Below are 225,071 nucleotides of genomic sequence, written 5' to 3'. Positions count from 1 at the left end.
ATATCGTCGAAGCCGACCTCGGTGTCGATCACCGGAGCGACCTGTCCAGCGGCCATCTTCTGCATGACGTTGGCCATGTTCTCCATCCGGCAACCGAAGGATCCGAGCAGTTTCAACTGCTGCTGGAAGAGCTGCATCAGGTTGATCTGAGTCGACACGCCGGAGGTCGAACCGCAGGTCACAAGGCGACCGCCGCGCTTCAGGCACAGCATCGAACCGGCAAAGGTGTCGGTGCCCACATGCTCGAACACCACGTCGACGCCTTTCTTCTTCGTCAGCTTGCGCACGACGCCCTCGAAACGATCGTCGCGGTAGTTGATGACATGGTCGGCGCCGAGCGCCTTGGCCTTGTCGATCTTGTCGTTCGAGCCGACCGTGGTGATGATCGTGCAGCCCATCCGCTTGGCCAGCTGGATGGCCGCCGAGCCGATGCCGGATCCGCCGGCATGGACGAGGATCGTCTCACCGGGCTGCAGCCTGGCATTGTCGAACAGCATGTGCTCGACGGTGCCGAAGGTAACGGGCGCCACGGCGGCCCCGATGTCGGTCACACCGGGCGGGGCGGGGACCAGCAGGCGCGCCGGCAGGTTGATTTTCTCCTGCGCGAATCCGTCGAGATGGAAGCCGTGAACGCCCGAAACATGCTCGCACAGATTGTCGCGGCCTTCGCGGCAGGCACGACAGAGGCCGCAGGTGCGCGCGCCGTAGATCGATACCAATTGTCCGGGCAGCAGGCTGGAAACGCCGGGACCGACCGCCTCTACCTCGCCGGAGGCCTCGGCACCCACGACCAGCGGCAGCTTGCGCTTGGCGAAGGCCATGCCGCGCCAGCCCCAGACGTCGATGTGGTTCAGCGCCACCGCCTTGATGCGCAGCGTCACTTCGCCAAGCGCGGGAGGCGGCGGGGGTGGCAGGTCCACCGTTTCAAGGCGGCGGTCCTCGATAAGTTGCAGTGCGCGCATGGAGCCTGTCGGTTCTGTTAAGCGGAAAGGGCTCGCTTAGACCGGTTCCCGCGCCATGACAAGGCAAGTGTTCTGGCCGCCAAAGCCGAAGGAGTTCGACAGAACGGAGCGAACCTGCGCATCGCGCTTCTTGTTCGGCACGACGTCGAGCACGATCGCCGGGTCAGGATTGTCATAGTTGATGGTCGGAGGTATGACGCTTTCGCGCATCGTCATCAGCGAAAACGCCGCTTCGACCGCGCCCGCCGCCGACAGCGTGTGGCCGATCATCGACTTGTTGGACGAGATCGGCATAGAGCCGATGCGCTCGCCAAACACCGTCGACAGCGACAGGTGCTCCATCTTGTCGTTTTCCGGCGTCGAGGTGCCGTGTGCGTTGACATAGTCGATCTCGTCTTCGCCGAGACCCGCATCGGCAAGTGCGGCCCGGACAGCGGCAATCGCCGGCGATCCATCCGGCTTGGAGCGCGTGCGATGGAAATCGTCGGCCTTTTCGCCACAGCCGCTGAGGATGCCGAGAATGGCGGCCCCACGGGCAAGCGCCGCCTCCAGCGATTCCAGCACCAGGGCGCCGGATCCCTCGGCCAACACGAAGCCGTCACGGTCCTTGGAAAACGGCTTGGAAGCCTTTTCCGGATTGTCGTTGTGGGTGGAGAGCGCCGACAGCAGCGAGAAGCGGATCAGCGCCTCGGCGGTCGCCGAGCCGTCGGCGCCGATCGACAGCGCCCGGTCGCATTCGCCACGGCGGATCGCCTCGACGCCGAGCTGGATGGCGGTGGCGCCGGAGGCGCAAGCCGTCGAGAGCGTGATCGGCAGGCCACGCGTGCCGAACCGGTTGGCTAGCCGGTCGGCGATCGAGCCGAACTGGGTGGTTTCGAAGAGATCGAGTTCCTTCAGGCCGCGCGCCACGCGCAGCAGCCTTTCGGCGCCGGAATCCTGCTTGTCGGAATTGTAGAGCGAAAAGCGATCGTGCCAGTCGAGTTCGACCGGCGGCGAGGCGAGGAAGAGAGGGCCTCCGAAATCGCCGGAATTCAGGCCGGCTTCGCCAACAGCCTCCTGAGCCGCGGTTTCCGCCAGTTCATAGGTGAGAAGGCTTGCTCCCTTGGAGCTCGACGGCAGAAAATCGACCATGCCGGAGATCCGTGTGTTGAGGTGATCGACCGGAAAGCGGGTGATCGGGTGGATGCCCGACTTGCCCGAGGTCAGCGCGGCCCAATTGTCTGATTTGCCGACGCCGAGCGAGGTCACCACACCGATACCAGTGACGGCAACCACGGGCCTGCCCATGTGATCTCTGAAATTGGCCATCCGGGAGCCCTCTTATCTCTGCAGTGCGTTCGCCAGACGCCGCCTCAAGCGGCGTTGACCAGCGCCATGCCCTCGAATTGGTGATAGCCGATCGCCGTTGCAAGGACGCTCGCGGGAATGCCTTCAAACGGCTTTTCGGCCGTGGCGTCAAAGACAGGGTAGGCGGCCTTGCGGTCGACCGCGAGTGCCGCCAGCGCTACGGCGAAGGGAAACTGCGCTTCCTTCATGTGCCCGGTCAACGTTGTAAAACCGCGCGCCGATATCGCCGGATTGGCGTCGAGCGCCGCCTTTTCGGCCGATGTTGCCGCATGCGCGCCCGATGCTCCCGACATGGCGAGCAGCTTGCCGTTCAGCGGCAGCGCCTGTTTGAGCAGGAGAGCGATCTCGGCGTCGAGTTCTCCGCGCGCGCGCCTGGCGCGGCCGGAGACGACGGGGCCGAGTTCAGCGTAGATCTTGCGTCCGCGGCTTGCCGCGTGTTCGCGCTGCTCAAGCACCAGGAAGGCACCGCCGGAACCTGAGACCACGCCGCCGCCCTCGGCGCCCTGCCTTTGCCAGACGGGCTTCCACGGGCCGCGATGCAGATAACCGGCCAGCTCGTAGCCGAGCAGCATGTCGGAATGTTCCGTCTGGAAGGCGCCGCCGACCAGGATGTGCGTCGACTGGCCGGAGCGAATGCGCGCGGCTGCCGTCTCGACGGCGGAGACGCCAGCGCCTTCCTCGCCCATGAAGGTCCTGGACGAGCCGGTCACCTTGTGAACGATGGAGATGTTGCCGGCGAGCAGATTGGAAAGCTGCGCCAGGAAAAGCGTCGGTCGCAATTCGGTGGTCAGCTTCTCGTTGAGCAGCACGTCGCGGTCGTTGCGGTTTTCCGAAGCGGCTAGAATGTCGGCGTCGACCGCTTCGTCGCGCTCGCCGCCGCCGGCCGCCACAACCATGTCCATGGTGGTGCAGAGTTCGTCATTGCCCTTGATGCCGGCGTCGTCGAGCGCGAGGCCCGCCGCATAGGTGCCGAGCCTCTGCCATGTCTCCATCTGCCGCTGATCGCCGCGCTTGGCGATCTGCAGGTTCCAGTCGATCTCGGGCAGTGGATGAACCGTGTAGGGCGCGAAGCGCCCGGCCTCGAGCACCGGCTCCCGGCCCGGTTGCGCCAGCTTTTGCCAATGGGCGTCAGGACCTTCCCCCAGCGAGGAAATAAGGCCGATACCTGTGATGACGACGTCGTGGGGGCTGCTCATGAGCGGCTTTGTGGGTCAGGTGACGGAGCGCGTCAAGTCACGCGCCCTGATGACCTCAGGCGGTCTTGGCGGCAACCAGCGCATCGATCTTGGCGCACAGGTTCTTCATGACGAAGTAATCGTCGGTCGAAGCCTTGCCGTCATTGACTTCCTGGGTCCACTTTTCCAGCGGCACCTTGATGCCGAATTCCTTGTCGATGGCGAACACGATGTCCAGGAAGTCGAGGCTGTCGATGCCGAGATCGTCAATGGTGTGGCTCTCGGGCGTGATGGTGTCGATATCGATCTCGCTGGTGTCGGCAATGATCTTGGCGACTTTGTCGAACGTTGTAGACAAGGGGCTTTTCCTTCTTTGCGGGCGGAATCTGTCCGCATTCGTTTGGGCGCTGTCTAATCGGTTTTTCCCGGCAGGAAAAGGCCTGTTAAGCCGGGCGCAGATGGGTAGGATGCCCAAGAAACGCAAGAAGGGCCGCCGGTCGACCCGGCGGCCCTTCCGTTGACGCCACGTAAGCTCAGCTGTCGCGGAGCTTGACAAGGTCGTTCAGCAGCCCGCCCGTTCCGTTGTGGACGGTCAGCCGCTCGACCTTGCCGGCGATGGTTTCCAGAGCTTCGAGCTCCTTCAGCCGCAGCATCACCGGGTTCTCCGCCATCACCTTGGCCGTGTTGAGCAGGGAACGCGTGGCGTTCGTCTCCTCGCGGCGGCGGATGACGTTGGCCTCGGCCTGCTTTTCGGCCGAAACCACCTGGTTGAGGATCTCGCGCATCTCACCCGGCAGGATGACATCCTTGAGCGTGATATCGCTGACCTCGACCCCGATCTCGGCCATGTCGGCACGGACCTTGGCCGCCGCTTCCTCGTCGACCGTCACCTTCTTTTCGAGGATCTGGTCGAGCGTGAGCGCGCCCAGCGTCTTGCGGAACGCGTACTGCAGGGCGCGGTAGAGGGCCTCGGAGAAGTCCTTCACCGCGCTCACCGCCTTGACCGGATCGATGACCCGGTATTCGGCCGCGATGTTGACGCGGATCGTGACGCGATCCCTGGTCAGCACTTCCTGCCCGGCGACATCTAGCGACTGGCGCTTGAGGTCGACGACCTTGATCTGCACCATCCGTCCGACGTTCCAGAAGCCGTGCACGCCAGCGGCAAGCGTCCGCACAAGGACACCGTCGATGAACAGCAGCCCGGCCTGGCCGTCGACAACCGGGTGAACGGACATCAATTCCGCCTTCCGAGCCTGGCCGAGCCGGCGCATGACAGCCGGATCGATGGCAAGATCGGCCGAGGTGTCGATCACCGTCACCTTCCACGGTCCGGCATCGGTCCATAGTACCAGCTTACGGTCGGGGGCCTGCACGGAATGCAGGTTGCCGTCACGCTCGATGACGGCAACTTCCGTGCGCCCGGTGCGCACGACGGTGAAATGACGCGCGGCCACGTCCGGGAGCTTGTCGAACAACGCCTTCTCGTACGCCGAAACGAATTCCGGGCTCTTCAGATCGTGCCGGGACACCTCAAGGCTCTGGTTCCGGTTGGCGAGCCAGTGCTCACCCGGCAGCAGGACAGCCTTGATCTCTCCCTTGTAGAGAGTGAGGGCACGTTCGTTTTCCTTAACGAGGACGCGCTCGCGCCCAAGAACTGTATCGAGAATAGTCATTGTCTTACTCCTGTCGGGCATGGCCCCATGCGAGGCGTCACGTCATGCGTCGATCTTCCCTTCGTTTCTCGTTTCACTTCCAATTCCGGACACGAATGATCCGGGGACTGGTGGCATCGATGCGCGGCGGGCCTGCGGGAGCAGATCGCGGGGCAGCGAAGCGGGCGCCGGAGGCGAGCCTCCCTTGCCGGCGACACTGCGCCTTGACCATCACCGCGAGCCTGGCCGCGAGCCGATGGCATCGGACCTTTCGATACGTCCTGGCCCGAAGGCCTCGGCCGTCCGTCACGTCTTCAGCATTCCAGTCCCCGGACCGTTTCAGATAACACCTGGCAGGGTGCTGGCTATCGAGCCAATGGAGAAGGAATCGAACCTTCGACAATCAGATTATGAGTCTGATGCTCTACCAACTGAGCTACCCGTGGTGCAGACGACGGGACTCGAACCCACAACCTCCGGATTATGTCCGGCGCTCTCCCAGTTGAGCTACATCCGCGATCCCAATCCCCAAAGCGGCGCCGTATACAGGGCGGCAAAGCCGTCTGCACGGGCGGAGACGAAAGCTCCAACCGTTGTGCTCGCTTCGGTTTTCGTGACCGGGAGCGCGCCTTTAGCCCCTGCGACGGGTTGTCGCAAGCGACATTGTCGTACCGAATTCGCGGCTTCTTTCGGCGGTGGCATTTCGGCAACACTCATTGCCGCGCCCGCGTTCGGGAGCAGTTGTCTCAGAAGGTGACGCGGCCGAGTACGCGCAAGCCGTCGCCTTGCGGCTCGACCACCACTGCTTCGCCTTCGCGCGGCGACACGCCGGTCAGCGCCACGATGTTTTCGAGATGGGTGACCAGGACCAGATTGTCGGAGCCGGAATAGGCGCGGATTTCCTTCATGATGGCGGCGATCTGCGCTGCTTTCTGCGCATCGTCACCCTTCAGGAGATCGAGCGGTGCGAACAGCTCCGGCTCGGCCTCGAAGGCGGTGCGCGCGGTGTCGAGGCAGCGGCAATAGCGGCTGGACAAAATGCGCTCGATGGGAGCCGCGCGGGCGGCAAACAGGGCGCCGATCTTGCTTGCCTGCTGCTTGCCGCGCGCCGACAGATTGACCTGGGTGGCGCAATTGCCGATGTCGAAATTGGCCGGGTCGGTGGTGCCGGTGACCATAGCGTGGCGCAGCAGCACGACATGGCCGCCATCGCGCAGCAGCGCCCAGCCGGCGTCCGTCGCGTGCGCGGCGGCGGGGACGACAAGCAGGAACAACGCCAAGGCTAACCGGATCATCGCCACCCTTCCATGCTCCCGTGTCGGGCTCCAACCATTCGCATATAAGGATTGGAAAGCAGGCACAAAGACAAGCCGGGCGTCAGCCGCGTCTCAAGCCTCACTTTTTGGCGAGCTGCTGCTTCACCAGATCGATCTTCTGATCGGTGAGCGGGATGGGGATCGTGTAGCCGGCTTCGGTAAAGCCCTGTTTGGCATTATCGAAGAAGGCAATCGCCTTGAGGTATTCGGGCTTGCCGCCGCGCACCGGTTCCAGCCCGCCAGCTCCGATCGGCTCGGCCGAGTGGGTTGGCGCACGCCGCACCCATGGCATCGGCAGGAAACGGATTGGTGCGGCAGGCATCGAGCAGCATGACCGGGTGCGATTGCGCAGCGACCGTGGCTCGCCTATCCCTGAAAAATGTCTCCGCTTACCGAAACCGTCCTGTTCGTCTTCAGTCTTGTCGCGCTCGGCTATCTCGCCGGGCTCACGGGCTATTTGAGACCGGCGAGCGGCGAGGGGATATCCGACTTCGCGGTCTCGGTGGCAATGCCGCTGCTCCTGTTCCAGACCATGGTGACGGCGGATTTCCATGGCGTGGCGCCCTGGCCGCTGTGGGGTGCTTATTTCACGGCGGCGGCGATCACCTGGGCCGCCGGCCATCTCGTCATCACGCGGATATTCGGGCGGGATGCCCGCGCCGGCGTTGTCGGAGGCGTCTCGTCGGCCTTCTCCAACATCGTGCTGCTCGGCGCCCCCTTCATCCTCGGCATATTCGGCCCGAGCGGCTTCGAAGTGCTGTCGCTGCTGGTCTCGGTGCATCTGCCGATCATGATGATGGCTTCGATCGTGCTGTTCGAGATGTTCGGGCGCGGCAGCGGCGAACACGTGCATCCCTTGCGCGTTATCAGAAGTTTCCTCAGGCGGCTGTTCATGAATCCGCTGATCATCGGCATTGTCCTGGGCCTGGCATGGCGGCTCAGCGGCGTGCCGCTGCCTGGTCTCGCCATGCGCCTGGTGGATGCATTGGCCGATACGGCCGGGCCGGTGGCGCTGTTTGCCATGGGGCTCAGCCTGCGCCGCTTCGGGATATCAGGCAATGTCCGGCCGGCGCTGGCGCTTTCGGCGCTCAAACTGTTCCTGATGCCGGCACTGGTTCTTGCCTTCGTCTGGCTGCTCGGCCTGCCGCCCCTGACCGCCAAGGTGGCGGTCGTGGTGGCGGCGCTGCCCTCCGGCATCAATTCCTATCTCATCGCGGTGCAGTTCAACACCGGCCAGGCGCTGGCATCGAACCAGATGACCATCGCCACGGCCTGCGCGGCGATCACCACCGCTTTCTGGCTGACGGTTGTCCTGCATGTTTTCGGGTAAGGTGGCGACGCCGTACGCCAACGCGCTCGTCTTGTGCTGGTCCAACCCCTATATGCCATCTTGCGATTGCTTGCGGGGCTTTCCCTAGGTTAAGAGCAATGGCTCCAGCGCGGGGCCTGCCTGCGCTTTACCGAAGACATCCAGATAGCGGCCCGTGAGCGCCGAACGGAGGCTAGACCATGCTTCAGAAAACCAGCCATTTCATGCGGCAGGCCAATCTCATCAACGGCGAATGGGTGCAAGCCGACAGCGGCCAGACGGTCGACGTGAACAATCCGGCTACAGGCCTCAAGATCGGCACCGTACCGAAGTCGGGCAAGGCAGAAACTCGCCGCGCCATCGAGGCCGCCGATGAGGCTTTCAAAACCTGGCGCAAGACGACCGCGCTCGAGCGCTCGAAGCTGCTGCGCAAGCTGCATGACGCTATGATGGACAATCAGGACGTGCTGGCCGAACTGCTCACCATAGAGCAGGGCAAGTCGCTGTTCGAATCCAAGGGCGAGATCGGTTCGGCTGCCGCCTACATCCTGTGGTTCGCCGAAGAAGGCCGCCGCACTTATGGCGATGTCGTGCCCTCGCCATGGGCGGACCGCCGCATCCTGGTGACGAAAGAACCAGTCGGTGTCATCGCCGCCATCACGCCGTGGAATTTCCCCTCCTCGATGCTGGCCCGCAAGCTCGGTCCCGCACTTGCCGCGGGCTGCACCGCTGTCGTCAAGCCGGCCTCGCAGACGCCGTATTCCGGCCTTGCCTGGGGGGCGCTTGCCGAGGAAGTCGGCTTTCCCAAGGGCGTCGTCAACATCCTGACCGGCGCCGCCGGCGAGATCGGCGACGAGATTTGCGCCAATCCGCTGGTCAAGAAGATCACCTTCACCGGCTCGACCGAAGTCGGCAAGATCCTGATCCAGAAATCGTCGGTGACCGTCAAGAAGGTATCGATGGAACTCGGCGGCAACGCGCCGTTCATCGTTTTCGACGACGCCGATATCGAGCGTGCGGTGGCCGGCGCGATCACCGCCAAATATCGCAATTCCGGCCAGACCTGCGTCTGCACCAACCGCTTCCTGGTCCAGGCTGGCGTCTATGACAAGTTCGTCGAGAAACTCGCCGCGGCCAGCAACGGGCTGAAGGTTGGTTCCGGCCTGGAAGAGGGCGTCCAGCAGGGGCCGCTAATCGACGAGAAGGCGGTCGAGAAGGTCGAGGAGCTGATCGCCGACGCCACGGCCAAGGGCGGCAAGGTCGTCGCCGGGGGCAAGCGCCACGCGCTCGGCGGTTCGTTCTTCCAGCCGACGGTCATCGCCAACGCGACGCCGAAAATGCGCTTCATGAAGGAAGAGATTTTCGGGCCGGTCGCACCCGTGTTCAAGTTCGAGACCGAGGAAGAGGCCGTGGCGCTCGCCAACGACACGGAGTTCGGCCTTGCCTGCTACTTCTACACCGGCGATCTCGGCCGGGCCTTCCGGGTCATGGAAGGCCTGAAATACGGCATGGTTGGGGTCAATGAAGGGCTGATCACCACACCTGAAGCACCGTTCGGCGGCGTCAAGGAATCCGGACTTGGCAAGGAAGGCGGACATCAGGGCATCGAGGATTACCTCGATACCAAATATGTGTGCATCGGCGGCCTCGGCCTCTGATAGGCTAGTCCTCGAGGCAGGTTCGTAAACCTGCCTCGAGGCTGAAGAACCAGCCGAAGTCCTTTGGATCCACTGACGTTTGCGGGCATGATGATGAAGGACGGCGAGGTTTTCGGCACGACGCAGGCAGGCGAACCGGTCCGCCGCTTCACGATCAGGGGCGGCGGCCTCACCGCCAACATCATCGGGCTCGGCGCTATCGTCCAGGACCTGCGCCTGGCCGGGCATGATGCGCCGCTGGTTCTCGGCTACAGCACTCTGGAAGCGTATGAGACCGATACTGGCTTCTTCGGGGCGGTTGTTGGGCGCTACGCCAACCGCATCGGCGACGCTCGTTTCACAATTGGCGGCAACCGCTATCAGACCGAGCGCAATTTCCTGGACAAGCATACGCTGCATGGCGGCTCGCAAGGCTATTCCCACCGGCCATGGACGGTTTCGCTGCACGGCAGGGACTTCGTCACGCTGACGCTGCATGATCCCGATGGCGCGATGGGCTTTCCCGGAGCGCTCGACGTTACCTGCACCTACCGGCTGAAAATTCCCGGCACGCTCAGCGTCGAACTGACGGCGACCTGCGAGGAGCCGACGCCGTGCAATCTCACCCAGCATTCCTATTTTAACCTCGACGATGGCGGTGCCGGCGACATTCTCGACCATAGGATGATGCTGAACGCCGGCGCCTATCTGCCTGTCGACGGCGACATGATCCCGACCGGCGTGGTCAAGCCGGTCGACGGCACGCCCTTCGATTTTCGCCAGGCGCGGCCGCTGCGCATGGAGACCGAGGGCGAACAGTTACCCTACGACCAGAATTTCTGCCTGGCCGCGGCGCGCGGTCCGCTCAAGCAGGCAGCTTGGGTGCAAGGGGCGAGTTCCGGCATCGAGATGGAAGTCTGGACCACCGAGCCCGGCGTCCAGCTTTATACCGGGCAATATGTGACGCCACGCACCGGCCTGGAAGGGCGGGGTTACAAGGCCTTCAGCGGCTTCTGTCTGGAGCCGCAGATATGGCCCGACGCGCCGAACCGGCCGTATTTCCCGCAGGCGACGCTATGGCCTGGCGCGATCTACCACCACGTGACGGAATATCGGTTCCGGCAGGGCTGACTTTTTCAGGACTGGCCGAACGCCGCCCGTAGCGTCTCGAACGGCGCCAATGCGCCGCGGACCTGCACGACGGCGGCGGCGACGCGGTGCGCACGCTGGACAGCGTCCGCCGGGGCAATCCCGCCAAGCCGTGCGGCGAGATAGCCGCCGTTGAAGGAATCGCCGGCACCGGTCGTGTCCACGGGCGCAGGCACGTGGATTGCGGCGACCTCCCGCAGCGCTCCACCCTTGCCAATCAACGCCGGTGCCTCGCCGTTCTTGACCACGACCTCCTTGACCAATTGCCCCAGGCGCTCGGCGGTCGCCTGCGGTGTGTCATCGCCGAACAGCATCTGCTCGTCCGGGAACGTCGGCAGCGCGATGTCGGTAACCGCAAGCGCCCGGGCAATCGCTGCTTGCGCGTCCTCGCGGTTACGCCAGAGCCGCGGCCGATAGTTGGGATCGAAGGCAATCAGCGAGCCCGCCGCGCGCGCCTTTGCCACTGCGGCCAGCAGCGTCTGGCGCGCGGCCTCATCGAGAATTGCCAAAGTGATTCCGGAGAAGTACACAAGCGCCTGATTTTCCAGGTTTTTCGCCAGTGCCGCCGGATCCGAGGCGAGCTGCCTGGCGGCGGCGTCGCCGCGCCAGTAGGTGAAGGAGCGCTCGGCGCCGGTCAGCGCGATGGCATAGAGGCCGGGGCGCGCGCCCGGTATGACCGGACTGGAGCCGATGCCGATGCCGTTTTCGGCTAAGAAGTCGATCTGGCCCTGCGAGAAAGGGTCGTCGCCGAAGGCCGAGACATAGGTTGCCGGCCGGTCAGCGCTTAGGGCATGCAGCGCCCACAGCGTGTTGAACGTGTCGCCGGCAAAGCCCATGCGCCAGTTCGGCCCGGTCTGGCCCGACAGTTCCAGCATGCATTCGCCGATCGAGGCGACGCCGTTTCCCACCATCTGCAATCCTCCAGTGCTTTCGGTGCTGTAGCTTTTTGCCGAACGCAGCGCCATGCTTGGCAAGCAGGCTTTTTTCCGCCACAGCGTTTTCCCACAGGCTGGCGGGATGCGATCCGCCCGGCAGGACGTTATCTGCGAAAGAGGAACCGGTTTGGCATCGTTATGGCGTTATCTCCTGGCAGGTCTTGGTCTGGCTGCTTTGCTGGTCGGCGTTCTCGCGGCCGTTTATCTGACCGCGCCGCATTCGGCACAGCCCGCCGGCCCGGATGTCTCGCGGACGAAAAAAACCGACAACGGGTTGTACGTAGCGAGTTTCGTGCCGGAACGGGGCGTCGTGCGGCAGGGCGAACTGGAATCCTGGCTTCTGACGCTGAAGACAAAGACGGGGGCCTCGGTGGAGCGAGCCGCGATTGCCATCTCCGGTGGCATGCCGCAACACAATCACGGTCTGCCGACCAGCCCGCAGGCGACCGACTATCTAGGCGAGGGACGCTACCGCATCGAAGGGGTGAAATTCACCATGAGCGGCTGGTGGCAACTGCGTTTCGCCATATCGTCCGGCGCGGGCTCCGACACTGTGCTGTTCAACGTGGTGCTGTGAGCGGTCGATGAGGCGCTTTTTCTGCTTTTTGGCACTGACGGTGGCAGCCATCCTTGCCGGTTGCGGCAAGCCGGATTTTTCCGATGCCGAGAAGAAGACGATTGCATCGCTCGCGCTGAATACGCTGCCGGCGCTGAAGCCTGATACCACCAACCGCTTCGCCGATGAGCCGGCCGCGGCGGCGCTCGGCTCGACGCTGTTCTTCGACGTCGGGATGAGCCGCGACGGTACGGTGTCCTGCTCGACCTGCCACAAGATCGACCGGCAGTTCCAGGACGACCTGCCGCAGGCGGTCGGAGTCGGCCACACCAACCGGCGCACCATGCCGCTGGCCGGCGTGGCGCGCGACCCCTGGTTCTTCTGGGATGGACGGCGCGACAGCCTGTGGGCGCAGGCGCTGACACCGCTCGAAAACCCGTTGGAACAGGCGGGAAACCGTGCTGCCTACGCGCATTACATGAAGGCGCGTTTCGGCGAACGCTATGAGCGCATCTTCGGGCCATTGCCTGATTTGTCCAGCATTCCGCCAAATGCCAGCCCGCTTGGAAGCGATGCCGAAAAAACCGCCTGGAACGCGATGAGCGATGCGCAGCGCGACGCAATCAACGGCGTCTATGCCAATATCGGCAAGGCGATCGCCGCTTTCGAACGCTCGATCGAGCCGGCACCGACACGCTTCGACCGCTTTGCGCTGGACCTTGCGACAGGCGCCGAGCCGAAAGGCGATGCCGTCTTTTCCACGGAGGAAATCCTTGGGTTGAAACTGTTCGTCGGCAAGGCCAATTGCGTGAGCTGCCACAACGGCCCGCGCTTCAGCGACAACGGTTTTCACAACACGGGTGTACCGCCTGCTGCCGGCCTGCCGGCGGATCGTGGGCGCGTCGATGCGGTGGCCCAGGTCGAGGCCGACCCATTCAACTGCTTCGGAGCCTATCGCGATGGCGAGGCCAGTGCCTGCGGCGAGCTGCGCTTCATGGTCAAGGATGCGCCGGAACTTGTGCGCGCCTACAAGACGCCGTCGCTGCGCGGTGCGGCGACGCGGCCGCCTTACATGCACGCCGGGCAGTTTTCATCGCTCGACGAGGTCGTCGCTCACTATGCCAAGGCTGCGCCAAGCGTCGAGGGCAGTTCTGAAATTCACCCGCTGGAGCTCTCGGACCGCGAGCGGGCCGCACTGGTGGCATTCCTGAAGACGCTATCGGAATAGGTTACCTGTCCTTGACCGTCTCCATCGCCACGAAGGTCGAGGTCTGGGCGACGTGGGGCAGGGCGGAGATGCGCTCACCGAGCACGCGGCGATAGGCGGCGATGTCCTTCGTGCGGACCTTCAGGAGATAGTCGAAGCTCGACGCCATCATGTGGCACTGCTCGATCTCCGGCACGGCTTGTACGGAGCGGTTGAAGGCATCGAGCGCGGCGGATCGGGTGTCCGATAATTTCACCTGCACGAAGGCGACATGGCCTTCGCCCATGCGTTCGCGGTCGATGATCGCCTGGTATCCCCTGATATAGCCGTCCTTCTCCAGCCGCTTCACCCGCGCCTGCACCGGTGTCTTCGACAGGCCGACCTTGACCGCCAGTTCCGACATCGAAAGCCGGCCATTGCCGGCCAGTGCCGACAGGATGTTCCTGTCGATGCGGTCCAATTGATCTTCTGTCATCGAAACTGCAGCCTGAATGAGCAATTTTCGGCGACATGATAGGTCAATCGAGCTGCCCTGTCGATTTTTTCAGACCGCCTGAAATCGGGTACTTGTGCTAGCTTGCGCCATTCGGTCCGGTGACCGCCGGCCCGTACCCTTGTGCTTGCTCATAGGACCGCCATGCCGCTCGACGCCATCCGCCAGCAGATCCGCGCCAATTATTTGCCCGACGAAGACGCAGCGGTTAAGCGATTAGCCGAGGCGGCCGGGCTTTCGGCCGGAGACCGTAAGGCGATCTCGGCGCGTGCGGCCGACCTGGTGCGGGCGGTGCGCGGTTCGTCCGATCCCCGGCTGATGGAAGTCTTCCTCTCGGCCTACGGCCTCTCCACCAAGGAAGGCGTGGCGCTGATGTGCCTGGCCGAGGCGCTGCTGCGCGTGCCCGACACAGAGACGATGGACGACCTCATCGCCGACAAGATCGCGCCGCACGACTGGTCGGCGCATTCGGGCGGTTCGAGTTCGATCTTCGTCAACGCCTCGACCTGGGCGCTGATGCTGACCGGCCGCGTGCTCGAGGAAGGTGAGGGCGGTATCGAAGGCACGCTGCGCTCGATGGTACGCCGGCTGGGCGAACCGGTCATCCGCAAGGCAGTGGCCGCCGCCATGCGCGAGATGGGCGAGCAGTTCGTGCTTGGCCGCACGATCGCGGAAGCCGTCAAGCGCGGCCGGCCGATGACACAGAAGGGTTATCTCTACTCCTTCGACATGCTGGGCGAGGCGGCCCGCACCGAGGCGGACGCGCTGCGCTATCACAAGGCCTATGCCGACGCCATTTCCTCGCTCGATGCTGGCTCGAACGGGCCAGATATCCGCCAGAACCATGGCATCTCCGTCAAGCTTTCGGCACTGCATCCACGCTACGAAAAAGCGCAAAAGGAAGAGATGCTGCCTGTGATGGCCGAGCGGCTGTTGTCGCTGGCCCTGGCCGCACGGCATTCGCGGATGGGGCTCAACATCGACGCCGAGGAGGCGGATCGTCTCGACCTGTCGCTCGACGTGATCGAGCGGGTGCTGGCCGAGCCGGAACTCGCCGGCTGGAACGGCTTTGGCGTCGTTGTGCAGGCGTATGGTCCGCGCGCGGCTTTCACCATCGATTGGCTCTATGCCCTGGCCAACAAGCATAATCGCAACATCATGGTCCGGCTGGTCAAGGGTGCCTATTGGGACACGGAGATCAAGCGGGCGCAGACACTCGGGCTTGCCGGTTATCCCGTGTTCACGCGCAAGGCCAACACCGACGTCTCCTACATGGCTTGCGCGAAAAAGCTGCTTGGCATGACCGACCGCATCTATCCGCAGTTCGCCACCCATAACGCGCACACCGTCGCCGCCATCCTGTCGATGGCTGACAGTCGCGACACCTTCGAATTCCAGCGCCTGCATGGCATGGGCGAGGCTTTGCACGAAACGGTGCGCAAGGCCGAAGGCACGCGTTGCCGTATCTATGCGCCGGTCGGCGCGCATTCGGACCTGCTGGCCTATCTGGTCCGCAGGCTCCTGGAAAACGGCGCCAACTCCTCCTTCGTGCACCAATTGACCGACGAGGAGGTCGAGCCGGAGGATATCGCACGCGATCCGCTGGAAACGGTTGAAAGCCAGGGTCCCGCCGCCAATCCGGCGATTGCCCGGCCTTCCCAGATCTTTGGGATCGGGCGCCGCAACTCGAAGGGGTTCGACATCACCGACACGGTGACGCTGGCTGATATCGAGCAGGCCAGAGCGGCATTTGCGGGTCCCGATCGCTGGCACGCCAAGCCGATCACGCGCGCCGCCGGCTACGGCAAGCAGCGCCCGATCCTCAATCCGGCAAAGCCTTCCGAGGTGGTCGGCACGGTTCACGAGGCCGCCGCCAAGCAGGTCGCAACCGCCGTGCGCATCGCTGTCGAGGCGCAGCCGGCGTGGGCAAAACGCCCGGTCGCCGAGCGTGCCGCTATCCTCAACCGTGCCGCCGATCTTTACGAGGCCAATGCCGTCGAGTTCTTCGCGCTCGCCACGCGCGAGGCCGGCAAATCGCTGGCCGACGGCGTCGCCGAAGTGCGCGAGGCGGTCGACTTCCTGCGCTATTACGCCACCGAGGCGGCGAACGCCGAAACGGGCACGCAAGCGCGCGGCGCCATCGTCTGCATCTCGCCGTGGAATTTCCCGCTCGCCATCTTCACCGGCCAGATCGCGGCAGCACTTGTCACTGGCAATTCAGTGATCGCCAAGCCAGCCGAGCAGACCCCGCTGATCGCCTTCCGCGCCGTCGAGATGCTGCGCGAGGCCGGCGTGCCGGAAGACGTCATCCAACTCCTGCCCGGGGACGGCCCGTCGGTCGGTGGTCCGCTGACAGCGGACCCGCGTATTGCCGGCGTCTGCTTCACCGGCTCGACCGAGGTCGCCAAGCTGATCGAAAAGCAATTGGCCGAGACCGCGGCGCCGGACGCCATGCTGATCGCCGAGACCGGCGGCCTCAATGCCATGATCGTCGATTCCACGGCACTTCCTGAGCAGGCGGTGCGTGACATCCTCGCGTCGGCCTTCCAGAGTGCCGGCCAGCGCTGCTCGGCGTTGCGCGTGCTCTATGTCCAGAAAGACGTCGAGAAGAAGATGCTGGAGATGCTGAAAGGCGCCATGGAGGCGCTCAATGTCGGCGATCCCTGGCGGATTTCGACCGATGTCGGTCCGGTGATCGACGATGACGCGCAAAGTTCGATCCGCGATTATTGCACGACGATGGGCCTGCAGGGCCGGCTGATCGCTAAACTTGAGGCGCCCAAGGATGGCCGCTTCGTCGCGCCGCATGTCTTCCGGGTCAAGGGCATCGAGGAGATGGAGCGCGAAGTGTTCGGTCCGGTGCTGCACGTCGCGACCTTCGACGCCGACCAGATCGACAGCGTCATCGCCGCCATCAACCGCAAGGGCTACGGCCTGACCTTCGGCCTGCACACCCGCATCGAAGGCCGGGTGCAGCATTTCGTCGACGGCATCCATGCCGGCAACATCTATGTCAACCGCAACCAGATCGGCGCTGTCGTCGGTTCGCAGCCATTTGGGGGCGAGGGCCTGTCCGGCACCGGGCCAAAGGCCGGCGGGCCGCACTATCTCAGGCGTTTCCGCAAAGGGCCTGAAGCGGGCACGGAAGTCGGCGAAGGCCATAAGGTGACGGCGACCGAACTGGCCGACAATCTGCCCGATCCCGCTCTCGGCGGCTGGTCGACGCGGCCGGACCGGGTCGCCATCCTCAGGAAGCATCTTCGCGGCAAGGGCGCGGCCGCGATCGGAGCCGCCGCCAGCATTGATTTCGGCCAGGTCGATCTGCCCGGGCCGACCGGCGAGGCCAACACGCTGTCGCTGTCGCCGCGCGGCCGGGTGCTGTGCTTGGGGCCGGACGGCGACACGCTGCTGGCGCAGACCATCCAGGCGCTCGCCGCCGGCAATGCGGTGCTGGCTGTTGCACCGGGTGCACCGGCGGCGCTCTCGGCATTGACCGGCAAAGGCCTGCCGCTGGCGGCCATCGACGGCCGCCCCGATCCTGTCGAGGCGCGCTCGCTGCGGGTCGATGTGGTTGCTTTTTCAGGCACGCCCGAGGCGGCGCGCATCGTGCGCAAGGTCATCGCCGAGCGCAGCGGGCCGATCGTCCCGCTGGTCAGCGAGGTGCTTTATCCGGCGGCTTATGCGCATGAGCGGGCGGTCTGCGTCGACACGACCGCCGCGGGTGGCAACGCCAGCCTCTTGGCCGCCGCATAGGTCGGCATCTACGCGCCCTCGACGACGGAAAAACCCTCGAATTGCGGGTGGCCGAGATAGTGGACTTTCGTCGTGCCGACATTCCGGTGGGCGGCGCGGAAGTTCTCCGACTTGGTCCAGGCGACGAAATCATCGTGACTTGCCCACGCCGTGTGCGACGCGAACAGCGTGTAGCCCTCGGTCTCGTTGACCGGGCCGCGCAGCAGGTGAAATTCGCGAAAACCCTTCATCTCGGCCAGGCTGGAGTCGCGGTTCTTCCACATGGCTTCGAAGTTGCCCTCCGAGCCGGTCTGGACCTTGAAGCGGTTCATGGCGATGTACATGGGGTCCCTTTCATGCGGATGTTGATGGTTGAGCCGCACCGCTTGTTCCGGGCCTAGTCAAAACGGGCCGATCCCGACCTCGAACTCCAAGCTCGAGTTCGATGCCTGTGACGGAATTGGAGGGAAGGGAGCGGCCTTGCGCACGATGCCAAGCGCGGCCTCGTCGAAAGTCGGCGATCCTGAGCTTTCCAGAATGCGCAACTGGTCTATGTCGCCCTTCCTGCCTATGGCGAACGCCACAACAGCATTGTTACGCGCGGCCAGTTGCAGCGAAGGCGGGAGAGTACGATTGACGCTGCCGAGCTTTCGAAAGACGTTGCCGCGGTAGCTGTCTTCCGCGGCGCTGCCGGGGTCTTTTTGCCTTTTGCCCTTGCTGGCCGCTTCCGCCAGCCGGTCCTGGCCATCGGCCGTGCCGCTCCGTTCATCCGCTGCTCCAGCAGTGGCAGGGGCAGCCGCCGGAGTTGGCCTTGCAACGGGGATCGGCGGTTGGTCCGGAACGGCGACAGGCATTTCGGTGGTTTCGGCCTGGGCGTGCGGCCGTGCCGGCGTTTCTGTCCTGGCAGCCACGCTCTGGTCGTCCGGGCGCGGGGTTGCCGCCACCAGTATGTCCGGCGTGGCCACGGGCTGTTTGACCGGTTCCGCCGAGGGCTCCGAAGCCTGCTTCGCGGCGTCACGGGCAGGCTCGGGAGCGTGTGTCGCCGGTTCCTGCGCGGGCTGTGAAGGTGCGGTCGGCGCCGGCCTGGCCGCCTTTGCCGGATGAGGCTTGGCCGTCGGCGGGGGCTGCACCAGCGTGACATTCATTGCCGCCGGGTCCTTGTCCAATGCACTGCCGGCGACCTTGTCACCTTTGTGATCGCCGCCTTCCGACTGCTCTGCCTCCCTGGAATCGAACTTGCCGGCGGACGAGATCAGAAAAGCCGCCGCCACGCCGGCATGGAGCAGGCAGGAGATGGCGATCGCAGCCTGCCACTTGCCGTTGCTGGCTTGCGGTCGTGCCTGGGCAAGTCGCTCTGCCGGCGCTATTGCCAACTCGCTGCCAGTGTCGGGGAGTGGACTGATTTCCTGCATGTCGCGGGCGCGAAATTGCAGCGATACGCGCAGACTTGTCAAATCAAGATCGGCTGCCTCAACCGGTAAGCAATCGAAGCCGGCCAGCGGCCCTGCCACGGTCTTTTCTTATGCGGTCCCACTTCAGACGCCGAAAGCGATGCCGGTCCTGGTGTCCGTCTTCAGCTTGCGCATGCAGGCAGTTGGTTCGACGCCCGTGCCAGCGCAATCCGTTCCGCTGTTGACCAGCACGCGGCTGACCTTGGTGCAGTCGGTGCCGGCCAGGTCAAAGCGTGTCACCTTGGTCTTGCCGTGCGGCAGGTCCTTGAAGTCGAGCACGGTCAGCCGGTCGACGATGCCGGCCTTGTTGAACAGAGCGATCTCGAACGCCGCCTTGGTCAGGTCGGCGCCGAGATTGTTGCTGATCAGGAAGGTCAGCCGGCAGCCCTTGTCGAAAGGTTGCGCGGCATTGAGTTCGAGGGTCAGGACCGGCGCGGACTGCTCAGCCCACGCCGGAATTGTCGTCAGCGACATCGCCAGCGTCGAGGTCAGCAGACGAAGGGATGCCGTCAAGGGCGTCATGGTCAGCCTCCAAAGCGCATGGTTGCCGCTAGCTTCAGCGTGATACCGGGTTCGTAGACCGCAACCGTGGTGCTGCCGTTCAGCGGATTGGCGTATTTGACGTCGAACAGATTGTCGGCGCGGAAATCGACTTTCAAATTGTCGGTCGCCTGATAGCTGGCGAAGGCATTGATCAGCGTGTAGTCCGTCGCGACGGCATTGCCCTTTGGCTTGCCGTTATACTGCACCTCACCGCCGACGGTCAGCTTGTCCTCGAGGAAACGCAGGCCAAGCTGAGCGGTGACCTGAGAGGAGGGGATAGTGGCGAGGTCGGCTTCCATACCCTTGTGGGAAACGGTGTGGCCATCCGTGATCGAGGCCGAGAGGCCGGCATAGCCCCATGCCGCGTCATAGACGCCCTCCAGCTCGAAACCGTTGATCTTGGCCTTGGCGAAATTTTGATACTGGAAGCAGATCGGGATTCCGGGGCCGAAGGGGCAGCCACTGCCTGGAGCGAACGGCGACAGCGTTACGCCGTCGATATAGTCGTCGACATCGTTGTTGAAATAGGCTGCTTTCAGGCGCAAGGCGTCGCCCGGCTCGAAGATGTCGTTCTGCTTGTAGTTGACGCCGAACTCGGTCGTCTTGCCGGTTTCAGGCCGCAGATTTGGATTGGGCAGGAACGGGAAGCTGACGCCGGCGGGATGATTGCCGCTGATCAGCGTTTCCGTGATCGAGGGCGAGCGGTAGCCTTCCGCATAGGTGCCGTAGAATTGCAGGCCGGCAAGCCCGGCGCTCTCGAACGGCGAGACACCGACGGTGACGCGCGGGGATAGCCTGTCGCCGGAAATATCATGCATGTCATCCTTCAGGCTGTAGCTGTCGTAGCGCAGGCCAGCGACGACTTCGAGCCAGTCCCAGGTGAGCTTGTCCTGGACGTAGGCGCCGGACACGTTGCGCTTGCCCGACGGCGTGTAGAAACTGTCGCCCCCGGCCGCGCCACCCGTCTTGACGTTGTCGCCGACCCAATCGCCGCCATAGGTCAGTTCATGCGCGATGCCGTTCGTTTCGAACCGCGACGTGTTCCAGATATCGATGCCGGTCGTGCCGACATCGAATGTCGACAGTGATCCTGCCGGCAGCACCACGGGAAGACCGGTCACCGGATCGAAGCGGTTCTGCGGCGCGAGACTGGTCAGGTCGAGATTGGTCTTGTTGTAGGACGTGTTGATGTGGAGATCGAGCCAGCTCTTGTCTTCGTCCGTGATGTTGTAACGGGCCGTGAAGGTGTTCGACTTCAGGTCGACATCGTTGACCGGCACGCCGCCGCTGGTCTCGTCCCAGCCGTCGCTCGAACCAACCCAGCCGAGCTTGAGCTCACTGTTCTCGGTTGGCCGGATGGTCGTCTTGAGCAGGCCGCTCAGCACGTCGAAGCCGGTGCCGTTGACGGTGTCACCGTCGCCGTCCTTGTAGTTGTCGTAGTCGCGGTAAACGATGTTGCCCAACACGTCCCAGTTCTCATTGATGCGATAGGCACCGGTGGCGCTCGTGGTCCAGCCCTTGCCGTTGCTCTCGTAGCGTCCGGTGACGGAACCGGCCCACGTCTCGTCGGGCTTGAGGAAATCGACCGCATCCTTGGTGTCGAAGAAGACGACGCCGCCAATGGCGCCCGAGCCATAGGTGTTGGCGACGGGACCACGGATCACGTCGACGGATTTGACGAGCTCGGGATCGATGTAGAAGGTCGACTGGGTGCCGTGGTCGGAACGCTGGAAATTCTGGCGCGCGCCATCGACGATCACCGCGACGCGGCCGAAATCCTGCAGGCCGCGGATGTTGATGCTGGTGCTGACGCGCCTGGCGTCGGCCTGCGCAGCGACGCCAGGCACACCGAAAAGCATCTCGTTCGGCGTTGTCGCCATGCGGCGATCGAGCTGTTCCTGGTCGACATGGCTGGCCGAGGCCAGCGACTGTATCGCCGTTTCGCCGGTGCGGCTGAGCACCAGGATCCTGTCGAGCAACGTAGCGCCCGCGGGGGCTGCCTTTTGCTGGTCAGTCTTCTTCGATTGATCCGTCTGCTCGCTCGCCGCCTGCGTCGCAGGTTGCGCGTGCGCCGATGGCGCGGATAGAGCGATCGCCGCCACGCTTGCGAGCAAAGCCGCCGCACCGTTCGCCGCCCACCGACGGCGCCGTTCCCAACTTATCAACCCCATGCCCCAACTCCAAATCCCAGGTTCCATGCTGGCTGGCCCGGGGCTTGCTGGCATTTTGATCGTATCCGGCATCTTAAATGTTGACTCATTTAGTCCGGTATTGCACTGACTAGTAAACATGATTATTCAAGTCAAGAATGAATCGGCAATTCGCAACGCCTAGCCAGATGCCCGGCACAGGAAAGGGATCGACCCAGATGAACACGCACAATCCCAACGAGTTTCGCTATCGCGTCCGCCGTTCCGACGATACCTCCACCCGTTTCGATCGGGTCTCGCTGGCGGTGCGGACGCTGTCCAGCAACACGCTGTTCCAGGGCGAGCACGAAATCGGAATCGAGCATCATGGCGCGCTCTACCGGCTGAAGATCACCCGCCAGGGCAAGCTCATTCTCAACAAGTAAGGCAAGGCATCAGGGGTAAAGACATGGACCAGCGCGTAAAACCCGCTCCGCATGAAATCCGGCGGGCCCGGACCGACAATCCGAAAGCGCGCGAGCGTGACCTCGCCGCCCAGCTCGGCATTTCGGAGGCCGAGCTGGTGGCCGCGCATTGCGGCGACGGCGTCGTCCGCGTCGAACCGCGCGTCAACGACCTTCTGACCGGTCTCGAGGCCGTTGGCGAGGTGATGGCGCTGACCCGCAACGAAAGCGCCGTGCACGAGAAGATCGGCGTCTATGACAAGGTCGTCACCGGCAATCACAATGCCATGGTGCTCGGCGAGAACATCGACCTGCGCATTTTTCCGAAAATCTGGGCGCATGGCTTTGCCGTGGAGAAGCGCGACGGCGACGACATCCGCCGCAGCCTGCAGTTCTTCGATGCGGCCGGCGACGCGGTGCACAAGGTGCATCTGCGCCCGGCCTCCAGCCTCCATGCCTACCAGAAACTGGTCGCCTCGCTGGAATCACCGAACCAGGAGCCGACGATCGACATCTCAGGGACAGTTCTCGATGAGGAAAGCGAGGCCGGGGCATCGACGGCGAGCCTGGACGACCTGCGTGACCGCTGGAGCCGGCTGACGGACGTGCACCAGTTCTTCGGCATGCTGAAGACGCTGAAGCTCAGCCGCCGCCAGGCGGTGCGCATGGTTGGCCAGGACTACGCCTGGCTGCTCGACAACGACGCGGTGCGCGCCATGTTCCATCACGCCGCCGAAAGCGAGATGCCGATCATGTGCTTCGTGGGCAACCGCGGCTGCATCCAGATCCACTCCGGGCCGATCAAATCGATCAAGCCCATGGGGCCGTGGATCAACGTGCTCGACGAGACCTTCCACCTGCACCTGCGCACCGACCACATCCATGAAGTCTGGGCGGTGCGCAAGCCGACCAAGGACGGCCATGTCACATCGCTCGAGGTCTATGCCGCCAATGGCGACATGATCATCCAGTTCTTCGGCAAGCGACATGAAGGCGAAAGCGAGCGCGAGGACTGGCGTTTTCTGGCCGAGCACCTGCCGCGCATCCCGAACCCGACGGCAGCCTGAGGAGAGTGCGATGCGGTTTGTTTCGAGGCCGTCCGCCCTGCGCGGATCGAGGGTCGGTTATGCAATCGGCCTTTCCATGGCTTTCGCCGCGCTGCAACCAGCCGGCGCCACCGAAGGCGTTTCGGTGTTCGCCGATCCTTCGAAGATCGCCGCTATTGGCGGCTCCATCACCGAGATCGTCTATGCGCTGGGCGAGGAGAGGCATCTGGTGGCGCGCGATTCCACCAGCCTCTATCCAAAGGCCGCGCTCGACCTGCCTGATGTCGGTTACATGCGCCAGCTGTCGCCGGAAGGCGTCTTGTCGGTCAATCCGACGGGCATACTGGCATTGCACGGCAGCGGTCCCAAGGAAGCCGTCGACGTGCTGAAGAAGACGAGCATTCCGTTCATAGAAGTGCCCGAGCAGTACAACCGCGAAGGCATCCTCCAGAAGGTCCGCATTGTCGGCAAGGCGATCGGGGTCGAGGCCAAGGCCGAGGTGCTGGCCAGGGCGCTCGATGCGAAACTCACAGCCGCCGAAAAGCGGACAGCCTCGATCAAGGAGCGCAGGCGCGTGCTGTTCATTCTCTCGACGCAGGGTGGCAAGATCCTGGCGGCCGGCAGCGAAACCGCGGCCGACGGCATGGTCAAGCTGGCGGGCGGGGTCAATGCGGTGGAAGGCTTTTCCGGCTACAAGCAAATGTCGGACGAAGCGATCATCACCGCAAGGCCGGACGTGATCCTGATGATGAGCAATGCCGGGCCGCCGGTCTCGGACGACGAAGTGTTCGGCAATCCATCCATCGCCTCAACGCCGGCCGGAACGGCGCGCAAGCTGATCCGCATCGATGGCGCCTATCTACTCGGCTTCGGGCCGCGCACGGCCGACGCGATCCATGATCTCGCCGTTTCGCTTTATGGCGCACAGGTCACGGACTGAGCATCATGGCCGACCAGTCGATCGCAGGTCCGGCGAAGGCGATTAGGGCATCCGACGGGGATCGTTCCGGCCGCGCCCGTGCCGTCATCCTTCTGCTGTGCCTGGGCTTGGCGATCGCCATCTTGCTTTCGCTCACATCCGGCGCATCGGATGCATCCGCCGTGACCGTCTTCAGGGATTGGCTCTTTGGCTCCGTCCCCGGCGATGCGGCGCTCAACGCCCGCGACAGCTTGATCGTCCATGACATCCGCATGCCACGCGTCATCCTCGGCATGTTGGTGGGTGCGGCGCTCGCGGTTTGTGGCGCCGTCATGCAAGGACTGTTCCGCAATCCGCTCGCCGACCCCGGTCTGATCGGTGTTTCCGCAGGATCCAGCCTTGGCGCGGTGGTCATCATCGTTCTTGGCGGGACCGTGCTGGCGCCGGTGACCGCCTTGCTCGGAACGCTGGCGCTGCCGCTTGCGGCGTTCGTCGGCGGTCTCGTCACCACATTGGCGCTCTATCACGTCGCCACGCGACGTGGACAAACCTCGGTCGCCACCATGCTGCTCGCGGGCATAGCCCTGGCGGCACTTGCCATGGCGCTGACCGGAATCCTCATATTCATGGCCGACGATCGCCAGCTGCGCGACCTGACCTTCTGGTCACTGGGATCGCTCGGCGGTGCGACATGGGCCAAGATAGCTTCCGTAGGACCCATAATCGTCCTGGCACTGGCGGCGATGCCGTTCCTGGCCCGTGGCCTTAACGCGCTGGCGCTGGGCGAAGCGACCGCCGGCCATCTCGGCATTCCGGTGCAGCGGCTGAAATACACTGCCATCATCGGCGTTTCGGCGGCGGTCGGCGCCTCCGTCGCCGTCAGCGGCGGCATCGGCTTCGTCGGCATCGTCGTGCCGCATCTGCTGCGACTGCTGATCGGACCCGACAATCGTTACCTGCTGCCGGCCTCGGGGCTGCTCGGCGCCTCCTCGTTGCTGCTTGCCGATGCGGTCGCCCGCACCATCGTGGCGCCGGCCGAGCTGCCGATCGGCATCGTCACCGCGATATCAGGCGCGCCGTTCTTCCTGTGGATATTGCTGCGCAGGCGCGGCGTGATCGATTTGTGAGGCTGGAATGATCGAGGCGAGGAATGTTTCGGTCGATATCGCCGGCAAGAGAATTGTTGCCGGTGTCGATTTCGATGCGCGGCCGGGCGAGGTGGCGGCAATCGTCGGCCCCAATGGTTCGGGCAAGACGACCTTCCTGAGGGCATTGTCGGGGGACCTCGGCTATACCGGGAGTGTCGTCCTCAACGGCCGCGACCTCGCAGCGATGAAGCCGGTGGAGGTCGCCGTCCAGCGGGCTGTGTTGCCGCAGGCGACGACACTGTCGTTTCCTTTCACTGTGCGGGAGGTCGTCAGGCTTGGCCTGGTCGGTGGCCGTTCGGGCGCGCTGCCGGGCGAGGACGGACGCCTGCCGGAACGGGCGCTGGCGCGGGTCGATCTCGACGGCTTTGCCGGCCGCTTCTATCAGGAGCTTTCCGGTGGCGAGCAGCAGCGTGTCCAGCTTGCGCGCGTGCTGTGCCAGGTCTGGGCGCCGGTGCTCGACGGCAAGCCGCGCTATCTGTTCCTTGACGAGCCGGTGTCCAGCCTCGACATCAAGCACCAGCTGATCATCATGAACATCGCCCGCGACTTCGCCAGAAGGGGCGGGGGCGTGGTAGCGATCCTGCACGACCTCAATCTGACGGCCATGTACGCTGACCGCATCTTCGTGATGCATCGCGGCCGGCTGGCCGCCAGCGGCTCGCCCCGCGACGTGCTGAGTGACCACCTGATCGAGAAGGTGTTCGATTGCCGGCTCAAGGTCGGCGTGCTGCCGGCCGGCAACATGCCGTTCGTGCTCCCGCAATCGTCGGTCAGCTGATATTCAGCCGACACTGCACAATGCGGCAGGGATCAGGCCGCCGGGGCGCGGCGCTCCATCAGCATGTCGATGCCGAGCAGGGCGCGCACATTCGGCCGTGCCGCCACGAGGTCGGCGATCGTGTAACGGGCAAGCACGGCGAAGAAGGCGTTGAGCGCTTCGCGCAATGCGGAGTTCAGCGCGCAGCTGTCGACCAGGGGACATTCGGCGGCATCGTTCTCGAAGCACTCCGCCATGGCAAAACTTTCCTCGGTCACGCGCACAACGTCGAACAGGCTTATCGATTCGGCGGCACGGCCGAGCCGTACCCCTCCGTTCCGGCCGCGCACAGTCTCGACCATGCCATTCTCGACCAGAGGCTGCAGGATTTTGAACAGGAACAGTTCCGACACCGAATAGGCGGCCGCGATCTCCGGTATGCGGCTCAACCGGTCATTGTTGGCGGCGCAATACATCAGAATGCGCATGGCATAGTTGGTTTGGCGCGTAAGCCGCATCTTGTCCTCACTCGGCGCTGATATGATGCAACCACGCCAGATTCTAAACTTTGCTGGCGCGGCCCTCGTCCGGAATCCGGATCGCTGCACTGGTCTCGGCGGAATATGGCCTATACCTTGGAATAATTCCAGACTAGCCGGGCATCATAGATGAATAAACTCGTCAACTTTATGTGCGCCGCCGGGCAAAAGCCGGAACAGACAAACCGGCTGCCACGGGCATTCCGGCGGCCGCGGCACTAGATAGGCCTAATAGACGAGGAGCGGCATGGCTCAATCGGACCAATCCCTGGCGCCAGTGCGGTTCGATGCCGACGCGGGCTCCAAGCTTTCCGCGTTGCGGCGGACAAAGTTCGTCGCCACGGCGGCATTGGCACTCTGCGTGGTGGTCTTTGCCTTGGCCAAGTCCTTCCAGAGCAGCTATCCATGGCTCGGCTTCGTCGCTGCCTTCGCCGAGGCGGCAACGATCGGCGGCCTTGCCGACTGGTACGCGGTGGTGGCGCTGTTCAAACGGCCGGTCGGGTTGCCCATCCCGCACACCGCCATCATCCCGGAAAACCAGGACCGTATCGCCGACAATCTCGGCCGTTTCATCGAGGCCAATTTCCTGGCGCCGGAACCGGTGCGTGAAAAACTCGCCGAGGTCGATTTTTCGGCGCTCGTGGCCGACTGGCTGGCCGATGCCGAACGCGCCGCCGGCCTGTCGCGCTTCGTCGTGCGGCTGGTGCCGCAGACGCTTGCCGCCGTCGAACAATCCGGTCTGCGCGGCTTCGTCACCAGCCGCATGCTCGAACAGATCGAAAAGGTGCCGCTGGCGCCACTTGCGGCCGAACTTCTGTCCGCGCTCACCGACGACCGCCGCCACCAGAAGCTGTTCGACGAGTTCATCAAGGTCATCGGCCGGTTCCTCAACGACGAACAGGCGCTGGCGACGATGCGCGACAAGATCCGCGAGGAACTCCCGTCGCTATTCAACCTGTTCCGGGCCGACGCCTATCTCCTGAAGAAGATCGTCGCTTCGGCTGGCTCCTTGCTGGACGAGGTGCGTGCCGATCCAGATCACCCGATGCGCGCCGAATTCGACCGTTTCGCGCAAAGTTTCGTCGAGCGGCTGCGCACGTCCAAGCAATATGCCAGGCGAGCGGAGAAAATGAAGCGCGACTTCCTCGCCAGACCCGAAATCAGGGCGCTAGCCGGCGACATGTGGGAGAGCCTCAGCCTGTTCATCGAGCAGGACGCCAAGGCGCCGAATTCGTTGATCAGGGAGCATCTGGCCAACATGTTTGTCGAAGTCGGCCGCCATCTTGCCGGAGACGCGCAGATCCGGGCCGACATGAACCAAGGATTCGTGGTGGCGCTGGCCTCCTTCGTCGAAAGCCAGAAGAGCGGTGTGTCGAAATTCATCGCCGACCAGGTCAAGCGCTGGGACCTTGCCCAACTGACACGCCTGATCGAGATGAACATTGGCAGGGACCTGCAATATATCCGCTTCAACGGCATGATCATCGGTGGGCTGGCGGGCATCGTGCTTTACACGATCGAGCTGCTGCTCCCGGTCAATTGATCCCTAGCGATCGCCTAGGCCCGTGTTCGAAATGGACACGAGGCGTTCGAGTGCTATTCTCCTCGATGAGGGCGTCCGCGATCGCGGCAAAGGGGAGATGACAATCATGGCCAGACAATCGGAATCCGATTCTTTCATGGAAATGTTCGGCAGGTTCGGCCGTGACCTGAAGGTGCCGAATGTGGATGTCGAAGCGATTCTTGCGCATCACCGCAAGAATCTCGAAGCTTTGGAGAAATCCGCGCGTGCCGGGGCGGCTGGGACGTCCTCGCTGTTGTCTAGGCAACGCGAAATGCTGCAGGACACGCTGCGCGAGATCGCCGACATGGCGCAGAGCTACCGCGCACCGGGCAATCCGCAGGAGTTGATGGCCAAGCAGACCGAGTTTGCTAGAAAATCCTTTGAGGCGGCGCTCAAGAACGCCGGTGAAGTGGCTGAGCTAGCCAGGAAATCAGGCACCGAATCGATCGACATCCTGCGCGCACGCATCAAGGAGGCGATGGAGGAGGTCCGCGCCGGTTACGGGCAGAAGTAGGTTCTCATGGGCTGTCGTTCCGCTCTCGGCCGGGCACACCCCGTTCCCGATACCGTAACCCTTCGCACAGTTGCATTAGCGCCACGCCATAAGCTCCCGGCAGTCTGAAAGGTCGGCAAAGTCCCAATTCGCCTGCCATCGCATGGCAAGACATGGCACGAGTGAGCGCGAATCCGCCGGAACGGATTTGCGAGGGACGAATTGACAGAGGCCGCCGGTTCGTGGTCCGGAAGCTTTGGAAGCGATCGGGAAAGCAGGCATGACGGAAGTACGGCCTAAAACGCCGCCAACCTACGAGCAGCTGAGAACGATGTCCGGACAGGAGCTCGGCGTCTCGGAATGGACCACGGTCGACCAGAACCGTATCAACCAGTTCGCCGAATGCACGGGCGACCATCAATGGATCCACGTCGATCCTGAACGGGCGCGGCGGCAAAGCCCGTTCCGCACCACGATCGCGCATGGCTATCTGACACTGTCGATCATCGGCGCGCTGGCCCTTGAAATGGGTATCGTGCCCGAGAATACGCAGGCCGCCTTCAACTATGGTTTCGACAAGGTGCGTTTCCTGGCGCCGGTCAAGGTCGGCGCACGCATTCGCATGCGCACGACGCTGCTTTCCATGGAAGACAAAGGCCCGGGCCAGTATCTGATGAAGGCAGCCAACACGGTCGAGATCGAAGGCGACGAAAAGCCGGCGCTGATGGCTGAAACACTCGTCATGCTCTACGAGCGCCGCAAACGGGCAGGGGCTTGAACGGCGACCCGCCAGGCCCCTTGCGTCATTCCTTCAGCTGTTCTTGTGCGGCAAGGAATAGGCCCAGATCTGGGTATGGCGTTTCGGAAAAGGCATGATTGAGCATCCGCGCAAATGGTGAGATTTGGCGGCGTTCTGCCGTTTCATGGATGGTCTGATTTGATGGGGCAGAAGGCCGCAACAACGAGGTGTTGTCGCGGCTTATTTGCCTGCTGACTTGGTGGTCCCCCATATCAGCGAGTCATCGCCGTTTCGAGCGCCTTGAAAATCCGCTCGTCCGCGCACTGGGCGACGTTGAAGCGCAGGAAGCGGCTGGCGGACTGCGACAGGCTGAACGCATTGCCGGGCGCCAGCACGATGTTGTCGGCGAGCGCACTGCGGGCGATTTCGGCCGCGTCCACGCCTTCCGGCAGGGTGCACCACAGGAACAGCCCAGCCGGCTGCTCGATCCAGGGCGTGATGCCGATCGCCTTCAGCCGGGCGCTGGTCTCGCCCATGGCCCGCGAAAGGCGGGCGCGCAGCAAATCCATGTGCTTTCGGTAGCTGCCGTCCTTCAGCAGCGTCAGCACAAGTTCGGCCGCCAGCCGTCCGCCGCCGAAAGTCGTGGCGATCTTGAGATCGGTCAGGCCCTCGATCCAGTCACGGGGCGCGGCGATGAAACCGCAGCGGACCGACGCCGACAGCGTCTTGGAAAAACTGCCGATCTGGACGACGCGACTAAGGCCGTCGAACGCCGCTAGCCTTGGGGCGGGAATGTGCTCGAAATCGGCGAAGATATCATCCTCGACGATGGTCAGATCCGACTGGTCGGCCAGTTTGAGCAAACGATGGGCCGTCACCGGAGACAGGATCGCGCCGGTCGGGTTGTGGATGGCCGAGTTGGTGATGTAGAGGCGCGGCCGGTGTTCGGCCAGCGCCTGGGCGAACAGCTCGATGTCCGGCCCCGATGGCGTGTAGGGCACGCTGACGACCTTGGCGCGGTGGGCGCGCAGCAGAGCATGGAAATTGAAGTAGCAGGGATCGTCGACCAACACGGTGTCGCCCGGCTCGATCAGGAACCGGCAGAGCAGGTCGATGGCCTGGGTGCACGATTCCGTCAGCATGATCTGGTCGGGGAAGGCTTCGATGCCGTGCCCGGCCATGCGCCGCGCCAGCAATTGCCGCAGCGGCGGCAGCCCGAGCGGCGTGCCGTAATCTGTGAGCGCGACATCGTCGGCACGCGCGACAGTGCGCAATGCCCGGCGCAGCCCGGCCTGTGGCATCCATGAAGCCGGCAGCCAGCCGCAGCCGGGTTTCAGGACCTCGTCGCCAGCCTCCAGGGACTGGCGCGAGACCCAGAGCGGATCGACGGCACGGTCGAGCCGGGGACCGATCTCGGCGAGCGACAGCGGTGCCAGCGACCCGGCGGCATAGAAACCGGAACCGGGCCGCGAACGGATCGCGCCTTCGGCGGCAAGCCGTTCGTAGGCCTCGACCACGGTGGATTTCGACACCTGCATGGATTTGGCGAAAGCGCGGATCGAGGGCAACCTTGCTCCAGGCGTCAGGCTGCGCGCGGCAATCCGCTGCCGGATGGCGGCCATGACCCCTTCGACGAGAGTTCCGCCGCTGTCGAGCCTGACTGCTTCGTCCATCTGTACCTTCCAGAAAACCATGACAGTTTTATCGAATTGTACTGCATTGTCTCTGGTGGCGCCATAGCTGCGGGCCCCATAGAGGGGCGAAACAAACGGAGCCTGCGATGGACAAGACGGCGAGCGGCTGGGTGAGCGGATTTATCGGCGTGCTGATTTTCAGCGGTTCGTTGCCGGCGACGCGCGTGGCGGTGATGGATCTCGACCCGATATTCCTGACGTCGGCCCGCGCGGTTATTGCCGGCCTGCTCGGTCTCGCGCTGCTGCTTGTGTTCCGCGAGAAGCGTCCCGGGCGTCATGACTTGCTGTCGCTCGTCATCGTTGCGCTTGGCGTGGTCGTCGGCTTTCCCTTGCTGACGGCATTGGCGCTGAAGCATGTCACCTCGGCCCACTCCATCATCTTCGTCGGCCTGCTGCCGCTGGCGACCGCGATCTTCGGCGTGCTGCGCGGCGGTGAACGGCCCCGGCCGGCCTTCTGGCTGTTCTCATGCCTGGGCAGTGCGCTGGTGGCGGGCTTCGCGCTTGCGCAAGGCGTGACGGCTTCGCCGGTTGGCGATGGGCTGATGCTTGCGGCCATCGTCGCCTGCGGCCTTGGCTACGCCGAGGGTGCCGCGCTGTCGCGCAAGCTCGGGGGCTGGCAAGTGATCTGCTGGGCGCTGGTGCTGTCCCTGCCGGTCATGCTGGTGCTGACTTTTGCGACCCTGCCGCCATCCTTCGCCAGCGTAGGCTCCAATGCCTGGATTGGCCTTGGCTATGTCTCGCTGTTCAGCATGCTGATCGGCTTCGTGTTCTGGTATCGAGGCCTGGCGCAAGGCGGCATTGCGGCGGTGGGGCAGTTGCAGCTTCTGCAACCGTTCTTCGGGCTCGCACTGGCGGCGACGCTGCTGCATGAACAGGTCAGCCCGATGATGATCGTCGTCACGCTCGGCGTGGTGCTTTGCGTTTTCGGCGCGAAGAAGTTTGCCAAGCAGGATTTGCCGCGTCGTGCGGCTGCATAGCGGTGCCGACCCTCACGAGAACTTCGTCACCACCCCAATGCCGATACCCTCGAAGCCGCCCATCGCCATCAAGGCCGCTGGCGCTTCGTCGAGGCTGATCTTCTTGCCGACCAGCAGTTCGGGTTTGAGCTTGCCGTGGCGGATCATCTCCATCATCGCGGGGTAGCGATAGGCCTGCATGCCGTGACTGCCGAGGATTTCGAGTTCGAAGGCGATCACCTTGTCCATCGGCACCTGCGGGCGGGCGTGTTCGCCCAGCATCAAGCCGACCTGCACGTGACGGCCGCGCCGGCGCAGGTTGGCGATCGAGTTGAAGGACGTCGTCGGATGGCCGAGCGCGTCCATCGACATGTGAGCGCCACCATTGGTGATCTGCTTGACGGCCTTGACGACGTTCGGCGTCGTCGAAGCGTTGATGGTCGCCACGGCGCCGATCTGTTTGGCGAAGTCCAGCTTTTCCTCGGTGAGGTCGATGGCGATGACGTTGGCGCCCATCGAACTGGCGATCATGATTGCCGACAGGCCGACGCCGCCGCAGCCATGCACCGCCACCCATTCGCCGGGCTTTACCCGGCCCTGATCGACAATGGCGCGGAACGATGTGACGAAGCGGCAGCCGAGGCTGGCGGCGGTGGCGAATTCCATTTCGTCGGGCAGGCGCACGAGATTGGTATCGGCGTGTTCGATAGCGACATATTCGGCGAATGAGCCCCAGGTGTTGAAGCCAGGCTGGGACTGGTGTTCGCAGACCTGGTGATTGCCTGATGTGCATTCGAAGCAGTGGCCGCAGCCGACGGCAAACGGCACGGTGACGCGTTCGCCCGCCTTCCAGCGGGTGACGTGCTTGCCGGCGGCAACCACGACGCCGGCCAGTTCGTGGCCCGGCACATGCGGCAGGCGGATATCGGCGTCGTGGCCCATCCAGCCGTGCCAGTCGCTGCGGCAGAGCCCGGTCGCCTCGACCTTGATGACGACGCCATCGGCCGCCGGCTTGGGGTCTGGCACGGTCTGGATCGTCGGCGCTTCGCCGAATTTCTCGAAGACGACGGCTTTCATCGTTCATTCCACCCTTGAGACGACACTCACTGTGGAAACGATAGCCGATTCCCTGTTCGGTCAAGCGGAAATCGACTCCGCCAGGCTGGCCAGTCCGCGGACCCTGCGGTCAGCTGTTTTCCTGGTTGCGGAAATCGGCAAGCCGGGTGTCACCGGGGGCAAGCAGGCGGCCGTCTTCTGCGTGCACTTCAAGACGCCTTATCGGCCGGCCACTCTCCGTGTCGACCATGAAGGTGTAGGGCTCGCCCGGACCGGAGAAATAGGTCTCGCCCCATTGCCGCAAGGCGATCAGCACGTAGAACAGGCCGCGTCCTTTTTGCGTCAGCACATATTCATGATGCGCGCTGCCGTCGGGGGCCGGGACGATTTCGAGGATGCCGTGCGTAACCAGATTTCGGAGCCGCGCCGACAGGATGTTCTTGGCAACGCCCAGGCTCTTTTGGAACTCGCCGAAGCGTCGCAACCCGTCGAACGCGTCGCGCACGATGAGCAGCGACCACCAGTCGCCGATCGCATCCAGCGGTCGCGCGATCAGGCAATCCGCACTCTGGTGGCTCGTTCGTTTCACCATGGCTTTCGTTGGTCCAGATTGTTCATTTTGGTTGCAAGATAAAACTGTTCTGTTTATCCCACAAGTGGTTTCAAATTGAAACCTTTCGTGGAGAGCCTCATGAATATACAGGTGGTGAACGGCGCGGCAGCGAAGGCGGCGCAGCCCGAAGAGCCGAGGCAAGTCACACCGGGATTGTCCGGAATGACAGCGCTGGTCTTCGCCATCGCCTGTGGCCTGAGCGTCGCCAATGTCTATTTCGCCCATCCGCTGCTCGACGCCATGGCGCATGATTTTGCCATTGCGCCGGCCTCGATCGGCATCGTGGTGACGGTCACGCAGGTCGGCTATGCGCTTGGCCTGTTCTTCATCGTGCCGCTGGGCGACCTGTTCGATCGCCGCAAGCTGATTGCCGGCCAGGCGATCCTTTCGGCCGTGGCGCTGATAGCCGTTGGACTTGCACCGAACGCGGCGATGCTGGCGAGCCTCGCGGCGGTCGGGCTGCTTGCCGTGATGGTGCAGGTACTGGTTGCCTACGCGGCCGACCTCGCCGCGCCGTCGCAACGGGGGCGGGCGGTCGGCACCGTCACCAGCGGCGTCATAACAGGCATCCTGCTTGCCCGCTTCGTCGCCGGCGTCGTTGCCGATCTCGCCGGCTGGCGCTGGGTCTATCTTGTCTCGGCCGGCCTTACACTTGTCATGGCGGTTGTTCTCCACACCGTCCTGCCGCGCCATGAGGCAGAGCGGCCGCGCACGTCCTACATCAGGCTGTTGGGCTCGATGGTGCTGCTGTTCGTGCGGGAACCGCTGCTGCGCGTGCGCGCGGTGCTCGCCTTGCTGATCTTCGCCAGCTTCAACGTGCTGTGGGCACCGCTGGTGCTGCCGCTCAGCGCGCCGCCGTTTTCACTGTCGCACACCGCGATCGGGCTGTTCGGCCTTGCCGGTGTCGCCGGCGCGCTGGGAGCGCGATGGACAGGCGGCCTTGTCGATCGCGGGCATGGTCAACTGGTCACTGGCCTCAGCCTGCTTATGATGGCGGCGGCCTGGCTGCCTATCGCCTTCATGGGCATGTCACTATGGTTGCTTGTCGCCGGCATCGTCATGCTGGATCTGGCAATCCAGGCCGTCCACGTCACCAATCAGAGCCTGATTTTCTCCCGTCGGCCGGATGCACGCAGCCGGCTGGTCGGCGGCTACATGATCTTCTACTCGGTCGGCAGTGCGCTCGGCTCGATCGCCTCGACCATGGCCTATGCCGCGGCCGGCTGGAGCGGGGTCTCGTTGCTCGGCGCCGGCATCGGCTTGACGGCGCTATTGTTCTGGGCGCTGACGCTGCGCGTTGGCCGGTGAGCCCTTACTCGGCGTCGATCTGGTTCTGTGGCGCGGCTTTCTGGAAAGCGGGTAGCGCCACGCAGGCGGCGTTGATGCGCGCGATTGTCGGATAGGGCGTCATGTCGACGCCGAAGCGGGCGTTGCTGGTGACTTGCGCGGCAAGGCAGATGTCGGCCAGCCCCGCCGCCTCGCCATGGCAGAATGTGCCGGTTTCGGGCGACGCGGTGAGCAATTTTTCGAGCGGTCCAAATCCTTCATTGACCCAATGCCGGAACCAGTTGGCGACATCCTGGTCGCCGGCGCCGAACAGGGTGCGCAGCGAAGCCAGCACGCGCAGATTGTTCACCGGGTGGATGTCGCAGGCGATCATCTGCGCCAGCATTCTCACTCGTGCCCGGCTCGGCGGATCCTTCGGCAATAGCGGGGGTTCAGGTATGGTCTCGTCGAGAAACTCGATGATCGCCAGCGATTGCGTCAGGAGCATCCCGTCGCTCCAGATCAGTGCCGGCACCAGCCCTTGCGGATTGACCGCGAGATAGGCCGCCTCCAGATGCTCGCCATGGCGCAGGTGATGCGGGATGTAGTCATAGCCCACCCCTTTCATCTCCAGGGCAATCCGCACCCGGTGCGAGGTGGAGGAGCGGAAGTAGTTGTGCAGGACAATGTCGCTCATGCGTCACTTCCGCTGGCCGATGGTCAGTTCGATCGTGCCGATGCCGTCGACACCGCCTGATATCGTTTCACCCGGCTTGATCGCGCCGACACCGGCGGGCGTGCCGGTGAAGATCAGGTCGCCAGCCTGCAATTCCACGCCTTCGCTGCAGATCGAGACGATGTCCGATACCGGCCAGATCAGTTCGGCGAGGTCGGCATCCTGTTTCACCGCGCCGTCGACGGCGAGCCAGATGCGTCCCTTGGCCGGGTGCCCGGATTTCCGTGCGGCAACCAGCGGGCCGCAGGGCGCGGAACGGTCGAAGGCCTTCGACCAGTCCCAGGGCCGCGCCGCCTTCTTGGCGGCATCCTGGAGATCGCGGCGGGTGAGATCGATGCCGACGCCATAGCCCCAGACATGGTCCAGCGCTTTGTCGCGGGAAATGCGAAAGCCTGAGGTGCCGATCGCCACCACCAGTTCGATCTCGAAGTGGAGGTTTTCCGTCAGCGGCGGGTAGGGGATATCAGTGCCGGAATCGACCACCGCGTCGGCCGGCTTGGTGAAGAAGAAGGGCGGATCGCGATCGTCATTGCCGAACTCGCGCGCATGTGCCGCATAGTTGCGGCCGACGCAGAAAATGCGCCGCACGGCAAAGCGTTCGCCGGAACCCGCAATGGCGACGGAAGGCGTTGGCGGGGCGGGAAGGACAAAGGCGGTCATGGCGGTCTCTGCGTTTGGCGGGGAGTCGGCGGCACATTCGGCCGATTTCCAGGGGCGGGCAAGGCGTCGCTTTTGATAAAGCATGGGCTTCGCCTAGGCTGTATAAGGGATTCAGGCTTCCGATCATTTTTTTGCAGCGATGAAACCTGTTCGACGGCGATAGACTATTTGCCAATAATCCGGCCATGGTCAGGAGACTATGGTGTGCCCGGTAAACCGGAACGAGCCCTATGACAGCCCCTACCGATCGCGTCCGGTTCCTTATCATCGACGATCATCCGCTGTTTCGCGAGGCGCTGCACAGCGCCGTTCAAATGGCTTATCCCGAGGTCGACACAGTCGAAGCGCGCTCGATCGCCGAGGCGCTGGACTTGCTGGCCGACGCAAAGCCTTTCGACCTTGCGCTTCTGGACCTCAGCATGCCCGACGTGCACGGCTTCGAGGGGTTGTTGCAGCTCAGGACCCGCTATCCGCGCCTGCCAGTGGTGATCGTGTCGGGTTATGAGGAGCCTCGCATCATTTCCGAGGCCTTGTCCTACGGCGCTGCCGGCTTCATTCCGAAATCGGCGCGCAAGAGCGATCTCGCCGCCGCCATTCGCTCGGTGATGGACGGCGCGATCTATGTGCCTGAAACCTATGAGGGCCTGCCGCCGGGCGCGGACAGCACCGATCGCGCCGATATGGTGCAGCGGCTTTCCAAGCTGACGCCGCAGCAATTGCGCGTGCTGCAGATGCTGCGCCAGGGCCTGCTCAACAAGCAGATCGCCTACGAGCTGCAGGTCGGCGAGACCACGGTGAAGGCGCATGTGTCGGAGATCCTGCGCAAGCTCAATGTGTATAGCCGCACGCAAGCGGTGATCGAGGTGTCGAAGCTGGACAGCGCCGAGCTATTCCGGGATCAGGTAGGGTTTTGAGCCAACCCTCCCGCTATGCCAGCAGATGCGCCAGCAGGGCGCGCAGTTGCGCCGGCTTCACCGGCTTGCGCATCAGTTCGATGCCGCCGGCCCGTGCTGCCTTGGCCACGGCTTCGGAGCTGTCGGCGGTGACAATCAGCGCCGGCACGGCGCGGCCGAGATAGTCGCGGACCTCCGATATGGTGGTGGTGCCGAGATCGCCGCCGTCGAGATGCTGGTCGGCAATGACGATGTCGGGCAGCCAGTCGGTGTCGCCAAGCATGTCCAGCGCATCGGCGGTGGAGGTCGCCGCGCGTACCAGGCACTGCCAGCGTTCGAGCAGGAAGGTCATGGCTTCCAGCACTTCGGCGTCGTTTTCGACCAGCAGCACCTTGGTGCCGAACAGGCCGTAGCCGCGCGGCCGCTCCATGCTGGCGGCGCTGGCGATGGCGTCGGCCGGCGCGCCGAGGCCGACGGGGACATCGATGTGGAAGATGGTACCGCGGCCGACCCTGGATGAAAACGTGACGGGATGGCCGAGCGCGCCGGCCATGCGGCGCACGATGGCGAGCCCCAGCCCAAGACCGCCGCCGTCGAGTTCGGCGGTAGCCGGCAAGGTGCCGCGATGGAACTCCTCGAACACCGCTTCGCGCTGATCCTCGGGGATGCCGCAGCCCGTGTCGGCGACATCGATGCGGATGGTGTCGCCGCGATGGCGTGTGCCGACAAGGACGCCGCCCGAGCGCGTATAGCCCAGCGCGTTGGAAAGGATGTTCTGCAGGATGCGGCGCAGCAGCGTCCTGTCCGAGCGGACCACGGCATTGACCGGCCGGAATTTCAGCGACAGCGCCTTCAATTCCGCCACAGGCTGGAAATCCGAGCGCAGCGACGAGAACAGCGCCTCCAGGCTGACGTCGCCAATGTCGGGCTGAACCACGCCGGCGTCGAGCTTGGAGATGTCGAGCAAGGTGCGCAGCAGGTCTTCCATCGTTTCCAGCGAGCGCTCGACCTGCCGCACGAGCTTCTTTCCCTCTTCGCTGGTCTGCACCTCGGCAAGGGCTGAGACGGAGAGATGGGCGGCGTTCAGCGGCTGCAGCACGTCGTGGCTGGCCGCAGCCAGAAACCGTGTCTTGGACAGGTTCGCCTGTTCGGCGTTTTCCTTGGCGGCGCTGAGATCGATGTTCGACTGCTCCAGCCGCCGCAACGTCGAATGCAGTTCCTCGGTGCGCGTACGCACCCGGCTTTCCAGCGAGATCGCCGTCTGGAACAGCGAAAAGGCATTGCCTTGCTGGTCCATCGAGCGCTCGACGCGGCTGACCAGGGCGGCGTTGATCTTCTTCAGCCTGTCGAGATCGTTTATGTTCCTGAGCGGCATGCTGTTGCGCCGCCCTATTCAGCCGCCTGGCGGTCGCCGAAAGCGATGCCGGTGAAAGTCTGGTTGAGGTGCATCGACCGGTATTGTTCGCCATAGGTGCCGAAGCCGATGACATTGTTGATCCGGTAGAGTTCCGAAATGTCACGAAAGACCTGGCGGTTGCGCGCATCCAGCCGGCGCAGCACGCAGTCGAAGCCAAGGATCATATCGATGCCGCCCAGCCTTTCCTCGACCTCGCGCAATGCCGCTCGTGTCGCGTCCACCATGTCCTTGGGCTGGGCGATCGACAGCACGACACCGTCGTCGATGGCGCAGAAGAACGACAGCGAGCCATCCGCGTGCATCTTCTGGATCGAGCGGCAGTAATATTCTCCGCCCACCTTCACCACCACTGGATGCGAGGCGAAGCTCAACGGTGTCAAGGTCTGTGGGAGGATCCCGACCGAAGCGGCATATTCCTCCGCCGCATTGGTGGCGTTGAATTCCCGCACGACGCGGTGATCCGGGTCGGACGCGGTCACCACCAGCTTTTCGTCGGTGGGAACGAAATTGTCGGTCTTGAAGACGTGGAACGGAATTTCCGTGGCGACCAGCACGATGATGGCGCTGTCGGAGGTGACCCTGCCGTTCGAGATCAGACGCGTCGTCTCGAATTTCAAATCGTCGCCAGCCGAGCCGCCGAGGAGCGGTATGTCGTCGAGACCCCAGTGGATGGCCGAACTCACCGCTTCCTCGGCATAGGACAGCCCGTCGATGAAGCAGAGCGCGAAGGTGTTGCTGGTCTGCTCGCCGCCGAGCCGGGCGCGCAGCGTGCGCCGCAGGGCCTCGACCTCTTCGGTGATCCTGTCCATGCCCGATGTCGACAGATTGTCGATCATCGTGCTGACCGCCGTGAAGGACGCCGAGGGCAGCAGCATCGCCAGCATATGGCCTTCCTCGAGCCCCTGCGGCGTGATCTCGCCGGCGGTGGAACAGCCAGCATGGTGGAGACACGGCGCGTGGGCCGAGAGTGCCCGTGACAGGGCGCCGGCCTCGATCAGGCTCTGGGAAAAGAACACGAGGGCAAAGCCGGCATTGATGGCGGCGGCCTCGGCGGCTACCGCTCGTGCGAAGACATCCGGGTCGGGCTGGTCCGTGGTCAGCGCCGACAAGCCGCATGCGTAGCGCGTCCGTGAACTTGTCAGCGGCGGTCCTCCCGCATTTCCTCCGACGCCTTCTTGTGCGCGGCTTTTCAAGTGCTTCTGGCGCGCGGGCGACGAGGGCATTGTTGCCGCCAGAAGGCGTTTTGGCAATGGGGCCGGAGGAATGCACTTTGGTGCCCTGGCCATGACCGAAAGTACAATGATCCGCCTTTTCCGTCGTGCTGTTTTTTGTGCGTTGTGCGGTGTACGACTAGCACGTGGCCGAAGTGCCAGCGGCGCGTCGGCAGCGTAAGACCAAGGTTGACACCCAGGGAGGGGCTATGTCGGACGTTTCGTTGATGGTGAACGGCAAGCGGGTCGGCGGTGCCGTCGAGGATCGAACGCTGCTCGTCCATTTCCTGCGGGAGAACCTCGGCCTGACCGGCACTCATGTCGGTTGCGACACTTCGCAATGCGGCGCCTGCGTCGTCCATGTCGATGGCAAGGCGGTGAAGTCCTGCACCATGCTCGCGGTCCAGGCCTCGGGGTCGAGCGTGATTACGATCGAAGGCCTGGCCAACGGCGCCGACCTGCATCCCGTCCAGGCAGCCTTCAAGGAACATCATGGTCTGCAATGCGGCTTTTGCACGCCGGGCATGATCATGGCCGCGGCCGACATGATCAACCGCCACCCCGAAGGCCTCGACGAGGCCACGGTGCGGGCAGAACTCGAAGGCAATATCTGCCGCTGCACAGGTTACCACAACATCGTGAAAGCCATCCTCGCCGCATCGACGACGATGTCGAAGGGGGCCAGGGGCAAGGCGAAGCAGGCGGCGTGAGGGAAAAGAGGAGTGGAGTAGTCGGTAGTCAGTAATCGGTCTGAACCGGCGGCTGTCCTCACTACTACTTCCTATTCACACTTCCTATTCACTTTTCGGGAGGAATCTCTGCATGGGTATCGAAGGTGTCGGCGCTCGGGTCGCGCGCAAGGAAGACAAAAGGTTTATCACCGGCGCCGGCCGCTATGTCGACGACATGGTGGTGCCCGGCATGAAGCATGCGGCCTTCGTGCGCAGCCCGCACGCCCATGCGCAGATCAAGAAGATCGACGTGAAAGCGGCTCAAGGCATGCCGGGCGTCATCGGCGTCTTGACCGGCAAGGAACTCAAGGCCGACGGCATCGGCAACCTCATCTGCGGCTGGATGATCCATTCCAAGGACGGCACGCCCATGAAGATGGGCGCATGGTCGCCGCTGGCAGTCGACAAGGTCCGTTATGTCGGCGATGCGGTCGTGGTGGTGGTGGCGGAAACCAAGGGCCAGGCACGCGATGCGGCCGAGGCGGTCGAGATCACCTACAAGGAATTGAAGGCGGTCGTCGACGCAACAAAGGCACTCGAAAAGGGTGCGCCGCAGGTCCATGCCGAGGCCGAGAACAACCTGATCTTCGACTGGGAGATCGGCGATGCCAAGGCCACGGACGCCGCCATCGGGGCGGCGGCGCATGTCACCCGCATGAAGATCGTCAACAACCGGTTGGTGCCGAACGCCATGGAGCCGCGCGCCGCACTTGGCCATTACGACAAGGCCGAGGATCATTACACCTGCTGGACGACATCGCAAAACCCGCATGTCGCGCGGCTGGTGATGAGCGCCTTCTACAATGTCGCGCCCGAAAACAAGCTGCGCGTGATCGCGCCGGATGTCGGCGGCGGCTTTGGTTCCAAGATCTATATCTACCCGGAAGAGATCGTCTGCCTATGGGCCTCGAAGAAGACCGGAGTGCCGGTCAAATGGGTCGCCGATCGCACCGAGAGCTTCCTCACCGACGCGCATGGCCGCGACCACGTCTCGACGGTGGAAATGGCATTCGACAAGAACAACAGGATTACCGGCTTCAAGGTCGATACGATCGCCAATCTCGGCGCCTACATGTCGCTGTTCTCGTCCTGCGTGCCAACCTATCTCTATGCAACGCTGCTGTCGGGCCAATATGACATCCCGGCCATCCACGCCAATGTGCGCACTGTCTACACCAACACGGCACCCGTCGATGCCTATCGCGGGGCAGGGCGGCCGGAAGCCACCTATCTTCTGGAACGCACCATGGAAGCGGCGGCACGCGAGCTCGGCGTCTCTCCGGCAGATCTTAGGCGCAAGAATTTCATCACCACGTTTCCGCACCAGACACCGGTGATCATGAACTATGACGCCGGGGACTATGGCGCTTCGCTCGACGCGGCTATGAAGACCGCCGACTATACCGGCTTTGCCAGGCGCAAGGCGGATTCGGTCAGGAATGGCAAGCTGCGCGGCATTGGCATGAGCTGCTACATCGAGGCCTGCGGCATCGCGCCGTCGGCGGCGGTCGGCTCGCTCGGCGCCGGCGTCGGCCTGTGGGAATCGGCTGAGGTGAGGGTGAACGCCGTCGGCACGATCGAGGTGCTGACCGGCTCGCACAGCCATGGCCAAGGGCACGAGACGACCTTCGCGCAACTGGTCAACCAGCGTTTCGGGGTGCCAATCGATTCGGTGTCGATCGTCCACGGTGACACCGACAAGGTGCAGATGGGCATGGGCACCTACGGCTCGCGCTCGGGCGCGGTCGGCATGTCGGCGATTGCCAAGGCGCTCGACAAGGTCGAGGCCAAGGCCAAGAAGATCGCCGCCCACCTGCTCGAAGCCGACGAGGGCGACATCGTCATCGAGAACGGCGAGGTCAAGGTCGCCGGCACCGACAAGAGCCTGCCGTGGTTCCAGGTGGCTTTGGCCGCCTATACCGCGCACAATTTGCCGGCCGGCATGGAGCCAGGACTTAAGGAAACGGCGTTCTACGATCCGGCGAACTTCACCTTCCCGGCGGGCTGCTATATCTGCGAGGTCGAGATCGATCCGGAAACCGGAACGACCGAGATCGTGCAGTTCGTGGCTGCGGACGATTTCGGCAACATCATCAATCCGATGATCGTCGAAGGACAGGTGCATGGCGGCATCGCCCAGGGCATCGGCCAGGCGCTGCTGGAAGGCGCTCACTACGACGCCAGCGGGCAACTGCTGACGGCAAGCTACATGGACTACACCATGCCACGTGCCGGCGACCTGCCGTCGTTCAAGGTCTCGACGTCGAACACGCCATGTCCGAGCAACCCGCTCGGGATCAAGGGCTGCGGCGAGGCCGGTGCCATCGGCTCGCCGCCAGCAGTGATCAATGCCATCACCGACGCCATCGGCATCGTCGATATCGCCATGCCGGCCACACCGTCCACCGTGTGGGCCGCGATCCGCGCGGCGAAATGAGTGACTAGGGAAGTAGTGAGTTGCGGATAGGGCAGCGTGCCATCTCCGGCAGCGGCCATTCCCTACTGACTACTCACTGCTGACTAACCACTTAGGGGGAGGATCCCATGTACGCAGTCAACTATCACCGTGCCGCCTCGGTCACTGAAGCCGCCAAGCTCGTGAAGAGCGGCGACGCCAAGCTGCTTTCTGGCGGCATGACCTTGATCCCCGCCATGAAGACGCGGCTGGCGGCGCCGTCCGATCTGGTCGACCTGTCCCGCATCAAGGAACTGCAGGGGGTCAAGGTGTCGGGCAAGACGGTCACGATCGGCGCTGCCACCACGCATTTCGACGTTGCCAATGACGAGAAGCTGCGCAAGGCCTGCCCGGCACTTGCCCATCTGGCGTCGCTGATCGGCGATCCGGCGGTACGCCACAAGGGCACGATCGGCGGTTCGATCGCCAATAACGATCCGGCGGCGGACTATCCGGCCGCACTTCTGGCGCTCGGCGCCACCATCATCACCAACAAGCGCGAGATGTCAGCCGACAAGTTCTTCAAGGGGCTGTTCGAAACCTCCTTGAAGGACGGCGAGATCGTCACGGCGGTCTCCTTTACGGCACCGGCGAAGGCTGCGTACGAAAAATTCCGCAATCCGGCCTCGCGCTACGCGATCGTCGGCGTGTTCGTGGCCAAGGGCAAGGACGGCGTCAGTGTTGCCGTCACCGGCGCCGGCGACGACGGCGTCTTCCGCTCGAAGGAGATCGAGGCAGCACTTGCCAAGAGCTTCGATGCCGCTTCGCTCAATGGTGTGAAAGTGCCGGCGAAGAACCTGATGAGCGACATTCACGCTTCATCAGACTACCGTGCCAATCTGATCACGGTCATGGCCAAGCGCGCTGTGGCGGCAGCCAACGCCTGACGCAAGATCGATTAGGCCAAGGGAACGGGCTGTCACGGCCCGTTTTCATTCCCGGCGACCGTAGGCCTAGTTCCCGTCGGCCACGTCCCCATCCTTGCTTGAAGCAATTCCGGCCCATGCTGCGGGGGACATGCATCGGCGGCAATCTCGCACTTGCACAAACTTATATTGCGCTGCAGTATAGATCAGGGCGGGAATGCGAGCCGGGTTCGGGAATAGCCGTGCCTTTCGCATTACAATGCGAAGGGATCGGCATGTCCGAAATTTCCGCGACCCATCTGGTTCCGCCCCGAGCGATCGTCGAGCGACCGGCCAGGACAAGACTGGCCTATCTCGATGGCTGGCGCGGTCTGTCGGTCGCGCTCGTGCTGATCGGGCATTTTTTTCCCGTTCCCGGGATCAATCTGGGCGTGCTGGGCGTCGAATTCTTCTTCGTGCTCAGCGGCCGGCTGATGGCCGAAATCCTGTTCATCGAACGCTATCCGCTGAAGAAATTTTTCAAACGCCGGTTCTCGCGCATCTATCCGGCGCTTCTGGTCTTTGTTGTCGTCGCCATGATCGCGCTCTCAGGCACGTTCATCGCCTTCAAATGGAAGGCGGCCCTGACGGCGCTGACCTTCACCTACAACTATGCCGGAATTCTCCTGAATCGGGCCGGCGCGCTCGACCACATCTGGTCGCTCTGCATCGAAGAACATGCCTATATCATCCTGGCGGCGATCAGCGCGGTCGTTGCCAGCCGCAGCCGTGTCATCCCGCTGCTGCTGGTCCTGGCTCTGGTGGCCATGGTCAATGGCGCGGTTTCCTACTGGTTCCTGCACATGGATTATGAGACCACGTACTGGCGCACCGACGTGCACATCGCCTCGATCCTGCTGTCGGCCGCGATCTGCCTGCTCAAAGCGGACGGCAAGCCGCCGACCTTGCTGAAGGGGCCTTATGTCGCCGTTGCGGCGGCCGTCGGCGCGGTTTGCCTGTTCATGGACTCGGTACCGACACCGATCCACTATCTGGCCGCGGTGCCATTGCTGGCGATTGCCGTCAACGCGCTGGATTTCAGCACGCGGTTCTTGTCCGGATGGCTGTCGTCCCTGCCGATGACGACGCTGGGTCTATGGTCATATTCGCTCTATCTGTGGCAGCAGCCCTTCTACAAATTCGTCTACGAGCAGGGCAGCAATCCATGGCCGATGCTGGCCGGGGTTTTTGCCTGCGCGCTCTGCAGCTACTACCTGATCGAGCGCCCAGCACGCGAATGGCTCAACCGCAATTGGTGAGCCGCCCGATTGTTTTGATGGTGGCCAGACGATAGCCGTACGACCGCGAGGTCCCTTTTCGTCAGATAGCGCTTAGCCGTTTTTGGGGGTGGCGCAACGTCCAGGTGAGTCGGCGGGTGCCACCGATCAGGTGGCGATCTGCCTGACGTAATAGCGCACCGCTTTCTTGCCGCCGTGGATCACCGCGTCGCCGACTTCGGCGAAGCCGAGTGCGGCGTGGAAGGCATCCGAGGCGGGGTTGGGCGGGTCGGTGTTGACCTCGCAGGTGACCAGCGCGTGACCGGCGCTCCGCGCATGGTCGAACAGGTCCCGATAGAGCCGGCGAGCATGGCCGCGGCCTCTTGCGTGCGCCGCCACGACGACGCGGTCGACATAGATGAAGCTGATGTAACGCTCGCGAAACCAGACGAAGTTCGGGCTGTCGTAGTTGGCATCCTGGTCGAAGGTCATGATGAAGGCTTCGAGATCGCCGATGCGGCGCGCGTAAAAGGCCTCGGCGAGCAGGAACGACAGCCGTTCGGCTTCAAGCCACGACAATTCGGCGGCGTGCTCGTTGTTGAGCGCCAGTATTGCCGCTTCGTCGGCCTGCGCAATGCGGTCTATGGGCGAGGTCATGCCTTGGCCGCCGCGATTGTCGCCGCCACCAGCGCTGTATCGGTCAGCGTGTTGCGATATTCGCGGTCGAGATCGGAGCCGCCCATGCCGACCTTCGGATTGCGGTAGCGCATGGCGCTCGACACGTCCTTGAGGGCGGCGAAGTGCATTTCGGCCAGGCCAGTCCTTGCGCGCACCTCGGCGATATTGCCGAGATCGAGCCCGCCGCAACCGAGGATGATGATGCGCTCGCCGGCCAGCCGGACCAGCTCTTGCAGCAATGCCAGGCCTTCGATCGCCGTGTCGCGCTGGCCGCTGGTCAGCACGCGGCCAACCCTGCAGCGGATCAGCGCTTCCAGGGCTTCGGCCGGATCGCGAGTCATATCGAAGGCGCGGTGGCAGGTTACGTTCAAGGGGCCGGCGGCCTCTGTCAATTCGCGCATGCGCTGCTCGTCGATGGTCCCGTCGGGGTTCAGGCAGCCGAACACCACGCCGGGCACGCCGAGTTCGCGGAGCGCGGCGACGTCGGCAAGCATCGAGCGGTATTCGGTCTCGCTGTAGAGAAAATCCCCGCCGCGCGGCCGCACCATGACATGAAAGGGCACGGTCGCCTGGTCGAGAGCGGCGCGCACGGTGCCGAGGCTCGGCGTGGTGCCGCCTTCGACAAGGCTGGCGCAGAGTTCGACCCGGTCGGCTCCGGCGGCCTGCGCGGCGAGCAGGCCATCAATGCCTTCGACACAGATTTCGATAAGCGGCGGGCGAATTTTTGGGGTCAAGGGACGATCCAATCCATGGTGTTGCGCAAGCCCTAGCACCCGGGCGCCTGGCGCGGAAGCGTGAACGCTACGCCGCCACTTGGACGAGACGGCAGATTCCATCCTTGACAGTCACATAACTGCAGGGTTATGGGTTATACATAGCTGATGGGTTATGATTTTGCGCATGGCACCACGACAGCAACGAGAGGAGCAAGGCATGACGGAAACCAAATCGATCGTCGTCGAGAGGCTGATTCCATATTCGGCGGAAAAGATATGGCGAGCACTGACCGTGCCGGCACTCGTCGGCGAGTGGCTCATGCAGAATGACTTCGCTGCCCAAGAGGGACATCGCTTCACATTCCGTGCGACACCAGTTCCCGGATGGTCCGGGGTGACGAATTGTGTGGTGCTGAAAGTCGAGGCGCCGCGGCTGCTGGCTTATAGCTGGGGCGATGGGACGGAATCGGACAGCGGGTTGAAAACCGTGGTGACGTGGTCACTGACACCCGAGGGGATGGCGACCCGGGTGCGAATGGAGCAGTCGGGATTTCGGCCCGCCGACGAGCGTGGCTATATCGGCATGGGAAGCGGCTGGCCGCGCATTCTCGAACGGCTCGAACAGGTTACCTCAAACCAGGCCTGACACCCGGCAGGCAGCTAACGTTTCATCAAGTTCGAAACCCTGGATGCGAGGCGTCCGGGCCGGGAAAACACGCCCGGAGAACAGTTCAAAAGGAGAAGACACATGCAAGCGAGAATCAAGAGCCCGGTGATGCTCATCCCAGGCGCCCTGCAGGCGTTTCTGGCGCTGGACAAGTCGACCGAGGCAGCGGACCTGCCCTATGTGACACGCAAGCTCGTGCATCTGCGCGCCAGTCAGATCAACAGCTGCAGCGTCTGCGTCGACATGCACGCGCGCGAGCTCAAGAAAGCCGGCGAGAAGGAAGAGCGCATCTTTGCCCTCGCTGCCTGGAGGGAAACGCCTTATTTCACCGACGCCGAACGCGCGGCATTGGCGCTGGCAGAAGCCGGCACAAGGCTCGCCGACCGACCGGACGCGGTGCCGGACGATATCTGGGAGGAGGCGGCCCGGCATTATGACGAGAAGGCCCTTGCCGCACTGGTCATCCAGATCGCCCTGATCAATGCCTTCAATAGGCTGAACGCGACGACCCGGCAGCCGGTTGGCGCCTGGGGCTGAGCGCCGGGTTCACATGGGGGGCTGGATCCGCGAGGCGAGGGGGCGGGCGGCGCATTGCCTTCCCGCCCCGCCGGGAGCACCTATGTAACCTGGTGGCTACTGTCGCAATTCGGTATTCTTGGCGCCTTCCTCGACCTGATCGATCACCAGGAGCTTGACCGGCCCGTCGCCAATGTTGGTGGCCTGGTGCCACTGCCCGATCATTTCGATGATGAAATCGCCAGCCTTGTAGGTGTTGTTGTTGCCGGTTTCGACGTTGGTGACCCTCAGCGTTCCAGCCTGGACATAGGCGTAGCGCGGGAAAGGATGGCGATGGACCGGCAAGGTCGCGCCGGGCGCGATGTCATAGGTCGAGACCAGCACCTGCACGTTCTTCCGCGGCAGCGTGATCGGCTGCCCGGATGCAGTGGTGGTGCGTGATGCGAGTGGCGTCACGACGACCGGGGTTCCGCTGCTGTCCAGCGCATGAGCGCCGGTCGCGAACGATGCTGCCGTGAGCAGCAATACCGATGCCAGGATTTTCCGCATGATGTCCTCCCTTGACCGACGCATCTATCGCGCGGCGGCGGCAGCGTGCAAGGTCGCTCGTGACCAGAGGCCGAACCTGGCGCGCATTTGCACGGGCAGTTGATCCAGCACCCGGGCCATATTCCTCACCCGCTTCCAACCGGAAGACTGTCGCCGCAAGGCCTGATGCATGCCCGGTCAGGAATGGCCGTAGTGCCGCTCAAAAAAATTTCGGGCGACCTCTTGAATAAAAAAATCGTGATTCCCAGATCGTTTTCCGTCGAGGCTTCGGCTCGACATACCGCGTCGCGGCGGCGCTGCGGCGACCCGTAAACCATGTTGCTTCACGGAGGATATGGCTATGAGAAGCTTTGATTATTCGCCTCTTTACCGCACCACGGTCGGCTTCGACCGGCTCTTCGACATGCTCGAAAACAGTGTGCGCTCCGACTGGCCGCCCTACAACATCGAGAAGAATGGCGACAACGACTATCGTATCACGATGGCCGTCGCCGGCTTCGGTCTCGACGAAGTGGAACTTGTGCAGAACGGCCCTGAATTGTCCGTCATCGGACAGAGAAAGCCCGATCAGCAACATCGGGAGATCCTCCACCGGGGCCTGGCGATAGGTAACTTCAAGCAGGTGTTCAAACTTGCAGACCACGTCAAGGTCAAGGCGGCCAATATTCATAATGGCCTGCTGTCGGTGGACCTGGTCCGCGAAGTGCCCGAGGAACTCAAGCCCCGGCGCATCGAGATCGGTTCCAACGCCGCAGCGGTTCCGCTTCAGGATGGCGGCAACAAGCAGTCCATAGATGTGGATGCCGAGCCGCAACGCAAGGTGGCCTGATACAGGAAACCTCAGTCTGTGGTCCGCCTCCCGGCTCGGCCGGGAGGCACAGATCGCGGAGAACGGAGATGAGATCCCAAGCTTACAGTTTTCATGAATCCAAACCGACGGATTACGCAGCGGAATTCGCTGCGCTGCGTACGCCCGAGGACGTCCTGAACGAGAACATGACGATCGGCGAGAAGAGGGCTCTGCTCGCCTTCTGGGCCTCGGACGCCCATGCGGTTCCTGACAATCCAACCCTGCGTCAATTGGACAACGGTGCGATGGCGCAGGTCAGCGAGATTCTTCGTGCGCTCCACACCCTGGACGAGATTGCGCGCAAGCCGCCGGCCAGAGCGCCGTTTGATCGCGGTCCATCCTCGAACCGGCATCGCAACAAAACCAGGCGCAGCTGGCTGCGATACCCCTGGCGAGATGACGATGACGATGATCCGCCGCCGGTTCCGGCATACGCCGGAGTCCCACCCAGATGCGGGGATGGCGGCATGTTCGCGGAGCCTGAGCATGCCGTCGCGTAAAAAGCTGAAGCAAACCAACTCGCTCGACCGAATGGAGGACTATATGAGCGACAGGACGTTCGATCGACCGGTGCTGGTCAAGGATGGCCAGTTCATCCAAGAAATAGGAAGCCTTGAGGATGCGTTCGATTTCCTGGATGAGTGGCCGCGGGAGCGTCGAGGCCCGATTTTCGAAACGGCGTTCCGGGCTTGCCAGCGTGCTTACGATGGCCAGATACCACTGTCGGTCGCGCGCGATGCCGTCGCTGGGTTCGCGAGGTCCGTCAAGATGCTGCAGGAGCCGCTTGCTCCGCTGCCTTGGATGAGCGGCACCAAATCTGGCCGCGGTGGGGTGGCCGCCTAGCTGCGACAACGGCAGCGGCACTGCCTAGAGGTGTCGCTGCCCGCAGTCCCATACGGGTTAGCAGGACGGGTACAGCCACGGCAAACCCCACTATGTCGCGTGGTGCCGACGATGGCAGGCAGTCTTTTGAGAAATTGGCTCCCCGGGCCGGATTCGAACCAGCGACCAACCGGTTAACAGCCGGTTGCTCTACCACTGAGCTACCGGGGAACGGAGGCTCTTTGAGCAAGTGGCGCAGCCTATAGCAAACCCGTTTCGGCTTTGCAAAGAAGCATTTCGCATTTTTCCGAGACTTTTTCGCTCAGGCGTTTCTCGCAATCGGCCTTGCCCACCCTCATATTAGCCGTCTTGGCGACGGGGCGCGGAACCGAAAGGGCGGTCGCGGCTTTCGTAAAATGAGATTGTCGAGCCCTAACACAGGCGGTTCTTCGCGATGACGGCAGCGGACGAAAACCCGATACCCGCACGAAAGATCTCGGTGTTCGGGCGCGAATTCACCATGCCGCAGTCGCGCGGCCTCAGAATCACGATCGGCGTGCTATTGACCCTTGGCGGCATTCTCGGGTTCTTGCCGATCCTCGGCTTCTGGATGGTGCCGCTCGGATTGCTGGTGCTCTCCTACGAAATTGCCATGGTGCGCCGCCACCGGCGCCGCCTGGTCGTCTGGTGGGAGCGGCGACGCCGGCCAAATTGAGCGGCCGATACCGATGCATGTCGCATGGCGATCGCCTTCGACGAGAATCAATCGTCGCGCTGTTTTTCCGTGTCGGTGCCGGATTCCTCCGAATCCGGTTGCTGGCCTGCTTTCAGATCTTCGCTGATCTCCCTCAGGACGGCTGAAGCCGAGGCCAGGCGCGCCCGGTCGCGGGGTGAAAGCCTGCCGGTGCCTTCTATTCTCAGGCAGTCGATGGCATAGCGCACCAATTCCTCGCATCCCAGCAGCGGCACGCTTTCGGTTTCGTGCGTTTCGTCCTTCGGTTTGGCCAGGGCCATGATGCAGTCCTCCCTGTTTCTCAACGCAAGCCGGTGGGCGGAGTTTCGCTCGATCATTTGCCATGCTTAACGGATTGCCAATGTGAGTGGGCGGCTCCGACGGCGATCTAACAGGGCGCGGAGCCGGCGCAAGGAAACCGTTTTGGAATGCGCGTGGCCGCTTGACGGCATTTTCGCCGCAACCTATTGGAACCGGGTGGAACGCCGGGAGCAATGAGGCCTCGTGGCGGAGTGGTTACGCAGAGGACTGCAAATCCTTGCACCCCGGTTCGATTCCGGGCGAGGCCTCCAATACCCGGGCTCCAGCGCGTCAGCGCCGGAGCCTGAAGTTCCGGTCGAAATGAACCGCGATTCTGGCGCGGCAAGCAGATTGGTTGGAGCATGAGCGCTGATTTTTCCGAACTTCGCGTCAAGATGGTCGATGGTCAGGTTCGCACCACCGACGTGACCAGCGCGCCGCTGCTCGACGCGATGCTTTCGGTGCCGCGCGAGGTCTTCGTCGGCGATCGCCAGCGCGATCTGGCCTATATCGACGAGGACATCCGCATCGCCGACAGCGCCGATGGCCCGCGTTACCTGATGGAAGCTTCGCCATTGGCCAAGCTGATGCAACTGGCCGAGATCAACCCGACCGACTCGGCGCTCGATGTCGGTTGCGGCACCGGTTATGCCTCGGCCATCCTGTCGCGCCTGGCGAGATCCGTCGTGGCGCTCGAAAGCGATTCGGCACTGGCGCAAACCGCCGCGTCGACCCTGTCCGGGCTTGGCTGCGGCAATGTGACCGTGGTTCAGGGCGCCCTGGCGCAAGGCCATGCCGCGAAGGCGCCTTACGAGGTCATCTTCATCGGCGGCAGTGTCAGTAAAGTGCCGTCGGCGTTGCTCGACCAACTCGCCGAAGGCGGCCGCCTGGTGGCGGTCGAGGGCCAGGGCAATTCAGGCGTGGCGCGACTTTTTGTCAAAGCCGGGGGGGTTGTAACCGGGAGAAGGGCGTTTAATGCGGCAATTAAGCCACTACCCGGGTTCGAACGTGAGCATGCTTTCGAATTCTGAATGATTTGCCTTGCAGCAAAGACCTTGTCATGGTCGCTTGCATTTGAACGATCGTTGCTGATCCCAGACTGGGGGCACTTTGGGCTGAGCGACAGGGAACATAAACACGCCACGCCGCCTGCTCTGGAAGGAGAAGCCGGCGCGGCGCGGTTCCCATGGAAAACGAATGAGGGATACACCGTGCCGTCAGTACGCAAGTCACTTTTCACCGCCGTCCTTGTTTCGGCGACCGCGCTATCCCCACTGGCTGCTTCGGCTGAAACCATCACCGGCGCGCTTTCAAAAGCCTATCAGTACAATTCCACGCTGAATGCATCGCGCGCCGGCGTGCGTGTCACCGACGAGAGTGTGGCCATTGCCAAGTCGGGCTGGCGCCCGACGGTTACAGGTTCAGCCAACATCGATTATACGAACACGCGCCGGGCAAATGGCGGCGGCAGTTCGAAACTGACAAGCGGCAGCTACGGCATTCAGATCAATCAATCGCTGTTCGACGGGTTTCAGACGAGGAACAATGTCGCGGCCGCCGAATCCCAGGTCAAGGCGTCGGTGGAAAGCCTGCGCAATACCGAGGAAAACACGCTGTTCAACGCGGCCATGGCCTATATGGACGTGATTCGCGACCGGCAGATCGCGGTGCTGACCGAGCAGAACCTGCAGTTCCTGAGCGAGCAGGCGCGCGCCGCGCGCTCGCGCTTCGAAGTCGGCGAAGGCACGCGCACCGATGTCGCGCAGGCCGATGCCTCACGAGCGTCCGCGGTGGCATCGCTGAGCGCGGCCCGCGCACAGGCGCTGGCCAGCGCTGCGACCTATCACCAGGTCGTCGGTGACGAGCCTGGCAAGCTCAGGCCCGCTTCGCCATTGGGCCGGTTGCTGCCGTCGAGCCTCGACGCGGCGATCGCCGTCGGCTCGGCCGAACACCCGGCCATCCTTGCCACTCAGCATCTGGTCGACGCCGCAGCGTTTTCAGTCAAATCGGCTGAAGGCGCGCTGTTGCCGCAGCTGTCGGCTTCGGCCGGCGTTTCGGAAGATTACCGCAAGTCCATTCCCGACATCACCGGTTCCAACGGCAATTCGACCTCGGCCAATATCGGCGCGACGCTGACCATTCCAATCTACTCCGGCGGCCGGACGTCGGCGGTCGTGCGGCAGAACAAGGAATCGCTGGGGCAAGCACGCATCCAGGTCGACGTTACCCGCGACCAGGTGCGCCAGGCCATCGCCACCGCATGGTCGCAATACACCGCCGCGCAGCAAAGCGTATCCGCCAACAGGCAGGTTATCGACGCCGCACAATTGGCGCTGAACGGCGTCATTGAGGAACGCAATGTCGGCCAGCGCACCACGCTTGACGTACTCAATGCGCAGGCCACCGTGATTACCGCCAAGATCAACCAGGCCAATTCCGAACACGACGTTGTCGTGGCGAGCTATGCCATCCTTCAGGCGATTGGCCGCCTGTCTGTCGACCGGCTTGCGCTGCAGGTGACGAAGTACAGGCCCGAAGAGCACTATAATGCCGTCAAGGACAAGTGGATCGGCCTGCGCACGCCGGACGGCCGCTAGGCCGTTCGCTCGATCGGCGTTTTCTGGCTAGGATTCGATCGACACCGTTGGACCATCGTTCTCCCTTGGTCGGTAGCTGACGGGACCGTCACACGGCTTTGGCGGATTTGCTCTAATCTGTTGAAATCCCACATGTCCCCAGATTGGGGATTCTCGTGCGGCGATCCGTCGGTTACGCTGTCGCCATGATTCGAATCCGGCTTTTGCCGGAGCGGAAAATCTGCAACGGGTCACAAGGGCGGCGGATGTGACGATGGCAACGGCAAGCAGCGCACAGCGCGAACCTTCCATGGAAGAGATACTGGCTTCCATCAGGAGGATCATCGAAGACAGCGACAATGGCCGCAAGCAGCCCGGCGAGGCCGACGAATTGCAGCAGGACCTGGAGCCGCCACCGAGCGCTGTGGCAGCCGCCGACATCGATGCGTTTCGCGCCGAATTGCATGCCGCTCCCGAGGTCAGGAAGCCGGTCGCTGTGACCGAAACAATCCAGGCGCAGCCGGCGATTGCGCGCATGGATGCGCCGCCGCGTGCCGATCCGGCTCCGGGCAGGACGCCGATGACCCTGGCCGAGGTCAGCGCCCGGGTTGCCGCCGAGCCTGCCGCCGACGCGCCAGCGGCTCCCGCGGAGGTTGCGACAAGTGAAGCCATCGTCGCCGATTGGCGGCGCGAGATCGCGGCGGTTGGCGAGCAAGCCAAGGCGATGCCGGACCGGAGCGTCCGCAAGCCAGCGGCAGAGCCGGAGGTTTCGGCAAGCAAACCAGTGGTGGCGGAACCTGCGATCGACCGGGCTCCTTCAAGCGATGCTCCAACGGGTACGGCTGAGGCGCGCGCGGCGGCGAACGAAACGCCGGCGGTGCGTCCCGCGATTCTTTCCGAACATACCGGCCGCCAGGTCGCGGCCGCCTTCGGCGAACTGTCCGACGCCTTTGCCAGCCGCAGCAAGAAGACATTCGACGAGATGGCCGAAGAAATGCTGCGTCCGATGCTGCAGGATTGGCTGGACAACAATCTGCCGACGCTGGTCGAAAGGCTGGTGCGCGAAGAGATCGAGCGCGTGGCACGCGGAGCGCAATAACGTCCAGGCTAGCATCCCGAGAAACGCCGCCGCCGAGGCGGCGTTTCTCGTTGTGGTTGGATCAGTCACTGGTTGCCGAACTGGCGAAGGCGAGCAGGTTGCCGTCGGAGTCGCTGACAATGAAGGTGCGCGAGCCCCGGGGTCTGGGTCCAGCGATCCATTGGCGTCAAGACGCCCACGGCCCGTCCGTTGAAATGAATAGGCCGACGCCTATCTGCTTGTGAAGCCTCAGGACATCCCTCGCGGTTGACTTGGCCAAGACCTTCCGATTTACACCGAACCAGCAAAATTCCCGACAGCGCGGACCGTTTTCCCATGCTTGAAAAGACCTACGACGCAAAAACCGTCGAGCCGAAGATCGCCAAGGTGTGGGAGGAAGCCGACGCGTTTCGCGCCGGCGCTGGGGCGGAGGAGGGGGCTGAGGCCTTCACCATCGTCATTCCGCCGCCCAACGTCACCGGCTCGCTGCATATGGGCCATGCGCTCAACAACACGCTGCAGGACATTCTGGTCCGCTTCGAGCGCATGCGTGGCAAGAACGTCTTGTGGCAGCCCGGCATGGACCATGCCGGCATCGCCACGCAGATGGTGGTCGAGCGGCAGCTGATGGAAAAGCAGATCCACCGCCGCGATCTCACCCGCGAGGAATTCATCGAGAAAGTGTGGGAGTGGAAGGCCGAATCGGGCGGCGCGATCTTCAACCAGCTGAAACGTCTCGGCGCTTCCGCCGACTGGTCGCGCGAACGCTTCACCATGGACGAGGGCCTCTCCAAGGCCGTGCTCGAAGTCTTCGTCACGCTCTACAAGGAAGGGCTGATCTACAAGGACAAGCGCCTTGTGAACTGGGACCCGAAACTGTTGACCGCGATCTCCGATCTCGAGGTCGAGCAGCAGGAGGTCAACGGCAACCTCTGGCATTTCCGCTATCCGGTCGAAGGCGTGACGTTCGATCCCGAGAATCCAAAAACCTTCGTTATCGTGGCGACGACTCGTCCCGAGACAATGCTGGGCGACACGGCTGTCGCGGTGAATCCAGAGGACGACCGGTTCCGGCATCTCGTCGGCAAGAATGTCGTCCTGCCGATCGTCGGGCGCAAGATCCCTGTCGTGGCCGACGAGTATTCCGATCCGGAAAAGGGGTCCGGAGCGGTCAAGATCACGCCGGCGCATGATTTCAACGACTTCGAGGTCGGCAAGCGCCACAAGCTGCCGGCGATCAACATCCTGACCGTCGAAGCGGCCATCAAGCTCAGGGATAATGAGGACTTCCTCGCCGGCGTCGAGGTGACGCCGGAGCGCCAGGCCGTCTGGGACGAGCTCGACGGCCTCGACCGTTTCGTTGCGCGCAAGAAGATCGTCGAGCTGATGGAGGCCGGCGGCTTCCTCGACAAGGTCGAGCCGCACCGCCATGCGGTGCCGCATGGCGACCGCGGCGGCGTGCCGATCGAACCGTTCCTGACCGAGCAGTGGTACGCCAACGCGGCGGAACTCGCCAAGCCGGCGATCGCCTCGGTGCGCGAGGGGCGCACCAAAATAATCCCCAACAGCTGGGACAAGACCTACTTCCAGTGGATGGAGAATATCGAACCCTGGTGTATTTCGCGCCAGCTCTGGTGGGGTCACCAGATTCCGGCCTGGTACGGGCCAGATGGGCGTGTCTTCGTCGAGAAGACCGAGGAAGAGGCGCTGAGCGCCGCCATCGAATATTATCTGGCGCTGGAAGGGCCATGGAAGGCCTGGGTCGAGGACAAGCTCGAGAACTTCAAGCCGGGCGAGATCCTGACCCGCGACGAGGATGTGCTCGACACCTGGTTCTCGTCGGCGCTGTGGCCTTTCTCGACGCTGGGCTGGCCGGAGCAGACGCCGGAGCTGAAGACTTATTATCAGACCGACGTGCTGGTGACCGGCTTCGATCTTATCTTCTTCTGGGTCGCCCGCATGATGATGATGGGCCTCCACTTCATGGGCGAGGAGCCGTTCCACACCGTTTATATGCATGCGCTGGTGCGCGACAAGAACGGCGCCAAGATGTCGAAGTCGAAAGGCAACGTCATCGATCCGCTCGACCTGATCGACGAATATGGCGCCGATGCGCTGCGTTTCACCCTAACGGTGATGGCTGCCCAAGGGCGCGATGTTAAGCTCGATCCGGCGCGTATCGCCGGCTACCGCAATTTCGGCACCAAGCTGTGGAACGCGACGCGTTTCGCCGAGATGAACGAAGTCGCGCGCAATGACGATTTCTGGCTGAACGACGCCAAGCTGGCGGTCAACCGCTGGATCCTGACCGAACTGACGCGCGCCGCGCGCGAGGTCACCGACGGCATCACCTCGTATCGCTTCAACGAGGCGGCTGGAGCCGCCTACCGCTTCGTCTGGAACCTGTTCTGCGACTGGTATCTGGAACTCTTGAAGCCGGTGTTCATGGGCTCGGACGAGGCCGCCAAGGCCGAAAGCCGCGCCTGCGTCGCCTTCGTGCTCGACGAGATCTACAAGCTCCTGCATCCGATGATGCCGTTCATGACCGAGGAGCTCTGGGCGCAGACGGCGGGCGAGGGCAGGGAGCGGGGCTCGCTGCTGTGCCATGCCGCATGGCCGTCGCCGGATTTCGAGGACCATGAAGCGGCTGGCGACATCAACTGGCTGGTCGATCTCGTCTCCGGCATCCGCTCGGTGCGCTCGGAGATGAACGTGCCGCCGGCAGCCATTGCACCACTGGTGGTCGTCGGCGCCAACGATGTGACGCGCGAGCGGCTGGTTCGCGAGGAGTCAGCGATCAAACGGCTGGCGCGTGTCGGCGACATCTCGCTCGCCGATGCGGCACCCAAGGGGTCGGCACAGATCGTGCTCAACGAGGCGACGATCTGCCTGCCGCTGGGCAGCCTGATCGACCTCGCCGCGGAGGCCGCGCGGCTGCAGAAGGAACTGGCCAAGGTCACCGAGGAAATCGCGCGCCTGCACAAGAAACTGTCGAACGAGAAGTTCGTCGCCAGCGCGCCGGCCGAGATCGTCGAAGGCGAGCGGGAAAAGCTCGTCGAATATCGCGCCGCGCAGGACAAGCTTTCGGTGGCGTTGACCAGGGTTCGTGACGCCGGCTGAAAGGCAGATTCGCGAGACTTTAGCACCTCTAAAATGGGTAGTCTTTTGCCTCGAAAATCGGCATTCCGTTGCGTTAATGTTGACGTAAACGGAAGTTTTTGCCCCATTGTTGCCATAATGTAACAATGGGGCCGAAGACCCCTTAAATCGGCTTTTTTTGGGCCTTTCTGGCCGTTTTTTTCCTTTTTTGGGAAAGGCAAACCTCGCCAAAGGCCCTTTTTTGGCGCCGCGGCATCCGCTCGCATTTTGTCCAAAATACGTTGCGGGAACATGTACATGTACGCCCATCAATTCGTTGTTGCACCGTTAACCTGAATTGGTTCTAGCTTGATGCACTGGTTATTCGGGGAGGACATCCATGAACAATTTGCGTCTGAAAGCACTGCTGGGAGCAGGATGCTTTTCGCTGGCTTTGGTGGGCGCGGCGATGAGTTCGGCGCATGCCGGCGGCATTGAGCGTGGCGGATATGATATCGATCTTCTGTTCGATCCGGCGCCGTTCGCAACGGAAGCGGAAACGACCTATGTGATGCCGGATCGCAAGCTCAAGAACGCAAAGGATACGGATCCGCTCAACGGTACCGTCGTAGGCTCGACCACTGCCAACGATAGCGAGAATTACTGGGTGCCGCGCATCGGCGTTAAGGCCCAGGTCGTGCCGGGGGTCGACTGCATGTTCGACTACTCGCAGCCTTGGGGGGCGCACACGGCCCCTGGCCAATGGGTTGGCGCGCAGTCCAACATGGAAACTGAAATCAAAAGCAACAATTACGCGGGCACCTGCTCCTATAAAATGGATGCTGGCAAGGGCCAAGTCCGCTTCATTGGCGGTGTGTTTTACCAGGAAGTCTATGGTTTCAAGGAAGACCTTGTGACGCCGTTTCTGCCGAATTTCTCCGGTACCGGTCGCGTCGACCTGACGAGCAGCGGTTGGGGCTGGCGAGCGGGGCTGGCCTACGAAATTCCTGAGATCGCGTTGCGGGCTAGCCTCGTCTATAATTCCCAGGTGAGGCTGGATAACATTGCGGGCACCCTTGATCTGACTCATGTCGGTGGTCCGATTATTCCGATCTACGGTGAAGCTTCGATGCCGGATTCCGTGGAATTTAAGCTACAGTCGGGCATCGCTCCTGACTGGCTTGCCTTCGGCTCGATCAAGTGGGTCAACTGGAGTGTTTTACAGAGCATTCCGATCTGCTCGCAGGCCACGAGAGGGATTGCTGCTTGTACAACGACCTCTCCGCAGCCGGTCAGGTGGACTTCTCTCGATCTGATGTATCGTGACGGCTGGACCGTTTCGGGCGGCATCGGTCACAAATTCAACGATCAATGGAGCGCCGCCGGCCAGCTTACCTGGGATCGCGGTACCTCACATGGCTACGGCTCACAGACTGACACCTGGACATTGGGTGGCGGCGTCGCTTACACGCCCCGCCCCAATATCGAACTTCGTCTGGCTGGCGCGATTGGCGTGCTGACCAGCGGCCACTCCGGTACGCTTACCGATGAAAACGGGTACGTGGCCGGTACCGATGCCAGCTACGACTTCGGTAACGATCTGGTCACGGCGCTTTCTGGCGGCCTCAAGATCAAATTCTAAGCTTTTGAAATTACAATGGAAGGCCGGGGCATTGCCCGGCCTTTTTTGTTGGCACCGGCATCGCCGATACGCCCATCATTCAAGCTTCGTTGCATATAATCCCCACTGGGGCCGCCTCGTCCAATTGTGACGTTTTGGCAACACTTCCTGAACAACCCCTGCGCTGGAAGTCAGGTCGAGGAAATTGCCCATTTCCCGCCATAAACCCGGCGCACCTCGATCTTGTCTCGGGACACGCGCCAAAAGGCTCGGCGATGGGACAGGCCGCACCGCCCGCGGCAAGGAAGAGAATGGACGCCAAGGTCATCTCAAAGGCTAAGCTCCCTAGCCGCCATGTGACTGTCGGTCCGGCGCGTGCGCCGCACCGGTCCTATCTCTATGCCATGGGCCTCTCGGCGGCAGAGATCGCGCAGCCGCTGGTCGGCGTCGCATCCTGCTGGAACGAAGCGGCACCCTGCAATATTTCGCTGATGCGCCAGGCGCAGGTGGTCAAGAAGGGCGTCGCGGCCGCCAACGGCACGCCGCGCGAATTCTGCACCATCACAGTCACCGACGGCATCGCCATGGGCCACCAGGGCATGAAGTCGTCGCTGGTGTCGCGCGAGGTCATCGCCGATTCGGTCGAGCTCACCATGCGCGGCCATTGCTACGATGCGCTGGTCGGGCTCGCCGGCTGCGACAAGTCGCTGCCCGGCATGATGATGGCCATGGTGCGGCTCAACGTGCCGTCGATCTTCATTTATGGCGGTTCGATCCTGCCCGGCAGCTATCGCGGCCGCCAGATCACCGTGCAGGATGTGTTCGAGGCTGTCGGGCAGCACTCGGTCGGCACGATCGGCGATGCCGAGCTGCTCGAAATCGAGCAGGTCGCCTGTCCCTCGGCCGGCTCCTGCGGTGCCCAGTTCACCGCCAACACGATGGCCACAGTCGCGGAGGCGATCGGCCTCGCGCTGCCCTATTCCTGCGGCGCGCCGGCGCCCTACGAAATGCGCGACCGCTTCAATTTCGCTTCCGGCGAAAAAATCATGGAGCTGATCGCCAAAAACATCCGGCCGCGCGACATCGTCACGCTGAAGGCGCTGGAAAACGCGGCGACCGTGGTTTCGGCCACCGGCGGCTCGACCAATGCGGCACTGCACCTGCCGGCGATCGCGCATGAGGCCGGACTGAAATTCGACCTGTTCGACGTGGCGCGCATCTTCGAGAAGACGCCTTACATCGCCGATCTCAAGCCGGGCGGCAAATATGTCGCCAAGGACATGTTCGAGGCTGGCGGCATTCCGCTGCTGATGAAGACGCTGCTCGACCATGGCTATCTGCATGGCGATTGCCTGACGGTCACTGGCCGCACTTTGGCCGAAAATATGGAGCACGTTGCCTGGAATGAACACCAGGATGTGGTCCGCCCGGCCGACAGACCTATTACCCAAACCGGCGGTGTCGTGGGCTTGAAGGGAAACCTTGCCCCCGAAGGCGCGATCGTGAAGGTCGCGGGCATGGCGGAGTTGAAATTCTCCGGCCCGGCGCGCTGCTTCGATTCGGAAGAGGAATGTTTCGAAGCGGTGACGCATCGCAACTACCGGGAAGGCGAGGTTCTGGTCATCCGCTATGAGGGACCGCGCGGCGGTCCTGGCATGCGCGAGATGCTGTCGACGACGGCGGCGCTCTACGGCCAGGGCATGGGCGGCAAGGTGGCATTGATCACCGACGGTCGCTTCTCGGGCGCGACACGCGGCTTCTGTATCGGCCATGTCGGGCCGGAAGCTGCGGTCGGTGGTCCGATCGGTCTCGTCAGGGATGGCGACGTGATCACGATCGACGCGGTGAAGGGCACGATCGAGGTGGCGCTGTCCGATAGCGAGCTGGCGGCTCGGGCGAAGACATGGAAGGCGCGTACGACCGACTATCAGTCGGGCGCGATATGGAAATACGCACAGACGGTAGGGTCCGCCAGGGATGGCGCGGTCACCCATCCGGGCGGTGCGAAAGAAACATACTGCTATGCGGATATCTGAGTTGTTGAAGTCAACACCAGAGTTGCTGAGGTCATCTGTCCTTCCGGCACTGGTCGCGGTTGCGATCTTTGGCGCCGTGGGCCAGGCCATGGCTTTCGACGACAAGGTGTTCGACGACAAGACCGGAGTGAAGCCGCAGTCGAGTCCCTGGGCGGTGTTCCAGTTCGGCTTCTCCGCCTACAAGAACGGCCACAAGGAACAGGCGGCCGAGGCCTATAAATACGCCGCCGAAAACGGCCAGATCGGCGCCACCTGGAAGCTTGCGCGCATGTATGCCGAAGGCGACGGCGTGGCCCGCGACGATTATGAGGCGTTCAAGTTCTTCTCGGAGATCGTCGACCAGGACGTCGAGCCCGGCTCTCCGGAAGAAAGCTACGTCTCCGACGCGCTGGTGGCGCTGGGCGACTATCTGCGCAAGGGCATTCCCGGCAGCCCGGTCAGCGAGAACGAGGTGGCGGCGCAGGAATACTACATGCGCGCCGCCGCCAACTACCGCAATCCGAACGCCCAGTTCGAGATGGGGCAGATGTTCCTGAAGGGTGAAGGCGGCGTGAAGGCCAGCGTCAAGCAGGCCGGTCGCTGGTTCCAGCTCGCCGCCGAGAAGGGCCATGCCGGCGCGCAGGCGACGCTTGGCCATCTGTTGTTCCAGAGCGGCAAGGTCGTGCGCGGTCTGGCGATGATGACAGCGGCCCTCGAGCGTGCTTCCCCGGCCGATCAGCCCTGGATTCGCGGCATGCAGGAAGAGGCCTTCGCCGCTGCCGGCGAAGCCGACCGTCGCACCGCGATCTCACTGGCCGACGATATCCTGACCAAGGGCAGCAACGTCGATCAGTAAGGTTCTTTCGAGGAACCGGAAAATCAGTTTTCGGTTGGCTCCGTCGGCACCATGCTTGGCGCGGGTGTGGAGATCGGCGTGACGTGCAGGTGCGGCGCCATCGTGTTTGCGGGGCAGCTATCGCCGACCTTTGTCCACGACGTGTTGTTGAGCACCATGTCGCAGCGGGCCAAATGACTCTGATCGGCGACCGTCAGGCAGGCGACCTGGCCGACCGGATAGGATTTTCCATTGGCAAGACATTCCTGCGCGGCGAAGGCCGGCACGATCGCGGCCGTGGCGAGTGCCAAGCCGAACGGACAAAGAGCAAATCGAATGGTCATGGGAACCCCGGCCGCCATGATGATCTCCCATCATGCGTCGGAATGTGGCAATATGAGGGTTTCTCTGGTTATCCGGCCGGCTGCAGCGCGAGGTTGATCGCTACCGGGACGTGATCGGACGGTTTTTCCCAGGCGCGCACATGTTTTTCGATCGAAGCCGATGAGAACCGGTTTGCGGCTTCCGGCGACAACAGCAGATGGTCGATGCGGATGCCGTTGTTCTTCTGCCAGGCGCCGGCCTGATAATCCCAGAACGTGTAGGTATCAGGCGCATCGGTGACCGCGCGCACCGCTTCGGTGAAGCCGAGGTTCAGCAGCCGGCGGAAGGCCTGCCGCGTCCGCGGCTGGAACAGCGCGTCGCCCAGCCAGTTCTCCGGAAACCGCGCGTCGATAGGCTCGGGGATGACATTGTAGTCGCCGGCCAGCACCAGCGCCTCTTCCAGCCTCAGGCGCTCCTGCGCCCACCGCTCCAGCCGCGCCATCCACGACAGCTTGTAGGGGAACTTCTTCTCGTCATCGATCGGGTTGCCGTTGGGCAGATAGAGCGAGGCGACACGAAGCGCGCCCTTGTCGGTGGAAAAAACACCCTCAATGAAACGGGCCTGCTCGTCGATGTCGTCGCCCGGCAGGCCCCTGATGACCTCGTCGAACGGAAGCTTCGACAGCAGGGCGACACCGTTGAAGCCCTTCTGGCCATGGGTTTCGACATTATAACCAAGCGCCTCGATCTCGGCGCGCGGGAACTGCTCGTCGACGGTCTTGATCTCCTGCAGGCAGACGATGTCGGGCGCGCTCTCGGTCAGCCAATGGGTCAGGTTGCCGATGCGGGCGCGCACGCCGTTGATGTTCCAGGTGACGATTTTCATGACGGTCTCATTGTTCCTGCGGCGGACGGCGTTCGACCAAACCGATCGTATTGCCTGCCGGGTCCTTTATAAAGGCCATCCATTCGCTTTCCCCCGCCGGGCCGAACTGGCCCTCGGTGTCGCGATGGACGAGCGCCGGCGGCGCGGTGAAGGGGATGCCGGCTGCCTTGGCCTGGGCGTGGAAGGCTTCGAGGCCCGACATGTCGAGATAGAGGGTGCCGGCCGGGATGCCGTCGGTAAACAACAGCCTGACATCGCCGGCCATGATGAAGGCGATGCCGGGCGGATCGTAGCGGGCATGAATGCTCATGCCGAGGACGTCGCGCCAAAAGGCCAGCGTCGCGTCGAGGTCGCGACCGGCTGAGAGCGCAACCTGACGAACCGCGCCAGTTGCGGGCATCTCGGTCCTAGATGGAGAAGCTGGTGCCGCAGCCGCAGGAGGCGACCGCATTCGGGTTCCTGATCTGGAACGACTGTCCCATCAGATCGTCGACGAAATCGATCACCGAGCCACCCATATAGACCAGCGACAGATCGTCGATCAGCACCGTGGCGCCATCCTTCTCGATGGCGACGTCGTCGCCATTGCGTGTGTCGACCAGATCGAACTTGTAGGAAAAGCCGGAGCAGCCGCCACCTTCGACGGACACACGCAGCGCCGTCTTGCCGGCTTCGGCCGAAACAATCCTGGCGATCCGCTTGGCCGCGGCCTCGGTCATATCGACTTTCATGGCAGTCTTGGCATCCGCGCCCATGGGCGTCACCTTGCTTTCGGTTTCACATGATAGGTATGAAGCGCGACGGGGCAAGTCAACTGCGGCAGCATCAGCCATGACAAATGAGCTTGGCGACATCGGTTTTGGCTATCGGCCGCGCGCGGCCTACGCCACGGATCCCGCACGTTCGCGCGGCCGGCTGTTCGACGAGGTGGAGAGTCCGACCCGCACACCGTTCCAGCGTGACCGCGACCGGATCATCCATTCGACGGCGTTTCGGCGGCTCAAGCACAAGACGCAGGTCTTCATCGCGCACGAAGGCGACCACTACCGCACAAGGCTGACCCATTCGATCGAAGTGGCGCAGATCGCCCGTGCCTTGGCGCGGGCGCTGCGTGGCGACGAGGATCTCGCCGAAGCGGTGGCGCTGGTGCATGATTTCGGCCACACGCCTTTTGGCCACACAGGCGAGGACGCGCTGAACGAAAAGATGGCGGCGTGGGGCGGCTTCGACCACAACGCACAATCGCTGCGCATCGTGACCAGGCTGGAGGCGCGCTACGCTGAATTTGACGGGCTCAATCTGAGCTGGGAGACGCTGGAAGGCCTGGTCAAGCACAATGGTCCGCTCACCGACAGCAGCGGCCAAGGCCTGAAAGGGCCGGTGCCGCAGGCGATCCGCGACTACTCGCAACTGCAGGATCTCGAGCTCGACCGGTTCGCCGGCATCGAAGCGCAGTGCGCGGCGATTGCCGACGACATTGCCTACAACACGCATGATATCGACGATGGGCTGCGGTCAGGGCTGCTGACGCTTGACATGCTGAAGGCCGTTTCGCTGCCTGGAACGATCCTGAAGAGTGTGCGCGAGCGCTATCCCAGGCTTGATGACATGCGCACCGGCCACGAATTGATGCGGCGCCAGATCACGGCCATGGTCGAGGATGTGATCAAGTCGACCACCGCCAATCTGGAGCGGATCAGGCCGCTGAGCGCCGACGCGGTGAGGGCGGCGGGCGAGACGATGGTGACATTTTCGATAGACATGGCGGAAGCCGAGAAGGAACTGAAGGCCTTCCTCTACAAGCACCTCTACCGGCACGAGGAGGTCATGCGGGTGCGTGCGGACGCCGAGCAGATCGTCCGGGACCTGTTCGACGTCTATTTTGCCGACCCGCGCGCCATGCCGGACGGCTGGCGCGAAGGGCTGGACCGCGCCGAGGATCGCATCAAAGCGCGCAGCGTCGCCGATTTCCTGGCCGGCATGACCGACACCTACGCGCTCAAGGAACACAGGCGTTTGTTTGACCGCACCCCGGATTTGAGCTAGGGCGGGCTCGATTTGCCGGCCAAAGGGCCGGATTCGTCATAAAGCCACCGAGCATACACCATGAACATCTTCGCCGATTTCACCGCGCGAGTCACAAAGGCTGTCGAAGCGCTAGACCTGAAGGACCAGGACGGCGTTTCGCCTGATCTGTCGCGCATCGCCGTCGAGCCGCCGCGCGACGCCAGCCATGGCGATCTCGCGACCAATGCGGCGATGGTGCTGGCCAAGCCAACCGGACAGAACCCGCGCGCGCTGGCCGAGAGATTGGCAGACGCCCTGCGGGCCGACAAGGATGTCGCCGCCGCCGAGGTCGCCGGTCCCGGCTTCGTCAATCTCAGGCTCCAGGACGGTTTCTGGCAGGCGCATCTGTCGGCGCTTTTGGGCGAGGGTCCCAACTATGGCCGCTCGACGATCGGCGCCGGCCGGAAAACCAATGTAGAATATGTCTCGGCCAATCCGACCGGGCCGATGCATGTCGGCCATTGCCGGGGCGCCGTCGTCGGGGATGCGCTCGCCAACCTGATGGCGTTCGCCGGTTACGACGTGACCAAGGAATATGTAATCAACGACGCCGGGTCGCAGATCGACGTGCTCGGGCGCTCGGCGATGTTGCGCTATCGCGAGGCGCTTGGCGACGATATCGGCGAGATTCCGGCAGGACTTTATCCCGGTGACTATCTGGTCTCCGTCGGCGAGGCTTTGGTCAGGGAGTTTGGCCGTTCCTTGCTGCAGATGCCGGATGACGAGGCATTGGCCATCGTCAAGGATCGCACCATAGATGCGATGATGGTGATGATCCGCGAGGACCTTGCACTGCTCAATGTGCATCACGACGTGTTCTTCTCCGAACGCACGCTGCATGCCGACAATGCCAGGAAGATCCGCTCGGCGATCAATGACCTGACGCTGAAGGGCCATATCTACAAGGGCAAGCTGCCGCCGCCCAAGGGCGAGAAGCCGGACGACTGGGAAGACCGCGAACAGACGCTGTTCCGGTCGACCGCCGTCGGCGACGACATGGATCGGGCGCTGGTCAAGTCCGACGGCTCGTTCACCTATTTCGCGGCCGACGTGGCTTATCTCAAGGACAAGGTCGACCGCGGCTTCGTCGACCTGATCTATGTTCTCGGCGCCGACCATGGCGGCTACGTCAAGCGCCTGGAAGCCTTGGCGCGGGCTATTGCCGGCGACGACGTCAAGCTCACCGTTCTCCTGTGCAATCTCGTCAAGCTGTTTCGCGATGGCGAGCCGGTGCGGATGTCGAAGCGGTCCGGTGACTTCGTGACGCTGCGCGAGGTGGTGGAAGAAGTCGGACGCGATCCGATCCGCTTCATGATGCTTTATCGCAAGAACGATGCGCCGCTCGATTTCGATTTCGCCAAGGTGACCGAACAGTCCAAGGACAATCCGGTGTTTTACGTGCAGTACGCTTCGGCGCGCTGTCATTCGGTGTTCCGGCAGGCGAGTGAGCAATTGGGCGAGGCGAATTTCGACCGCAACAGCCTGGCGGCAGCGTCAACGTCGTTGACCGACGAAGGGGAAATCGGCTTGATCAGGAAGCTTGCGGAATATCCGCGCCTGATCGAGTCCGCCGCTCTTGCGCTCGAGCCGCATCGGCTGGCATTTTATCTTTATGATCTGGCTTCCAGTTTCCATGGACACTGGAACCGGGGTACGGATAATCCGGACTTACGTTTTGTTAAGGTTAACGACCGACAATTGACGCATGCCAGACTAGGGCTGGTGCAGGCTGTTTCGGATGTTCTGACGTCCGGCCTGACGTTGATCGGGGCCGCCGCGCCCACCGAAATGCGTTAGGTTTGACTAAAAAACCTGTCACCTTTTGCCCACATTGCGCTGGTAAGGGCCAACCCTGCGCGACGTCCATGGCGTCCGAATGAGTGCGAGTTCGGGAACAATAATGGCAGACAGAACCCAGCTGAGAGTAGCCGACAACAACGACATCGCCGCCGATGATCCGTTCGCGGAGCTGACCAGGATCATGGGATTCGACCCCCGCCAGCCGGTCAAGCCGCAGGCGCCGGCCGAGCCGAAAGCCATGGTCGCCGATCAGGCTGCGGGAGAGGGCGATTTCGACATCGATCTCGAGAAGGAACTTATGGGCGAATTCGACGCTGCCGACAGCGTCGCCGCTCCGCTTGTCGAGGCTCATGAGCCGGCATTCGAGCCGGTGGCAATCGATGTATCGGATGACGATCTCGCGCTGTCGCTTGATGACGATTTTCACCTGGACATGGCTGAGGTCGATGACCGGACGGTGGCCGCCAGCCATGCCGGCGCCACGGAAGCTGTGCCCTCCGTCGAGCCTGCCGTCGACATCGATTTCGACAATACCGTGGCCAGCTCGCTCGAAGACGTTTCGGCCTTCGACGACGATCTGCCGATGGAAGACGAGCTTGCCGCTTCCCTCGACCGGGATTTCCATATCGAGGACGAGGCCGCCGAGCCCCGGTATGCCGTTGAATCGCCGGTTGCAGAAGTGGCGGCAACGGCCGAGCCGGCTTCCGATCAAGAATTCGACGATGCCGTTGCGATCTCGCTCGAGGACGAGCTGATGCTCGACGACCATTCGGCGGATCAGCGCCAAGTGGCTGCTGCCGAATATCCAGAGCCGGCGCCGGCCACCGCAGATGAGACCCAGTCGATCTCCGGCGAGGATTTCGATGGTCAGTTCGACGATGCCATGGCCGATGTCGACGTGGATTTTGACGTTCAGGCCGACGAGCCAGAAGCTTTTGAGGAGCCGCGAGCACATGAGTTGCTTGCCGATGTCATCGGCACGAAGGACGAGGTTCCAGGCGCTGAAGCCATTTCGGATGACGCTTTCGACCTGGATTTGGACGAGGCGTTTGCCGAGCCCGCCGAAGAGCCAGCCGCCGAAATTGCCGCGGCTCCCGCGCAGCCGATGGCGGCAGCCATCGCGCCCCCAGTGCAGGCGCCCATCACGGACGAACGAAGCCTCGAAGACGAGTTGAACGCGCTTCTTGGCGCCATGACCGCGCGCACGCTGCCGTCGGCCAGGGAGCCGGCCATGGCTCAGCCGGTCGTGCCCCAGCCGGCCGCCGCGCCTGTTCAGCCGCCACTCGTCTCGACTGCAAAGGCCGCGGAGGAACCTGTCGATCTTGTTGGTGATCTCGACTGGGATCTCGATGAAGCAGCGTCCCAGGATGTGCATCAGTCCGGTTCCGACCAGGCCGCCGACGTTGACCTCGACGACCTGCTGCTCGACGAGCTTCAGGACCATGATTTCGGCTCGGAGACCGCTGAACAGGGCGAGGTCAATTTCGACAATGGCGCCATCGACGCCATCCGGGCCGAGGGCGTTGACCCGCATGAGGAAACAGCTTCCCTGCAGGATCAAGCCGATTCGCTCGATTGGCTGGCGGAACGCTCCGCGCCGTCGGAGCCGGCCCGTTCGTGGAGCCGCGTGACACCGGTTCCCCAACAGCCGGCATTTGCCGCGCAGCCTGCCGCCTCGATGGCGGCCTGGACGGCAGCACCGGAAACGGCCGCCGTGCCGTCCTACCGGCCGGCCGAGCCGGTTGCAGCCGCTCCCTACGTGGCTCCATCGGCACCGCAGGCGCAGCAGTCCTCGCGTTATGAAGAGATGCCCGATGTCGAGACGGTCGATGTGCCGGAGCGCGTCGTGGCGCTGGCCGACGATCTCGACATTCCAGAGTTGCATTTCGAAGACGATGAGCCGGTAGCATCCGGTTATGACGATCTCGACGCCGAATTCGCCAGCCTTCTGACTGAAATGAATTCGGTGGAGGTCGCGCCTGCTTCTGCCACTAGCGCCGCCTATGCGGACGAATCCTACAATGCCGAGTTCAATCCGGGATACGGCGCGGCCAATCCGGGATATGGCGACGCCAATCCGGGATATGGCAACGCCAATCCGGGATATGGCAACGCCAATCCGGGATATGACGCGGTCAATCCGGAATATGAAGAATCCAGGCCGACCTATCAGCCGGAAGCGCGGACCTATGCGGCACGGCCGGCGGAAATGCCTGCCCGCGCGGCGGCGGCCTCGACCTATGCCGATGCTGCTGAAGGCTTCGATGATCTGCCCGGCAGCCAGCCGATCTCGCAGGCGGACGATTTCACCGTCGATGAACTCGACTACGATCCCGAACTGGACGAAGCGATGTCGGTTCCGGGTCTCGGCGAGCGGGAAGCCGCCCGGTCGTCCGGCCGGCGCGGCCTCTTCATCGCGGCGATAGTCGGTGCCGTGGCGGTCGCGGGCGGTCTTGGCGCCTTTGCGCTGTCTTTCGGCGGCAAGGGCGGCAGTGAGGCTCCGGTGATCGTCAAGGCCGATAATTCACCGATCAAGATCAAGCCGGAAAATCCGGGCGGCACCGTGGTGCCGAACCAGGACAACAAGGTCTATGACGCGGTGGTCAAGGGCGCGAAGCCGGCCGAGCCGGTCCAGCAGAAGCTCGTCACCAACGCCGAGGAGCCGGTGGACGTGCAGGCGAAGGACCCGGCCCGCGCCGTCGATCTTTCTCCCGACCAGAACGCTGCCGCCGGCACGGATGGCGGAGGCGACGTCTCGACCGCTGGTGCGGCCCCCGCCAACATTGCGGCGCCCACGCCGAAGTCGGAGGATCGCATCGCGCAGGTCCTGCAGGAAGCCGACAAGGGCACCAGCAACGATGTCGTTGCCGTTGCGCCGCGCAAGGTTAGGACCATGGTGGTCAAGTCCGACGGCTCGCTGGTGGCGCGTGAGGATCCGGCACCGGCCGCACCCCAGGTCGCCGCGGCGGAGCCGACCGATCCGGCACCACAGCATGTGGCGCCTGCCGCGCAGGCCAATGCCGACCAGACTGGGGCCGACCAGACTGGCGCCGCCCAGACTGGCGCCGCCCAGACCGGTACCGCCCAGACTGGCACCGACCAGACTGGAACCGTGGCGCCCGCCGCCGCGCAGGCCGACGATGAGCCGGCTCTGAAGCCCGCGGCCAAGCCTGCCAAGGCGCAGTCGGCCAACACGCCGGCCAAGGTTGCGATCGCGCCGCAGCGTCCGTCCGACCAGCCGGTCGACGTGGTCGGCGAGGTCAAGCCAGATCAGGTCGCTTCCATCGATCCCGCCTCGACCGCGACCGGCAGCGGTTCGTGGTCGATGCAGATCGCTTCTCAGCCGACGGTAGAGAGTGCCCAGTCGACCTACCAGGACCTGCAGCGCCGCTACGGCAGCGTGCTCTCCGGCCGCACGGCCAACATCGTCAAGGCCGAGATCGCCGGCAAGGGCACGTTCTACCGCGTGCGCGTTCCGGCTCAGTCGCGCAACGATGCGATCAATTTGTGCACCAGCTACAAGACCGCGGGCGGCAACTGCTTCGTATCGCGCTAGAGCCGGATGATTTCAGGTCGAGTCGACCTGAAATCTGAATCCGTCTCTAAGTCAAAGAGATAGAGCATGATGTCGTCCGAAAACAGCTTCACACTTTTCGGCATCATGCTCTAGACGTTGATCCAATCTCTCAAAGTCGGCGCGGCCCAAGGCCGCGCCGACTTTTTCATGTGGAAGCCTGTTTTGCAGCCCGTCCTATGCGGTCAGGGATGATTCCCTTTGACCGCGCGAAGCCCTAGACTCCTGAAATGACCGAATCAAAATCCATGATCCTCGGCTGTGCCGGGAAAACGCTCACCCGCGAAGAGATCCGTTTCTATCGCAATGAGTGCCCGTGGGCCTTCATCCTGTTCGCCCGCAACATCGGCGAGGCCGAGCAGATCCGCGATCTCGTCGCCGAGATGCGCGATTGCATCGGGCGCCCGGACGCGCTGGTGTTCATCGACCAGGAAGGCGGCAGGGTGCAGCGCCTGCGACCGCCGCTGGCGCCGAACTATCCGGCCGGTGGCGCGCTGGGGGCGCTTTGGCGCGACGATCACGACGCTGGCGTGCGCGCCGCCTGGCTGATGGCGCGGCTGCATGCCTTCGACCTCCTGCGCTATGGTATATCGGCGGATTGCCTGCCGGTGCTCGACGTCCCGATCGAAGGGGCCAGCGATGTCATCGGCGCGCGCGCCTATGGCAAGCATCCGCGTCCGGTCATCGAACTCGGCCGCGCCGCGGCCGAAGGCCTGATGGCGGGCGGCGTGCTGCCCGTGATGAAGCATGTTCCGGGGCACGGCCGGGCGTTTGCCGACACGCATTTCGAGCTGCCTGTCGTCGACGCCTCGCTCAGCGATCTGCAACGGCACGACTTTGCCCCGTTCCGCGAACTCAACCATCTGCCGATGGCGATGACCGCGCATGTCGTCTACAGCGCCATCGATCCCAAGAACCCGGCGACGACTTCCGGCAAGGTCATCGACGAGATCATCCGCCGCGAGATCGGCTTCGACGGGCTCTTGATGAGCGACGACACCTCGATGAAGGCACTTTCTGGGGATTTCCCGACAAAGGCCGCCTCGATCCTTGCGGCCGGCTGTGATCTGGTCCTTCACTGCAACGGCGTTTTCGAGGAGATGGCGGGGATCGCATCGCGCACCAAAGGGCTTGAAGGCAAGTCGCTGGAGCGCGCCAAGCGGGCAATGACCTATATAAAGAAAAGCGACACGGTAGAAGAAACCGAGATACGCGCTGAATTCGCCACCTATTTCGACGCGGTGGCATAGCCAAGGGAAGTGACAGGGCAGTGGCGGAAGCATTGGAAAGCAAGGCTTCGAAGGCCGCACCGATGGACCGCCTGTGGGCCGAGAATGACGATTCACGCGTCACCGGCGATCCGTCGCTGGTCGTCGACGTGGCCGGCTTCGAGGGCCCGCTCGACCTTCTCCTGCATCTTGCCCGTACCCAGAAGGTCGATCTGGCGCGCATTTCGATCCTGGCACTGGTCGAGCAATATCTGACCTTTGTCGAGACGGCGAGGGCGCTGCGGCTCGAACTTGCCGCCGACTATCTGGTGATGGCGGCTTGGCTGGCCTTCCTCAAGTCGAAGCTGCTGATTCCCAAGCAGCCGGGCGAGGAGGGCGAAAGCGGTGAGGAACTGGCGGCGGTGCTGCAGTTCCGGCTGAAGCGGCTCGAAGCCATGCGCGACGCGTCGGCGCGTCTGGTCAACCGCAACCGGCTCGGTCGCGACGTGTTCGCGCGTGGCATGCCGGAAATGGTGATCATCGAGAAGCGCAACGCCTATTCAGCGTCGCTCTACGACTTGCTGACGGCCTATGCCCAGCAGCGGCAGAAGCAGGCGATCAACAACGTTACGATCGCCAGGCGCGGTGTCTGGTCGCTCAAGGACGCGCGCGACATCCTGACCCGCCTTGTCGGGGCTGTAAGCGACTGGACGACACTGGAAAGTTTCCTGATCGTGTACATGACCAGCCCCGAGGAAAGGCGCACGGCGATCGCCAGTTCCTTCGCGGCAACATTGGAACTGGTGCGCGACGGCACGATGGACGTACGGCAGGATCAGACATTTGCCCCGATCTATTTGCGCGGCCGCACGCAAGCAATCAAGGCAGTCGAGGTGGCATCATGATCGAACGCGCCAACGCTTCGGTTATCCCGTTCAAGGTCGAGGACGAGCCTGGGCAGGAGTTGTTCTCCGAGGATGTGGCCGAGCAGGTGCAGAACCCGGCCGAGCGTCTGCATATGGCGGAAGCCGTGCGCATGGCAGAGGCGATCGTGTTCGCCAGCGCCGAACCCGTCAGCGAAAAGCAGCTTGCCGCACGCCTTCCCGATGGCATCAATGTCGCGCTAGCCATGAGGGAGCTGCAGCAGATCTACGCCCGGCGCGGCGTCAATCTGGTGCGGGTTGGCGATGCCTGGGCCTTCCGAACCGCTGGCGACCTGGCTTTCCTGATGAGCCGCGATACGGTGCAGCAGCGCAAGCTGTCACGGGCGGCGCTCGAGGTGCTGGCGATCATAGCCTACCACCAGCCGGTGACGCGCGCCGAGATCGAGGACATCAGAGGTGTCGAAACCTCGAAGGGCACGCTCGACACGCTGCTCGAAACGGAATGGGTGCGCATGCGCGGCCGCCGCAAAACGCCCGGTCGCCCCGTTACCTATGGCACCACCGAAACCTTCCTTGACCATTTCGCACTCGAGGAAATCCGTGATCTTCCAGGCATGGAGGAACTGAAGGGCGCCGGCCTGCTTTCGGGCCGCATGCCTTCGAATTTCTCCATCCCGCAACCGCCGGCCGATCCCGACGCGCTGACCGAGGACGAGGATCCGCTGACCGACATCGACCTCGAGGAGCTCGGTCTGCTGACGCCGCGCGTCACGGAAGATTGACCACGAGCGCCTTTCAAAAGCTGCTTTGCGGCTTTACATGCGCCGTTTGGTAGCGGGCCGCATCGCCGAAAATGCGTGACATCCGTCGGCCTTTCATAAACTCTGTCGCGGTTGTGTTTGAATCCCAAAGCGAAAACGCATAGATCATCGCCAGGGAAAACATTCGAGAGAGATTTGGTTATGGGTTCATTTTCGATTTGGCACTGGATGATCGTGCTGGTGATCGTGCTGCTGGTGTTCGGCCGCGGCAAGATTCCCGAGCTGATGGGTGACATGGCCAAGGGCATCAAGAGCTTCAAGAAGGGCATGGCCGACGACGACGTTGCCGACGACAAGCGCACCGTCGAACACCGTGCCGATGAGACCGTTTCGGCCGCGAAGGAAAAGGCCAGCAAGAGCTGAGCCAAAAGTTCTAGTCGGAACAGATTGCCATGTTTGAAGTCGGCTGGACCGAAATGCTGGTGATCGCGATCGTCATGATCGTGGTCGTCGGGCCCAAGGATTTGCCCAACATGCTGCGCACATTCGGCCGCACGACGGCGAAGCTGCGCGCCATGGCCGCCGATTTCCAGAAGCAATTCAACGAGGCCTTGAAGGAAGCCGAGCTCGACGACGTCAAGAAGTCGGTCGACGAACTCCGGGGTCTCAGCCCAGTCGCCGAGATCAAGAAGCAGCTCAATCCGTTCGAGCAGGCGGCAGCCGATGTGCGCGCCGGCGTCGACGCGGCGATGAAGCCGAAGCCGGCCGCCGATCCATCGGCCCCTGCAGCGGCGACGCCACAAGCGGCCGAGCCGTTGAAGAACGGTGCAACGACCATGCCTGGCGTCAATGGCCCGGAAGTCACGACACCGGCATCGATTTTCCCGGCGATGACCGATGAATCGGTGGTGGCGGCTTCCACGGAACCGAAGGCATCCAGGAAAACCGCCAAGGCGGTATCGGCCGCAAAAGTGCCATCCAAGGCCTCGCCATCCATTAAGGTGGTGGCGGCAAAAGCCTCACCCGCGGGGGCGGCAAAAACCGCACCCACGCCCAAGGCGTCGACAAAGGCCACGACAGCGGCAGTTCCTGAAACCGCGGCTGTGACGAAGCCTGCCGTCGCCAAGGCGCCTGCAGCCAAGGCGCCTTCTGCCAAGGCGCCTGCGAAAACCGAACCGAAACCTGCTGGGGCCAAGAAGCCGGTAGCCAAAAAGACGGCTGGAGCCGCCAAGTGAGCGTTTCGGACAAGGAAAAGGACGAGATCGAAAAATCGTCGGCGCCTCTGATGGAGCATCTGATCGAGCTGCGCAGGCGGTTGATCTGGTCTCTCGGTGGCTTCTTCGTTGCCTTCCTGGTTTGCTTTTTCTTTGCCAAGAGGCTGTTCAACCTTCTGGTTGTCCCCTTCAAGTGGGCGACGAAATGGGCAGGGCTGGACCCGCACAAGGTCGAGCTGATCTATACCGCGCCGCAGGAATTCTTCTTCACGCAGGTCAAGCTCGCCATGTTCGGCGGCATGGTCATCGCCTTTCCGCTGATCGCCACGCAGATCTACAAATTCATTGCGCCCGGGCTCTACAAGAACGAGCGCAATGCCTTCCTGCCGTTCCTGATCGCATCGCCCATCCTGTTCCTGATGGGCGCCTCGCTGGTCTATTTCTTCTTCACGCCGATGGTGATGTGGTTCTTCCTCGCCATGCAGCAGGTCGGCACCGACGACCAGGTACAGATTTCGCTGCTGCCGAAAGTGTCGGAATATCTCAGCCTGATCATGACGCTGATCTTCTCCTTCGGCCTGGTGTTCCAGCTGCCGGTGGTAACCAGCCTGATGACGCGCGTCGGCATGCTGTCGTCCAAGGCGTTGGCCGAAAAACGCAAATGGGCGATCGTCATCGCCTTCATCGTTGCCGCGGTGCTGACACCTCCGGATCCGATGAGCCAGATCGGCTTGGCCATTCCGACCATCCTTCTCTACGAGGTTTCCATCTGGGCCGCGCGGTGGATCGAGCGCGACCAGGAGAAACAGCGGCTTGCGCGCGAGAAGCAGGAAGCCGGCGAGACCGTGGCCGACAAGGCGCCGGACGAGCCGCCAGCGCCGGCGGCCTCGTAGGGCATCGGCGGCGGCGGAAAACGACAACCGCCGCCCGGCCCATCTTGCATCGATCAAGGATGCGGTTTACGCCCCTCAAACCCAGCTTGAGGACGGACACCATGCTTGACATCAAATGGATTCGCGACAACCCGAAGGCCCTTGTCGAGGCGCTCATCAAGCGCTCGTGGTCGGCGGATGAGGCGCAGTCCACGGTCGACGGGCTGATCGCCAAGGACGAGGCGCGGCGCGAACATGTCACCGAGCTGCAGACCAGGCAGGAGCGCCGCAACGCCGCCTCGAAGGAGATCGGCAACGCCATGCGTTCGGGCGATGCCGCCCTTGCCGAGAAACTCAAGGCCGAAGTCGGCGAGATCAAGACCTTCATCCAGAACGGCGAGGCGCGCGAGCGCGAGCTCGACAAGGCGCTGAACGATGCGCTGGCGGTGCTGCCGAATGTGCCGTTCGACGACGTGCCGGTCGGCAAGGACGAGCACGACAATGTCGTCAAGCATGTCGTCGGCAAGGTGCCGACACGGCCGAACTGGGTGAAGGAGCATTTCGAGATCGGCGAAGCGCTCGGCATGATGGATTTCGAGCGCGCGGCGAAACTGTCGGGATCGCGCTTCACCGTGCTCAGGAGTGGCCTGGCGCGGATGGAACGCGCCATCGGCCAGTTCATGCTCGACCTGCACACGACGGAGCACGGCTATGAGGAAGTGATCCCGCCGCTGATGGTGAAGGACGACGTTCTGTTCGGCACCAACCAGTTGCCGAAGTTCGAGGAGGATCTGTTCTTCACGCCACATGGGGAGGGCAGGCTTGGCCTGATCCCGACCGCCGAGGTGCCGCTCACCAACCTCGTGCGCGAGGAAATCACGGCGCATGAAAAGCTGCCGCTGCGCTTCACGGCGCTGACGCCCTGCTTTCGTTCGGAGGCAGGCTCGGCGGGCCGCGATACGCGCGGCATGCTGCGCCAGCATCAATTCTACAAGGTCGAGCTGGTCTCGATCACCGACCAGGAATCCTCACTCGCCGAGCATGAGCGGATGACACAATGCGCCGAGGAAGTCTTGAAGCGGCTTGAGCTGCCGTTCCGGACCATGGTGCTCTGCACCGGCGACATGGGTTTTGGCGCGCGCAAGACCTATGACATCGAGGTCTGGTTGCCCGGCCAGAACGCCTATCGCGAAATCTCGTCCTGCTCCGTCTGCGGCGATTTCCAGGCGCGCCGTATGGATGCCCGTTACAAGGACAAGGATGGTAAGGGCAACCGCTTCGTCCATACGCTGAACGGTTCGGGCACCGCTGTCGGCCGCGCGCTCATAGCTGTCATCGAAAACTATCAGAATGAGGATGGCAGCGTAACCATTCCTGAAGTGCTGCGGCCTTACATGGGCGGCCTGGAAAAGATCGAATCGAAATAATGCGCATTCTTCTGACCAATGACGACGGCATCCATGCCGAGGGCCTGGCCTCGCTCGAGCGCGTCGCCCGCAGCCTGTCCGACGATGTCTGGGTGGTGGCGCCGGAACAGGACCAGTCGGGCTATGCGCATTCGCTGTCGATCTCGGAGCCGCTGCGGTTGCGGAAAATCGGCGAGAAGCATTTTGCCGTGCGCGGCACGCCGACCGATTGCGTCATCATGGGCGTCAAGAAGATCGTGCCCGGTGCACCCGACCTGATCCTGTCCGGCATCAATTCGGGCGCCAACATCGCCGACGACGTGACCTATTCCGGTACCGTCGCCGGCGCCATGGAAGGCGCGCTGCTCGGTATCCGGTCGATAGCGCTCAGCCAGGGCTACAGCACTGTCGGCGAGGATCGCGTCGTCCCCTATGAGACCACCGAAGCGCTGGCGCCGGCACTGCTGAAGAAGCTCGTCGCGACGCCGCTGCCGGACGGCGTCCTGCTCAACGTCAATTTTCCCAACTGCCTTCCCGAGGAAGTGGCCGGCACGGTGGTCACCACGCAGGGCAAGCTGGTGCACAGCCTGTGGGTCGACGAGCGCCGCGACGGGCGCGGCCTGCCTTATTACTGGCTGCGCTTCGGCCGCGAGCCGGTCGAGGGCAAGCAGGGCACCGATCTCTTTGCCCTGCGCAACAGGCTGGTGTCGGTGACGCCGCTGCAGCTTGACCTTACCGCGCATGAGATCCGTGACCAGCTGAGCAAGGCGCTTGCATGAATCAGGGCTTTCCAATCGATGATCGCGAAGGATTTGCCGCTTTCCTGCTGCGCCTGCGCGGCAGGGGAACGGTGCCGAAGGCGCTGATCGCGGCTTTCGAGGCAACGCCGCGACGCGGCTTCCTGGCAGCGCAATACCACCAGATCGCCTGGTCGGACCGCATGCTGCCGATCGAATGCGGCGAAGCGATCGAAGGGGCGGATCTGCAGGCGGCGGTGATCGCCGCATTGGCCATTGAAACGGGAAACCGCGTGCTCGAGATCGGCACCGGTTCCGGCTACACATCGGCTGTCATGTCGCGGCTGGCGGCGCGGATCGTGACCGTGGATCGGTACAAGACGCTGGTCGAGCAAGCCAGGCAGCGTTTCGAGGCACTCGGCATAGGCAATGCCATCGTGCGGCAGGCCGATGGTTCCAACGGATTGCCCAATGAAGGGCCGTTTGACCGCATCGTCGCCTGGGCTGCATTCGACAGTTTGCCGCGCTTCCTGCTCGACCAATTGTCGAGCGGCGGCATCGTCATCGCGCCGATCGGGCCGGAGGAGGGCGAGCAGGTGCTGGCCAAGCTCACCAAGGTCGGCAGCCGTTTCGAGCGCGAGGATATCGGCCTCGTGCGGCTGCAGCCGATCCTGCGAAGCATTGCAGCGGTTATCTAGTTTCCGGCCGGCCGCCGGATCTCTTTCGGGCTCGCCATCGTGCCGCTGATCATCCCCAAATGTTTTAAGAAAATTTTCGTCGGATTCTAATGGGTTAACCGGCCAGTAACATTAACGCGCTTTAATCCTGTCCAGTTGGTGCAGCGTTTGTGCGGGTTAGTGCGATGCAACTCAGTGTTTTGAAGACAAATAGTCGCAATCTGGCGCGGGGCTGCGCTGTTCTGATGATTGCAGGCGCGGCGGCCGGGTGCAGTTCCCAGGCTTCGCGGTTCAACAGTGTCGACGACGTCTTCACGTCCTCGACCAACAATCAACGTGCCATCATCAACAAGCAGGATGCGGTGCAGCCTTATCCGGGCGACGTCTCGGCTGCTCCGCTTGATGGCAGCCACACGCAGTCGGTGAGCCGTTCCAGCCTCGATCCGGTTTCGAGCCGGCCTTTGCCGCCGCCGGCTTCCGCGCAAGCGCAGCCGGCTCCAGCGCTCGCGCCTGCCGCCAATCCGGTGCGTGTCGCATCGGCGCCGGCCTTGGTTCGGCCCGCTCCTCATGTCGACAGGACGACGACCGGCACTGTCGCGCCGGCCGCCAAGCCTTTCAAGAATGCCCAGCCCGACGAGCCGAGGATGGCCCAGGCAGGCACGCCGCACGCGACCGAAATCACCGTCAGGGACGGCGAGACCATTTCCGGCCTGGCGGCGCATTACAAGGTGCCGGCCGATGTCATCATGAAGGTGAATGGCCTGAGCCCGACCAAGGGGCTGAAGACCGGCCAGAAGATCGTCATCCCGGCCTATGCCTATTCGAGCAAGGCCGAGCCGAAGGTCGCCGACGCAAAGCCGGCAAAGGACGGCAAGCATGACCTGCCGGCCAGCGCGCCGGACAAGGTGGCGGTGCTGCCGCAGCAGCCTAAGCTGAAGGAGGGCAAGTCCGCCGCCCAGGCCGATGCGTCGGCCACGGCGAACCAGCCCAAGGAACCCAAGCCGGCGCAGATGGCCAAGGCAACCGGCGCCGCCGGTACGTATACGGTCCAGTCGGGTGACACGATGTCCTCGATTGCCAGAAAGACCGGCGTCGGCGTGGTCGCGCTGAAGCAGGCCAACGGCATGAAGGACGGCATATTGAAAATCGGCCAGACCTTGAAGGTGCCGGGCGGCGGAACGGCGACGGTTGCCAGCGCCAAGCCGGCCAAGGTCGATCCGGTGACCACCGCGACAACGCAAGTCCCGGCAAAGGCCACGCCTTCGGAAACGCTGGCCTCCTACACGCCGCCGAAGAAGGACGCCAAGGTCATCCAGCAGGCCGAGGACGACGACGCGGTGGCACCCGATGCCACCGGCATCGGCAAGATGCGCTGGCCGGTGCGCGGCCGGGTGATCTCCGGTTTCGGATCCGGCAAGGACGGCGTCGATATCGCCGTGCCCACGGGCACGCCGGTCAAGGCGGCCGAGAACGGCGTCGTCATCTATGCCGGCGACGGCCTCAAGGAATTCGGCAACACGGTGCTGGTGCGCCACGAGAACGGCCTGGTCACCGTCTATGGCCATGCCAGCTCGATCGAGGTCCAGCGCGGCCAGAAGGTCAAGCGCGGCCAGGAAATCGCGCTCTCGGGCATGAGCGGCACGACGGATTCGCCGAAGCTGCACTTCGAAGTGCGCAAGAACTCCGCCCCGGTCGATCCGTCAGGCTATCTCGAATAGAAGAAAAAAAGCGATATGCGGGCCGCCTGACCTCCAGTCCAGCCCGCCGGCTCAGCCCGTTCCGCAAGGAGCGGGCTTTTTCAGTTCTGTCGAAGGCCGGCCCTCAAGCGCGGAGATGATCACGCAGCGTGTCGGCGATCATGACCTCAAGGCTGCTGGCCTTGATACCGAGAAGCACCTCGGCGTCGGAAGAATCCACCAGCAAGGGGTTCTCGAAAAGATAGCTCATCTCGATGAGCTCATGCATACCCAATGCTTCCATCTCGGCAATCGAATAAGAACGGATTTCCGAGACCTCCTGTCGAAGCATCGCAGCGGTTTTCTGGATGAGCTCCCGGGGTGAGGCGTATTGCGAGGGGACGTGAAACGCCCGTCCCCATTCGCCCGTGTAGCGGGAAGCCGCGACCAGCGTCCTGGCGACGTCCTTGGTGAAGGCCCAGGCATGCGTCGCATCGAGGTTTCCAATGAAAGCGGTAGGCTTCCCTTCGATGATGGAGGGCAGGGCGACCAGCGAGAAGTAGCTGATCGCGCCGTGGCCGAGATAGTCGCTGGACCGCACTTCGATTGCCGGCACGTCGGCACGGGCGGCTCGCTGCCACATGATCGTCCTGGCCGTTCCCTTCTTCGAAGTAGGATCCAGGGACAGGTCGGAACGAAGCGGGCTATCGGCATTTTCCCCATAGCCATAGAGGTTGCCCAACACGATGAGTTTCGCGCCGACCGCTTCGGCCGCGCGCACGGTGCCGTCGATGATGGGGAAAAAATCGGTTGGCCACCTGTGATAGGTGGCCATGGCGCACATGAAGATGGCATCGGCGCCTTGGCAGACACGCGCGAGTTCCGACGCATCGGTAGCATCGGCCTGCATGGGCCGCACGTTCCGCAATGCGTTCGAGCCGACACTTCGGCTGGTGAGAACGACATCATGTCCTTCCTCGCCAAGAAGGCGGGCGGTTTCGCGACCGACCGGGCCCGCTCCGACAACAACATAGAAACTCATGGTGTAACCTTCTCGTCCAAGTTTGATGGAGAGGCGTGAGTACAGGTCGACGGCATTGAAAATCGCGCGGGAATTGCCAAATCTCGGACAGGTTTTGCCATGAATCGAGAGAGAGCATGCGGTCGCAATACGCTCCGGCTCAAGCCGTGCCCGACGTAACAATGGCCTCCCGGCATATCGAAGCCGGAGTCTACCGCCTGTCCCGGGCGCCACACCATCGCATCATGGTGCATGCCAGCGCGGCGACACGCTCCTACTGCGATCAGGTTGGGCGATATTTCGTCAGGCGCGCCGGGGATATCGACCTGGTGCCAGCCGGCCAGGAGGGCGGCTTCGAGGCCGAAACCCCGTTCGACACGATCGAGATTGCGTTGCAGCCAGCGCTGATGGAAAGGGTGGTGGCGGAGCTTGGCGGCAAGGGGCAAGCATTGCGGCTCGACACGCGCCACCTGCTTCGCGACCAGCGCATCGCACATCTCGCCTGGGCGCTCGAGAGCGAACTGAATGCAGATTCGCCAAGCGGCCCTTTGTTTGCCGACAGCATTGGCGCCGCACTGGCGGTGAGGCTGCTCGGCCTTGGTGAACCTGATATCGGTCGAACGAACCGTTTGTCGGATACCCAGCTCAAACGCGTGCTGGAGCACATCGAGGCGTCTCTTCACGAGCCGCTTTCGATTCATCGACTAAGCCGCGTTGCCGGCGCGAGCAGCTCGCATTTGCGGACATGGTTCAAAGTGGCGACGGGCGTCACCTTGCACCGCTATGTGTTACGGCGTCGCGTTGAACGCGCACGCGTTCTGCTGCAGCGAGGCGACCTCAGCACAAGCGAAGTAGCTGAAATGACGGGCTTCGCGCACCAGTCACACCTGGCGCATTGGATGCGCCGCGAGATCGGTCAAACGCCGCGCGATTTGCGACGGACGCCGCCCAAATGACGCTGTCGGTTGATCGGGTTGGCGACGCGATCCAACGCCTCAGTCCTTCAATGGCTTGCCGAGCCTGCCGGCCAGATCCTGGGTGAATTGCCAGGCGACGCGGCCTGAGCGGCTGCCGCGTGTGGTGGCCCATTCCAGCGCTTCGGCGCGCAACTGCTCGGGGTCGATGTCGAGGCCATGATGGCTGGCATAGCCGTTGACCATGTCGAGATATTCGTCCTGCGAGCATTTATGGAAGCCGAGCCACAGCCCGAAACGGTCGGATAGCGAGACCTTTTCCTCGACCGCTTCCGATGGGTTGATGGCGGTCGAGCGCTCATTGTCGATCATGTCGCGCGGCAACAGGTGGCGGCGGTTCGAGGTCGCGTAGAAGATGACGTTGGCCGGACGGCCCTCGACGCCGCCTTCGAGTGCTGCCTTGAGCGACTTGTAGGACGTATCGTCATGGTCAAAGGACAGATCGTCGCAAAACAGGATGACGCGGAAGGGGGCCGCCTTCAGCAGGCCCATCAGCTTCGGCAGCGTGTCGATGTCCTCGCGGTGAATTTCTATCAGCTTGAGTGGCAGGCCGGGCTTCGCCTTGGCATTGATCCGCGCGTGTACGGCTTTGACCAGCGACGATTTGCCCATGCCGCGGGCACCCCACAACAGGACGTTGTTGGCGGCGAAACCGGCGGCGAAGCGCTCAGTGTTGTCGACGAGGATGTCGCGGACGCGGTCGACACCGCGGATCAGGCCGATATCCACGCGGTTGACCTTGCGCACCGGCTCCAGATATCCGGGATCGGCCTGCCAGACGAAGCAGTCGGCCACGTTGAGGTCGGTTTCAGGCGCCGGCGGCGGCGCGAGGCGGCTGACCGCCTCGATCAGGCGGTCGAGTTTCTGGTTCAGGGCGTCGATGCTGGTATCGGTCATGTCGGGTCTTTTTTGCTTCGGTTTTTGCGGTGGCAGGTAGGTCCGGTTCGATTCCGGCGGTTTCGAAACCGGTTGCAACCATTTGTTCGAGCGTGATCTTTTCCGAAAACCGGCTCGCGGTTTTCGCGATCCTGCTCTAACACGGCTAAACAGGCCGGAAAAGCAGCCGATTTGCCCGGCCGCGCAGTTGCATTGACAACTTTACCGACTATATTCCGGCCAAATTTCTAGGGGCCGCCAAATCCCGCTTGATCGTTTGGTGGCTGTTTTTCAAAATTCAGGAGTACCTCGATGTTCGTGACACCGGCATACGCCCAAGGCATCGGCGGCGCCTCTCCCGATATGTTCATCAGCATTTTGCCGTTTGTCCTGATTTTCGTGATCATGTATTTTCTGATCATCCGCCCGCAACGCACGCAGCTGAAGAAGCGCGGCGAGATGCTGGCGGCGGTTCGTCGCGGCGACACTGTCGTCACCGGCGGCGGCTTTGTCGGCAAGGTGACGAAGGTGATCGACGACAACGAGCTGGAGATCGATCTTGGCGGCGGCACCAAGGTGACGGCGCTGCGCTCGACGATCGCCGATGTGCGAGTCAAGGGCGAACCGGTCGCCAACCAGAACGCCAAGAAATAACCAGATTCAAGGCGGAGCGATCCGCGGACACGCTCTGACGGACGACGCCCTATGCTTTATTTCTCGCGCTTCAAGATGATCCTGATCTGGCTGGCCGTGGCCGCCACAGTGATCCTCGCCGCGCCCAACCTGTTCCCCGCCAGCACGCTGGCTCAGCTGCCCGGTTGGGTGCCGAAGCGGCAGATGACGCTCGGCCTCGACCTGCAGGGCGGTTCGCACATCCTGCTGGAGATGAACCAGAACGATCTGATCAAGGATCGGTTGGAGACGACCCGCGACGAAATCCGCACACTGCTGCGCGATGCCAAGATCGGCTATACCGGTCTTGCCGGCACCGGCAAGACCCTGCAGGTCCGCATCACCGATCCCGCCCAGCTCGATGCCGCCAAGAAGGCATTGAAGAGTTTGACCGATCCTGTCGCCGCCGGCTTGTTCACCGGCGGTTCCATCCAGGAAATGGCGCTCGATGATTCCGAGCCGGGCCTGCTTAAGTTCACCGTCACCGACGCCGGCATCAAATACCGCACGTCGACCGCGTTGGCACAATCGATCGAGGTGGTCGAGCGCCGCGTCAACGAACTCGGCACGACCGAGCCTATCGTGCAGCGGCAAGGCGAGGACCGTATCCTCGTCCAGGTGCCTGGCCTGCAGGATCCGCAGCGGCTGAAGGAAATTCTCGGCCAGACCGCGAAGCTGACCTTCCAGATGGTCGACCAGTCTATGCCGGTGCAGGACGCGCTCAAGGGGCGCCCGCCAGCCGGTTCGTCGGTGCTCTATTCCCAGGACGATCCGCCAGTTCCGTACCTGATCGAGAACCGCGTTATCGTGTCGGGTGAAAACCTCGTCGACGCACAGGCGACGTACAATTCGCAGAACAACGAGCCGGTGGTTTCGTTCCGCTTCGATTCCAAGGGTGCCGCCCGCTTCGGCCAGGCCACCGCGCAGAACGTCGGCAAGCTGTTCGCCATCATCCTCGACAACCAGGTGATTTCGGCGCCGCAGATCCGTGAACCGATCCTTGGCGGCACCGGCCAGATTTCCGGCAATTTCACAGCCCAAAGCGCCAATGACCTCGCCGTGCTGCTGCGCGCCGGCGCGCTGCCCGCGACATTGACGGTCATCGAGGAGCGTACCGTGGGTCCGGGCCTGGGCCAGGATTCGATCCATGCGGGCAAGGTCGCGGGCATCATCGGTTCGATCCTCGTCGTGGCATTCATGTTCGTCGCCTACGGTTTCCTCGGCTTCCTCGCCAATATCGCGCTGGCGGTCCACGTGGCGATGATCGTCGGGCTGCTGTCGCTGCTCGGCGCGACGCTGACCTTGCCCGGTATTGCCGGTATCGTGCTGACCATCGGCATGGCGGTCGATTCCAACGTGCTGATCTACGAGCGTATCCGCGAGGAGCGACGCGCCGGTCGCTCGGTGATCCAGGCGATCGACACCGGCTTCTCGAAGGCGCTGGCGACCATCGTCGATTCCAATGTCACCTCGCTGATTGCGACAGTGGTGCTGTTCTATCTCGGTACCGGACCCGTGAAGGGCTTTGCCATCACCTATGCCATCGGCATCCTGACCACGGTCTTCACCGCTTTCACCTTCACCCGCCTGCTGGTGTCGATCTGGCTGCGCCGCGCACGTCCGAAGGAACTGCCGCGCGCACCGGTGACCTTCGTTCCGCCCGGCACGAAAATTCCGTTCATGGGTATTCGCCGGTGGACGTTCGCGCTGTCGAGCACATTGTCGATACTGTCCGTCGTGTTGTTCATGAGCGTCGGCATCAATTACGGCATCGACTTCAAGGGCGGTTCCCTGATCGAGGTGCAGTCGAAGAGCGGCGATGCCAATATTGGTGACATCCGCAGCCGATTGACGGAACTGAACATCGGCGAAGTTCAGGTGCAGCAGTTCGGTGCGCCCAACGACGTGTTGATCCGCGTCGGCACGCAGGATGCCGGTGAAAATGCCGAGCAGACCGTGATCGACAAGGTGCGCGGCGAGCTGCAGGATCAGTATAATTTCCGTCGCGTCGAAGTGGTGGGCCCGACGGTTTCCGGCGAGTTGGCCAAGCAAGGCACGATCGCCATGATCGTCGCGCTGGCCGGCATCCTGATCTATGTCTGGTTCCGCTTCGAATGGCAGTTCGCGGTCGGCGCCATTGTCGCGACAGTGCACGATGTGGTCATGACGCTCGGTTTCTTCGTCATCACCGGGCTCGAGTTCAACCAGTCGTCACTGGCGGCGATCCTGACCATTATCGGGTATTCACTGAACGACACGATCGTGGTCTATGACCGCGTCCGCGAGGATCTGCGAAAATACAAGCGAATGCCGTTGCCGCAGCTGTTGAACAACGCCATCAACGAGACGTTGTCGAGAACGACGCTGACGTCCGTGACGACCAGCTTGGCGCTGCTGGCGCTGGTGCTGTTCGGCGGCGAAGTGATCCGCTCGTTTACGCTGGCGATGCTGTTCGGCGTCGTGTTCGGCACGTATTCGTCGATCTTCATCGCGGCGCCGTTGCTGATCCTGTTCAAGCTGCGGCCGCAGGCTTCGGCCGACGAGGAAAAGCCGGTCAGCGGCGGCAAGGCCGTCGCGACCTGACGCGCGGCCCCGAGGGGTGATAGAGTGATGGCCGGCAAAGGCATCATTATCCGCGAGGCGCATTTCCCCGGCCGCGCGCCAATCGAGGCCTATGGCAATGGCGGCTTCCGCTTTGCCGACATGTCGCATCGCGGCTCTCTCATGTGCCTGCCCACAGGCATCCATGGTTGGGAGCCGGCAAATCCCCTAGCGTTGACCGTGGCGGATTTCGACAGGCTGCTCGCCGAGGCCGACAAGGTCGAGATCCTGCTGGTTGGCATGGGTCGGGATCTCAGGCCGTTGCCGGCGGCGCTGCGGGCCGCGCTGAAGGATGCCGGCATAGCGTCCGACCCGATGTCGACTGGGGCAGCAGTGCGGACCTACAATGTCCTTCTGGCTGAAAACCGCGCCGTGGCGGCCGCGCTCATCGCCGTCGATTGATATGTCGCAGAATACTGAAATCGTCATGGATGCGGTGCGCGTCGCCGACCATGATCGGTATCTCACCGCGCTCTACGCGCCGGCCGACAAGCGCAAGCCGCTGTTTTCGCTGTACGCATTCAATGCCGAGATATCAGGCATTCGTGACCGCATCCATGAGCCTTTGCCCGGGGAGGTCCGGCTGCAATGGTGGCGCGATGTCATCGCCGCCGGCGGCGAGGCGGCCGCGGGCCATCCTGTTGCCGAAGCCTTGAACGCCACCATTGCGGCGTTCAAGCTGCCGAAACTGGCCTTTGAGAACATGCTCGAAGCACGCATCTTCGATCTCTACGACGATCCGATGCCGTCGCGCACCGATCTGGAAGGCTATTGCGGCGAGACGGCAGCCGCGCTGATCCAGCTTGCGGCAATGGTGCTCGATCCTGTCGAGGCGCCAAGGTTCGCCGAACTGGCCGGCAGGGCGGGCTGCGCGCAGGCAATGACGGGCCTTTTGCTTCTGTTGCCGCTGCACCGCGGGCGCGGGCAGTGTTTTGTCCCGGCTGACATCCTGGCGGCGGCGGGCTCGTCGCCGGAAGAATTTATTGCCGGCAATGGCGGTCCTGGTGCCCAGCGCGCCGTGGCCGCGATGATCTCGCTGGCGCGCGAACATCTTTCCGCCTTCGAACGGGGTGCTGCCGCGCTGCCGGGGTCGTTGCGTCCGGCATTCCTGCCGCTGGCGCTGTCGCGCGCTTATCTCGACAAGATGGAAGGCTCGCGCCGGGCTCCGCTCGGGGGCGTGGCGCGGCTGTCGGCATTGCGTCGGCACTGGCTGCTGTTGCGCCATGCGGGCAAGGGCTGGCCGACACATTGACGTAAACGTCAATCGTGTTAAGAAGTCCGCCTGCCGGGAACTGTCGCCTAAGACGACAGGCTGGCCCGAAGGAGATCCCCGTCCATGAGCTTGCCCGTGCTGGTCGTGATCGTCGTTCTGGGCATCGCGCTGTCGGTAGCCGCCGTGCATTTCACCGGCGGCAGCAATATGGTCACTCTGACCGGCGCGGATCAAGCCATGGGCCGTTTCGCACAGGACTTTCCCGACGAGATCGCGACCGCGGTTCGACTAACCGCGGACAGCCGGTCCGCTTTTCTCGATCTTGGCCATGGCCGCACGGGCATCGTCCACGGTATCGGCGACTGCTTTCTGACCCGCGTCGTGACGCCTCGGGACGTCGTTGTGTCCCATGCCGACGAGACGGACACGATCCAGCTGCGGTTGACGGACTTCACCTGGAAGGGCGGCCGCTTCCGCTTCGCCAACGCCGCCGACGTGCAGGCCTTGCTGAACGCTCTTGGGCCGCGAGACACGAGTTCCGGGAAGGAGGCAGCGTGATGGACAGCTACGACTTTCCGCAGGTCACCCAACTGGCCATTCCGTTTTTCGTCGTCGCGATCCTGATCGAGCTCTGGCTGGTGCGGACCGGTCGCGCCAAGGGCTCGTTCGAGACCCGCGACACGCTGACCAGCCTGATGATGGGCACCGGCAACGTCGTCGCCGGGCTGCTGCTCGGCGTCGTGTCCTACTGGGCGCTGTTGTGGCTGTGGCAGTTCCGAGTCTCCAATCTCGGCCTGTCGGTTTGGGTGTTCCTGGCGGCCTTCCTGCTCGATGATCTGCGCTACTACGTCTACCACCGCATCGCGCACCGGGTGCGCTGGGTGTGGGCGGAGCACGTCAACCATCATTCCAGCCAGCACTACAATTTGTCGACGGCGCTCAGGCAAAGCTGGACCGGCCTGTTCACCTTCATGTTCGTGCTGCAGGCGCCGCTGGTGCTGCTCGGCTTCCATCCGGCGGTGATTGCCTTCACCTTCGGTTTCAACCTGGTCTGGCAGTTCTGGATCCACACCGAGACGATCGGCAAGATGTGGAACTGGTTCGAGTTCATCTTCAACACGCCCTCGCACCACCGCGTCCATCACGCCACCAACCCGCGCTATCTCGACGCCAACTATGCGGGCACGCTGATCATATGGGACCGCATGTTCGGCACCTTCGTCGAGGAGTTGGAAGAGGACCGGCCGCGCTACGGCATCGTGAAAAATCTCGGCACTTTCAATCCGCTGAAAGTGGCGTTCCACGAATGGATCGGCATGTTCAGGGATGCCTTCGCGCCGGGGCTGACAGTGAGCGAGCGACTGAACTACCTGATCAAGCCACCAGGCTGGAGCCATGACGGCTCACGCGAAACTTCGGAGACGCTGAAGGCTGCTTATGTCAGGCGAAATCCTGCGGAGGCGGGCAAGCCAGGCTTGCCGTTAGCGACCGCCGAGCCGGCCGAGTAGCTGTCCGATCAAGAGGGCTTGTCGCTATCGCGCATCAGCGCTTCGTAGTCGCGGCCGCCGTAGAAGATGTTGACGATGTGAACGACATCGCTTTCGACCACGTAGGCTATAACAGCGGAGTGTTCGAAAGGAACCGTCCTCAGTCCCGGCGCGATGTCATCACGCGGGCGACCGCCACGAGGGACGTTTCCAACGCCCAGGCAGCGTTCCTTGATCCGGTCAACGAAACCGTTGGTGATGCTTTCGCTTCCGCTGCTCTCAAGCACATAGGCGGCGATAGCCTCAAGGTCGGATATAGCTCCTTCGCTAAGAACGACGGCGAGACGCTGAATCATCATTGTCTCGCGCCAGTTGCGAAATGCGGTTCTTTACTCTGTCGATTGCCTCATTGAGCGGAACGGCGGGTCTCGTATCCTCGATCGACGCCTTCACACGCGCCCTGATCGAGGCCATGCGCTCGGCGTGTTCCTCTTCTTCGCGTTGGAAAGCGCGAAGAGCTGCGCGGATAACCTCGCTGGCCGAGCCGAACGAACCGTCCTCGACTCTTTCGCGGATCATGCGTGCCATCGCGGGTGTGACGGTGACGGATAGTTTCTCGGCTGCTTCCATGGAACGGCTCCGCTCGGCCTAAAGTAGGATAGTATCCTACTTTACGCCGAGCGTCCAATCAGGCCGCGAGCTTATTCGGCAGCCTCAGCCGTCTGCGCCGGCACACCCAGCCATTCACGGCAGTCTTGCAGGGCACGCGAGGTGATGGCGTGGCGCTTGGCGACGGTCTTGTCCTTGCCGCGCATGCGCTTGCCCTCGCTCTTCGGCGCCTCGACCGGCGGGAACAGGCCGAAATTGACGTTCATCGGCTGGAAAGAGCGTTTGCCCGGCTCGTCGTCGGAAACGATGTGGCCACCGGTGATGTGGTTGAGCAGCGCGCCGAAGGCGGTGGTAAGCGGCGGTAGCGATGGTGCATGGCCGAGCCGCTCGGCCGCGGCGAAGCGCCCGGCGAGCAGGCCGATGGCGGCGCTCTCGACATAGCCTTCGCAGCCGGTGATCTGGCCGGCGAAGCGCAGGCCGGGTCGCGACTTCAGCTGCAGCGAGGCGTCCAGCAAGGTCGGCGAGTTGATGTAGGTGTTGCGGTGCAGGCCGCCAAGGCGGGCGAAGTCGGCGTTTTCGAGGCCCGGAATGGTGCGGAACACGCGCACCTGTTCGGCGTGCTTCAGCTTGGTCTGAAAGCCGACCATGTTGTAGAGCGTGCCCAGCGCATTGTCCTGCCGCAACTGGACGACCGCATAGGCCTTCACCGTCGGATTGTGCGCATTGGTGAGGCCCATCGGCTTCATCGGTCCGTAGCGCAGCGTCTCGACGCCGCGTTCGGCCATGATCTCGATCGGCAGGCACCCGTCGAAATAGGGCGTGCCTTCCCATTGCTTGAACTCGGTCTTCTGGCCGTCGACCAGCGCCTGCACGAAGGCGAGGTACTGATCCTTGTCCATGGGACAGTTGATATAATCCTTGCCGGTGCCGCCAGGCCCGACCTTGTCGTAGCGCGACTGGAACCAGCAGGTATCCATGTCGATCGTGTCGAAATGGATGATCGGCGCGATGGCATCGAAGAAAGCGAGCGCATCGGCGCCGGTCGCTTCGGCGATCGACTGGGCAAGCGACGGCGCGGTCAGCGGCCCGGTGGCGATGATCGTCTGGTCCCACTCCGCCGGCGGCAGGCCGGGAACTTCCTCGCGCTCGATGGTGATCAGCGGATGTGCCTCGAGCTTTTTCGTCACTGCGTCGGAAAAACCATCGCGGTCGACGGCCAGCGCGCCGCCTGCCGGCACCTGGTTGGCGTCGCCGGCGCTCATGATCAGCGAGCCGGCCAGCCGCATTTCGGCATGCAGCAGGCCGACGGCGTTGTTTTCGGCGTCGTCGGAGCGGAAGGAATTGGAACAGACGAGTTCGGCCAGGCCATCGGTCTTGTGGGCATCGGTGCCGCGAACCGGGCGCATTTCATGCAGGATGACGGAAACACCGGCCTCGGCCGCCTGCCATGCCGCTTCGGAACCGGCGAGGCCGCCGCCGATGATATGGATTGGATTTTTGCTCATGGCCGCCGGAATAATCGCTTGCCGCGGCGATTGCAATTGTCGCGTGGCGGTAACGCGAAACGCCTGGTCGGGAACACCTGCCCCTGAATACAACAACACCCGCCGGGGGAGGAGGTCCGGCGGGTGTCGTTTTGGGGGTCGACCCTCGGGAGGAGGTGAAGGCCGACCGTATTCGTCATCGCCGGGGAGGAGGTCGGCTCAGACGAAATTCTCTTCGCATTTTTAGAGAGGGCGAAACCTCTGGGGCAAAATTCGTTTGTCCCGGGGAAACAGCGCCCGCCGCGGGAGGAGGTGCGGCGGGCGCCGTTTGGGTGGCCAACCTTCGGGAGGAGGTGAAGGTTGGGCCTATTCGTCATCGCCGGGGAGGAGGTCGGCTCAGACGAAATTCTCTTCGCATTTTTACAGAGGGCGAAACCTCTGGGGCAAAATCCTTTTGCCCCGGAGAAACAACGCCCGCCGCGGGAGGAGGTGCGGCGGGCGCCGTTTTGATGGTCAACCCTTGGGAGGAGGTAAGGGCGGACCGAATTCGCTTGGGTCGGCGAGGAGGTCGACCCCAGCGAAATTCCTTGGTTAGATCGCCTGGCGGGCGATGATCTTGATTTCGTCGCGGACGATACCGAGATCATGCAGCTGGCGGTTCGAAAGGCGACCCAGCTCGGTAACCGTCTCGCGATAAACGCGCCAGTTACGATAGTTGCGGATCAAGTTCATTGTCGTTCTCTTTTTCAAAACTGGTTCGGACCATTCGCGGCCCGAAGGATTAGACCGCCTTGCGAGCGACGTAAGGGATGTCGCTGCGGCTGATGCCGAGGTCGGTCAATTCACGGTTGCTCAGGCGGCTCAGCTCGGAGACGGTGTCCCGGTAGCGGCGCCAGTTGCGGTAGTTGCGGATCAGGTTCATGGTAGTTCTCGTTTCGTCTTTCTTGCGGATCATTCCGTTTGTGTACGAACCATAAGTAGGGGGACCCATATCGATTTAAAAGCGCTATGGCTGCATGGCAGCAATGCAAATTGTGCAATGCAACATTAACGCGGCTTCACCGACCCGACACAAAGAAGCCAGAATCAGAAAGTGCCGTGACGTCAACGGTTTGGGCTGATCGGCTGAAAAAAGACCAACTGGGGGAGAAGGGGAATGGCGGGCTATTCATCACGATTAAGATCCGATATCGCGCGGTGGCGGCAGGCAGGCCTGATCGACGCCGCCACGGCCGATTCCCTGACCCGTGACGTCGACGCCAACGCCCGCCAGTCGCTCAGCTTCGGCTCGATCCTCGCGATGATGGCGGCCCTGCTCTTTGGAGCGGCCATCCTGATCTTCGTCGCCGCCAATTGGGAAGCGATCCCGCGGCTGGCGCGGGTGGCCGCGCTGTTCGCCGTTATCCTTGGCGGCTATGTCGGCGGGGCGGTGCTGAAGACGCGCGACCATGCGGCGATCGGCGAAGCCCTGTGGATCGTGGCGGCGGCCGCGTTCGGCGGTTCGATCGCGCTGATCGGGCAGATGTACCATTTGTCCGGCGACGAGGCTTCCGCCCTGGTCACCTGGGGCGCCGGAACGGCGTTGGCGGCGGTGGCGCTGCGCTCCAACGCGCTGACCGTGGCAGCGATCGGCATCGCCGACGCCTGGCTGTTCCTGAAAGGGTTCGACTATTACAGCCGTAGCGAGTTTCCGCACGCCTTCATCGTCATGGCGGTGGTGCTGTTTGCCGTATCGTTCTGGACCCGCAGCCAGCCGGCGCGGCATCTGATCATCCTGTCGCTGCTTTTCTATCTGGTGCTCCTGGCCATGGATCACGCGACGCTGCCGGTAGCGATCCCTCTGGTCATCGTCTCTGTCGCGCTTTTTGCTGCTGCCGCCCTTGCGCCGGAACCGGTCGACAGGATCGTGCAACTCGGCGGTCGTTTGCCCCTGCACGCGCTGCTTGGCTTCCTCACCGGCCTGGCCATCATCCAGTTCGAACTGGCTGGCGAGAGCACCTACAACAGCGGTTTCGCCATCGCTTCGGTCGTCGCATTGGCGGGGATCGTCGCGGCAGTCGTGTTCGCAGGCCGTGAGAGCCGTGGCCTGCGCTGGCTGGCCTATCTCGGCTTCGCCTTCGAACTCGCCATCATTTATGTCGTGACGCTTCAGTCGATGCTCGACACCGCCGGCTTCTTCCTTGCCGCCGCGCTGCTGCTGGGCGTGCTTGCGATCGTCATCATCCGCGTGGAAAAACGCATGAAGGGTCCGGCCATTGGGGGAGCCACGGCATGATGACCGGGAAGAGGCTTGTCATCTCGGCGCTGGTGCTGGCGCTCGTCCAACTCGGTTTTCTCAGTTGGATCATCGCCAGCCGGGCGGCGATCCTGCGTAATGGCAAGGAAGTGCTGCTGAAGATCCAACCAGTCGATCCGCGCGACTTGCTGCGCGGCGACTATATCGTCCTCGGCTATGACATCTCGCGCATACCGGTTAAAATGATCGCCAACATTGCGTCCGACAAACAGTCCAGCGACGACACCTCGATCGTGGTCCGGCTGAAGAAGGGCGCCGACGGCTACTGGACGCCGACCGCCGCCTGGTTCGGCACGGCGCCGACGCCGGCCGCCGCGGACGAAGCCGACATTTCGGGCCATGTCGCCGCAGGTTGGGATCTTCGCGGCGAAGGCATGACGATCGCGCCGGATTACGGCATCGAGCGCTTCTATCTGCCCGAAGGCGAGGGGATGGCGATCCAGAGCGACATGCGGGTGCGCCCGTTCGGGATCAAGCTGGCGCTCGCCGCCGACGGCACGGCGCAGATCAAGGCGCTGATGGATGGCGACAAGACGCTTTTCGAGGAGCCGCTCTATTAGGTCGTGGGACGCGCGATAACGACGCCGGTCCTCTTCGCCAGGTCTCGCAGGACGCTCCTTCGTCTAGCGAGCGTCGGGTGGCCTGCCACCCGACGCTCAAAGCGCGAAAAAGTGGTGCGGGTAGAGGGACTCGAACCCCCACGATCTCTCGCCAGAACCTAAATCTGGTGCGTCTACCAGTTCCGCCATACCCGCGTGGCCCGGCAATCCCATGTAGCCATCATTCTGTCAATGTCGGAGACAAGATGTCGGCTCAGGGCCGGAATGTTGGTTATTCGCCTAAACGCGAAGACTGTTGAAAATTAGGCTCGCCTGTGACAAAAGGCGTGTCAAATGTGACGGAACGCGACGATCCGCTTCTACAAGATGTGATAAGAAGTAGGAAAAACAAGAACTTATTCACATTTTGGAACGCAGTTTGGGAGAGTTTGAGCCGTATTTCCGGTCAAATCGCCAGGTTCCGTACCAAAAGCCATTCCCGGCAAGAATTACCGGCAGGCTGTGAACGGCAGGGAGCCGTTTGGCAGCCTCATTGGTGAAAACAAAGGTTTTACGATGCAGGTCACCGAAACTCTCAATTCCGGTCTCAAGCGCGAGATCAAGATCACCGTGCCGGCCGGTGATATGGAAGCCAAGCTGATGGCGCGGCTGTCGGACGCCCGCAACAAGGTCCGCATCAACGGCTTCCGTCCGGGCAAGGTGCCGGTGCAGCACCTGCGCAAGGTCTATGGCAAGTCGTTCATGGCCGAAGTGGTCAACGAGATCCTCAACGACTCGACCCGCTCGATCATCACCGGGCGCGGCGAAAAGGCCGCCATGCAGCCTGAGGTCATCATGACCGAGGACGAGAAGGAAGCCGAGAAGATCCTGGCCGGAGGCGCCGACTTCGAGTTCCGCCTCAACTATGAGGTCATTCCGGCGATCGAGATCAAGGATTTCTCCGACATCAAGGTGACGCGCCAGGTGTTCGACGTTCCGGATTCGGAAATCGACGACCAGGTCAAGCGCGTCGCCGAATCGGCGCGCAGCTACGAGCCGAAGACCGGCAAGGCCGTCGAAGGCGACCGCGTCACGATCGACTATGTCGGCAAGATCGACGGCGAGGCTTTCGCTGGCGGCGCCGGCAACGACCAGCCGCTGGTGCTGGGCTCCAAGGAGTTCATTCCGGGCTTCGAGGATCAACTGATCGGCGCCAAGGCCGGTGACGAGAAGCAGATCACCGTGACCTTCCCGGAAAACTACCAGGCGGCGCATCTGGCCGGCAAGGAAGCGACCTTCGAGGTCACCGTCAAGGAAGTGTCGAAGCCCGGCGAGCTCGAAATCAACGACGAGACCGCCAAGAACCTTGGCCTGGAATCGCTCGAGCGCCTGCGTGACATCGTGCGCGGCCAGATCGAGAACCAGTTCGGTTCGATGACGCGCCAGAAGGTCAAGCGCCAGCTGCTCGACCAGCTCGATGCGGCCTATTCGTTCGAAGCGCCGTCGAAGCTCGTCGAAGCCGAGTTCAACAACATCTGGGCGCAGGTCAACCGCGACCTGGAAGCCGCCGGCCGCACCTTCGCCGACGAAGAGACGACCGAGGAAGATGCGCGCGCCGAATACATGCGCCTTGCCGAGCGCCGCGTGCGCCTTGGCCTGGTGCTGGCCGAGATCGGCGAGAAGGCCGGCGTCACGGTTTCGGACGAGGAACTGCAACGCGGCCTGTTCGAGCAGGTTCGCCGCTTCCCGGCCAACCAGCAGCAGGAAGCCTTCGAGTTCTATCGCAGCAATCCCGAGGCGCTCAACGCGCTCAGGGCGCCGATGTTCGAGGAGAAGGTTGTCGACCACCTGCTCGAACAGATCTCGGTCACCGACGTCAAGGTCAGCAAGGAAGAGCTGATGGCCGACGACGAGGAAGACGAGACCAAGGCCAAGGCGAAGCCGGCCAAGAAAGCCGCGTCGAAGAAGGCCGAAGCCAAGGCAAGCGATGCCGCTGACGAGACGGAAGAGCCGAAGAAAAAGGCCGCGCCGAAAAAGAAGGCCGCCAAGGACGCCGAATAGGCCGCTCATTGCAGCGAATTCCGAAAGGCCGCCTCCGGGCGGCCTTTTTTCGTTGCCAAACTGCAACATCGGATTCGTTCCTGATGGGCACCGGTGGCGATACGAAGCCTTGATCATTATCTGGTTGGTTGGAAGGCCAGAGGTAATTGGTGATGTCGTTGGGGGTGTTCGTGGGAACGAGGCGCGCTGCCGCCACGGTGCTTTTCCTTGCCTTGGCCTGCGGCGCTGCCGGGGCCGGTACGGAGAATTGGCGTTTTGACACGGCCAATGACGGCCTCGTCACGGCGTCGGTCTATGCCACCAACAAACTGATCACCGGAGGCGGCGCGCTGAGCTACAGCCCGGTGCTGACCATCGCTTGCCGGGCTGACGGCGAGCCGGCCTGGACCGAATGGCTGCAATTGAACGACGCAGTCTCCGCCAGCCGGAAAATCACCATGTCGGTGACCATCGACGGCGCCGGCAAATTCGACGAGAGCTGGTCCGTCGGCACGCGCGGCAGGCAGCTGATGCGCGACGGCGCCGATGGCATCAAGCGCCTCGTTCCGGCAAACCGCCTGCTGCTGTCATGGCGCTTCGGATTGTTGTCGGGGCGTGGCCAAGCCGATTTCGACCTCGCCGGCTTCGACGAGGCGGTCAGCCAGATTGCCGGCAGCTGCAAGACCGATCGGCCTTGATTTTAGAAGAGTGGCGATCTTTTGGGCTGTCGCCACTGGAAGATTGATCCGCGAGTGCGCGGCATCAGCATCGTTCTTTCCACAATTGAATGATTTCAAATTCCGGCCAGGATAATCGCCAGCGCCGTGGCGTTGCCGTCTCGCGAATACAAGACCTAGATCAGCAGCAGGCCCTTCATGCTGGAATAGCCCTTTCGCCCGATGATGATGTGGTCATGCACGGAAATGCCCAGCCGCTTGGCGGCTTCGATGATCTCTTTCGTCATCTCGATATCGGCACGCGACGGCGTCGGGTCGCCGGAGGGGTGATTGTGGACCAGGATGATCGCGGTGGCCGACAGTTCGAGCGCGCGCTTGACCACTTCCCTGGGATAGACGGGCGTGTGGTCGACCGTGCCTGTCTGCTGCACCTCGTCTGATATCAGCGCGTTCTTCTTGTCGAGGAAAAGGATGCGGAACTGCTCGCGCGCCTCGAACGCCATGGCCGAGCGGCAATAGTCGAGGAGCTGCTGCCATGACGAGAGGATTTCGCGGCCCTGAACCTCGCCGCGCGCCATGCGCTGGGCGGTCGCCGCGATGACCTTCAGCTCGAGCGCCAAGGTCGGGCCGATGCCCGTGACCTCCTGCAACAGGCCGACGGGCGCGCCGAGCACTTCGGCCAACGTGCCGAAGCGGGCCAGCAGCGCCTTCGCGACCGGCTTGGTGTCGGCGCGCGGGATCAGGCGGAAAAGCAGGAGTTCCAGCAGTTCATAGTCGGGCAAGGCATCCGGGCCGGCCGAGGCAAAGCGCTCGCGCAGACGATCACGGTGGCCGAGATAGTGAGGCTTTTCGGCGGGAGCCTGTCTGGCCTTCGTGTCTTGCCGCACTGGCACCTCGGAGAAGAAACTCCGCTCGTCGTCATCGCCCTGTGTCGCCATGTGCCGCCCATCCAGCCCGCGCAATGATCGCTGATCCCCGCGAAACACTAGGACGGCGGGCAGGGGCGGTCGAGGTCTTTTCGGCGGCAAGGAATAAGTAAGCCACCGACCTCGACGCAATGTTGCGGCAATGGGGGTCGCTCAAGCTCACGGCATCGCCATTGATGGCCCCGCATCGGAGAACCAAGATGCCCAGCCTCGTTCGTATCCTGCTGTCCGCCGGGCTGTTTCTGAGCTTCAGCCCTGCAATGGCTGCCCTGGTGATCGATGCCGTGCCCGCCGGTAGCCGCTCTGATCAGAACCTCCCGATCCATTTCATCCAATACGATGATCCTTGCACGGACGGCCGTTACAGCGACGGCCAGCCGCATAACTGCCGGGAGCTCCTGCGCATGCTGGACCGCCGGGAGCGTTATCGGGAACGGCACGACAATTACCCGCGCGAACGCTACGATCCCTGCACCGATGGCAGGGTCAGCGATGGCCGTCCGCGCAGTTGCCGGGAAATAATGCGCTGGCTACGAGATATGGACGAGGACGAAGACTGGCGGCCGCGCAAACACTGGAAATAGGCCGCTATTCAAGACCCTCGCCACGGCGTCCTAAATCGGCAGGCCGGGGCGGTCGAGCTTTTTGGGCGACAGCGTGAAAATCTCGCAGCCGGTGTCGGTCACGCCGATCGTGTGCTCATACTGCGCCGACAGCGAGCGATCGCGCGTCACCGCCGTCCAGCCGTCCGACAGGACTTTCACATGCGGCCGGCCAAGATTGATCATCGGTTCGATGGTGAAGATCATGCCGGCGCGCATTTCCACGCCTTCATTGGCGCTGCCATAATGCAGGATGTTGGGGGCATCATGGAACAGCTGGCCGACACCGTGGCCGCAGAAATCGCGCACCACGGAGCAGCGCTCCGCTTCGGCGTAGGTCTGGATGGCGGCGCCGATGGCGCCGGTGCGCGCGCCCGGCCTGACCGCGGCGATGCCGCGCATCAGACACTCATGGGTGACCTCGAGCAGGCGTTCGGCGGCGCGCTTGATCGTGCCGACCGGATACATGCGCGAGGAATCGCCGTGCCAGCCATCGAGGATGTAGGTCACGTCGATGTTGACGATATCGCCATCCTTCAGCGGCTTGTTGTCGGGAATGCCGTGACAGACGACATGATTGATCGAGGTGCAGGACGATTTCGTGTAACCGCGATAGTTGAGTGTGGCCGGCAGCGCGCCGTTGTCCATGCCGAACTCGAAGACGAAACGGTCGATCGTGTCCGTGGTGACGCCGGGACCGACCATTGGCACCAGCTCGTCCAGGCAGCGCGCGGTGAGATCGCATGCCTTGCGCATGCCGGCAAAGCCTTCCTCGCCATAGAGGCGGATCTGGCCGGTGTTTCTGAGCGGTGCCGTGGCGGCGTCGAGATAGGTGACCATTTTATCCATATAGAAGGTGGCGCGCGGCAGGAGTGAGGCGCGTAAGTGGCACCAGATTTGGCACTTGGGAGCGAAAGGTTCAAGGAAGAACTGCCTGATGCGGTCCCAGCCGCCCGGATATTCGCTTGCCGAGGCAATGCTTTCCCGTTTTTCGCGGCGTTGCTTTCACTGCCGGGCCGCCTAGTGCCGGCAGGCTTTGCCTTTGCCCGCTGCAGCAAAGCGGCGGGTTTCCGCAGTGACGACACATTTCCGTGGCACAAAACGAACGAAGCAACTTTTGACGACGAACGGCGTTGCTTGGGCGATGCCGGTTCGGGAGATGTCGAATGGACAGATTGCAATTCGAGGTGCCGGTGCGCATCGCACCAGGCCCCGGCTTGCCCGTCGAGGAAATCTACAGCGTCGAGCAGGCGCTCGATTTTCTGCAGGATTGGCCGGCACGCCGGCAGGGGCCGGTGTATCAGAAAGCCTTCAATGCCTGTTTCGGTGCCACGGTGGATGTGGTCGAGACCGAAGACGCCTGCCGGGCGTTCATGGCGTTCTGCCGTGTCACCGGACTGATGGCCGGCGACATGATGGTGCCGCGCAAGCGCGGCGGCGAGGCGAGAGCACTGCCGGCCTGAGGGCCGCCGGGTGAACCAGTTCGGGTTCGAAAGTACATGACAATTCGCGTGCGCGACGCATCGGCCGGTCACCGTTAAGCTTCCGTTTCCACCTTCGCTGTTAGCCATTGCTTGTTCGGCAATGGTTGATTCGTTGCGTCAGTTTCATGGTTCGGAAGATGTACCCAGAAAAAGTCCGTGCGTTCCCGATCGATCGTCAGCTATTCTTGGTCAGGGAAGTTGCCGCCAAGCTCGGCAATCTGCATGGCGAGACCGCCACCTCGTTCTGGAAGGCAAAAGCGACGGAGTTGCTCGATCTCGTTGTCGGGACGGGCAGGGACAGAACGGCAGCCAGCGACGAAGTGCGCAGGTTCTTCCTGGCCGTGCAAAGAGAATTGTTGGCTGAGTCGAACGGTGAGTCCGTGCCAGTTCTTTCTGCCTGAAGCGGCGGACGCCGATCAGACGATGGCATCTCCGATCAAACAATGGCACCCCTGATCGAAAATGAGCCTAAGTTTTAGCCATTCGTTCATATATGCGTGCTTTCTAATTGATCATGGTATTCAACTGCTTCACCCGGATACGGCTGACGGCGGCTGGCATAGGTCGCAGCAGAGCCGCGAACGTCGCCACCATCTTTGCCCTCACGCTGCCGATCGTTGTCGGTGCGGCGGGTTTTGGCGTGGAAACCTCCTATTGGTACTATAACAGCTTGAGACTGCAGGCCACGGCGGATGCCGCGGCCTATGCCGGCGCGCTGGAGCAGATCTCGGGTTCCGACACGCCGACGATTGTCGCCGCAGCGACCCAGTCGGCCGCGACGAATGGGCTTGGCGAGGGCACGATCGTCGTCAATACGCCGCCCGCATCCGGACCGAACACGGCCAAGAAAGCGGTTGAGGTGATCGTCGGCCAAAAGCTCAATCGGATGTTCACCTCGATCTTCACTCAGACCCAGGTTCCAGAACAAGCGAGGGCCGTGGCCCTCATCACCAATGCTTCGAAGGCCTGCATGCTGGCGCTCGATCCGACCGCCTCGCAGGCTGCCCTGTTCTCAGGCAACACCAGCGTGAAGGTCACGGGCTGCTCGGTGATGGCCAATTCGATTGCCTCGGATGCCATCAAGCTTCAGGGATCGGCGGGTCTCCAGGCCGATTGCCTGATCACGGCGGGCGGCGTCTCTCTCAGCAACCCCGTCACCACCGTTTGCGCGGCCCCGATCACCCAGGCGCTGCCTGCCGCGGATCCATTTGCCGGCCTTCCGGCCCCGGCGGCCTCGAACCCCTGTCAGAACGCCAACAAATCAGCGCTGGGCCCGGGTACATATTGCAACGGACTGAGCTTGAGCGGCAGCGTGACGCTGCAGCCTGGCGTTTATGTTATCCAGGGTGGCGATTTCAAGGTGAACGCGAACGCCAACGTCGCCGGCGATGGCGTCCTTATTTACCTCGCCGGCGGATCGCGTGTGTCGATGAATGGCAACGCCACGGTCAATCTGAGCGCGGCGACGTCCGGCACTTACTCGGGCGTGCTGATGTATGGCGACAGAACGGCCATCGGCGGACAGAGCACCTTCAACGGCACGGCAACCTCGCTGCTGACAGGCGCACTCTATTTTCCCAAGCAGCAGGTCAATTATCTCGGCAATTTCTCCGGCCAGAACGGATGCACCCAGGTTGTCGCCGACATGATCCAATGGTCCGGCAACTCGACCATCAATCAGGACTGCACAAGTCTCGGAATGCGCGACATTCCCGCCACGCAATCCGTAGCGCTGGTCGAGTAGCCTTCCATGGGACGACCATCAGTGCCGATCCTGAGCGATGACACCGGCGTCGCCGCGGTCGAGTTCGCAATGGTGCTCCCTTTCCTGTGCGTGGCGTTGCTTGGCATCCTGGACGGCTGGTCCTATGTGACCAGCTCGCTGTCGATGCGCGCCGGCGTAAAGACCGCCGCGAACCTGATCATGGCCGGGTCGACCAATGATACGGCGACCCAGGCCGTTGCCATTGCGAGCTGGGAAAAGCGGCCGGCGGACGGCCAGGTCGCCCTAAGCCGGATTTATATGTGCGGGACTACCGTGGTCGACGCGTCCACTTTGTGCAGCGGGCCGAAGGCGCCCTCGGTCTTTGTTCAAATCCAGGCATCTGCCACCTGGCAGCCGCCCGTCACCTTCGGCGTCTTTTCCGCCTCCAGCACCATCGGCCACCTGGAGGTGATCCGTGTTCGGTAATGCGAGGGGCTTCAGGGCCGATCGATCGGGCGGAGCCGCGCTCGAATTCGCGCTGATCGCACCTTTCCTCATCATGCTGCTATTCGGAATCTTCGCCTTCGGCTGGTCGATGAATTCGGCCTCAAGCGTTCGGTACACGCTGGAGGCGTCCGCACGGTCCCTGCAGCTTAACAACACGCTGACTCAGGCCGACATCCAGGCGATCGCGACGCAGAAACTGCTTGCGCTGGGTCTGAAGGATGTCAACGTCACGATAGCCATCGATCCCGTGAGCGGCGGCTTTCGCATGGCGCACCTGACCGCTGCCTATGCTTTCGTCATAGACTTCCCGTACTTCAGTGCCTTTCCGATCAATTATGCGACGACCGTTACCGTGCCGCTGGTCGGCAGCTAGACGTGGGCTGTCCCTGCCATGTCGGCGAAGGACGTTTGGAACGGTTCCATTCCGCCCAGTAACAGGCTCTTTTGCCAGGGCGGGATTGCCGAAATTTTTACCCAAGATATCAAGAATCTTTAAACTCCTGCCCTTTACGAAAGCACGTATGGCCTCGTGGCGGAGCGGCTACGCTAGAGACTGCAAATCTCGGAAGCCTCGGTTCGATTCCGAGGCGAGGCCTCCAAATCCCGATGCGGCTGGATCGTCGGTCCGGGACGGGATTGGAGCCCGCCCCTGGTCCACTACGCACTACGCCGAGCGGTTCCGCTTGGGTGCAAAAAGCTCTAACGGAACAGATATCTCGACACCTCGGGGTTGCCGCGGCGCCACATCACGTTATCGAGGAAGTAGTGGTGTACGTTGATGAAAATCAACACGATGAAGAAGAACAGCGACGATCCAAGGACCTCCCGGTCATAAGGGACAATGGCGGTCAGCGCGGTCGGAATCAGCCAGAAACCCAGACCGCCAAGGAGGAGGCCAGCACTGATGAACTCCAGGAGCCGCACTCTGTAGGCCGGACCAAGAATCGACAGGATTCTGGATTGCGGAATTTTTTCGGCATCGCGCGCATCACGCTCGACATTGCTCTGATAGCGCCAGACCACCGCCAGGTACTGCAAGGAATGGAGCGCCGGCACTACGAGCAGCCAGAGCGGATTTGTCCTTACGATCAGAATCCAAAGATATAGCGACGCGCTGTAGGCGATGATGCCGTTATATGGCAGGCTGCCGCCATTCCTGGTCCAGCGATTGATCAGCATCACAACCGTGGCAGCCGTGGAAGCGGCCGCGGCCGAGAGTGCAATCGCATTGAGCCATGCAGGGGTGGCAAACGTGTAATATTCCAGCCCCAGGTATTTTCCCTGGCTGACCGCCGTGTTCGTCTGAAGCCACGCGAACAGCCAAACGGCATAGCTGTTGACCAGCAGGATTTTCTTGTCCGGATCGGTGAAGAACCGGCGCTTCAGGACGGCATCCACCATCAACATGCCGTAGCCTTGCTTGACGTAGTGCCAACCCACGAAAAAGAACATCGCGTTGGTTGCGTTCCCCAAGAGCCGGGCGTTAGCCGTTATCGAGCCATAACCAAAAAATGCGCCCATGAGCAGGGGAACGACGATGCCGGCGAAAATGTAGCGGATCTGCAGGTTCCTGTCATACCCGTCGCCGCGCAGCTTCCGCCCAAAATTGCGGTAGAAGAGCTGGTAGGAGTGGGCGAAGTGCGGATAGTTGATCAGATAAGCCAGGAAAAGCATTGTCGCCGCAACGAGCCCTTCGTACCTAAGCGGCACGAAATACAGCACCGGCAAAATCAGGAATGCGCTGCCGCCAAGCATCAGAAAGTCCGCGAGCGGACCAAAGAGATATTTTGGGGGCGTTGCCGCAGGAGCGCGTGTATCCGCCGAAAGGTGAACTGCCATATGAGCGCTCCCTTGCGGTCCATTTAACCACCGGCTCGTTTGCTCGACAAGAACGAGAATCCGAGCGGTCACCGCAACAGGCTTGAGCATCGGCCGCAACGGACGCCGTGATCCTCAAATTGTCGATGCGGTGCCGCCCTGCCAAATCTGCCGGGCACTCGCTGTGTAGAATCGGGAAGGAGAGACCGAGGTCTGAAAAGTCTGGTACGCCCAAGGGGAATCGAACCCCTGTTACCGCCGTGAAAGGGCGGTGTCCTAACCGCTAGACGATGGGCGCGCTCAGACGAAGCGGCTTATACTGGCGTTGTGCGCAACCGGCAACCCGTTAGGTGCCGCCTTGGACAACTTTTTTCCGACCTGCCAAATCAGCGTTTTCGCGGGGGCGGAAGAGCTTGCAATTTGCGGTGACGTCGGGCGCCCCGGCATCCTCGGGTGTTCGCGACGGAGCTTCGCTCCTGCTCTGCCCGTGGGTGACGAAGTCGCGGCCTTCGCCGCTGACAGGCTCCGGCCGACAAATCGCCGCTAGCCGTCGTCACCGCCGCTGCGCCGGCGGCAGCGCCAGTTCCAGTCGCGCTCGGGGCCGACGTCGACATGAACCGATTCGGTGTGGCAGTAGGTGCCGACGCCGCCGCGGCCGGGCATGGTCCTGATGTAATTCGCAAGCTCCCACTTGGAGACGCCGGGCACCTGGATGTCGGCGGCGGCGCAATACATGTGCAGCGAATTCTTGGCGCCGTTGGCGCGACGGTTGCGGGCCGGATCGCGATAGCCCGAGGTCACCATCATCTTGCGGCCGTAATGGCCTTCGATCGTCTTCAGCACGCGCACAAGGGACGGCTTCAGGCAAGCCACGTCGACGCTCTCATTCTGCTTCAAGAGACCGTTGGGCGCGAGCCGAGCCATGCCGGCGGCGGAGGCGACCTGATAGGAGCCGCCCGAGCCTTCGTCCTCGTTGAGGTCGACGTCGCTTTCATCGTCGAGGCCGGATTTGCGCTTGATCTCGAACAGGGCCGTCTGGCGCACGCCGGGCAAGGCGTCACTGCCGGTGATGTGACCGGCATCGCCGCCGAGTGAAGCCAGTTGCAGTGGCTTCTGCGTGGAATCAGCAGAGGCCAAAGTGATGATCGGTTTTGCCGCAGGCGGAGCAGGCTTGGGCTGCACGGCAGGCTGTTCGCCCGATCGGGTGTTGACCAGCGGAGCAGGCGTCGCCGAAGCCGGGGTGGCGCCGAACATCGAGGCCAGGAAGCCTGTTTTCTTCGGCGCGTCGGCTTGCGGTGCCTCGCCGGCGGTCACGTATACCGGATTGTTCATCACCGGTGCCGCGGCTGGCGTCGGCGCGGTGGCGGCGGCATCGGCGGCGGCGATCTTCTGGGCGACCGCGTCGGTCTGCCGCGCCGTCTGTACCGGCTGCTGCAAGGACTGCGGCGTCTGTCCCGCGATCGTTTCCGCGCCGGCCGGTATGGTGAGCGGGAAAGTGGCCCCAGGCTTGGCAATCGGTACGTAAGCAACCTTTTCGGGGAGTGCCGTGTCGCTTTCGCTCATCACGGTCGTCTGCTCTGTCGCCACTTGCGACGACGAATCAGCGGCGAGAGGCTTGCCTGCGGAGGCGGCGTGGAGGTCCGATGCGGAAGCATTATAGCCGGGCATTCCAACCGACATTGTCGGATCGCCAGCCGATGTGCAGGAGGCCAGAAGCATGGAGCAGAGCGCTGCCACAATGGCGCGGCGTTCTCCCTTAGCGAGGCTCCATCCTGCTGATTTCAAAGTCAAATTCCCCCTCGGTGTCCGATCGGTATATACCTGGCGCCGACTGGTATGTCCGCGTCAGGTGGACCTTTGTCTCCGATCCGGAAACGAGACCTGTGTCAAATCAGCAAGCCTGTAAGTATTTTTGCAGCGATTGCCGAATTGCGGCCGCTTGATGGTTGACGACACCATTTCGCCCGCTTTTGCGGGGGCGTCAACTCACCAGACATTACAGTCCGTTACACACGCACCTTGACATAGGTCCCGGGAGCATCGCCCAAGGTTTTCATATGCTTGCCGGGTTTGCGGGCAGGCACACGGGTGTTGTCCTTGGCCTCTATCCAGCCTTGCCAGTGCGGCCACCAGGATCCCGGATGGTCGGTGGCGGAGGCTATCCACTGGTCGAAGTCGCCCTTCGGCGGACCGCCGGTCCAGTACTGATATTTGTTGGATGCGGGCGGATTGACGACGCCAGCTATATGGCCCGATCCCGCCATCACGTACTCGACCGGGCCGCCGAAATATTTCGAGCCGAGGAAGACGGACAGAGCCGGCGCGATGTGATCTTCCCGGGAGGCGAGATTGTAGACCGGAATGGTGACATCGCCGAGCGAGATCGTGTGGCCCGCCAGTTGCATCGTGCCGCGCGAGAGGTTGTTCTCGAGATAGCAGTTGCGCAGGTAAAAAGAGTGGTTGGCCGCCGCCATGCGGGTCGAATCGGCGTTCCAGTAGAGCAGGTCGAAGGGCAGGGGGTCCTTGCCGCGCATGTAGTTGTTGACAACATAGGGCCAGATCAGGTCACCCGAGCGCAGCATGTTGAAGGCGGTCGCCATCTTGGTGCCGTCGAGATAGCCCTTTTCGTTCATCGACTTTTCCACCGCCGCGACCTGTTCCTCGTCGACGAACACTTTCAGATCGCCGGCATGGGTGAAGTCGACCTGTGTGGTGAAGAAGGTCGCCGACTTGATGCGGTCGTCGCCTTCCCCAGCCATCAGCGCCAAGGCCGCCGCCAGCAACGTGCCGCCGACGCAGTAGCCTATAGCATTGACGTCGCGCTCGCCGGTCGCCTTCTCGATCGTGTCGAGGCCGTATTGCAGGCCTTCCCTGATATAGGCTTCCCAGTTCTTGGCGCCGTGGCGTTCATCCGGATTGATCCAGGAGATGACGAAAACGGTGTGGCCTTGCTCGATCGCCCAGCGGATGAAGGATTTCTGCGGGTTGAGGTCGAGTATGTAGAACTTGTTGATCCAAGGCGGGCAGATCAGCAGCGGGCGCTTCAGCACCGTCTCGGTCGCCGCATCATACTGGATGATCTCGGCGACATCGCTGCGGCCGACCACCTTGCCGGGCGTGGTGGCGATGTTCCTGCCGATCTCGAAGGGTGAATAGTCAGCCTGACGCAGTTTGAGGTCGCCCTTGCCGGCGGCGATGTCCTCAGCCAGCATCTTCATGCCGCGCACCAGGTTTTCGCCGTTGGAGGCGACGGTTTCGCGAAACAGTTCGGGATTGGTCAGGATGAAATTGGACGGCGAGATGGCGTTGGATACTTGCTTGACGTAGAAGCTCGCCTTGTGGCGGGTATGCTCGTCCAGGCCTTCGGCATGGTCGACCAGTTCGGACGCCCAGCGCGAGGTGACCAGATAGGCCTGTTTCAAGAAGTCGAAGAAGGCGTTGCGGCCCCATTCCGGGTCCTGGAACCGCTTGTCGCCGCGCTCCGGCTTGACGGCATCGTCGGCGCCTTCGGCATTGGGGCTGACGCGCTGGATGGCGTTCGCCCAAACCGTCATGTAGCCGGCGAACAGCCGCGTCTGCGCTTCGAGCGCCCGCTGCGGATCGGCGAGCCAGTATTCGCTGAGCTTGGAGAAGGTCTTGACCATGTCGACCACCGGCTCGGCGACTTGGTCGCGCACCTCACCTTTTTCGCGCGGTTCGGCCCACGCGGAAGCCGCCTTGCCAGCCTGCTCGATCATCCGCGCCATGTTCAGCGCGAAGCGTTCCGGGTCCTTCACCAGATATTGCTCGACCGTCGAAGGTCCGCCATCTTCCGCTTTGCCCGAATCGGGTGTTTTGGACATGGTTCGCGGGGTTCCTCCGGAAGCGTTTTCTTGACATATTAACATGGGACATCCGACAGGGTCCAATCTCGCTCTACCCCGGCTGCCAAGGAAACAATATGACGATTAAGTTTGGCGAGACTGTTTTTTTCGGTGCCGGCCACTTTTGCCGCATCAGCGCGGCCCTCATGCTCCTGGCCGTTGCCGGATGCTTGAGCACGAATACCAGCGGTCCGGTGCCGATGGCCACCGACGCGGGCCCGAAGGACACCGGCACCTTTCCGAACCTCAACATCCCGCCGCAGGTGGCGGCGAAACAATTCACCGAGGCCGAGAAGAAAGCCAAGCTCGCCCAGTTGAAGGCCGACGAGAACGGGCAGGGCGCCAAGGGCGGCGGCGCGGCCGTCACCAACCAGGCGGCGCTGACCGATCTCGCCAAGAAACATGGTCCGCAGACCCTGAAGCAGATCGAAGGCAAATGCGACCCCGCCCTCGACCCTACCTGCAAATGAGTATATAGCGCGCGCCCAACGCTCCCTTGCTGTCTGGAACTGCCATGGAAGAATTTCACAAGGTCCGCCGGCTTCCGCCTTACGTGTTCGAGCAGGTCAACCGGCTCAAGGCGAGCGCCCGTTCGCGGGGCGCCGACATCGTCGACCTCGGCATGGGCAACCCGGACCTGCCGACGCCCAAGGCCATCGTCGACAAATTGTGCGAGGTCGTGCGCGATCCGCGCACGCACCGCTATTCCTCGTCGCGCGGGATTCCCGGTTTGCGCCGCGCCCAGGCAAACTACTATGCCCGCCGCTTCGGCGTGAAGCTCAACCCCGACACCCAGGTGGTGGCCACGCTCGGTTCGAAGGAAGGCTTCGCCAACATGGCGCAGGCGATCACCGCGCCCGGCGACGTGATCCTGTGCCCCAACCCGACCTATCCGATCCATGCCTTCGGCTTCATCATGTCGGGCGGGGTCATCCGCTCGCTGCAAGTCGAGCCCGATGACGGCTTCATTCCGGCGCTCGAGCGCGGCGTCCGCCATTCGATCCCGAAGCCGCTGGCGCTGATCCTCAACTATCCATCGAACCCGACGGCACTGGTCGCCTCGCTCGATTTCTACAAGGACGTGGTGGCCTTCGCCAAGAAGAACGACATCATCATCCTGTCCGATCTCGCCTATTCGGAAATCTACTTCGACGGCAATCCGCCGCCTTCCGTGCTGCAGGTGCCGGGCGCCATCGACGTGTGCGTCGAGTTCACCTCGATGTCGAAGACCTTCTCCATGCCCGGCTGGCGCATGGGCTTCGCCGTCGGAAACGAACGGCTGATCTCGGCGCTGACCCGGGTCAAATCCTATCTCGACTACGGTGCCTTCACGCCGATCCAGGTGGCGGCGGCGCACGCGCTCAATGGCGACGGCGCCGATATCGCCGAGGTGCGCGACATCTATCACAAACGCCGCGACGTGATGGTCGATGCGTTCGGCCGCGCGGGATGGACCATTCCGGCCCCCGCGGCCTCGATGTTCGCCTGGGCGCCGATCCCTGAGCCGTTCCGTCATCTGGGCTCGCTCGAATTCTCCAAGCTGCTCATCGAGCACGCCGATGTGGCGGTGGCGCCCGGTGTCGGCTTCGGCGAACATGGCGACGATTTCGTGCGCGTAGCACTGGTCGAGAACGAACACCGGATTCGCCAGGCGGCACGCAACATCAAGCGCTTCCTGTCGGCCAGCGCCAAGCAGCCCAACAATGTGGTGCCGCTGTCCGCCCACCGGTAAATACAAATTCGATCTTATTTGAGGGGCGTCGCCTTCCATGGCTGAAGCACTGCGTGTTGGAATTGCTGGACTTGGCACGGTCGGTGCATCGGTGGCGCGCGTGTTGCGCGACAAGGCGGCGGAACTGACCCGCCAATGCGGGCGCGACATCATCGTGTCGGCGATTTCCGCACGCGACCGGAAACGCGAGCGTGGCATCGATCTGAGCTCCGCGAATTGGTTCGACGATCCGGTCAAGATGGCGCAGACCGCCGAGATCGACGTGTTCGTCGAGCTGATCGGCGGCGATGAGGGGTCGGCGCGCGCCTCGGTGAAGGCCGCGCTCGAAGCCGGCCGCCATGTCGTCACCGCCAACAAGGCGCTGCTTGCCAAGCATGGCGTGGCGCTTGCCGAAATCGCTGAGAAGAAGGGCGTGCTGCTCAATTACGAGGCCGCGGTGGCAGGCGGCATCCCGGTCATCAAGACGATGCGCGAGGCGATGGCCGGCAATTCCGTCACTCGTGTCTTCGGCATCCTCAACGGCACCTGCAACTATATCCTGACCCGCATGGAGGCCGAGGGCGTCTCCTTCGACGTCGTGCTGAAGGACGCGCAGCGGCTGGGTTATGCCGAAGCCGACCCGACCTTCGACATCGAGGGCCATGACACGGCGCACAAGCTGTCGATCCTGACCAGCCTTGCCTTCGGCACCAAAATCGCCGCCAACGACATCTACATGGAAGGCATTTCTAACATTACCCAGGCCGACATCCGTGCCGCCGGCGATCTCGGCTACCGGATCAAGCTGCTCGGTGTCGCCCAGCGCACCGAAAGCGGCATCGAGCAGCGTGTGCACCCAACCATGGTGCCGACTGCTTCGGTCATCGCGCAGGTGCATGGTGTCACCAACGCGGTGGCGATCGAGACCGATATCCTGGGCGAGTTGCTGCTCTCGGGCCCCGGCGCCGGCGGCAATGCCACCGCCTCGGCGGTCATCGGCGACATCGCCGACATCGCCAAGAGCCGGCCCGGCTTTCAGCATGGTCCCGTCTTCGGCCGGCCGGCGAAGGAGCTGAGACCGTATAAGAAGGCGCAGATGCGCAGCCATGCCGGCGGCTACTTCATCCGGCTGACCGTGCACGACCGCATCGGCGTGTTCGCGGCGATCGCCAAGCGCATGGCCGACAACGATATTTCGCTGGAATCGATCGTCCAGCATGCGGTCAGCGGCGAGGCGGCGGCGCAGAAGACGGTGATCCTCGTCACCCACGAGACTACCGAGGCCGCCGTGCGCAAGGCTGTCGACGGCATCACCAAGGACGGCCATCTGACCGACAAGCCGCAGGTCATCCGCATCGAGCGGGCAGGGTAGCAGGCAGCCTCGTTGCCGTGGGCGTAACCACCGGCGGCGTATCTCGGTTCGGTGAGGACATCCCGCTGCCGCCCGGAACGAATTGGCGTCGGTACCGTTCTCTTGGTCAGCAACCAAGGGAGCCGCTTCATGGCCGATACCAACAAATCCGACGCCCCTGACATCGGCGACATCCAGAAGACGCTGGAAAAGCAGATCGCCGACCTGCGCAAGGAGATCACCAAGATCAACAAGAGCATTTCGCAGCGCAGCGCGGAAATGCTCGATGATGCCAGTGAGCAAGCATCGGATTTCTACGATACTGCCGCTTCCCGCGCCTCGCGGACAGCGCAGCAGTTGCGCAGCCAGGCCCAGTCCGTTTCGGAAGTCGCGCGTGAAAATCCGGGCACGACGACCGCCGTGGTTGGCGTGATCGGCCTGCTCGGGTTTCTGGCCGGGATTGCCGTCGGCCAGTCGATGAACGACACCTCGCGCCGCTGGTATTGACCGCGCCGATATTGAGCCGGCAATGCCGGCTCATTTCTCCGTTTCAGCAAGTCATTTAAGGAGGGCATTATGGCTTCGTCCGTGTTAATCGGCATCCTGATCACATTTCTGGTCATCATTCTCGTTCTCTACCTGGTGCAGCGGCTGCCGCTTGATGCCAGGATGAGGCAGATCGTCCAGGTCATCGTCATCATCATCGGCATTATTTCGCTGCTCAAATACCTCGCGGTTTTCTAGGACCACGAAGACGGCAATTTCTGTTTCGTGCCGGCTCGGTTCATCTCAAACCGGGCCGGCATTGTTTTCAAAAATTCGGTTCAATCGATTGATATTGCTATCCTTTCGATAAACCATCCGGCAGGTCTTGCCGTTGTCATGGTCGTTTGACAAAACAAGCACGCCTCTGGCGGGAGGCGGCATCAAACGAGGATTTGCCGAATGAATGTGGCCCAGAACATCGTCGCCGGCCTTGACCGGATACTCACCATGGAACTGGTGCGCGTCACCGAACGGGCCGCGGTCGCGGCCGCCAGGCTGCGCGGCCGCGGCGACGAAAAGGCTGCCGACCAGGTCGCCGTCGATGCCATGCGTGAGGAACTCAACCGCCTCGCGATCAAGGGCACGGTGGTGATCGGCGAGGGCGAGCGGGACGAGGCGCCGATGCTCTATATCGGCGAGGAGGTCGGGACCGGCAAAGGGCCCGCGGTCGATATCGCGCTTGATCCGCTCGAAGGCACGACGATCTGCGCCAAGAACCTGCCGAACGCGCTCGCCGTGATCGCGATCGCCGAGAAGGGCAGCCTGCTGTTCGCGCCCGACGTCTACATGGACAAGATCGCGGTCGGTCCCGGTTACGCCGACGGGGTCATCGATATCGACGCCTCGCCGGCCGAAAACGTCGCCAGCCTTGCGCGAGCGAAGGGCGTTGCTGTGTCCGACATCACGGCCTGCATTCTCGACCGTCCGCGCCACGCCAAGCTGATCGATGCCGTGCGCGCCACGGGCGCCGCGATCCGGCTGATCGGCGACGGCGACGTCGCCGGCGTCATCCACACCACGGACGCGGAAGAAACCGGCATCGATATCTATCTCGGCACCGGGGGCGCGCCGGAAGGCGTGCTGGCCGCTGCGGCGTTGCGCTGCACCGGCGGCCAGATGCAAGGCAGGCTGATCCTTGATACGCCGGAAAAGGTCGCACGTGCCGCAAAGATGGGCATTTCCAATCCGAAGCGGATCTATCAAGCGGAAGACATGGCGCGCGGCGACGTGCTGTTCGCGGCCACCGGTGTCACCGATGGCAACATGCTGGCTGGCGTCAAGTTCGGCCGCACATACATCACCACCCACACGATCGTGCTGCGATCGTCATCGCGGACCGTGCGCGAGATCAAGGCCAGGCACCAGGATATGGATAAGTTCTAGACCCGCTTGCGAAGCCGGGCCGCAGTTGTTAGCCATCTGGCTGCCTCCGATGGCGGCAGGGGTTCAACGATGACACCGCCCGATCGGCATGCGGCCTCTGATGTCTCGGGCGGCCAGCGAACGGTGGGTGCACGGCTGAAAGGCGGAAAGCGTAGTTTTTCTTGAAGTCTCCCGCGGCCTTTGGCTTATCCTGCCGCCAACCATGAGTTGGCAAAGCGCATGATGGGCGAAAGGCGCCTCTTCCTCGATGTCAGGCAGTCGGCAACCGGTCTCTCCTGGGAGCACCGGCTGACCGAACGGCAGGACATGATCGCGCTCGCCATCGCACAGGGTCATGGCGTGCCCGACATCGTCGCGCGCGTTCTTGCCGGACGCGGCGTGGCCGCCGATGAGACCGAGCGGTTTCTCGAGCCGACGATCCGCGACCTGTTGCCGAACCCGGCCTCGCTGACCGATATGGACAAGGCCGCCATCCGCATCGCCGCCGCCGTCATGGCGCGGGAGAAAATTGCGATCTTCGGCGATTACGACGTCGATGGCGCCGCCTCGTCGGCCTTGCTGAAGCGGTTTCTCACGCATTTCTCGGTGCCGTCGGAAATCTATATCCCGGATCGTATTTTCGAGGGCTACGGTCCCAATCCCGATGCCATGCGCGAACTGATATCGCGCGGCGCGACGCTGATCGTCACAGTCGATTGCGGCACCAACAGCGCCGTTTCGATCGACGCGGCCAATGCCGCCGGCGCCGATGTCGTGGTGCTCGACCACCACCAGGTCGGCGGCGTCTTGCCTGCGGCAATTGCCGTCGTCAATCCAAACCGCGACGACGACCTTTCCGGACAGGGCCATCTCTGTGCCGCCGGTGTCGTGTTCCTCGCCTTGGTCCAGACCGCAAAGGTGCTGCGTGGCCTGAGCGATGTCACGCCGCCCGACCTGCTTTCCCTGCTCGATCTCGTGGCGCTTGCCACCGTCTGCGACGTGGTGCCGCTCACGGGCGTCAATCGCGCCTTCGTCGTCAAGGGTTTGCAAGTGGCGCGGCAGCAGAAGAATGAAGGAATGGCCGCGCTGGCACGGGTGTCACGCGTTGGCGAGCCGATCAGCACCTTCCATCTCGCCTATCTGATCGGTCCGCGCATCAATGCGGGCGGGCGAATTGGCGATGCGGCACTCGGCAGCCGGCTGCTTGCAACCGACGATCCGGTCGAGGCCCGCACCATCGCCGAGACGCTAGACCGGCTGAACCAGGAGCGGCAGCTGATGGAGCAGGAGATGCTCGCCGCCGCGCGCGCCGAAGCCGATGCCGAGCTCGCGGGCGGCAGCGGGCCGGCGATCGTCGTCACCGCCAGCAACAGCTGGCACCCCGGCATCGTAGGCCTGCTTGCCTCACGACTGAAGGATCACGCACGGCGGCCGGCCTTTGCCATCGCCTTCAACGCCAACGGCACCGGCACGGGCTCGGGCCGTTCGGTGTCGGGTTTCGACCTTGGCCGGCTGGTGCGCGAAGCCGCCAATGCCGGGCTCATCGTCAAGGGCGGCGGCCATGGCATGGCTGCCGGCATCACCGTCGAGCGGGCAAGACTGGGTGAGCTCAGGGCCTTCTTCGAGGAGCGGGCAGCCGCCGACGTTTTCAGGTTGCAGGATGAGGAAAGCCTGGCGATAGACGGCGCGCTTGCCGCCGAAGGCGCGACGCTCGGCCTGCTCGATGCGTTGGAAAAGGCGGGGCCCTTCGGTGCCGGGCATGTCGCGCCTGTTTTCGTGCTGCCGCGCCATCGGCTGGCCGACATCAGGCCGGTCGGCACCAACCATATTCGCGCCGATTTACAGTCGGAGAGCGGCGGCCGCATCCAGGCGATCGCCTTTCGCGCCGTCGATACGGTGCTTGGCGAGTTCCTTTCCAAGAACCGCGGCAAGACGGTGCATGTCGCCGGCTCGCTGTCGGGCAATTACTGGAACGGCAACCGTACGGTGCAGTTTCGCATCATCGACGCCGCGCGGGCGTAGGGCGCGCCGGAAACCCGCGCAATTCAGCCGGCCGGCGCATAACGCAGCAACGTCACGCCCTGGGGGAGACTTTGCGTGCCGAGCGGGGTCAACGCCAGCGACAGGCCGGATTCAAAATATGGCTTGCCGCCACCCAGCACCACGGGATGCATATAGAGTCGGTATTCGTCGATGAGGCCGGCTCGTGCCAGAGAGGCGGCAAGGTCGGGCGCCGCCAAGGATGACGAGGCCATCGGCCTGCGCCTTGAGAGATCGTACCGCATCCTCCGCATCGCCATCCACCAGCCGGGCATTGAGCCCGACTTGCCGAAGCGTGGTCGAGAAGACGATCTTCGGCGTTTCGCGCCATGCATGGGCAAAATCCCGCTCGACCTCGGTGGCGCCGGTTTCGCGTTCAGGGCTGTCCCAGAAGCGCATGGTTTCGTACATGCGCCGTCCGGCGAGCACGGCGGAAGCCTGCCTCATCATGTCGTTGAAGTGCTGGTGCAGTTCCGCCTCGGGCACTGGCAAGCCGATGTCCCCGTTCGATCGGGCGATATAGCCGTCCAACGACGTCAGCATGGAATAGACAATCCTGGCCATCGGCACCTCCGCCTCAAGCGACGCAGACACCATAACCAATTGCGTTTGGCAATCAGTTTGCCCTGAGGCCAATACAACTTGAGGAAATGGTCTAGGCGAGAACCGTCTGCAGCCGCGTCAGTTCGCCGATCTGCGCCATCGTCGCCTGGTAGCCGAGCTGGATCGCCTCGTCGGCCCGGTGAAATTCGGTGAGGCCGATATGGCTGAGCTTGGGCTGCAGCGACATGTCGGGCGGATCGCCGGCAAGTCTCGCCCGCGAAATACGGTCCTGGATGATGTTGAAGGCTTCGACCATCACGCCGGTGATGCCCAAACGCGTCTGGTGCGATTGGTGTTGGGCGTCGACCTGGCCGGGCCTTGGCGCATCCTTTTCGATAACCAGCTCGCCAGCGCTGTGCTTGATCACGGCGGCGCGGCCGAACAGGTCGTAGTGGAGGTTGACCGCCACGACGAGCGGCTGCTCGTAGGCGCGGCAGACCGAAACGGGCACCGGGTTGACCAGCGCTCCGTCCACCAGCACGCGGCCGTTGCAATCGACAGGCTCGAACACGCCAGGCAGCGCGTAGGACGCGCGCATGGCGGTGATCAGCGATCCGCTCGACAGCCAGATCTCGTGGCCGGTGCGGATTTCCGACGCGACGCAGACAAATGGCTTGGGCAGATCGTCGAAGCGGATGCCGGCCACGTGCTCGCGCAGGCGCGCGTCCAGCTTCATCCCGCCGAAGAGGCCGCTGCCGCGCAGGTTGAGATCGAGCAGGCCGAAGATACGTCGTCTGGTGAGGCTGCGGGCGAACTCTTCCAGCTCATCCAGTTTGCCGGCCAGATAACAGCCACCGACCAGGGCGCCGATCGAGGTGCCGGCGATCATCGAAACTTCGATGCCGGCTTCATCGAGCGCGCGCAGCACGCCGATATGGGCCCAGCCTCTGGCGCAACCGCCGCCGAGCGCGAGCGAAATACCTGTTTTCTTGGGGGAGGTTGTTTCGGATGCGCCGCCTGCCGAGGACAGGCCGTTGGCCTCCCTGACATCTGGTCTGTTACGCAATGACGCCCATTCGAGCATCATGATCTCCCTTGTCCCAGGCTAGTATACGGACGGGCCGTATCGAAATGATGAATCTATGTGGTCGGTGTCAGGCAGAAGGTTCAAGCTGATGGCTTCCGATACGTGTTTTCCGCATCGAACAGCGGCTTGCTGCCGTCGTCGGCAAGCGTCCCCTTGCCGTCGATCAGCCCCACCGTCCGATAAAAGCATGAACGCCGGCCGGTGTGACAGGTTGCGTCGTGGCCCAACACTTTCACGCGAAGCCACACCGCATCCTGGTCACAATCCGTGAGCATCTCGACGACATGCTGGAAATTGCCCGAGGTTTCGCCCTTCTTCCAGAGCGTGTTGCGCGAGCGCGACCAGTAATGGGCAATGCCTGTTTCCAGCGTCAGAGCCAGCGCCCGTGCATTCATATGCGCGACCATCAGCAGCATGCCGTCGGCGGCATCGGTGACGACGACGGTGACAAGACCGGCGGCATCGAAGCGCGGCGAAAACACCGCGCCTTCCTCCAAGGCTTTCTTGTCCGAGGGAGCTTCCGGAAATTCCAGTGCCGACATTGCCGGTCTATCTTCCTATTGACCGCGACGTCGGCAAAGGGCTTACGCCCTGCCGCCGCGCACCATGGTGACAAAACGAACCTGCTCTTCGGGCGTATCCTTGAAGACGCCCGTGAAGGTGGAGGTCAGCGTTGTGGAACCTTGCTTACGGATGCCGCGCATGGCCATGCACATGTGCTCGGCCTCGATCATGACGGCAACGCCGCGCGGGTTGAGCACGTCCTGGATGACGCCGGCAATCTGGGCGGTCAGGGCTTCCTGCGTCTGCAGCCGATGGGCAAAGATATCGACGACGCGCGCGATCTTGGACAGGCCGACGACCTTGCCGTCGGGCAGGTAGCCGACATGCGCCTTGCCGATGATCGGCACCATGTGATGTTCGCAATGCGAATGGAACTGGATGTCCTTGACGATGACCAGGTCGTCGTAGCCGGCGACCTCCTCGAAAGTACGGCCAAGCTCCTCGGCCGGGCACATGTCGTAGCCGCCGAACATTTCGCGATAGGCCTTGGTCACGCGCTTGGGCGTGTCGATCAAACCCTCGCGATCCGGATTGTCGCCGGTCCAGCGCAGCAAGGTGCGTACGGCGGCCTCGACTTCGGCCTCGCTCGGGCGGTCGGTGACCGGCTTTTCCATATAGGCGGACTGGGGCATTAGTTTCTTGATGACGGCATCCATAAAAGGCGTCTCCCGTAGTTCCTCTCTGAGGAGGAACGAGTTGAACGGACCACGACCTTTCGGTGTCGGAAACTCGCCCCGTTTCCAGCCCCGTAAGCGGCGTGAACTTCCCGGCAAGGACAGTGGCGTTCGCCGCCTTGTCGATACCGGACTGCCAGCATTATATATGGTCGTGCCGAGCGAATGAAAGACGCAACAACGGCAATCGCTGTTCGCTTGGCGGCGACGGATTGGAAAATAATGATCAACGACGTCTACAACGCGAAAATTCTCGGTTTTGCCGGAAATATCGCCCGCATCGGCCGGCTCGATCATCCCGACGCGACCGCGAAGGCGCATTCCAAGCTGTGCGGGTCGACCGTTACCGTCGACCTCAAGATGGAGGACGGCGTGGTCACCGACTTCGCCCACGACGTGAAGGCCTGCGCGCTCGGCCAGGCATCGTCCTCGATCATGGCGCAACATGTCGTCGGCGCCAGCGCCGAGGAATTGCGCGCGGTGCGCGAGACCATGCTGAAGATGCTGAAGGAGAACGGCGCGCCGCCGGAAGGCCGCTTCGCCGACCTCGGCTATCTGGAGCCGGTGCGCGACTACAAGGCGCGTCATGCGTCGACCATGCTGACTTTCGACGCCGTGGTCGACGCCATCGGCCAGATCGAGAAGAAGCGCGCCGACGAAGCGGCCTGAGAGTGGTCTTCGACCTTACGGTGAGCGGATCCCGCCAGAGCGGTCGTTCATGCCATGGCTTGGTGTTCGCCGGTACTCTTGCCGCTTCACTTGTGTCGGCCGGTGGCTCAAGCGGGGCGGAACCAGCAGTCCAGCGCGATATCGGCGACTATCTCATGAGGGCCGTCCAGCCCTGCTGGAACGTGCCCGCAAATGCCACAAGTACTGCACGCGTCCGGATCAGCCTGAACAAGGACGGATCGCTCGCCGGGCCGCCAAAAATCGTCGGCCCCGTGACATCGGCAAGGCATAAGGTTGCCGAAGCCGCCATTCGCGCGATCACGCGTTGCGCGCCGTTTCCCGGGCTGGCGTCCTACGGCGCCGACTATGATTTGTGGCGCGACATCGTCGTCACATTCTACCCAGCAGTCGACCCCGCGGCGGGACATCCGTCCATGGACATCAACGACCTCGATAAACTTCTCGGAAAATACAAGAAGGTAAAGTAGCCGGCTCCGGCCAGCGCACGGCTCAGGCCGGAGCTTTCAGCGCTCGCCTGCTTTCGATGAATTCGCTTCTTAGCCAGTCGGCGAAGGCCGCGGCCGGTTCGGAGAGACTGTGCAAACTCCTGGCCACCAGCCAATAGGCCCCGGATGCGACATCGATGTCGAACGGTTTGACCAGTGCTCCGGTCTCCAATTCTTCTCCAATCTGCAGGAGATCGCCCAGCGCCACGCCGTGGCCGAGCAGCGCGGCCTGCTTGGAGAGTGAGGCGTCCGCAAGCATCGGCCCGCGCGTGGGCATGGCGTTGGCGGGTACGCCCGCCGCCTCGAACCAGCGCGTCCAACCCTGGCGGTTTTCCTCGTGCAAAAGCGTGAAGCGAGCAAGATCGGCCGGCTTCCCGAGGGCTGGGCCCGATGAAAGCAGCGCCGGCGACAGAACCGGCGAATCGACTGTCGAGGCCAGCCGCTCGGCTTCGCTGCGGGGCCATGACGTCGCGTTCGAGCTGAAACGTAAGGCAAGTTCGGGCTGGTCGCTGCGGAACTCGATCAGCCTTGGGTCCACTTCGAGGGAGACGTCGATATCGGGCCGCAACTGGCGAAACCGGTTGAGCCGGGGTACCAGCCAGACGGATGCAATCGACGGCTCGACGCTGACACGAACCACGGCCTGCGCGGGAACCGCGACCAGTTCCGAGAGTAGTTTGTCGATGTCGTCGAAACTTCTGACCAGTTGAGCAAGCAGCCGACGGCCTGCATCCGTCAGTTCGACGCGGCGATGGTGCCGTTCGAAAAGCGGTTGGCGCAGGAAGGTTTCGAGTTCGCGGATCTGCCGGCTGATCGCCGCCTGCGAGACGAAAAGCTCCTCGGCGGCGTTGCTGAAGCTCAAATGCCGCCCCGCCGCCTCGAAGCTCCTCAACGCCGTCAGGGGCAAGCGTCCACGCTTCATTTCGCATAACCCAGGATTATCCGAAACGGAAATTATACTCGTTTGAAGGCGAAGGCCAGCGGCGGTCTAATCGTCTTCAAGGAGATGCCGCCATGATGCAGTTGCTTGAGATCCTTGGCGACGTCATACGGATCGCGACGTTCCAATGGCGCGACGAAAGACGCGCTACAAGGCATCACGAAGAATGGTCTCATCCTGGCCGCTGGGCGCCGCCAGCCGACCGACGGCCATTTCGCCGTTCCCGCCCGTGACCGCACGGCGATCGGGATTGCGTTCTCCGGTGCAAGCGCACATCTATCAGCTGGAAAACGCGGAGATCGCAGTGGGCGACCAGCACAGGCATGCGCATACAGCCGGAGCGTCGAGGCGCGGCCGCAACTGGCCCGGCCCCTGGCGCAAGACGCCGGGCCGCTTGCTCGGCACCTCGCTCGTGCGGCTTTACCAACTGACGCTGTCCGGCTTTGTCGGCAATTCCTGCCGCCATCTGCCGACCTGTTCGGAATACGCGCATGAGGCGATCGCCCGCCATGGCCTTTGGGCCGGCGGCTGGATGGGGTTGTTCCGCGTGCTGCGCTGCGGCCCATTCGGCACGCATGGCATCGATCTGGTTCCGGAAGCGCTGGCGGACCGTTACGTCTGGTTCATGCCCTGGCGTTATTGGCGGGTCGGCCGCAAGCGCGGCGGAGCGCAGGGCTAGGGTGGCTGGTCACACCGCGCTGTTTACGCTCCGGTAGGGTTAACGCAAGCCTGCACAACAACTGCGCATTTGAGACAAAATCGAGACAAGAGACCTCGCTAAGCCCGCTCGCGAACCCCCTTCTGGAGCGAGCAGAAAATGCGCAATGTCGATCGTCTTCCCTTTATCATGGCTGGTGTCCTGTTCCTGCTCGCCTGGCTGCTGGGATTTCCGATGCGCGCGCAGTCCGCGCCGCTCGCGGACGTGCAGTGCACGCTGATCGCCGATGCCCAGAGCGGCAAGACGCTTTACCAGGACGGTATCTGCGACCAGCGCTTCAGCCCGGCCTCCACGTTCAAGGTGCCGCTTTCGCTGATCGGCTACGACGCAGGCATCCTTGCCGATGAACATACCCCGGCATGGGACTACAAGCCTGAGTTCAACGCGGTGAAACGCGACCAGAAAACCGTCGATCCGACGATCTGGGAACGTGATTCCATCATCTGGTTCTCGCGCGAGATCACCCGCAGGCTCGGACCTCAGAAATTTGCCGGCTATGTATCGAAGTTCAACTATGGCAATGGTGACGTTTCCGGCAATCCTGGCAGGGATGACGGGCTCACCCATTCCTGGGTTAACTCCTCGCTCAAGATCACGCCAGTCGAACAGGTTGCCTTCCTGCGGCAACTGCTGGCCGGCACAATGCCGGTGTCGGCCAAGGCGCATGAAATGACACGCGCCATCATGCCGAACTTCAAGGCTGGCGACTGGGCCGTTCAGGGCAAGACCGGCACGACCAGGCTCGGCGCGGGCGGCAAGGACAAGCGCTCGCTCGGATGGTTTGTCGGCTGGGCTGGGAAAGACGGCCGCCAGATCGTGTTCGCCCGGCTCGTCGTCGATACGAAACGCACCGACATGCCGAAGGGGTTGGCGACACGGGCCGCGTTCCTGAAGGACCTGCCACAGCTGATTAAGTGAGCCGGGCTTTACGGCGGCGGCATCTGCTCATAAAAGACTGCCGCCGCCGGACGCATCCGGCACCCTGGCAGGTCGCAGCCCCGAACCGCTGATGATCCGCATTTACCACCCGCGCTCGTTTGCGGGACTGGATAGGAGATACATATGCTGAATTCCGTTTCCCTGACATTTCCCGATGGCTCCGTCCGCGACTACGATGCGGCGATGACCGGTGCGGGTCTCGCCGAATCGATCTCGAAGTCGCTGGCCAAGAAGGCCGTCGCCTACGCCATTGACGGCACCGTGCGCGACCTCAGCGACCCGCTCGGCAAGTCCGGCAAGGTCGAGGTCATCACCCGCGACGATGCGCGCGCTCTTGAGCTTATCCGCCACGACACCGCGCACGTGCTGGCGGAGGCCGTGCAGGAGCTGTGGCCGGGAACGCAGGTGACCATCGGACCAGTGATCGAGAACGGATTCTATTACGACTTTGCCCGCAACGAGCCGTTCACCCCAGACGATTTCCCGGTGATCGAGAAGAAAATGCGCGAGATCATCGCGCGCAACAAGCCGTTCACCAAGGAGGTCTGGTCGCGCGACAAGGCAAAAAAGGTCTTTGCCGACAAGGGCGAGCGCTACAAGCTCGAACTGATCGATGCCATTCCCGAGGACCAGGATCTCAAGATCTATGCGCAGGGCGACTGGTTCGATCTCTGCCGCGGTCCGCACATGGCCTCGACCGGCCAGATCGGCAACGCCTTCAAGCTGATGAAGGTGGCCGGCGCCTATTGGCGCGGCGATTCCAACAATCCGATGCTGACGCGCATCTACGGCACGGCCTGGGCCGACCAGGCGCAGCTCGAAGCCTACCAAACGATGCTGGAAGAGGCCGAGAAGCGCGACCACCGCAAGCTCGGCCGCGAAATGGACCTTTTCCATTTCCAGGAAGAGGGGCCGGGCGTGGTCTTCTGGCACGCCAAGGGCTGGAAGATGTTCCAGAACCTGGTCAACTACATGCGGCGCCGGCTCGACGAGCAGGGCTACCAGGAGGTCAACGCCCCGCAGGTGCTCGACAAGAGCCTGTGGGAGACGTCGGGCCACTGGGGCTGGTACCGCGACGCCATGTTCAAGGTGACGGTCGCCGGCGATGAAACCGACGATGACCGCATCTTTGCGCTGAAGCCGATGAACTGCCCGGGCCACGTGCAGATTTTCAAGCATGGGCTGAAATCCTATCGCGATCTGCCGGTGAAGCTGGCGGAATTCGGCAATGTGCATCGCTATGAGCCGTCGGGCGCGCTGCACGGGCTGATGCGCGTGCGCGGCTTCACGCAAGACGATGCGCACATCTTCTGCACCGAGGAACAGCTGGCTTCCGAGTGCCTGCGCATCAACGACCTGATCCTGTCGACCTATGCCGATTTCGGTTTCGACGAAATCAGCGTCAAACTGTCGACACGGCCCGAAAAGCGTGTCGGCACGGACGAGGCCTGGGATCATGCCGAGGCGATCATGGGCGGCGTGCTGGAGACGATCAGGACAAGGTCCGGCAACCGCATCAAGACCTCGATCAATCCGGGTGAGGGCGCCTTCTACGGGCCGAAGTTCGAATATGTGTTGAAGGATGCCATCGGCCGCGAATGGCAATGCGGGACGACGCAGGTCGACTTCAACCTGCCGGAGCGTTTTGGCGCCTTCTACATCGGCTCGGATTCGGAGAAGAAGCAGCCAGTCATGGTGCACCGCGCCATCTGCGGTTCGATGGAGCGTTTCCTCGGCATCCTGATCGAGAACTATTCCGGCCACTTCCCGCTATGGTTCGCGCCGCTGCAGGTGGTGGTGGCGACGATCACGTCAGACGCCGACAGCTATGCGACCGAGGTCGTGGCAAAGCTGAAGGCCGCCGGGCTGTTGGCGGAAGCCGATCTGCGCAACGAGAAGATCAACTACAAGGTCCGTGAGCACAGCCTGGCCAAGGTGCCGGTCATCCTCGTCTGCGGCAAGCGCGAGGCGGAGGAGCAGACGGTCAACATCCGCCGGCTCGGCTCGCGCGATCAGGAATCGCTTGGTCTTGCCGAAGCAATCGAACGGCTGACCGAAGAAGCGATCACGCCTGATCGCCGACGCAAGCGCGCTGCTTGAATCGGAGTGTTTTTCGATCGAATGGCGGTGGAGCGATCCACCGCCATTTTCATATCCCTGTCACGGCAACGTTGTAACGAGCCCCTATGCTCAAGCTGAAATCGCGCGAACGACCGTTCCCAGAGCTTTCCTACGCCAATCCGCACCAGCCGGCGCTGGCGCGCTGGTTCATCCATTCGGTCGAAGGCCTGTCAGGCCGCGATCGCTTTGCCGCGCTTTATGATTTCTGGCGCCGCCAGGTGGTGCCGACGGGCGAGCGTGTGTTCAGCCGCATGCTGGACCTCATCGACGTGGGCGTGCGAATTCCCGACCAATGGCCGCCCGCGCAATTGCCCGACACGCCACTGGTGATCGTCGCCAACCATCCCTTCGGCATCGGCGACGGCATTGCCGTGCTGTCGCTGGCAGAGCAACTCGGCCGGCCTTTCCGGGTAATGATCCACAAGGACCTGCTCAGGATCCGCGAGATGGAGCCCTATTCGCTGCCGATCGACTTTTCCGAGACCAAGGACGCGGTGAAGAACAACATGGCGGTGCGCCATGAGGCGGTCCGGCTGCTCAGGGAAGGTGTCACCATTGTGGTGTTTCCGGCCGGCGGCGTGGCCACTGCGCCCAAGGGTTTTGGCCGCGCGCGCGACCTGCCGTGGAAGATGTTTCCGGCCCGTCTCGTCCAGGAGGCCAAGGCATCGGTCATCCCCATGCATTTCTCCGGCCAGAACGGCAGGCTTTTCCATCTGGTCAGCGGGCCGATGAACATGGCCGAGCGCGACGGGCGTGTGGCCAAATTCGTCGGCAAGGCCTCGCTGACCTTGCGCACCTCGCTGCTCATTCGCGAATTCGCGCGGCTGTCCGGCAGGGCGATCGACGTGCGCGTCGGCAACGTGCTGAGCTGGAACGAACTGGAGCCGCTGCGCGACCGCAAAACGTTGCTCGACCGTCTCTATCGCGGTGTATTCGACCTGGCGCCGAGCCTGCCGCGCCGTCGCATTCCGTTCCTCCCGGCGCGAACCAAGCTCGCCGCCTGAAGGCTAATCGGCGCCTTCCTCGGGATCCATCGCCGCTGCTTCGGTGGCGAGAACCTCAATTTCCTGGTTCTGCCCGCCAACGACCGTGAAATCCTTCTGGTAGATGCGATCGCGGTTCTTGGCGATGATGGTGTAGTCGCCTTCGGCCAGCACCATCGAGGCGAAGGCGCCGACGGTTTCCTTGATCGGATCGCCGGATTCGTTGAGCAGCGACCACGAGGTGTCGGCAATCGCTTCGCCGCCCGTCTCGCGTACCAGCTTCATGGTGATTTCAGCGGCGTGATGCTCGACGGTGGCTTCCGTCAGCTTGCCCGCCTCGACGCGGATGTCGGATCGGATGACGGCGTTGACCGCGCCGTAAGTCGAGACGACATGATAGATGCCGGCATTGAGCCGCACGACGCTGTTGGGTTCGACATCGGGAATGATCAGCGCGCGGTCGCCATTGGCCTCGGCGGTGCCCTCATATATCGAAAAGCGCAGTTTCTTCGGCGGAATGCGCACGCCGCCGGACAGAACCGCATCGAGCTTCAGGCCGCCGGCATCAAGCACGAGGCTTTCTCGCTTGGCTTCCTTGCCGACGGTGATGCGCTTGGTGGCGCCGGCGCGGCCATAGGAAGCGTGGACCAGGTAACTGCCGGGCTCGAGCTGGAAGACGGCGCTGCCGCCATGGGAGGAGGCGACCATCGGCAATTTGCCGTTCACCGCTTCGGGCTTGAAGACACGCCAGACGAGTCCACGGGTGATGTCGGTGCCCTTGTCGGTCAACTGGGCCGAGAGCGTGATGGCGCCACCGCCGCCAAGCGCCAGCGGGGTCTCGCTCTTCGGCGTTGCATAGCTCGAAATTCCGGGAAGTTTCAGGTCGCCGACGCCGTCCTTTTCCTGCGCGACAGCCATGGAGACCGGCAGCAGGAACAGCGCGGCGCAGAGCCGAACCAGGAAAAGACGCAGTCGCCCCTCAAACATGCCTTGCGTTGAAGCCCATGGCGGTGGCAATTTCAAGGCTTAAGAGTCCGATCCGGGACTCTTCAGCCCGGCGTTTGCGCGCCTTTGCCCGAGCCGCCCGAATTCCCGATGGTGCGCTTCAGCTCAAAACAGAGTGTTTCAGGAGACTTGCGCCCATGGCGTCGCCGATCATCGACTTTCTATTGACCCGAAATTCAGCGCCGATACCCGACCTCAGGGAACCGGCGCCCAGCGACGCCGATATCGCCACGATGATCACCGCCGCCACACGCGTGCCCGACCATGGACGGCTCGAACCGTGGCGCTTCATCCTTTATCGCGGCGAAGCCCGCATCGAGATCGGCAAAAAACTAGCGGCCTTGGCCGAACAGCGCGAGGGGCCGTTGCCGGAAGGCCGTCGCAACCAGGAACTGGCGCGGTTCTCGCGCGCGCCGCTGGTGATCGGTGTCGTATCTATTCCGAGGGAGAACCCAAAAATCCCGCAATGGGAGATGTTCCTGTCCGGAGGCATGGCGGCGATGAACCTGATGATCGCGGCCACTGCGCTGGGCTATGGCACGAACATGATCAGCAACTGGTATTCCGACGTGCCGGAGGGCAGGGCGATTCTCGGACTGGCGCCGCAGGAGCGCGTCGTCGGGTTCATCCATATCGGCTCCTACGCCGGTCCGGCGCCGGAGCGGCCACGGCCTGATCCGGCCAAGCTCTACACCGATTATGCCGGACCTTGGGCGGGCTGAATGTTCTACGAGCCGTCCAAGGGGCATGGCCTGCCGCACGATCCTTCGAAGGCGATCGTCGCGCCGCGCCCGATCGGCTGGATATCGACGCTGAACCAGGCCGGCGAGGTCAATCTGGCGCCATACTCCTTCTTCAACGCCTTTTCGACGCGACCTTTCATTGTCTGGTTTTCCTCGGAGGGTGAGAAGGACAGCGCCTCGTTTGCCCAGGAAACCGGCGAGTTCGTCGCCAATCTGGTCAGCCGCGATCTTGCGGACAAGATGAACTACACATCCGTCGACGCACCGCGTGGCGTCAACGAGTTCATCTATGCCGATCTCGCCATGGCGCCCTCGCGTCTCGTCAAGCCGCCGCGCGTGGCGGCTGCACCAGCGGCGCTCGAATGCCGGGTGACGGAAGTGTTTCGCCCGAAGGCGCTGGACGGATCACCGACGAGTGCCTTTGTCGTCGCCGGTGAGGTGATCGGCGTTCACATCGACGATGCTTTCCTGAAAGACGGCCTGTTCGACATCACCAAGGCCGGCAATGTCGCGCGTCTCGGTTATATGGATTACGCCAGCGTCGACGAGGTCTTTTCGATGCGGCGGCCACGCTGGGGCAAGGAGTAGCCGTCAGGCGGATATCCCGGCCGCTTTCGCGCGGGCCAGAAGGCGTTCGGCCAGCCGCAGATGCGGACGGTCGAACATCTTGCCGTCGATGCCGACGACGCCCGGATTTCCGGCCGCCTCGAAGGCCGCCACGATAGCCGCCGATTGTCTCACCGCCTCGGCAGAGGGCGTGAAGGCGGTGTTGATGACGGGCACCTGATCGGGGTGGATCGCCATTTTGCCGATGAAACCGTCACGCTCGGCGTCGGCACATTCCGCGGCGAAGGCCACCATGTCGCGAAAGCCAGGAAATACGGTGTCGATCGCGGCGACTTCCGCGGCTCCGGCCGCGAGAATGGTCGTCAGGCGGGCGTGACGGAAGAGATCGGTGTAGCGGCCGTGCTCGTCGCGGGCAGAGCGTGCGCCGATCGCGGCCGAAAGGTCTTCCGCGCCCCAGGTGAGACCGGCGAGCCGTGCGCTTGTCCCCGCATAGGTGGCGGCGGCGAGCACGCCCGCCGGAGTTTCGGTGATGATCGGCAGGATTTTTATCGACCCGTCGGGCAGGCCGTTTTCGGCTTCCCAAACCCTGAGCTTGGCCGCGAGCTGCTGCACATCCTGGCCGCTGTTCGATTTAGGCAGCATGATGCCGTCCGGTCTTGCCGGAACGAGCTTGGCAAGATCATCGTCCGTCATTCCGGTCGAGAGGTCGTTGACCCTGACATAAAGCGCCGAGTTGGTTTGCCCCCTGCGTTCGAGGATAAAGCGCGCCGCGATCTCGCGCGCCCGCGCCTTGTTCTGCGGCGCCACGGAGTCCTCGAGATCGACGATGACCACGTCGGCGCCGGCGCCAAATCCCTTTTCCAGCTTCCGTTCGGAATCGCCTGGAACGAATAGCAGCGAGCGCATCAGTCTGCCTTCTTCAGCATCATCGCTTGCCTGATGCATTTGGCGACCAGATCGCCATGCTGGTTGTAGGCGCGGTGCTCGAATTCGACGATGCCGCGGTCGGGCTTCGACCTGGATTCGCGCACCGAGACGACAGATGTTTCGACGCGGATGGTGTCGCCATGGAAGACCGGGTGAGGAAACACGGTTTCCTTCATGCCGAGATTGGCAACCGTCGTGCCGACCGTGATGTCGTTGACCGAAATGCCGATCATCAGGCCGAGCGTGAACAGCGAGTTGACCAGCGGCTTGCCCCATTCGCTCCTAGCGGCGAAATCGAAGTCGATATGCAGCGGCTGCGGGTTCAGCGTCATCACCGAAAACAGCATGTTGTCGCTCTCGGTGACAGTCTTGCGCAGCGTGTGCCGGAAGACATGGCCGACAACAAACTCCTCCAGATATAGCCCGGCCATCTTCCGCCTCCTGCGCTGTCTGACGGTTGATAGGCGCTGCTTCAGGCGCTCGCAAGCCAGTTAATGAACATGGTGAACCGTTCGTAAACCATTTCTGCCTACCCTTCTCACGGGGCCGGAAACCTTCCGGCATGGGGCGTAAGCAGACGGGCATGGTAGTTGTTTCGCATTTCCTGAAATGGATCTACACGGCCAGGGTTTCGGAGCGCGCCGCCGCCGCTCATGCGCTGGCCCGAGCCTATGTCAATTGCGAATTGCCGTTCGAGGATCGCTGCGCCGCCGAGGCCGCGCTGACGCTGCTGCTCGACGACGCCTCGTCGAAAGTGCGGCTGGCGATGGCGGAAGCGTTCTCGATGAGCCATCACGCACCGTTGCAGATCATCAGTGCGCTTGCCGCCGACCAGCCGGAGGTCGCCGGGGTCGTGCTGGCGCGCTCGCCGCTGCTCACCGACGCCGACCTGATCAACCGCGTGGCGGCGAGCCAGAAGGCAACGCAGAAGCTGATCGCCGACCGGCCTTCCGTCTCGATGGCGCTTTCGGCGGCCATCGCCGAGGTCGGCGAGGCGGAGGCCTGCGCCGTGCTTTTGGCCAATAGCGGCGCCGACATCGCGTCACTCAGCTTCAGGCGCATGGCGGAACGCCACGGGCATCTGCCTCTGGTGCGCGAGGCGCTGATATCGGATATCAGGCTGCCTGCCGATTGCCGGCATATGCTGCTCGTCAAGCTCGGCGAGACATTGAAGACATCGCCGCTGGTCATGGCATTGATGGGAGCCGCGCGTGCCGACCGGGTCATGCGCGATGCTTGCGTCAAGGCCTCGGTGACGCTGATCGAGGGCACGCGCCAAGAAGAGCACGCGGCGCTGATCGAGCATCTCAGGCTGCGCGGCGATCTGACCGCGAGCTTCCTGATCCGCACCATCGCGCACGGCAAGGTCGATTTCTTCGGCTCGGCGCTGGTGGCGCTCAGCCAGCAGTCCGAACCACGGGTGAGGGCGCTGCTGGCCGGCGGGCACGACGTGGCCCTGCAGGCGCTGTTCCGCAGTGCCGGCATGGCTGCCGCCACGCATGCCGTCATCCTGCGCGCCCTGAAGATCTGGCGCGAGGTCGCCAACGGCAAGCGCGTTGCTGGCGTGCAGGAAGTCAGTTGGCTGATGCTCAAGGAATTGGGCGGGCAATCCGCCGAAGGCGATCTTGCCGCATTGGTCAAATCGATCCACCTGGACGCCCTGCGTGAGAACGCACGCGGCCATGCACTGGCGATCGCCGCGGCTTAGGTTTTCTCCCTCGCGAAGAAATCCGGGAAATCTTCCATCGCCGCGGCGATGATGCGCAGGGACGCCGCGATCTGCAGCATGTCGCCGGTGGCGTTTCGCTGGGCGATGCCTGCCGCATACTGCCGGGCGACGGCAATGGTCGCTGTTTGCGGATCCCCAGGGGCACGGAAAAGCAGCTCGCGCGCCAGTCCCCTCAGGAAGGTGGCGATTGAAAGCGTCGTTTCCGATGGAAGAGCATGGTTTTGGCTGGCCGTGCGCAGCCGCAGGATTTCCAGGCCGACCGTGACGGAAGCGACGCCGCCGCCCAGCACCGCCTCGCCCTTGCTGCCGGAATTCTGCACCAGCGGCATCAACTGATTGACCCGGTCGTAAGCGAGGCTCTCGAAGGCCGAGCGCCTCGGCACGCGCTCATGCAGGCATAGCCGCGCCAGATCCTCCCGCATGGCCCGCACGATGCGGTCGGCCGCGAGCCATGGATCGGCCGGCAATACCACGATGAAGACGCCGATGGCCAAGAGGATGCCGACCAGGATCGATGCCGAGCCGGCGAAGAAGGGGCCGGGATCGTAGGTCATCGCCTGATGTGGGCTGAGAAAGGCCAGGAAGTTGATGGCGAAGGCCGTCGCCACGCCGACATAGCGCGGATTGGCCATGGCGAGTGCCGCCGGCACCATGATGGGCACGACGAACAGCATGAACCAGCCGAAGCCGGGCAGAGCAGGGAGCGCAACCTGGCCGACGAGAAAGGCAAAAGGCAAAGCGAGCAGCGTTCCCTTGAAGAACCCCCAGGATACCTGCACGGGGTCGGGGCGAGCGGCAAACAGGCTCGACACGACGGCAACGAGGATGACGGTGCCGGCCGCCTCCGACCACTTCGTCGTCAGCCAGAAAGCCGCCACCAGCAGCGTGGCAACGGCCGCGCGGATGGCGTTGCGCGCTGCACCGGGATAGTCGCGATGCACCACCAGGGCCGGCTGCTGGCTGCCGGGACCTGGACGGCGCGTGACCGGCGCGCGCAAGGCGTCGAGGCCACGCAGCACCTGTTTCAGCGCCTCGGCGAAATCGGCCGCTATGGTAAGGCGGGTAATGGTGCCGACCCTGTCCTCACCCGGCTCTATCGAGGCGTCGGGCATTTGCCTGGCCCTGATCGAGATCGCGTCGAGCCGCGCCACCCAGGATGAGGTATCGTCCAGCGCTCCCGGCTTGGCTGCCAGTTCGCTGACAAGGGCCTGCAGTTCCGAGCGCACCGGGATGAGGGCGGCGTTTTTGGGAGCGGCATGCGAATAGAGTGCGCGCGCCGCCGAAAGTGCCGAAAGCAGTTGTCCGATAGTGCGCCGCACCGGATGCGCGCGCGGCGCGAAGCTCGGCGCTTCGAGCCTGGCATAGGCGCGCATCTCGCCAAGCGTCTGGGTATCGGCGACAAGCTTCCGGTGCAGGCCGATCAGCGTTGCCCGGTCGCCGCCTGAAAACGCACCGCCGGCATAGGTGGCGAGGTCGAGAATGCAGCGTTTCAGCCGCGAGACGATGGCGTCGCTGGCCAGTTTTGGCAGGATCAGCCGGCTGGTGAGGCCGGCGCAGACGATGCCGAGCACGATCTCGGCACAACGCGCGACCGCGAGGTCTACGACCAGATGCGGTTGTCCGAAAGCGGGCAGGCCGATGATCATTGCGGTGTAGCCTGCAAGAGCCGCGCCATAGGCTTCGGGATTGCGCAGCAGCGACGAGACGAAGGTGCAAATGCCAATCCAGACAGCAAGCACCGTCACCAGAATCCACGGGCCGGTGCCGAATGCCGTGGTGATGCCGATTGCCGCGACACCGCCGGCCAGCGTGCCGAGCAGGCGGTAGAAGCCTTTCGCCAGCACCATGCCGGCAACCGGCTGGGCGACGATGAACACCGTCATCATCGCCCATTGCGGATGGTCGAGCTTCAGCGCGTAAGCGGCCAGCAATGCGATCATGCCGGCCGAAACGGTGCGCAGCGCGAAAATCCAGTCCGAGCGTGTCGGTTGCGTCAGCCCGGCCAGGCTCGTCTCGAAATAGGTTTTCAGCCGCGCCCAGGTCACATGCTGGTCTCCATGTCAGGAACGCAAGCTAAACGCGCCAGCGGCTAGATATCCAGCACTTCCGTCTCGGCGAATTCGGCGCGTTCCTGGATGAAGCGGAAGCGGGCTTCGGGTTTGGTGCCCATCAGCTCGTCGACCCTGTCCTTGGTGGCGGAATCGATTTCGTTCACATCGACCCTGAGCAAGGTGCGCTTCCTTGGATCCATGGTGGTTTCCTTGAGCTGCGCGGCCATCATTTCGCCCAGGCCCTTGAAGCGGCCAAGCTCGACCTTGCCGCGCCCGGTGAATTCGGTGCGCAGAAGCTCGTCCTTGTGGGCGTCGTCGCGGGCATAGGCGACCTTGCCGCCTTGCCTGATCGAGTAAAGCGGCGGCACCGCCAGATAGAGATGGCCGCCGCGCACCAGCGCCGGCATCTCCTGGTAGAAGAAGGTGATCAGCAGCGAAGCGATGTGTGCGCCGTCGACGTCGGCGTCGGTCATGATGATGACGCGGTCGTAGCGCAAATCCTCGTCACGGTATTTTGACCGCGTGCCGCAGCCGAGCGCCTGGATCAGGTCCGATATCTGCTGGTTGGCGGCCAGCTTGTCATTGCCGGCGCTGGCGACGTTGAGGATTTTTCCGCGCAGCGGCAAGACGGCCTGGCTGGCACGATCGCGCGCCTGCTTGGCCGAGCCGCCGGCGGAATCGCCTTCGACGATGAAGAGTTCGGCACCCGCCGCCGCGTTCTGCGTGCAGTCGGCGAGCTTGCCCGGCAAGCGCAGCTTGCGCACCGCGCTCTTGCGCGACACTTCCTTTTCCTGGCGGCGGCGCACCCGTTCGTCGGCGCGCGCGATCACCCAGTCGAGCAGCTTCGAGGCTTCCTGCGGATTGTCGGCCAGCCAATGGTCGAATGGGTCGCGGATCGCGGTCTCGACGATGCGTATCGCTTCGATCGTCGCCAGCCTGTCCTTGGTCTGGCCGACGAATTCCGGCTCGCGGATGAACACCGACAGCATGCCGGCGGCCGAAATCATGACGTCTTCCGAGGTGACGATCGAGGCGCGCTTGTTGCCGACGAGGTCGGCATAGGCGCGCAGACCGCGCGTCAGCACGTTTCGGAAGCCGGCTTCGTGGGTGCCGCCTTCACCGGTCGGGATGGTGTTGCAGTAGGAATTGATGAAGCCGTCGCCACCGAACCAGGTGACCGCCCATTCGAGCGAGCCATGGCCGCCTTGCTTGTCGCTCTTGCCGGCGAAGATTTCGCGCGTCACCTGGAAATCGTCGCCGAGCGACGCCTTCAGATAATCCTTGAGGCCGCCTGGGAAATGGAATTCCGCCTTGGCCGGTGTCTGATCCTTTTCCTTGATGAGGGAGGGATCGCAGGTCCAGCGGATCTCGACGCCGCCAAACAGGTACGCCTTCGAACGCGTCATGCGGTAGAGACGCGCCGGCTCGAAGGCCGCGCCCTTGCCGAAAATCTGCTCGTCGGGATGGAAGCGGATTTTTGTGCCGCGCCGGTTGTGGACTTCGCCGAGCTGCTCCAGTCCGGTCACCGGGACGCCGCGCGAAAAGCGCTGGCGATAGAGCTGGCGCCCACGTGCCACCTCGACCTCAAGATGATCCGACAGGGCGTTGACGACGGAGACGCCAACGCCGTGCAGGCCGCCTGATGTCTCGTAGACCTTGGAGTCGAACTTGCCGCCCGAATGCAGCGTCGTCATGATGACTTCGAGCGCCGGCTTCTTGAATTTTGGGTGCATGTCGACCGGAATGCCGCGGCCATTGTCGGTGACCGTGAGATGGCCGTCGGCGGAGAGTTCGACATCGATGAAGGTGGCGTGGCCGGCAACCGCTTCGTCCATCGAATTGTCGATGACCTCGGCGAACAGATGGTGCATCGCCTTGTCGTCGGTGCCGCCAATATACATGCCTGGCCGGCGGCGCACCGGCTCAAGGCCCTCAAGCACCTCGATGTCGGCGGCGCTGTAGCCCTCGGTGCCATCCTTGGTTGCGGCTGGACGCCTGGCGGCCGCCTGTACCAGCGGATCCGCCGGGCGCGCCGGCGTGCGAACCGGCTGCGGCTGTTTTTCCAGATTGCCGAAAAGATCGTTGTTGTCGTCCATGCCTGCCATAGAGTCCAAGCTGCGAATCACCCGTCGATACTGCCACGCTTTTCAGCGCCAAGCGACGGAGGTTCCTGTTACGTTCGGGGATTTAACTGCTCTTACCCTAAAACCATTCGATAACCAAGCGGGCGGAAATAGGTCAAATGCCGCCGCGCAATATTCCTGATTCTTTAACAATGCCGCCTAGCGTGAGCCCAACATAACAAGAAACGGCGGGCATCAGGGGTTTTCGGCGTGAGGGGCAAGGCCATAACGATGATCGGCATCGCCGCCGTTTTCGGCGCGATCTCGATCTTTGCCGCGGATTTCTGGGTCAAGAGCCAAGCGAAGGCCGATGCCCAGGAGAAAACGGCCTCGATCGCCGCTCCGGCCGCGCCCAGGATCGAGTTCAAGACCATCGTGGTGGCGAACGCGCCGTTGCGCTACGGCATGGAGCTCGACCGCGCCAAGCTCAGCGAAATCCCGTGGCCGCAGGATTCCCTTCCGCAGGGCGCCTTTGCCACCATCGATGGATTGCTCGGCGAAGGCGGCCGGGTCGCGCTGTCGCCGATCGAGATCAACGAGCCGGTGCTGCTCGCCAAGCTGTCGGGACCGAACGGCCGCGCGACGCTGTCCAACATGCTGACGCCCGGAATGCGGGCGGTCACCATCCGCACCGACGAGATCGCCGGCGTCGGTGGCTTCGTGACGCCGGGCGACCGGGTCGATGTCGTGCTGACGCGCGATGCCGGCGAAATCCAGGAAGTCGCCAAGAACGCGCAAGGGGCTGCCGGTTCGACCATCACCTCGGAGATCGTCGTTGCCGACGCCAAGGTGCTCAGCGTCGGGCAGGGCGCCGACGAGCGCCAGACGACGCCGCAGGTGGCCAATTCCGTGACCCTCGAGGTGACGAGCGACGGCGCACAGAAAGTGGCGCTTGCCCGCACCGTCGGAACGCTGTCGCTGTCGCTTCGCTCCGCCAGCGAAGGCGGCGATGGCAAGAACGGCGTCACCACCATCTCTTCCTTCGGCGGATCCGTCGCTTCCAAGACGCAGGCCGTGGCCGGCTCCTTGTTCGATGCCATAGCGAAGGAGCCGGAGAAGCCGAAATTCAAGACGATCATCGTGACGCGCGGCACGCAGGCCGAGGAATATCAGGTTCCAACGCGGGACCAGAAGTAAAGACCGGTGGGGACCGGGCGGGACGGGACAATGTTGATGCGTACCCTATATCGAATGACGGCTCGGTCGCGCTTGGTGCGCGCCCTGGCGATGGCGTTTACCCTGGCTGCGAGCGGCGTGCTTGCCTTGCCCGGAGCGGCGAAGGCGGACAACGACATCGTTTATGTCTCGTCGACCAAGAATGCGTCGATCAAGGTTGCCAAGGGCAAGCCCAAGACGATCATGACGAGCGCGGCCTTCTACCAGATCGTCATCGGTGATCCGGAGATCGCCAACGTCAACCCGCTGACCGACAAATCCTTCTATGTGCTGGGCAACAATCTCGGCACCACCGGCATTGCGCTGTTCGACCAGAACAAGCAGCTCGTCGGCACCGTGGACATCGAGGTGACGCTCGACACCGACCAATTGGCGAACACTATCCGTGCCAGTGTGCCGGACGCCAAGATCAAGGTCGGCTCGGCCAACGGCCGTGTCGTGCTGTCGGGTGAGGCGGATGACGCGGTTGCAGCGGATAAGGCAAGCAAGATCGCCAGCCGCTTTTCCGGCAATGAGGAAGTGATCAACTCGGTCAATATCTCTTCGTCGCAGCAGGTTCAGCTCAATGTCCGGTTCGTCGAGATCAACCGCCAGGCAGGGCAGGACCTGGGCGCGAAATACAGCGCCAATTTCGCCTACGGCTTCGGCGGTCGCGACATTTCACTGGATCCGGGCACGGTCCCAGCGGCGGGGACCGGCGAGATCATCGGCCGACTGCTGTCGAACGGCGTCTCGATCGACATTGCCATCAAGGCGCTGGAAGAGCGCGGCCTTGCCCGTCGGCTGGCTGAGCCGAACCTGATCGCGCGTTCAGGGGAGACAGCGAGCTTCCTGGCCGGCGGCGAATTTCCGATCCCGGTTTCGGAGGACAACGGCAAGATTTCGGTCAGCTACAAGAAATATGGCGTTAGCCTGGATTTCAAGCCGACCGTACTCAAGGACGGGTTGGTCAGCCTCGACATCGCGCCGGAAGTCTCCTCGATCGATGCGTCGGCGTCCTACAATATCGGCAACATTTCCGTGCCCGGCTTCATCGTGCGCCGCGCCAAGACCTCGGTCGACCTGAAGAACGGCCAGAGCTTCATGATCGCCGGGCTTTTGCAGTCCCAGAACGACATTACCACGTCTCGCATTCCCGGCCTTGGCAAGATGCCGGTGCTTGGAGCGCTGTTTTCGTCGAAATCCTATCAGCGGCGCGAGACCGACCTGGTCATCATCGTCACGCCCTATCTGGTCAAGCCGGTCGATCCGTCGAAGAAAATGGCTGAGCCGACCGATGGCACGGAGCCAGCCAGCAATGTCGACTATTTCCTCAACAACACCGAGGAGGTGAAGGCGCCGGATACGGGCCGCGCGCTGGCGCTGGCCGACGGCAGTGCCGCACGGGCCGCTCCTGCCACCAAAGTCGGTCATTTCCTCGACCTGCCGAAGGACTGAGCCATGCGTCTGATCCTGAGATCGTGCATCGGCCTGCTTCTTGCCGGCCTGGCAAGCGGCTGCACCAGCGACGACTACGTGCGCAGCGAGGGGGTGACGTCCGGCGCCGGCGAGGCGCAGGCCGCCAACACCGTCATGCAGATGGTCGACCCGTGGAAGTACGGCGTCCAGAACACGAGACTTCTCGTGCCTGCCAAGCGTGGCAGTGCCGGACCCGTCACGCCCGATCAGGCGGCCGGTGCCAAGGCAGCGCAAACGACCACCGACAACTGATCCAGACGGCGATCGACCTCACAGGCGGCGAGAATGGCAAACAGCACCAAGAAAATCCTGCTCGTATCGACAGACCGGACCTTCGCGCAGGACACGAAGACGGCCTTCGCCGCCTCCGAGATCATCCAGCTCATGACGGTGGAGAAGAACGTCACCGAGCTGCGCGGCGAGGTCCAGGAGGCCGAGTTCGGCGTTGTCATCGTCGACATGGATGCAGCGAAACTCGAGGAGATCGAGTCCCTGCAGCGCGTCATGCGCCGGCTCGAGGGCAAGGCACCGGTGGTCGTGGCCACCCAGGAGTTCAACGCCGCGGCCGTGCGCATCCTGGTGCAGCTCAAGGTCGCCGATTTCCTGGTCAAGCCGATCACCACCGCAGACCTCGTGCGTTCGGTCGTGCGGGCTCTGCAGGGACCCGGGCGCGAGGAAAACACCGAGTCGCAGATCTATACCTTCATGCCCGCCGCCGGCGGCGTCGGCACCACGACACTGGCACTGCAGACCGCGTTCCAGCTGCATCATTCGGTGACGCGCGGCGCCTCGACCTGCGTGGTCGACCTCAATTTCCAGCAAGGTGCCTGCGCCGAATATCTCGATCTCGAGCCGCGTTTCGACATCACCGAAATCGAGAACCAGCCTGAGCGCCTCGACCGGCAACTGCTCGATGTGATGCTGTCCAAGCACGCCAGCGGACTGTGTGTGCTGGCGGCGCCGACGCATCCGGCCGAAATGCGCTCATTCAAGACCGATGTCGTGGTGCGCATGCTGGACCTCGTTTCGGCCTATTTCGACAATGTCGTCATCGACATGCCGCGCACCTGGTTTCCGTGGACGGAAACGGTACTGCTCGGTTCCAACAAGCTTTACATCGTTGCCGAAATGACGGTGCCGTGCCTGCGCCATACGCAGCGGCTGATCCAGGCCGTCTACGAGACCGCCGGCAAGGAAGTGAAGCCGAACGTGATCGTCAACCGTTTCGAGCAGAAGATGTTCGACAACGGCATCAAGCAGGCGGACGTCCAGGAAATCCTTGGCGAGCATTTTGTCGGCGGGATCGCCAACAACTACCGGCTGGTGCGCGAGGCGGTCGACCGCGGCGTGCCGCTGCACGAGATCGATCCCAATGCCAATGTCGTCAACGACCTGAAGAAGATCATCCTTCCGGAAGAGGCGGTGGCAACCGCGGGCAAGTCGAAGTCGCTGTTCGGCTTCGGCAGGGGCCTCTTGAAAAGGAAAGCTGGATGACCAGCCGTTTTTCCACCCTGCAGAATCGTGACGCGCGTCCGCGCCCGGCTGAATCGACGCCGGTCGCGCATCATGCAGTCGTCATCCCGACCAGCCGGAAGGCTTTGCCGGCGAAGGCGGAGGCGGCGCCGGCAAAGAATGCCAACAAGGTGCTCGATGCCCGCGTGCGCATCCACCGGATGCTGCTCGAGGAGATCAATCTCGTCGCGCTGGAGCGCTTGCCCAAGGAGGAGATGCGCCGGCAAGTGCATGATTTCGTATCGGAAAAGACCCGCCAGGAGCGGATGGCGATCAACACCGCCGAACTCGACGCGCTGGTTGACGACATCGTCGACGAGATGGTCGGCCTCGGCCCGCTCGAGCCGCTGCTCAAGGATCCCGATATCAACGATATCCTGATCAACGGCCATCAGAACTGCTTCGTCGAAAAGAAGGGCAAGCTGCAGCAGGTCCATATCCCGTTCAAGGACGAGGCGCATCTGCTCAGAATCGTCAACAAGATCGTGGCCGCCGTCGGCCGCCGCGTCGATGAATCGCAACCGATGGTCGACGCTCGCATGCTGGACGGCTCGCGGTTCAACGCAGCCATCCGCCCGGTGGCCGTCGACGGCCCGCTGGTGTCGATCCGCAAGTTCTCCAAGAACAAGCTTGGCCTGCACAGGCTGGTCGAATTCGGCGCCATCACACAGAACATGGCCGAAGTGCTGGCCGCGGCCGTCCACGCCCGCAAGACGACGATCATTTCGGGCGGCACCGGCACAGGCAAGACGACGATGCTCAACGCGCTGTCGGCGTTCATTCCGGAAGACGAGCGGCTGATCACCATCGAGGACGCGGCGGAACTTCAATTGCAGCAGCCGCATGTCGCACGCATGGAGACGCGTCCCGCCAACATCGAAGGCCATGGCGAGCTCAAACAGCGCGACCTAGTCAAGAACGCGCTGCGCATGCGTCCCGACCGCGTCATCCTCGGCGAGTGCCGCGGCGAGGAAGCCTTCGACATGCTGCAGGCCATGAACACCGGCCACGAAGGCTCGATGGCGACCATCCACGCCAATACGCCGCGCGACTGCATTTCGCGCCTCGAGCAGATGCTGGGCATGACCGGCATGCCGATGACGGTGCAGTCGATCCGCAGCCAGATCGCCAGCGCCATCGACATCATCGTCCAGCTGACCCGACTTTCCGACGGCAAGCGCAAGGTGACGAGCGTCGCCGAGGTGACCGGCATGGAAGGCGATGTCATCCAGATGCAGGAGATCTTCCGCTTCGTGCGCACCGGCATGGAGGCCGATGGCAAGATCCTTGGCTACTACGAGGCGACCGGCATTCGGCCGCGTTTCCTGGAAGACCTGCGCGCCATGGGCATCGACTTTCCCGGACGTTATTTCGAACCCGGCCGGCCGCAGGAGTAGCCGGCGTGTTCGACGGGTTCAGCGCGATATACGTCGTCTATGCCGGAGCCGCACTGACCGGCATCATGGTGGCCGAGGCGATCTACCTGCTCTATGCCGGACGCAGCGACAAGCGCACCGCAATCAACCGGCGCATGAAACTGCAGGAAAACAAGATCAGCCAGGAGCAGGTGCTGATCCAGCTGCGCAAGGAGCGCGGTCTCGACGCGGGAACGTCGCTGTTTTCTCCCGACCGGTTCCGTGCCCTGCGCACGCAGTCGGGCATGGTGATGCCGCTTTCGAAATTCCTGACGATCACCTGCGGTGTGGCGACGGCCGTTGCCCTGGCCGCGATCTGGCGCGGGCTGCCGCTGCTGATGGGGCTCATCCTGTTCGTCGTGCTGGTGCCGTTGCTGCCGGTCATGGCGATGCGCTTCATGCGCAAGCGCCGGCTGAAGCGTTTCGGCATGCAACTGCCGGAAGCGCTGGAGCTGATCACGCGCGGCCTCAAGGCCGGTCATCCGGTGCCGGTGGCCATCGCCATGGTGTCGCGCGAGATGCCCGATCCGATCGGCACGGAATTCGGCGTCATTGCCGACGAAGTCACTTATGGTTCCGACCTGGTCACGGCGCTGAATGCACTGTTCGACCGGGTCGGCCACGAGGATCTGCCGCTGTTCATCACCGCCGTGTCGATCCAGACCAGTTCGGGCGGCAATCTGCGCGAGATCCTCGATGGGTTGTCGACGACGATCCGCGAACGCGGCAAGCTGCGACGCAAGGTGCGCGCCATTTCGACGGAAGGCCGCCTCTCGGCCTACATTTTGACGGCCGTACCGGCGCTGCTGTTCACCGCCATCATGGCCATGATGCCGGGATATTACAGCGACGTCTGGGGCGTGCCGAAGACATGGTACATGATCGGCGGCTCGGTCAGCTGGCTGATGCTGGGCAATCTGATCATGTTCAAAATGTCGAATTTCAAGTTCTGACATGCAAAGCGTCATTGAATTCCTCGCTTCCCTCGCGCCGACCTCGCTGATGCCGGTGGCCGTCCTCCTGCTTGCCGCGGGAGCGGCCGCTGTCGCCTGGCCGATGGTGGTGGCGAAGGGCGACCGCAACGACGTCAAGCGCCGGCTCAAGGTCGACCAGGGTCCGGTGGCCGCCAGACCCGAACCTGTGCAGAAGAAGAATAGCGGCGTCGTGCGCGAGCAAGCGGTGAAGAGGGCGCAGGAATTCTATGCCAAGAGCGACCCGGAAAATGTCGCTCGCCTGCGCCTGAAGCTCATCCAGGCGGGCTACATGGAGCCGCGCGCCGTCGGCATGTTCTTCCTCATCCGGTTCACGGCAATGATCGGCACGACGTTCGCGGTCTTCGTGCTCAACCGGTGGATGGCCAGTCCCGACGCGACCATGACCAGCCGGTGGACCTTCATCATCCTGTCGGGGGCCGCCGGCTATTTTTTGCCGGGTCTCGTGCTGACCCAGAAGGTGCGCGAGAAGATGCGCGAATACCGCAACGGCTTCCCCGATTTCATGGACCTGATGATCGTCTGTTCGGACGCCGGCATGAGCATGGAAGCCGGCGTCGAGCGCGTTTCGAAAGAACTCGCCAAGAGCTATCCGTCGCTCAGCCAGAACCTGCAGCTCGTGTGCTTGGAACTTCGGGCGGGACGCAGCCTGGACGATGCGCTGAAGGCGCTCGCCGATCGCCTCAGCCTGGACGAGGTACGCTCCTTCGCCACGCTCCTGCAGCAGTCGAAGGAACTCGGCACCAGCCTGTCGGGCGCGCTCAGGGTGTTTTCAGACGAAATGCGCCACAAGCGCATGTCGCTGGCCGAGGAGAAGGCCCATGCCTTGCCGGCCAAGATGTCCGTGCCGGTCGTGGTCTGCATCCTGCCGGTGGTGCTGATGATCGCGGTCATTCCCATCATCGTCAAAATGACGGCCCATTAGCTGTATTTTGAGCTGTATTTTTGGAGTGCGGGCGCTGGGCCTCGCCGTGAGAACGCCGCTCGCGCCCGCGGAGATTTGAGGGGCACGCCCGGTGGTTAATGATTGCTATTCCGGAAACTGAAAGTTAGCTGCATTTCGGCACCGAAGCTTAATCGCTCTTCTGTAGTCTCTTTCCCGAAGAACGACCCGGCAAATCGGGCGACGGGGCAGGGCATGCGTCAGATAAAATTTGCGGCGATGGCCATGATGGCAGCCGTCCTAATGATCAGCGGGTGTACGACGAACAATAACGTCGACACGACCAAGACCACTGCGATCCAGCCTGCAGGGAAGGGTGTCGCCACATCCGACCTGGCGGAAGGCAAGGCACAGTTTCGCGATGCCAATTATGGTCTTGCCGAAGCGCATTTCCGCAAGGCCGTCGAGCTGAAGGCCGACAATGCCGAGGCCTGGATGGGGCTCGCGGCTTCCTATGACGAACTTGGCCGCTTCGACTTCGCCGACCGCGCCTACGGCCAGCTCCTGAAGGTTGCCGGCCGCAAGCCGCAGATCGTCAACAATATGGGTTATTCGCAACTGTTGCGCGGCAACAAGAAGAAGGCTCGGGCGCTGCTGCTCGAGGCGAAGGCCGGCATGACCGATCCCACCGTTGTCGACGCCAATCTCGCCCTGCTGAACAAGGGCTGATGCCGTTTGATGGTCGCGCCGTCCAGGGGGGCGATTTTGGCACAGGTGGCATCGACGCTTTGTAAACCCTATCCGCAGCTTGGGTCGAGAGATCGCCCGAAAACCATGTCCGAGGGCTGCCGCTGACCTAGAATGCGGCGCAACCGCCGACGCTCGAGAGGCCTCCGCCCGATATGCTGGATTTCAGTTCGCTCCTGCTCGCAGCCGCGCTGTCGGGTACCTGTCTAGCCGCTACCATGGTTGCGATCTGGCTCACGGCGCCGCGGGCGGGCTTCGTGCTGACAGTGGCGTGCGGCATTATCGTGCTCGTGGCGCATGTGATCCTGTTCTGGCGCTATACCAGGGAGCCCGATCCGCTGCTTTGCCAGATCGCGCTGGCGCTACTCAGCCTGGGTTTTCTCATCATCTGCATTTCGGCCATGCAGTATCTCGGCGTGCGCGAGCACAGGCGTGCGATCGCGCCGACATTTGCCGCCATGGTTGTCTGCGCGGCCGTGACCTTCATGGGCCTTGACGGGGTCGGCTTCGTGATCACCTACGCGACGGTTACCGCGCTGCTCTCGACAATCGGTGCCATGTTCTGGATCAATGGCAGTCACGATCGCCGTATCCTCCTGGTGGTATCGGTCCTGAGCGGCACCTGTGCGCTGTCGTTTGCCCTTTGCGGCGTGGTTCTGATGGCCAAAGGCCAGTGGACGCTCGGCGTCGCGCCCGACAATTGGGCCGAACGCCTTAACTCGGTCGTGGCGGTGGCCTGTATGACAGGCCTTGGCGCGTTGACGCTTTCGCTCCACCATCTGCAGGCGCAGATCGAGCTCAAGGCCGAGACCATGACCGACCCGTTGACCGGACTGATGAACCGTCGGGGTCTGGCGTCGCTTTATGGCGAGCGCACCTTCGGCCCGTTCATGGCGATCGTCATGTTCGATCTCGATCATTTCAAGCGGACGAACGACATCTATGGACACCCGGTCGGGGACCAGGTCCTGTGCCGCTTCGCCGCCGTCATCAGGAGATATGCCAGAACCGGGGTCGACGCCTTTCGCCTGGGCGGCGAGGAGTTCGCAATCGTCATGTCGCGCGTGACGGAAGAGCGGGCCTATGACCTCGCCAGCAAGATCGGCGTCGCTTTCGGCACGGAAGTCGTGCCCACCGCGCTCGGGCCCTTGCGCAGCACGGTCAGCGGCGGGATTGGCTTCGGCGAGGCCGACGGCAGCACCCTCGATGAGGTGCTGGCCAGGGCCGACGCCATGCTCTATGCCGCCAAGCGTGCGGGGCGAAATTGCGTCATCGGCCGCAAAAGGACGGGCAAGGCCGACGCGGCCGAGCCGGCCTTGCGTTCCGCGTAGCTATTCGGCCGCGCCGAGGTAATCCGACAGCGGCGGGCAGGAGCAGACCAGATTACGGTCGCCGGCGACATTGTCGATGCGCGACACCGGCGGCCAGTACTTCGTCGCCGTGTCGGCATCGCCGGCGGGATAGGCCGCCTCCAGACGCGAATACGGATGGGTCCATTGACCGGCCAGCGCCTCGGCCGATGTGTGCGGTGCGTTGACCAGCGGATTGTCGGCCAAGGGCCATTCGCCTTTGGCCACTTTCGCCGCTTCGCCGGCAATGGCGATCATGGCCTCGCAGAAGCGATCCAACTCGCGCTTGGGTTCGGACTCGGTCGGCTCCACCATCAGCGTGCCGGCGACCGGAAACGACATCGTCGGCGCGTGGAAACCATAATCGATCAGGCGCTTGGCGATGTCCTCGACACTGATGCCGGCGCTCTCCTTGAGCACGCGGGTGTCGAGGATGCATTCGTGGGCGACGCGATCGCTCCTGCCCTTGTAAAGCAGCGGGAAATGCGGGGCGAGCCTCGTCGCCACATAGTTGGCCGAAACGATCGCTGTCTCGGTCGCCTGCTTCAGGCCGGAAGCGCCCATCATGCGGATGTACATCCAGGTGATCGGCAGGATGGAAGCGCTGCCGAAGGGAGCGGCGGCCACGGCATGAGCCGAGCCTTCGCTGACATGGCCGGGCAGATAGGGCTTCAGATGCGCCCTGACACCGATCGGACCGACACCCGGGCCACCGCCGCCATGCGGGATGCAGAAGGTCTTGTGCAGGTTCATGTGACAGACGTCGGCGCCGATGTCGCCTGGCCGAGCAAGGCCGACCAGCGCGTTGAGGTTGGCGCCATCGAAATAGACCTGGCCGCCATGCTCGTGGATGAGGGCGCAGAGGTGGCGGGCGCCTTCCTCGTAAACGCCATGGGTGGAGGGATAGGTGAACATCAGCGCCGCGAGATTCTTGGAATGCTCGTTGGCCTTGGCGCGCATATCGTCCATGTCGATGTTGCCGTCTTCCAGGCAGCGCACGACGACGACGCTCATGCCGGCCATCGCGGCACTCGCCGGATTGGTGCCATGCGCGGAAGACGGGATCAGGCAGACGGTACGATGGCCCTCGCCGCGCGAGCGGTGATAGGCGCGAATGGCGAGCAGCCCGGCATATTCGCCCTGGCTGCCGGCATTGGGCTGCAAGGTCACGGCGTCGAAGCCGGTGATCTCCGACAGCCAGCCTTCCAGTTCGCCGATCATGGCGCGGTAGCCGGCCGAATGGCTTGCCGGCGCGAAGGGATGCAAATTGGCGATGCTTGGCCAACTCACCGGCATCATTTCCGCCGCGGCGTTGAGCTTCATGGTGCAGGAGCCCAGCGGGATCATGGCGCGGTCGAGCGCCAGGTCCTTGTCGGCCAACCGGCGCAGAAAGCGCATCATCTCGGTTTCCGACTTGTTCTCGTGAAAGACCGGCTGGGTCAAAAACTCCTTGCCACGCGGCTTGCCGGGCAACGTGCTGTCGGCGGAAGCAGCAGCCTTGGCATCGAACAAGGCCGCGATCGCGTCGAGATCGGCGTCGGTCGAGGTCTCGTCGAAACTGATGCCGACATGGTCGGCATCGAGCACACGCAGCAGCCGGCCGGTCTTTTCGGCGGCCACCGCGATCTGGGCGGCCTTGCCGTTGGTCTCCACCGTCACCGTGTCGAAGCGGCTGGAGCCGAGCACCGATAGGCCCGCCGCCTCTAGGCCGCTTGCCAGGCGGTTGGCCAGCGCGTGTATGCGCCCGGCGATCGCCTGCAGGCCCACCGGGCCGTGCCAGATGGCGTAGGCGGTGGCCATATTGGCAAGCAGGGCCTGTGCGGTGCAGATGTTGGAAGTCGCCTTGTCGCGGCGGATATGCTGCTCGCGCGTCTGCAAGGCGAGGCGGTAGCCGGGACGGCCCTTGCTGTCGGTCGACTGACCGACCAGGCGGCCGGGCATCAGCCGCGTCAGCTTGTCGGAGACCGCGCAATAGGCCGCATGCGGGCCGCCAAAGCCCATCGGCACGCCAAAGCGCTGCATCGGGCCGACCGCGATGTCGGCGCCGAGTTTCGCCGGCGCGTCGGTCAGCGCCAGACCAAGCGGGTCGGCGATGAAGACGACAATGGCGCCGGTGGCGCGTGCTTTTTCGATGGCCGCCTTGTGGTCGCCATAGACGCCAAAGGTGTCAGGCCAGGAGACGAGCAGGGCGGCGGTGTTGTCGTCGATCGTCTCGCCGTCGATCTCGATGCCGAGCGGCTCGGCGCGAGTGCGCACGACGTCCAGCGTCTGCGGGTGCGGCGTGCCCGCAAGCGCCACCTTGGTGCGCTTGTCGCGGTGGTGGCGCAGCGCAATGCCGACCGCTTCGGCGACGGCGGTCGCCTCGTCGAGCAGTGAAGCCGATGCCACCGGCAGGCCGGTCAGTTCGGTGACCAGCGTCTGGAAGTTGAACAGCATTTCGAGCCGGCCCTGGCTGATCTCGGCCTGATAGGGCGTGTAGGCGGTGTACCAGGCCGGATTCTCGAACAGATTGCGCTGGATGACCGGCGGCACGTGGACGCCGTGGTAACCGGCGCCGATAAAGCTTTTCAGCACCGTATTTCTTGCCATGATCACCGACAATTCGGCGAGAGCTTCGGCTTCGCTGGCCGGCGCGGGGAGGTCCAGCGGCTGGTCGAGGCGGATCGATCTCGGCACGGCCTGGCTGATCAGTGTCTCGACCGAGGGAACACCGATGACGGCGAGCATGGCTCTGACGTCGGCAAGGCCGGGTCCAATGTGGCGGGCCGAGAAGGGGTAGGGAGCGGCGGTCATGTCAATACGTCCCGATGTCAGGCGATATGGGCTTTGTAGGCGGCCTCATCCATGAGGCTGGCGAGCTGACTTTCGTCGGCGAGCTTCATCTTCCACAGCCATCCGGCCCCGGTTGCCGCCGAGTTGACCAGCGAGGGGTCGGACGACAGCATGCCATTGGCTTCGGTGATCTCGCCATCGACCGGCGCATAAACGTCCGAGGCTGCCTTGACGGATTCGACCACGACGGCGGTGTCGCCCTTGGCGAGCTTCTTTCCCGTTTCCGGCAGTTCCACGAAGACGAGGTCGCCGAGCTGCTCCTGCGCGTAGTCGGTGATGCCGACGGTGGCGATGCCGCCCTCGACGCTGAGCCACTCGTGATCCGATGTGAAATAGGTTGTTGCCATGGAATTCATCCTTTGCGGTAGCGATGAGGGGTGAAGGGCAGAGAACTGACATCGACTGGGATCTTCGTGCCGCGCACGTCGGCGAAAATCCGCGTTCCGGGCTTTGCCAGCGGCGTGGAGACATAACCCATGGCGACCGGATGGCCGGCGGAAGGGCCGAAGCCGCCCGATGTGACATGGCCGGCAGGATTGCCGTCGGCTTCGAACAGCGCGGCACCGGCGCGCACCGGCTGGCGACCCTCCGGTTTCAGCCCGACGCACTTCTGCGCCGGACCACGTTCCACGGCGGCGCGCAAGGCGTCGGCGCCAATGAAGGTGCCGGAGGCACGGATTTCTTTCGGGATCGCCCACATCAGCGCCGCCGCGGCCGGGTCGGTCTCGGGCGTGATGTCCTGGCCGTGCAGGCAGAGGCCGGCCTCCAGCCGCAGGCTGTCGCGCGCGGCAAGGCCGATCCAAAGCACGCGTTCATCCTCCAGCAGCTTGGTGACAAGGTCACGCGCATCGGCTTCCGGCAGGCCGATCTCGAAACCGTCCTCGCCGGTGTAGCCGGACCGGCTCATGAACCAGTTTTTTCGCGGCTCGACCCCATGCATGAACAGCAGCGAGCCGGTCTCGATGCCGGCGCGGGAGAGTGCAGCCCAGGCTTCGGGACCCTGGATCGCCAGGAAGACGCGGTCGAGCGGCTCGACCTTCACCTCGAAATCGATCGCCAGGGCGCGCAAATGCTTTTCGTCGGCGACGGCATTGCCGGCATTGGCGACCACCATGAACCTGGTGTCGCCGAGCCGGGTGACGATCAGGTCGTCGAGAATGCCGCCTGCTTCGTTCAGGAAAAAGGATAGCTTTGACTGCGAGATTTCGAGGGCGCCGGTGTCCAGCGGGCAGGCGCGGTTCAACAGCGCAACCGCTTCCGGGCCACTGACCTCGAACAGTTTCATATGCGAGATGTCGAACAACCCCGCATGCTCGCGGGTGTGAAGATGCTCTTTCATGACGCCGGCCGGATAGGTCAGCGGCATCGACCAGCCGGCAAAGGCGCCGAAGCGCGCTCCGGCAGCCGCATGAATATCTTCGAGGGGAAGGTGTTTGTCGTCGTCGCCCGTCATGTCGCCTCCAGAGTCGCACGCAATCGGCCGCTGATGGCGACCAGTCCGTGCCCCTCTGTCTGAAGCCTGAGAGACTCGCGCAGCCGGAACTCTGTCAGCGGCGCTTACACCTTCGGCGCGGGGGCAAGCCCCGACTTTCCAGAGTGTCTTTCCCGTCTACGGTTCTTTTGCCTGAGAGATTTCGGGCGATTTCCCCTTCGGCGGCAGCTCTCGCTGCTCTCTCCCGCAAACAGGTAGGACTCAAAACCCTGAGCCCTCGACGCGCCATCCATAGCCCGTCGACGACACCTTGTCACCTCCCAGCGACATTGTTCTGACAAGTCTTCGCTAACCACGCCGTTTGCCGGTTTTTCAAGACACTCCTGATAAAGCTGACCGATGTGACGCGTTGGGGCGGACGGGGACGTCAGATGGGCGAGTTGATCATGAGTGCTCCGGTGGCGGGGCTGACTTCGAAGAACCGCATTGCTTCAGAGGATGTCGTGATGCTGCGCCGCGACGTGTTCGCCGACGGCGTGGTGAGCCGGGGCGAAGCCGAGGCCTTGTTCGCGCTCGACCACACGGCGCGGGACAAATGCGCGGAATGGGCGCCGTTCTTCGTCGAGGCGGTCACCGACTACATCGTCCATCAGGAAAAGCCCTTGGGCTACATTTCGGGGGAGAATGCCGACTGGCTGGTCCGCACGATTTCGCGCGACGGCATGGTCGACAGCCGGACCGAACTCGAATTGCTGGTCCATGTGCTGGAAGAGGCGAAATCCTCGCCGAGCCGGCTTTGCGTCTACGCGCTGGAGCAAGGTCGCCCACGCCGTCGTCGACGGTAAGGGACCGCTGATGCTCGGCGGCGCGCTGGTGCCCGGACTGATCGCCAGGGCCGAAGTCGAGCTTTTGCGCCGCATCCTCCATGCCCATGGTGGCGACGGCAACATCGCCATCACCCAGGCCGAGGCCGAGGTGCTGTTCAGGATCAACGAGCGGACCGCCCAGGCCAATAACGATCCGTCCTGGAACGACCTGTTCGTCAAGGCGGTCGCCAATTTCGTCATGTGCTCGGCCGGTTATGAGGCGCCCACCCGCGAGGTGGCGCTGCGCCAGGAGACTTTCCTCGATCATGCCGATCCGGAAATCGGCGGCTTCTTCAGCCGCATGATCTCCGGTGGTCTTGCCGGTATCATCGAGGCCTACCGCTCTCCTGACGACATAGAGACCGAATGGGAGGCCAAGAACAGGGCCGCCGAGGCGCTGGCCCGCCGTGCCGAGACGATCGATGCCGGTGAGGCAAAGTGGCTGGTAGGACATATCGGGGTGAACCGGCCCTTGTACGAGAATGAGCGCGCACTGCTGACCCTGATCAAGCATGCCTCGCCGGAAATTCACCCGGCGCTGAAGCCGTTGCTCGACAAGGTTGCCTGAGACGCGCCGTCCGCTGCTATCGTTTTGCAAAGAATGATATTGGAATGGCCTTCAGGCCATCCCGAGAATTCGGCCATACGCTCGAAGCCAGCCTTTTCATAGAGATCTGGTGCCTGGAAGTCGTGGCTGGAGACCCAGATTTTCCTGACACCGCGATCGGCGGCCTCCGCGACAAAGGCGTCGAGCAACTGCCTTGCGTAGCCGCGACCTCGGTGAGCCTCGTCTATCCACATCAAGGTCAGTTCGGACGTGCCCGCCCAGGAATAGCCGGCGGCTACTCCGACCGCGTGTCCAGCACCATCGCGGATGACAAAGGTCAGCCCTCGGTCATCATCGCGGTCGATCATACGTCGGTTATCGCGGTTGAGACGATCCTCGAGCGAACTCAATTCCATGGGGGACAAGTCGTGCTCGGCCCGTATGCGAGGGACCGTCAAATCCCGCCATACCAGTCATAGCCGTTGTCTTCCCAATAGCCGCCCCGGCCGCCGCCGATAGTGGCGAAGCCATCGACCAGTTCGATCTTGTAGAGATATTTCGGCATTTTGTAGCCGAGCTGGCGCTCGACGCGGACACGCAGCGGCGCGCCGTTCTCGACCGGCAGCGGCTTGCCGTTCAGGCCGTAGGCAAGGATCGTTTGCGGATGGCGGGCATCGATGAGGTCGATCGTGCCGTAATATTTGATGTCGCCTGACAGGCTGCGGTCGATCGTGTCGAGGCAATGGAACATGACATAGCGAGCCTGTGGCTTGACCACCGCCTGGTCGAGCAGCAGCGCCAGTGGCGTGCCGGTCCATTTGGCGATGCAGCTCCAGCCTTCGACGCAATCGTGTCGGGTGATCTGGGTGCGGCTCGGCATGTTCATGAGCTGCTCGCGGGTGAGTGACAGCGGCTTTTCCACGAGGCCTGACACCTCCAGGCGCCAATCGGCGAAGTTGTTGGCGAGCAGGGTCTTGTAAGCGTCGTCGTCCGGCGCGGTCACGCCGTTCGGCCGCATTGGCTGACGGATATCAGCCTCGGTGAATTCGGGCGCCAGCGAATTGCCGCCGCCGAGCAACCGTTGTGCCTTGTGGGTCAGGCCATTGGCGTTTTCGAGGAAGCTGCGCAGGCCGCTGCCGATGCTGAGCTGGCTGTCGAAGGCGTCGCAGCCCGACAGCATAATGCCGGACGCGCCGAGGCCGGCGGCGGTGAGGAACTTTCGGCGGCTTATCTCAAATTTCGCCATCTCAGGCACTCCTCTCGGACGTCTTGTCGTCATGCACGGGAGGATCAGTGCGGTACCAGCCGGTAATGATCGAGCGCAGTTCGTTGATCGGGCCGGCGGCGAGGATCATCAGGATGTGAATGACGAAGAAGGCGACCAGCAGCACCATGACGGTGAAATGGATGGTGCGTGCCGTCTGCCGGCCACCGGTCAATTCATTGAGGAAGGGCAGCACCGAATTCATGCTCGGCGACATTGCAAGGCCGGTGATGATCATCAGTGGCAAGAGCACGAACAGCACGCCGCCATAGGCCATCTTCTGCAGCGTGTTGTATTCGCGCGTGTGGTGGAATTTCAGCCTGGCGTGGTTGGCGATGTCCCGGGGCAAGCGTTTGAGGTCATCCAAGCGAGGCGCCAGATCGCGGCGGATGTGGCCGTTGATCAGGCTGGCGACGAGCCAGACGATCAAGGTCGTCGTCAGTATCCAGGCGAAGAAGAAATGGATCACGCGGGCGGTGCCGAGATCATAGTAGGACGGGATCGTCGCCCAGGACGGGAAACCGCGCGCCGTCTCGTTACCGGCCGGGCCCGACCAGCCGAGGACGCCTGTCGTGTCGAAGCGGTGGCCGAAGATTTCGGTGTAGCCGCGCGGCCCGGCATTGGTGTTTTCGGCGCCTATGGCGAAAATGGTGTTGTTGTAGTCGAAGCCGGATTGCTTGCCGATGTAGAGCTGCGGGCGGGCATTGAAGATCTGCAGGCCGGACAGCAGCATGAAAAACAACGAGATGGCCCAGAGCCAGTGTGTCAGCCGCGTCCAGCGCGACTGCCGGTAGATCAATGTTTTCTCTTTTGACGCGGGGGCGCCCGGTCCAATTTCGGATTGGCTTCTGGCAACCGATTCCATGTTGTCTGGTCTCCCGGCCTTGCGGCTTGTCCTAAGCGTTCATTGTCCTCTTGATACGTCGCGATCCAAACCGATGTTTCATGCGATCACGGATTTATTACGGACCGCCCAGGCTGACGGCGAGATTGACGGCGGCGGCGACGATGACCGTGTTGAAGAAGAACGACAGGACCGAGTGGACAAGCACGACACATCGCATGTGCGTCGTCGAGATGTTGGTGTCGGCGGTCTGCGCCGTCATGCCGATGACGGTCGAGAAATAGAGGAAATCCCAGCCCTCGGGGCGTTGGTCGCCCGGGAACAGCAGGCCGCCGACCGGAATCTTCTTATTGGTGCCGGCGTCGACCGCGTCGCCGTCCATCCAGTAGACATGGGCATAGTGGAGCGCTGCCATGGCATGGATGGTGAACCAGCCGAGCGGGATCGACAGCAGTGCGAAGCCGAGTTCGATCGGGTGATCCCCATCCTTGCGATTGATCAGCAGGAACAGGGAGACAAGGGCAACGCCGACGACAACGAGCGTGACCGCGAAGATCACCAGCACCGGCTGATCGGTGGCGCGTGCATTCTTGCTCAGATACTTGCCGGTGAATTTGGGCATCTGGCTGACGACAAGAAGGACGTAAGCGGCAAAAAATATGTTGGCGCCGATCGAATAGGCGAGTGGGGCGTGCAGCAGCAGCGCCACAAGCAGCGCAAACGCACCGATACAGGCCGACACCGCGAACAGCATGTGGCGCTGCATCGGTTTCTCGATCGGGGTTTCGGCGGCCATGGCGGTCTCCACCTGGATGGCGCTTTGTTGCTAGCCCGGTGTGGCGGATTTCAGCGCGCGCCGCAAGATGCGGTCAAGTTCACCCAGGAACCGGGAACGATCCTGCGGCGCGAAGCTGGCATTGTAGCCCTTGCTCTCGCCGGTTTCGCGCAAATGCTGTTTGAGGTCCCGCATCGCCACCGCCATGCCGATCGTCTCGGGCGTGAACGGCCGCCCGGTCGGTCCCAGCACATGCGCGCCGAGCGCCACCGTGCGGGCGGCGAGCGGAATGTCCGCCGTCACCACGATGTCGTTGGGCTTGGTGTTCTCGACGATCCAGTCGTCGGCGGCATCGGCACTCTTGGAGACCACGACATTGCGGATCATCGGGTCGCGGGAGGGGCGCAGACCGCCATTGGAAACATAGGTGACGACGACGCCATGGCGCTCGGCGACCTTTTCTACCTCCGCCTTGACCGGGCAGGCGTCGGCGTCGACGTAGATGGCGGGTGCGGGCATTGTCTCTCCGGAAACGAGCAGGGGCCGGAAACATATCCGGCCCCTGCCTGAAATCTCTCGGTCGTCAGGCCGGCAGGGCGCCGGATTTCTTCGCCGTCCAGGTGGCGATATAGTCCATCAGGCCCGGATTGAGGCAGTCATAGGGTTCCAGCCCGATCGTCTTCAGCCTGCCGCGAATGCCGTCCATGCGGCTTGGGTCGACACCCGATTCGATGATCGAGGAGACGAAGGCGGTGAAGCCCGGAGGCGACCAGCCGTCTTCCTCGAAGCGCTCGGGATGGATGAAGGACAGGCCCTTGAACGGATGGTCGCGCTCGACCGGCCCGTGCATGTGGACGCCGCATTGGGTGCAGGCATGACGCTGGATCAGCGCCGAGGGGTCGACCACCTTGAGCTTGTCGCCGTTCTCTGTGACGGTGACATCGCCGGTGCCGGCGACCGCAACCACCGAGAATACAGCACCGTCGGGTTTCCAGCATTTGGTGCAGCCGCAGGCGTGGTTGTGGGCGATCTGGCCCTTGACCTTCACCTTGACCGGCTTGCTGGTGCAGGCGCAGACCAGCGTGCCGCCGGCAAAGCTGGCGCTCTCCTTGGGCAGCCCATTGTCGATCTTTGGGTGCAGTTTCTCCGCCATTGTTTCTCTCCTCCCATGTTTCACCACAGGGGTCGCTGGCCGGATGGCCGGCGGCGTGTGGCTGTCTTTTAGTAAACCACGACACTCCTGATCGACTTGCCCTCATGCATGAGGTCGAATCCCTTGTTGATGTCTTCCAGCTTCAGCGTGTGGGTGATCATCGGGTCGATCTCGATCTTGCCGTCCATGTACCAGTCCACGATCCTGGGCACGTCGGTGCGGCCGCGCGCGCCGCCGAAGGCGGTGCCCATCCAGGTCCGCCCGGTAACCAGCTGGAAGGGCCGCGTCGAGATCTCCTGGCCGGCACCGGCGACGCCGATGACGACCGACTTGCCCCAGCCGCGATGCGAAGCCTCCAGCGCCTGGCGCATCACCTTGGTGTTGCCGGTGCAGTCGAAGGTGTAATCGGCGCCGCCGATCTGGTCGGCGCCGCGCTTGGTCATGTTGACGAGATAAGGCACGATGTCGCCGTCGATCTCCTTCGGATTGACGAAATGCGTCATGCCGAATCGCTCGCCCCATTCCTTCTTGTCGTTGTTCAGGTCGACACCGATGATCATGTCGGCGCCGGCAAGCTTCAGGCCCTGGATGACGTTGAGGCCGATGCCGCCGAGGCCGAAGACGACGGCGGTGGCGCCTTGCTCGACCTTGGCGGTGTTGATGACCGCACCAATGCCGGTGGTGACGCCGCAGCCGATGTAGCAGATCTTGTCGAAGGGGGCGTCGGGGTTGACCTTGGCCACCGCGATCTCCGGCAGCACGGTGAAGTTGGAGAAGGTCGAGCAGCCCATGTAGTGGAAGATCTTGTCCTTGCCGATCGAGAAGCGCGACGAGCCGTCCGGCATCAACCCTTGCCCCTGGGTGGCACGGATGGCGGTGCACAGATTGGTCTTCCTCGACAAACACGACGGGCACTGACGGCATTCGGGCGTATAGAGCGGGATGACATGATCGCCCTTCTTGACCGAAGTGACGCCCTTGCCGACATCGACGACGATGCCGGCGCCCTCATGGCCGAGGATGGCGGGAAACAGGCCTTCGGGATCGGCGCCCGACAATGTGAATTCGTCGGTGTGGCAGATGCCGGTCGCCTTGATCTCGACCAGCACCTCGCCATCGCGCGGTCCATCAAGGTCGACCTCCATGATCTCCAGCGGCTTTCCGGCGGCGACAGCGACAGCGGCGCGGGTTTTCATCGGGCAATTCCTCCAAAGGCGATTTTGAGCCAAGGTTTCAGGTTTTGAGCTGCTCATCAACTCTCAGATGAGACGAAATCTTGGCTTTCTTGACGCAGATAGCACACCGTCGACAACCAGCCCGGCTCGGCAGGGGAGTGCGACGGAGCATCGGGAGGGACGCCCGCCATGTCGTCCGCTGCGGCACTTGAGACCTGGCGACATAGTCCATAGAACTGAACCATCTGCCGGAGGGGAATTCTGCCCGCATGTTCACCAAGATCCTGATCGCCAATCGTGGCGAGATCGCCTGCCGCGTCATCAGGACGGCGCGCAAGATGGGCATTGCCACGGTCGCCGTCTATTCCGACGCCGATCGCGATGCCGTGCATGTCGAAATGGCCGACGAGGCGGTGCATATCGGGCCGTCGCCTGCCGCGCAGAGCTACCTCGTTCCTGAAAAGATCATCGCGGCCTGCAAGGCGACGGGCGCTCAGGCCGTGCACCCCGGCTATGGCTTCCTGTCCGAGCGAGCCGCGTTCTGCGAAGCCCTGGAAGCGGAAGGCATCGTCTTCATCGGGCCGAAACCCAGGGCAATCAAGGCGATGGGCGACAAGATCGAGTCGAAGAAATTCGCCAACGCCGCCGAGGTTTCGACGGTTCCGGGTTGGCTCGGCGTCATCGAGAATGCCGATCACGCCGAAAAGATCGCCGGCGAGATCGGCTATCCCGTGATGATCAAGGCCTCGGCCGGTGGCGGCGGCAAAGGCATGCGCATCGCCTGGGACCAATCGGAAGTACGTGACGGATTCGACCGGGCGCGCTCGGAAGCCAAGAGTTCGTTCGGCGACGACCGTGTCTTCATCGAAAAGTTCGTGGTCGACCCGCGTCACATCGAAATCCAGGTGCTGGCCGACGGGCATGGCAACGCGCTCTATCTTGGCGAACGCGAATGCTCGATCCAGCGCCGCAACCAGAAGGTGGCGGAAGAGGCGCCATCGCCTTTCCTCGATGCCAAGACGCGCAAGGCGATGGGCGAGCAGTCGGTGGCGTTGGCCAGGGCTGTCGACTACCAGAGCGCCGGCACCGTCGAGTTCATCGTCGACAAGGACAAGAACTTCTATTTCCTTGAAATGAATACGCGATTGCAGGTTGAGCATCCGGTGACCGAACTCGTCACCGGCATCGATCTGGTCGAGCAGATGATCCGCGTCGCCGCCGGCGAAGAGCTCGCCATCAAGCAGAGCGACATCAAGCTGAACGGCTGGGCGGTGGAAAGCCGGCTCTACGCCGAGGATCCCTATCGCAATTTCCTGCCCTCGATCGGCCGGCTGACACGCTACCGGCCACCCGAGGAAGGCCGCTTCGGCGATGTCGTCATCCGCAACGACACCGGTGTCACCGAAGGCTCGGAAATCTCCATGTTCTACGATCCGATGCTGGCCAAGCTGTGCACCTGGGCGCCGACGCGGCTCGAGGCCATCGACGCCATGTCGGAAGCGCTGGACAGCTTTGTCGTCGACGGCATCGAGCACAACATACCGTTCCTGGCGGCGCTGATGCAGCATCCACGCTGGCGGGAAGGGGCGATATCGACCGGCTTCATCGCGGAGGAATATCCCGACGGTTTTGCCCCCGTCGTGCCGAACAGCGGGGAAAAAGCCGTTCTGGCATCGATCGCGACCGCGGTGGAACTGCTGCGCCGCGACCGTCTCGACCGGCTGGGCGGGCGGCTGGCGCCGCATTCGGGAGCGCTCAAGCGCGACTGGGTGGTGAAGATTGGCGATGAGTATTTGTCGGCGTCGATCCTCGAAGGCATGATTTCAATCCCAATGGAAATGGACCTGTCCATCGATGGCGGGAAGGCGCTGACAGTTTCGTCCGATTGGCGGCCCGGCGATCTCATCTGGCGCGGCACGGTCGGCAAGCGCAGGGTTGCCGCCCAGATCCGTCCTGTCGCCAATGGCCTCCGCATCGCCTGGAAAGGCATGTCGGTGACCGCGCGCGCCATGCTGCCGCGCACCGCCGAATTGGAACGGCTGATGCCGGAGAAAATAGCGCCGGACACGTCGAAACTGCTGCTCTGCCCGATGCCGGGCCTCGTCGTGTCGATCGCCGTTGTCGAAGGCCAGGAGGTCAAGGCGGGCGAGACGCTGGCCGTGGTCGAGGCGATGAAGATGGAAAACGTTCTGCGCGCCGAGCGCGACCTCGTCGTGGCGAAACTCAATGCCAAGCCGGGCGACAGCCTTGCCGTCGACGCGGTGATCATGGAATTCGCCTGAACGGCTGGAAGCCTGTGGGTCGGTAGTCGTTTGTGCTGGACTGGTATCGCCCGGTCCCGGACAATACATCTCCATCGACTCAAGTCTTACGGACAGCGCGAGAAACCATGGCGGATGAGAGACTTCCACGCGATCCCCTGAAGCGCGAGGCCGCGATCGCGGCCGCGCGGCCGGAGGTGCCGGCGCGGCCGTTCGTCCATCTTCGCGTGCACTCGGCCTATTCGCTGCTGGAAGGCGCGCTTCAGCTTGGCAAGATCGTTGGCCACGCGGTGAAAGACGAGGCGCCGGCCATCGCTGTGACCGACACCAACAATTTGTTCGGCGCCTTGGAGTTCGCCCAGAAGGCGGTGAAGGACGGCATCCAGCCGATCATCGGCTGCCAGATCGCGCTCGCCTTTTCCGGCGAAAACAGCGACGGCCAGCGTGACCGTCGTCGGCAAGGTCCCGATATGCGGCCGGTCGTGCTGATCGCGGCGACCGAAACCGGCTATTCCAATCTCGTCCGGCTGGTCAGCCGCGTTTACCTTGAAACACCGCCCGGCGAAGCGGTGCACCTGACCACCGAAATGATGGATGGCCAATGTGACGGCCTGATTTGTCTTAGTGGCGGGCCGCGCGGCCCGATCGGCATGGCCCTGAAGGAAGATCGCCGCGATCTTGCCGAAGCGCGGCTGGTAACGCTCAAGGCGATGTTCGGCGACCGGCTCTATGTCGAGCTGGACCGGGTTTCGGGGTACGACCGGATGATCGAGAAATCCTCGATCGATCTCGCCTATGCCCATGAATTGCCGCTGGTTGCCACCAACGAGGCCTTCTTCTCGTCGCGCGACGAGTATGAGGCGCATGATGCGTTGATCGCCATCGCCGAGGGGTCGGTTGTCGCCGTCGACACCCGCCGCCGGCTGTCGCCGGACAATTTCCTGCGCAGCCAGGCCGATATGGCGAAATTGTTCGCCGACCTGCCTGAAGCCATCGACAACACTGTCGAGATCGCGCTGCGCTGCTCCTACTATCCAAAAACCCGCAGTCCGATCCTGCCGCGTTTCACGGGCGGCGATGCCTCCGACAAGGACGCCGCCGAAAAGGCCGAGGCCGAGGAACTGGCCCGTCAGGCGCGCGAGGGGCTCGATGCACGGCTCGCCCTGCACGGACCGACACCGGGCTACACGATCGAGCAGTATCGTGAGAGGCTCGAATTCGAGCTTGGCATCATCGAGAAAATGAAATTCCCCGGCTACTTCCTGATCGTTGCCGACTTCATCAAATGGGCCAAGGCGCAAGGCATTCCGGTCGGGCCGGGGCGTGGTTCGGGCGCTGGTTCGCTGGTTGCCTATTCGACCACCATCACCGACATCGATCCGCTGCGTTTCTCGCTGCTGTTCGAACGCTTCCTCAATCCGGACCGCGTGTCGATGCCCGATTTCGACATCGATTTCTGCCAGGACCGTCGCGAAGAGGTGATCCGCTACGTCCAGCAGAAATACGGCCGCGACCAGGTCGGTCAGATCATCACTTTCGGTACGCTGCAGGCGCGCGCCGTGCTGCGCGACGTCGGCCGCGTGCTGCAGATGCCGTACGGCCAGGTCGACAAGCTTTCGAAAATGGTGCCGCAGAACCCGGCCAATCCGGTCAAGCTCGCCGATGCCATCGCCAACGAGCCGCGCTTTGCCGAGGAGGCTGAGAAAGAGCCGATCGTGCAGACGCTGCTCGACATGGCGCAGAAACTGGAGGGCCTCTACCGCCACGCCTCGACGCACGCCGCCGGCATCGTCATCGGCGACAGACCGTTGTCGGAACTGGTGCCGATGTACCGCGATCCGCGCTCGGACATGCCTGTCACCCAGTTCAACATGAAATATGTCGAGCAGGCGGGGTTGGTGAAGTTCGACTTCCTCGGCCTGAAGACGCTGACGGTGCTGGAGACGGCCGTCAAGTTGATCCGCCGGCGCGGCATCGATATCGATCTGGCAACCATCCCGCTCGACGATCCCGAGACCTATGCGATGCTGTCGCGCGGCGAGGTGGTCGGCGTGTTCCAGGTGGAAAGTGCCGGCATGCGCAAGGCGCTGATCGGCATGCGGCCCGACTGCATCGAGGACATCATCGCGCTGGTTGCCCTCTACCGGCCGGGACCGATGGAGAACATCCCGACCTACAACGCCAGAAAGCATGGCGAGGAGGAGATGGCCTCGATCCATCCCAAGATCGACCATCTGGTGAAGGAGACGCAAGGCGTCATCGTCTACCAGGAACAGGTGATGCAGATCGCGCAGGAGCTGTCCGGCTATTCGCTCGGCGAAGCCGACCTTCTGCGGCGCGCCATGGGCAAGAAGATCCGCGCCGAGATGGACAAGCAGCGCGAACGCTTTGTCTCCGGCGCGGTCGAGCGCGGCGTCGCAAAGCCGCAAGCCGACTTCATTTTCGACCTGCTGGCAAAGTTCGCCGACTACGGTTTCAACAAGTCTCATGCGGCCGCCTACGCTGTCGTCTCCTACCAGACCGCCTATCTCAAGGCGCATTATCCGGTCGAGTTCCTGGCAGCGTCGATGACGCTAGACATGGGTAACACCGACAAGCTCGCCGACTTCCGCCAGGATGCGCTGCGCCTTGGCATCGAAGTCCTGGCGCCGTCAGTGATGACGAGTTTCCGTGCCTTCGAGGTCGGGGAGAACCGGATCTATTATTCGATGGCCGCGCTGAAGGGCGTCGGCGATGCCGCGGTGGAGCACATCGTCGCCGTTCGCGGCGAAAAGCCGTTCAAGAGCCTGGCCGATTTCTGCGAGAGGGTCGACCCGAAGATCGTCGGCAAACGGGTTTTCGAAAGCCTGATCATGGCCGGCGCGCTCGACTGCTTCGGCCACGACCGCGCCCAGATGTTGGCCGGCGTCGAGCGGATGATGGGGCTGGCGTCGCTCGCCCAGCAGAACGCCGTTTCGGGTCAGGCCGACATCTTCGGCGCCTCGCTCGGCGCACAGTCGCAGGCGCTCAATCTGCCGGCGACCGATCCGTGGCTCGCTGCCGACCGCCTGCACCGCGAGTTCCAGGTCGTCGGCTTCTATCTCTCGGCGCATCCGCTCGACGAGTACAAGGCGGCGCTGCAGAAGATGCGGGTGCAGAACTGGGCGGAGTTCTCCGCCGCCGTCAAGCGCGGTGCTTCCGCCGGCCGGCTTGCCGGCACCGTTACCAGCAAGCAGGAGCGCAAGACGCGCACCGGCAACAAGATGGGCGTGGTGGCCTTTTCGGACACCTCCGGCCAATACGAGGCCGTATTGTTTTCAGAAGGTTTGGCCCAGTATCGCGACCTCCTCGAAGCCGGCCGCTCGGTTGTCATCACTGTCGCGGCGGAGGACAGGCCCGAGGGCGTCAACCTGCGCATCAACTCCGTGCAATCGCTGGAGGACGAGGCAAGCCGCATCCAGAAGGCGCTGCGCATCTTCGTCAGGAACGATGGACCTGCCTCGATGATCCAATCCCAACTCACGCAGCGGGGTGAAAGCCAGGTGAGCATCATCGTGATCAAGGAAGAGGCGCAGGGCGAGGTCGAGATCGCTCTGCAAGGCGGCTATCGCGTCTCGCCACAGATCGCCTCGGCAATGCGCGCCGTGCCGGGCGTGATTGAAGTGGAACTGGTGTGATCTGCGCGCTTACCAGGCGGCACTCCGCGGGCCGGCACCGGCTGCTCATGCCAGCATGAAGGCCAAGGAGAGGCGTCCATCGCAGAACCTTTCCGCGACGGCGCGATTACGCGACAGGCTGCGCAGGCTCTATCACGGACGCTCGCCGGCCGCGTTCCGGTTCCAACTGGTGGCTGTCATCATCGACCTCGCCATCATCGCTTTTTTCATCGCCACCCCGGTCATCCAGCAGTCGCCCTCGTTTCTGTGGCTAGACTATGCCGTGGCGGCTCTCGTCGCCGCCGATCTGATTGCCAGGCTGCTCGCCTCCAACGACATGCTGCGCCTGACGAAGCAGCCGACCTTTTGGGTGGATGCCTTCATCCTTCTGACGCTGCTGATGCCGACGGCTCTCGCGAGCCTCGGCTTTCTGCGCATCCTGCGGCTATGGTCGCTGTCGCGCAGCGGTTCGATCTGGCGGCATTTCGAGATGCGTGGCCTGCGGCCCTGGCGCGAGGCAAGCCACGCGGTGATCAACCTTTTGACCTTTCTCTTTGTCATCACGGGCTTCGTCTACACGTTCTTTTTTCGCAACGGAGCCGGACTGGAAAACTACATCGACGCGCTTTACTTCACCGTCGCGACCGTGACGACGACAGGCTTCGGAGACATCGTGCTGCCGGGCATCGCCGGCAAGCTGACGGCGATCGTAACCATGATCATCGGCATATCGCTGTTCGTCAGGCTGGCGCAGGCGATCTTTCGGCCGGCCAAGGTGTTCTTTCCCTGTCCGCAATGCGGGTTGCAGCGTCACGAGCCGGACGCCGTACACTGCAAGGCGTGCGGACACGTGCTCAACATTCCAGACGAAGGGAACTGACTGGCAACGCTATGACGCCGCGACTTCTGCCGGCTTGACTGCCTTGCGCTGCAAGTTGAGCAGATTGCCCATCAGGATCAGCAATGCACCGCCAGCGGTGAAGGCGTCGATCTGCTCGCTGTAAAGCAGCCAGCCGATGAGCGCCGACAACGGTACACGCAGGAAATCCATCGGCGAAATGACGGTGGCGTCGGCATAGCCAAGCGCACGGGCCATGCAAAAATGCGACGACATGCCGGTGAAGGCGATCAGCACGATCCATGGCCACAGTTCCAGCGGCGGGTTGCGCCACTCGTAAAGGGCTGGAACGAGGCCGACCACCGACTGGATGATCAGCATCCAGAAGATAATGCGCACGACGCTGTCCGTCCGCGTCAGCGACTTGACCAGGACCACCGAGATGCCGAAGCAAACCGCGGCGCCGAGCACGATGAGATGGCCCGGATCGACCGAGCCCACACCGGGGCGAACGATGATTACCACCCCGATCAGGCCCAGCACGATCGCGGCAAGCTTTGGCCGGGACAACCTTTCACCAAGAAAGGTCACCGCCAGGATAGCCGTCCAGATCGGTGTGGTGAATTCGATCGAAATCAGCACGGCCAACGGAATCAAGGTCAATGCGTAGAGCCATGCCGCCTGCCCGGTATAGTGGATGACGTTTCTGGCGATATGAGCGACGGGCCGCTGCGTGCGCATCGCCGCGAAGCCGCCGCTCATCATCACCAGCGGCAGCAGAATGAAGAACCCGATGACCGAGCGCAGTTCCAGCACCTGGAAGACGTTGAGCTCGGCGGTCGTGGCGCGGCCGGCGACCGACATCGCCAGGAACGAGGCGATCGACAGCGCCATCCAGAAAGCGGCCTTGGGGATCGAGGGGGTAGGTGCCATGTCAGCTATCTCGCAAGCCGGGGTTTTTGCCGCAACCACTAGCCGCCGCATTTGACTGGGCCAGAGATATTGGCGCGACGTTGCAAAACAGCCCTGTCGCGGGCGGAACCTGACATGGCAAGCCGCGTTGAGTCGCGATGTCCGCTTGAGCATCACCGATCGCCGTTCCACCCGTCACAAGGAGACCTTCGATGACATTACTCACGCGGTTTGTGCTTGCCGGGTGCCTGGCCGTCGCGGCCACAGCCGCGCATGCGGACGAGAGCAAATTTCTCCAATCCTTCAAGGGCAATTTCGCCGGCAAGGGAACCGTTCAGGTGACGACGCAGGCGCCAACGGTCAGCGTTTCCTGCACGTTCAAATCGAATGCGACATCGTCTTCGCTGTCCCTCGACGGCAACTGCCGCGGCCTGATCCTGGTGACACGCGCCATCAGTGCTCGCCTGAAGACCAGCGGCGCCAAATACAGCGGTGTCTATGTGGGATCGCGCACCGGACCGGCGCAGTTGAACGGAAGCCGTTCCGGCAATGCGATAAACCTCGCCATCCGCTGGGCCAAGGAGGTCAATGGCGACCGCGCCGCGCAGCTTACCGTGCAGAAAAACGGTGCGGACGGCATAGTCTTGACCGTGGTCGACCGCGATCCCAAGACCGGCAAGAGCGTGGTGACCAGCCGCATCGATCTTCGACGCAGCTGATCGGGTTCAATCTTCCAGCGGCTCCGGCGGATGGGCGTCGCGGCCCTTGCCGAAGGTGTAGCCGGTTTGCACCGCCTTGCGGCCGAACTTGTCGCGTAGTGCATCGATGGCGCCTTCGGCCATGGCGCGCTTGCGCGACTGCACATCGACCAAATCCGGCGGATCGGCCTTATCATCGTCGGAGAGGTCGCTGACGCCGATGCCGAGCAATCGGAATTTCGTTCCGTCGGTCTCCTTGCGAAGAAGTTCCACGCCGGTCGAAAAGATGCGGTCGGCGAGGCGGGTCGGGTCGCCGAGCTGACGGTTGCGCGTGCGGAGCCTGAAGTCCTGGGTCTTCAGCTTCAGCACCACGGTGCGCCCCGCAATGCCTGATTTCTTCAGCCTCGCCGAGACTTTTTCCGAAAGGCCCCTCAGCACCGAGACAAGCTCGTCCAGTGAGGCGATATCGGTGTCGAAAGTGGTTTCGGCCGATACGCTCTTGGCGTCCTGGTCTGGGTCGACGCGGCGGACATCCTCACCGCGCGAAAGCCGGTAGAGCCGTTCGCCCATCACCCCATAGCGGCGCATCAGGTCGCCACGCTCCATCTTCTGGAGCTGGCCGATCGTGCGGATGCCATCCTGTTCCAGCGTGGCGTTGAACGCCTTGCCGACGCCCCAGATCATGGTCACCGGCTGCGTGGCCAGAAAGCCGACCGCCTCCGCCTCGCCGATGACGGAAAAGCCGCGCGGTTTGCGGAAATCGGACGCTATCTTGGCGAGGAATTTGCAATAGGACAGGCCTGATGAAACGGTGATGCCGATCTCCTTCTCCACCGCCAGCGAAAAGCGCGCCAGCACCACGGCCGGTGGCAGTCCGTGCAGGCGCTCGGTGCCGGCGAGGTCGAGGAAGGCCTCATCGATCGACAACGGCTCGACCAGCGGTGTCAAAGCCTGCATCATGGCGCGCACCTCGCGGCCGACGGCCACGTACTTTTCCATGTTGGGCGCGATCACGACCGCCTCCGGGCAGGCCTCGAGCGCCTTGAACATCGGCATGGCGGAGCGCACGCCGCGGATGCGAGCGATGTAGCAGGCGGTGGAGACGACACCGCGCTTGCCGCCGCCGATGATCAGCGGCTTGTCCTTGAGCGCAGGGTTGTCGCGCTTCTCGATGGCCGCGTAGAAGGCGTCGCAATCGATATGGGCGAGGTGCAGCCGGTAAAGCTCGGGATGGCGGGCAAGACGAGGGCTGCCGCAGCGTTCGCAACGGCGCGTTTCACTGCGCTGAAAGGTCAGGCAGTCACGACAAAAACCGTGGTCGGGATTGTTGACAGGGGTCGCCATCGCTGCGAACATAAAGAGAACAAATCCAATGGTACGACAGCGCAAGGCCAGCGACAAGCCTGGCCTGGGGAGAACGCATGAGCACGACCGTAGTGCCGCTGGCGCCAGAGCTCTGGCCTGAATTCGAGGACCTTTTCGGCAAGCAGGGCGCCTGCTACGGCTGCTGGTGTACGCATTTCCGGCTGGCGCCGGCGGCGCGGCGCGAGAGCAGCCGTGAACGCAACAAGGATCACATCAAGGCGCGCATCGAGGCCGGCCCGCCGCCCGGCCTGCTGGCTTTCGAGGACGATAAGGCGGTCGGCTGGATGCAGATCGGGCCACGCGCCGACGTGCCCGAATGGAACAACAAGGGCAGGGGCTCGGCGCCGATCGATTCCGCCGATGCGTCCGATCCGGCCGTTTGGGCGATCTCATGCTTTTTCATCCGCGCCAAGGCGCGCGGCAGGGGCATCACGCACCGCCTCGTCGAAGGCGGCATCGAGTTCGCCCGCAGGAACGGGGCGCGGCTCGTAGAGGCCTGCCCGATCGACCTGTCGCGCGATTCGCGTTCGATCGGCCTGTTTGTCGGGTCATCGGGAGTGTTCGAGAAAGCCGGGTTCGAAAGGCTTGTGGAGCGCAAGGCCGGTCGGCCGCTGATGCGGCTGGTGTTGAAGCCGATTGCCTGACTGTCATCGTCTTGCAGTCGCGATGGTATTTCCCTACCAGAGATACGAAACCATTTTTGCCTTTTCGACGAACGGAGAATTCCCGTGAACCGTATGCTGCCTATTGCCTTTACCGCGTTCCTGCTGAGCGCGCCTGCTTTCGGCCAGACCGTCGACAGTCAGGGCGCCAAGCAATTGTCCGATGATCTGTCGCGCTATGTCGGCAAACAGGCGCTCGACAAGGGCATCCTGAAGGTTTCGGCCGAAGGCGCCGCCTACAAGATCCTGGTTGATTTCAAGGCGCTGGCCAGCAGCTTTCCCGACCAGAAGCTGGTGAAATTCGACTTCGCGCCCTACGCCCTGCTGGTCAAGCCGCGCAGCGACGGGTCCTGGGATGTCTCGATGGATTTTTCGCAGAGCGCCTCCTTTGAATTCAACGGCCCTCAGGGAAAGCAGAGCACGCAGTTCTCGATCAAGGACGGCAAGGGCAACGGCGTCTACGATCCCAAGCTGGCGGCCTTCACCAGCGCCACGAGCTCGATGGCCGGAATGACGATGTCGTCGCAGGACGCCAAGCAAAAGATGGATGTGACCGCCGGTGCCGGCACCGTGACGCTTTCCGCGACCAAGGCGACCAATGGCGGCGTTGATTTCACGACGTCGCAAAAGATTTCGAACTTCGTCGAAGCGATAAAATTCAACGACGCCGAGAGCGGGCTGAATTTTCCCGTCACCGTGAAGTCGCCGGAATTTTCCGTGGAGGCCAGCGGCAAGGGCGTGCAGACCAAGCCTCTGCTCGATCTCCTGGCGTTTGCCGTGGCCAATGAGGACGAGAAGACGCTGAAGGCAAACCAGGCGCAGCTCAAGTCGCTTCTGCTTGCAGCGCTTCCGGTGTGGGAGCGTATCGACGGAACCTATGGCTTCAAGGACTTCGCGGTCGACAGCCCTATCGGCACGTTCGGAGCAACCCAGTTCGGCATAGCGTTCGGTTCCGACGGCGTCGCCCAGAACGGAAAGGTCAGCTATGGCATCAAGGCTTCGGGGCTGACCGTGCCGCAGCAGCTTTTGCCGAGCTGGAGCGTGGCGCTGCTGCCCACCGATATCGACCTGAATTTCGGCGGCGCCAACATCGATCTCGACAGCATGGCGAAGAAGGCCATCGAAGCCTTTGATCTCAACCAGGATCCGCCGCTGCCGGCCGAGTTCGGCGACCAGCTCAAAGCCGAATTCCTGGCCAAGACGCCGAAGGTCGTCATCGGCCACAGTACCGTGAAGAACAAGGACATGGAGATCGCGCTGGAAGGTGAGATGACAAGCTTCGGCCAGAAACCCGACGCAAATCTCACTGTCGACGTCGCCGGCTTCGACAAGGTCATGGAACATCTGCAGGAAGCGGCGAAGGCGGAGCCGGAGGTCGGGCAGTACGTGCCTATCGCTCTCATGGCGAAGGGTTTTGCCAAGACGCTGCCGGATGGCAAGCTGGAATGGGCTATCAACACCAAGGCCGACGGCTCGGTCACCGTCAACGGCGTCATGCTGAAGCCCGCCGACCCGGCGGTGGACGATAGCGTCGACGACGGTGACGGTTCGGACGATGAGAGCGGCGGCGACGATGGCGGTAGCGATAATGGCGGCGGCGCTAACGGCGGGGCAGGGGCGAAGCTCAATCCTTGAGTGTTCTGCCCTCGAGCAATTCCGGAACCGTTTTTTCGGTCCGGGATCGCACCAGAACGCCTGGATTAGAACCCCAGCGCGCCAGCGATCTTAGGCGCGGCTTCGTGCCAATCCTGGACGACGATGACATCGTCCGGGACCGATGGCAGGAACCTACGCAGCGAATTGTCGGCCATCAGATGGAAAAGATTTGCGTCGGCGACCGAGTCACGCACCGACGCCAGATTGGCTGGCTGATCGTCGACGAAGACCACCGGCCGCCCGCTCCTGCCGCGCAGTTTGGCTACCGCCGGCCCCTTGGCCATTTCGGTGGTCAGCAGCGGATAGGCTAGCCCCAGTGCATCGAGATGGGCGCGTCGCACGGCGCGATGCCGGTGCGGCATGGCTGTCAGCAATATGATTTCGGCACGGTCTCCAAGTCCGGTCAGGGCTTCCGCGGCGCCATCGGTGATGCTTTGCCAATCGGCTTGCGCGTCGAAGAAATCGCCCAGGAGTGCGGTGACTTCGGGTTGTTCGATCAGGCGGCCGCTGGCTGTCTCGGCAATGTTGCCGGTCAGCCGGAAGGACGCCAGCGTCAGGCCATAGCCGCGCGCCTTGAGGAAATGCGGGAAGGGCCGGATGAATTCGAGCACCACGTCGTCGACATCGAGCACCAGCAGCGGTCGGTCGTCAGCCGCCAGTTCCTCGATCTGGCGCGCGGTTTCGGGATCATCGCTCATGTGGAGTGCTCGTGATTGTCATCGCCAAGCGGCAAGGCGCGCAACGCCTTGCCGACAGCCGCTGGTGGCGTGCCGGTTTCCTCGGCGAAGCGCATCAAGGTCGGCTCGTGGGCAAGAATGAACTGCAGGACGCCGGCCAGGAAACCCGGCTCGCCGGCCGCCCGGCGGATCGAATGCGCCTCTATTCCCGTGATTGCCAGAAAGCGCGGTAAAAGCTCCGGATCGGCGGCAACGAAGCCCAGTGCCTTGACGGCAATGGTTTCCGCCTCTTCGCGCATTGACGCTGCGTTTGCCATCACTACCTTCGGTGCGTGGAATGAGTCTCTCCCGCAGTAATGGCAAGAATTGCTTGCGGCAAGCCATTAGCGTGTGGCGCGCCTTTTGGACGCGCAGGGAGGCGAGGCGGAATTCGTGCTGCTTTGCAGGCTTCGGGTTTCCGTTTCGTCAATCATATTGCCGTATAGTGCAGCAGGGTTTGGTGCGTTCAAGGAAAGAGCGCATGACGGCCACCTCCGGGTGGAGGACGGCCGGGACGGGATGCCGATGCCTAAGAAGGTCATGATCGTCGAGGACAATGAGCTCAACATGAAGCTCTTTCGAGACCTCATCGAAGCAAGCGGTTACGAGACGGTGCGCACCCGCAACGGTCTGGAGGCGCTCGACCTGGCGCGCCAGCACCGGCCGGACCTCATCCTGATGGACATCCAACTGCCCGAAGTGTCGGGACTGGAAGTGACCAAATGGCTGAAAGAGGACGACGATCTGCACGTCATCCCGGTGATTGCGGTGACTGCCTTCGCGATGAAAGGCGACGAGGAACGCATCCGCCAAGGCGGCTGCGAGGCGTATATTTCGAAGCCGATCTCGGTGCCGCGTTTCATCGAAACCATCAAATCTTATCTGGGCGATGCCTGATGTACCCTTCCAGCCGAGCCGGAGCGTTGTGAAATGACTGCGCGGATCCTCGTCGTCGACGACATCCCTGCCAATGTGAGGCTGCTGGAAGTCCGGCTGCTGGCCGAGTATTTCGAGGTTCTGACCGCCACCAATGGGGCCGATGCGATCGAGACCTGCGAGAACGGCAAGGTCGATGTCGTGCTGCTCGACGTAATGATGCCCGACATGGACGGATTCGAGGTCTGCCGGCGATTGAAGAGCGATCCGGCGACGTCGCACATTCCGGTGGTGATGATCACCGCGCTCGATCAGGTCACCGACCGCGTGCGCGGGCTCGAGGCCGGTGCCGACGATTTCCTGACCAAGCCGGTCAACGACTTGCAGCTGATGACGCGCGTCAAGAGCCTGGTCCGCCTGAAGTCGTTGACCGACGAGCTTCGGCTGCGCGCCTCGACCACGCGCAACATCGGCATCGAAGAACTTTTGAGCCGCAATTTCGCGTCCGAGGACACGACGCCGAAGGTGCTTTTGATCGACGAGCGCAAATCGTCGGTCGAGCGCATCCAGAAGATGCTGCGCGATCGTGCCGACCTCGACGTCACGGGCGATCCGCATGCCGGGTTCTTCCAGGCCGCGGAGACGCCCTATGAATGCGTGATGATCTCGACGGCCTTCGCCGATTTCGATCCGCTCAGGCTCTGCTCGCAACTGCGCTCGCTCGACCGCACCCGTTTCGTGCCGATCATCCTGCTGGCGGAGGAGGGCGAGGAGGAGCGCATCATCCGAGGGCTCGAACTCGGCATCAACGACTATCTGATGCGGCCGATCGACCAGCAGGAACTGACGGCGCGGCTGCGTACCCAGGTGCGCCGCAAGCGCTACAATGACCAATTGCGCGCCAGTGTCACCCAGACCATCGAAATGGCCGTGACCGACGGCCTCACCGGGCTGCACAATCGCCGCTATCTAGACAGCCATCTGCAGACGCTGTTCGATCGCGCCGTGGCGCGGCGCCGGCCGCTGTCGGTGATGATCACCGATCTCGACCGCTTCAAGTCCATCAATGATGCGCATGGGCATGACGGCGGCGACGAGGTGCTGCGCGAATTCGCGCGGCGGCTGCGCAAGAACGTCCGGGGTATCGACCTTGCCTGCCGGTTCGGCGGCGAGGAGTTCGTGGTGGTAATGCCCGATACCGACGGCGCAGTGGCCGAGAAGGTGGCCGAGCGCATTCGTGCCGAAATCGCCCAGATGCCGTTCGCCATCGGCGCCGAGGGCAAGACGATCGAGGTCACCGTCAGTGTTGGCGTGTCATCGGTGCTGAAGGGCGTGGACACGGTGGCGGCACTGATGAAACGCGCCGATCTCGCGCTCTACGAAGCCAAGAGCGGCGGCCGCAACCGCGTCGTTGCCAAGGCAGCCTGACGCTCCGGGCCCGATTATCCGGTCAACCCCAACAGGGTTACCCATTTACCTTAATCCAAGCGATTCGCGAGCCTTGGTTAAGAAACTGTTGATTTCCATAAGCTCTTGCGCAAATGTGAAGGCCAAGACGAAGCCGGCACGAGGTAGACAGCCGGCTCGATCCTCGAATACCCCATGATGCTCAGGTCCGCCGCATCTCCTGGGTCCGTGGGGTCGGCCGGCCGGCGCTGGCACATAGTGGCCTCCTCGTACCGCTGCCAAACGCCGACCGGCCCCCTTTGCCCGATATGACATCAGGAATCTGCGTCAAGCCCCGGAAGTGCCGGGGCTTTTTTGCGGCAGGTTCCCGCTTTTCTGGACTGTAACGGCTTCGGCTGCACTCTCGCGCGTTATTGCCTGGCAACGCCAAGACTTTTTCACCGCCATTGCATAAGGAGAAGGAGAGGAGCCAGCTCCTTCCATTTCATACATATGGCGCGCAAGGGGCTTGCGGCAAGACCCGGCTGTTCCCGTAGAACCACGACCCAGGTTAACGGAAACGGGAGTGGCGAAATGCCGGAATTGTTGCCAGGAGACCGAGTGCGTCGGGATCATGCCGTGGTGATCGCCGGAGGTGGTCCGACCGGGTTGATGCTGGCCGGCGAACTCGCATTGGCGGGCGTCGATGTGGCCATTGTCGAGCGGCGGCTAAACCAGGAACTCATCGGTTTGCGCGCGGGTGGCCTGCACGTCCGCACCATCGAGGTGCTCGACCAGCGCGGAATTGCCGACCGGTTCCTCTCGCAGGGACAGACATCGCCGTCGGTGGGCTTCCACATGACCCGGTTGGACATCAGCGACTTTCCCACGCGCCACAACTATCTGCTGGCGCTGCGGCAAAACCACATCGAGCGGATATTGGCCGACTGGATCAGCGAGTTCGGCGTGCCGATCTATCGCGGGCAGGACGTCACGGGCTTCGCACAGGATGATGGTGGCGTCGACATCGATCTGTCTGGCGGCCAGCGGTTGCGGACGCAGTATCTCGTCGGCTGCGACGGAGGACGCAGCATGATCCGCAAGGCCGCGGGGATTGCGTTCGATGGATGGGATCCGACGATGAGCTGGATAATCGCCGAGGTGGAGACGGCGAAGGAACCAGCATTGGGCTTTCGCAGTGACGCCCATGGTATCCATGCGATCGGCAAGATTGAGGAAGACGGCCGGGTGGGTATCGTGCTGACCGAGCGACAACTGACCATTGGTGGCGAACCGACACTGCGCGATCTCAGCGAGGCGCTTGTCGGTGTCTACGGCACCGATTACGGGGTCCACAGTCCGACCTGGATTTCCCGGTTCACCGACATGACGCGGCAGGCTGCCGCTTACCGCGACAGACGTGTTCTGCTGGCCGGTGACGCCGCGCATATCCATCCCCCAATGGGCGGACAGGGCCTCAATATCGGCGTGCAGGACGCGGTGAACCTGGGGTGGAAGCTGGCCCAGGTGGTCAGGCGGATGTCACTGGAAGGCCTGCTCGACAGCTACCATGCCGAACGCTATCCGGTCGCCGCCCGCGTGCTGCGCAACGCGATGGCGCAGGTCGCGCTTCGCCGGATGGATGCTCGCACCAAGGCCTTGAGCGACACATTCGCCGAACTGCTCGCCATGGATGGGCCACGCAAACGGATCGCCGCGGAGATGTCTGGCCTGGGTGTCCACTACGATCTCGGGGAGGGGCACGCGCTGCTTGGGCGACGAATACCCGACCTCGATCTCTCCACCGCTAATGGGCCGTTGCGACTGTTCACGTTGCTCCACGACGCGCGGCCGCTGCTCCTCAATTTCGGTGAGCCAGGCAGGCTGGACATTGCGCCTTGGGCCGACCGGATCCGGCAGATCGACGCATCGTATGCCGGTGCCTGGGAGCTTCCCGTACTCGGAATGGTCGCCGCACCCGATGCGGTCTTGATCCGGCCCGATGGATACGTGGCCTGGGTTGGCGTTGAGGATGGACAGGGATTGGCCGATGCGCTGACCAGATGGTTCGGACCGGATGCCGGAGCCGGGCGCCGCTCCGAACGCAGCGCGTCACCTTCACGGCCTGAAAGGCCGGCTGCCTCCTGACAAGCGATTGACAGGAGGTTCCATCTATGCAGAAATTGGTTGGACCATTGGACCACTTGGAGGAAATGTGGACCAGAACAGCCTGCCACCCATCCAGAGGACGGCGCGTGACGACGCCGTGCTGAAGGCATTGGTGGGCTTCGTCCGCGCCGAGGCCTTGCGGCCTGGCGAGCGACTGCCGACCGAGCGCATTCTAGCCGAACGGCTCAAGGTCAGCCGCAACACGGTGCGCGAGGCGCTGACGCGGTGGGAAGGATTGGGCCTGGTCGAACGCCGGCAAGGCAGCGGCACGTTTCTCAAGGCGGCCGTCTCGCCCGACATGCTGCATTTGCCGCTGACGCTGGCGGGCGGTAATGACTTCACCAGCCTGATGCAGACGCTGGAAATACGCCGCGCGCTGGAGGCGGAAGCAGCGGCACTGTGCGCCGAGCGGGCAAGCCCGGCCGACATTGCCGAGATCGAGGGCAAGCTCGATATCATGGAGCAGGCGTTTCGCACCCTTGATGGCATGTCGTCGGAAGAGGACTGGGAATTCCATCAGGCGATCTACCGGGTCTCCGGCAATCCACTGTTCGAACAGATCATCGCGGCCATGCACGAACTGTTCCATCGCTTCTGGGAGCATCCGCTCGGTGTGCGCGATTTCGGCCATGCCAGCTTTCCCTATCACCGCACCATCTACGAACGTATCGCCGCGCGGGATCCGCAGGGCGCCCGCGACGAGGCGCTCAAGCTCATCGCCACCGTCGAGGACGACCTCAAGCGCGGTGCGGCCAAACTCAAACTTTCGGACCTGAAATGAACGGGCATCCAGACGGTTTCGACCACGATTATCTCACCGAGGCGGCGACGCTTTTGGCGCATGACGAACCGTTTCCCGGCGGCGCCGTCGTGCCGCCGATCTACCAGACCTCGTTGTTCACTTTCGCCAATTATGCGGAAATGGCCGATACCTTTGCCGGCAAACGAAAGCAGCCGATCTATTCCCGCGGCGACAATCCGACGGTCATGGAGTTCGAGGCTCGTGTCGCCGCGCTCGAGGGTGCAGAGGCCGCACGCGCCTTCTCCAGCGGCATGGCGGCGATCAGCGCCACCGTGCTTGCCTTCGTCGGGGCGGGCGAGCGCATCGTTGCTGTACGCAACTGCTATGGCGATGCCTACCGGCTGTTCGAGCGGCTCCTGCCGCGGCTCAACATCAAGGTCGACTATATCGACGGTTCCGACCCGGACGCGGTCGCGGCGGCGCTTCCCGGCGCCAAGCTGCTCTATCTGGAAAGCCCGACCTCGATGGTGTTCGAGCTCCAGGACCTGCCGCATCTGACCCGGCTGGCAAAAGAGCAGGGCATCGTCACCACCATCGACAATTCCTGGGCGACGCCGGTGTTCCAGAAGCCGATCTTGCACGGCGTCGACCTCGTGCTGCACTCGGCCTCGAAATATCTCGGCGGCCACAGCGACACGGTCGCCGGCGTGGTGGCTGGCTCGGCAGCGCATATCAAGCAGATCAACGAGCAGACCTATTCCTATCTCGGCGGCAAGCTGTCGCCGTTCGAGGCCTGGCTTTTGCTGCGCGGCCTGCGCACGCTGCCGCTGCGCCTGCCGCACCATATGAAGAGCGGGCTTGCCATCGCCGAGCGGCTGAAGGCGCATGGCGATGTCGAGCGGGTGAACCATCCGGCCTATTCGAACCATCCGGGCAAGGCGACGCTTGCCGGCTATGGCGGGTTGTTCTCGTTCGAGGTTACCGAGGACATCGACATTCCCGTCTTCGTCGACGCGCTGAAATATTTCCGCATCGGCGTCAGCTGGGGTGGGCATGAGAGCCTGGTCGTACCGGCCAAGGCGTCGCTGGAGCAGACGCCAGGACTGAATTCGATGGCGCGCTTCGGCGTCAGCCCCCGAACCATCCGCTTCAATGTCGGATTGGAAAGTGTCGAGGATCTCTGGGCGGATGTCGCCCAGGCCCTCGAAAAAGCCAGAAAATAACAAGCGGGTTCAAAATGGGAGTCTTGAACATGAAAAAACTGACCGTCATGCTTGCCACCGTCGCGGGGCTGGCGATTTCCGCCGGTGGCGCGCTCGCCGATTCAACCCTGAAAATGGTCGAGGTGATCACCAGCCCGCCACGCACCGAATTCCTCAAGAAGCAGATCGCCGAGTTCGAGGCGGCCAATCCAGGCGTCAAGGTCGAACTGGTCTCGCTGCCCTGGGGCCAGGCTTTCGAGAAATTCCTGACCATGGTGCAGGCCGGTGACACGCCCGATGTGGTCGAGATGCCGGAACGCTGGGTGGGGCTTTACGCCAACAATGCCCAGCTCGAGGATCTCGGCCCCTATATGGCCAAGTGGGACGACGCCAAGACGCTCGGCGACCGCGCCAAACAGTTCGGCTCGACGGTCAACAACACCCAGTTCATGATCCCCTATGGCTACTATGTGAACGCGCTGTTCTGGAACAAGAAGCTGTTCAAGGAGGCTGGTCTTGACGGCCCACCAGCGACGCTCGACGAGTTTGTCGCCGATTCCAAGAAGATCTCGGCCCTTCCCGGAAAATACGGCTACTGCCTGCGCGGCGGGCCGGGCGCCTTCAACGGCATGCACATGTTCATGAACATCGCTCAGGGCAAGGGCGGCTATTTCAACGAGGACGGCACCTCGACCATCAATGAAGAAGGCTCGGTCAAGGGCCTGCAGATGCTGGCCGACATGTACAAGAATGGTCTAGCGCCGAAGGATGCCGTAAGCTGGGGCTTCAACGAAACCGTCACCGGTTTCTACTCCGGCACTTGCGCCATGCTCAATCAGGATCCGGACGCGCTTCTCGGCATCGCCGACAAGATGAGCGCCGACGACTTCGCCGTGGCGCCGCTGCCGGTCGGACCAAGCGGAAAGTCCTATCCGACGCTCGGCTATGCCGGCTGGGCGATGTTCGCCAACTCGCAGCACAAGGATGATGCCTGGAAGCTGATGGCGACGCTTCTGTCGCCGAAGGACAATCTGGAATGGGCCAAGGAAGTCGGCGTCGTGCCGATCCACAACGGTGCCGACCAGGATCCCCATTTCAAGACCGAGCAGTTCAAGGGCTGGTTCACGGAACTCAGCGACAGCTCCAAATATGAAATGGTGACGCCGCCGACGCATCTGGAAAACCTCGGCAATTTCGTCGACCAGGTCGCGATCAAGAACTTCCAGGAAGTGCTGCTCGGCCAGAAGACGGCCAAGGAGGTCGCCGACCAGTGGGCTGCCTTCCTGACCAAGGAACAGCAGGACTGGCTGGCGAAGAACAAGAAGTAGCTTTTCTTCCCTTCTCCCCGTTCACGGGGAGAAGGTGGCCCGATAGGGCCGGATGAGGGGCTGCGCCAAGTTCTGAAAAGCTGGCGCCGCCCCTCATCTGCCTGCCGGCATCTTCTCCCCGTGAACGGGGAGAAGGACGCTCATTGTCCATCCCGCCGCTCCAGGGAGCCATTTCTCAGCCAAATGACCTATGCCGTATCCGAAATTCGGTCCGCAGCGGCGCCGCGAAAAAAGCGGCTCTCCTACGCGACGATCGAGCCTTGGCTCTACCTCAGCCCGGCGATCATCCTGCTGGTCGTGGTGCTGCTCGTGCCGCTGGTCATCGGCATCAGCTATTCCTTCCGCAAATTTTCGGCCTTCAAGTCCGAGTATGTCGGGCTCGGGCAGTATCAGGCGATGCTGTCGGACCAGGTGCTGGGCCAGGCGCTGATCAACACGTTGTGGTGGACGGCGGCCAGCCTGTTCTTCCAGTTCTTCCTCGGCCTTGGCCTGGCGTTGCTGCTCGACAAGCCTTTCCCAGGCCGCAAGGCGGTGCAGGCACTGGTCTTCCTGCCCTGGGCGGTGCCGTCCTTCCTGTCGGGCCTGACCTGGGCCTGGCTGTTCAACCCGATCGTCGGTCCGCTGCCGCACTGGCTGTTCGCCTTGGGGCTGAAGGCCGAACCGACCAACGTCCTGTCCGATCCCTCCACCGCCATGTGGGGGCCGATCATAGCCAATGTCTGGTTCGGCATTCCGTTCTTCGCCATAACGCTGCTGGCGGCGCTGAAGTCTATTCCCTCGGAACTGCATGAGGCGGCGGCGATCGACGGCGCTTCGCCGTGGCAACGTTTCACCAAGGTGACGCTGCCTTTCCTGGCCCCAACCATCGCCATCACGGTGATGTTGCGCACCATCTGGATCGCCACTTTCGCCGACCTGATCTTCGTCATGACCGAGGGCGGACCGGCCGGCTCGACCAACACGGTGCCGGTCTACATCTATGTCAGCGCCTTCAAGTCGCTGGACAAGGGCTATGCCTCGGCCGTGGCCGTGCTGCTGCTGGTCCTGCTCATCGCCTACGCGATCGTGCTCATCGCCATCCGCCGCTCGCTTGTGAGGCACGTCTGATGATTGCCGGACGCTCAGCATCACAGCGCTTCTTCGGTGGCATCGGCCTCTACGCCGCGATCGCCGCCTACGTCGTCTTCGCTCTGTTCCCGATTTACTGGACGCTGAAGATCTCGGTCACGCCGGAGCGGCTGCTCTATTCCGAAGGCATCACCTTCTGGCCGTCGCACATGACGTTGCAGAATTTCGTGACCGTGCTCGAAGCCACCGATTTCCCGCGCTATTTCCTCAACAGCGTCATCGTCTCGGTGTCGACGGCGGCACTGGTCACGGTCATCGCCACGCTCGCCGGCTACGCCATGTCCCGCTTCACCTTTCGCGGCAAGGCTGCACTGGCTCTCATGTTGCTGCTGACCCAGACCTTTCCGCTGGTGATGGTCATTCCGCCTATCTACCGCGTGATGGGGCAGATCGGCCTGATCAACAGCCTGACCGGGCTGATCATCATCTACACCGCCTTCAACACCGCCTTTGCCACCTTCCTGATGCAGTCCTTCTTCGACGGCATCCCCAAGGACCTGGAGGAGGCGGCGATGATCGACGGCTGCACGCGCGCGCAGGCGATGCGCAAGGTGATCGTGCCGCTGACGCTGCCCGGCATGGGCGCGACGCTGGGCTTCGTCTTTACCGCCGCCTGGAGCGAGCTGCTGTTCGCGCTGATGCTGATTTCCAGCGACGACCAGAAGACCTTCGCCGTCGGCCTGCTCACCTTCATCGGCAAGTTCGCCGTCGACTGGGGACAGATGATGGCGGCGTCGATCCTGGCGCTGATCCCGGTCTGCATCTTCTTCGCTTTCCTGCAACGCTATCTCGTCACCGGCCTTACCGCCGGCGCCGTCAAAGGATAGGTCGATGGCCTCTGTCACGCTCGAAAAAGTCCGCAAGGATTATGGCGCCGTGCGCGTCCTGCACGCGGTCGATCTCGAAATCGCCGATGGCGAGTTCGTCGTGCTGGTCGGACCGTCCGGCTGCGGCAAGTCCACGCTGTTGCGCATGATCGCCGGACTCGAGGAAGCCTCGGGCGGCGAGATCCGCATCGGCGAGCGGCTGGTCAATGACGTGGCGCCCAAGGACCGCGACATCGCCATGGTGTTCCAGTCCTATGCGCTCTATCCGCATATGGACGTCTCGAAGAACATGGGCTTCAGCCTGATGCTGCGAAAGGCCGAGAAGCCGGCGATCGATGCGCGCGTCGATGGTGCCGCCAAGCGGCTGGGGCTCGATACGTTCCTGCAACGCCTGCCCAGGCAATTGTCTGGTGGCCAGCGCCAGCGCGTCGCCATGGGCCGCGCCATCGTACGCGATCCCAAGGTTTTTCTCTTCGACGAGCCGCTGTCGAACCTCGATGCCAAGCTGCGCGTTCATATGCGCGCCGAGATCAAGGCGCTGCACCAGCAGTTGAAGACCACTTCGGTCTACGTCACCCACGACCAGATCGAGGCGATGACCATGGCCGACCGCATCGTCGTCATGCATGACGGGCTGATCCAGCAGGTGGGGGCGCCGCTCGATCTCTATGACCGGCCGGCCAATATGTTCGTCGCCGGCTTCATTGGCTCGCCTGGAATGAATTTCCTGCCGGCCACGGTGGAGAAGGGCGGCAAGGTGGACGCCGTGTTGTCCGATGGCCAGAAGCTTCGGCTGCCGGACGGCCTGCCGCTCAGGGACGGTGACGTCATCACCGTCGGCCTGCGGCCCGAGCATATCCGGCTGGCTGACGACGGCACGCTGCAAGGCGAAGTGGGAGTGGTGGAGCCGCTCGGCCTGTCGACGCAGTTCTACGTCAAGCAGGCCGGCCAGCAGCTTTGCGTCTTTGCGATGGGGCGCGCGGCCGTGAAGCCTGGCGACATGGTGCGCCTGTCGGCCGATCCGGCATCGCTGCATTTGTTCGACGGGAAGAGCGGCGACCGCATCGGCTAGAGCATGATGCCGAAAAGTGTGAAGCGGTTTTCGGACGACATCATGCTCTATCTCTTTGATTTAGAGACGGATTCAGATTTCAGGTCGACTCGACCTGAAATCATCCGGCTCTAAGGCGCTCAGCCGGGCTGACGGACTTCAGCCGCCCGGGCCGAACGAAAACGCCGCCCGATGGGCGGCGTTTGGCATTCCAGAGGAAAAACCAGATTACTTGATCTTGGTTTCCTTGAATTCGACGTGCTTCTTGGCGACCGGGTCGTACTTGCGGAACGACAGCTTGTCGGTCTTGGTACGGCTGTTCTTGCTGGTGACGTAGAAGAAACCGGTGTCGGCGGTCGACAGAAGCTTGATCTTGATGTTTGCGGCTTTGGCCATGATCTCAGTCCGTTATGTTCGTGGGGTTTTGGCCGCTGGAGCACGGGAAAACACCCGGACGCGGGAAACTTGGCGCGACACATAAAGAACGTGCCTGGAAAGTCAAGCCCGGCTGGCCTGATGTGGCTCGCCCAAGCTGCCCAGAATGCATAAATCAGGCGGTTTCCGCCTCGGATACCGCAACCCTCTTCCAGTCTCCGGTCGTGTTCCACCAGCGATTCGGATTGGCACGGTCGTCCAGCCCCTTGGAGCGGCTGGCAAGGATCGGCTGGATGCGGATCACCGGCTCCTGATAGGAGTGCGCCTGGAAAATCGCCTCGACGACGCGGGCCGCCAGCGCCTGGTCGTCGGGCAGTTCGAAGGAAACCTCGACCGTGCCCGGGCGGTGGCGCAATTCGGTCTCGGCGCCGGCCGCGGCCCCTTCAAGCGGCCTGTAGCGCTCGATGCCGTGTGCCGACTGATACGCGTTGCGGTCATACTTGCCCATCGCGAGCGGTGCGATCGCGACAACCGCGTCCATGATGCGGTCAACATCGGCAGCTGGAGCCTGGAAGGTTACAAGCAGCAGAAGCGTCATTCGCAGTGATGTGGTCTCAAAGCCGCTGTCGATCATGGCAGTGTCCTCAACTTCGGGTATCAGGGGACACTCTTTTAACCGGACGCTCCTGACACGGTTCTGTCAGCATCCGCCGCGGCGCGGCGGATAAGGGCACTCGACGGCGCAGTGTTACAGCAGGAGCTTGCGCACGAGCCTGAAGCAGACCAGGGCGATGTAGGCGCCGAAGAACAGGCCGAGTGACCAGCCGAATCCGGAAGGCCCGAAACTGTCCATTCCGATGCCGATCGCCTGCGGGCCAAGCACCATGCCGACGCCGTAGCAGAGCACGAAGGCGGCGTTGGCGGAGGCCAGTTCGTGGCCGGAGAGCTGCGAGCCGAGATGGGCGAGGCCGATCGTGTACATGGCGGCGACGACACCGCCCCAGACGAAGAGTAGCGCGGCCATCAAATGCCAGTTCGCGGCAAAGAACGGCATGAATATCGTGCCGACGAGGCCGACCGTGGCGCAGGCGAGCAAGAGATAACGCCGGTCGGAGACGCGGTCGCTGATCATGCCGATCGGAATCTGCAACAGCACATTGCCGAGGCCGATCATGGTCAGCAGCAGCGCCGCGTCGGCCTCGGAATAACCGATGCGGTTGCCGTAGACCGGGAACAGCGCGAAGCCGCCTGTCTCAACCGCGCCGAACACGAGCACGGCGAAAGTCGCGGTCGGCACCAGCCAGATATAACGCAGGAAGTGGCTGGTTTCGCTGTCGGCCACGATGGTCGGGCTTTCGTTGCGCGCAGCGAGCACCGGTATGGCAGCCAGCGTCACCAGGGCAATGATGACGCCGAACGGCCTGAAGCCGGAGCTGCCGAGATGGGCGAACAGCCACGGCCCGGCGGCAAAGCCGAGCGACAGGACGGTGGCATAGATGCCAAGCACAAGGCCGCGCCGGTGTGGCGGCGCCGACGTGCTGATCCAGAATTCCGACAGGATGAACAGCACGGTCAGCGCGATGTGCAGAACGACGCGCAGCGGAAACCACATCCAGAAATCGGGCGCGAAATGGAAACCGACAAAGGCGAGCGCGCCGGTGGCAATCATGGCGATCATGGTCCAGGCGACGCCGAAGCGCATGGCGAGCGGCGTGGCCAGCGGCGCCCCGGCGATCGAGGCCACGCCGGCGACAGCCGTGTTCAGGCCGATCATCGAGGCCGAATGACCGCGTGTTTCCAGGATGACGCTGAGCAAGGGCATGCCGAGGCCAATGGCGATGCCGACGACGCTGATCGACGAAATCGCCGCCACCATCGGCAGCCAGTGTACGCGTTCGTCGCCCTGTGGTTGGGTATCGACCGTCATGGGATGCTGAATACTCTGTCTTTTTGATCTTGCGCAATTCCCGTGGGAAAACCGCGGCACAGTGTTCCTGGAATTGCTTAGAGAAGTTCGCGGGTGAAGTGGTTGCGGACAAGCCGGTAGAAAGGGACAGGTCCGCCCGGACGCAGCAGCGGATCGTCGGCGAGCCGCTTTTCCAGCTCGTCCAGGATCATTCGGGTGATGTCGGGTATGTCGGCCTGCTTGGCCTTGGCGAGCGGCAGCCAGACCAGTTCCTCCAATTCATTGGTCGGGCCGCCATCGGGCAGTTCGACGGCGACATCGCCACGCCAGGCGCTGAAGAAGCGGGTATCGAAGCGGCGTACCCGGTTCGGCGGCGTGATGGCGCGCGCGACGAAGCGCAATGCTTCCAGCGACGGTGCCACGCCATGTTCGACGAAACCCTGCCAATCGCGCCTGGTCGTGGCAAAGGCGCCTTTGCGGCCGATCAGCAGGCCGGCTTCCTCGTAGGTCTCGCGGACCGCCGACAAGGCAATGGCGCGGGCGCGGGCGCGGCTGGTGCGGCCGGGGCCGGCCGTCAGCTTGGCTTCTTCGTGCTGGTCAAGTGCCGTCGCTGTCGGTATGCGGCTGTCGGCAGGGTCGGTTCGGCCGCCGGGGAACACGAACTTGCCTGGCATGAAAGCGTGTGCGGCGTGGCGGCGCCCCATCAACACCAGGACGTCGTCGCCCTTGCGGTCGAGCAGGATGAGCGTCGCGGCGTCACGCGGACGCAGGCGCCCGCCGCCATGCGTGGCAAGACCCTTGTCGAGCTTGTCGGCATCCGCCTTGGTCAATGCTTCCATGCGCAGGGACCTAGCGGAAACTTCTTGCATGCGAAAGTGGCCTTACCGATTGGCGTGTTGCGCCAGCGGCGCCTTAGGCGCCGTGGTGGGACTCCGTCCCATCCTTTTGGCCACCGAACCCGTGCATATAGAACGCCCATTGCAGTCCGATGACGGCACCCTTGACCGGTTGCAGCAGCGCGATGGAGAGCAGGATGGTCAAGGGCACCCATATTGCAATGTGCTGCCAGGTGGAGAGCGTCGAGGTCGCTTCCACGCCCATGAAGGCACCGAGAACGATATGGCCGACGATGACGATGACCAGGTAGGCCGGCAGATCGTCGGCGCGATGGTGATGGATCTCCTCGCCGCAGACGCTGCAGGTTTCGACAGTCTTGGTGAAGCCGCGGAACAGCTTGCCTTCGCCACAGTTCGGGCAGCGGCCCAAGAAGCCCCGCTTCATCGCCGTCCACAAGGGGCGGGCAACCCGGCCAGAGTGATGTTCGCCACCAAAAACCTGTTGTTCCATCATCGTCTCCTGCCGCGCGACCCCGGTCGCGATTGCGACGCACGGGCGCGGCCCTTAGCCTTGTGAAACGACCTGCTGGAGCCTGGCAGGGGCTTTGGGTCGGTCAACATCTCGAAGCGCATCGCGCCGGCCATTGGCGCCACCTCGACGAGCCGGACCTCGACGCGGTCCGCGAGCTGGTAGCCTTTGCCCGAGCGTTCTCCGAACAGGGAGCGGGCCGTTTCATCGTATATATAGTAATCGCCGCCCAAAGTTGACACCGGGATGAAACCATCGGCGCCATATTGCGGCAATTGGACAAAAAGTCCTGATTTGGTGACGCCGGAGATGCGGGCGTCGAAGCGGTCGTCGATGCGCTCGGCGAGGTAGGCCGAGATCAGCCGGTCGACCGTGTCGCGCTCGGCAGCCATCGCGCGCCGCTCGGTGCCGGAGATCAGCACCGCAACATCTTCGAGGCGGGCCTCCTCATCCTGCGTCAGCCCGCCGGGGCCGAGACCGAGCGCGGCAATAAGTCCGCGATGCACGATCAGGTCGGCGTAGCGGCGGATCGGCGAGGTGAAATGAGCGTAACGGCTGAGGTTGAGCCCGAAATGGCCGATGTTCTTGGGTGAATATTCGGCCTGGCTCTGCGAGCGCAGCACCACTTCGTTGACCAGCGCCTCATTGTCGGCGCCGCGCACACGCTCAAGAATGCCGTTGAACTGGCTGGGCCGCATCTGGGCGCCGCGTGCCAATGACAGGCTAAGCGTCTGCAGGAATTCGCGCAGCGATTCCTGCTTGGCCAGCGACGGCGCGTCATGGACGCGATAGACCAGCGCCTGCTTCTTGCCTTCCAGCGTTTCGGCCGCGGCGACATTGGCCTGGATCATGAACTCTTCGATCAGCTTGTGGGCGTCGAGCCGCTCCGGCACGATGACGCGGTCGACCGTGCCATCCGGCTTGAGCAGGATCTTGCGCTCCGGCAGGTCGAGTTCCAGCGGCTGGCGGCCGTCGCGGCCGCGCTTGAGGATCGTATAGGCCTCCCACAGCGGCCTCAGCACAGTGTCGAGGATCGGGCCGGTCTTGTCGTCTGGTACACCGTCGATCGCGGCCTGGGCCTGGCTATAGGCCAGCTTGGCCGCCGACTTCATCATGACACGGTGGAAGGAGTGCCTGATCTTTCTGCCCTCGGCGGAGAAGGTCATGCGCACCGCGAGTGCCGGGCGATCCTGACCCTCGCGCAGCGAACAGAGATCGTTGGAGATGCGCTCGGGCAGCATCGGCACGACGCGATCTGGGAAATAAACCGAATTGCCGCGCTTCAGCGCTTCGCGGTCGAGCGCCGTGCCATGGCGGACATAGGCCGCGACATCCGCGATGGCGACCGTCGCGATGACGCCGCCGGGGTTCTTCTCGTCGAGGTCAGGGGTGGCGAAGACCGCGTCGTCATGGTCCTTGGCGTCGGCCGGATCGATGGTAACCAGCGGCAGGTCACGCCAGTCCTCGCGATGGTCAAGCGTCGCGGGCTTCACCGCCTCGGATTCGGCAATGACGTCGGCCGGGAAAATGTGGGGAATGTCGTGCGCGTGGATGGCGATCATCGAAACCGCCTTTTCGCTGGTCAGCGAACCCAGCACGTTCAGCACCTTGGCGCGGGGCAACCCAAAGCGGGAGGCTCGCGCTGGCTCGACTTCGACAAGATCGCCGTTTTTGGCATCGTTCTGGAATTCCTTGTCGACGATCAACTCGGGCTGGCGCCGTTCCACCGGCTCGATGCGGAAGCTGCCGTCCTGAAGCACGCGAAAGACGCCGAGGACAGCGTCCGTGCGCTTCTCGAAGATCTTGATCACCCGGCCGGTATACGCAGGCCCTGACGGATCGTCGGTCGGGAAGGTTTTGGCCAGCACGCGGTCGCCGATGCCTGGCGCGGGACCGTTGCCGCTGCGCGAAACGCGGATCGAGACCACGGGAGGTTCGCCCGGACCGACTGCCTCGGCCGGGTGCGCCAGCAAGATGCCATCGCCGTCTCGGCCAAAGATGTCGAGCACGGCGACATGGGGTAGGGCGCCGACCCGGGCTAACCGCTTGCGCTCCTTGGTCAGAACGCCTTCGTCCTGCAGGTCGCGCAGGAGATCCTTCAGCCAGATGCGGTCGTCGCCGCGCAGCGCGAACGCCTTGGCGATGTCGCGCTTTCCGGCGCGATCTGGGTTTTCGGCGATATAGCGCAGGATTTCGTCGCGCGAGGGCCGATAATCGTCCTTGACCTTGGCCCGGGTGTCGGCGGTGCGGGGATCGCCGTGACTTCTTCCGGTGATCCTGCGCGCCACGCCGTTCTACCCTTTTTTCTTCGCGGCCGGCTTCTTGGCCGCTGTTTTCTTGGCGGCGGGGGCTTTGGTTGCCGCCGCCTTGCGGAACGGCTTCTTGCCACCGCCGCCCTTGGCTTCCTTTTCGGCGATCAGCGCCAGCGCATCCTCGATCGTCACCGATTGAGGATCCTTGCCCTTGGGCAGCGTGGCGTTGACCTTGCCGAAATTGACGTAGGGGCCGTATTTGCCGTCGCGCACGACGATCTTGCCGCCGCCATCCGGATGGTCGCCAAGCTCCTTCAGAGCCGCAGCCGTGCCACCATTGCGGCCACCCTTGCCCTTGGACTGCTTCTCGGCAATCACCGTGACGGCACGGTTGAGGCCAATGGAAAACACATCCTCGATGCTGTCGAGATTGGCGTAGGTGCCATCGTGCAGCACGAACGGCCCGTAGCGGCCGAGGCCGGCCGAGATCATCTTGCCGGATTCGGGATGTTTGCCCACGTCGCGCGGCAGCCCCAGCAAGGCGAGCGCCTTCTCATGGTCGATGGAATCAGGCGTCCAGCCCTTGGGCAGGCTCGAACGTTTTGCCTCCTTGCCGTCGCCGCGCTGGATGTAGGGGCCGAAGCGGCCGGAGCGCAGCGTGATTTCCTCGGCCGTATAAGGATCCTTGCCCAGCACCTTGGTGCCGTCCTCGCCGCCGCCATTCTCGCCATTGGGATTGGCGGCGTCGCCGAGCTGGCGGGTGAAGGAGCATTCGGGATAATTCGAGCAGCCGACGAAAGCGCCGAACTTGCCGAGCTTCAGCGACAGATTACCGGTGCCGCATTTGGGGCAGATGCGCGGGTTGGAACCGTCCTCGCGGGCGGGAAAAACCAGCGGCGCCAGTTCCTCGTTCAGCGCATCGAGCACATCGGTGACGCGCAGCTCCTTGATGTCGGCGACGGCGCCCGAAAAATCCTTCCAGAAATCGCGCAGCACGTCCTTCCAGGCGAGCTTTCCGTCGGAGATCTCGTCGAGCTTTTCTTCCAGCGATGCCGTGAAGTCATACTCTACATAGCGCTCGAAGAAGCTTTCCAGGAAGGCCGACAGCAGGCGGCCCTTGGCCTGCGGCACCAGCCGGCGCTTGTCGATGGTGACGTAGTCTCGGTCCTCGAGCGTCTTCAGGATCGCGGTGTAGGTCGAGGGGCGGCCGATGCCGAGTTCTTCCAGCTTCTTGATCAGCGACGCCTCGGAGTAGCGCGGCGGCGGCTCGGTCGTGTGCTGGGTGGCATTGATCGCGCGGCGGGCAAGCTGCTCGCCGGAGCGGATCTCCGGCAGACGGCGGTTTTCCTCGTCTTCGGCGTCGTCGTCCTTCTGATCGGTGTAGGCGGCGATGAAGCCGTCGAAGCGAACGACCGAACCGACAGCGCGAAGTTCAGCGGTGCGGGCGCCATTCAGCGCCTCGATCTCGACAGTGGTGCGCTCGATCTCGGCCGACTGCATCTGGCTGGCGATGGCGCGCTTCCAGATCAGTTCGTAAAGCCGCATCTGGTCGGAATCGAGATATTGCCTGACCGACGCCGGGGTGCGCATGAAATCCGTCGGCCGGATGGCCTCGTGCGCTTCCTGCGCGTTCTTGGCCTTGGCGGTGTATTGGCGCGGCTTCTCCGGCAGGTATTTCGGGCCGAATTCCTTGGCGATGGCATCGCGCGCGGCGTCGATCGCCTCGGGGGCCATCTGCACGCCGTCGGTTCGCATATAGGTGATCAGGCCGGTGGTTTCGCCGCCGATCTCCATGCCCTCATAGAGCCGCTGGGCCACCTGCATGGTGCGCGTGGCCGAGAAGCCGAGGCCCGATGAGGCGGCCTGCTGCAATGTCGAGGTGGTGAAGGGCGGACCGGGGTTGCGCTTGGTCGGCTTGGCTTCGACGGACAGCGCCTTGAAGGTGGCGCCCTCGAGCATCGCCTTGATGTCGTCGGCCTGTGCCTTGTTGGCAATGTCGAGCTTTTGCAGCTTCTTGCGCTCGAAAGCGGTGAGGCGGGCTTCGAAGGTCTCGTTGCGCGGCGTGCCGAGGAGAGCTGATATCTGCCAGTATTCCTCGCGGATGAAGCGCTCGATCTCGGATTCGCGGTCGCAGACCAGGCGCAGCGCCACCGACTGGACGCGGCCGGCGGAGCGGGCGCCCGGCAATTTGCGCCACAGGACAGGCGACAGGGTGAAGCCGACGAGATAGTCGAGCGCGCGGCGGGCCAGATAAGCGTCGACCAGCGGCGCATCGATCTGGCGCGGATTGGCCATCGCCTCCAGCACCGACGATTTGGTGATGGCGTTGAAGACGACGCGGCTGACCGGCTTGTCCTTCAGCGCGCGCTTCTGCTTGAGCACTTCCAGAACGTGCCAGGAGATGGCTTCACCTTCGCGATCCGGGTCGGTGGCGAGGATCAGGCCGTCGGCGTCCTTGACCGCCTTGGCGATGTCGGCGAGCCGCTTGCCGGAGGCGGTGTCGACCGCCCAGGACATGGCAAAATCCTCATCCGGGCGCACCGAGCCATCCTTGGCCGGCAAATCGCGGACATGGCCGAACGAGGCCAGAACCTTGTAGTTCCTGCCCAGATATTTGTTGATTGTTTTTGCCTTGGCCGGCGATTCGACGACGACGACGTCCATGAGGTCTCATATCAGCTGTGATGCGGCAGAAGAATTCCGCTGCGCGCGACGAAATCTCGGTTCTGTTCGTCGCTCACATGGCCGCGCTTTTGCATCCGGTCAAGGGCAAGCGCCCAAATTGCGGGGCCGCCGACAGCAATACACTCTAAGAGTGTATGGAGAACATCACATATTTTAGAATGAGTGGGCGCAAGCCTCGGAAGATTGGGAGAGGTTCAACCTGTTGCTGGTCGGCCTGGAATGGGTCAGGTTGAGTCCGCGACGGCCCGGCCGCCGGATTTGGAGGGATGCCCGGCGGCCGGTGAGAAGTCCCGTTCGGCGGACCTCCCGATAGGGAAATCAGTCCGCCTTGACGACGTGCCAGACGCCGGCGACGCCATCACCGGTCACGTCGCCGGCCTTTTTGTCCTTGATGAAGGTGTAGACCGGCTTGCCGTCATAGGCCCACATCTTGGTGCCGTCGGTACGGTCGACGACGCTCCATTCATCGTCCGCCTTGGCGCCGGCTTTGGCCTTCAGCGGCGGCCAGTTGGTGGCGCACTTGTCGTAGCAGTTGGTCTTGCCCTTCTCGTCCTTGTCATAGGTATAGAGCGTCATGCCATTGGCGTCGGTGTAGATCTTGGTGCCATTGACCTCGGCTTCCTTCCACGCTTCGGCGGCAAAGGATGCGGCGGTGCTGAGCAGGAGCGTGGACAGCGCTGCGGTTATCGTTTTCATGGAAATCTCCGTGGCTGATATTCGAAGGCGCGCGGAAAATCGCGGCCTCGTCGTGTCAACGCCTTGCGCCGATGCTTTCTTCCCCGCCCGCGATGACTTGCCACACGATGGTGATTGGCGGACAAACCGGCGTGCCGCTATATCGGACGCCAAAGGTTGGAGTTTTGGAATGGCATTGGATATCGGCTATGTCAGCGCGGTCGGGGCGGGGGCCATCTCGTTCCTTTCGCCATGCGTGCTGCCGCTGGTGCCGCCTTATCTCTGCTACATGGCCGGCGTCTCCGTCGACGATTTCCGCGGCAACGCGGGTGCGACGGCACGCGAGGGCGCGCGCGGCGCGCTGCTCTATTCCTCGATCGCCTTCGTGCTCGGTTTTTCCACCGTGTTCGTCGCGCTGGGCGCCGGCGCGTCGACCATCGGCCGGCTGCTGCGCGTCTGGCAGGAGCCGCTGGCGATGGGCGCCGGCGTGCTGATCATCCTGATGGGCCTAAATTTTTTGGGCATCCTGCGTATCCCGCTCCTGTCACGCGAGGCGCGCTTCCAGTCGCAGGGCAAGCCGGCCAGTGCCGTCGCCGCCTATATCATGGGCCTTGCCTTTGCCTTCGGCTGGACGCCCTGCATCGGCCCGGTGCTGGGGCCGATCCTGACGCTGGCCGGTGGCCGCGAGACGGTCGGCGAGGGGGCCCTTCTGCTCGCCGCCTATTCGCTCGGCCTCGGCATCCCGTTCCTGATCGCGGCGCTGTTCTCCGGCGCCTTCATGCGCTTCCTGGGCAAATTCCGCGTCCATCTCGGCCGCGTCGAAAAGGCGATCGGCGCGTTGCTGGTGGTCGCCGGCGTGTTTTTCCTCACCGGCGGCGTGCAGACGGTGTCGTACTGGCTGCTGGAGAATTTCCCGGTGCTGGGGCGGCTGGGCTGACGATTGTCGACTTGGGGCGAGCTATGGGACTCAACTGAGGACCCGTTAATTAAGAGTCAGCTGCTCTATCATCTCACCGGAATTTAACCGCATTGGTGCAGCATGGCGCCACTGCTATCCTGTATTGATTCCCAACCCTTTCATACGGTTGCCCGTCCATGAGCCAGAGATCCTGCCTGTCCGTCATCCTCGCCGCCGGCGAAGGCACACGCATGAAGAGCGCGCTGCCGAAGGTGCTGCACCAGGTCGCCGGGTTGCCGATGGTGGCCCATGTGGTCAAGGCGGCCGAAGCCGCGGGTGCGAGCGGGCTGGCGCTGGTGATCGGCCATGGGGCCGACGAGATGCGCAAGGCGGCGGCCAGGTTTGCACCGAAGGCGGAAACCTTCGAGCAGGAAAAGCGCTTGGGTACGGCGCATGCCGTTATCGCTGCCCGCGCAGCGATATCAAGGGGTTATGACGACGTCCTCGTGATGTTTGGCGACACGCCACTGATCGATGCGGATGCGCTCACGGTGGCGCGGCGGAGATTGGCGGAAGGTGCTGCCGTCGTGGTGATCGGATTCCGCCCACCCAATCCGGCCGGCTATGGCCGGTTGATCGAAAAGGATGGCAAGCTCACAGCTATCCGCGAGGAAAAAGACTGCTCCGAAGAGGAGAAGAAAATCGGCTTCTGCAATGCCGGCATGATGGCGGTGGCCGGCGCGCACGCGCTGAAACTGCTCGACGCGGTCGGCAACGAGAATGTCAAGGGCGAGTATTATCTGACCGATATCGTCGAGATCGCCAGTGCACAAAATCTCGATGTCGTTGCCACCGAAGCCAGCTTCGAAAGCGCGCTCGGCATCAACAATCGCGCCGAACTGGCGCAAGCCGAAGCCATCTGGCAACAGCGCCGGCGCCATGACGCGATGCTGTCGGGCGTGACTCTGATCGCCCCGGAAACCGTGTTTTTCTCGCACGACACCGAAATCGGGGCCGACACCATCGTCGAACCCAACGTCTGGTTTGGTCCGGGCGTGAGGATCGCCAGCGGCGCCAAAATCCACGCCTTCAGCCACATCGAGGGCGCCACCATCGCTTCCAATTGCGATGTCGGGCCGTTCGCCCGGCTGCGGCCAGGCGCCGATCTCAGGAACAAGGCAAAGGTCGGCAATTTCTGCGAGGTCAAGCAAGCCGTTATCGAGGACGGCGCCAAGGTCAACCATTTGACCTATATTGGCGACGCGCGTGTCGGCGCGGGCGCCAATATCGGAGCGGGCACCATCACCTGCAACTACGACGGCTACTCAAAGTTCTTCACGGACATCGGCGAGGGCGCCTTCATCGGCTCCAATTCCTCGCTCGTGGCCCCGGTCACCATCGGCAATGGCGGCTATATCGCCTCGGGCAGCGTCATCACCGAAAGCGTGCCCGACGATGCGCTGGCCTTTGGCCGGGCCCGCCAGAAGACGATCCCCGGCAAGGGCAAGGAATTGCGCGAACGCTTTGCTTCCGCGGCGGCCGCGAAGAAGAAAGCGGCTGGCGCCGACCATTAGCGATTGGGTCGACGGTCTGCTTTCTCGCCGAAGCAATCGAAAAAACCGAACGATTGCCGTAACCGGATTGCAAGAGCGGGCTGTCATGGTGCATGCCTGCTGAAGCGTCCGTTACAGCGGACGAAATGCAATGTGACTTTCGCGGCAGGCCGGCCACGCCTAAATATCGCTGGTTTTCCGTGGGCAATCGGGGACTGTCTGCATGTGCGGTATCGTTGGAATCGTCGGCCACTCGCAGGTTGCGCCGCTCATCGTCGACGCACTGAAGCGGCTCGAATATCGCGGCTATGACTCCGCCGGCGTCGCCACCATTGAGAAGGGCGAGCTGGGCCGCCGCCGTGCCGAGGGCAAGCTGGTCAACCTCGAACGCCGACTCAAGGATGAGCCGCTCGACGGCAGGATCGGTATCGGCCATACGCGCTGGGCAACCCACGGCGTGCCCAACGAGACCAATGCGCACCCGCATTTTTCAGACGGCGTCGCCATCGTCCACAACGGCATCATCGAGAATTTCGCCGAACTGCGCGAGGAGCTGATCCGCGACGGCTATTCCTTCTCGTCGCAGACCGACACCGAGGTCGTAGCACACCTGGTGGCGCGAGAACTCGCCAGGGGGCTGAAGCCGGTCGAGGCCGCGCACCAGGCGCTGAAGCGGCTGGAAGGCGCCTTTGCGCTAGCCATCATGTTCAAGGGTGACGAGGACCTGATCGTCGGCGCGCGCAATGGCCCGCCTTTGGCCGTTGGCCATGGCGACGGCGAGATGTTTTTGGGGTCCGACGCCATCGCGCTCGCTCCGTTCACCAATTCGATCACCTATCTCGAGGACGGCGACTGGGCGGTGGTGCGCCGCGACGGCGTCGCCATCTTCGACATCGACGGCAAAAAGGTCGACCGCAAGCGCCAGCAGTCGCTCTCGACCAGCTTCATGGTCGACAAAGGCAACCGCCGCCATTTCATGGAGAAGGAGATCCATGAGCAGCCCGAGGTGATCTCGCACACGCTGGCTCATTATGTGGATTTCGTCTCCGGCGTCTCCAAGCCGCTTGATCTGCCATTCGACTTCGCCAAGATCGGCCGGCTGGCGATCTCCGCCTGTGGCACCGCCTATCTCGCCGGCCTGATCGGCAAATACTGGTTCGAGCGTTATGCGCGGCTCCCGGTCGATATCGATGTCGCGTCGGAATTCCGTTACCGCGAGATGCCGTTGTCGGCCAACGACGCCGCCTTCTTCATCTCGCAATCGGGCGAGACCGCCGATACTCTGGCCTCGTTGCGCTATTGCCGCAAGGCCGGGATGAAGATCGGCGCCGTCGTCAACGTGCGGGAATCGACCATGGCGCGCGAATCCGACGTCGTGCTGCCGACGCTGGCCGGGCCAGAGATTGGCGTCGCTTCGACCAAGGCTTTCACCTGCCAGCTGTCCGTGCTCGCGTCGCTTGCCGTGCGCGCCGGCGTGGCGCGCGGAGCGATCTCGAAGGAGCAAGAGAAAACGCTGGTGCGAGCGCTTTCGGAAGCGCCGCGCTATGCCAACCAGGTGCTGAAGCTCGAAGAGCAGATTGAACGGATCGCGCGGGAACTGTCGCGTTACAAGGACGTGCTCTATCTCGGACGGGACACCAATTTCCCGCTCGCCATGGAAGGCGCGCTGAAGCTGAAGGAGATTTCCTACATCCATGCCGAAGGCTATGCCGCCGGAGAGCTGAAGCATGGGCCGATCGCGCTGATCGACGAGAACATGCCGGTGATCGTGATCGCGCCGCACGACCGCATCTTCGAAAAGACCGTGTCCAACATGCAGGAAGTGGCGGCGCGTGGCGGCAAGATCATCCTGATCACCGACGCCAAGGGCGCGGCACAGGTGAGTCTGAAGACGATGGAGACCATCGTGCTTCCGGATGTGCCGGAAATCATCTCGCCGATCATCTATGCGCTACCGATCCAGATGCTCGCCTATTTCGCCGCCGTGTTCATGGGCACCGACGTCGACCAGCCGCGCAATCTGGCGAAGTCGGTGACGGTGGAATAGGCGCTTGTAAACAGGCGCCTTTAAAAACTTCGCAGTTCCAAAGCGTCTTCCGGTTCACTAATGTCGCGTCGCAATAGCGCCTCCGGTGAACCATGTCAGACGCTCCCAAGACTTCCGGCATGACACGGCTGAGGAACTATTTCCTCACGGGCTTCATCGTCTGCGCGCCGCTGGCGATCACCGCCTATATCGCCTGGTCGTTCATCGGCTGGGTCGATTCCTGGGTGAAACCGTATATTCCGGCGCGCTACAGCCCCGACACCTATCTGCCGTTTCCGGTTCCAGGGTTCGGGCTCATCGTTGCGCTCATCCTGATCACGCTGATCGGTTTTCTGACCGCCAACATTGTCGGCCGCGCCATAGTCGGCTTTGGCGAGCGCTTGCTTGGCCGCATGCCGCTGGTGCGCGGCATATACGGCTCGCTGAAGCAGATTTTTGAGACCGTGCTGTCGAACAAGGGCGACATGTTCCGCCAGGTTGGGCTGGTCGAATATCCACGCAAGGGCGTGTGGTCGCTGGTGTTCGTCGCCAGCGAAAAGGAAACCGAGATCAACCAGAAGCTCGACCAGGAAGGTGATCCGCTGATTGCCGTGTTCATGCCGTGCACGCCGAACCCGACGACCGGTTTCCTGATGTATGTGCTGAAGTCGGACATCGTGCCGCTCGACATGACGATCGAGGACGGCGCCAAGCTGATCGTATCAGCCGGGTTGGTGGCTCCCGAGGTGAAGACGAAACTGGTGACGCTGAACGGCGAGCCGATCAACGGAACCCTGGCCAATCCGCCGCTAGGGCCTCACCCGGCGCGCAGGAGCCGCACGGCCTCGTCGCGGCCGAACAAGTAGAGCAGGAGCCGCAGCGCCTCGCCGCGGTCCGATTGCAGTTCTGGGTCGCGCGACAGGATCAGCCTGGCGTCGTCACGGGCGGCCTCCAGTAGGTCGGCATGCACCTCGATGCGCGCCACCTGGAAACCCGGCGTGCCGGACTGGCGGGTGCCCAGCAGTTCGCCTTCGCCGCGCAATTTCAGGTCCTCCTCGGCGATCAGGAAACCGTCCTCGGTCTCGCGCATCACCGACAGCCGGCGTTTTGCGGTCTCGCCAAGCGGATCCTTGTACAGCAGCACGCAGGACGAGGGCTTGTCGCCGCGTCCGACCCGGCCGCGCAGCTGGTGCAACTGAGCGAGGCCGAAGCGTTCGGCATGCTCGATGACCATGATCGTGGCGTCAGGAACGTCGACGCCGACCTCGATCACCGTGGTGGCGATCAGGATGCGCGTCTCGCCTTGCTTGAAGGCGCGCATCGCCTGGTCCTTCTCGACACCCTTCATGCGGCCGTGGACAAGGCCGATGCGATCGCCGAACAGCGGCTTCAGCGAGGCAAAGCGATCCTCGGCCGACATCAGTTTTATTTCTTCGGATTCCTCGACCAGCGGGCAAATCCAGTAGATCTTCTGGCCATCCGCGACGGCATCGAGCATGCGGCCGACCAGCTCGTCGAGCCGCTCCAGCGGCAGCGTGACGGTGCGGATCGGCTGGCGGCCGGCGGGTTTTTCCGTCAGCTTCGACACGTCCATGTCGCCGAAGGCGGTCAGTACCAGCGTGCGCGGGATGGGGGTCGCGGTCATGACCAGCATGTCGGGCGCGTCGCCCTTGGCGGTGATGGCAAGCCGCTGGTGGACGCCGAAGCGATGCTGCTCATCGATGACGGCCAGGACCAGGTCGTGGAAGCTGACCGTTTCCTGAAACAGCGCATGGGTGCCGACGACGATGTCGATCTCGCCGCTGGCAAGACCCGCCAGCGTTTCGGCTCGCTCGCGACCCTTTTCACGGCCGGTCAGGATGGCGATGCGCAAGCCGACCTTGGCGGCAAGCGGGGTGATCGTCGCCAGATGCTGGCGCGCGAGGATTTCGGTCGGCGCCATCAGCGCCGCCTGGCCGCCGGCCTCGACAGCGCGTGCCATGGCAAGCAGCGCCACCACCGTCTTGCCCGAGCCGACGTCACCTTGCAGCAGCCGCAGCATGCGCTCCGGATCGGCGAGATCAGCGTTGATTTCGGCGAGCGCGAATTCCTGCGAGGGCGTAAGCGAATAGGGAAGGGCTGTACGCAGCTTCTCGACGATGCGCCCATCGCCGACGAGAGGGCGGCCTGACAGGCGCCGCACCTTTGCCCGCACCAGGGCCAGCGAGACCTGGCCGGCGAGCAATTCATCATAGGCGAGCCGGCGCCATGCAGCCCCTTCGACCGCGACATCGATCGGATCAGCGGGATAATGGATGCGGGTCAGCGCGTCGCCGAAGGACGCAAAGCTCTGGCGGCGCATGAAGGCATCATCCTGCCATTCCGGCAGCTCCGGCAGGCGGCCGAGCGCCTGGCCGATCGCCCGGCGCAGCACCTTGCCCGAGAGGCCGGCGGTCAGCGGATAGACCGGTTCGACCAGCGGCAAGTTTTCCGCTTCGCTGGCGAGCGCGATATGGTCGGGGTGGACCATGGTCGGGCGGCCGTTGAACCATTCCATCCGGCCTGACACCACGACATGCTCGCCCACAGGCATTGCCTTTTCGAGATAGGCGGCATGGGCATGGAAGAAGGTCAGGCCGATTTCGCCCGTGTCGTCATGGGCGTATACCCGGTAGGGCACCGACCTGTTGCCGCGCGGTGGCGGCTGGTGACGGTCTATGCGCAGCTCAAGCGTGACGATGGCGCCTTCGGCCGCGAGTGCGATGCCCGGCCGGTTTCGGCGGTCGATGACGGTGTGCGGCAGCACGAACAGGAGGTCGCCGGCGCGTGCGGCGCGGTCGCCGAGATCGGCGGCAACGACCTTCTCGATCAGCGCGCCAACCTTCGGCCCGACGCCGGCAAGCGAGGTGATCGGGACAAACAGGGGATCGAGGATGGAAGGACGCATGATGTCAGCTTATGTCGCGACGGCCGCAGCGCAAGGCTGACAGCGCCCACTATCCACGCTATATGCGCCGCTTGAAGCGAGGATGCGGCACAATGACCGGAACGAAACGATCAAGCGAGGGGCTGGACGCCCATCGCCGCAAGCTGTTGTTCCGTTCCTGGCATCGCGGCATGCGCGAGATGGACCTCATCCTCGGCACCTTCGCCGATGCCGAGATCGGCACCTTGACCACCGAGGAAATCGACCAATATGAGAGGCTCCTCGATATTGCCGACACGGAATTCCTGCCGCTGGTTACGGGCGAACGCCCGGTGCCGGCGGAGATCGACTGTGCCGTCCTGCAAAAAATCCTGGCGTCCCGCCGGACCATGACTTTCTGAACACAAGCAATTCCAGGAAAAGTGCGCAGCGGTTTTCCCATGGGAATTGCGACAAACAAGACCGTGATTTGATGGCTCTCATTCCCACCATTGGTTTGCCGAAGGGCCGCGCCGGCCAGTTCATCGTCGACGGTGTCGCGGACGGCTACGAGGCTTTCGCGCTGGTGCAGACGGCGCTCGAGATCGCGCCCGACAAGCCGGTGCTGTTCGTGGCCCGCGACGGCCAGCGCCTGCCTTCGATCATCGAGGCGCTGTCCTTCGTCGCGCCGGGCCTGCCTGTGCTAGAACTGCCTGCCTGGGACTGCCTGCCATACGACCGTGTCTCGCCCGGTTCGGATGCCGCCGCCAAGCGCCTCGATGCGCTGACCGCCATGATCGCACTGGCGAAGAAACCGCACCGTGCCGTAATTCTCACCACCGCCAATGCGCTGCTGCAGCGCATTCCGCCCGCGGAGCTTGTCGAGGCCCAAACCTTCCACGCCAGGCCCGGCAACCAGATCGACATGAATGCGCTGATCGCGCGGCTGGAGACGTCGGGATTCGAGCGGGTGCCGACCGTGCGCGGCATCGGCGAATTCGCGGTGCGCGGCGGCATTCTCGACCTCTTTGCGCCCGGCTGGAGCGAGGCGCTGAGGCTTGATTTCTTCGGCGACACGCTGGAATCGATCCGCGTCTTCGATGCCGCCACGCAGCGCACCACCGGCCAGCGCAAGTCGATGGCGCTTCAGGCGATGAGCGAGGTGGCGCTGACGCCCGAAACCATCAGCCGCTTCCGCCGCTCTTATATCGAGGCTTTCGGCGCGCCCCAGCGTGACGACGGCCTCTATGCGGCGGTCAGCGAGGGCCGGCGCTTCGCGGGCATGGAGCATTGGCTGCCGTTCTTCTACGAGCGACTGGAGACGGTGTTCGATTACCTGCACGACGCACCCGTGGTTTTCGACCATCTGGCACATGAGGCGCTGGCCGAGCGCCATACGCTGATCCTCGATCACTACGAGGCGCGCAAAAAGCAGGCTGACGCGGCGCTCAAGGATGCGGTCCCCTACAAGCCGGTGGCGCCGGATCTGCTCTATCTCTCGCCGGAGAATTTGAAGGCTTCGCTTGGCGAGCGCGAAGACATCGACTTTAGCGTGTTCGACGCGCCGGACCTGGGGAGCAAGAAAGTCTTCCACGCCGGCTCGCGCCATGGCCGCAGCTTCGTCGAGGAGCGAGCCGATCCGAACGTCAATGTCTTCGATGTCGTCGTCCGGCACATAGCCGACGAGCGCGCGGCGCGCCGCCGCGTCATTATCGCTGGCTGGACCGAGGGCTCGCTCGACCGCCTTGGCCAGATCCTGGCCGAGCACCATCTCGGCAATCTTAAGCAGGTCGAGACGCTGGCGGAGGCCGAACAGCTCGAGCCCGGACAGGCCGCATTGGCGGTTTTGCCACTGGAATCCGGCTTCGAGACTGAAAAGCTGGTTGTCGTCGCCGAACAGGACATTCTGGGCGACCGGCTGATCCGGCGTTCGAAGCGCAAGAAGCGCGCGTCCGACTTCATTGCCGAAGCCTCGGCCTTGTCGGCCGGCGATATTGTCGTCCATGCCGACCATGGCATTGGTCGTTTCATCGGCCTGCGCACCATTGAGGCGGTTGGCGCGCCGCATGACTGCCTGGAAATCCACTATGCCGGCGACGACCGGCTGTTCCTGCCGGTGGAAAACATCGAGCTGCTGTCGCGCTATGGCTCCGACACGGCCGAAGCGACGCTGGACAAGCTGGGCGGCGGCGCCTGGCAGTCGCGCAAGGCGAAGCTGAAGCGGCGCCTGCTCGACATGGCCGGACAACTGATCCGCATCGCCGCCGAGCGGCAGATGCGGGCCGCACCGGCCCTGGTGCCGGCCGAAGGCCTCTATGACGAGTTCGCCGCCCGGTTCCCTTACGAGGAAACCGACGACCAGCAGACGGCCATCGACTCGGTACGTGACGATCTCGGCGCGGGCAGGCCGATGGACCGGCTGATCTGCGGCGATGTCGGCTTCGGCAAGACCGAAGTGGCGCTGCGCGCCGCCTTTATCGCGGCGATGGAAGGGTTTCAGGTCGCGGTGGTGGTGCCGACGACCCTGTTGTCGCGTCAGCATTTCAAGACATTCTCGCAGCGTTTCTCAGGGCTTCCCATCCGTGTCGCCCAGGCGTCACGGCTGGTGGGCTCAAAGGAATTAGCGGAGACCAAGAAGGGCATTGCCGAAGGGCAGGTCGATATCGTTATCGGCACCCATGCGCTGCTGGGCTCCGCGATTTCGTTCAAGAATCTCGGCCTGCTGATCATCGACGAGGAGCAGCATTTTGGCGTCAAGCATAAGGAACGGCTGAAGGACCTGAAGACCGACGTCCATGTTCTGACCCTGTCGGCGACGCCGATCCCGCGCACGCTGCAACTGGCGCTGACGGGCGTGCGCGAACTGTCGCTGATCGCCACGCCACCGGTCGACCGCATGGCGGTGCGCACCTTCATCTCGCCCTTCGACCCGCTGGTCATTCGCGAGACGTTGTTGCGCGAGCGCTACCGAGGGGGCCATTCCTTCTATGTCGTTCCGCGTATCAGCGATCTGGCGGAAATCCATGATTTCCTGAAGGAATCTGTTCCTGAGCTGAAGGTAGCGGTGGCGCATGGGCAGATGCCACCGGGCGAACTCGACGACATCATGAACGCGTTCTACGACGGCCAGTACGATGTGCTTTTGTCGACGACCATCGTCGAATCCGGACTCGACATCCCGACCGCAAACACGCTGATCATCCACCGCGCCGACATGTTCGGCCTGTCGCAGCTCTATCAGTTGCGCGGCCGCGTCGGGCGCTCGAAGGTGCGCGCCTATGCGCTGTTCACCCTGCCGGCCAACCGCAAGCTCACCGACACTGCCGAGCGCCGTCTGAAGGTACTGCAGTCGCTCGACACGCTCGGCGCCGGTTTCCAGCTCGCCAGCCATGACCTGGATATCAGGGGCGCCGGCAACCTGCTGGGGGAGGAACAGTCCGGGCACATCAAGGAGGTCGGTTTCGAGCTCTACCAGCAGATGCTGGAGGAAGCGGTCGCCGAGGTGAAGGATTCCGGCGAGGTGCAGGATGGCGGATGGTCGCCGCAGATCGCCGTCGGCACGGCGGTGATGATCCCGGAAGGCTACGTGCCGGACCTACAGCTCAGGCTGGCGCTTTACCGCCGTCTCGGCGATCTCGAAAACACCGAGGAGATCGACGCCTTCGGCGCCGAACTGATCGACCGTTTCGGCCCGTTGCCGGAGGAAGTGAAACATCTCCTCAAGATCGTCTTCATCAAGGCGCTGTGCCGCAAGGCCAATGTCGAGAAGCTCGATGCCGGGCCGAAGGGTATCGTCATCCATTTCCGCAAGCGCGAGTTCTCGAACCCGGTCGGGCTGGTCAAGTATATTGGCGAGCAGGGTTCGCTGGCCAAGATCAGGGCCGACCATAGCGTGGTCTTCATCCGCGACTGGCCGACGGCGGAGAAGCGTCTGGCGGGCTCGGCCGTGGTCATGACGCAGCTGGCGCGACTGGTGGAGAAGGCAGCCTGATCTCGCCTTTCGGGCCGTCCAGGGCGCGTCAGCCATTCGCCAGCACCGAAATTCCGGTCTAGAATAGGAAATCGGCTTCGTGTATGGAGCCGCCACCCCAGTTTGGGGCGGGAAATGGCGGGCGAGGGTGTCCGCTGGAAAGAGCGTTTGGGTGCAACGATGATGAAATGGTCGCCGAATTCGTGGAGAGCAAAGCCGATCAAGCAAGTTCCCGCCTATCCGGACCTTGCCGCGCTGAAGAACACGGAAGCCCAACTCGCCACCTTCCCGCCGCTGGTCTTTGCCGGCGAGGCGCGCAAGCTGAAGAAGCAGTTGGCGGCGGTTGCCGCCGGCGAAGCCTTCCTGCTCCAGGGTGGTGATTGCGCGGAGAGTTTTGCCGAGCATGGCGCCGACAACATACGCGACTTCTTCCGCGTCTTCCTGCAGATGTCCGTGGTGCTGACCTTCGCCGGTGCGCAGCCCGTGGTGAAGGTTGGCCGTGTCGCCGGCCAGTTCGCCAAGCCGCGCTCGTCCGACAACGAGACCAAGGGCGAGGTGACGCTGCCGAGCTATCGCGGCGACATCATCAACGGCATCGAGTTCGACCAGAAGTCGCGCATTCCCGATCCCGCCCGCCAGGAAATGGCCTACCGCCAGTCGGCGGCCACGCTCAACCTCCTGCGTGCCTTCGCGCAGGGCGGTTATGCCAGCCTGGAGAATGTGCATCGCTGGATGCTCGGCTTCGTCTCCGACAGCCCGCAGGGCGAGAAATACGAGTCGCTTGCCAACCGCATCACCGAGACGATGGATTTCATGCGCGCGGTCGGCATTACGTCCGAAACCAATTTCGCGCTGCGCGAAACCGACTTCTACACCAGCCACGAGGCCCTGCTGCTCGGCTACGAGGAGGCGCTGACCCGTGTCGATTCGACCTCGGGCGACTGGTACGCCACGTCGGGTCACATGATCTGGATCGGCGACCGCACGCGTCAACCCGACCACGCCCATGTCGAATATTGCCGCGGCATCAAGAACCCGCTCGGCCTGAAATGCGGTCCGTCGCTGACGCCGGACGGCCTCCTGGAACTGATCGACCTGCTGAACCCCGAGAACGAGCCGGGCCGGCTGACGCTGATCGCCCGCTTCGGTTCGGACAAGGTTGCCGACCATCTGCCGAAGCTGGTGCGCGCTGTGCAGAAGGAGGGCCGCAGCGTGGTCTGGTCGTCGGATCCGATGCATGGCAACACGATCGAGGCGGCCGGCTACAAGACACGGCCCTTCGACCGCATCCTGAAGGAGGTGCAGACCTTCTTCGAGGTGCACCGCGCCGAAGGAACGCATCCGGGCGGCATCCATGTTGAGATGACCGGCAAGAACGTCACCGAATGCACCGGTGGCGCCCGTGCCATCACCGCCGAGGAGTTGCAGGACCGCTATCACACCCATTGCGATCCGCGTCTCAACGCCGACCAGGCGATCGAACTGGCCTTCCTGGTCTCGGACCTGTTGAAGAAGAGCCATCCGGTGCAGCACAAGCAGGTCGCGAACGGCTGATCTCGGCCAATTGGAACCGATAAAGGAAAGGCGCCTGGGAAACCGGCGCCTTTTTTATTGCAACTTCGGTTTGTGCTTCCGACCGTGTCGGCGCAACCGGCAAAAGCGAAAGCCTCAGTCTTTCTTGTAAAGCAGCCAGCTTTTGCCGGCGCGCCCTGCCATGGCTGAATGCCTGGTGACGCGGTTGCGCCCGCTGACCTTGGAGCGGTAGAGCGCCCGATCCGCCTTGGTGTAGAGGTCTTCGGGGCCTTCGGCCTCTGATGCCATGCAGATGCCCATCGATACCGTCACGGTGCCGTAATTCATGCCGGTCTGGCTGCTGGTGAACGGCGTCTGCTCGATCAGGGCGCGAATGCGTTCCGCGATCTCGTAGGTTGCGTCCTCGCTGGCGCCCTCGATGATCAGCGCGAACTCCTCGCCGCCGGTTCGGGCGACGAACATGTCGCCGCGGATGCTGGTCTGCAAAATCTCGGCGATGATCTGGATGATCTTGTCGCCGACAGGATGGCCATAGCGGTCATTAATGTCCTTGAACCGGTCGATGTCGACAAGGACAAGGGCATTGAACAGAATACCCTTGTTGCTGTTGTAGATCCTGGTGATTTCCTTGTCGAAAGCGCGACGATTCCAGATCTGGGTCAACGGATCCGTATCGGCCAGCCGCTTGTATTCCTCGAGCTTCGACTTGACGCTCTCAAGCTCCGCCGTCTTGTCGCTGAGCGTCGAGGCGACCTGCCGGCCGTGGTCGATCGTCGAATTGGTTGCGATCGTCATTGCGTTGGCGATCTTTTGCAGAAGATCCTGGGAGAGAAGGCTGCGGTTGCTCAGGCCACTGGATGTCTCGTCGAGGATCCTGCCGTATTTTTCGATATGGCTGCGCTCGCTGCGCAGAAGCGACGCGACCTCCTCAAGCTCCTTGGCGATGACGTCCCGGGCATGCTCGATGATGCCGGGGCCATGATTATGGGCAAAGAAAGCGCGCCCGATCTGATCCAGCTCATCCTGCGTCGGCCGGCTGCTCAGCGACAGGACGGCAAGACCGAGCTCGCGGTTGGTGCCGCTCAGGGCCTCATAGAAGATCTCGTAGTTGCGCGGCAGGCCGAGCACGCCAAGCTGGCGCATGGTGGCCACGACGGTGCTTGCGATCTCAGTGTTTCGTTCGGTCAGGGTGGCCGCCGGCTGCATGGTTGTTCGCTCTTCCCTTGGGAACGCGCCTGAACTTGGCGCATATCCATCATCGCTGACGCGGGGACGCCACCCATTCGAAGCCGACACACGAAAAGGCGCGTCCCCACACGCGACCTTCGATGGAGATCACCATAGATGCAGTAGCGCTAAAGTTTCCTTAATCGGCAGAACTCACGCCTTTTCGCTACATCAGGCTGCATGCGTCCAACCAGACTATCAACCTCCAGGCAGCGCTGATTGGCGGCGTTGCATGCAAATTCGCGTACCGATCTGGCTGAGCGAAACTGAACTTCGGATTTTCCACAACAACAGATGTCGCAATTGCTTACGCATGACGGCCGCAAAGCTGGAATGCTGGTGCCTTCGTCAGACTACAGTTTAGGGGAGAAACCCAGTGCGGGAGAGTCACCAGGGATCATGCCTGTGCGGAGCGGTCCGCTTCCGGACAAGTGGGGCACTGCGTGGCGTCGTCTACTGCCATTGTTCGCAATGCCGCAAACAGAGCGGGCATTTCTATGCCGCGACCAATGTTGCCGATACCGACATCGTGATCGAAGGCACGGAAAGCATCACCTGGTATGAAGCGTCCGGCTTCGCCAGGCGCGGCTTTTGCAAGACATGCGGGTCGCTGCTGTTCTGGAAGGCAATGGACCAAGACCATATCTCGGTCATGGCGGGATCGTTCGACAAGCCGACAGCGCTCGAGGGCGAATGTCATATCTTCGTCGGCGACAAGGGCGACTATTATTCGATCGACGATGGGCTGCCGCAGTTTGAAAAGTCGACACCGGCCATACCGGTAGCCGAATGAAATTTGGACGATCCGCCTTATTCCATTGATCGGGGCATTGCTTTATCCCGGGCCGGTGATTCCGAGAGGGGCCTTGGCATGCAGCGGCTGATCGATGCTTTTATCAATTCGGTGCGGGCATTTCGCAAGCTTGCGGTTAGCGAGAAGGCTTTCCAGCAGGAACTGATGCTGCTGGTGCTGGCCTTGCCCGCTGGCTGGTTCGTTTCGGTGTCGTGGCGCGGTTACGCGCTGCTGATCGGCGCGGTGCTCCTCTTGATCATGGTCGAAGTGCTGAACACGGGCATCGAGGCGGCGTGCGACGCAATTTCTCGTGAATTCCATATCGATATCCAGCTCGCCAAGGATTGCGGCTCGCTGGCGGTGCTGATTTCTGTGGTGATTGCCGGTGGCGTCTGGGGCATCGCTCTCATCGAGCGCATAACGGGGGTGCCGATCTGAAGCTTTGATGCCTATATGACGGTCACCAAAGGAGACCTTCATGGCAGAGGTCACGAATTCATCGCTTCTCGAACGCCTGGGCCTGCCGGACGACCTGCGCTGGCTGGCCGACAAATATCCCCGCGAAAACTGGCAGGCTCACGCCAACATTCACGGCATGGCCAATATGTGGCTGCAGCGGCACGACATGTTCCGCGAACTCGGCGGCATGCTCACCGGCGGTATTGGCAACTATCGCGAGGGCAGACTGACGGCCCCCGATTTCGCGCGCTGGTTCGCGCCGCGCCTCAACCATTTTCTCGGGCATCTCGACGGCCACCACAATGTCGAGGATTACCAGTATTTCCCGGCCTTCACCAAGGCGGAGCCCCGTCTGAAGCGCGGTTTCGAGATTCTCGATGCCGACCACCACACCATCCATGTAGGATTGGAGCGCAACGCCGAGGCGGCGAACGCGTTCATCCGTACACTTCAGGAGAGTGAGGACAAGCAGCGCTTCGCCGCCGATGCCTATGCCGACGAAAACAACCGTCTGATCGCGATGCTGAACCGGCATCTGGCCGATGAGGAGGACCTGATCATCCCGCTCATCCTCGATCGGGGGGACCAGGCGCTCGGCATCAACTAACGGTCAAAACTCCTTGTCGCGCTCCCGCTTGGCGACATGGCGGGCGACAAACCAGGCAAGCACGGCCACGGCAAGGCCGATGCCGAGCCCGACGAACAGCCGCTCGTGCCGCATCAGCGCCTGGCCAATCAACTGTTCGGCTCCCAACCCGAAGACATAGCCGATCGTGCTGAACAGGACCGCCCAGATGACCGAGGAAATGGCGTTGAGGATGACGAAGCGCGGCGCCGCTATGGTCGAAAGGCCGGCCGCGATGCCGCCGACCAGGCGCATGCCGTAGACATAGCGGTTCGACAGCACGAAGATGTTGGGATGGGTGTTGAGCAGGCGGTAGGCGCGGCGAAAGCCAGGCCGCCGGCGCAGCCTGACGACATGGCGATTATCGGCGAAACTTCTGCCGAGGATGAAGAAAAAGGTGTCGCCAGCGAAGGCGCCCAGCGCTGCCGCGACGAAGGCATGCCACAGCACGAAAACATGCTGGTGGGCGAAAAAACCTCCCAGGATAGCGGCACTTTCGCCTTCGGCCACGCAGCCGAGAAAAACCGCCAGCAACCCGTATTGCTCGATGAAATGGTGGATCGCTTCGGTCATGAGGCCGACTGCTGTGACAGTCTTTCGTCGATCCGCTTGACCAGTTCGGCCAGCCGCACGATTTCGTCGCGCATGCCGATGATCTGGCTGTGGCGCAGTTCGTCCAGCTTCTCATGCAGCGCCATGATCTCGATCTCGGCCTTCAGATTGACCTCGTAATCATGGGCGGCATCGATGCGGTCGCGTTCGGTCTGGCGGTTCTGCGCCATCATGATCACCGGCGCCTGCAATGCGGCGACCATCGACAGGACGAGGTTGAGGAAGATGAAGGGGTAGGGGTCGAATGCATCGCGCGACAACAGCCAGACATTGGCTGATGTCCACACGATCAGGAAGGCGATGAAGGTCAGGATGAACGACCAGGAGCCGCCGATGCGGGCGATCGTATCGGCAAGGCGGTCGCCAAAAGTCTGGTGGAAAGCGACGGCCTTGTTGGTGTCCCTGGTGATGGTGGTACGCTCGATGGTGCTTTGCAGCACGCGGTTTTCCAACTGGCTCAGCCCATCCGGCTTCCGCTTCAGCCAACGGTTCGCCAGGTCGTCGATGGTCTTGTTCATGGCCGTCTCCAAGCGCTTTGCTGCGCTAAAGCGCGTCGCGTCGAAGCGGATTGAGGCGACGCGCTTTAGGTTTTTGCTTTTATGCATGTCGTCTTCCCAAAACCGAGGTCACTTTTGGGCGACATGCATTAGAGGTAGAGGCTGCCGGCCGGGGCGGGAAGTGCTAGATTGAGGCGAACCGAGGGGGACCGATGGCCGACTTCAAGAAAATTCGGGCTCGCGCGGCAAATCGCAAGGGCGGTGAGGCGGAACTGACCTCGCTGTTGGGTCCGATACCCGACAATGCCGCCGTCGCCGACATTGCCGACGCCCGCATCCTTTCGACCATGGCCGAGCGCGTCTTTGCCGCCGGTTTCGTCTGGCGCGTCATCGAGCAGAAATGGCCCGGTTTCGAGGAAGCGTTCCTGCGCTTCGAGCCGAAACGGCTTTTGTTCCAACCCGACGATTTCTGGCACGATCTGGCCTCGGACCAGCGCATCGTGCGCAATCCGCAGAAGATCAGGTCCGTTCGCGACAACGCCGCCTTCGTCGAGCGCGTGTCCCGGGAACATGGCGGCTTCGGCAATTTTCTCGCCGAATGGCCCGCCGATGACCAGGTCGGGCTGATGGCCTATCTCGGCAAGCATGGCAGCCGGCTCGGCGGCAACACCGGCCAGTATTTTTTGCGCTGGCTGGGCTGGGATGCTTTCGTCATTTCGGCCGACATGGCGGCAGCCCTTCGCGACGCGGGCCTCGACATCGCGGACAACCCGACATCGAAGAAGGACCTCGACAAGATCCAGGTCCAGATCAACCGATGGGCCGACGAGACAGGGCTGCCGCGCCGGCATCTCTCGCGCATCCTGGCCATGTCGATCGGCGAAAACCACTCTCCGCAATCGCTGCGCGCGTATATGGGCGACGATTGACGGGCTGAATTGGTCCAAACGAACGTCATTGCGAGGTGAATTCCGCCGCGCTAAGTCAGCAGCATGACCAAGAAGCTCGACATACTGCGTATCGCCATCGCCCAGCTCAACCCGACTGTCGGCGACGTCGCCGGCAACCTCGCCAAGGCGCGCGAGGCGAGGGCGGATGCCGCCCGCCAGGGCGCCGATCTCGTGCTCTATACCGAGCTTTTCCTCGCCGGCTATCCGCCGGAGGATCTGGTGCTCAAGCCGGCCTTCCTCAAGGCATGCGAGCGGGCAGCACAGGATTTTGCCGCGGACACCGCCGATGGCGGTCCCGGCGTCATCATCGGCACGCCGCTGAAGCGCAAGAGCGGCACGCATAATTCCATCGTCTTCGCCGATGGCGGCAAGATCATCGCCGAACGCTACAAGCTCGACCTGCCCAATTACGGCGAATTCGACGAGAAGCGCGTCTTCCAGGCCGGGCCCGAGATCCAGGGACCGGTCAACTTCCGCGGCGTGCGCATCGGCATACCGATCTGCGAGGACATCTGGGGCGACGTCGCGGTCTGCGAGACGCTGGCCGAAAGCGGCGCGGAAATCCTGCTGGTGCCGAACGGGTCGCCCTATTATCGCGCCAAGATCGACGTTCGCCACCAGGTCGTGATCAAGCAAGTCATCGAATGCGGCCTGCCGATGATCTATGCCAACCAGCTCGGCGGCCAGGACGAGCTGATCTTCGACGGCGCCTCCTTCGCTATCGGGGCGGACAAGACGCTCGCCTTCCAGATGAGTCAGTTCGAGGATGCGGTGGACGTCACCACCTGGAAACGTACCGATGATGGCTGGGTCTGTTCGGAAGGACCGATGTCGAAAATCCCGGACAAGGAGGAGGCCGACTACCGCGCCTGCATGCTCGGCCTGCGCGATTACGTCAACAAAAACGGCTTCAAGAATGTGGTGCTTGGCCTTTCCGGCGGCATCGATTCCGCGATCTGTGCCGCATTGGCCGTCGATGCGCTGGGCGAGGAACGGCTGCGTGCCGTCATGATGCCTTATCGCTACACTTCGAAGGATTCCCTCAAGGACGCCGAGGACTGCGCCCGCGCCCTCGGCTGCCGCTATGACATCGTGCCGATCTTCGAGCCCGTCGAAGGCTTTTTGCATGCGCTGACGCAATTGTTCGAAGGCACCAAGGAAGGCATCACCGAGGAGAATTTGCAGAGCCGCGCGCGCGGCACCATCCTGATGGCAATCTCCAACAAATTCGGCTCGATGGTCGTCACTACGGGCAACAAGAGCGAGATGTCGGTCGGCTACGCCACCCTCTACGGCGACATGAATGGCGGCTTCAATCCGATCAAGGACCTTTACAAGATGCAGGTCTACGCGCTCTCGCGCTGGCGCAACAGCCATGTGCCGCCGGGTGCGCTCGGGCCTTCGGGCGAGGTGATCCCGAAGAACATCATCGACAAGGCGCCATCGGCCGAATTGCGCGACAACCAGACCGACCAGGATTCGCTGCCGCCCTATCCGGTGCTGGACGACATCCTCGAATGCCTGGTCGAGAACGAGATGGGCGTCGACGACATCGTCTCGCGCGGCCATGACCGGGCGACGGTGGCGCGCATCGAACACCTGCTCTACATCGCCGAGTACAAGCGCAGGCAGGCGGCACCGGGTGTGAAGATCACCAGGAAGAATTTTGGCCGCGACCGCCGCTATCCCATCACCAATCGTTTCAGGGATCGTGGCTGAAGCGCAGTTCGTCTGCTGGACGAAAATACGCGGCATGGCGGGATAGGGATACCAGCATGCCCGACTGTGAAATCAGCTTCGACCTCTCACGGATCGACTTTCGTGCGACCTCCGACCTGTTGATGGAAAGCTACTGGGGAGCTGGACGCAGCGACGAGTTCCATCGCCGGGCCTTTGCCAACTCGTTCTGCGCCGCCGCCTACATCGCTGGCAAACAGGTCGGTTTCGGCAGGGCGATCACCGACCGCACGGTATTCGCCTATCTCGCGGATATCATCGTCTGGCCCGTGCATCGCGGGCAGGGCGTCGGCTTGCGGCTGGTGCGGGCACTCATCGACCATCCTGAACTCAGCACCGTCTCGCATTGGAGCCTGTCGACCAGCGACGCGCATGGGGTCTATGAAAAGCTGGGTTTCAAGGCATCGATGGATGGGCGATACATGCGCCTCGATCGTGCGCCGCATGCCGGGTGAACGACGTGCGACGGCGATAGGCAGGGATAGCGACTGTTGCAAAATCGCCTCATCGGCTGGGCCAGAGATGCTTTTGGCCATGGCTTGCCTTGGCGCGCAATCGAAGCACCCCTATAAGAGCCTTTCCGCGATTCCCTTCAGGGAGGACCGAATGCCAGGATTTGACATCGTTATGCGAGGCCGCGAGGCCTAGGTCTGCGCCGGTGTTCCGAAGTATCGGAACCATACCGGGCGTAGAAAAGGCATTTGCCGCTGCCGGTCGCCGCCCATGGGCAGGCGACCAACGCCGAACCTCCGCATTCATGGGCAATTCGCCCCGGCGCGGTTTTTCAACCTTCGACCTTTATTTGGGATCGGGCTCGTTTTGCGCCCGAATGACATCATGGCTCGTTTCAAGATCGATTTGCGCGCGAGCGCCTTTCGCAGCGTTCTTGGCTTCACACTTACCCATTGGCGGCGTCAGCCTTGGCGGCTCTCGCTCATCATTGGCGGTTTCCTGCTGTCGACGCTGGCCGACGTGCTGACGCCGCTCTACTCCGGTCGGCTGGTCGATGCTGTCGCCAGCAGCGCCGGAGCGGATGCCATTGCCTGGAACGCCGCGATGACGGCATTTTTCTTCTTGATGGCGCTGGCGCTGACTGGCGTCGTGTTGCGCAATCTTGCCTTCATGGGCATCGTGGAGCTGACACTCAAGATGATGGCCGACATCGCGGCCGACGCCTTCCATCGCGTTCAGCGCTTTTCGACCGACTGGCATGCCAACTCGTTTGCCGGCTCGACGGTGCGCAAGGTGACGCGCGGCATGTGGGCGCTCGACCTGCTCAACGACACGATCCTGATCGCGCTGCTGCCGTCGGTGGTCATGCTCGCCGGCTCGACGCTGCTGCTCGGCTGGTTCTGGCCGCTGATGGGCGTGGTCGTCGCGGCCGGCTCCCTGCTGTTCATCACGGTGACGGCCATGTTGTCGCTTGGCTATGTCGCGCCCGCGGCAAGGCTTGCGAACACCTGGGACACGCGCCTCGGCGGCTCGCTGGCCGACGCGGTCAGCTGCAATGCCGTGGTCAAGGGCTTTGGCGCCGAGACGCGCGAAGAGCGCCGCCTGGCCAGGGTGGTCGCCAAATGGCGCGAGCGCACGCGGCGCACCTGGGTGCGCGGCACCATCAACGGCACCACCCAAGGGGCGCTGCTGCTGGTCATGCGGGCCGCCGTGATCGGCCTGGCGCTGATGCTGTGGTCGTGGGGGCAGGCGAGCGCCGGCGATGTCGCTTTCGTGCTGACCTCGTTCTTCGTGCTGCAAGGCTATTTGCGCGATATCGGCACGCATATCCGCAATTTGCAGCGTTCGATCAACGACATGGAGGAACTGGTCGATTTCCAGTCCGAACCGCTCGGCATCGAAGACAGGCCCGGCGCCGAACCGATTGCCATCACGCAGGGCCACATCGCCTTCGACAACGTCACCTTTCACTACGGCAATCACCGGTCGCCGCTCTACCGTGACTTTTCGGTGGATATCGCGCCGGGCGAGCGTGTCGGGCTCGTCGGTCACTCGGGTTCGGGCAAGACCACATTCGTCAAGCTCATCCAGCGGCTCTATGACGTGAATGCGGGAAAGATCGTGATCGATGGCCAGGATATCTCACAGGTCGCCCAGGCGTCGCTGCGCGGCCAGATCGCCATCGTTCAGCAGGAACCGATCCTGTTCCACCGGTCGCTGGCCGAAAACATCGCCTATGCCAGGCCAAGCGCGACGCAGGGGGAGATCGAGCATGCCGCCAGGCTGGCGAGCGCGCACGACTTCATCACCAGCCTGCCGAAGGGCTATGGCACGCTGGTCGGCGAACGTGGCGTGAAACTGTCGGGCGGCGAGCGCCAGCGCGTGGCGATCGCCCGCGCTTTCCTGGCCGATGCGCGGATCCTGATCCTGGACGAGGCGACGTCGAGCCTCGATTCGGAATCGGAGGTGCTCATCCAGCAGGCGATGGAACGGCTGATGGTCGGCCGCACGACACTGGTCATCGCGCATCGGCTTTCGACGGTGCGGGCGCTCGACAGGCTGCTGGTCTTCGATCGCGGCAAGATCGTCGAGGAAGGCTCGCATGACGAGTTGATCCGGCTGAAGGGCGGCATCTACCGCCGCCTGTTCGAGCGCCAGGCGCTGGAACTTACCAAGGGCCTCGTGATGTGATCCGAGGTGGCCTCCGGCTCCTGCCGGGGGCCACCTCTATCGGTTGCCATAAGCCGGCGAGCCATGTGGCGCTCGCAATCGCAGCGCGAAGCCAAAGTCCCGAGTGCGGGACGTCTGTTTACGTTACCGGCCGAGATTCGTTGTTTCCACTTTTGGTTGCTGTACTCTGCAAAAGCAACCTGTTCGGTGTTTACGATGCATCTCGTTTCCGCAAATGCCGGCGCGCAAAAGGTGACCGCCCCGTCGGTGCTGGACTCCCAGCACGGCTCGGTTCGGCCACTCGCCGCCGAAGATCTCGAGCGCGTCGCGGCACTCTTCCTGACGAAGTTTCGCCGCCGCCGGCGTCACCTCCTCGATCGCGCTATCGAGGAGACGGCCGAATACATGAGAAAGATCTATCTTGACCCCGCCGGCCAGCCCGGTGCGAGCAGCGCTCTTGTCCAGATCAACCGGCAGGGGGATCTGGGCGGGTTCCTCGGCGTCCTGAAAGCCCGTTACGAGTTCAACGGCGCTGGATTGAATGCGGCGATCATCGGTCCGTTCATGGCCGACACTGGCGCCGACGATGGCTCGGCAGGACCGCAATTGCTGCGCGCCTTGCACCAAGGCGAATTCGATCTGCAACTGACGGATTCGGCCAACCGGGTCTCCCTGGCCTTCGCGCGACCGATGAAATACCAGCTCCTGCCGGTCCACTGCCTGGGATGGACCTGCATCTTCCGGCCAGCCGCGATGGCCGCCGCCGCGCTGCACCGTAAATGGCCCGGCCTGCCTCGCTTGGCACTCGAACCCTGCGCGAGAGCATTCGACGCTGTCGCGAAGCGAAGGTTCGGATCGCCTTTCCAGGCTTCATCGTCGCATCGGGTCCATGCCGAGCCGATCAATGCCGCGCAGTTTGCCGAGCGGCTGCCGACCCTTCTCTCCGATTACGCTCTTCGGCCGAGTTGGAAGGACGGCGAACTGCCGCGGCTGCTCGCGCTGGCGGCCGAGAAGCGGGCCGACGGACCACTTCATTTCGGCGGGACTTACGATGAGGCAGGCAAAATGCTCGGTTGCTATGCCTTTTACGGCCAAGTCGGAGACATGGCGGTCCTGCTGCAAATCCAGGCTTCCGGACACCACTGGGGCGCGACGCTGGACGGCCTCGTCGCGGCAGCGCGGGATATGGGCTGCGCAGGCATCACCGGGCAGACACAGGGCAAGTTCATGCCTCACCTCTTCGGCTACAGGAATGTCTTCTTCCGCTATGCCGGCGGGACGATGGTTCGCTCGCGAATCGCCGAGGTCACGCAAGCGGTCCGTTCCGGCGACATCGCTATCGGCGGCTTGATGGGCGACCGCTGGACCCGCTTGAGTTCAGACGACTTCGGCCGCTGATCGTCGTCAACCACCTATTCGTCGGCTCCGCCGGCTGCTTGCCCTCTCACGGCGGGCCTTGCGCCGCCTGCCGGCCCGGTCTTTTCATTCCAGCCGCCATGTTCTATGTCTGCGGCACGGCGCGGGGGCGCATCTTGTCAATCATAAAGGCATCCGGTACGCCCCGCTCATGACAGTTACCGTTCGTTTCGCCCCGTCACCGACCGGCCGCATCCACATCGGCAATGCGCGCACCGCTCTGTTCAACTGGCTGTTTGCCCTCAACAACAAGGGCCGCTTCATCCAGCGCTTCGACGACACCGACATCGCTCGCTCGAAGCAGGAATTCGCCGACGCCATCCTTTACGACCTGCACTGGCTGGGCATTTTCCCGGATGCCACCGAGTATCAGTCGCGGCGCTTCGAAATCTATGACGCGGCGGTGGAGCGGCTGAAGGCGGCGGGCGTTCTTTACGCCTGCTACGAAACGCCGGAAGAACTCGATCTCAGGCGCAAGGTGCGCCGCACGCGGGGCCTGCCGCCGGTCTATGGCCGCGAGGCATTGGCGCTGACGACAGAGCAGGTGGCCGAATATCAGGCCGATGGACGCCGGCCCCACTGGCGTTTCCTGCTGCCCAATTTCTCCGGCGATCCGCTGCAGCCGGAGCGCACCGAGATCCGCTGGGACGATTTGGTGCGTGGCGAGGAGATGGTGGATCTGGCCTCGCTGTCCGATCCGGTGCTGGTGCGTGAGGACGGCACCTATCTCTACACGCTGCCCTCCGTCGTCGACGACATGGAGATGGGTGTCAGCCATGTCATCCGCGGCGACGATCATGTCACCAACACCGGCGTGCAAATCGCCCTGTTCAAGGCGCTGGGTGCCGAGCCGCCCGTCTTCGGCCACCACAATCTCCTGACCACCGTCTCGGGCGAGGGGCTGTCGAAGCGCACCGGCGCACTTTCCATCGAGAGCCTGCGTGAAGACGGCATCGAGCCGATGGCCGTCGCTTCGCTGGCCGTACTGGTCGGCACGTCGGAGAATGTCGCGGCCGCGCATGACCTGACCGAACTCGCCGGCCATTTCGACCCGGCCGCGACCTCGAAATCGTCCTCCAAGTTCGATCCGGCCGAATTGTTCGTGCTCAACCGGGTGCTGCTGCATCACATGCCGTTCGACGAGGCGCGGGACCGGCTGATGGTGCTGGGCATTTCCGGCGAACAGGCCGAACCATTCTGGCTGGCGGTGCGCGGCAATCTCGACCGACTGGCCGATGCGGTTGCCTGGTGGCGCGTCCTGCGCGAAGGGCCGCGGGAGAAGCCCGACTTTTCCGACGACGACCGCGATTTTCTGCACCAGGCGCTCGATCTCCTGCCTGAGGAGCCGTGGAACGGGACGGTCTGGAAGGATTGGACCGGCAAGATCAGGGAAGCGACCGGCCGCAAGGGCAAGGCGCTGTTCATGCCGCTCAGGCTTGCCCTTACTGGACTGCCTTCGGGGCCGGAGCTTGCAGATCTATTGCCCCTGATGGGTCGGGAAGGAACGTTGGCCCGACGACCCTGACCTTGCGCTGGTCCGGAGGCACGGCAGAAACCGGCGATGTCACAGGCTTGGCCGAGAGGCGCTTGATGGCCTCACGGTCGAGCCCGCCGTCCCTGTTGGCCAGGGTCTCCGGGTCGGCACCCGGATCGGGCTTTAAGGCCGGCACCGGAACGAGCGGTGCCGCTTCCGGTTCGGGCTGTGACTGTTGGGGGCTTGGCGAGTTGCCGCCAATGATCTGGAAATTCTGCGCGGCGTTGCAGCCGCACGCGGGCGGCCGCGACATGTCGGGCTGCTTGTAGAGATAGGCGGTCGGCAATTCGCCGTAGGGCCTGCCGGTGACCGATGACATCATCGATGCCGAATCATCGTCCATGCCGCGCGAATAGAAGACCTGCATCTCGGTGCCGGGGCAGGCCGATTCGCAATTCTTCTGGTCGCGCTCGAAATCGCCGGCCGAGGCGGCATTCGACATGGGGAAGAAATAGCCGTCGCAAGTGCGCACGCAACTGGTGTGGAATTCGCCGCCGCTGCTCGCAACGTCCGGACTGCCGGGCTGGTTCAGAACGCGGCCGACATCGCGTTCCTCGCCGGAATTGTCAGGCTGGTCCAATGTATCGATCTGGCGGTCGTCGCCGCCGAAAAGCTGGTCGAAGAGATTGGCATTGCCTCCATCTTCACGATTCGCTTCCTGCGGAGGCGCGCGGCGGGGGGACACCGCATCGTCACGACAGTCATTGGCATCGAGCGCCGCCAGGATATGGCCCCGGTCGCGGCGTGAACGGCCGCCGGCGAGTTGGGCGCGCTTGGCCTGCAGACTGTCGAGATTGGCGCTCATGCGCTCGATGGTGGCGTTGAGCCCAGCGCATCGATTGATGTTGCGGGAAAACAGTGAAAACCCGCAACCGGCATTGTCCGCCTGGCTGCGGGCCTTGGAGATCTGTTCGCGCTGCCGGTCGATGGCCGCATCGTATTTGCGGATCATTGCCGGACCGCCGCCGCCACGCGAAGCCGCGGCGAGCTCGGCCTCCAGTTGACGGCAGACCCGCGAAGCGGCCTGCGGCTCGCTGACCACCGTGCCGGACAGCAGAAGGCCAAGCAGCACGGCAGCATGCGCCTGCTTCAAACCTCCGCTCGCCATCCGCCTCGATCCCGCTTGCCTGTGGTCGCCAAGGCTACCCCGTTCGCGGTTAATCGTCCATTTCGGAAGTTGCTTAGTTGCCGGCTGAAAAGCCGCGCGCATTCTATGTGCCAATCAGTCCGGCAATGGCAGGGTGGGCCGTCAGAACTTGTAGTTCATCCCGATCCTGACCGTACTGAACGTGTTGTCGAAAGTCGTATTGGAGTTGGGCGCGTAGTTGATCGTCTGATCCCGCAGGTCGACATATCGGTATTCGGCATTTGCCGACCAATGATCGGTGATTGCCTGCTCCAGCCCTGCGCCAATCGTCCAGCCAATTTTGGTGTTCTTTTCGGAATAGCTGTCGGCGGGGCCATCGAGATACCGGTTCTCGACACCTCCGATAGCGAGGCCGCCGGTCCCGTAGACAAGGGTGCTGCCGAACGCATAGCCTGCCCTGGCGCTGATCGATCCGAACCAATCCACCTTGGTGTCGTAGACATCGCCTCCGCCGACATTGACCTCGTCGGAATGCCCCTTGATATCGGCGCCCGAAATATCGGCCTCGATCCCCAGAACCGCGGAATTGACCTGGTAATTGTAGCCGATCTGGACACCGCCCAGAAAGCCGTCGATGTCGTAGTCCTGCGTGCCCCGGATCGCTGGCGTGTTTGGCAGGTTGTAGGTCGCGTCGGTTTTGCCGAAACCATAGCCGAGATGCCCGCCGACATAGACGCCGGACCAGTCATGCGCGGCCGGGCCCAGCCCGACGGCGTCGGCGGCGAACGCCTGTCCGCCAATCACAGTCAGCATTGCCGAAGCGAGCAACAGGGCTCTCATGACATTTTCACCGCCCGATCAGACGGTGTGACCATATCAAATTGACCCGGTCCGAGAAATCCGCATTCGTCCGATGCCGGATTACTCGGTTAAGAGTTGTCGGTTCGCAACATTCGATCCCGCCAATGCGGTCCGTGGCGCGTCGCCACCACACCTCAATCGGGGCCGGATCAATCCGATCGCGACCGCCGGTTCAGTCCAGATTGGCGATCGCCTGGGCCTTGTGCGCGGCTTCGACCACCGCCAGCGCCGTCATGTTGACGACGCCGCGCGAGGTCACCGAGGGTGTCAATATGTGCGCCGGCTTGTCGGTGCCGAGAAGGATGGGGCCGACATGCAAGGCATCCATCATGGCCCGCAGCGCCGTCAGCGTGATGTTGGCCGAATCGAGGTTCGGGAACACCAGGAGATTGGCTTCGCCCTTCAGGCGCGAATGCGGATAGACGCGCTGGCGCAGATGCTCCGACAAAGCGGAATCGGCGTGCATTTCGCCGTCGCACTGCAGCTCCGGCGCGATGCGCGCCAGAATCGCCGCGGCCTGACGCATCTTCAGCGCGCTCGGCGAATCGCGCGAGCCGAAATCCGAATGCGACAAGAGTGCCGCCTTCGGCTCGATGCCGAAACGCTGGATTTCTTCCGCCGCCAGCACGGTCATCTCGGCGATCTCGTCGGCCGTCGGGTCGACGGAGACGTGGGTGTCGGTAAGGAAGATGATGCCGCGTTGCGAGATCAGCATGGATAGCGTGGACAGGTCCCGGTCCTTGATGCCGGTGCGCGGCCCTATGATCAGCGTCACATTGCGCAGATGCCGCTCGAAACGGCCTTCGAGGCCGCAGACCATGGCGTCGGCATCGCCGCGCTTCAGCGCAAGTGCGGCGATCACCGTGTTGTCGGTGCGCACCATGGTACGCGCGGCCTCCGTCGTCACGCCGCGGCGGCCGGCGAGTTCGATCAGGAGGTCGACATAGTGGCGGTAGCGCGGATCGTCCTCCGGGTTGATCAGGCCGAAATCGACCCCGGGCTTGATACGCAGGCCATAGCGCTTCAGCCTGACCTCGATGACGTGCGGGCGGCCGATCAGGATCGGCTCGGCGATGCCTTCCTCAAGCACAACCTGGGCGGCACGCAGTACGCGCTCGTCCTCGCCGTCGGCGTAGATGACGCGCTTGGCGCTGGAGGCCTTGGCGGAAGAGAACACCGGCTTCATCACCAGGCCGGAGCGGAAGACGAAACGGTTGAGCTTGTCGATATAGGCGGCGAAGTCGGTGATCGGCCGTGTCGCCACACCGGTGTCGCAGGCTGCCTTGGCCACCGCCGGCGCAATGCGCAGGATGAGGCGCGGATCGAAGGGCGAGGGGATCAGGAATTCGGGTCCGAAGACCGGCGTCTCGCTGGAATAGGCGCGCGCGGCGACATCGGAAGGCTCTTCGCGGGCAAGGGCGGCGATGGCCCGCACCGCCGCCATCTTCATCTCCTCGTTGATGGCGCTGGCGCCGCAGTCGAGCGCACCCCTGAAGATGTAGGGGAAGCAAAGCACGTTGTTGACCTGATTGGGAAAATCGGACCGTCCGGTGCAGATCATGGCGTCTGGACGGGCCGCGCGCGCCACTTCCGGCATGATCTCCGGATTGGGATTGGCCAGCGCCAGGATCAGCGGCTTCGGTGCCATGTGTTGCAGCAGTTCCGGCTTCAGCACGCCGGCGGCGGAGAGACCGAGGAAAACATCGGCGCCCGTTATGACGTCGGCCAGGGTGCGCGCGTCGGTGTCCTTCACATAAGGGTCTTTCCAACGGTCCATCTCGTCGACACGGCCCTTGTAAGCGACGCCGAACCGGTCGGTGACCCAGATGTTTTCGACGCGCACGCCGAGGGAAACGAGAAGATTGAGACAGGCTAGTGCGGCAGCACCCGCGCCGGAGGTGACGACCTTGATGTCCGAAATGGTCTTGCCGGCGAATTCCAGCCCGTTGAGCACGGCAGCGGCAACGATGATGGCGGTCCCGTGCTGATCGTCATGGAACACCGGTATGCTCATGCGAACCTTCAGGCGTTCCTCGACCTCGAAACACTCCGGCGCCTTGATGTCCTCGAGGTTGATGCCGCCGAAGGTCGGCTCCAGAGCGGCGACGGTTTCGACCATGCGCTCGATTTCCGGCGCGTCGATCTCGATGTCGAAGACGTCGATGCCGGCGAACTTCTTGAACAGGACCGCCTTGCCCTCCATCACCGGCTTGGAGGCGAGCGGCCCGATATTGCCGAGGCCGAGCACGGCCGAGCCGTTTGATACGACACCGACCAGGTTGGCGCGCGCCGTGTAGTCGGCGGCAGTCGCCGGATTGTCGCGGATTTCGAGGCAAGGGGCGGCGACGCCGGGCGAATAAGCGAGCGCCAGGTCGCGCTGGTTGCCGAGCGGCTTGGTCGCCTGGATCTCTAGCTTTCCCGGCGTCGGGTGCTTGTGGAAATAGAGCGCGGCTTCGTCGAGGTCCGAACGTGCCGTTTTCTTGTTCTCGCCTTCCATGCGGCCGCTCCTCGAAACCTGCTTCGGGAGTCCTTTTAGCATGAGGCCAAGGTTTTTCGCGACGCTAATTGACGCGCCGGCATCTTTAAGCGCCAGCGCATCGAAAATCTCTAGATGTCAGACACTTACGGCTGTTACATGCCGGATGTTTCGCGCCGCTTTGCCGACATTTCGGTCAGAAAGCGCTGACGTAGAGACCGCCATCGACGGGTATATTCTGCCCGGTCAGGTAGCCGGCATGGACCGAGCAGAGGAAGGCGCAGATCTGGCCGAATTCCTCCGGCGTGCCGAGCCGTTTGGCCGGCACGTCGGCACTGATGCGGGTCTTGCGCGCCACGGCCGCCTTGGGATCCTCTGGCGTGCCAGCCTCATGCGGGCCGCGCAGTCGGTCAGTGTCGAGCTTGCCGGGCAAGAGACTGTTGATGGTCACGTTGCGCTCGATCACCGTGCGCGCCACGCCGGCGAGAAACGAGGTCAGGCCGGCGCGCGCGCCCGATGACAGGTCGAGGCCGGGTATGGGGACGTAGACCGATAGCGAGGTGATGTTGACGATGCGCCCGAAGCCGCGCGCAGCCATGCCGTCAATGACCGCCTGCACCAGTTCGATCGGCGTCACCATGTTCTGGGTCACGCCTTCGAGGATTTTTCCGCGATCGAGTTCGCGGAAATCGCGCAATGGCGGTCCGCCATTGTTGTTGACGAGGATGTCGGGTTCCGGACAGGCGGCGAGCAGCGCTTTCTGTATCTCCGGCTTAGAAACGTCGCCGACCACTTCCGTCACCGTCACGCCATGGCGCTGGCGCAGTTCCGCGGCGGTTTTCGCGACCAGCTCCGCATTGCGCCCATTGACGACGATGTCGCAGCCCGCCTCGGCCAGCGCCATGGCGCAGCCACGGCCAAGCCCCTTGCTCGAAGCGCAGACGATGGCCTTCTTTCCGCGGATACCGAGATCCATGACGATTTTCTCCTTTGATTTGCCCGGCAGGCTAGCGCCAGCGCTGGACCAATCGCAACCGTCATACGGTTGTTGCATGAATCGGGGCATAGGCTGCTCGAAAGCAAGGGTGAATCCGCGATGTCAGGCCAAGAGCCCCGCACTTTCCGCAGCATGTTTATTTCCGATGTCCATCTGGGCTCGAAGGCGGCGAAGGCCGATTTCCTGATCGACTTTCTGCGCTACCACGACGCCGACATCATCTATCTGGTCGGCGATATCGTCGACGGCTGGCGCCTGAGGCGCAGCTGGCATTGGCCGCAAAGCCACAATGACGTCGTGCAGAAACTGCTGCGCAAGGCGCGCAAGGGCGCCTCGATCACCTATATCGCCGGCAATCACGACGAATTCGCCCGCCAGTTCCAGGGCGTGCATTTCGGCGGCATCGTCGTTGCCGACCGCGCCATCCATGAAACCGCCGATGGCCGGCGGCTGCTGGTCATCCATGGCGACCAGTTCGACACTGTAGTCCACAACCAGCGTTGGCTCGCTTATCTCGGCGACCATGCCTATGACGCCGCCATGCAAGTCAATCGGGTGATCACGCGGTTGCGCCAGCTGCTCGGCCTGCCTTACTGGTCGTTTTCGTCCTGGGCCAAGGTCAAGGTCAAGAAGGCGGTGAACTTCATCGGCTCGTTCCAGACAGTGCTCAGCGAGGAAGCGCGACGCTCGCATGTCGACGGCGTCATCTGCGGGCATATCCACCATGCCGCCATCGAAAGCTATGGGGACGTACAATATATCAACACCGGCGACTGGGTGGAGAGCTGCACCGCCGTGGTCGAGCATTTCGACGGCCGCATGGAAATCCTGACCTGGGCGCATGTATTGCCTGAAGCGCTTGACGAACCCTTCATCCCGCTGCTGATCGAGGACAGGGTGGTGCAGGCGGCCTGAGGCGGAAGCCGGCCCTGCAATTTCTGGTGTTAATCGACTGGTCCAGCCGGTTTCGCCCGCTTTTTGCTCATGTTAAGGATCGGCTTGCGCTGCTCGCCGGTCGTTGAGCGCAGCGTCATTGGATCGATTCATGCCGCTGCCACCGCTTTCGCCCGAACAACTCGTGAAGCCGAGCCGTTTTGAACTGCGCATGAGCCTGATCTTCGGCACGTTGTTCATATCGCTTGGCACCCATTTGCCCTATTTCCCGCTTTGGTTGCAGGCCAAGGGGTTTCATGCCGAGCAGATCGCCGTCATCCTGGCGGCGCCGATGTTCCTGCGCGTCGTAACGACGCCGCTGCTGACCACACTTGCCGATCGAGCCAGGGACCGCGCCGATGTCTATGTCGTGCTCGTCGCCGCATCGCTGCTGCTGTCCGCGGGATACTTCCTGACCCCGACATACGCGACAGTGCTGGCGGTGTCGCTGGTGCTGACCATTGTCTGGACGCCACATTCGCCGATCGCCGATTCGCTGGCGCTTTCGGGTGTGCGCCGCTTCGGGGCCAATTACGCGAGCATGCGCAAATGGGGGTCGATCTGTTATCTCCTGGCCAATGTCGCGGGCGGTTTCATCCTGGCAGCCAGTGGCCCTGGAGCCGTCCCGGTGATCATATTCCTTGCCCTTGGCGCGGCACTCATCGCAGGCCTGCTGGCACCGCGCATGGGACGGCCGCGAAAGGCCTCGCCGCTGTCGGCAGTGGAAATCCAGCATGCGGCGCCAAGCCTGTTCAACGCTTATTTCCTCTCCTTCACCCTTGGCGTCGGCATCATTACAGCCAGCCACGCCTTCCTCTACGGTTTCGTTTCCATCTATTGGAAATCGATCGGCATCAGCGATTCCGTTGTCGGCCTGCTGTGGGCGTGGGGCGTGGTGTCGGAAGTCTGCATGTTTTTGTTTTTCAATCGCATTTTCGCCTCCGTGTCTGTCGTCAAGGTGATGGTGATTGCCGGCGTCGGCTCCGTTGTGCGCTGGATCATCTTTCCACTGATATGGCCGCTCGGCCTCGGCATCGCCGGCTTCTTTGCCGTGCAGTCGCTGCATTCGGTGTCTGTCGCAATGGTGCTGATCGGCCTGCAGAAAATGATCGGCGAGACCGTCTCCGAAGAGCGCACGGGTGCCGCGCAAGGCATCGCCTATTTCTTCAACGGCTTCTTCATGGCCGCTGTTACGCTTGTTTCCGGCCCGCTCTATGACCGTCTCGGTGTCGATGGATTCCTGGCGATGATCCCGATCGCGATCGTCGGCCTTATGCTGATCGGGTTTGCCGCGCGCTCAGCCCCACAGAGCCCGGTCCGGGGGTGAGACGAACGATCCCTGGTAAACGAGACCCGGCACACGATCCCGGGCAAGCAGCAGCGGGCCGTCGAGGTCGACGAAATCCGCTCCTTGCGCTAGCAGCACCGCCGGCGCCATTGCCAGCGACGTGCCGACCATGCAGCCGACCATGATGCCAAAACCCAGCTCACGGGCGCGGTCGCGCAAGGTGAGCGCCGCCGTCAGTCCGCCGGACTTGTCGAGCTTGATGTTGACGGCGTCGTAGAGGCCGACAAGCGCCTCGAGGTTTCCTGCTTCATGGACGCTCTCGTCAGCGCAGATCGGCACCGGATGGGCTATGTGGCGCAGGATGCCGTCACGGCCCGCCGGCAGCGGCTGCTCGATCAAGGCGATATCTTGCTTCGCGGCAAAAGCGAGATTCGCGACGATGTTGTCGTCGGTCCAGCCTTCATTCGCATCAAGGATCAATCGGCTCCCGGGCGCCGCCTGCCTCACCGCCTGGATGCGGGCGGCGTCGTTGTCGCCGCCGATCTTGACCTTCAGCAGCGGCCTGCCGGCATTGGCGCGGGCCTGCGCAGCCATCGCCTCCGGTTCGCCGAGCGACAGCGTGTAGGCGGTTTCGAGCTGATGCAAAGGGGCCGGCCAGATTGCGTTCGCCACCGGATTGCCGCTGATCTTGGCTTCAAGGTCCCACAGGGCACAGTCTACAGCGTTACGCGCCGCTCCGGCAGGCATTGCGTCGAGCAGGGCGGCACGGTCCATCCCGCCGGCGATCCGGTCGCGCATCGCCGCGATCGCGCCGCTCACACCGTCCATGGTCTCGCCATAGCGCTTGTAGGGAATGCATTCGCCGCGACCGACATGGCCGTTGTCGCTGATCGTGCAGGTGATGACCTCGGCCTCTGTCTTGGAGCCGCGCGAAATGGTGAAGGTCCCGGCGATCGGAAAACGCTCGGCCTCGACCGAAATGACACGCGCCATATTTTTCTGCTCCGGCTATGCGAGAAGGGTTGTCGGCAAATCGACAAGGTCGGACCCATCAGGCTAAACAGGACGCCATGTTGACCATCGGCAAACGCGACGCAAGCGGCACGACCGCCTCGGGGACTGACCACGACCCGCGCGTCGCGGTCGGCGAGGAGGATGGGGTCCTCGGCTGTGCGTTCTCCGGCATCTGGACGACGCGGACGGTGGCGCTGATCGACGCCGAGATGCGCAAGATCGAGAAACGAAGCGGTTTCAAGATGTTGGCGCTCGATCTTTCGAAAATCGAGAAGATCGACACCGCCGGCGCCTGGCTGATCGATCGCTTGGTCAGCGTCTTCGAGAAGAAGAATGTCGAGGTAAGGCTGCAAGGCCAAAGTGACGTCGCTTCCATCCTGCTCGAAGCAGTGAGCGAGGCCGTCCGGCGCGAACCCGAAGCCGGACCGGCGGGACCACCCAACATTGTCATTCGGGCACTGGAGGCGGTGGGCCGGCGCGTCTACGAGATGCGCGACGATTTCCTCGCCTCGATGAACATATTGGGCGCCACCATCCGCGGCGCGCAGATGAAGCTCGGCCGTGGCCATGCCGTGAATCCGGCGGCGATCTTCAACCAGATCGATCGCATGGGCGTCGGCGCTATCCCCGTGGTGGTGCTGATGTCGGCGATCGTCGGCGCCATCGTCGCCCAGCAGGGTGCCTATCAGCTGAGCTATTTCGGCGCCGACATCTTCGTCGTCGACCTAGTCGGCGTGCTGATCCTGCGCGAACTCGGCGTGCTGATGACGGCAATCATGATCGCCGGCCGCTCCGGCAGCGCGATCACCGCCGAAATCGGCTCGATGAAGATGCGCGAGGAGGTCGACGCGCTGAAGGTCATCGGCCTCAATCCGATCGGCGTCCTGGTTTTTCCGCGTCTGGTTGCCCTGGTGATCGCCTTGCCCTGCCTGACGATCATCGCCAATTTCGCCGCGCTCGGCGGCGGCATTGTCGCGGCCTGGCTCTACTCCGATATCCCCCCCGCTGCCTTCATCGACCGGTTGCGTGTCGCAATCGATCTCAGCACGATTTTCGCCGGGCTGATCAAGGCGCCGTTCATGGCCATGATCATCGGCACGATCGCTTCAGTCGAGGGCATGAAGGTCGGCGGCAGTGCCGAATCGCTCGGTCAGCACGTGACCGCTTCGGTGGTGAAGTCGATCTTCGTCGTCATCATTCTCGACGGACTTTTCGCCATGTTCTACGCAGCGATCCAGTTCTAGTAACATGGCAAAGGGAAACGGAATCACGACTGAGGCGCCGGACGAGAGCGAAATCGTGCTTTCGGTGCACGACGTCACCGTTGCCATCGACGACAAGCTGATCCTCGACAAACTGTCGCTCGACATCAAGCGCGGCGAGATACTGGGGTTCGTCGGTGCCTCGGGCGCCGGCAAGTCCGTGCTGTTGCGAACCATTCTCGGACTGATGCCCAAGCAGTCGGGAACAATCAAACTGTTTGGCGTCGACGTCGACAAGGCAAGCGATCTCGAGCGGCTGCGCATCGACATGCGTCTTGGCGTTCTGTTCCAGCATGGGGCGCTGTTTTCGGCGCTGACGGTGATGGAGAACGTGCAGGTGCCGATGCGCGAATATCTCGATCTGCCAAGAAAGCTGATGGACGAGTTGGCGCTGCTGAAAATCGAGCTGGTCGGACTGCCGCCGGATGCGGCGCAGAAGTTTCCCTCCGAACTCTCCGGCGGCATGATCAAGCGCGCGGCACTTGCCCGCGCCCTGGCGCTCGACCCCGACATCGTTTTTCTCGACGAGCCGACGTCGGGCCTCGATCCGATCAGCGCGGCCGAGTTCGACGAACTCGTCGTCAAGCTGCGCGACACCATGGACCTGACCGTCTACATGGTGACCCACGATCTCGACACGCTGTTTACCGCCTGCGACCACGTGGCGGTGCTCGGCAAGAAAAAGGTGCTGGTCGAAGGCACGATCGACGACATGCTGAAGAGCGAGGAGCCGTGGGTAAAATCCTATTTCCGCGGAAAACGCGCACGGCAACTTGATCTTGCCGCACGTGCATAGCCATAAGTGAAGCAATGGAAACCAGAGCCAACTACGTCATTGTCGGCATTTTCACGCTGGTTGCGATCCTGGCGGCGTTCGGCTTCGTCTATTGGACGGCGGCGATCGGCGACAGGGGCGAGACGACGCTGCTGCGGGTGCGCATTCCGGGCTCGGCCTCAGGTCTCGGCCGTGGCAGCTTCGTGCTGTTCAACGGCGTCAAGGTCGGCGACGTCAAGCGCGTCTACATCGACGTCGACAATCCGACTGTCGCCATCGCCGACACCGAGATCGACCGGATGACGCCGATCACCAAGTCGACGCAGGCCGATATCGGTCTCGCCGGCCTCACCGGGCAGGCCAATATCGAACTCAAGGGCGCCGACCCCAAGGAAGTCAAGCTGCTCGATCAGGCTGAGAAGGAAGGCAAGGTCGCCGAGATCGTCGCCAATCCTTCCGCCGTGACCAATCTGCTGCAGACGGCGCAAAACATCTTCACCCGCGCCGACAAGGTGCTAACGGAGCTGGAAGGCTTCACCAAGGATGTGCGGGGGCCGCTGACGCAGACCGTGCAGAACGTGCAGACGTTTTCCGATGCATTGGCCAGGAATTCCGACGGCATCGACAAATTCCTGTCCGCCGTCAGCGCGCTGTCCGATGAGCTGAAAGGCGTTTCAGGCAAGCTCGACGGCACGTTGAAGGCAGCGGAAGGCCTGCTCAATGCCGTCGACAAGGACAAGATCAAGAGCATCGTTGCCAATGTCGATGCGGTGACGGGGAACCTCAAGGAAACCTCGCAGCAGCTGGACGGTGTGATCAGGAATGTCGATACGGCGGTGGGATCGGTCAACGATTTCGCCGAGCAGACGCAAGGCACGCTGGCCAAGGTCGATGGCGTGCTCGACGGCATCGATCCGGCGCAGGTGCGCCAAGCGCTCGCCAACATCCAGAAGGCCAGCGACAGCGCCAACAAGGCGGCTGCCGATATCGCGGAGGTGACCGGCAAGATCGCCAATCGGGCTGACGACATCGACCAGACGATCAAGGACGCGAGGCAGCTGGCGCAACGGCTCAACGACGCCTCGGTGCGGGTCGACGGCATTCTCGCCAAGGTCGACAAGCTGCTCGGCTCGGGCCAGGCCGACGGCGTGATGGCCGACGCCAGGGATACGCTGAAATCGTTCAAGCAGGTCGCCGATACGCTGAATGCCCGGCTTGGGGTCATCACCGACAATCTGGCGCGCTTCTCGGGCCAGGGGCTGCAGAATGTCGAGGCGCTGGTGCAGGATAGCCGCCGCTCGATCAACCGCATCGAGGAGGCGGTGACCGATCTCAGCCGCAATCCGCAGCGCATCCTTTCGGGCGGCGACGGCGAGGTTCGGCAGTTCGACGGCAGGGCGCGGCGTTGACTTCGGCATCGGCCCGCCGCAAGAACAGTGCTCGTGAATGCGGGTTGATCTTGCGATCAGGGGATAACGGGGATCACGCGTGAGATTGAGTAGGCTTGGAACGGGCGGGTTGAAATCGGCTGCGGCGCTGCTTGTCCTGGCGATTGCCGGCTGCGCGGCGCTCGGCGGCAAGCCGGCACCGCTCGACACGTTCGAATTGTCGGCGCCGTCGGTCGACGCGCATGGCCATAGCCGCAAGCAAATCCTGATCGCCCAGCCTTCGGCGCTGAAGGCACTGGACAGCCAGAACATCGTCATCAAACCCTCCGATGGCTCGATCCAGTATCTGAAAGGGGCGCAATGGGCCGACCGCCTGCCGCTGATCGTGCAGGCGCGGCTGGCCGAGACGTTCCAGCGCTCGGGCAGCTTTGCCGGCGTCGGCAAGCCGGGCGAGGGGCTGGCGATCGACTATCAGGTGATCGTCGAGGTCCGCTCCTTCGAAGTGCGCGTCAATGGCGGCGAACATGCCGAGGTCAACCTGTTCGTGCGCTTGCTTAACGACCGCAACGGCGAAGTGAAGGCTTCCAAGAGCTTCACCGCATCGGCACCCGTTTCGGGCAGCGGCAACCCGGCCTATGTCGGCGCGCTCGACGCGGCCTTCGGCGATGCGGCCAAGCAGGTCGTTCGCTGGACCGATTCGGTGATCTGACCGCCAGGCGCGCCGGGATTCCACCAACGCTTCCGGGTTACGGACGGTCGAAGGTGTCCGGCCGCAGCTTTCCAGTCCTCATCAGGTGCTGCAGGGTGTAGGTCACGGACAGCGCATCGTCGAGCGCGTCATGCCCCTGCAGTGGCGGATGTTCGACGCCGTAATAATCAGCAAGCTTGTTGCTCGGCGTCCTTGCCAGGTCCTCGATCGGCATGCCGGCCGCGATCAGCAACTTGACGGCGTTGTCGAACCGGGCGGCCGGGATAGGTGGCTTGATGCCCGCGACATAGCAACTGATGGCGATCATGTTCAGTTCGTCCTTGCCCC

210 protein-coding genes, 7 tRNA genes, 1 pseudogene and 1 riboswitch (2 of these 219 only partly in view) are annotated in these 225,071 nt (G+C 63.0%); of the genes and pseudogenes, 129 read left to right on the top strand and 89 right to left on the bottom strand.

The features are described 5' to 3' along the window. The 9 genes from LB516_RS08535 to LB516_RS08495 all read right to left on the bottom strand — a co-directional run. Nucleotides 1-962 carry the 5' portion of a zinc-binding dehydrogenase gene (locus LB516_RS08535; protein WP_224719324.1) on the bottom strand. The gene continues 67 nt to the left of window position 1, outside the view, so only the first 962 of its 1,029 coding nucleotides appear in the window; it begins with the start codon at nt 960-962; its stop codon lies off the left edge, out of view. Between the two features lie 36 nt (nt 963-998). Continuing rightward, the gene (locus LB516_RS08530; protein WP_224719323.1) at nt 999-2,270 is read right to left on the bottom strand and encodes a beta-ketoacyl-ACP synthase; all 1,272 of its coding nucleotides are present in this window, start codon (nt 2,268-2,270) and stop codon (nt 999-1,001) included. A gap of 44 nt (nt 2,271-2,314) precedes the next feature. Next, complete coding sequence (locus LB516_RS08525) at nt 2,315-3,505, bottom strand: beta-ketoacyl-ACP synthase (protein WP_224719322.1); 1,191 nt, start codon at nt 3,503-3,505, stop codon at nt 2,315-2,317. 55 nt (nt 3,506-3,560) lie between these two features. Beyond that, nucleotides 3,561-3,842, bottom strand: coding sequence for an acyl carrier protein (locus LB516_RS08520; RefSeq protein ID WP_010909964.1), 282 nt, complete (start codon nt 3,840-3,842; stop codon nt 3,561-3,563). Nucleotides 3,843-4,017: 175 nt separating this feature from the next. After that, entirely contained in the window at nt 4,018-5,160 is a 1,143-nt protein-coding gene (locus LB516_RS08515) for a slipin family protein (protein WP_224719321.1), read from the bottom strand. A 353-nt stretch (nt 5,161-5,513) separates the two neighbouring features. After that, nucleotides 5,514-5,580 (bottom strand) — tRNA-Met (locus LB516_RS08510). Between the two features lie 2 nt (nt 5,581-5,582). Then, nucleotides 5,583-5,656 (bottom strand) — tRNA-Tyr (locus LB516_RS08505). A gap of 229 nt (nt 5,657-5,885) precedes the next feature. Continuing rightward, complete coding sequence (locus LB516_RS08500; RefSeq protein WP_015317470.1) at nt 5,886-6,434, bottom strand: histidine phosphatase family protein; 549 nt, start codon at nt 6,432-6,434, stop codon at nt 5,886-5,888. A 100-nt stretch (nt 6,435-6,534) separates the two neighbouring features. Beyond that, complete coding sequence (locus LB516_RS08495) at nt 6,535-6,777, bottom strand: hypothetical protein (protein WP_140615998.1); 243 nt, start codon at nt 6,775-6,777, stop codon at nt 6,535-6,537. Between the two features lie 57 nt (nt 6,778-6,834). On the opposite strand from LB516_RS08495, the gene LB516_RS08490 reads away from it, so the two are divergent. The 3 genes from LB516_RS08490 (at nt 6,835) to LB516_RS08480 (ending at nt 10,532) form a co-directional block, all read left to right on the top strand. Further along, nucleotides 6,835-7,785 (top strand): AEC family transporter, encoded by a 951-nt coding sequence (locus LB516_RS08490; RefSeq protein WP_140873573.1) that lies wholly within the window; start codon nt 6,835-6,837, stop codon nt 7,783-7,785. Between the two features lie 179 nt (nt 7,786-7,964). Further along, entirely contained in the window at nt 7,965-9,422 is a 1,458-nt protein-coding gene (locus LB516_RS08485) for an NAD-dependent succinate-semialdehyde dehydrogenase (protein ID WP_140661079.1), read from the top strand. A gap of 87 nt (nt 9,423-9,509) precedes the next feature. Further along, a complete protein-coding gene (locus LB516_RS08480; protein WP_140661080.1) occupies nt 9,510-10,532 on the top strand; it encodes an aldose epimerase family protein in 1,023 nt (340 codons plus the stop codon). A 5-nt stretch (nt 10,533-10,537) separates the two neighbouring features. On the opposite strand, the gene LB516_RS08475 is transcribed toward LB516_RS08480, so the two are convergent. After that, a complete protein-coding gene (locus tag LB516_RS08475) occupies nt 10,538-11,461 on the bottom strand; it encodes a sugar kinase (protein WP_140714892.1) in 924 nt (307 codons plus the stop codon). 151 nt (nt 11,462-11,612) lie between these two features. On the opposite strand from LB516_RS08475, the gene LB516_RS08470 reads away from it, so the two are divergent. Together LB516_RS08470 and LB516_RS08465 are read left to right on the top strand one after the other, a co-directional pair. Continuing rightward, entirely contained in the window at nt 11,613-12,062 is a 450-nt protein-coding gene (locus tag LB516_RS08470) for a FixH family protein (protein ID WP_041163818.1), read from the top strand. Between the two features lie 7 nt (nt 12,063-12,069). Beyond that, nucleotides 12,070-13,269: a cytochrome-c peroxidase gene (locus LB516_RS08465; RefSeq protein ID WP_140661082.1), complete on the top strand. Its 1,200-nt coding sequence runs from the start codon at nt 12,070-12,072 to the stop codon at nt 13,267-13,269. Nucleotide 13,270: 1 nt separating this feature from the next. Here the strand turns inward: LB516_RS08465 and LB516_RS08460 are convergent, their stop codons facing one another. After that, the gene (locus LB516_RS08460; protein WP_015317477.1) at nt 13,271-13,723 is read right to left on the bottom strand and encodes an Lrp/AsnC family transcriptional regulator; all 453 of its coding nucleotides are present in this window, start codon (nt 13,721-13,723) and stop codon (nt 13,271-13,273) included. Nucleotides 13,724-13,885: 162 nt separating this feature from the next. Here LB516_RS08460 and putA point away from each other — a divergent pair, with 162 nt between their 5' ends. Continuing rightward, nucleotides 13,886-17,494 (top strand): bifunctional proline dehydrogenase/L-glutamate gamma-semialdehyde dehydrogenase PutA, encoded by a 3,609-nt coding sequence (gene putA, locus LB516_RS08455; protein WP_224719320.1) that lies wholly within the window; start codon nt 13,886-13,888, stop codon nt 17,492-17,494. Nucleotides 17,495-17,502: 8 nt separating this feature from the next. Here putA and LB516_RS08450 read toward each other — a convergent pair whose 3' ends face one another. From LB516_RS08450 to LB516_RS08435, 4 genes are all read right to left on the bottom strand, one after another. Further along, a complete protein-coding gene (locus tag LB516_RS08450) occupies nt 17,503-17,817 on the bottom strand; it encodes an antibiotic biosynthesis monooxygenase family protein (protein WP_015317479.1) in 315 nt (104 codons plus the stop codon). A gap of 57 nt (nt 17,818-17,874) precedes the next feature. After that, nucleotides 17,875-18,927 (bottom strand): TonB family protein, encoded by a 1,053-nt coding sequence (locus tag LB516_RS08445; RefSeq protein ID WP_318011811.1) that lies wholly within the window; start codon nt 18,925-18,927, stop codon nt 17,875-17,877. 81 nt (nt 18,928-19,008) lie between these two features. Continuing rightward, nucleotides 19,009-19,446: a hypothetical protein gene (locus LB516_RS08440; protein WP_140821997.1), complete on the bottom strand. Its 438-nt coding sequence runs from the start codon at nt 19,444-19,446 to the stop codon at nt 19,009-19,011. 2 nt (nt 19,447-19,448) lie between these two features. Then, complete coding sequence (locus tag LB516_RS08435) at nt 19,449-21,638, bottom strand: TonB-dependent hemoglobin/transferrin/lactoferrin family receptor (RefSeq protein WP_140821995.1); 2,190 nt, start codon at nt 21,636-21,638, stop codon at nt 19,449-19,451. A 197-nt stretch (nt 21,639-21,835) separates the two neighbouring features. Here LB516_RS08435 and hemP point away from each other — a divergent pair, with 197 nt between their 5' ends. The 5 genes from hemP to LB516_RS08410 are packed head-to-tail and all read left to right on the top strand — an operon-like array spanning nt 21,836 to nt 25,951. Then, the gene (gene hemP, locus LB516_RS08430) at nt 21,836-22,042 is read left to right on the top strand and encodes a hemin uptake protein HemP (protein ID WP_015317483.1); all 207 of its coding nucleotides are present in this window, start codon (nt 21,836-21,838) and stop codon (nt 22,040-22,042) included. Nucleotides 22,043-22,065: 23 nt separating this feature from the next. After that, nucleotides 22,066-23,127: a hemin-degrading factor gene (locus tag LB516_RS08425; protein WP_015317484.1), complete on the top strand. Its 1,062-nt coding sequence runs from the start codon at nt 22,066-22,068 to the stop codon at nt 23,125-23,127. A 10-nt stretch (nt 23,128-23,137) separates the two neighbouring features. Continuing rightward, complete coding sequence (locus tag LB516_RS08420) at nt 23,138-24,046, top strand: hemin ABC transporter substrate-binding protein (protein ID WP_140723818.1); 909 nt, start codon at nt 23,138-23,140, stop codon at nt 24,044-24,046. 5 nt (nt 24,047-24,051) lie between these two features. After that, nucleotides 24,052-25,152, top strand: coding sequence for a FecCD family ABC transporter permease (locus tag LB516_RS08415; protein ID WP_224719319.1), 1,101 nt, complete (start codon nt 24,052-24,054; stop codon nt 25,150-25,152). 7 nt (nt 25,153-25,159) lie between these two features. Next, entirely contained in the window at nt 25,160-25,951 is a 792-nt protein-coding gene (locus tag LB516_RS08410; protein WP_224719318.1) for a heme ABC transporter ATP-binding protein, read from the top strand. 32 nt (nt 25,952-25,983) lie between these two features. On the opposite strand, the gene rirA is transcribed toward LB516_RS08410, so the two are convergent. Continuing rightward, a complete protein-coding gene (rirA, locus tag LB516_RS08405) occupies nt 25,984-26,448 on the bottom strand; it encodes an iron-responsive transcriptional regulator RirA (protein WP_015317488.1) in 465 nt (154 codons plus the stop codon). Nucleotides 26,449-26,716: 268 nt separating this feature from the next. On the opposite strand from rirA, the gene LB516_RS08400 reads away from it, so the two are divergent. From LB516_RS08400 to LB516_RS08390, 3 genes are all read left to right on the top strand, one after another. Beyond that, a complete protein-coding gene (locus tag LB516_RS08400) occupies nt 26,717-28,012 on the top strand; it encodes a DUF445 domain-containing protein (RefSeq protein ID WP_224719317.1) in 1,296 nt (431 codons plus the stop codon). Nucleotides 28,013-28,118: 106 nt separating this feature from the next. Further along, nucleotides 28,119-28,547: a phasin family protein gene (locus LB516_RS08395; protein ID WP_140616026.1), complete on the top strand. Its 429-nt coding sequence runs from the start codon at nt 28,119-28,121 to the stop codon at nt 28,545-28,547. A gap of 259 nt (nt 28,548-28,806) precedes the next feature. Further along, the gene (locus LB516_RS08390; RefSeq protein WP_224719316.1) at nt 28,807-29,304 is read left to right on the top strand and encodes a MaoC family dehydratase; all 498 of its coding nucleotides are present in this window, start codon (nt 28,807-28,809) and stop codon (nt 29,302-29,304) included. Nucleotides 29,305-29,537: 233 nt separating this feature from the next. Here the strand turns inward: LB516_RS08390 and LB516_RS08385 are convergent, their stop codons facing one another. Beyond that, a complete protein-coding gene (locus LB516_RS08385; RefSeq protein ID WP_224719315.1) occupies nt 29,538-30,938 on the bottom strand; it encodes a PLP-dependent aminotransferase family protein in 1,401 nt (466 codons plus the stop codon). 107 nt (nt 30,939-31,045) lie between these two features. Between LB516_RS08385 and LB516_RS08380 the strand changes: the two genes are divergently transcribed. Continuing rightward, entirely contained in the window at nt 31,046-31,936 is an 891-nt protein-coding gene (locus LB516_RS08380; RefSeq protein ID WP_140616032.1) for a DMT family transporter, read from the top strand. Nucleotides 31,937-31,948: 12 nt separating this feature from the next. Here LB516_RS08380 and LB516_RS08375 read toward each other — a convergent pair whose 3' ends face one another. Both LB516_RS08375 and LB516_RS08370 read right to left on the bottom strand, forming a co-directional pair. Continuing rightward, nucleotides 31,949-32,992: a zinc-dependent alcohol dehydrogenase family protein gene (locus tag LB516_RS08375; RefSeq protein WP_015317494.1), complete on the bottom strand. Its 1,044-nt coding sequence runs from the start codon at nt 32,990-32,992 to the stop codon at nt 31,949-31,951. Between the two features lie 109 nt (nt 32,993-33,101). Then, nucleotides 33,102-33,563: a winged helix-turn-helix transcriptional regulator gene (locus tag LB516_RS08370; RefSeq protein WP_224719314.1), complete on the bottom strand. Its 462-nt coding sequence runs from the start codon at nt 33,561-33,563 to the stop codon at nt 33,102-33,104. Between the two features lie 99 nt (nt 33,564-33,662). Here LB516_RS08370 and LB516_RS08365 point away from each other — a divergent pair, with 99 nt between their 5' ends. Next, nucleotides 33,663-34,892 (top strand): MFS transporter, encoded by a 1,230-nt coding sequence (locus tag LB516_RS08365; protein WP_224719313.1) that lies wholly within the window; start codon nt 33,663-33,665, stop codon nt 34,890-34,892. A gap of 4 nt (nt 34,893-34,896) precedes the next feature. Here LB516_RS08365 and maiA read toward each other — a convergent pair whose 3' ends face one another. Both maiA and LB516_RS08355 read right to left on the bottom strand, forming a co-directional pair. Beyond that, nucleotides 34,897-35,547, bottom strand: a complete 651-nt coding sequence (maiA, locus tag LB516_RS08360) for a maleylacetoacetate isomerase (RefSeq protein ID WP_224719312.1) — start codon at nt 35,545-35,547, stop codon at nt 34,897-34,899. A gap of 3 nt (nt 35,548-35,550) precedes the next feature. Beyond that, nucleotides 35,551-36,246 carry a fumarylacetoacetate hydrolase family protein gene (locus LB516_RS08355; RefSeq protein WP_140661096.1) on the bottom strand — a complete coding sequence of 232 codons (696 nt, stop codon included), beginning with the start codon at nt 36,244-36,246 and terminating at the stop codon, nt 35,551-35,553. A gap of 230 nt (nt 36,247-36,476) precedes the next feature. On the opposite strand from LB516_RS08355, the gene LB516_RS08350 reads away from it, so the two are divergent. Further along, entirely contained in the window at nt 36,477-37,160 is a 684-nt protein-coding gene (locus LB516_RS08350) for a response regulator (RefSeq protein ID WP_015317499.1), read from the top strand. 13 nt (nt 37,161-37,173) lie between these two features. Here the strand turns inward: LB516_RS08350 and LB516_RS08345 are convergent, their stop codons facing one another. Both LB516_RS08345 and LB516_RS08340 read right to left on the bottom strand, forming a co-directional pair. After that, complete coding sequence (locus tag LB516_RS08345) at nt 37,174-38,514, bottom strand: hybrid sensor histidine kinase/response regulator (RefSeq protein WP_015317500.1); 1,341 nt, start codon at nt 38,512-38,514, stop codon at nt 37,174-37,176. Between the two features lie 14 nt (nt 38,515-38,528). Beyond that, entirely contained in the window at nt 38,529-39,665 is a 1,137-nt protein-coding gene (locus tag LB516_RS08340) for an FIST signal transduction protein (protein WP_041163431.1), read from the bottom strand. Nucleotides 39,666-39,976: 311 nt separating this feature from the next. Here LB516_RS08340 and LB516_RS08335 point away from each other — a divergent pair, with 311 nt between their 5' ends. From LB516_RS08335 to LB516_RS08320, 4 genes are all read left to right on the top strand, one after another. After that, the gene (locus tag LB516_RS08335; protein ID WP_224719311.1) at nt 39,977-40,477 is read left to right on the top strand and encodes a (2Fe-2S)-binding protein; all 501 of its coding nucleotides are present in this window, start codon (nt 39,977-39,979) and stop codon (nt 40,475-40,477) included. A gap of 112 nt (nt 40,478-40,589) precedes the next feature. Then, the gene (locus LB516_RS08330) at nt 40,590-42,935 is read left to right on the top strand and encodes a xanthine dehydrogenase family protein molybdopterin-binding subunit (RefSeq protein WP_140616038.1); all 2,346 of its coding nucleotides are present in this window, start codon (nt 40,590-40,592) and stop codon (nt 42,933-42,935) included. Nucleotides 42,936-43,042: 107 nt separating this feature from the next. After that, on the top strand, nt 43,043-43,840 hold the full coding sequence (locus LB516_RS08325; protein WP_140723790.1) for an FAD binding domain-containing protein: 798 nt from the start codon (nt 43,043-43,045) through the stop codon (nt 43,838-43,840). Between the two features lie 254 nt (nt 43,841-44,094). Next, nucleotides 44,095-45,117 (top strand): acyltransferase family protein, encoded by a 1,023-nt coding sequence (locus tag LB516_RS08320; protein WP_224719310.1) that lies wholly within the window; start codon nt 44,095-44,097, stop codon nt 45,115-45,117. A 126-nt stretch (nt 45,118-45,243) separates the two neighbouring features. On the opposite strand, the gene LB516_RS08315 is transcribed toward LB516_RS08320, so the two are convergent. Both LB516_RS08315 and LB516_RS08310 read right to left on the bottom strand, forming a co-directional pair. Continuing rightward, complete coding sequence (locus tag LB516_RS08315; RefSeq protein WP_140821971.1) at nt 45,244-45,732, bottom strand: GNAT family N-acetyltransferase; 489 nt, start codon at nt 45,730-45,732, stop codon at nt 45,244-45,246. Further along, nucleotides 45,729-46,487, bottom strand: a complete 759-nt coding sequence (locus LB516_RS08310) for a copper homeostasis protein CutC (protein WP_224719309.1) — start codon at nt 46,485-46,487, stop codon at nt 45,729-45,731. The genes LB516_RS08315 and LB516_RS08310 overlap by 4 nt, the downstream gene beginning before the upstream one ends. Before the next feature lie 199 nt (nt 46,488-46,686). On the opposite strand from LB516_RS08310, the gene LB516_RS08305 reads away from it, so the two are divergent. Both LB516_RS08305 and LB516_RS08300 read left to right on the top strand, forming a co-directional pair. Continuing rightward, the gene (locus tag LB516_RS08305; protein WP_224719308.1) at nt 46,687-47,115 is read left to right on the top strand and encodes an SRPBCC domain-containing protein; all 429 of its coding nucleotides are present in this window, start codon (nt 46,687-46,689) and stop codon (nt 47,113-47,115) included. A gap of 102 nt (nt 47,116-47,217) precedes the next feature. Continuing rightward, entirely contained in the window at nt 47,218-47,673 is a 456-nt protein-coding gene (locus LB516_RS08300; protein WP_015317509.1) for a carboxymuconolactone decarboxylase family protein, read from the top strand. Between the two features lie 96 nt (nt 47,674-47,769). Here the strand turns inward: LB516_RS08300 and LB516_RS08295 are convergent, their stop codons facing one another. Then, a complete protein-coding gene (locus LB516_RS08295) occupies nt 47,770-48,201 on the bottom strand; it encodes a cupin domain-containing protein (protein WP_224719307.1) in 432 nt (143 codons plus the stop codon). Between the two features lie 340 nt (nt 48,202-48,541). Between LB516_RS08295 and LB516_RS08290 the strand changes: the two genes are divergently transcribed. The 3 genes from LB516_RS08290 to LB516_RS08280 all read left to right on the top strand — a co-directional run bounded on the left by LB516_RS08290 (nt 48,542) and on the right by LB516_RS08280 (nt 49,894). Further along, nucleotides 48,542-49,030, top strand: a complete 489-nt coding sequence (locus tag LB516_RS08290) for an Hsp20 family protein (RefSeq protein WP_140616045.1) — start codon at nt 48,542-48,544, stop codon at nt 49,028-49,030. Between the two features lie 68 nt (nt 49,031-49,098). Further along, nucleotides 49,099-49,551, top strand: coding sequence for a hypothetical protein (locus LB516_RS08285; protein ID WP_140791251.1), 453 nt, complete (start codon nt 49,099-49,101; stop codon nt 49,549-49,551). A gap of 43 nt (nt 49,552-49,594) precedes the next feature. Further along, nucleotides 49,595-49,894, top strand: coding sequence for a DUF982 domain-containing protein (locus LB516_RS08280; protein WP_023791605.1), 300 nt, complete (start codon nt 49,595-49,597; stop codon nt 49,892-49,894). Nucleotides 49,895-50,029: 135 nt separating this feature from the next. Here the strand turns inward: LB516_RS08280 and LB516_RS08275 are convergent. Beyond that, nucleotides 50,030-50,104 (bottom strand) — tRNA-Asn (locus tag LB516_RS08275). A 223-nt stretch (nt 50,105-50,327) separates the two neighbouring features. Between LB516_RS08275 and LB516_RS08270 the strand changes: the two genes are divergently transcribed. Next, entirely contained in the window at nt 50,328-50,588 is a 261-nt protein-coding gene (locus tag LB516_RS08270) for a hypothetical protein (RefSeq protein WP_015317514.1), read from the top strand. Nucleotides 50,589-50,635: 47 nt separating this feature from the next. Here LB516_RS08270 and LB516_RS08265 read toward each other — a convergent pair whose 3' ends face one another. Then, the gene (locus LB516_RS08265; RefSeq protein ID WP_140716602.1) at nt 50,636-50,887 is read right to left on the bottom strand and encodes a hypothetical protein; all 252 of its coding nucleotides are present in this window, start codon (nt 50,885-50,887) and stop codon (nt 50,636-50,638) included. A 217-nt stretch (nt 50,888-51,104) separates the two neighbouring features. Here LB516_RS08265 and LB516_RS08260 point away from each other — a divergent pair. From LB516_RS08260 to LB516_RS08225, 8 genes are all read left to right on the top strand, one after another. Beyond that, nucleotides 51,105-51,178, top strand: a tRNA-Cys gene (locus LB516_RS08260). Nucleotides 51,179-51,268: 90 nt separating this feature from the next. Further along, entirely contained in the window at nt 51,269-51,937 is a 669-nt protein-coding gene (locus LB516_RS08255) for a protein-L-isoaspartate O-methyltransferase family protein (RefSeq protein WP_015317516.1), read from the top strand. 180 nt (nt 51,938-52,117) lie between these two features. Continuing rightward, the gene (locus LB516_RS08250; protein ID WP_015317517.1) at nt 52,118-53,503 is read left to right on the top strand and encodes a TolC family outer membrane protein; all 1,386 of its coding nucleotides are present in this window, start codon (nt 52,118-52,120) and stop codon (nt 53,501-53,503) included. A 253-nt stretch (nt 53,504-53,756) separates the two neighbouring features. Next, nucleotides 53,757-54,581 carry a PopZ family protein gene (locus LB516_RS08245; RefSeq protein ID WP_015317518.1) on the top strand — a complete coding sequence of 275 codons (825 nt, stop codon included), beginning with the start codon at nt 53,757-53,759 and terminating at the stop codon, nt 54,579-54,581. Nucleotides 54,582-54,896: 315 nt separating this feature from the next. Next, the gene (locus LB516_RS08240) at nt 54,897-57,680 is read left to right on the top strand and encodes a valine--tRNA ligase (protein WP_224682514.1); all 2,784 of its coding nucleotides are present in this window, start codon (nt 54,897-54,899) and stop codon (nt 57,678-57,680) included. Nucleotides 57,681-58,038: 358 nt separating this feature from the next. After that, nucleotides 58,039-59,280 carry an OmpP1/FadL family transporter gene (locus LB516_RS08235; RefSeq protein WP_140616056.1) on the top strand — a complete coding sequence of 414 codons (1,242 nt, stop codon included), beginning with the start codon at nt 58,039-58,041 and terminating at the stop codon, nt 59,278-59,280. Between the two features lie 290 nt (nt 59,281-59,570). Beyond that, nucleotides 59,571-61,295 carry a dihydroxy-acid dehydratase gene (gene ilvD, locus LB516_RS08230; protein WP_224719306.1) on the top strand — a complete coding sequence of 575 codons (1,725 nt, stop codon included), beginning with the start codon at nt 59,571-59,573 and terminating at the stop codon, nt 61,293-61,295. Next, entirely contained in the window at nt 61,282-62,130 is an 849-nt protein-coding gene (locus LB516_RS08225; protein ID WP_140616060.1) for a tetratricopeptide repeat protein, read from the top strand. Before ilvD ends, LB516_RS08225 begins: the two co-directional genes overlap by 14 nt. Nucleotides 62,131-62,153: 23 nt before the next feature. Here LB516_RS08225 and LB516_RS08220 read toward each other — a convergent pair whose 3' ends face one another. From LB516_RS08220 to erpA, 4 genes are read right to left on the bottom strand one after another with little or no spacing between them, the layout of a single operon-like run. Beyond that, entirely contained in the window at nt 62,154-62,471 is a 318-nt protein-coding gene (locus LB516_RS08220; RefSeq protein ID WP_181173022.1) for a hypothetical protein, read from the bottom strand. A gap of 50 nt (nt 62,472-62,521) precedes the next feature. Then, nucleotides 62,522-63,319, bottom strand: coding sequence for an exodeoxyribonuclease III (xth, locus tag LB516_RS08215; RefSeq protein WP_015317524.1), 798 nt, complete (start codon nt 63,317-63,319; stop codon nt 62,522-62,524). A gap of 7 nt (nt 63,320-63,326) precedes the next feature. Next, nucleotides 63,327-63,719 (bottom strand): VOC family protein, encoded by a 393-nt coding sequence (locus tag LB516_RS08210; RefSeq protein ID WP_140616064.1) that lies wholly within the window; start codon nt 63,717-63,719, stop codon nt 63,327-63,329. A 7-nt stretch (nt 63,720-63,726) separates the two neighbouring features. Continuing rightward, nucleotides 63,727-64,074, bottom strand: coding sequence for an iron-sulfur cluster insertion protein ErpA (erpA, locus tag LB516_RS08205; protein WP_224719305.1), 348 nt, complete (start codon nt 64,072-64,074; stop codon nt 63,727-63,729). Between the two features lie 76 nt (nt 64,075-64,150). Between erpA and LB516_RS08200 the strand changes: the two genes are divergently transcribed. The 13 genes from LB516_RS08200 to LB516_RS08140 all read left to right on the top strand — a co-directional run bounded on the left by LB516_RS08200 (nt 64,151) and on the right by LB516_RS08140 (nt 80,237). Next, nucleotides 64,151-65,365, top strand: coding sequence for a deoxyguanosinetriphosphate triphosphohydrolase (locus LB516_RS08200; protein WP_224719304.1), 1,215 nt, complete (start codon nt 64,151-64,153; stop codon nt 65,363-65,365). Nucleotides 65,366-65,425: 60 nt separating this feature from the next. Beyond that, nucleotides 65,426-67,183, top strand: a complete 1,758-nt coding sequence (gene argS, locus LB516_RS08195; protein WP_140716622.1) for an arginine--tRNA ligase — start codon at nt 65,426-65,428, stop codon at nt 67,181-67,183. A 103-nt stretch (nt 67,184-67,286) separates the two neighbouring features. Next, on the top strand, nt 67,287-70,742 hold the full coding sequence (locus tag LB516_RS08190) for an SPOR domain-containing protein (protein ID WP_224719303.1): 3,456 nt from the start codon (nt 67,287-67,289) through the stop codon (nt 70,740-70,742). A gap of 248 nt (nt 70,743-70,990) precedes the next feature. Next, nucleotides 70,991-72,010, top strand: coding sequence for a beta-N-acetylhexosaminidase (gene nagZ / locus LB516_RS08185; RefSeq protein WP_224719302.1), 1,020 nt, complete (start codon nt 70,991-70,993; stop codon nt 72,008-72,010). Nucleotides 72,011-72,072: 62 nt separating this feature from the next. Next, nucleotides 72,073-72,873: a segregation and condensation protein A gene (locus LB516_RS08180; protein WP_015317531.1), complete on the top strand. Its 801-nt coding sequence runs from the start codon at nt 72,073-72,075 to the stop codon at nt 72,871-72,873. Next, nucleotides 72,870-73,634 carry an SMC-Scp complex subunit ScpB gene (gene scpB, locus LB516_RS08175; RefSeq protein WP_224719301.1) on the top strand — a complete coding sequence of 255 codons (765 nt, stop codon included), beginning with the start codon at nt 72,870-72,872 and terminating at the stop codon, nt 73,632-73,634. Before LB516_RS08180 ends, scpB begins: the two co-directional genes overlap by 4 nt. Before the next feature lie 180 nt (nt 73,635-73,814). Continuing rightward, nucleotides 73,815-74,036 carry a twin-arginine translocase TatA/TatE family subunit gene (locus LB516_RS08170; RefSeq protein WP_015317533.1) on the top strand — a complete coding sequence of 74 codons (222 nt, stop codon included), beginning with the start codon at nt 73,815-73,817 and terminating at the stop codon, nt 74,034-74,036. 29 nt (nt 74,037-74,065) lie between these two features. Further along, nucleotides 74,066-74,848, top strand: a complete 783-nt coding sequence (gene tatB, locus LB516_RS08165; protein ID WP_224719300.1) for a Sec-independent protein translocase protein TatB — start codon at nt 74,066-74,068, stop codon at nt 74,846-74,848. Next, nucleotides 74,845-75,720 (top strand): twin-arginine translocase subunit TatC, encoded by an 876-nt coding sequence (gene tatC, locus LB516_RS08160; protein WP_023769965.1) that lies wholly within the window; start codon nt 74,845-74,847, stop codon nt 75,718-75,720. The genes tatB and tatC overlap by 4 nt, the downstream gene beginning before the upstream one ends. A gap of 101 nt (nt 75,721-75,821) precedes the next feature. Further along, nucleotides 75,822-77,126: a serine--tRNA ligase gene (serS, locus tag LB516_RS08155; RefSeq protein WP_224719299.1), complete on the top strand. Its 1,305-nt coding sequence runs from the start codon at nt 75,822-75,824 to the stop codon at nt 77,124-77,126. After that, nucleotides 77,126-77,884, top strand: coding sequence for a 5'/3'-nucleotidase SurE (gene surE / locus LB516_RS08150; RefSeq protein ID WP_224719298.1), 759 nt, complete (start codon nt 77,126-77,128; stop codon nt 77,882-77,884). Before serS ends, surE begins: the two co-directional genes overlap by 1 nt. Further along, nucleotides 77,881-78,540: a protein-L-isoaspartate(D-aspartate) O-methyltransferase gene (locus tag LB516_RS08145; RefSeq protein WP_015317538.1), complete on the top strand. Its 660-nt coding sequence runs from the start codon at nt 77,881-77,883 to the stop codon at nt 78,538-78,540. The genes surE and LB516_RS08145 overlap by 4 nt, the downstream gene beginning before the upstream one ends. 164 nt (nt 78,541-78,704) lie before the next feature. Beyond that, nucleotides 78,705-80,237 carry a peptidoglycan DD-metalloendopeptidase family protein gene (locus LB516_RS08140; RefSeq protein WP_224719297.1) on the top strand — a complete coding sequence of 511 codons (1,533 nt, stop codon included), beginning with the start codon at nt 78,705-78,707 and terminating at the stop codon, nt 80,235-80,237. A 103-nt stretch (nt 80,238-80,340) separates the two neighbouring features. Here the strand turns inward: LB516_RS08140 and LB516_RS08135 are convergent, their stop codons facing one another. Continuing rightward, nucleotides 80,341-81,237, bottom strand: coding sequence for an NAD-dependent epimerase/dehydratase family protein (locus LB516_RS08135; protein WP_140616503.1), 897 nt, complete (start codon nt 81,235-81,237; stop codon nt 80,341-80,343). Between the two features lie 116 nt (nt 81,238-81,353). Here LB516_RS08135 and LB516_RS08130 point away from each other — a divergent pair, with 116 nt between their 5' ends. Further along, complete coding sequence (locus tag LB516_RS08130) at nt 81,354-82,172, top strand: AraC family transcriptional regulator (RefSeq protein WP_140616087.1); 819 nt, start codon at nt 81,354-81,356, stop codon at nt 82,170-82,172. Between the two features lie 39 nt (nt 82,173-82,211). On the opposite strand, the gene LB516_RS08125 is transcribed toward LB516_RS08130, so the two are convergent. Beyond that, entirely contained in the window at nt 82,212-83,087 is an 876-nt protein-coding gene (locus tag LB516_RS08125; protein ID WP_015317542.1) for an ATP-binding protein, read from the bottom strand. A gap of 291 nt (nt 83,088-83,378) precedes the next feature. On the opposite strand from LB516_RS08125, the gene yajC reads away from it, so the two are divergent. The 6 genes from yajC (at nt 83,379) to LB516_RS08095 (ending at nt 89,060) form a co-directional block, all read left to right on the top strand. Then, nucleotides 83,379-83,720, top strand: a complete 342-nt coding sequence (gene yajC / locus LB516_RS08120; RefSeq protein WP_010909882.1) for a preprotein translocase subunit YajC — start codon at nt 83,379-83,381, stop codon at nt 83,718-83,720. Nucleotides 83,721-83,771: 51 nt separating this feature from the next. Then, nucleotides 83,772-86,321, top strand: a complete 2,550-nt coding sequence (secDF, locus tag LB516_RS08115) for a protein translocase subunit SecDF (protein ID WP_140873635.1) — start codon at nt 83,772-83,774, stop codon at nt 86,319-86,321. Nucleotides 86,322-86,348: 27 nt separating this feature from the next. Further along, complete coding sequence (locus LB516_RS08110) at nt 86,349-86,741, top strand: Mth938-like domain-containing protein (protein ID WP_140661122.1); 393 nt, start codon at nt 86,349-86,351, stop codon at nt 86,739-86,741. 1 nt (nt 86,742) lies between these two features. After that, on the top strand, nt 86,743-87,591 hold the full coding sequence (locus tag LB516_RS08105) for a phytoene/squalene synthase family protein (RefSeq protein WP_224719296.1): 849 nt from the start codon (nt 86,743-86,745) through the stop codon (nt 87,589-87,591). Between the two features lie 84 nt (nt 87,592-87,675). Further along, on the top strand, nt 87,676-88,110 hold the full coding sequence (locus LB516_RS08100) for a hypothetical protein (protein WP_224586478.1): 435 nt from the start codon (nt 87,676-87,678) through the stop codon (nt 88,108-88,110). Beyond that, on the top strand, nt 88,110-89,060 hold the full coding sequence (locus tag LB516_RS08095; protein WP_224586480.1) for a sterol desaturase family protein: 951 nt from the start codon (nt 88,110-88,112) through the stop codon (nt 89,058-89,060). The genes LB516_RS08100 and LB516_RS08095 overlap by 1 nt, the downstream gene beginning before the upstream one ends. An 8-nt stretch (nt 89,061-89,068) precedes the next feature. On the opposite strand, the gene LB516_RS08090 is transcribed toward LB516_RS08095, so the two are convergent. The 5 genes from LB516_RS08090 to LB516_RS08070 all read right to left on the bottom strand — a co-directional run bounded on the left by LB516_RS08090 (nt 89,069) and on the right by LB516_RS08070 (nt 92,054). Then, entirely contained in the window at nt 89,069-89,395 is a 327-nt protein-coding gene (locus tag LB516_RS08090) for a type II toxin-antitoxin system RelE/ParE family toxin (RefSeq protein WP_140661125.1), read from the bottom strand. Continuing rightward, the gene (locus tag LB516_RS08085; protein WP_015317549.1) at nt 89,367-89,669 is read right to left on the bottom strand and encodes a type II toxin-antitoxin system ParD family antitoxin; all 303 of its coding nucleotides are present in this window, start codon (nt 89,667-89,669) and stop codon (nt 89,367-89,369) included. The genes LB516_RS08090 and LB516_RS08085 overlap by 29 nt, the downstream gene beginning before the upstream one ends. Before the next feature lie 71 nt (nt 89,670-89,740). Further along, entirely contained in the window at nt 89,741-91,153 is a 1,413-nt protein-coding gene (gene trmFO, locus LB516_RS08080) for a methylenetetrahydrofolate--tRNA-(uracil(54)-C(5))-methyltransferase (FADH(2)-oxidizing) TrmFO (protein ID WP_224719295.1), read from the bottom strand. A 570-nt stretch (nt 91,154-91,723) separates the two neighbouring features. Continuing rightward, on the bottom strand, nt 91,724-91,864 hold the full coding sequence (locus LB516_RS08075; protein ID WP_013531314.1) for a DUF1127 domain-containing protein: 141 nt from the start codon (nt 91,862-91,864) through the stop codon (nt 91,724-91,726). Nucleotides 91,865-91,913: 49 nt separating this feature from the next. Then, nucleotides 91,914-92,054, bottom strand: coding sequence for a DUF1127 domain-containing protein (locus tag LB516_RS08070; protein ID WP_013531315.1), 141 nt, complete (start codon nt 92,052-92,054; stop codon nt 91,914-91,916). A gap of 234 nt (nt 92,055-92,288) precedes the next feature. On the opposite strand from LB516_RS08070, the gene LB516_RS08065 reads away from it, so the two are divergent. Continuing rightward, on the top strand, nt 92,289-93,407 hold the full coding sequence (locus LB516_RS08065) for a DUF2157 domain-containing protein (protein WP_224719294.1): 1,119 nt from the start codon (nt 92,289-92,291) through the stop codon (nt 93,405-93,407). Then, entirely contained in the window at nt 93,404-93,988 is a 585-nt protein-coding gene (locus LB516_RS08060; RefSeq protein WP_140661128.1) for a GDYXXLXY domain-containing protein, read from the top strand. Before LB516_RS08065 ends, LB516_RS08060 begins: the two co-directional genes overlap by 4 nt. A 112-nt stretch (nt 93,989-94,100) precedes the next feature. Here LB516_RS08060 and LB516_RS08055 read toward each other — a convergent pair. Further along, nucleotides 94,101-94,183 (bottom strand) — tRNA-Leu (locus tag LB516_RS08055). A gap of 360 nt (nt 94,184-94,543) precedes the next feature. Here LB516_RS08055 and tig point away from each other — a divergent pair. Continuing rightward, nucleotides 94,544-96,028: a trigger factor gene (gene tig, locus LB516_RS08050; RefSeq protein ID WP_224719293.1), complete on the top strand. Its 1,485-nt coding sequence runs from the start codon at nt 94,544-94,546 to the stop codon at nt 96,026-96,028. Nucleotides 96,029-96,180: 152 nt separating this feature from the next. Then, nucleotides 96,181-96,705, top strand: a complete 525-nt coding sequence (locus tag LB516_RS08045) for a hypothetical protein (protein ID WP_224528020.1) — start codon at nt 96,181-96,183, stop codon at nt 96,703-96,705. Between the two features lie 155 nt (nt 96,706-96,860). Here LB516_RS08045 and radC read toward each other — a convergent pair whose 3' ends face one another. Then, nucleotides 96,861-97,622: a RadC family protein gene (radC, locus tag LB516_RS08040; RefSeq protein WP_224719292.1), complete on the bottom strand. Its 762-nt coding sequence runs from the start codon at nt 97,620-97,622 to the stop codon at nt 96,861-96,863. Between the two features lie 188 nt (nt 97,623-97,810). Between radC and LB516_RS08035 the strand changes: the two genes are divergently transcribed. Continuing rightward, nucleotides 97,811-98,194, top strand: a complete 384-nt coding sequence (locus LB516_RS08035; protein WP_224719291.1) for a hypothetical protein — start codon at nt 97,811-97,813, stop codon at nt 98,192-98,194. A gap of 30 nt (nt 98,195-98,224) precedes the next feature. Here the strand turns inward: LB516_RS08035 and map are convergent, their stop codons facing one another. Then, entirely contained in the window at nt 98,225-99,052 is an 828-nt protein-coding gene (map, locus tag LB516_RS08030; protein ID WP_140716652.1) for a type I methionyl aminopeptidase, read from the bottom strand. Nucleotides 99,053-99,378: 326 nt separating this feature from the next. Here map and LB516_RS08025 point away from each other — a divergent pair, with 326 nt between their 5' ends. The 6 genes from LB516_RS08025 to LB516_RS08000 all read left to right on the top strand — a co-directional run bounded on the left by LB516_RS08025 (nt 99,379) and on the right by LB516_RS08000 (nt 102,507). Further along, complete coding sequence (locus LB516_RS08025; protein WP_015317559.1) at nt 99,379-99,675, top strand: DUF982 domain-containing protein; 297 nt, start codon at nt 99,379-99,381, stop codon at nt 99,673-99,675. Between the two features lie 158 nt (nt 99,676-99,833). Then, on the top strand, nt 99,834-100,097 hold the full coding sequence (locus tag LB516_RS08020) for a DUF6074 family protein (RefSeq protein WP_023769988.1): 264 nt from the start codon (nt 99,834-99,836) through the stop codon (nt 100,095-100,097). Between the two features lie 113 nt (nt 100,098-100,210). Beyond that, entirely contained in the window at nt 100,211-101,440 is a 1,230-nt protein-coding gene (locus LB516_RS08015) for a pilus assembly protein TadG-related protein (RefSeq protein WP_224599066.1), read from the top strand. Nucleotides 101,441-101,461: 21 nt separating this feature from the next. Then, a complete protein-coding gene (locus tag LB516_RS08010) occupies nt 101,462-101,887 on the top strand; it encodes a TadE/TadG family type IV pilus assembly protein (RefSeq protein ID WP_140723667.1) in 426 nt (141 codons plus the stop codon). After that, nucleotides 101,877-102,281 carry a TadE/TadG family type IV pilus assembly protein gene (locus LB516_RS08005; RefSeq protein WP_140661131.1) on the top strand — a complete coding sequence of 135 codons (405 nt, stop codon included), beginning with the start codon at nt 101,877-101,879 and terminating at the stop codon, nt 102,279-102,281. Before LB516_RS08010 ends, LB516_RS08005 begins: the two co-directional genes overlap by 11 nt. Nucleotides 102,282-102,431: 150 nt before the next feature. Beyond that, nucleotides 102,432-102,507: transfer RNA gene (locus tag LB516_RS08000), tRNA-Cys, on the top strand. Between the two features lie 100 nt (nt 102,508-102,607). Here the strand turns inward: LB516_RS08000 and LB516_RS07995 are convergent. The 4 genes from LB516_RS07995 to phaC form a co-directional block, all read right to left on the bottom strand. Continuing rightward, nucleotides 102,608-103,747: a hypothetical protein gene (locus tag LB516_RS07995; protein ID WP_224719290.1), complete on the bottom strand. Its 1,140-nt coding sequence runs from the start codon at nt 103,745-103,747 to the stop codon at nt 102,608-102,610. A gap of 202 nt (nt 103,748-103,949) precedes the next feature. Beyond that, nucleotides 103,950-104,024 (bottom strand) — tRNA-Glu (locus LB516_RS07990). A gap of 245 nt (nt 104,025-104,269) precedes the next feature. Further along, nucleotides 104,270-105,517 (bottom strand): YcbK family protein, encoded by a 1,248-nt coding sequence (locus tag LB516_RS07985; RefSeq protein WP_224719289.1) that lies wholly within the window; start codon nt 105,515-105,517, stop codon nt 104,270-104,272. A gap of 215 nt (nt 105,518-105,732) precedes the next feature. After that, a complete protein-coding gene (gene phaC / locus LB516_RS07980) occupies nt 105,733-107,568 on the bottom strand; it encodes a class I poly(R)-hydroxyalkanoic acid synthase (RefSeq protein ID WP_140616115.1) in 1,836 nt (611 codons plus the stop codon). Nucleotides 107,569-107,759: 191 nt separating this feature from the next. Here phaC and LB516_RS07975 point away from each other — a divergent pair, with 191 nt between their 5' ends. The 7 genes from LB516_RS07975 to recJ all read left to right on the top strand — a co-directional run bounded on the left by LB516_RS07975 (nt 107,760) and on the right by recJ (nt 114,581). Beyond that, nucleotides 107,760-108,059: a hypothetical protein gene (locus LB516_RS07975; protein WP_224719288.1), complete on the top strand. Its 300-nt coding sequence runs from the start codon at nt 107,760-107,762 to the stop codon at nt 108,057-108,059. Between the two features lie 44 nt (nt 108,060-108,103). Continuing rightward, on the top strand, nt 108,104-109,321 hold the full coding sequence (locus tag LB516_RS07970) for an LL-diaminopimelate aminotransferase (protein ID WP_015317568.1): 1,218 nt from the start codon (nt 108,104-108,106) through the stop codon (nt 109,319-109,321). 37 nt (nt 109,322-109,358) lie between these two features. Then, entirely contained in the window at nt 109,359-110,672 is a 1,314-nt protein-coding gene (locus LB516_RS07965) for a homoserine dehydrogenase (protein WP_015317569.1), read from the top strand. Between the two features lie 129 nt (nt 110,673-110,801). After that, nucleotides 110,802-111,158 (top strand): hypothetical protein, encoded by a 357-nt coding sequence (locus LB516_RS07960; protein ID WP_015317570.1) that lies wholly within the window; start codon nt 110,802-110,804, stop codon nt 111,156-111,158. Nucleotides 111,159-111,227: 69 nt separating this feature from the next. Beyond that, complete coding sequence (locus tag LB516_RS07955) at nt 111,228-111,395, top strand: Thivi_2564 family membrane protein (RefSeq protein ID WP_015317571.1); 168 nt, start codon at nt 111,228-111,230, stop codon at nt 111,393-111,395. 201 nt (nt 111,396-111,596) lie between these two features. Continuing rightward, on the top strand, nt 111,597-112,580 hold the full coding sequence (gene glpX, locus LB516_RS07950) for a class II fructose-bisphosphatase (protein WP_015317572.1): 984 nt from the start codon (nt 111,597-111,599) through the stop codon (nt 112,578-112,580). A 219-nt stretch (nt 112,581-112,799) separates the two neighbouring features. Next, a complete protein-coding gene (recJ, locus tag LB516_RS07945; RefSeq protein ID WP_224719287.1) occupies nt 112,800-114,581 on the top strand; it encodes a single-stranded-DNA-specific exonuclease RecJ in 1,782 nt (593 codons plus the stop codon). Nucleotides 114,582-114,604: 23 nt separating this feature from the next. Here recJ and LB516_RS28830 read toward each other — a convergent pair whose 3' ends face one another. The 5 genes from LB516_RS28830 to folE form a co-directional block, all read right to left on the bottom strand. Beyond that, nucleotides 114,605-114,733, bottom strand: coding sequence for a hypothetical protein (locus LB516_RS28830; RefSeq protein WP_263492428.1), 129 nt, complete (start codon nt 114,731-114,733; stop codon nt 114,605-114,607). Then, entirely contained in the window at nt 114,693-115,163 is a 471-nt protein-coding gene (locus tag LB516_RS07940) for a dihydrofolate reductase family protein (RefSeq protein ID WP_263492427.1), read from the bottom strand. Before LB516_RS07940 ends, LB516_RS28830 begins: the two co-directional genes overlap by 41 nt. Nucleotides 115,164-115,254: 91 nt before the next feature. Next, nucleotides 115,255-116,229, bottom strand: a complete 975-nt coding sequence (locus tag LB516_RS07935; protein ID WP_411908811.1) for a patatin family protein — start codon at nt 116,227-116,229, stop codon at nt 115,255-115,257. 80 nt (nt 116,230-116,309) lie between these two features. Further along, nucleotides 116,310-116,771, bottom strand: a complete 462-nt coding sequence (gene hisI, locus LB516_RS07930) for a phosphoribosyl-AMP cyclohydrolase (protein WP_015317576.1) — start codon at nt 116,769-116,771, stop codon at nt 116,310-116,312. Between the two features lie 42 nt (nt 116,772-116,813). Next, the gene (folE, locus tag LB516_RS07925; RefSeq protein ID WP_015317577.1) at nt 116,814-117,449 is read right to left on the bottom strand and encodes a GTP cyclohydrolase I FolE; all 636 of its coding nucleotides are present in this window, start codon (nt 117,447-117,449) and stop codon (nt 116,814-116,816) included. A gap of 240 nt (nt 117,450-117,689) precedes the next feature. Here folE and LB516_RS07920 point away from each other — a divergent pair, with 240 nt between their 5' ends. Both LB516_RS07920 and LB516_RS07915 read left to right on the top strand, forming a co-directional pair. Beyond that, nucleotides 117,690-118,136 carry an iron-sulfur cluster assembly scaffold protein gene (locus tag LB516_RS07920; RefSeq protein WP_015317578.1) on the top strand — a complete coding sequence of 149 codons (447 nt, stop codon included), beginning with the start codon at nt 117,690-117,692 and terminating at the stop codon, nt 118,134-118,136. Between the two features lie 2 nt (nt 118,137-118,138). Continuing rightward, entirely contained in the window at nt 118,139-118,624 is a 486-nt protein-coding gene (locus LB516_RS07915) for a cell envelope integrity protein TolA (protein WP_140616123.1), read from the top strand. A gap of 22 nt (nt 118,625-118,646) precedes the next feature. Here the strand turns inward: LB516_RS07915 and LB516_RS07910 are convergent, their stop codons facing one another. Then, on the bottom strand, nt 118,647-119,564 hold the full coding sequence (locus LB516_RS07910) for a LysR substrate-binding domain-containing protein (RefSeq protein WP_140616125.1): 918 nt from the start codon (nt 119,562-119,564) through the stop codon (nt 118,647-118,649). Between the two features lie 322 nt (nt 119,565-119,886). On the opposite strand from LB516_RS07910, the gene yidD reads away from it, so the two are divergent. From yidD to LB516_RS07890, 4 genes are all read left to right on the top strand, one after another. Continuing rightward, nucleotides 119,887-120,261, top strand: coding sequence for a membrane protein insertion efficiency factor YidD (yidD, locus tag LB516_RS07905; RefSeq protein ID WP_224719379.1), 375 nt, complete (start codon nt 119,887-119,889; stop codon nt 120,259-120,261). A 138-nt stretch (nt 120,262-120,399) separates the two neighbouring features. Continuing rightward, a complete protein-coding gene (gene blaOXA, locus LB516_RS07900) occupies nt 120,400-121,218 on the top strand; it encodes a class D beta-lactamase (protein ID WP_224719286.1) in 819 nt (272 codons plus the stop codon). Between the two features lie 144 nt (nt 121,219-121,362). After that, a complete protein-coding gene (gene thrS, locus LB516_RS07895) occupies nt 121,363-123,339 on the top strand; it encodes a threonine--tRNA ligase (RefSeq protein WP_224598873.1) in 1,977 nt (658 codons plus the stop codon). 86 nt (nt 123,340-123,425) lie between these two features. After that, nucleotides 123,426-124,364 carry a lysophospholipid acyltransferase family protein gene (locus tag LB516_RS07890; RefSeq protein WP_140616133.1) on the top strand — a complete coding sequence of 313 codons (939 nt, stop codon included), beginning with the start codon at nt 123,426-123,428 and terminating at the stop codon, nt 124,362-124,364. A gap of 3 nt (nt 124,365-124,367) precedes the next feature. Here the strand turns inward: LB516_RS07890 and LB516_RS07885 are convergent, their stop codons facing one another. Continuing rightward, a complete protein-coding gene (locus LB516_RS07885) occupies nt 124,368-125,330 on the bottom strand; it encodes a hypothetical protein (protein WP_140616135.1) in 963 nt (320 codons plus the stop codon). A 155-nt stretch (nt 125,331-125,485) separates the two neighbouring features. On the opposite strand from LB516_RS07885, the gene LB516_RS07880 reads away from it, so the two are divergent. Both LB516_RS07880 and LB516_RS07875 read left to right on the top strand, forming a co-directional pair. Further along, a complete protein-coding gene (locus LB516_RS07880; RefSeq protein WP_015317585.1) occupies nt 125,486-126,070 on the top strand; it encodes a nitroreductase in 585 nt (194 codons plus the stop codon). Then, the gene (locus LB516_RS07875) at nt 126,071-126,679 is read left to right on the top strand and encodes a flavin reductase family protein (protein ID WP_140723633.1); all 609 of its coding nucleotides are present in this window, start codon (nt 126,071-126,073) and stop codon (nt 126,677-126,679) included. 3 nt (nt 126,680-126,682) lie between these two features. Here LB516_RS07875 and LB516_RS07870 read toward each other — a convergent pair whose 3' ends face one another. Beyond that, a complete protein-coding gene (locus LB516_RS07870; protein WP_015317587.1) occupies nt 126,683-127,564 on the bottom strand; it encodes an HpcH/HpaI aldolase/citrate lyase family protein in 882 nt (293 codons plus the stop codon). Beyond that, nucleotides 127,564-128,016: a MaoC family dehydratase gene (locus LB516_RS07865; protein WP_015317588.1), complete on the bottom strand. Its 453-nt coding sequence runs from the start codon at nt 128,014-128,016 to the stop codon at nt 127,564-127,566. The genes LB516_RS07870 and LB516_RS07865 overlap by 1 nt, the downstream gene beginning before the upstream one ends. Before the next feature lie 152 nt (nt 128,017-128,168). On the opposite strand from LB516_RS07865, the gene LB516_RS07860 reads away from it, so the two are divergent. Next, entirely contained in the window at nt 128,169-129,293 is a 1,125-nt protein-coding gene (locus LB516_RS07860; RefSeq protein WP_224719285.1) for a DUF2336 domain-containing protein, read from the top strand. Here the strand turns inward: LB516_RS07860 and LB516_RS07855 are convergent. Both LB516_RS07855 and parE read right to left on the bottom strand, forming a co-directional pair. Further along, nucleotides 129,290-131,359, bottom strand: coding sequence for an FUSC family protein (locus tag LB516_RS07855; protein ID WP_224719284.1), 2,070 nt, complete (start codon nt 131,357-131,359; stop codon nt 129,290-129,292). The two genes, LB516_RS07860 and LB516_RS07855, sit on opposite strands and share 4 nt — an antisense overlap. A 44-nt stretch (nt 131,360-131,403) precedes the next feature. Then, a complete protein-coding gene (parE, locus tag LB516_RS07850; protein WP_224719283.1) occupies nt 131,404-133,461 on the bottom strand; it encodes a DNA topoisomerase IV subunit B in 2,058 nt (685 codons plus the stop codon). 237 nt (nt 133,462-133,698) lie between these two features. Between parE and cpaB the strand changes: the two genes are divergently transcribed. The 9 genes from cpaB to LB516_RS07805 all read left to right on the top strand — a co-directional run bounded on the left by cpaB (nt 133,699) and on the right by LB516_RS07805 (nt 143,002). Then, nucleotides 133,699-134,625, top strand: a complete 927-nt coding sequence (gene cpaB / locus LB516_RS07845; RefSeq protein ID WP_245262879.1) for a Flp pilus assembly protein CpaB — start codon at nt 133,699-133,701, stop codon at nt 134,623-134,625. A 30-nt stretch (nt 134,626-134,655) separates the two neighbouring features. Next, a complete protein-coding gene (locus LB516_RS07840; RefSeq protein WP_140873673.1) occupies nt 134,656-136,101 on the top strand; it encodes a type II and III secretion system protein family protein in 1,446 nt (481 codons plus the stop codon). A 3-nt stretch (nt 136,102-136,104) separates the two neighbouring features. Then, nucleotides 136,105-136,374: a hypothetical protein gene (locus LB516_RS07835; protein WP_015317594.1), complete on the top strand. Its 270-nt coding sequence runs from the start codon at nt 136,105-136,107 to the stop codon at nt 136,372-136,374. Nucleotides 136,375-136,407: 33 nt separating this feature from the next. Beyond that, complete coding sequence (locus LB516_RS07830; RefSeq protein WP_224719282.1) at nt 136,408-137,616, top strand: CpaE family protein; 1,209 nt, start codon at nt 136,408-136,410, stop codon at nt 137,614-137,616. After that, nucleotides 137,613-139,031, top strand: coding sequence for a CpaF family protein (locus tag LB516_RS07825; RefSeq protein ID WP_140661161.1), 1,419 nt, complete (start codon nt 137,613-137,615; stop codon nt 139,029-139,031). The genes LB516_RS07830 and LB516_RS07825 overlap by 4 nt, the downstream gene beginning before the upstream one ends. A gap of 5 nt (nt 139,032-139,036) precedes the next feature. Next, nucleotides 139,037-140,002, top strand: a complete 966-nt coding sequence (locus LB516_RS07820) for a type II secretion system F family protein (protein ID WP_224719281.1) — start codon at nt 139,037-139,039, stop codon at nt 140,000-140,002. 1 nt (nt 140,003) lies between these two features. Further along, complete coding sequence (locus LB516_RS07815; protein WP_015317598.1) at nt 140,004-140,966, top strand: type II secretion system F family protein; 963 nt, start codon at nt 140,004-140,006, stop codon at nt 140,964-140,966. A 213-nt stretch (nt 140,967-141,179) separates the two neighbouring features. Beyond that, on the top strand, nt 141,180-141,653 hold the full coding sequence (locus LB516_RS07810; protein WP_224719280.1) for a tetratricopeptide repeat protein: 474 nt from the start codon (nt 141,180-141,182) through the stop codon (nt 141,651-141,653). 173 nt (nt 141,654-141,826) lie between these two features. Continuing rightward, nucleotides 141,827-143,002, top strand: a complete 1,176-nt coding sequence (locus LB516_RS07805; RefSeq protein WP_224719279.1) for a GGDEF domain-containing protein — start codon at nt 141,827-141,829, stop codon at nt 143,000-143,002. Here the strand turns inward: LB516_RS07805 and gcvP are convergent, their stop codons facing one another. From gcvP to gcvT, 3 genes are read right to left on the bottom strand one after another with little or no spacing between them, the layout of a single operon-like run. Further along, a complete protein-coding gene (gcvP, locus tag LB516_RS07800; RefSeq protein ID WP_224719278.1) occupies nt 143,003-145,813 on the bottom strand; it encodes an aminomethyl-transferring glycine dehydrogenase in 2,811 nt (936 codons plus the stop codon). A 17-nt stretch (nt 145,814-145,830) separates the two neighbouring features. Next, the gene (gcvH, locus tag LB516_RS07795) at nt 145,831-146,199 is read right to left on the bottom strand and encodes a glycine cleavage system protein GcvH (RefSeq protein WP_141906680.1); all 369 of its coding nucleotides are present in this window, start codon (nt 146,197-146,199) and stop codon (nt 145,831-145,833) included. A 5-nt stretch (nt 146,200-146,204) separates the two neighbouring features. Further along, on the bottom strand, nt 146,205-147,305 hold the full coding sequence (gcvT, locus tag LB516_RS07790) for a glycine cleavage system aminomethyltransferase GcvT (RefSeq protein ID WP_224719277.1): 1,101 nt from the start codon (nt 147,303-147,305) through the stop codon (nt 146,205-146,207). A 149-nt stretch (nt 147,306-147,454) separates the two neighbouring features. Then, nucleotides 147,455-147,541, bottom strand: a riboswitch (glycine riboswitch). Between the two features lie 174 nt (nt 147,542-147,715). On the opposite strand from gcvT, the pseudogene LB516_RS29005 reads away from it, so the two are divergent. Then, nucleotides 147,716-148,718 (top strand): annotated as a pseudogene (locus LB516_RS29005) (hypothetical protein). Here LB516_RS29005 and LB516_RS07775 read toward each other — a convergent pair. The 7 genes from LB516_RS07775 to LB516_RS07745 all read right to left on the bottom strand — a co-directional run bounded on the left by LB516_RS07775 (nt 148,679) and on the right by LB516_RS07745 (nt 153,929). Next, nucleotides 148,679-149,113, bottom strand: coding sequence for a GNAT family N-acetyltransferase (locus tag LB516_RS07775; RefSeq protein WP_224719274.1), 435 nt, complete (start codon nt 149,111-149,113; stop codon nt 148,679-148,681). The pseudogene LB516_RS29005 and the gene LB516_RS07775 sit on opposite strands and share 40 nt — an antisense overlap. 38 nt (nt 149,114-149,151) lie before the next feature. Continuing rightward, nucleotides 149,152-149,943: a molybdopterin-binding protein gene (locus tag LB516_RS07770; RefSeq protein ID WP_224584847.1), complete on the bottom strand. Its 792-nt coding sequence runs from the start codon at nt 149,941-149,943 to the stop codon at nt 149,152-149,154. A 1-nt stretch (nt 149,944) separates the two neighbouring features. Next, entirely contained in the window at nt 149,945-150,826 is an 882-nt protein-coding gene (locus LB516_RS07765; protein WP_224719273.1) for a cytochrome b/b6 domain-containing protein, read from the bottom strand. A gap of 97 nt (nt 150,827-150,923) precedes the next feature. Beyond that, nucleotides 150,924-151,601, bottom strand: a complete 678-nt coding sequence (locus tag LB516_RS07760) for a DUF1345 domain-containing protein (protein ID WP_224719272.1) — start codon at nt 151,599-151,601, stop codon at nt 150,924-150,926. A gap of 30 nt (nt 151,602-151,631) precedes the next feature. Further along, entirely contained in the window at nt 151,632-152,099 is a 468-nt protein-coding gene (locus LB516_RS07755) for a YaiI/YqxD family protein (protein WP_015317609.1), read from the bottom strand. A gap of 64 nt (nt 152,100-152,163) precedes the next feature. Then, nucleotides 152,164-152,733, bottom strand: a complete 570-nt coding sequence (gene gfa, locus LB516_RS07750; RefSeq protein WP_224527946.1) for an S-(hydroxymethyl)glutathione synthase — start codon at nt 152,731-152,733, stop codon at nt 152,164-152,166. A gap of 68 nt (nt 152,734-152,801) precedes the next feature. Beyond that, the gene (locus LB516_RS07745; protein WP_224719271.1) at nt 152,802-153,929 is read right to left on the bottom strand and encodes an S-(hydroxymethyl)glutathione dehydrogenase/class III alcohol dehydrogenase; all 1,128 of its coding nucleotides are present in this window, start codon (nt 153,927-153,929) and stop codon (nt 152,802-152,804) included. Between the two features lie 248 nt (nt 153,930-154,177). On the opposite strand from LB516_RS07745, the gene LB516_RS07740 reads away from it, so the two are divergent. The 3 genes from LB516_RS07740 (at nt 154,178) to LB516_RS07730 (ending at nt 160,684) form a co-directional block, all read left to right on the top strand. After that, nucleotides 154,178-156,190, top strand: coding sequence for an acetyl/propionyl/methylcrotonyl-CoA carboxylase subunit alpha (locus tag LB516_RS07740; protein ID WP_224719270.1), 2,013 nt, complete (start codon nt 154,178-154,180; stop codon nt 156,188-156,190). 107 nt (nt 156,191-156,297) lie between these two features. Continuing rightward, entirely contained in the window at nt 156,298-159,825 is a 3,528-nt protein-coding gene (dnaE, locus tag LB516_RS07735; protein ID WP_224719269.1) for a DNA polymerase III subunit alpha, read from the top strand. A gap of 55 nt (nt 159,826-159,880) precedes the next feature. Then, nucleotides 159,881-160,684, top strand: coding sequence for a potassium channel family protein (locus LB516_RS07730; protein WP_140661174.1), 804 nt, complete (start codon nt 159,881-159,883; stop codon nt 160,682-160,684). Nucleotides 160,685-160,693: 9 nt separating this feature from the next. On the opposite strand, the gene LB516_RS07725 is transcribed toward LB516_RS07730, so the two are convergent. Continuing rightward, complete coding sequence (locus LB516_RS07725) at nt 160,694-161,575, bottom strand: DMT family transporter (protein ID WP_140661175.1); 882 nt, start codon at nt 161,573-161,575, stop codon at nt 160,694-160,696. 191 nt (nt 161,576-161,766) lie between these two features. On the opposite strand from LB516_RS07725, the gene LB516_RS07720 reads away from it, so the two are divergent. Then, nucleotides 161,767-162,273, top strand: a complete 507-nt coding sequence (locus LB516_RS07720) for a hypothetical protein (RefSeq protein ID WP_015317615.1) — start codon at nt 161,767-161,769, stop codon at nt 162,271-162,273. Nucleotides 162,274-162,279: 6 nt separating this feature from the next. On the opposite strand, the gene LB516_RS07715 is transcribed toward LB516_RS07720, so the two are convergent. Then, entirely contained in the window at nt 162,280-163,608 is a 1,329-nt protein-coding gene (locus LB516_RS07715; RefSeq protein WP_041163442.1) for a DNA polymerase IV, read from the bottom strand. 65 nt (nt 163,609-163,673) lie between these two features. On the opposite strand from LB516_RS07715, the gene LB516_RS07710 reads away from it, so the two are divergent. Together LB516_RS07710 and LB516_RS07705 are read left to right on the top strand one after the other, a co-directional pair. After that, nucleotides 163,674-164,261 (top strand): GNAT family N-acetyltransferase, encoded by a 588-nt coding sequence (locus LB516_RS07710; RefSeq protein WP_224719268.1) that lies wholly within the window; start codon nt 163,674-163,676, stop codon nt 164,259-164,261. A gap of 93 nt (nt 164,262-164,354) precedes the next feature. Next, on the top strand, nt 164,355-165,914 hold the full coding sequence (locus LB516_RS07705) for a hypothetical protein (protein WP_224719378.1): 1,560 nt from the start codon (nt 164,355-164,357) through the stop codon (nt 165,912-165,914). Between the two features lie 65 nt (nt 165,915-165,979). Here the strand turns inward: LB516_RS07705 and LB516_RS07700 are convergent, their stop codons facing one another. Beyond that, nucleotides 165,980-166,633 (bottom strand): hypothetical protein, encoded by a 654-nt coding sequence (locus LB516_RS07700; RefSeq protein ID WP_140616187.1) that lies wholly within the window; start codon nt 166,631-166,633, stop codon nt 165,980-165,982. Next, nucleotides 166,630-166,929 (bottom strand): DUF3572 domain-containing protein, encoded by a 300-nt coding sequence (locus LB516_RS07695; RefSeq protein ID WP_140616189.1) that lies wholly within the window; start codon nt 166,927-166,929, stop codon nt 166,630-166,632. The genes LB516_RS07700 and LB516_RS07695 overlap by 4 nt, the downstream gene beginning before the upstream one ends. Nucleotides 166,930-167,191: 262 nt before the next feature. Here LB516_RS07695 and LB516_RS07690 point away from each other — a divergent pair, with 262 nt between their 5' ends. From LB516_RS07690 to LB516_RS07650, 9 genes are all read left to right on the top strand, one after another. Further along, nucleotides 167,192-167,548, top strand: coding sequence for a response regulator (locus tag LB516_RS07690; protein WP_280110242.1), 357 nt, complete (start codon nt 167,192-167,194; stop codon nt 167,546-167,548). Nucleotides 167,549-167,581: 33 nt separating this feature from the next. Continuing rightward, nucleotides 167,582-168,955, top strand: a complete 1,374-nt coding sequence (locus tag LB516_RS07685; RefSeq protein ID WP_015317622.1) for a PleD family two-component system response regulator — start codon at nt 167,582-167,584, stop codon at nt 168,953-168,955. Nucleotides 168,956-169,507: 552 nt separating this feature from the next. Then, nucleotides 169,508-171,061: an FAD-dependent monooxygenase gene (locus LB516_RS07680; RefSeq protein WP_224719267.1), complete on the top strand. Its 1,554-nt coding sequence runs from the start codon at nt 169,508-169,510 to the stop codon at nt 171,059-171,061. A 67-nt stretch (nt 171,062-171,128) separates the two neighbouring features. Beyond that, nucleotides 171,129-171,863: a FadR/GntR family transcriptional regulator gene (locus tag LB516_RS07675; protein ID WP_140616193.1), complete on the top strand. Its 735-nt coding sequence runs from the start codon at nt 171,129-171,131 to the stop codon at nt 171,861-171,863. Further along, entirely contained in the window at nt 171,860-173,047 is a 1,188-nt protein-coding gene (locus LB516_RS07670) for a PLP-dependent transferase (RefSeq protein ID WP_224719266.1), read from the top strand. The genes LB516_RS07675 and LB516_RS07670 overlap by 4 nt, the downstream gene beginning before the upstream one ends. A gap of 29 nt (nt 173,048-173,076) precedes the next feature. Next, a complete protein-coding gene (locus LB516_RS07665; protein WP_224719265.1) occupies nt 173,077-174,354 on the top strand; it encodes an ABC transporter substrate-binding protein in 1,278 nt (425 codons plus the stop codon). Nucleotides 174,355-174,537: 183 nt separating this feature from the next. Next, nucleotides 174,538-175,461 carry a carbohydrate ABC transporter permease gene (locus LB516_RS07660; RefSeq protein WP_015317627.1) on the top strand — a complete coding sequence of 308 codons (924 nt, stop codon included), beginning with the start codon at nt 174,538-174,540 and terminating at the stop codon, nt 175,459-175,461. After that, a complete protein-coding gene (locus tag LB516_RS07655; protein WP_015317628.1) occupies nt 175,461-176,309 on the top strand; it encodes a carbohydrate ABC transporter permease in 849 nt (282 codons plus the stop codon). Before LB516_RS07660 ends, LB516_RS07655 begins: the two co-directional genes overlap by 1 nt. Before the next feature lie 4 nt (nt 176,310-176,313). Then, nucleotides 176,314-177,381, top strand: coding sequence for an ABC transporter ATP-binding protein (locus LB516_RS07650; RefSeq protein WP_224719264.1), 1,068 nt, complete (start codon nt 176,314-176,316; stop codon nt 177,379-177,381). A 207-nt stretch (nt 177,382-177,588) separates the two neighbouring features. On the opposite strand, the gene rpmG is transcribed toward LB516_RS07650, so the two are convergent. The 8 genes from rpmG to LB516_RS07610 form a co-directional block, all read right to left on the bottom strand. After that, the gene (rpmG, locus tag LB516_RS07645) at nt 177,589-177,756 is read right to left on the bottom strand and encodes a 50S ribosomal protein L33 (protein ID WP_006201775.1); all 168 of its coding nucleotides are present in this window, start codon (nt 177,754-177,756) and stop codon (nt 177,589-177,591) included. Nucleotides 177,757-177,910: 154 nt separating this feature from the next. Next, nucleotides 177,911-178,369 (bottom strand): hypothetical protein, encoded by a 459-nt coding sequence (locus tag LB516_RS07640; RefSeq protein WP_224719263.1) that lies wholly within the window; start codon nt 178,367-178,369, stop codon nt 177,911-177,913. A gap of 114 nt (nt 178,370-178,483) precedes the next feature. After that, on the bottom strand, nt 178,484-179,662 hold the full coding sequence (locus tag LB516_RS07635; RefSeq protein WP_140661183.1) for an MFS transporter: 1,179 nt from the start codon (nt 179,660-179,662) through the stop codon (nt 178,484-178,486). 77 nt (nt 179,663-179,739) lie between these two features. Continuing rightward, nucleotides 179,740-180,480: an NUDIX hydrolase gene (locus LB516_RS07630; RefSeq protein ID WP_140616207.1), complete on the bottom strand. Its 741-nt coding sequence runs from the start codon at nt 180,478-180,480 to the stop codon at nt 179,740-179,742. Nucleotides 180,481-180,553: 73 nt separating this feature from the next. Continuing rightward, the gene (locus LB516_RS07625; RefSeq protein ID WP_015317634.1) at nt 180,554-180,988 is read right to left on the bottom strand and encodes a DUF983 domain-containing protein; all 435 of its coding nucleotides are present in this window, start codon (nt 180,986-180,988) and stop codon (nt 180,554-180,556) included. Next, nucleotides 180,988-183,294 carry a ribonuclease R gene (gene rnr, locus LB516_RS07620; RefSeq protein WP_224719262.1) on the bottom strand — a complete coding sequence of 769 codons (2,307 nt, stop codon included), beginning with the start codon at nt 183,292-183,294 and terminating at the stop codon, nt 180,988-180,990. The genes LB516_RS07625 and rnr overlap by 1 nt, the downstream gene beginning before the upstream one ends. Before the next feature lie 6 nt (nt 183,295-183,300). After that, nucleotides 183,301-185,922, bottom strand: coding sequence for a type I DNA topoisomerase (gene topA, locus LB516_RS07615; RefSeq protein ID WP_140716782.1), 2,622 nt, complete (start codon nt 185,920-185,922; stop codon nt 183,301-183,303). Between the two features lie 339 nt (nt 185,923-186,261). Continuing rightward, nucleotides 186,262-186,639 (bottom strand): hypothetical protein, encoded by a 378-nt coding sequence (locus LB516_RS07610; protein WP_224719261.1) that lies wholly within the window; start codon nt 186,637-186,639, stop codon nt 186,262-186,264. 169 nt (nt 186,640-186,808) lie between these two features. Between LB516_RS07610 and LB516_RS07605 the strand changes: the two genes are divergently transcribed. The 4 genes from LB516_RS07605 (at nt 186,809) to LB516_RS07590 (ending at nt 191,961) form a co-directional block, all read left to right on the top strand. Continuing rightward, nucleotides 186,809-187,555 (top strand): cytochrome c biogenesis CcdA family protein, encoded by a 747-nt coding sequence (locus tag LB516_RS07605; RefSeq protein ID WP_224719260.1) that lies wholly within the window; start codon nt 186,809-186,811, stop codon nt 187,553-187,555. 158 nt (nt 187,556-187,713) lie between these two features. Next, on the top strand, nt 187,714-189,090 hold the full coding sequence (glmU, locus tag LB516_RS07600) for a bifunctional UDP-N-acetylglucosamine diphosphorylase/glucosamine-1-phosphate N-acetyltransferase GlmU (RefSeq protein WP_224719259.1): 1,377 nt from the start codon (nt 187,714-187,716) through the stop codon (nt 189,088-189,090). A gap of 202 nt (nt 189,091-189,292) precedes the next feature. Further along, the gene (glmS, locus tag LB516_RS07595) at nt 189,293-191,116 is read left to right on the top strand and encodes a glutamine--fructose-6-phosphate transaminase (isomerizing) (protein WP_140664309.1); all 1,824 of its coding nucleotides are present in this window, start codon (nt 189,293-189,295) and stop codon (nt 191,114-191,116) included. Between the two features lie 92 nt (nt 191,117-191,208). Next, the gene (locus LB516_RS07590; protein ID WP_031240956.1) at nt 191,209-191,961 is read left to right on the top strand and encodes a DUF502 domain-containing protein; all 753 of its coding nucleotides are present in this window, start codon (nt 191,209-191,211) and stop codon (nt 191,959-191,961) included. Here LB516_RS07590 and recG read toward each other — a convergent pair. Then, on the bottom strand, nt 191,913-194,021 hold the full coding sequence (gene recG / locus LB516_RS07585) for an ATP-dependent DNA helicase RecG (protein ID WP_224719258.1): 2,109 nt from the start codon (nt 194,019-194,021) through the stop codon (nt 191,913-191,915). The genes LB516_RS07590 and recG overlap by 49 nt on opposite strands. Before the next feature lie 92 nt (nt 194,022-194,113). Between recG and LB516_RS07580 the strand changes: the two genes are divergently transcribed. From LB516_RS07580 to LB516_RS07570, 3 genes are all read left to right on the top strand, one after another. After that, nucleotides 194,114-194,401, top strand: a complete 288-nt coding sequence (locus LB516_RS07580) for a succinate dehydrogenase assembly factor 2 (RefSeq protein WP_140616224.1) — start codon at nt 194,114-194,116, stop codon at nt 194,399-194,401. A gap of 71 nt (nt 194,402-194,472) precedes the next feature. Further along, a complete protein-coding gene (gene mfd / locus LB516_RS07575; RefSeq protein ID WP_140716792.1) occupies nt 194,473-197,970 on the top strand; it encodes a transcription-repair coupling factor in 3,498 nt (1,165 codons plus the stop codon). A 159-nt stretch (nt 197,971-198,129) separates the two neighbouring features. Continuing rightward, nucleotides 198,130-199,503 carry a class II 3-deoxy-7-phosphoheptulonate synthase gene (locus tag LB516_RS07570; protein ID WP_224719257.1) on the top strand — a complete coding sequence of 458 codons (1,374 nt, stop codon included), beginning with the start codon at nt 198,130-198,132 and terminating at the stop codon, nt 199,501-199,503. Nucleotides 199,504-199,617: 114 nt separating this feature from the next. On the opposite strand, the gene LB516_RS07565 is transcribed toward LB516_RS07570, so the two are convergent. After that, the gene (locus tag LB516_RS07565) at nt 199,618-200,688 is read right to left on the bottom strand and encodes a GGDEF domain-containing protein (protein ID WP_224719256.1); all 1,071 of its coding nucleotides are present in this window, start codon (nt 200,686-200,688) and stop codon (nt 199,618-199,620) included. Between the two features lie 397 nt (nt 200,689-201,085). On the opposite strand from LB516_RS07565, the gene LB516_RS07560 reads away from it, so the two are divergent. The 3 genes from LB516_RS07560 to LB516_RS07550 all read left to right on the top strand — a co-directional run bounded on the left by LB516_RS07560 (nt 201,086) and on the right by LB516_RS07550 (nt 202,568). Continuing rightward, entirely contained in the window at nt 201,086-201,502 is a 417-nt protein-coding gene (locus LB516_RS07560) for a GFA family protein (RefSeq protein ID WP_015317647.1), read from the top strand. A gap of 78 nt (nt 201,503-201,580) precedes the next feature. Beyond that, entirely contained in the window at nt 201,581-201,940 is a 360-nt protein-coding gene (locus LB516_RS07555) for a diacylglycerol kinase (protein WP_015317648.1), read from the top strand. Nucleotides 201,941-201,980: 40 nt separating this feature from the next. Next, nucleotides 201,981-202,568: a hemerythrin domain-containing protein gene (locus tag LB516_RS07550; protein ID WP_224719255.1), complete on the top strand. Its 588-nt coding sequence runs from the start codon at nt 201,981-201,983 to the stop codon at nt 202,566-202,568. Nucleotides 202,569-202,571: 3 nt separating this feature from the next. Here the strand turns inward: LB516_RS07550 and LB516_RS07545 are convergent, their stop codons facing one another. Next, entirely contained in the window at nt 202,572-203,159 is a 588-nt protein-coding gene (locus LB516_RS07545) for a DedA family protein (RefSeq protein ID WP_224584803.1), read from the bottom strand. Continuing rightward, nucleotides 203,156-203,716: a DUF1003 domain-containing protein gene (locus tag LB516_RS07540; RefSeq protein ID WP_015317651.1), complete on the bottom strand. Its 561-nt coding sequence runs from the start codon at nt 203,714-203,716 to the stop codon at nt 203,156-203,158. Before LB516_RS07540 ends, LB516_RS07545 begins: the two co-directional genes overlap by 4 nt. A gap of 191 nt (nt 203,717-203,907) precedes the next feature. Here LB516_RS07540 and LB516_RS07535 point away from each other — a divergent pair, with 191 nt between their 5' ends. The 6 genes from LB516_RS07535 to LB516_RS07510 all read left to right on the top strand — a co-directional run bounded on the left by LB516_RS07535 (nt 203,908) and on the right by LB516_RS07510 (nt 211,945). After that, the gene (locus LB516_RS07535) at nt 203,908-204,624 is read left to right on the top strand and encodes a DNA-3-methyladenine glycosylase I (RefSeq protein WP_140616242.1); all 717 of its coding nucleotides are present in this window, start codon (nt 203,908-203,910) and stop codon (nt 204,622-204,624) included. A 63-nt stretch (nt 204,625-204,687) separates the two neighbouring features. Beyond that, complete coding sequence (locus LB516_RS07530) at nt 204,688-206,364, top strand: NAD+ synthase (protein WP_224682560.1); 1,677 nt, start codon at nt 204,688-204,690, stop codon at nt 206,362-206,364. A 56-nt stretch (nt 206,365-206,420) separates the two neighbouring features. Next, nucleotides 206,421-206,837 carry a GNAT family N-acetyltransferase gene (locus LB516_RS07525; protein WP_015317654.1) on the top strand — a complete coding sequence of 139 codons (417 nt, stop codon included), beginning with the start codon at nt 206,421-206,423 and terminating at the stop codon, nt 206,835-206,837. A 382-nt stretch (nt 206,838-207,219) separates the two neighbouring features. Further along, the gene (locus tag LB516_RS07520) at nt 207,220-209,025 is read left to right on the top strand and encodes an ABC transporter ATP-binding protein (protein ID WP_140716810.1); all 1,806 of its coding nucleotides are present in this window, start codon (nt 207,220-207,222) and stop codon (nt 209,023-209,025) included. A 63-nt stretch (nt 209,026-209,088) separates the two neighbouring features. Continuing rightward, nucleotides 209,089-210,402 (top strand): hypothetical protein, encoded by a 1,314-nt coding sequence (locus LB516_RS07515; RefSeq protein ID WP_224719254.1) that lies wholly within the window; start codon nt 209,089-209,091, stop codon nt 210,400-210,402. A gap of 169 nt (nt 210,403-210,571) precedes the next feature. Continuing rightward, complete coding sequence (locus LB516_RS07510; RefSeq protein ID WP_015317657.1) at nt 210,572-211,945, top strand: glutamate--tRNA ligase; 1,374 nt, start codon at nt 210,572-210,574, stop codon at nt 211,943-211,945. Here the strand turns inward: LB516_RS07510 and LB516_RS07505 are convergent. The 4 genes from LB516_RS07505 to LB516_RS07490 all read right to left on the bottom strand — a co-directional run bounded on the left by LB516_RS07505 (nt 211,863) and on the right by LB516_RS07490 (nt 217,354). Further along, nucleotides 211,863-213,062, bottom strand: coding sequence for a DUF2865 domain-containing protein (locus LB516_RS07505; RefSeq protein WP_224643588.1), 1,200 nt, complete (start codon nt 213,060-213,062; stop codon nt 211,863-211,865). The genes LB516_RS07510 and LB516_RS07505 overlap by 83 nt on opposite strands. A 141-nt stretch (nt 213,063-213,203) precedes the next feature. Then, the gene (locus LB516_RS07500; RefSeq protein ID WP_224719253.1) at nt 213,204-213,881 is read right to left on the bottom strand and encodes an outer membrane protein; all 678 of its coding nucleotides are present in this window, start codon (nt 213,879-213,881) and stop codon (nt 213,204-213,206) included. Between the two features lie 193 nt (nt 213,882-214,074). After that, nucleotides 214,075-216,399: an NADP-dependent malic enzyme gene (locus LB516_RS07495; protein WP_224621981.1), complete on the bottom strand. Its 2,325-nt coding sequence runs from the start codon at nt 216,397-216,399 to the stop codon at nt 214,075-214,077. Between the two features lie 175 nt (nt 216,400-216,574). After that, a complete protein-coding gene (locus LB516_RS07490) occupies nt 216,575-217,354 on the bottom strand; it encodes an SDR family oxidoreductase (RefSeq protein ID WP_224719252.1) in 780 nt (259 codons plus the stop codon). Nucleotides 217,355-217,507: 153 nt separating this feature from the next. Between LB516_RS07490 and LB516_RS07485 the strand changes: the two genes are divergently transcribed. Together LB516_RS07485 and LB516_RS07480 are read left to right on the top strand one after the other, a co-directional pair. After that, on the top strand, nt 217,508-218,290 hold the full coding sequence (locus LB516_RS07485) for a UDP-2,3-diacylglucosamine diphosphatase (protein ID WP_181171109.1): 783 nt from the start codon (nt 217,508-217,510) through the stop codon (nt 218,288-218,290). Nucleotides 218,291-218,420: 130 nt separating this feature from the next. Continuing rightward, a complete protein-coding gene (locus tag LB516_RS07480; protein WP_224527843.1) occupies nt 218,421-219,635 on the top strand; it encodes an MFS transporter in 1,215 nt (404 codons plus the stop codon). Here LB516_RS07480 and dgcA read toward each other — a convergent pair. Next, nucleotides 219,606-220,589, bottom strand: coding sequence for an N-acetyl-D-Glu racemase DgcA (dgcA, locus tag LB516_RS07475; protein WP_224621982.1), 984 nt, complete (start codon nt 220,587-220,589; stop codon nt 219,606-219,608). The genes LB516_RS07480 and dgcA overlap by 30 nt on opposite strands. A 77-nt stretch (nt 220,590-220,666) precedes the next feature. Between dgcA and LB516_RS07470 the strand changes: the two genes are divergently transcribed. From LB516_RS07470 to LB516_RS07455, 4 genes are all read left to right on the top strand, one after another. Further along, the gene (locus LB516_RS07470) at nt 220,667-221,854 is read left to right on the top strand and encodes an ABC transporter permease (RefSeq protein WP_140664278.1); all 1,188 of its coding nucleotides are present in this window, start codon (nt 220,667-220,669) and stop codon (nt 221,852-221,854) included. Between the two features lie 4 nt (nt 221,855-221,858). Beyond that, nucleotides 221,859-222,668 carry an ABC transporter ATP-binding protein gene (locus tag LB516_RS07465; protein WP_023783273.1) on the top strand — a complete coding sequence of 270 codons (810 nt, stop codon included), beginning with the start codon at nt 221,859-221,861 and terminating at the stop codon, nt 222,666-222,668. Nucleotides 222,669-222,682: 14 nt separating this feature from the next. After that, nucleotides 222,683-224,056, top strand: coding sequence for an MCE family protein (locus tag LB516_RS07460; protein WP_224719251.1), 1,374 nt, complete (start codon nt 222,683-222,685; stop codon nt 224,054-224,056). 109 nt (nt 224,057-224,165) lie between these two features. Then, on the top strand, nt 224,166-224,744 hold the full coding sequence (locus tag LB516_RS07455; protein WP_224719250.1) for an ABC-type transport auxiliary lipoprotein family protein: 579 nt from the start codon (nt 224,166-224,168) through the stop codon (nt 224,742-224,744). A 37-nt stretch (nt 224,745-224,781) separates the two neighbouring features. On the opposite strand, the gene LB516_RS07450 is transcribed toward LB516_RS07455, so the two are convergent. Next, nucleotides 224,782-225,071 carry the 3' end of an exonuclease domain-containing protein gene (locus LB516_RS07450; protein ID WP_224719249.1) on the bottom strand. 325 nt of this gene lie beyond the right edge of the window, so the window shows 290 of its 615 coding nt (coding positions 326-615); its start codon lies beyond the right edge, outside the window; its stop codon occupies nt 224,782-224,784.

It is taken from the genome of Mesorhizobium sp. CO1-1-7 (assembly GCF_020164885.1).
In the GTDB taxonomy this organism is placed as follows: domain Bacteria; phylum Pseudomonadota; class Alphaproteobacteria; order Rhizobiales; family Rhizobiaceae; genus Mesorhizobium; species Mesorhizobium australicum.
Note: the sequence above shows the minus strand (reverse complement) of the source record. Positions and strands in the feature narration are given on the sequence as shown.

Excerpts from the sequence above, each read along its gene's own strand:
- LB516_RS08530 (WP_224719323.1), bottom strand. The coding sequence starts at position 2,270 with ATGGCCAATTTCAGAGATCACATGGGCAGGCCCGTGGTTGCCGTCACT.
- LB516_RS08525 (WP_224719322.1), bottom strand. The coding sequence starts at position 3,505 with ATGAGCAGCCCCCACGACGTCGTCATCACAGGTATCGGCCTTATTTCC.
- LB516_RS08515 (WP_224719321.1), bottom strand. The coding sequence starts at position 5,160 with ATGACTATTCTCGATACAGTTCTTGGGCGCGAGCGCGTCCTCGTTAAG.
- LB516_RS08500 (WP_015317470.1), bottom strand. The coding sequence starts at position 6,434 with ATGATCCGGTTAGCCTTGGCGTTGTTCCTGCTTGTCGTCCCCGCCGCC.
- LB516_RS08495 (WP_140615998.1), bottom strand. The coding sequence starts at position 6,777 with ATGCCTGCCGCACCAATCCGTTTCCTGCCGATGCCATGGGTGCGGCGT.
- LB516_RS08490 (WP_140873573.1), top strand. The coding sequence starts at position 6,835 with ATGTCTCCGCTTACCGAAACCGTCCTGTTCGTCTTCAGTCTTGTCGCG.
- LB516_RS08485 (WP_140661079.1), top strand. The coding sequence starts at position 7,965 with ATGCTTCAGAAAACCAGCCATTTCATGCGGCAGGCCAATCTCATCAAC.
- LB516_RS08480 (WP_140661080.1), top strand. The coding sequence starts at position 9,510 with ATGATGATGAAGGACGGCGAGGTTTTCGGCACGACGCAGGCAGGCGAA.
- LB516_RS08475 (WP_140714892.1), bottom strand. The coding sequence starts at position 11,461 with ATGGTGGGAAACGGCGTCGCCTCGATCGGCGAATGCATGCTGGAACTG.
- LB516_RS08465 (WP_140661082.1), top strand. The coding sequence starts at position 12,070 with ATGAGGCGCTTTTTCTGCTTTTTGGCACTGACGGTGGCAGCCATCCTT.
- LB516_RS08460 (WP_015317477.1), bottom strand. The coding sequence starts at position 13,723 with ATGACAGAAGATCAATTGGACCGCATCGACAGGAACATCCTGTCGGCA.
- putA (WP_224719320.1), top strand. The coding sequence starts at position 13,886 with ATGCCGCTCGACGCCATCCGCCAGCAGATCCGCGCCAATTATTTGCCC.
- LB516_RS08450 (WP_015317479.1), bottom strand. The coding sequence starts at position 17,817 with ATGTACATCGCCATGAACCGCTTCAAGGTCCAGACCGGCTCGGAGGGC.
- LB516_RS08440 (WP_140821997.1), bottom strand. The coding sequence starts at position 19,446 with ATGACGCCCTTGACGGCATCCCTTCGTCTGCTGACCTCGACGCTGGCG.
- LB516_RS08435 (WP_140821995.1), bottom strand. The coding sequence starts at position 21,638 with ATGGGGTTGATAAGTTGGGAACGGCGCCGTCGGTGGGCGGCGAACGGT.
- hemP (WP_015317483.1), top strand. The coding sequence starts at position 21,836 with ATGAACACGCACAATCCCAACGAGTTTCGCTATCGCGTCCGCCGTTCC.
- LB516_RS08425 (WP_015317484.1), top strand. The coding sequence starts at position 22,066 with ATGGACCAGCGCGTAAAACCCGCTCCGCATGAAATCCGGCGGGCCCGG.
- LB516_RS08420 (WP_140723818.1), top strand. The coding sequence starts at position 23,138 with ATGCGGTTTGTTTCGAGGCCGTCCGCCCTGCGCGGATCGAGGGTCGGT.
- LB516_RS08415 (WP_224719319.1), top strand. The coding sequence starts at position 24,052 with ATGGCCGACCAGTCGATCGCAGGTCCGGCGAAGGCGATTAGGGCATCC.
- LB516_RS08410 (WP_224719318.1), top strand. The coding sequence starts at position 25,160 with ATGATCGAGGCGAGGAATGTTTCGGTCGATATCGCCGGCAAGAGAATT.
- rirA (WP_015317488.1), bottom strand. The coding sequence starts at position 26,448 with ATGCGGCTTACGCGCCAAACCAACTATGCCATGCGCATTCTGATGTAT.
- LB516_RS08400 (WP_224719317.1), top strand. The coding sequence starts at position 26,717 with ATGGCTCAATCGGACCAATCCCTGGCGCCAGTGCGGTTCGATGCCGAC.
- LB516_RS08395 (WP_140616026.1), top strand. The coding sequence starts at position 28,119 with ATGGCCAGACAATCGGAATCCGATTCTTTCATGGAAATGTTCGGCAGG.
- LB516_RS08390 (WP_224719316.1), top strand. The coding sequence starts at position 28,807 with ATGACGGAAGTACGGCCTAAAACGCCGCCAACCTACGAGCAGCTGAGA.
- LB516_RS08385 (WP_224719315.1), bottom strand. The coding sequence starts at position 30,938 with ATGGACGAAGCAGTCAGGCTCGACAGCGGCGGAACTCTCGTCGAAGGG.
- LB516_RS08380 (WP_140616032.1), top strand. The coding sequence starts at position 31,046 with ATGGACAAGACGGCGAGCGGCTGGGTGAGCGGATTTATCGGCGTGCTG.
- LB516_RS08375 (WP_015317494.1), bottom strand. The coding sequence starts at position 32,992 with ATGAAAGCCGTCGTCTTCGAGAAATTCGGCGAAGCGCCGACGATCCAG.
- LB516_RS08370 (WP_224719314.1), bottom strand. The coding sequence starts at position 33,563 with ATGGTGAAACGAACGAGCCACCAGAGTGCGGATTGCCTGATCGCGCGA.
- LB516_RS08365 (WP_224719313.1), top strand. The coding sequence starts at position 33,663 with ATGAATATACAGGTGGTGAACGGCGCGGCAGCGAAGGCGGCGCAGCCC.
- maiA (WP_224719312.1), bottom strand. The coding sequence starts at position 35,547 with ATGAGCGACATTGTCCTGCACAACTACTTCCGCTCCTCCACCTCGCAC.
- LB516_RS08355 (WP_140661096.1), bottom strand. The coding sequence starts at position 36,246 with ATGACCGCCTTTGTCCTTCCCGCCCCGCCAACGCCTTCCGTCGCCATT.
- LB516_RS08350 (WP_015317499.1), top strand. The coding sequence starts at position 36,477 with ATGACAGCCCCTACCGATCGCGTCCGGTTCCTTATCATCGACGATCAT.
- LB516_RS08345 (WP_015317500.1), bottom strand. The coding sequence starts at position 38,514 with ATGCCGCTCAGGAACATAAACGATCTCGACAGGCTGAAGAAGATCAAC.
- LB516_RS08335 (WP_224719311.1), top strand. The coding sequence starts at position 39,977 with ATGTCGGACGTTTCGTTGATGGTGAACGGCAAGCGGGTCGGCGGTGCC.
- LB516_RS08330 (WP_140616038.1), top strand. The coding sequence starts at position 40,590 with ATGGGTATCGAAGGTGTCGGCGCTCGGGTCGCGCGCAAGGAAGACAAA.
- LB516_RS08325 (WP_140723790.1), top strand. The coding sequence starts at position 43,043 with ATGTACGCAGTCAACTATCACCGTGCCGCCTCGGTCACTGAAGCCGCC.
- LB516_RS08320 (WP_224719310.1), top strand. The coding sequence starts at position 44,095 with ATGTCCGAAATTTCCGCGACCCATCTGGTTCCGCCCCGAGCGATCGTC.
- LB516_RS08315 (WP_140821971.1), bottom strand. The coding sequence starts at position 45,732 with ATGACCTCGCCCATAGACCGCATTGCGCAGGCCGACGAAGCGGCAATA.
- LB516_RS08305 (WP_224719308.1), top strand. The coding sequence starts at position 46,687 with ATGACGGAAACCAAATCGATCGTCGTCGAGAGGCTGATTCCATATTCG.
- LB516_RS08300 (WP_015317509.1), top strand. The coding sequence starts at position 47,218 with ATGCAAGCGAGAATCAAGAGCCCGGTGATGCTCATCCCAGGCGCCCTG.
- LB516_RS08295 (WP_224719307.1), bottom strand. The coding sequence starts at position 48,201 with ATGCGGAAAATCCTGGCATCGGTATTGCTGCTCACGGCAGCATCGTTC.
- LB516_RS08290 (WP_140616045.1), top strand. The coding sequence starts at position 48,542 with ATGAGAAGCTTTGATTATTCGCCTCTTTACCGCACCACGGTCGGCTTC.
- LB516_RS08285 (WP_140791251.1), top strand. The coding sequence starts at position 49,099 with ATGAGATCCCAAGCTTACAGTTTTCATGAATCCAAACCGACGGATTAC.
- LB516_RS08280 (WP_023791605.1), top strand. The coding sequence starts at position 49,595 with ATGAGCGACAGGACGTTCGATCGACCGGTGCTGGTCAAGGATGGCCAG.
- LB516_RS08270 (WP_015317514.1), top strand. The coding sequence starts at position 50,328 with ATGACGGCAGCGGACGAAAACCCGATACCCGCACGAAAGATCTCGGTG.
- LB516_RS08265 (WP_140716602.1), bottom strand. The coding sequence starts at position 50,887 with ATGGCCCTGGCCAAACCGAAGGACGAAACGCACGAAACCGAAAGCGTG.
- LB516_RS08255 (WP_015317516.1), top strand. The coding sequence starts at position 51,269 with ATGAGCGCTGATTTTTCCGAACTTCGCGTCAAGATGGTCGATGGTCAG.
- LB516_RS08245 (WP_015317518.1), top strand. The coding sequence starts at position 53,757 with ATGGCAACGGCAAGCAGCGCACAGCGCGAACCTTCCATGGAAGAGATA.
- LB516_RS08240 (WP_224682514.1), top strand. The coding sequence starts at position 54,897 with ATGCTTGAAAAGACCTACGACGCAAAAACCGTCGAGCCGAAGATCGCC.
- LB516_RS08235 (WP_140616056.1), top strand. The coding sequence starts at position 58,039 with ATGAACAATTTGCGTCTGAAAGCACTGCTGGGAGCAGGATGCTTTTCG.
- ilvD (WP_224719306.1), top strand. The coding sequence starts at position 59,571 with ATGGACGCCAAGGTCATCTCAAAGGCTAAGCTCCCTAGCCGCCATGTG.
- LB516_RS08225 (WP_140616060.1), top strand. The coding sequence starts at position 61,282 with ATGCGGATATCTGAGTTGTTGAAGTCAACACCAGAGTTGCTGAGGTCA.
- LB516_RS08220 (WP_181173022.1), bottom strand. The coding sequence starts at position 62,471 with ATGGCGGCCGGGGTTCCCATGACCATTCGATTTGCTCTTTGTCCGTTC.
- xth (WP_015317524.1), bottom strand. The coding sequence starts at position 63,319 with ATGAAAATCGTCACCTGGAACATCAACGGCGTGCGCGCCCGCATCGGC.
- LB516_RS08210 (WP_140616064.1), bottom strand. The coding sequence starts at position 63,719 with ATGCCCGCAACTGGCGCGGTTCGTCAGGTTGCGCTCTCAGCCGGTCGC.
- erpA (WP_224719305.1), bottom strand. The coding sequence starts at position 64,074 with ATGGGCGCGGATGCCAAGACTGCCATGAAAGTCGATATGACCGAGGCC.
- LB516_RS08200 (WP_224719304.1), top strand. The coding sequence starts at position 64,151 with ATGACAAATGAGCTTGGCGACATCGGTTTTGGCTATCGGCCGCGCGCG.
- argS (WP_140716622.1), top strand. The coding sequence starts at position 65,426 with ATGAACATCTTCGCCGATTTCACCGCGCGAGTCACAAAGGCTGTCGAA.
- LB516_RS08190 (WP_224719303.1), top strand. The coding sequence starts at position 67,287 with ATGGCAGACAGAACCCAGCTGAGAGTAGCCGACAACAACGACATCGCC.
- nagZ (WP_224719302.1), top strand. The coding sequence starts at position 70,991 with ATGACCGAATCAAAATCCATGATCCTCGGCTGTGCCGGGAAAACGCTC.
- LB516_RS08180 (WP_015317531.1), top strand. The coding sequence starts at position 72,073 with ATGGACCGCCTGTGGGCCGAGAATGACGATTCACGCGTCACCGGCGAT.
- scpB (WP_224719301.1), top strand. The coding sequence starts at position 72,870 with ATGATCGAACGCGCCAACGCTTCGGTTATCCCGTTCAAGGTCGAGGAC.
- LB516_RS08170 (WP_015317533.1), top strand. The coding sequence starts at position 73,815 with ATGGGTTCATTTTCGATTTGGCACTGGATGATCGTGCTGGTGATCGTG.
- tatB (WP_224719300.1), top strand. The coding sequence starts at position 74,066 with ATGTTTGAAGTCGGCTGGACCGAAATGCTGGTGATCGCGATCGTCATG.
- serS (WP_224719299.1), top strand. The coding sequence starts at position 75,822 with ATGCTTGACATCAAATGGATTCGCGACAACCCGAAGGCCCTTGTCGAG.
- surE (WP_224719298.1), top strand. The coding sequence starts at position 77,126 with ATGCGCATTCTTCTGACCAATGACGACGGCATCCATGCCGAGGGCCTG.
- LB516_RS08145 (WP_015317538.1), top strand. The coding sequence starts at position 77,881 with ATGAATCAGGGCTTTCCAATCGATGATCGCGAAGGATTTGCCGCTTTC.
- LB516_RS08140 (WP_224719297.1), top strand. The coding sequence starts at position 78,705 with ATGCAACTCAGTGTTTTGAAGACAAATAGTCGCAATCTGGCGCGGGGC.
- LB516_RS08135 (WP_140616503.1), bottom strand. The coding sequence starts at position 81,237 with ATGAGTTTCTATGTTGTTGTCGGAGCGGGCCCGGTCGGTCGCGAAACC.
- LB516_RS08130 (WP_140616087.1), top strand. The coding sequence starts at position 81,354 with ATGCGGTCGCAATACGCTCCGGCTCAAGCCGTGCCCGACGTAACAATG.
- LB516_RS08125 (WP_015317542.1), bottom strand. The coding sequence starts at position 83,087 with ATGACCGATACCAGCATCGACGCCCTGAACCAGAAACTCGACCGCCTG.
- yajC (WP_010909882.1), top strand. The coding sequence starts at position 83,379 with ATGTTCGTGACACCGGCATACGCCCAAGGCATCGGCGGCGCCTCTCCC.
- secDF (WP_140873635.1), top strand. The coding sequence starts at position 83,772 with ATGCTTTATTTCTCGCGCTTCAAGATGATCCTGATCTGGCTGGCCGTG.
- LB516_RS08110 (WP_140661122.1), top strand. The coding sequence starts at position 86,349 with ATGGCCGGCAAAGGCATCATTATCCGCGAGGCGCATTTCCCCGGCCGC.
- LB516_RS08105 (WP_224719296.1), top strand. The coding sequence starts at position 86,743 with ATGTCGCAGAATACTGAAATCGTCATGGATGCGGTGCGCGTCGCCGAC.
- LB516_RS08100 (WP_224586478.1), top strand. The coding sequence starts at position 87,676 with ATGAGCTTGCCCGTGCTGGTCGTGATCGTCGTTCTGGGCATCGCGCTG.
- LB516_RS08095 (WP_224586480.1), top strand. The coding sequence starts at position 88,110 with ATGGACAGCTACGACTTTCCGCAGGTCACCCAACTGGCCATTCCGTTT.
- LB516_RS08090 (WP_140661125.1), bottom strand. The coding sequence starts at position 89,395 with ATGATTCAGCGTCTCGCCGTCGTTCTTAGCGAAGGAGCTATATCCGAC.
- LB516_RS08085 (WP_015317549.1), bottom strand. The coding sequence starts at position 89,669 with ATGGAAGCAGCCGAGAAACTATCCGTCACCGTCACACCCGCGATGGCA.
- trmFO (WP_224719295.1), bottom strand. The coding sequence starts at position 91,153 with ATGAGCAAAAATCCAATCCATATCATCGGCGGCGGCCTCGCCGGTTCC.
- LB516_RS08075 (WP_013531314.1), bottom strand. The coding sequence starts at position 91,864 with ATGAACTTGATCCGCAACTATCGTAACTGGCGCGTTTATCGCGAGACG.
- LB516_RS08070 (WP_013531315.1), bottom strand. The coding sequence starts at position 92,054 with ATGAACCTGATCCGCAACTACCGCAACTGGCGCCGCTACCGGGACACC.
- LB516_RS08065 (WP_224719294.1), top strand. The coding sequence starts at position 92,289 with ATGGCGGGCTATTCATCACGATTAAGATCCGATATCGCGCGGTGGCGG.
- LB516_RS08060 (WP_140661128.1), top strand. The coding sequence starts at position 93,404 with ATGATGACCGGGAAGAGGCTTGTCATCTCGGCGCTGGTGCTGGCGCTC.
- tig (WP_224719293.1), top strand. The coding sequence starts at position 94,544 with ATGCAGGTCACCGAAACTCTCAATTCCGGTCTCAAGCGCGAGATCAAG.
- LB516_RS08045 (WP_224528020.1), top strand. The coding sequence starts at position 96,181 with ATGTCGTTGGGGGTGTTCGTGGGAACGAGGCGCGCTGCCGCCACGGTG.
- radC (WP_224719292.1), bottom strand. The coding sequence starts at position 97,622 with ATGGCGACACAGGGCGATGACGACGAGCGGAGTTTCTTCTCCGAGGTG.
- LB516_RS08035 (WP_224719291.1), top strand. The coding sequence starts at position 97,811 with ATGCCCAGCCTCGTTCGTATCCTGCTGTCCGCCGGGCTGTTTCTGAGC.
- map (WP_140716652.1), bottom strand. The coding sequence starts at position 99,052 with ATGGTCACCTATCTCGACGCCGCCACGGCACCGCTCAGAAACACCGGC.
- LB516_RS08025 (WP_015317559.1), top strand. The coding sequence starts at position 99,379 with ATGGACAGATTGCAATTCGAGGTGCCGGTGCGCATCGCACCAGGCCCC.
- LB516_RS08020 (WP_023769988.1), top strand. The coding sequence starts at position 99,834 with ATGTACCCAGAAAAAGTCCGTGCGTTCCCGATCGATCGTCAGCTATTC.
- LB516_RS08015 (WP_224599066.1), top strand. The coding sequence starts at position 100,211 with ATGGTATTCAACTGCTTCACCCGGATACGGCTGACGGCGGCTGGCATA.
- LB516_RS07995 (WP_224719290.1), bottom strand. The coding sequence starts at position 103,747 with ATGGCAGTTCACCTTTCGGCGGATACACGCGCTCCTGCGGCAACGCCC.
- phaC (WP_140616115.1), bottom strand. The coding sequence starts at position 107,568 with ATGTCCAAAACACCCGATTCGGGCAAAGCGGAAGATGGCGGACCTTCG.
- LB516_RS07970 (WP_015317568.1), top strand. The coding sequence starts at position 108,104 with ATGGAAGAATTTCACAAGGTCCGCCGGCTTCCGCCTTACGTGTTCGAG.
- LB516_RS07965 (WP_015317569.1), top strand. The coding sequence starts at position 109,359 with ATGGCTGAAGCACTGCGTGTTGGAATTGCTGGACTTGGCACGGTCGGT.
- LB516_RS07960 (WP_015317570.1), top strand. The coding sequence starts at position 110,802 with ATGGCCGATACCAACAAATCCGACGCCCCTGACATCGGCGACATCCAG.
- LB516_RS07955 (WP_015317571.1), top strand. The coding sequence starts at position 111,228 with ATGGCTTCGTCCGTGTTAATCGGCATCCTGATCACATTTCTGGTCATC.
- glpX (WP_015317572.1), top strand. The coding sequence starts at position 111,597 with ATGAATGTGGCCCAGAACATCGTCGCCGGCCTTGACCGGATACTCACC.
- recJ (WP_224719287.1), top strand. The coding sequence starts at position 112,800 with ATGATGGGCGAAAGGCGCCTCTTCCTCGATGTCAGGCAGTCGGCAACC.
- LB516_RS28830 (WP_263492428.1), bottom strand. The coding sequence starts at position 114,733 with ATGCATCCCGTGGTGCTGGGTGGCGGCAAGCCATATTTTGAATCCGGC.
- LB516_RS07940 (WP_263492427.1), bottom strand. The coding sequence starts at position 115,163 with ATGGCCAGGATTGTCTATTCCATGCTGACGTCGTTGGACGGCTATATC.
- LB516_RS07935 (WP_411908811.1), bottom strand. The coding sequence starts at position 116,229 with ATGATGCTCGAATGGGCGTCATTGCGTAACAGACCAGATGTCAGGGAG.
- hisI (WP_015317576.1), bottom strand. The coding sequence starts at position 116,771 with ATGTCGGCACTGGAATTTCCGGAAGCTCCCTCGGACAAGAAAGCCTTG.
- folE (WP_015317577.1), bottom strand. The coding sequence starts at position 117,449 with ATGGATGCCGTCATCAAGAAACTAATGCCCCAGTCCGCCTATATGGAA.
- LB516_RS07920 (WP_015317578.1), top strand. The coding sequence starts at position 117,690 with ATGATCAACGACGTCTACAACGCGAAAATTCTCGGTTTTGCCGGAAAT.
- LB516_RS07910 (WP_140616125.1), bottom strand. The coding sequence starts at position 119,564 with ATGAAGCGTGGACGCTTGCCCCTGACGGCGTTGAGGAGCTTCGAGGCG.
- blaOXA (WP_224719286.1), top strand. The coding sequence starts at position 120,400 with ATGCGCAATGTCGATCGTCTTCCCTTTATCATGGCTGGTGTCCTGTTC.
- thrS (WP_224598873.1), top strand. The coding sequence starts at position 121,363 with ATGCTGAATTCCGTTTCCCTGACATTTCCCGATGGCTCCGTCCGCGAC.
- LB516_RS07890 (WP_140616133.1), top strand. The coding sequence starts at position 123,426 with ATGCTCAAGCTGAAATCGCGCGAACGACCGTTCCCAGAGCTTTCCTAC.
- LB516_RS07885 (WP_140616135.1), bottom strand. The coding sequence starts at position 125,330 with ATGTTTGAGGGGCGACTGCGTCTTTTCCTGGTTCGGCTCTGCGCCGCG.
- LB516_RS07880 (WP_015317585.1), top strand. The coding sequence starts at position 125,486 with ATGGCGTCGCCGATCATCGACTTTCTATTGACCCGAAATTCAGCGCCG.
- LB516_RS07875 (WP_140723633.1), top strand. The coding sequence starts at position 126,071 with ATGTTCTACGAGCCGTCCAAGGGGCATGGCCTGCCGCACGATCCTTCG.
- LB516_RS07870 (WP_015317587.1), bottom strand. The coding sequence starts at position 127,564 with ATGCGCTCGCTGCTATTCGTTCCAGGCGATTCCGAACGGAAGCTGGAA.
- LB516_RS07865 (WP_015317588.1), bottom strand. The coding sequence starts at position 128,016 with ATGGCCGGGCTATATCTGGAGGAGTTTGTTGTCGGCCATGTCTTCCGG.
- LB516_RS07860 (WP_224719285.1), top strand. The coding sequence starts at position 128,169 with ATGGTAGTTGTTTCGCATTTCCTGAAATGGATCTACACGGCCAGGGTT.
- parE (WP_224719283.1), bottom strand. The coding sequence starts at position 133,461 with ATGGACGACAACAACGATCTTTTCGGCAATCTGGAAAAACAGCCGCAG.
- LB516_RS07840 (WP_140873673.1), top strand. The coding sequence starts at position 134,656 with ATGTTGATGCGTACCCTATATCGAATGACGGCTCGGTCGCGCTTGGTG.
- LB516_RS07835 (WP_015317594.1), top strand. The coding sequence starts at position 136,105 with ATGCGTCTGATCCTGAGATCGTGCATCGGCCTGCTTCTTGCCGGCCTG.
- LB516_RS07830 (WP_224719282.1), top strand. The coding sequence starts at position 136,408 with ATGGCAAACAGCACCAAGAAAATCCTGCTCGTATCGACAGACCGGACC.
- LB516_RS07825 (WP_140661161.1), top strand. The coding sequence starts at position 137,613 with ATGACCAGCCGTTTTTCCACCCTGCAGAATCGTGACGCGCGTCCGCGC.
- LB516_RS07815 (WP_015317598.1), top strand. The coding sequence starts at position 140,004 with ATGCAAAGCGTCATTGAATTCCTCGCTTCCCTCGCGCCGACCTCGCTG.
- LB516_RS07810 (WP_224719280.1), top strand. The coding sequence starts at position 141,180 with ATGCGTCAGATAAAATTTGCGGCGATGGCCATGATGGCAGCCGTCCTA.
- LB516_RS07805 (WP_224719279.1), top strand. The coding sequence starts at position 141,827 with ATGCTGGATTTCAGTTCGCTCCTGCTCGCAGCCGCGCTGTCGGGTACC.
- gcvP (WP_224719278.1), bottom strand. The coding sequence starts at position 145,813 with ATGACCGCCGCTCCCTACCCCTTCTCGGCCCGCCACATTGGACCCGGC.
- gcvH (WP_141906680.1), bottom strand. The coding sequence starts at position 146,199 with ATGGCAACAACCTATTTCACATCGGATCACGAGTGGCTCAGCGTCGAG.
- gcvT (WP_224719277.1), bottom strand. The coding sequence starts at position 147,305 with ATGACGGGCGACGACGACAAACACCTTCCCCTCGAAGATATTCATGCG.
- LB516_RS07775 (WP_224719274.1), bottom strand. The coding sequence starts at position 149,113 with ATGGAATTGAGTTCGCTCGAGGATCGTCTCAACCGCGATAACCGACGT.
- LB516_RS07770 (WP_224584847.1), bottom strand. The coding sequence starts at position 149,943 with ATGGCGAAATTTGAGATAAGCCGCCGAAAGTTCCTCACCGCCGCCGGC.
- LB516_RS07765 (WP_224719273.1), bottom strand. The coding sequence starts at position 150,826 with ATGGAATCGGTTGCCAGAAGCCAATCCGAAATTGGACCGGGCGCCCCC.
- LB516_RS07760 (WP_224719272.1), bottom strand. The coding sequence starts at position 151,601 with ATGGCCGCCGAAACCCCGATCGAGAAACCGATGCAGCGCCACATGCTG.
- LB516_RS07755 (WP_015317609.1), bottom strand. The coding sequence starts at position 152,099 with ATGCCCGCACCCGCCATCTACGTCGACGCCGACGCCTGCCCGGTCAAG.
- gfa (WP_224527946.1), bottom strand. The coding sequence starts at position 152,733 with ATGGCGGAGAAACTGCACCCAAAGATCGACAATGGGCTGCCCAAGGAG.
- LB516_RS07745 (WP_224719271.1), bottom strand. The coding sequence starts at position 153,929 with ATGAAAACCCGCGCCGCTGTCGCTGTCGCCGCCGGAAAGCCGCTGGAG.
- LB516_RS07740 (WP_224719270.1), top strand. The coding sequence starts at position 154,178 with ATGTTCACCAAGATCCTGATCGCCAATCGTGGCGAGATCGCCTGCCGC.
- dnaE (WP_224719269.1), top strand. The coding sequence starts at position 156,298 with ATGGCGGATGAGAGACTTCCACGCGATCCCCTGAAGCGCGAGGCCGCG.
- LB516_RS07730 (WP_140661174.1), top strand. The coding sequence starts at position 159,881 with ATGAAGGCCAAGGAGAGGCGTCCATCGCAGAACCTTTCCGCGACGGCG.
- LB516_RS07725 (WP_140661175.1), bottom strand. The coding sequence starts at position 161,575 with ATGGCACCTACCCCCTCGATCCCCAAGGCCGCTTTCTGGATGGCGCTG.
- LB516_RS07720 (WP_015317615.1), top strand. The coding sequence starts at position 161,767 with ATGACATTACTCACGCGGTTTGTGCTTGCCGGGTGCCTGGCCGTCGCG.
- LB516_RS07715 (WP_041163442.1), bottom strand. The coding sequence starts at position 163,608 with ATGTTCGCAGCGATGGCGACCCCTGTCAACAATCCCGACCACGGTTTT.
- LB516_RS07710 (WP_224719268.1), top strand. The coding sequence starts at position 163,674 with ATGAGCACGACCGTAGTGCCGCTGGCGCCAGAGCTCTGGCCTGAATTC.
- LB516_RS07705 (WP_224719378.1), top strand. The coding sequence starts at position 164,355 with ATGCTGCCTATTGCCTTTACCGCGTTCCTGCTGAGCGCGCCTGCTTTC.
- LB516_RS07700 (WP_140616187.1), bottom strand. The coding sequence starts at position 166,633 with ATGAGCGATGATCCCGAAACCGCGCGCCAGATCGAGGAACTGGCGGCT.
- LB516_RS07695 (WP_140616189.1), bottom strand. The coding sequence starts at position 166,929 with ATGGCAAACGCAGCGTCAATGCGCGAAGAGGCGGAAACCATTGCCGTC.
- LB516_RS07690 (WP_280110242.1), top strand. The coding sequence starts at position 167,192 with ATGATCGTCGAGGACAATGAGCTCAACATGAAGCTCTTTCGAGACCTC.
- LB516_RS07685 (WP_015317622.1), top strand. The coding sequence starts at position 167,582 with ATGACTGCGCGGATCCTCGTCGTCGACGACATCCCTGCCAATGTGAGG.
- LB516_RS07680 (WP_224719267.1), top strand. The coding sequence starts at position 169,508 with ATGCCGGAATTGTTGCCAGGAGACCGAGTGCGTCGGGATCATGCCGTG.
- LB516_RS07670 (WP_224719266.1), top strand. The coding sequence starts at position 171,860 with ATGAACGGGCATCCAGACGGTTTCGACCACGATTATCTCACCGAGGCG.
- LB516_RS07665 (WP_224719265.1), top strand. The coding sequence starts at position 173,077 with ATGAAAAAACTGACCGTCATGCTTGCCACCGTCGCGGGGCTGGCGATT.
- LB516_RS07660 (WP_015317627.1), top strand. The coding sequence starts at position 174,538 with ATGACCTATGCCGTATCCGAAATTCGGTCCGCAGCGGCGCCGCGAAAA.
- LB516_RS07655 (WP_015317628.1), top strand. The coding sequence starts at position 175,461 with ATGATTGCCGGACGCTCAGCATCACAGCGCTTCTTCGGTGGCATCGGC.
- LB516_RS07650 (WP_224719264.1), top strand. The coding sequence starts at position 176,314 with ATGGCCTCTGTCACGCTCGAAAAAGTCCGCAAGGATTATGGCGCCGTG.
- rpmG (WP_006201775.1), bottom strand. The coding sequence starts at position 177,756 with ATGGCCAAAGCCGCAAACATCAAGATCAAGCTTCTGTCGACCGCCGAC.
- LB516_RS07640 (WP_224719263.1), bottom strand. The coding sequence starts at position 178,369 with ATGATCGACAGCGGCTTTGAGACCACATCACTGCGAATGACGCTTCTG.
- LB516_RS07635 (WP_140661183.1), bottom strand. The coding sequence starts at position 179,662 with ATGACGGTCGATACCCAACCACAGGGCGACGAACGCGTACACTGGCTG.
- LB516_RS07630 (WP_140616207.1), bottom strand. The coding sequence starts at position 180,480 with ATGGAAGCATTGACCAAGGCGGATGCCGACAAGCTCGACAAGGGTCTT.
- LB516_RS07625 (WP_015317634.1), bottom strand. The coding sequence starts at position 180,988 with ATGGAACAACAGGTTTTTGGTGGCGAACATCACTCTGGCCGGGTTGCC.
- topA (WP_140716782.1), bottom strand. The coding sequence starts at position 185,922 with ATGGACGTCGTCGTCGTCGAATCGCCGGCCAAGGCAAAAACAATCAAC.
- LB516_RS07610 (WP_224719261.1), bottom strand. The coding sequence starts at position 186,639 with ATGAAAACGATAACCGCAGCGCTGTCCACGCTCCTGCTCAGCACCGCC.
- LB516_RS07605 (WP_224719260.1), top strand. The coding sequence starts at position 186,809 with ATGGCATTGGATATCGGCTATGTCAGCGCGGTCGGGGCGGGGGCCATC.
- glmU (WP_224719259.1), top strand. The coding sequence starts at position 187,714 with ATGAGCCAGAGATCCTGCCTGTCCGTCATCCTCGCCGCCGGCGAAGGC.
- glmS (WP_140664309.1), top strand. The coding sequence starts at position 189,293 with ATGTGCGGTATCGTTGGAATCGTCGGCCACTCGCAGGTTGCGCCGCTC.
- LB516_RS07590 (WP_031240956.1), top strand. The coding sequence starts at position 191,209 with ATGTCAGACGCTCCCAAGACTTCCGGCATGACACGGCTGAGGAACTAT.
- recG (WP_224719258.1), bottom strand. The coding sequence starts at position 194,021 with ATGCGTCCTTCCATCCTCGATCCCCTGTTTGTCCCGATCACCTCGCTT.
- LB516_RS07580 (WP_140616224.1), top strand. The coding sequence starts at position 194,114 with ATGACCGGAACGAAACGATCAAGCGAGGGGCTGGACGCCCATCGCCGC.
- mfd (WP_140716792.1), top strand. The coding sequence starts at position 194,473 with ATGGCTCTCATTCCCACCATTGGTTTGCCGAAGGGCCGCGCCGGCCAG.
- LB516_RS07570 (WP_224719257.1), top strand. The coding sequence starts at position 198,130 with ATGATGAAATGGTCGCCGAATTCGTGGAGAGCAAAGCCGATCAAGCAA.
- LB516_RS07565 (WP_224719256.1), bottom strand. The coding sequence starts at position 200,688 with ATGCAGCCGGCGGCCACCCTGACCGAACGAAACACTGAGATCGCAAGC.
- LB516_RS07555 (WP_015317648.1), top strand. The coding sequence starts at position 201,581 with ATGCAGCGGCTGATCGATGCTTTTATCAATTCGGTGCGGGCATTTCGC.
- LB516_RS07550 (WP_224719255.1), top strand. The coding sequence starts at position 201,981 with ATGGCAGAGGTCACGAATTCATCGCTTCTCGAACGCCTGGGCCTGCCG.
- LB516_RS07545 (WP_224584803.1), bottom strand. The coding sequence starts at position 203,159 with ATGACCGAAGCGATCCACCATTTCATCGAGCAATACGGGTTGCTGGCG.
- LB516_RS07540 (WP_015317651.1), bottom strand. The coding sequence starts at position 203,716 with ATGAACAAGACCATCGACGACCTGGCGAACCGTTGGCTGAAGCGGAAG.
- LB516_RS07535 (WP_140616242.1), top strand. The coding sequence starts at position 203,908 with ATGGCCGACTTCAAGAAAATTCGGGCTCGCGCGGCAAATCGCAAGGGC.
- LB516_RS07530 (WP_224682560.1), top strand. The coding sequence starts at position 204,688 with ATGACCAAGAAGCTCGACATACTGCGTATCGCCATCGCCCAGCTCAAC.
- LB516_RS07525 (WP_015317654.1), top strand. The coding sequence starts at position 206,421 with ATGCCCGACTGTGAAATCAGCTTCGACCTCTCACGGATCGACTTTCGT.
- LB516_RS07520 (WP_140716810.1), top strand. The coding sequence starts at position 207,220 with ATGGCTCGTTTCAAGATCGATTTGCGCGCGAGCGCCTTTCGCAGCGTT.
- LB516_RS07515 (WP_224719254.1), top strand. The coding sequence starts at position 209,089 with ATGTGGCGCTCGCAATCGCAGCGCGAAGCCAAAGTCCCGAGTGCGGGA.
- LB516_RS07510 (WP_015317657.1), top strand. The coding sequence starts at position 210,572 with ATGACAGTTACCGTTCGTTTCGCCCCGTCACCGACCGGCCGCATCCAC.
- LB516_RS07505 (WP_224643588.1), bottom strand. The coding sequence starts at position 213,062 with ATGGCGAGCGGAGGTTTGAAGCAGGCGCATGCTGCCGTGCTGCTTGGC.
- LB516_RS07500 (WP_224719253.1), bottom strand. The coding sequence starts at position 213,881 with ATGAGAGCCCTGTTGCTCGCTTCGGCAATGCTGACTGTGATTGGCGGA.
- LB516_RS07495 (WP_224621981.1), bottom strand. The coding sequence starts at position 216,399 with ATGGAAGGCGAGAACAAGAAAACGGCACGTTCGGACCTCGACGAAGCC.
- LB516_RS07490 (WP_224719252.1), bottom strand. The coding sequence starts at position 217,354 with ATGGATCTCGGTATCCGCGGAAAGAAGGCCATCGTCTGCGCTTCGAGC.
- LB516_RS07485 (WP_181171109.1), top strand. The coding sequence starts at position 217,508 with ATGTTTATTTCCGATGTCCATCTGGGCTCGAAGGCGGCGAAGGCCGAT.
- LB516_RS07480 (WP_224527843.1), top strand. The coding sequence starts at position 218,421 with ATGCCGCTGCCACCGCTTTCGCCCGAACAACTCGTGAAGCCGAGCCGT.
- dgcA (WP_224621982.1), bottom strand. The coding sequence starts at position 220,589 with ATGGCGCGTGTCATTTCGGTCGAGGCCGAGCGTTTTCCGATCGCCGGG.
- LB516_RS07470 (WP_140664278.1), top strand. The coding sequence starts at position 220,667 with ATGTTGACCATCGGCAAACGCGACGCAAGCGGCACGACCGCCTCGGGG.
- LB516_RS07465 (WP_023783273.1), top strand. The coding sequence starts at position 221,859 with ATGGCAAAGGGAAACGGAATCACGACTGAGGCGCCGGACGAGAGCGAA.
- LB516_RS07460 (WP_224719251.1), top strand. The coding sequence starts at position 222,683 with ATGGAAACCAGAGCCAACTACGTCATTGTCGGCATTTTCACGCTGGTT.